Source organism: Variovorax sp. S12S4, from assembly GCF_023195515.1.
Classification (GTDB): domain Bacteria; phylum Pseudomonadota; class Gammaproteobacteria; order Burkholderiales; family Burkholderiaceae_C; genus Variovorax.
The window spans coordinates 3,349,461-3,573,292 of record NZ_JALPKR020000002.1; the positions used below are offsets into that span (position 1 = coordinate 3,349,461).

General features: G+C 66.1%; 215 protein-coding genes, 2 tRNA genes and 7 pseudogenes (2 of these 224 cut by a window edge). 131 read left to right on the plus strand and 93 right to left on the minus strand.

All coding sequences use genetic code 11. The features are described 5' to 3' along the window. The 12 genes from M0765_RS16500 to nagZ form a co-directional block, all read left to right on the plus strand. Positions 1–50: the final stretch of a sigma-E factor negative regulatory protein gene (locus M0765_RS16500; protein WP_258504746.1), read on the plus strand. The gene continues 616 nt to the left of window position 1, outside the view; 50 of the gene's 666 nt are visible here — the last part of the coding sequence; the start codon falls outside the window, past its left edge; its stop codon occupies positions 48–50. A gap of 20 nt (positions 51–70) precedes the next feature. Continuing rightward, on the plus strand, positions 71–1,138 hold the full coding sequence (locus M0765_RS16505) for a MucB/RseB C-terminal domain-containing protein (protein ID WP_443302783.1): 1,068 nt from the start codon (positions 71–73) through the stop codon (positions 1,136–1,138). Positions 1,139–1,231: 93 nt separating this feature from the next. After that, a complete protein-coding gene (locus tag M0765_RS16510) occupies positions 1,232–2,731 on the plus strand; it encodes a DegQ family serine endoprotease (RefSeq protein ID WP_258504749.1) in 1,500 nt (499 codons plus the stop codon). Positions 2,732–3,251: 520 nt separating this feature from the next. Next, entirely contained in the window at positions 3,252–5,063 is a 1,812-nt protein-coding gene (gene lepA, locus M0765_RS16515; protein ID WP_258504750.1) for a translation elongation factor 4, read from the plus strand. 8 nt (positions 5,064–5,071) lie between these two features. Then, positions 5,072–6,037, plus strand: a complete 966-nt coding sequence (gene lepB / locus M0765_RS16520; protein ID WP_157612811.1) for a signal peptidase I — start codon at positions 5,072–5,074, stop codon at positions 6,035–6,037. Positions 6,038–6,068: 31 nt separating this feature from the next. Further along, positions 6,069–6,437 carry a DUF4845 domain-containing protein gene (locus tag M0765_RS16525; protein WP_126745756.1) on the plus strand — a complete coding sequence of 123 codons (369 nt, stop codon included), beginning with the start codon at positions 6,069–6,071 and terminating at the stop codon, positions 6,435–6,437. A gap of 17 nt (positions 6,438–6,454) precedes the next feature. Next, a complete protein-coding gene (gene rnc / locus M0765_RS16530; protein WP_126745757.1) occupies positions 6,455–7,141 on the plus strand; it encodes a ribonuclease III in 687 nt (228 codons plus the stop codon). Positions 7,142–7,148: 7 nt separating this feature from the next. Beyond that, positions 7,149–8,117 carry a GTPase Era gene (era, locus tag M0765_RS16535; RefSeq protein ID WP_258504755.1) on the plus strand — a complete coding sequence of 323 codons (969 nt, stop codon included), beginning with the start codon at positions 7,149–7,151 and terminating at the stop codon, positions 8,115–8,117. Position 8,118: 1 nt separating this feature from the next. After that, complete coding sequence (recO, locus tag M0765_RS16540; RefSeq protein WP_258504756.1) at positions 8,119–8,892, plus strand: DNA repair protein RecO; 774 nt, start codon at positions 8,119–8,121, stop codon at positions 8,890–8,892. Next, on the plus strand, positions 8,889–9,653 hold the full coding sequence (locus tag M0765_RS16545) for a pyridoxine 5'-phosphate synthase (protein ID WP_258504758.1): 765 nt from the start codon (positions 8,889–8,891) through the stop codon (positions 9,651–9,653). Before recO ends, M0765_RS16545 begins: the two co-directional genes overlap by 4 nt. A gap of 13 nt (positions 9,654–9,666) precedes the next feature. After that, positions 9,667–10,068 (plus strand): holo-ACP synthase, encoded by a 402-nt coding sequence (gene acpS, locus M0765_RS16550; protein WP_126745761.1) that lies wholly within the window; start codon positions 9,667–9,669, stop codon positions 10,066–10,068. After that, entirely contained in the window at positions 10,065–11,159 is a 1,095-nt protein-coding gene (gene nagZ / locus M0765_RS16555) for a beta-N-acetylhexosaminidase (RefSeq protein ID WP_258504760.1), read from the plus strand. The genes acpS and nagZ overlap by 4 nt, the downstream gene beginning before the upstream one ends. A gap of 11 nt (positions 11,160–11,170) precedes the next feature. Here nagZ and M0765_RS16560 read toward each other — a convergent pair whose 3' ends face one another. The 4 genes from M0765_RS16560 to M0765_RS16575 form a co-directional block, all read right to left on the minus strand. Next, positions 11,171–11,710 carry a M48 metallopeptidase family protein gene (locus M0765_RS16560; RefSeq protein ID WP_258504761.1) on the minus strand — a complete coding sequence of 180 codons (540 nt, stop codon included), beginning with the start codon at positions 11,708–11,710 and terminating at the stop codon, positions 11,171–11,173. Continuing rightward, a complete protein-coding gene (locus tag M0765_RS16565; RefSeq protein WP_258504762.1) occupies positions 11,707–12,975 on the minus strand; it encodes an Hsp70 family protein in 1,269 nt (422 codons plus the stop codon). Before M0765_RS16565 ends, M0765_RS16560 begins: the two co-directional genes overlap by 4 nt. Beyond that, positions 12,972–14,534: a lysine--tRNA ligase gene (lysS, locus tag M0765_RS16570; RefSeq protein ID WP_258504764.1), complete on the minus strand. Its 1,563-nt coding sequence runs from the start codon at positions 14,532–14,534 to the stop codon at positions 12,972–12,974. The genes M0765_RS16565 and lysS overlap by 4 nt, the downstream gene beginning before the upstream one ends. A 123-nt stretch (positions 14,535–14,657) precedes the next feature. Next, entirely contained in the window at positions 14,658–15,305 is a 648-nt protein-coding gene (locus M0765_RS16575; RefSeq protein WP_258504766.1) for an LON peptidase substrate-binding domain-containing protein, read from the minus strand. Between the two features lie 49 nt (positions 15,306–15,354). Between M0765_RS16575 and M0765_RS16580 the strand changes: the two genes are divergently transcribed. Beyond that, the gene (locus M0765_RS16580; RefSeq protein ID WP_258508309.1) at positions 15,355–15,912 is read left to right on the plus strand and encodes a YggT family protein; all 558 of its coding nucleotides are present in this window, start codon (positions 15,355–15,357) and stop codon (positions 15,910–15,912) included. A 22-nt stretch (positions 15,913–15,934) separates the two neighbouring features. Here the strand turns inward: M0765_RS16580 and accD are convergent, their stop codons facing one another. From accD to M0765_RS16675, 19 genes are all read right to left on the minus strand, one after another. After that, on the minus strand, positions 15,935–16,807 hold the full coding sequence (gene accD / locus M0765_RS16585; protein WP_126745767.1) for an acetyl-CoA carboxylase, carboxyltransferase subunit beta: 873 nt from the start codon (positions 16,805–16,807) through the stop codon (positions 15,935–15,937). A gap of 63 nt (positions 16,808–16,870) precedes the next feature. Beyond that, positions 16,871–17,716 (minus strand): tryptophan synthase subunit alpha, encoded by an 846-nt coding sequence (trpA, locus tag M0765_RS16590; protein ID WP_258504767.1) that lies wholly within the window; start codon positions 17,714–17,716, stop codon positions 16,871–16,873. Next, complete coding sequence (gene trpB, locus M0765_RS16595; protein WP_126745769.1) at positions 17,716–19,002, minus strand: tryptophan synthase subunit beta; 1,287 nt, start codon at positions 19,000–19,002, stop codon at positions 17,716–17,718. The genes trpA and trpB overlap by 1 nt, the downstream gene beginning before the upstream one ends. Positions 19,003–19,051: 49 nt before the next feature. Continuing rightward, entirely contained in the window at positions 19,052–19,747 is a 696-nt protein-coding gene (locus M0765_RS16600) for a phosphoribosylanthranilate isomerase (protein ID WP_258504769.1), read from the minus strand. Beyond that, a complete protein-coding gene (gene truA, locus M0765_RS16605; protein ID WP_157612822.1) occupies positions 19,744–20,556 on the minus strand; it encodes a tRNA pseudouridine(38-40) synthase TruA in 813 nt (270 codons plus the stop codon). Before truA ends, M0765_RS16600 begins: the two co-directional genes overlap by 4 nt. 26 nt (positions 20,557–20,582) lie before the next feature. After that, positions 20,583–23,306 carry a FimV/HubP family polar landmark protein gene (locus M0765_RS16610; RefSeq protein WP_446751562.1) on the minus strand — a complete coding sequence of 908 codons (2,724 nt, stop codon included), beginning with the start codon at positions 23,304–23,306 and terminating at the stop codon, positions 20,583–20,585. Between the two features lie 261 nt (positions 23,307–23,567). After that, positions 23,568–24,710: an aspartate-semialdehyde dehydrogenase gene (asd, locus tag M0765_RS16615; RefSeq protein ID WP_258504772.1), complete on the minus strand. Its 1,143-nt coding sequence runs from the start codon at positions 24,708–24,710 to the stop codon at positions 23,568–23,570. Positions 24,711–24,800: 90 nt separating this feature from the next. Next, on the minus strand, positions 24,801–25,889 hold the full coding sequence (leuB, locus tag M0765_RS16620; protein WP_258504774.1) for a 3-isopropylmalate dehydrogenase: 1,089 nt from the start codon (positions 25,887–25,889) through the stop codon (positions 24,801–24,803). A 37-nt stretch (positions 25,890–25,926) separates the two neighbouring features. Then, positions 25,927–26,577, minus strand: coding sequence for a 3-isopropylmalate dehydratase small subunit (gene leuD, locus M0765_RS16625; protein WP_157612826.1), 651 nt, complete (start codon positions 26,575–26,577; stop codon positions 25,927–25,929). Between the two features lie 18 nt (positions 26,578–26,595). Next, entirely contained in the window at positions 26,596–28,017 is a 1,422-nt protein-coding gene (gene leuC, locus M0765_RS16630; RefSeq protein ID WP_258504776.1) for a 3-isopropylmalate dehydratase large subunit, read from the minus strand. Positions 28,018–28,060: 43 nt separating this feature from the next. Further along, entirely contained in the window at positions 28,061–29,014 is a 954-nt protein-coding gene (locus M0765_RS16635; RefSeq protein WP_258504778.1) for a LysR substrate-binding domain-containing protein, read from the minus strand. A gap of 277 nt (positions 29,015–29,291) precedes the next feature. Next, the gene (locus M0765_RS16640; RefSeq protein WP_126745778.1) at positions 29,292–29,432 is read right to left on the minus strand and encodes an entericidin A/B family lipoprotein; all 141 of its coding nucleotides are present in this window, start codon (positions 29,430–29,432) and stop codon (positions 29,292–29,294) included. Between the two features lie 149 nt (positions 29,433–29,581). Continuing rightward, the gene (gene gltA / locus M0765_RS16645; protein ID WP_126745779.1) at positions 29,582–30,892 is read right to left on the minus strand and encodes a citrate synthase; all 1,311 of its coding nucleotides are present in this window, start codon (positions 30,890–30,892) and stop codon (positions 29,582–29,584) included. Between the two features lie 24 nt (positions 30,893–30,916). Continuing rightward, entirely contained in the window at positions 30,917–31,252 is a 336-nt protein-coding gene (locus M0765_RS16650; RefSeq protein ID WP_258504781.1) for an FAD assembly factor SdhE, read from the minus strand. Between the two features lie 19 nt (positions 31,253–31,271). Further along, on the minus strand, positions 31,272–31,973 hold the full coding sequence (locus M0765_RS16655; RefSeq protein WP_055804283.1) for a succinate dehydrogenase iron-sulfur subunit: 702 nt from the start codon (positions 31,971–31,973) through the stop codon (positions 31,272–31,274). A gap of 22 nt (positions 31,974–31,995) precedes the next feature. Beyond that, positions 31,996–33,804: a succinate dehydrogenase flavoprotein subunit gene (gene sdhA / locus M0765_RS16660; RefSeq protein WP_258504783.1), complete on the minus strand. Its 1,809-nt coding sequence runs from the start codon at positions 33,802–33,804 to the stop codon at positions 31,996–31,998. A 7-nt stretch (positions 33,805–33,811) separates the two neighbouring features. Continuing rightward, the gene (sdhD, locus tag M0765_RS16665) at positions 33,812–34,177 is read right to left on the minus strand and encodes a succinate dehydrogenase, hydrophobic membrane anchor protein (protein WP_055804289.1); all 366 of its coding nucleotides are present in this window, start codon (positions 34,175–34,177) and stop codon (positions 33,812–33,814) included. Positions 34,178–34,190: 13 nt separating this feature from the next. Further along, positions 34,191–34,637, minus strand: coding sequence for a succinate dehydrogenase, cytochrome b556 subunit (gene sdhC / locus M0765_RS16670; protein WP_258504786.1), 447 nt, complete (start codon positions 34,635–34,637; stop codon positions 34,191–34,193). Positions 34,638–34,860: 223 nt separating this feature from the next. Then, a complete protein-coding gene (locus M0765_RS16675) occupies positions 34,861–35,619 on the minus strand; it encodes a GntR family transcriptional regulator (protein ID WP_258504788.1) in 759 nt (252 codons plus the stop codon). 184 nt (positions 35,620–35,803) lie between these two features. On the opposite strand from M0765_RS16675, the gene M0765_RS16680 reads away from it, so the two are divergent. The 5 genes from M0765_RS16680 to M0765_RS16700 all read left to right on the plus strand — a co-directional run bounded on the left by M0765_RS16680 (position 35,804) and on the right by M0765_RS16700 (position 41,845). Further along, on the plus strand, positions 35,804–36,790 hold the full coding sequence (locus tag M0765_RS16680; protein ID WP_258504789.1) for a malate dehydrogenase: 987 nt from the start codon (positions 35,804–35,806) through the stop codon (positions 36,788–36,790). Between the two features lie 20 nt (positions 36,791–36,810). After that, positions 36,811–37,590, plus strand: a complete 780-nt coding sequence (tam, locus tag M0765_RS16685) for a trans-aconitate 2-methyltransferase (RefSeq protein ID WP_258504790.1) — start codon at positions 36,811–36,813, stop codon at positions 37,588–37,590. Further along, entirely contained in the window at positions 37,587–38,585 is a 999-nt protein-coding gene (locus tag M0765_RS16690; protein ID WP_258504791.1) for an HpcH/HpaI aldolase/citrate lyase family protein, read from the plus strand. Before tam ends, M0765_RS16690 begins: the two co-directional genes overlap by 4 nt. A 30-nt stretch (positions 38,586–38,615) precedes the next feature. Next, positions 38,616–39,167 (plus strand): hypothetical protein, encoded by a 552-nt coding sequence (locus M0765_RS16695; RefSeq protein WP_258504792.1) that lies wholly within the window; start codon positions 38,616–38,618, stop codon positions 39,165–39,167. Between the two features lie 80 nt (positions 39,168–39,247). Then, positions 39,248–41,845, plus strand: a complete 2,598-nt coding sequence (locus M0765_RS16700; RefSeq protein WP_258504793.1) for a bifunctional aconitate hydratase 2/2-methylisocitrate dehydratase — start codon at positions 39,248–39,250, stop codon at positions 41,843–41,845. Between the two features lie 79 nt (positions 41,846–41,924). On the opposite strand, the gene M0765_RS16705 is transcribed toward M0765_RS16700, so the two are convergent. Then, a complete protein-coding gene (locus M0765_RS16705) occupies positions 41,925–42,272 on the minus strand; it encodes a hypothetical protein (protein WP_258504796.1) in 348 nt (115 codons plus the stop codon). Positions 42,273–42,547: 275 nt separating this feature from the next. On the opposite strand from M0765_RS16705, the gene M0765_RS16710 reads away from it, so the two are divergent. Then, a complete protein-coding gene (locus M0765_RS16710) occupies positions 42,548–42,718 on the plus strand; it encodes a hypothetical protein (RefSeq protein ID WP_258504799.1) in 171 nt (56 codons plus the stop codon). 272 nt (positions 42,719–42,990) lie between these two features. On the opposite strand, the gene M0765_RS16715 is transcribed toward M0765_RS16710, so the two are convergent. Next, positions 42,991–43,836, minus strand: a complete 846-nt coding sequence (locus tag M0765_RS16715) for a helix-turn-helix domain-containing protein (protein ID WP_258504801.1) — start codon at positions 43,834–43,836, stop codon at positions 42,991–42,993. Positions 43,837–43,970: 134 nt separating this feature from the next. Between M0765_RS16715 and M0765_RS16720 the strand changes: the two genes are divergently transcribed. From M0765_RS16720 to M0765_RS16750, 7 genes and pseudogenes are all read left to right on the plus strand, one after another. Further along, positions 43,971–44,384 (plus strand): hypothetical protein, encoded by a 414-nt coding sequence (locus M0765_RS16720; RefSeq protein ID WP_258504803.1) that lies wholly within the window; start codon positions 43,971–43,973, stop codon positions 44,382–44,384. Between the two features lie 162 nt (positions 44,385–44,546). Then, positions 44,547–47,411 carry an aconitate hydratase gene (acnA, locus tag M0765_RS16725; protein WP_258504805.1) on the plus strand — a complete coding sequence of 955 codons (2,865 nt, stop codon included), beginning with the start codon at positions 44,547–44,549 and terminating at the stop codon, positions 47,409–47,411. 89 nt (positions 47,412–47,500) lie between these two features. Continuing rightward, the gene (locus M0765_RS16730; RefSeq protein ID WP_258504807.1) at positions 47,501–47,986 is read left to right on the plus strand and encodes a metallophosphoesterase family protein; all 486 of its coding nucleotides are present in this window, start codon (positions 47,501–47,503) and stop codon (positions 47,984–47,986) included. Positions 47,987–48,134: 148 nt separating this feature from the next. After that, on the plus strand, positions 48,135–48,443 hold the full coding sequence (locus M0765_RS16735) for a FeoA family protein (protein ID WP_258504808.1): 309 nt from the start codon (positions 48,135–48,137) through the stop codon (positions 48,441–48,443). Continuing rightward, positions 48,436–50,331: a ferrous iron transporter B gene (gene feoB, locus M0765_RS16740; RefSeq protein WP_258504810.1), complete on the plus strand. Its 1,896-nt coding sequence runs from the start codon at positions 48,436–48,438 to the stop codon at positions 50,329–50,331. Before M0765_RS16735 ends, feoB begins: the two co-directional genes overlap by 8 nt. 28 nt (positions 50,332–50,359) lie before the next feature. Continuing rightward, on the plus strand, positions 50,360–50,647 hold the full coding sequence (locus tag M0765_RS16745) for a DUF6587 family protein (RefSeq protein ID WP_258504811.1): 288 nt from the start codon (positions 50,360–50,362) through the stop codon (positions 50,645–50,647). A gap of 6 nt (positions 50,648–50,653) precedes the next feature. Beyond that, a pseudogene (locus M0765_RS16750) lies at positions 50,654–51,837 on the plus strand (FAD-dependent monooxygenase). A 24-nt stretch (positions 51,838–51,861) separates the two neighbouring features. Here the strand turns inward: M0765_RS16750 and M0765_RS16755 are convergent. From M0765_RS16755 to M0765_RS16790, 8 genes are all read right to left on the minus strand, one after another. Further along, the gene (locus M0765_RS16755) at positions 51,862–53,112 is read right to left on the minus strand and encodes an SMI1/KNR4 family protein (protein ID WP_258504812.1); all 1,251 of its coding nucleotides are present in this window, start codon (positions 53,110–53,112) and stop codon (positions 51,862–51,864) included. A gap of 84 nt (positions 53,113–53,196) precedes the next feature. Next, complete coding sequence (gene kynA, locus M0765_RS16760) at positions 53,197–54,033, minus strand: tryptophan 2,3-dioxygenase (protein ID WP_258504814.1); 837 nt, start codon at positions 54,031–54,033, stop codon at positions 53,197–53,199. Between the two features lie 16 nt (positions 54,034–54,049). Next, complete coding sequence (locus M0765_RS16765) at positions 54,050–54,535, minus strand: hypothetical protein (RefSeq protein WP_258504815.1); 486 nt, start codon at positions 54,533–54,535, stop codon at positions 54,050–54,052. A gap of 13 nt (positions 54,536–54,548) precedes the next feature. Continuing rightward, a complete protein-coding gene (gene kynU / locus M0765_RS16770) occupies positions 54,549–55,826 on the minus strand; it encodes a kynureninase (protein ID WP_258504817.1) in 1,278 nt (425 codons plus the stop codon). Between the two features lie 11 nt (positions 55,827–55,837). After that, entirely contained in the window at positions 55,838–56,491 is a 654-nt protein-coding gene (kynB, locus tag M0765_RS16775) for an arylformamidase (protein WP_258504819.1), read from the minus strand. Between the two features lie 74 nt (positions 56,492–56,565). Beyond that, entirely contained in the window at positions 56,566–56,874 is a 309-nt protein-coding gene (locus M0765_RS16780; protein WP_258504821.1) for a YkgJ family cysteine cluster protein, read from the minus strand. Positions 56,875–56,897: 23 nt separating this feature from the next. Then, complete coding sequence (gene argF / locus M0765_RS16785) at positions 56,898–57,833, minus strand: ornithine carbamoyltransferase (protein WP_258504823.1); 936 nt, start codon at positions 57,831–57,833, stop codon at positions 56,898–56,900. After that, a complete protein-coding gene (locus M0765_RS16790) occupies positions 57,830–59,038 on the minus strand; it encodes an aspartate aminotransferase family protein (RefSeq protein WP_258504824.1) in 1,209 nt (402 codons plus the stop codon). Before M0765_RS16790 ends, argF begins: the two co-directional genes overlap by 4 nt. Before the next feature lie 161 nt (positions 59,039–59,199). Between M0765_RS16790 and M0765_RS16795 the strand changes: the two genes are divergently transcribed. Beyond that, positions 59,200–59,529, plus strand: a complete 330-nt coding sequence (locus M0765_RS16795; protein ID WP_258504825.1) for a DUF3579 domain-containing protein — start codon at positions 59,200–59,202, stop codon at positions 59,527–59,529. A gap of 137 nt (positions 59,530–59,666) precedes the next feature. Here the strand turns inward: M0765_RS16795 and rpsT are convergent, their stop codons facing one another. Next, positions 59,667–59,981: a 30S ribosomal protein S20 gene (gene rpsT, locus M0765_RS16800; RefSeq protein WP_007831346.1), complete on the minus strand. Its 315-nt coding sequence runs from the start codon at positions 59,979–59,981 to the stop codon at positions 59,667–59,669. A gap of 105 nt (positions 59,982–60,086) precedes the next feature. Between rpsT and murJ the strand changes: the two genes are divergently transcribed. From murJ to M0765_RS16830, 6 genes are all read left to right on the plus strand, one after another. Beyond that, positions 60,087–61,640 (plus strand): murein biosynthesis integral membrane protein MurJ, encoded by a 1,554-nt coding sequence (gene murJ, locus M0765_RS16805; protein WP_258504827.1) that lies wholly within the window; start codon positions 60,087–60,089, stop codon positions 61,638–61,640. A gap of 130 nt (positions 61,641–61,770) precedes the next feature. Further along, on the plus strand, positions 61,771–62,622 hold the full coding sequence (locus M0765_RS16810; RefSeq protein WP_157612858.1) for a SirB1 family protein: 852 nt from the start codon (positions 61,771–61,773) through the stop codon (positions 62,620–62,622). Continuing rightward, positions 62,622–63,050, plus strand: coding sequence for a bleomycin resistance protein (locus M0765_RS16815; protein WP_258504830.1), 429 nt, complete (start codon positions 62,622–62,624; stop codon positions 63,048–63,050). Before M0765_RS16810 ends, M0765_RS16815 begins: the two co-directional genes overlap by 1 nt. Positions 63,051–63,183: 133 nt before the next feature. Further along, complete coding sequence (locus M0765_RS16820) at positions 63,184–63,612, plus strand: YciI family protein (protein ID WP_157612860.1); 429 nt, start codon at positions 63,184–63,186, stop codon at positions 63,610–63,612. A 29-nt stretch (positions 63,613–63,641) separates the two neighbouring features. Further along, positions 63,642–64,061, plus strand: a complete 420-nt coding sequence (locus tag M0765_RS16825) for a YciI family protein (protein WP_258504832.1) — start codon at positions 63,642–63,644, stop codon at positions 64,059–64,061. Positions 64,062–64,063: 2 nt separating this feature from the next. Beyond that, a complete protein-coding gene (locus tag M0765_RS16830; protein WP_258504833.1) occupies positions 64,064–65,362 on the plus strand; it encodes an RNA polymerase sigma factor in 1,299 nt (432 codons plus the stop codon). A 20-nt stretch (positions 65,363–65,382) separates the two neighbouring features. Here M0765_RS16830 and M0765_RS16835 read toward each other — a convergent pair whose 3' ends face one another. From M0765_RS16835 to purM, 5 genes are all read right to left on the minus strand, one after another. After that, on the minus strand, positions 65,383–66,378 hold the full coding sequence (locus tag M0765_RS16835; protein ID WP_258504835.1) for a GlxA family transcriptional regulator: 996 nt from the start codon (positions 66,376–66,378) through the stop codon (positions 65,383–65,385). Further along, on the minus strand, positions 66,348–66,971 hold the full coding sequence (locus M0765_RS16840) for a DJ-1/PfpI family protein (protein ID WP_258504837.1): 624 nt from the start codon (positions 66,969–66,971) through the stop codon (positions 66,348–66,350). Before M0765_RS16840 ends, M0765_RS16835 begins: the two co-directional genes overlap by 31 nt. Beyond that, positions 66,968–67,552 carry a cysteine hydrolase family protein gene (locus M0765_RS16845; protein ID WP_258504839.1) on the minus strand — a complete coding sequence of 195 codons (585 nt, stop codon included), beginning with the start codon at positions 67,550–67,552 and terminating at the stop codon, positions 66,968–66,970. Before M0765_RS16845 ends, M0765_RS16840 begins: the two co-directional genes overlap by 4 nt. A 109-nt stretch (positions 67,553–67,661) precedes the next feature. Beyond that, positions 67,662–68,726 (minus strand): AI-2E family transporter, encoded by a 1,065-nt coding sequence (locus M0765_RS16850; protein ID WP_258504840.1) that lies wholly within the window; start codon positions 68,724–68,726, stop codon positions 67,662–67,664. Between the two features lie 43 nt (positions 68,727–68,769). Continuing rightward, positions 68,770–69,810 (minus strand): phosphoribosylformylglycinamidine cyclo-ligase, encoded by a 1,041-nt coding sequence (gene purM / locus M0765_RS16855; RefSeq protein ID WP_258504841.1) that lies wholly within the window; start codon positions 69,808–69,810, stop codon positions 68,770–68,772. 130 nt (positions 69,811–69,940) lie between these two features. On the opposite strand from purM, the gene hda reads away from it, so the two are divergent. From hda to M0765_RS16885, 6 genes are all read left to right on the plus strand, one after another. After that, the gene (gene hda, locus M0765_RS16860; protein ID WP_278189369.1) at positions 69,941–70,627 is read left to right on the plus strand and encodes a DnaA regulatory inactivator Hda; all 687 of its coding nucleotides are present in this window, start codon (positions 69,941–69,943) and stop codon (positions 70,625–70,627) included. Between the two features lie 19 nt (positions 70,628–70,646). After that, entirely contained in the window at positions 70,647–72,284 is a 1,638-nt protein-coding gene (gene pcnB / locus M0765_RS16865; protein WP_258504843.1) for a polynucleotide adenylyltransferase PcnB, read from the plus strand. Then, a complete protein-coding gene (gene folK / locus M0765_RS16870) occupies positions 72,281–72,940 on the plus strand; it encodes a 2-amino-4-hydroxy-6-hydroxymethyldihydropteridine diphosphokinase (protein ID WP_274708794.1) in 660 nt (219 codons plus the stop codon). Before pcnB ends, folK begins: the two co-directional genes overlap by 4 nt. An 11-nt stretch (positions 72,941–72,951) precedes the next feature. Next, entirely contained in the window at positions 72,952–73,560 is a 609-nt protein-coding gene (locus M0765_RS16875; protein ID WP_258504844.1) for a trimeric intracellular cation channel family protein, read from the plus strand. 124 nt (positions 73,561–73,684) lie between these two features. Then, on the plus strand, positions 73,685–74,329 hold the full coding sequence (locus tag M0765_RS16880) for a DUF47 domain-containing protein (protein ID WP_012746613.1): 645 nt from the start codon (positions 73,685–73,687) through the stop codon (positions 74,327–74,329). 13 nt (positions 74,330–74,342) lie between these two features. Beyond that, positions 74,343–75,353, plus strand: a complete 1,011-nt coding sequence (locus M0765_RS16885) for an inorganic phosphate transporter (protein ID WP_258504846.1) — start codon at positions 74,343–74,345, stop codon at positions 75,351–75,353. 25 nt (positions 75,354–75,378) lie between these two features. Here the strand turns inward: M0765_RS16885 and M0765_RS16890 are convergent, their stop codons facing one another. Continuing rightward, the gene (locus M0765_RS16890) at positions 75,379–75,825 is read right to left on the minus strand and encodes a TM2 domain-containing protein (protein ID WP_258504847.1); all 447 of its coding nucleotides are present in this window, start codon (positions 75,823–75,825) and stop codon (positions 75,379–75,381) included. Then, on the minus strand, positions 75,822–76,346 hold the full coding sequence (locus M0765_RS16895; protein ID WP_258504848.1) for a GNAT family N-acetyltransferase: 525 nt from the start codon (positions 76,344–76,346) through the stop codon (positions 75,822–75,824). The genes M0765_RS16890 and M0765_RS16895 overlap by 4 nt, the downstream gene beginning before the upstream one ends. 183 nt (positions 76,347–76,529) lie before the next feature. Here M0765_RS16895 and rpsP point away from each other — a divergent pair, with 183 nt between their 5' ends. From rpsP to hisC, 7 genes are all read left to right on the plus strand, one after another. Beyond that, positions 76,530–76,793: a 30S ribosomal protein S16 gene (gene rpsP, locus M0765_RS16900; RefSeq protein WP_028259818.1), complete on the plus strand. Its 264-nt coding sequence runs from the start codon at positions 76,530–76,532 to the stop codon at positions 76,791–76,793. 16 nt (positions 76,794–76,809) lie between these two features. Continuing rightward, complete coding sequence (rimM, locus tag M0765_RS16905) at positions 76,810–77,364, plus strand: ribosome maturation factor RimM (RefSeq protein ID WP_258504850.1); 555 nt, start codon at positions 76,810–76,812, stop codon at positions 77,362–77,364. Positions 77,365–77,389: 25 nt separating this feature from the next. Next, entirely contained in the window at positions 77,390–78,136 is a 747-nt protein-coding gene (gene trmD, locus M0765_RS16910) for a tRNA (guanosine(37)-N1)-methyltransferase TrmD (protein ID WP_258504852.1), read from the plus strand. Positions 78,137–78,259: 123 nt separating this feature from the next. Next, positions 78,260–78,634 (plus strand): 50S ribosomal protein L19, encoded by a 375-nt coding sequence (gene rplS, locus M0765_RS16915; RefSeq protein WP_126749215.1) that lies wholly within the window; start codon positions 78,260–78,262, stop codon positions 78,632–78,634. A gap of 158 nt (positions 78,635–78,792) precedes the next feature. After that, positions 78,793–79,512, plus strand: a complete 720-nt coding sequence (locus M0765_RS16920) for a CoA pyrophosphatase (RefSeq protein WP_258504854.1) — start codon at positions 78,793–78,795, stop codon at positions 79,510–79,512. 49 nt (positions 79,513–79,561) lie between these two features. Further along, positions 79,562–80,563 (plus strand): CobD/CbiB family protein, encoded by a 1,002-nt coding sequence (locus tag M0765_RS16925; protein ID WP_258504855.1) that lies wholly within the window; start codon positions 79,562–79,564, stop codon positions 80,561–80,563. A gap of 14 nt (positions 80,564–80,577) precedes the next feature. After that, positions 80,578–81,666: a histidinol-phosphate transaminase gene (gene hisC, locus M0765_RS16930; protein ID WP_258504856.1), complete on the plus strand. Its 1,089-nt coding sequence runs from the start codon at positions 80,578–80,580 to the stop codon at positions 81,664–81,666. A gap of 19 nt (positions 81,667–81,685) precedes the next feature. Here hisC and rsgA read toward each other — a convergent pair whose 3' ends face one another. From rsgA to M0765_RS16945, 3 genes are read right to left on the minus strand one after another with little or no spacing between them, the layout of a single operon-like run. Next, on the minus strand, positions 81,686–82,642 hold the full coding sequence (rsgA, locus tag M0765_RS16935) for a ribosome small subunit-dependent GTPase A (RefSeq protein ID WP_258504860.1): 957 nt from the start codon (positions 82,640–82,642) through the stop codon (positions 81,686–81,688). A 15-nt stretch (positions 82,643–82,657) separates the two neighbouring features. Further along, positions 82,658–83,005 (minus strand): 4a-hydroxytetrahydrobiopterin dehydratase, encoded by a 348-nt coding sequence (locus M0765_RS16940; RefSeq protein WP_258504861.1) that lies wholly within the window; start codon positions 83,003–83,005, stop codon positions 82,658–82,660. Between the two features lie 31 nt (positions 83,006–83,036). Then, entirely contained in the window at positions 83,037–84,302 is a 1,266-nt protein-coding gene (locus M0765_RS16945) for a M48 family metallopeptidase (protein ID WP_258504863.1), read from the minus strand. Between the two features lie 59 nt (positions 84,303–84,361). Here M0765_RS16945 and orn point away from each other — a divergent pair, with 59 nt between their 5' ends. The 6 genes and pseudogenes from orn (at position 84,362) to M0765_RS16975 (ending at position 91,073) form a co-directional block, all read left to right on the plus strand. Then, complete coding sequence (orn, locus tag M0765_RS16950; protein ID WP_258504864.1) at positions 84,362–84,958, plus strand: oligoribonuclease; 597 nt, start codon at positions 84,362–84,364, stop codon at positions 84,956–84,958. 231 nt (positions 84,959–85,189) lie between these two features. Next, positions 85,190–87,117, plus strand: a pseudogene (locus M0765_RS16955) (DEAD/DEAH box helicase). A gap of 213 nt (positions 87,118–87,330) precedes the next feature. Beyond that, on the plus strand, positions 87,331–88,404 hold the full coding sequence (locus M0765_RS16960) for an NAD/NADP octopine/nopaline dehydrogenase family protein (protein ID WP_258504865.1): 1,074 nt from the start codon (positions 87,331–87,333) through the stop codon (positions 88,402–88,404). Further along, positions 88,394–89,401 carry a 3-hydroxybutyryl-CoA dehydrogenase gene (locus M0765_RS16965; RefSeq protein WP_258504867.1) on the plus strand — a complete coding sequence of 336 codons (1,008 nt, stop codon included), beginning with the start codon at positions 88,394–88,396 and terminating at the stop codon, positions 89,399–89,401. Before M0765_RS16960 ends, M0765_RS16965 begins: the two co-directional genes overlap by 11 nt. Then, on the plus strand, positions 89,398–90,198 hold the full coding sequence (locus M0765_RS16970) for an alpha/beta fold hydrolase (RefSeq protein ID WP_258504868.1): 801 nt from the start codon (positions 89,398–89,400) through the stop codon (positions 90,196–90,198). The genes M0765_RS16965 and M0765_RS16970 overlap by 4 nt, the downstream gene beginning before the upstream one ends. Beyond that, a complete protein-coding gene (locus M0765_RS16975) occupies positions 90,195–91,073 on the plus strand; it encodes a quinone oxidoreductase family protein (RefSeq protein WP_258504870.1) in 879 nt (292 codons plus the stop codon). The genes M0765_RS16970 and M0765_RS16975 overlap by 4 nt, the downstream gene beginning before the upstream one ends. Here M0765_RS16975 and M0765_RS16980 read toward each other — a convergent pair. Next, entirely contained in the window at positions 91,070–91,546 is a 477-nt protein-coding gene (locus M0765_RS16980; RefSeq protein WP_126749203.1) for a MarR family winged helix-turn-helix transcriptional regulator, read from the minus strand. The two genes, M0765_RS16975 and M0765_RS16980, sit on opposite strands and share 4 nt — an antisense overlap. 159 nt (positions 91,547–91,705) lie before the next feature. Between M0765_RS16980 and M0765_RS16985 the strand changes: the two genes are divergently transcribed. The 23 genes and pseudogenes from M0765_RS16985 to M0765_RS17095 all read left to right on the plus strand — a co-directional run bounded on the left by M0765_RS16985 (position 91,706) and on the right by M0765_RS17095 (position 116,985). Further along, the gene (locus M0765_RS16985; RefSeq protein ID WP_258504873.1) at positions 91,706–93,898 is read left to right on the plus strand and encodes an indolepyruvate ferredoxin oxidoreductase subunit alpha; all 2,193 of its coding nucleotides are present in this window, start codon (positions 91,706–91,708) and stop codon (positions 93,896–93,898) included. 7 nt (positions 93,899–93,905) lie between these two features. Further along, the gene (locus tag M0765_RS16990) at positions 93,906–95,414 is read left to right on the plus strand and encodes an indolepyruvate oxidoreductase subunit beta family protein (protein WP_258504875.1); all 1,509 of its coding nucleotides are present in this window, start codon (positions 93,906–93,908) and stop codon (positions 95,412–95,414) included. A 20-nt stretch (positions 95,415–95,434) separates the two neighbouring features. Further along, complete coding sequence (locus M0765_RS16995) at positions 95,435–96,427, plus strand: PDR/VanB family oxidoreductase (protein WP_258504877.1); 993 nt, start codon at positions 95,435–95,437, stop codon at positions 96,425–96,427. Between the two features lie 16 nt (positions 96,428–96,443). Beyond that, the gene (locus M0765_RS17000) at positions 96,444–97,757 is read left to right on the plus strand and encodes an aromatic ring-hydroxylating dioxygenase subunit alpha (protein WP_258504878.1); all 1,314 of its coding nucleotides are present in this window, start codon (positions 96,444–96,446) and stop codon (positions 97,755–97,757) included. Continuing rightward, positions 97,757–98,245 carry an aromatic-ring-hydroxylating dioxygenase subunit beta gene (locus M0765_RS17005; RefSeq protein ID WP_258504880.1) on the plus strand — a complete coding sequence of 163 codons (489 nt, stop codon included), beginning with the start codon at positions 97,757–97,759 and terminating at the stop codon, positions 98,243–98,245. Before M0765_RS17000 ends, M0765_RS17005 begins: the two co-directional genes overlap by 1 nt. Positions 98,246–98,252: 7 nt before the next feature. Continuing rightward, positions 98,253–99,899 (plus strand): AMP-binding protein, encoded by a 1,647-nt coding sequence (locus M0765_RS17010; RefSeq protein ID WP_258504881.1) that lies wholly within the window; start codon positions 98,253–98,255, stop codon positions 99,897–99,899. Next, entirely contained in the window at positions 99,896–101,068 is a 1,173-nt protein-coding gene (locus M0765_RS17015) for a thiolase family protein (RefSeq protein ID WP_258504883.1), read from the plus strand. Before M0765_RS17010 ends, M0765_RS17015 begins: the two co-directional genes overlap by 4 nt. Further along, positions 101,065–102,347: pseudogene (locus tag M0765_RS17020) on the plus strand (SDR family NAD(P)-dependent oxidoreductase). Before M0765_RS17015 ends, M0765_RS17020 begins: the two are co-directional and overlap by 4 nt. 16 nt (positions 102,348–102,363) lie before the next feature. After that, the gene (locus tag M0765_RS17025; protein ID WP_258504884.1) at positions 102,364–103,176 is read left to right on the plus strand and encodes a cyclase family protein; all 813 of its coding nucleotides are present in this window, start codon (positions 102,364–102,366) and stop codon (positions 103,174–103,176) included. Beyond that, a complete protein-coding gene (locus tag M0765_RS17030; protein ID WP_258504885.1) occupies positions 103,173–103,898 on the plus strand; it encodes an SDR family oxidoreductase in 726 nt (241 codons plus the stop codon). The genes M0765_RS17025 and M0765_RS17030 overlap by 4 nt, the downstream gene beginning before the upstream one ends. Before the next feature lie 46 nt (positions 103,899–103,944). Continuing rightward, positions 103,945–105,111: an ABC transporter substrate-binding protein gene (locus tag M0765_RS17035; protein ID WP_258504886.1), complete on the plus strand. Its 1,167-nt coding sequence runs from the start codon at positions 103,945–103,947 to the stop codon at positions 105,109–105,111. Positions 105,112–105,376: 265 nt separating this feature from the next. Next, positions 105,377–106,522: an ABC transporter substrate-binding protein gene (locus tag M0765_RS17040; RefSeq protein WP_258504888.1), complete on the plus strand. Its 1,146-nt coding sequence runs from the start codon at positions 105,377–105,379 to the stop codon at positions 106,520–106,522. A 22-nt stretch (positions 106,523–106,544) separates the two neighbouring features. Then, positions 106,545–107,864 carry an aromatic ring-hydroxylating dioxygenase subunit alpha gene (locus M0765_RS17045; RefSeq protein ID WP_258504889.1) on the plus strand — a complete coding sequence of 440 codons (1,320 nt, stop codon included), beginning with the start codon at positions 106,545–106,547 and terminating at the stop codon, positions 107,862–107,864. Next, positions 107,861–108,328 (plus strand): aromatic-ring-hydroxylating dioxygenase subunit beta, encoded by a 468-nt coding sequence (locus M0765_RS17050; RefSeq protein ID WP_258504891.1) that lies wholly within the window; start codon positions 107,861–107,863, stop codon positions 108,326–108,328. Before M0765_RS17045 ends, M0765_RS17050 begins: the two co-directional genes overlap by 4 nt. 40 nt (positions 108,329–108,368) lie before the next feature. Beyond that, the gene (locus tag M0765_RS17055; RefSeq protein ID WP_258504892.1) at positions 108,369–109,532 is read left to right on the plus strand and encodes an ABC transporter substrate-binding protein; all 1,164 of its coding nucleotides are present in this window, start codon (positions 108,369–108,371) and stop codon (positions 109,530–109,532) included. A 37-nt stretch (positions 109,533–109,569) separates the two neighbouring features. Further along, positions 109,570–110,625 carry a branched-chain amino acid ABC transporter permease gene (locus M0765_RS17060; RefSeq protein ID WP_258504894.1) on the plus strand — a complete coding sequence of 352 codons (1,056 nt, stop codon included), beginning with the start codon at positions 109,570–109,572 and terminating at the stop codon, positions 110,623–110,625. Beyond that, the gene (locus M0765_RS17065; RefSeq protein ID WP_258504896.1) at positions 110,625–112,412 is read left to right on the plus strand and encodes a branched-chain amino acid ABC transporter ATP-binding protein/permease; all 1,788 of its coding nucleotides are present in this window, start codon (positions 110,625–110,627) and stop codon (positions 112,410–112,412) included. Before M0765_RS17060 ends, M0765_RS17065 begins: the two co-directional genes overlap by 1 nt. Next, positions 112,409–113,140 (plus strand): ABC transporter ATP-binding protein, encoded by a 732-nt coding sequence (locus M0765_RS17070; protein ID WP_258504898.1) that lies wholly within the window; start codon positions 112,409–112,411, stop codon positions 113,138–113,140. The genes M0765_RS17065 and M0765_RS17070 overlap by 4 nt, the downstream gene beginning before the upstream one ends. Further along, the gene (locus M0765_RS17075; RefSeq protein WP_258504899.1) at positions 113,130–114,728 is read left to right on the plus strand and encodes an ATP-dependent acyl-CoA ligase; all 1,599 of its coding nucleotides are present in this window, start codon (positions 113,130–113,132) and stop codon (positions 114,726–114,728) included. The genes M0765_RS17070 and M0765_RS17075 overlap by 11 nt, the downstream gene beginning before the upstream one ends. Before the next feature lie 41 nt (positions 114,729–114,769). Then, positions 114,770–115,546 carry an SDR family NAD(P)-dependent oxidoreductase gene (locus tag M0765_RS17080; protein WP_258504901.1) on the plus strand — a complete coding sequence of 259 codons (777 nt, stop codon included), beginning with the start codon at positions 114,770–114,772 and terminating at the stop codon, positions 115,544–115,546. After that, positions 115,546–116,073, plus strand: coding sequence for a MarR family winged helix-turn-helix transcriptional regulator (locus M0765_RS17085; protein WP_258504903.1), 528 nt, complete (start codon positions 115,546–115,548; stop codon positions 116,071–116,073). The genes M0765_RS17080 and M0765_RS17085 overlap by 1 nt, the downstream gene beginning before the upstream one ends. Next, positions 116,073–116,528 carry an acyl-CoA thioesterase gene (locus tag M0765_RS17090; RefSeq protein ID WP_258504905.1) on the plus strand — a complete coding sequence of 152 codons (456 nt, stop codon included), beginning with the start codon at positions 116,073–116,075 and terminating at the stop codon, positions 116,526–116,528. Before M0765_RS17085 ends, M0765_RS17090 begins: the two co-directional genes overlap by 1 nt. 193 nt (positions 116,529–116,721) lie before the next feature. After that, positions 116,722–116,985, plus strand: a complete 264-nt coding sequence (locus M0765_RS17095; protein ID WP_258504907.1) for a hypothetical protein — start codon at positions 116,722–116,724, stop codon at positions 116,983–116,985. A 54-nt stretch (positions 116,986–117,039) separates the two neighbouring features. Here M0765_RS17095 and M0765_RS17100 read toward each other — a convergent pair whose 3' ends face one another. After that, positions 117,040–117,219: a hypothetical protein gene (locus M0765_RS17100; RefSeq protein WP_157612912.1), complete on the minus strand. Its 180-nt coding sequence runs from the start codon at positions 117,217–117,219 to the stop codon at positions 117,040–117,042. Positions 117,220–117,444: 225 nt separating this feature from the next. Between M0765_RS17100 and M0765_RS17105 the strand changes: the two genes are divergently transcribed. Continuing rightward, positions 117,445–117,843 carry a hypothetical protein gene (locus M0765_RS17105; protein WP_258504909.1) on the plus strand — a complete coding sequence of 133 codons (399 nt, stop codon included), beginning with the start codon at positions 117,445–117,447 and terminating at the stop codon, positions 117,841–117,843. Positions 117,844–117,878: 35 nt separating this feature from the next. Here the strand turns inward: M0765_RS17105 and M0765_RS17110 are convergent, their stop codons facing one another. Continuing rightward, positions 117,879–119,288 (minus strand): GAD-like domain-containing protein, encoded by a 1,410-nt coding sequence (locus M0765_RS17110; protein ID WP_258504910.1) that lies wholly within the window; start codon positions 119,286–119,288, stop codon positions 117,879–117,881. A gap of 187 nt (positions 119,289–119,475) precedes the next feature. On the opposite strand from M0765_RS17110, the gene M0765_RS17115 reads away from it, so the two are divergent. Then, positions 119,476–120,720, plus strand: coding sequence for a glycerophosphodiester phosphodiesterase (locus M0765_RS17115; RefSeq protein WP_258504911.1), 1,245 nt, complete (start codon positions 119,476–119,478; stop codon positions 120,718–120,720). 23 nt (positions 120,721–120,743) lie between these two features. On the opposite strand, the gene M0765_RS17120 is transcribed toward M0765_RS17115, so the two are convergent. Then, positions 120,744–121,028, minus strand: a complete 285-nt coding sequence (locus tag M0765_RS17120; RefSeq protein ID WP_258504913.1) for a hypothetical protein — start codon at positions 121,026–121,028, stop codon at positions 120,744–120,746. 311 nt (positions 121,029–121,339) lie between these two features. Further along, positions 121,340–121,415 (minus strand) — tRNA-Lys (locus tag M0765_RS17125). 138 nt (positions 121,416–121,553) lie between these two features. Between M0765_RS17125 and M0765_RS17130 the strand changes: the two genes are divergently transcribed. The 16 genes from M0765_RS17130 to M0765_RS17205 all read left to right on the plus strand — a co-directional run bounded on the left by M0765_RS17130 (position 121,554) and on the right by M0765_RS17205 (position 133,609). Further along, positions 121,554–122,264, plus strand: a complete 711-nt coding sequence (locus tag M0765_RS17130; RefSeq protein ID WP_258504914.1) for an SDR family NAD(P)-dependent oxidoreductase — start codon at positions 121,554–121,556, stop codon at positions 122,262–122,264. A 268-nt stretch (positions 122,265–122,532) separates the two neighbouring features. Then, positions 122,533–122,679 carry a hypothetical protein gene (locus M0765_RS17135; protein WP_258504915.1) on the plus strand — a complete coding sequence of 49 codons (147 nt, stop codon included), beginning with the start codon at positions 122,533–122,535 and terminating at the stop codon, positions 122,677–122,679. A 37-nt stretch (positions 122,680–122,716) separates the two neighbouring features. Further along, complete coding sequence (locus M0765_RS17140; RefSeq protein WP_258504917.1) at positions 122,717–123,301, plus strand: A24 family peptidase; 585 nt, start codon at positions 122,717–122,719, stop codon at positions 123,299–123,301. A 42-nt stretch (positions 123,302–123,343) separates the two neighbouring features. Continuing rightward, on the plus strand, positions 123,344–124,186 hold the full coding sequence (gene cpaB / locus M0765_RS17145) for a Flp pilus assembly protein CpaB (RefSeq protein WP_258504918.1): 843 nt from the start codon (positions 123,344–123,346) through the stop codon (positions 124,184–124,186). A gap of 24 nt (positions 124,187–124,210) precedes the next feature. Further along, positions 124,211–125,713 (plus strand): type II and III secretion system protein family protein, encoded by a 1,503-nt coding sequence (locus M0765_RS17150; RefSeq protein ID WP_258504921.1) that lies wholly within the window; start codon positions 124,211–124,213, stop codon positions 125,711–125,713. Between the two features lie 28 nt (positions 125,714–125,741). Continuing rightward, positions 125,742–126,023: a hypothetical protein gene (locus M0765_RS17155; protein ID WP_258504923.1), complete on the plus strand. Its 282-nt coding sequence runs from the start codon at positions 125,742–125,744 to the stop codon at positions 126,021–126,023. 139 nt (positions 126,024–126,162) lie between these two features. Further along, complete coding sequence (locus M0765_RS17160) at positions 126,163–126,378, plus strand: Flp family type IVb pilin (protein WP_258504925.1); 216 nt, start codon at positions 126,163–126,165, stop codon at positions 126,376–126,378. A gap of 86 nt (positions 126,379–126,464) precedes the next feature. After that, positions 126,465–126,650, plus strand: coding sequence for a Flp family type IVb pilin (locus M0765_RS17165; RefSeq protein ID WP_258504927.1), 186 nt, complete (start codon positions 126,465–126,467; stop codon positions 126,648–126,650). A gap of 94 nt (positions 126,651–126,744) precedes the next feature. Continuing rightward, a complete protein-coding gene (locus M0765_RS17170; protein WP_258504929.1) occupies positions 126,745–126,921 on the plus strand; it encodes a Flp family type IVb pilin in 177 nt (58 codons plus the stop codon). A 48-nt stretch (positions 126,922–126,969) separates the two neighbouring features. Continuing rightward, a complete protein-coding gene (locus M0765_RS17175) occupies positions 126,970–128,193 on the plus strand; it encodes a Tad domain-containing protein (RefSeq protein ID WP_258504930.1) in 1,224 nt (407 codons plus the stop codon). A gap of 5 nt (positions 128,194–128,198) precedes the next feature. Continuing rightward, positions 128,199–128,660 carry a TadE/TadG family type IV pilus assembly protein gene (locus tag M0765_RS17180; protein ID WP_258504932.1) on the plus strand — a complete coding sequence of 154 codons (462 nt, stop codon included), beginning with the start codon at positions 128,199–128,201 and terminating at the stop codon, positions 128,658–128,660. Further along, positions 128,657–129,085, plus strand: coding sequence for a TadE/TadG family type IV pilus assembly protein (locus M0765_RS17185; protein WP_258504934.1), 429 nt, complete (start codon positions 128,657–128,659; stop codon positions 129,083–129,085). Before M0765_RS17180 ends, M0765_RS17185 begins: the two co-directional genes overlap by 4 nt. A gap of 20 nt (positions 129,086–129,105) precedes the next feature. Further along, positions 129,106–130,257, plus strand: coding sequence for an AAA family ATPase (locus M0765_RS17190; RefSeq protein ID WP_258504935.1), 1,152 nt, complete (start codon positions 129,106–129,108; stop codon positions 130,255–130,257). A 54-nt stretch (positions 130,258–130,311) separates the two neighbouring features. Beyond that, the gene (locus tag M0765_RS17195; protein WP_258504937.1) at positions 130,312–131,685 is read left to right on the plus strand and encodes a CpaF family protein; all 1,374 of its coding nucleotides are present in this window, start codon (positions 130,312–130,314) and stop codon (positions 131,683–131,685) included. A gap of 10 nt (positions 131,686–131,695) precedes the next feature. After that, a complete protein-coding gene (locus M0765_RS17200) occupies positions 131,696–132,688 on the plus strand; it encodes a type II secretion system F family protein (RefSeq protein ID WP_258504939.1) in 993 nt (330 codons plus the stop codon). Between the two features lie 12 nt (positions 132,689–132,700). After that, on the plus strand, positions 132,701–133,609 hold the full coding sequence (locus tag M0765_RS17205) for a type II secretion system F family protein (protein ID WP_258504941.1): 909 nt from the start codon (positions 132,701–132,703) through the stop codon (positions 133,607–133,609). A 15-nt stretch (positions 133,610–133,624) separates the two neighbouring features. Here M0765_RS17205 and M0765_RS17210 read toward each other — a convergent pair whose 3' ends face one another. The 4 genes from M0765_RS17210 to M0765_RS17225 form a co-directional block, all read right to left on the minus strand. Continuing rightward, positions 133,625–134,317 (minus strand): response regulator, encoded by a 693-nt coding sequence (locus M0765_RS17210; protein ID WP_258504942.1) that lies wholly within the window; start codon positions 134,315–134,317, stop codon positions 133,625–133,627. A 22-nt stretch (positions 134,318–134,339) separates the two neighbouring features. Next, positions 134,340–136,028: a sensor histidine kinase gene (locus tag M0765_RS17215; protein ID WP_258504944.1), complete on the minus strand. Its 1,689-nt coding sequence runs from the start codon at positions 136,026–136,028 to the stop codon at positions 134,340–134,342. Positions 136,029–136,183: 155 nt separating this feature from the next. Next, positions 136,184–136,399, minus strand: coding sequence for a hypothetical protein (locus M0765_RS17220; RefSeq protein WP_258504946.1), 216 nt, complete (start codon positions 136,397–136,399; stop codon positions 136,184–136,186). Further along, positions 136,372–136,447 (minus strand) — tRNA-Ala (locus M0765_RS17225). Before M0765_RS17225 ends, M0765_RS17220 begins: the two co-directional genes overlap by 28 nt. Before the next feature lie 102 nt (positions 136,448–136,549). Here M0765_RS17225 and M0765_RS17230 point away from each other — a divergent pair. Further along, positions 136,550–137,416 (plus strand): alpha/beta hydrolase, encoded by an 867-nt coding sequence (locus M0765_RS17230; RefSeq protein WP_258504948.1) that lies wholly within the window; start codon positions 136,550–136,552, stop codon positions 137,414–137,416. A 21-nt stretch (positions 137,417–137,437) separates the two neighbouring features. Here M0765_RS17230 and M0765_RS17235 read toward each other — a convergent pair whose 3' ends face one another. Then, positions 137,438–138,415, minus strand: a complete 978-nt coding sequence (locus tag M0765_RS17235; RefSeq protein WP_258504950.1) for a GMP reductase — start codon at positions 138,413–138,415, stop codon at positions 137,438–137,440. Between the two features lie 205 nt (positions 138,416–138,620). On the opposite strand from M0765_RS17235, the gene M0765_RS17240 reads away from it, so the two are divergent. From M0765_RS17240 to M0765_RS17250, 3 genes are all read left to right on the plus strand, one after another. Continuing rightward, a complete protein-coding gene (locus tag M0765_RS17240) occupies positions 138,621–141,029 on the plus strand; it encodes a UvrD-helicase domain-containing protein (protein ID WP_258504951.1) in 2,409 nt (802 codons plus the stop codon). 121 nt (positions 141,030–141,150) lie between these two features. Further along, positions 141,151–144,957: a DUF2339 domain-containing protein gene (locus M0765_RS17245; RefSeq protein WP_258504953.1), complete on the plus strand. Its 3,807-nt coding sequence runs from the start codon at positions 141,151–141,153 to the stop codon at positions 144,955–144,957. Next, the gene (locus tag M0765_RS17250) at positions 144,954–146,477 is read left to right on the plus strand and encodes a DUF3999 domain-containing protein (protein WP_258504954.1); all 1,524 of its coding nucleotides are present in this window, start codon (positions 144,954–144,956) and stop codon (positions 146,475–146,477) included. Before M0765_RS17245 ends, M0765_RS17250 begins: the two co-directional genes overlap by 4 nt. A 222-nt stretch (positions 146,478–146,699) precedes the next feature. Here the strand turns inward: M0765_RS17250 and M0765_RS17255 are convergent. The 3 genes and pseudogenes from M0765_RS17255 to M0765_RS17265 all read right to left on the minus strand — a co-directional run. Continuing rightward, positions 146,700–147,332, minus strand: a pseudogene (locus M0765_RS17255) (BPSS1780 family membrane protein); the annotation flags it as partial. A gap of 9 nt (positions 147,333–147,341) precedes the next feature. Continuing rightward, positions 147,342–148,388, minus strand: a complete 1,047-nt coding sequence (locus tag M0765_RS17260) for a homoserine kinase (protein ID WP_258504956.1) — start codon at positions 148,386–148,388, stop codon at positions 147,342–147,344. Between the two features lie 43 nt (positions 148,389–148,431). Continuing rightward, on the minus strand, positions 148,432–148,794 hold the full coding sequence (locus tag M0765_RS17265) for a hypothetical protein (RefSeq protein ID WP_258504958.1): 363 nt from the start codon (positions 148,792–148,794) through the stop codon (positions 148,432–148,434). A 97-nt stretch (positions 148,795–148,891) separates the two neighbouring features. Here M0765_RS17265 and polA point away from each other — a divergent pair, with 97 nt between their 5' ends. Beyond that, on the plus strand, positions 148,892–151,714 hold the full coding sequence (gene polA, locus M0765_RS17270; RefSeq protein WP_258504960.1) for a DNA polymerase I: 2,823 nt from the start codon (positions 148,892–148,894) through the stop codon (positions 151,712–151,714). Here the strand turns inward: polA and M0765_RS17275 are convergent. Further along, positions 151,670–153,134, minus strand: a pseudogene (locus M0765_RS17275) (MFS transporter). The gene polA and the pseudogene M0765_RS17275 sit on opposite strands and share 45 nt — an antisense overlap. Before the next feature lie 154 nt (positions 153,135–153,288). Here M0765_RS17275 and M0765_RS17280 point away from each other — a divergent pair. The 3 genes from M0765_RS17280 to M0765_RS17290 are packed head-to-tail and all read left to right on the plus strand — an operon-like array spanning position 153,289 to position 156,449. After that, entirely contained in the window at positions 153,289–154,251 is a 963-nt protein-coding gene (locus M0765_RS17280) for a LysR family transcriptional regulator (protein WP_258504961.1), read from the plus strand. Continuing rightward, complete coding sequence (locus M0765_RS17285; protein ID WP_258504963.1) at positions 154,248–155,543, plus strand: M20/M25/M40 family metallo-hydrolase; 1,296 nt, start codon at positions 154,248–154,250, stop codon at positions 155,541–155,543. Before M0765_RS17280 ends, M0765_RS17285 begins: the two co-directional genes overlap by 4 nt. Positions 155,544–155,546: 3 nt before the next feature. Beyond that, positions 155,547–156,449 (plus strand): LysR family transcriptional regulator, encoded by a 903-nt coding sequence (locus M0765_RS17290; RefSeq protein WP_093018504.1) that lies wholly within the window; start codon positions 155,547–155,549, stop codon positions 156,447–156,449. Positions 156,450–156,464: 15 nt separating this feature from the next. Here the strand turns inward: M0765_RS17290 and M0765_RS17295 are convergent, their stop codons facing one another. Next, positions 156,465–157,685: a D-amino acid dehydrogenase gene (locus M0765_RS17295; RefSeq protein WP_258504968.1), complete on the minus strand. Its 1,221-nt coding sequence runs from the start codon at positions 157,683–157,685 to the stop codon at positions 156,465–156,467. Between the two features lie 233 nt (positions 157,686–157,918). On the opposite strand from M0765_RS17295, the gene M0765_RS17300 reads away from it, so the two are divergent. The 5 genes from M0765_RS17300 to M0765_RS17320 all read left to right on the plus strand — a co-directional run bounded on the left by M0765_RS17300 (position 157,919) and on the right by M0765_RS17320 (position 162,007). After that, positions 157,919–158,806, plus strand: a complete 888-nt coding sequence (locus M0765_RS17300; RefSeq protein ID WP_126749783.1) for a transporter substrate-binding domain-containing protein — start codon at positions 157,919–157,921, stop codon at positions 158,804–158,806. A gap of 18 nt (positions 158,807–158,824) precedes the next feature. Beyond that, positions 158,825–159,562: an aspartate/glutamate racemase family protein gene (locus M0765_RS17305; protein ID WP_258504970.1), complete on the plus strand. Its 738-nt coding sequence runs from the start codon at positions 158,825–158,827 to the stop codon at positions 159,560–159,562. A gap of 131 nt (positions 159,563–159,693) precedes the next feature. Next, complete coding sequence (locus M0765_RS17310; protein ID WP_258504971.1) at positions 159,694–160,593, plus strand: dienelactone hydrolase family protein; 900 nt, start codon at positions 159,694–159,696, stop codon at positions 160,591–160,593. Positions 160,594–160,698: 105 nt separating this feature from the next. After that, positions 160,699–161,658, plus strand: coding sequence for a ZIP family metal transporter (locus M0765_RS17315; protein WP_258504972.1), 960 nt, complete (start codon positions 160,699–160,701; stop codon positions 161,656–161,658). A gap of 133 nt (positions 161,659–161,791) precedes the next feature. After that, the gene (locus M0765_RS17320; protein ID WP_126749779.1) at positions 161,792–162,007 is read left to right on the plus strand and encodes a hypothetical protein; all 216 of its coding nucleotides are present in this window, start codon (positions 161,792–161,794) and stop codon (positions 162,005–162,007) included. A 25-nt stretch (positions 162,008–162,032) separates the two neighbouring features. Here the strand turns inward: M0765_RS17320 and M0765_RS17325 are convergent, their stop codons facing one another. Continuing rightward, a complete protein-coding gene (locus M0765_RS17325) occupies positions 162,033–163,223 on the minus strand; it encodes an NAD(P)/FAD-dependent oxidoreductase (RefSeq protein WP_258504975.1) in 1,191 nt (396 codons plus the stop codon). Positions 163,224–163,424: 201 nt separating this feature from the next. Here M0765_RS17325 and M0765_RS17330 point away from each other — a divergent pair, with 201 nt between their 5' ends. Further along, positions 163,425–164,126, plus strand: coding sequence for a helix-turn-helix domain-containing protein (locus M0765_RS17330; protein WP_258504976.1), 702 nt, complete (start codon positions 163,425–163,427; stop codon positions 164,124–164,126). A 22-nt stretch (positions 164,127–164,148) separates the two neighbouring features. On the opposite strand, the gene M0765_RS17335 is transcribed toward M0765_RS17330, so the two are convergent. The 7 genes from M0765_RS17335 to M0765_RS17365 all read right to left on the minus strand — a co-directional run bounded on the left by M0765_RS17335 (position 164,149) and on the right by M0765_RS17365 (position 170,425). Then, positions 164,149–164,787, minus strand: a complete 639-nt coding sequence (locus tag M0765_RS17335; protein WP_258504977.1) for a DUF3299 domain-containing protein — start codon at positions 164,785–164,787, stop codon at positions 164,149–164,151. 4 nt (positions 164,788–164,791) lie between these two features. Continuing rightward, complete coding sequence (locus M0765_RS17340) at positions 164,792–166,054, minus strand: ABC transporter permease (protein ID WP_258504979.1); 1,263 nt, start codon at positions 166,052–166,054, stop codon at positions 164,792–164,794. A 10-nt stretch (positions 166,055–166,064) separates the two neighbouring features. Further along, on the minus strand, positions 166,065–166,730 hold the full coding sequence (locus tag M0765_RS17345) for an ABC transporter ATP-binding protein (RefSeq protein ID WP_274708993.1): 666 nt from the start codon (positions 166,728–166,730) through the stop codon (positions 166,065–166,067). An 85-nt stretch (positions 166,731–166,815) separates the two neighbouring features. Further along, positions 166,816–167,400: a DUF2796 domain-containing protein gene (locus M0765_RS17350; RefSeq protein WP_258504983.1), complete on the minus strand. Its 585-nt coding sequence runs from the start codon at positions 167,398–167,400 to the stop codon at positions 166,816–166,818. Then, entirely contained in the window at positions 167,397–168,305 is a 909-nt protein-coding gene (locus M0765_RS17355; RefSeq protein WP_258504984.1) for a sulfurtransferase, read from the minus strand. The genes M0765_RS17350 and M0765_RS17355 overlap by 4 nt, the downstream gene beginning before the upstream one ends. 37 nt (positions 168,306–168,342) lie before the next feature. Next, complete coding sequence (locus M0765_RS17360; protein ID WP_258508319.1) at positions 168,343–169,260, minus strand: DMT family transporter; 918 nt, start codon at positions 169,258–169,260, stop codon at positions 168,343–168,345. 22 nt (positions 169,261–169,282) lie between these two features. Then, positions 169,283–170,425 (minus strand): aromatic ring-hydroxylating oxygenase subunit alpha, encoded by a 1,143-nt coding sequence (locus M0765_RS17365; protein WP_258504985.1) that lies wholly within the window; start codon positions 170,423–170,425, stop codon positions 169,283–169,285. Between the two features lie 281 nt (positions 170,426–170,706). Between M0765_RS17365 and M0765_RS17370 the strand changes: the two genes are divergently transcribed. From M0765_RS17370 to M0765_RS17385, 4 genes are all read left to right on the plus strand, one after another. Beyond that, complete coding sequence (locus M0765_RS17370; RefSeq protein ID WP_258504986.1) at positions 170,707–170,973, plus strand: exodeoxyribonuclease VII small subunit; 267 nt, start codon at positions 170,707–170,709, stop codon at positions 170,971–170,973. Continuing rightward, positions 170,970–171,884, plus strand: coding sequence for a polyprenyl synthetase family protein (locus M0765_RS17375; protein WP_258504987.1), 915 nt, complete (start codon positions 170,970–170,972; stop codon positions 171,882–171,884). Before M0765_RS17370 ends, M0765_RS17375 begins: the two co-directional genes overlap by 4 nt. A gap of 39 nt (positions 171,885–171,923) precedes the next feature. Continuing rightward, complete coding sequence (gene dxs / locus M0765_RS17380; RefSeq protein WP_258504989.1) at positions 171,924–173,780, plus strand: 1-deoxy-D-xylulose-5-phosphate synthase; 1,857 nt, start codon at positions 171,924–171,926, stop codon at positions 173,778–173,780. Between the two features lie 112 nt (positions 173,781–173,892). Continuing rightward, entirely contained in the window at positions 173,893–174,975 is a 1,083-nt protein-coding gene (locus M0765_RS17385) for a TRAP transporter substrate-binding protein (protein ID WP_258504991.1), read from the plus strand. A 139-nt stretch (positions 174,976–175,114) separates the two neighbouring features. On the opposite strand, the gene M0765_RS17390 is transcribed toward M0765_RS17385, so the two are convergent. Continuing rightward, positions 175,115–176,890: a TRAP transporter large permease gene (locus tag M0765_RS17390; protein ID WP_258504993.1), complete on the minus strand. Its 1,776-nt coding sequence runs from the start codon at positions 176,888–176,890 to the stop codon at positions 175,115–175,117. A gap of 11 nt (positions 176,891–176,901) precedes the next feature. Beyond that, positions 176,902–177,501, minus strand: coding sequence for a TRAP transporter small permease subunit (locus tag M0765_RS17395; RefSeq protein WP_258504994.1), 600 nt, complete (start codon positions 177,499–177,501; stop codon positions 176,902–176,904). Between the two features lie 192 nt (positions 177,502–177,693). On the opposite strand from M0765_RS17395, the gene M0765_RS17400 reads away from it, so the two are divergent. Further along, positions 177,694–178,983 (plus strand): SUMF1/EgtB/PvdO family nonheme iron enzyme, encoded by a 1,290-nt coding sequence (locus M0765_RS17400; protein WP_258504996.1) that lies wholly within the window; start codon positions 177,694–177,696, stop codon positions 178,981–178,983. A 32-nt stretch (positions 178,984–179,015) separates the two neighbouring features. Here M0765_RS17400 and M0765_RS17405 read toward each other — a convergent pair whose 3' ends face one another. The 3 genes from M0765_RS17405 to M0765_RS17415 all read right to left on the minus strand — a co-directional run bounded on the left by M0765_RS17405 (position 179,016) and on the right by M0765_RS17415 (position 183,039). Further along, positions 179,016–180,452 (minus strand): MFS transporter, encoded by a 1,437-nt coding sequence (locus M0765_RS17405; RefSeq protein ID WP_258504998.1) that lies wholly within the window; start codon positions 180,450–180,452, stop codon positions 179,016–179,018. Between the two features lie 50 nt (positions 180,453–180,502). Further along, entirely contained in the window at positions 180,503–181,609 is a 1,107-nt protein-coding gene (locus tag M0765_RS17410; protein WP_258504999.1) for a helix-turn-helix transcriptional regulator, read from the minus strand. 74 nt (positions 181,610–181,683) lie between these two features. After that, positions 181,684–183,039 carry an aspartate aminotransferase family protein gene (locus M0765_RS17415; RefSeq protein ID WP_258505001.1) on the minus strand — a complete coding sequence of 452 codons (1,356 nt, stop codon included), beginning with the start codon at positions 183,037–183,039 and terminating at the stop codon, positions 181,684–181,686. Positions 183,040–183,147: 108 nt separating this feature from the next. On the opposite strand from M0765_RS17415, the gene M0765_RS17420 reads away from it, so the two are divergent. Next, entirely contained in the window at positions 183,148–184,104 is a 957-nt protein-coding gene (locus M0765_RS17420; RefSeq protein ID WP_258505003.1) for a LysR family transcriptional regulator, read from the plus strand. Positions 184,105–184,454: 350 nt separating this feature from the next. Here the strand turns inward: M0765_RS17420 and M0765_RS17425 are convergent, their stop codons facing one another. Continuing rightward, complete coding sequence (locus tag M0765_RS17425) at positions 184,455–185,240, minus strand: FadR/GntR family transcriptional regulator (RefSeq protein WP_258505004.1); 786 nt, start codon at positions 185,238–185,240, stop codon at positions 184,455–184,457. Positions 185,241–185,432: 192 nt separating this feature from the next. Here M0765_RS17425 and M0765_RS17430 point away from each other — a divergent pair, with 192 nt between their 5' ends. The 11 genes from M0765_RS17430 (at position 185,433) to M0765_RS17480 (ending at position 195,663) form a co-directional block, all read left to right on the plus strand. Beyond that, the gene (locus M0765_RS17430; protein WP_258505006.1) at positions 185,433–186,638 is read left to right on the plus strand and encodes an ABC transporter substrate-binding protein; all 1,206 of its coding nucleotides are present in this window, start codon (positions 185,433–185,435) and stop codon (positions 186,636–186,638) included. Between the two features lie 26 nt (positions 186,639–186,664). Continuing rightward, positions 186,665–187,525 carry a branched-chain amino acid ABC transporter permease gene (locus tag M0765_RS17435; RefSeq protein WP_062362478.1) on the plus strand — a complete coding sequence of 287 codons (861 nt, stop codon included), beginning with the start codon at positions 186,665–186,667 and terminating at the stop codon, positions 187,523–187,525. A gap of 8 nt (positions 187,526–187,533) precedes the next feature. Next, positions 187,534–188,493 (plus strand): branched-chain amino acid ABC transporter permease, encoded by a 960-nt coding sequence (locus M0765_RS17440; RefSeq protein WP_258505008.1) that lies wholly within the window; start codon positions 187,534–187,536, stop codon positions 188,491–188,493. Next, positions 188,490–189,257, plus strand: coding sequence for an ABC transporter ATP-binding protein (locus M0765_RS17445; protein WP_258505010.1), 768 nt, complete (start codon positions 188,490–188,492; stop codon positions 189,255–189,257). Before M0765_RS17440 ends, M0765_RS17445 begins: the two co-directional genes overlap by 4 nt. Continuing rightward, a complete protein-coding gene (locus M0765_RS17450; protein WP_258505011.1) occupies positions 189,254–189,967 on the plus strand; it encodes an ABC transporter ATP-binding protein in 714 nt (237 codons plus the stop codon). Before M0765_RS17445 ends, M0765_RS17450 begins: the two co-directional genes overlap by 4 nt. A gap of 34 nt (positions 189,968–190,001) precedes the next feature. Then, entirely contained in the window at positions 190,002–191,258 is a 1,257-nt protein-coding gene (locus tag M0765_RS17455) for a Zn-dependent hydrolase (RefSeq protein ID WP_258505012.1), read from the plus strand. Next, complete coding sequence (locus M0765_RS17460) at positions 191,255–192,727, plus strand: M81 family metallopeptidase (RefSeq protein ID WP_258505013.1); 1,473 nt, start codon at positions 191,255–191,257, stop codon at positions 192,725–192,727. The genes M0765_RS17455 and M0765_RS17460 overlap by 4 nt, the downstream gene beginning before the upstream one ends. 95 nt (positions 192,728–192,822) lie before the next feature. After that, positions 192,823–193,581, plus strand: coding sequence for an ABC transporter permease (locus M0765_RS17465; RefSeq protein WP_157612973.1), 759 nt, complete (start codon positions 192,823–192,825; stop codon positions 193,579–193,581). A 14-nt stretch (positions 193,582–193,595) separates the two neighbouring features. Continuing rightward, positions 193,596–194,297, plus strand: coding sequence for an ABC transporter ATP-binding protein (locus M0765_RS17470; RefSeq protein ID WP_258508321.1), 702 nt, complete (start codon positions 193,596–193,598; stop codon positions 194,295–194,297). Then, on the plus strand, positions 194,294–195,151 hold the full coding sequence (locus tag M0765_RS17475; RefSeq protein WP_258505015.1) for a substrate-binding domain-containing protein: 858 nt from the start codon (positions 194,294–194,296) through the stop codon (positions 195,149–195,151). Before M0765_RS17470 ends, M0765_RS17475 begins: the two co-directional genes overlap by 4 nt. Before the next feature lie 134 nt (positions 195,152–195,285). Continuing rightward, positions 195,286–195,663, plus strand: coding sequence for a nuclear transport factor 2 family protein (locus M0765_RS17480; protein ID WP_258505017.1), 378 nt, complete (start codon positions 195,286–195,288; stop codon positions 195,661–195,663). Positions 195,664–195,673: 10 nt separating this feature from the next. Here M0765_RS17480 and M0765_RS17485 read toward each other — a convergent pair whose 3' ends face one another. Then, positions 195,674–196,810, minus strand: coding sequence for a helix-turn-helix domain-containing protein (locus M0765_RS17485; RefSeq protein ID WP_258505019.1), 1,137 nt, complete (start codon positions 196,808–196,810; stop codon positions 195,674–195,676). Positions 196,811–196,991: 181 nt separating this feature from the next. Between M0765_RS17485 and M0765_RS17490 the strand changes: the two are divergent. The 7 genes and pseudogenes from M0765_RS17490 to M0765_RS17520 form a co-directional block, all read left to right on the plus strand. Beyond that, positions 196,992–197,459: pseudogene (locus tag M0765_RS17490) on the plus strand ((2Fe-2S)-binding protein); the annotation flags it as partial. A gap of 47 nt (positions 197,460–197,506) precedes the next feature. Continuing rightward, entirely contained in the window at positions 197,507–199,957 is a 2,451-nt protein-coding gene (locus M0765_RS17495; protein ID WP_258505020.1) for a xanthine dehydrogenase family protein molybdopterin-binding subunit, read from the plus strand. Positions 199,958–199,979: 22 nt separating this feature from the next. Continuing rightward, positions 199,980–200,771 (plus strand): FAD binding domain-containing protein, encoded by a 792-nt coding sequence (locus M0765_RS17500; RefSeq protein ID WP_258505022.1) that lies wholly within the window; start codon positions 199,980–199,982, stop codon positions 200,769–200,771. Positions 200,772–200,831: 60 nt separating this feature from the next. Continuing rightward, positions 200,832–201,734 (plus strand): AAA family ATPase, encoded by a 903-nt coding sequence (locus M0765_RS17505; protein WP_258505024.1) that lies wholly within the window; start codon positions 200,832–200,834, stop codon positions 201,732–201,734. 24 nt (positions 201,735–201,758) lie between these two features. Further along, positions 201,759–202,973, plus strand: coding sequence for a vWA domain-containing protein (locus M0765_RS17510; protein ID WP_258505026.1), 1,215 nt, complete (start codon positions 201,759–201,761; stop codon positions 202,971–202,973). A 30-nt stretch (positions 202,974–203,003) separates the two neighbouring features. Continuing rightward, on the plus strand, positions 203,004–203,546 hold the full coding sequence (locus M0765_RS17515; protein WP_258505027.1) for a CoxG family protein: 543 nt from the start codon (positions 203,004–203,006) through the stop codon (positions 203,544–203,546). Positions 203,547–203,625: 79 nt separating this feature from the next. Beyond that, positions 203,626–204,657: an XdhC family protein gene (locus tag M0765_RS17520; protein ID WP_258505029.1), complete on the plus strand. Its 1,032-nt coding sequence runs from the start codon at positions 203,626–203,628 to the stop codon at positions 204,655–204,657. A 31-nt stretch (positions 204,658–204,688) separates the two neighbouring features. Here M0765_RS17520 and mnhG read toward each other — a convergent pair whose 3' ends face one another. The 19 genes and pseudogenes from mnhG to serC all read right to left on the minus strand — a co-directional run. After that, on the minus strand, positions 204,689–205,048 hold the full coding sequence (gene mnhG / locus M0765_RS17525; protein ID WP_258505031.1) for a monovalent cation/H(+) antiporter subunit G: 360 nt from the start codon (positions 205,046–205,048) through the stop codon (positions 204,689–204,691). Then, complete coding sequence (locus M0765_RS17530; protein ID WP_157612985.1) at positions 205,045–205,323, minus strand: K+/H+ antiporter subunit F; 279 nt, start codon at positions 205,321–205,323, stop codon at positions 205,045–205,047. Before M0765_RS17530 ends, mnhG begins: the two co-directional genes overlap by 4 nt. Next, positions 205,320–205,811 (minus strand): Na+/H+ antiporter subunit E, encoded by a 492-nt coding sequence (locus M0765_RS17535; RefSeq protein WP_258505033.1) that lies wholly within the window; start codon positions 205,809–205,811, stop codon positions 205,320–205,322. Before M0765_RS17535 ends, M0765_RS17530 begins: the two co-directional genes overlap by 4 nt. Beyond that, a complete protein-coding gene (locus M0765_RS17540) occupies positions 205,808–207,508 on the minus strand; it encodes a monovalent cation/H+ antiporter subunit D (protein WP_258505035.1) in 1,701 nt (566 codons plus the stop codon). The genes M0765_RS17535 and M0765_RS17540 overlap by 4 nt, the downstream gene beginning before the upstream one ends. Beyond that, positions 207,508–207,861 carry a Na+/H+ antiporter subunit C gene (locus M0765_RS17545; RefSeq protein WP_157612988.1) on the minus strand — a complete coding sequence of 118 codons (354 nt, stop codon included), beginning with the start codon at positions 207,859–207,861 and terminating at the stop codon, positions 207,508–207,510. The genes M0765_RS17540 and M0765_RS17545 overlap by 1 nt, the downstream gene beginning before the upstream one ends. Continuing rightward, on the minus strand, positions 207,861–210,803 hold the full coding sequence (locus M0765_RS17550; RefSeq protein WP_258505036.1) for a monovalent cation/H+ antiporter subunit A: 2,943 nt from the start codon (positions 210,801–210,803) through the stop codon (positions 207,861–207,863). Before M0765_RS17550 ends, M0765_RS17545 begins: the two co-directional genes overlap by 1 nt. 83 nt (positions 210,804–210,886) lie before the next feature. After that, entirely contained in the window at positions 210,887–211,264 is a 378-nt protein-coding gene (gene crcB, locus M0765_RS17555; RefSeq protein WP_258505037.1) for a fluoride efflux transporter CrcB, read from the minus strand. A 30-nt stretch (positions 211,265–211,294) separates the two neighbouring features. After that, entirely contained in the window at positions 211,295–212,596 is a 1,302-nt protein-coding gene (locus tag M0765_RS17560; RefSeq protein WP_258505039.1) for a TRAP transporter large permease, read from the minus strand. Beyond that, positions 212,589–213,098 carry a TRAP transporter small permease gene (locus tag M0765_RS17565; RefSeq protein WP_258505041.1) on the minus strand — a complete coding sequence of 170 codons (510 nt, stop codon included), beginning with the start codon at positions 213,096–213,098 and terminating at the stop codon, positions 212,589–212,591. Before M0765_RS17565 ends, M0765_RS17560 begins: the two co-directional genes overlap by 8 nt. 21 nt (positions 213,099–213,119) lie before the next feature. Then, positions 213,120–214,088 (minus strand): TRAP transporter substrate-binding protein, encoded by a 969-nt coding sequence (locus M0765_RS17570; protein WP_258505043.1) that lies wholly within the window; start codon positions 214,086–214,088, stop codon positions 213,120–213,122. Between the two features lie 214 nt (positions 214,089–214,302). Continuing rightward, positions 214,303–214,668, minus strand: a complete 366-nt coding sequence (locus M0765_RS17575) for a ComEA family DNA-binding protein (protein ID WP_258505045.1) — start codon at positions 214,666–214,668, stop codon at positions 214,303–214,305. A 147-nt stretch (positions 214,669–214,815) separates the two neighbouring features. After that, positions 214,816–215,994, minus strand: coding sequence for a lipopolysaccharide assembly protein LapB (gene lapB / locus M0765_RS17580; RefSeq protein WP_258505046.1), 1,179 nt, complete (start codon positions 215,992–215,994; stop codon positions 214,816–214,818). Beyond that, positions 215,984–216,325 carry a LapA family protein gene (locus tag M0765_RS17585; RefSeq protein WP_258505047.1) on the minus strand — a complete coding sequence of 114 codons (342 nt, stop codon included), beginning with the start codon at positions 216,323–216,325 and terminating at the stop codon, positions 215,984–215,986. The genes lapB and M0765_RS17585 overlap by 11 nt, the downstream gene beginning before the upstream one ends. Positions 216,326–216,375: 50 nt before the next feature. After that, entirely contained in the window at positions 216,376–216,702 is a 327-nt protein-coding gene (locus M0765_RS17590) for an integration host factor subunit beta (protein WP_258505049.1), read from the minus strand. Between the two features lie 71 nt (positions 216,703–216,773). After that, positions 216,774–218,462: a 30S ribosomal protein S1 gene (gene rpsA / locus M0765_RS17595; RefSeq protein ID WP_126747498.1), complete on the minus strand. Its 1,689-nt coding sequence runs from the start codon at positions 218,460–218,462 to the stop codon at positions 216,774–216,776. Positions 218,463–218,666: 204 nt separating this feature from the next. Next, positions 218,667–220,676, minus strand: a pseudogene (locus tag M0765_RS17600) (bifunctional 3-phosphoshikimate 1-carboxyvinyltransferase/cytidylate kinase). Position 220,677: 1 nt separating this feature from the next. Beyond that, positions 220,678–221,559: a prephenate dehydrogenase gene (locus tag M0765_RS17605; RefSeq protein WP_258505051.1), complete on the minus strand. Its 882-nt coding sequence runs from the start codon at positions 221,557–221,559 to the stop codon at positions 220,678–220,680. A gap of 14 nt (positions 221,560–221,573) precedes the next feature. Then, complete coding sequence (gene pheA, locus M0765_RS17610) at positions 221,574–222,695, minus strand: prephenate dehydratase (protein ID WP_157613000.1); 1,122 nt, start codon at positions 222,693–222,695, stop codon at positions 221,574–221,576. A 24-nt stretch (positions 222,696–222,719) separates the two neighbouring features. Then, positions 222,720–223,832 carry the 3' portion of a 3-phosphoserine/phosphohydroxythreonine transaminase gene (gene serC / locus M0765_RS17615; protein ID WP_258505054.1) on the minus strand. It continues 21 nt past the right edge of the window, so only the last 1,113 of its 1,134 coding nucleotides appear in the window; its start codon lies beyond the right edge, outside the window; the stop codon is at positions 222,720–222,722.

Here is a 223,832-nt window from a genome sequence, read left to right on the forward strand (position 1 = left end):
TGCCTTCGGGCTTTTTGCGCAACGCGACCTTCGAGGGGCCCACGCGCTGATTGCGCGCCTGTCGCTCCCAATGACCGTTCAGATGCCGATCTCCGTACGCGCGTTCGCGCTGGTGTTCACTGCTTTCTGCCTTGCGCAGGTCGCGACCGCACAGACCCGTTCAGGTCCGGTGAATGCAAAGGGAGCGGCCTCGGCGCAAGCCGGTGACGCTCCGCCGGCCATGGGTGTGGTCGAGTGGCTTCAGCGCATGCACACGGGAGCCCGGCAACGCAACTACGTGGGCACTTTCGTGGTTTCGGCAGCGGGCGGCGATCTTTCGAGCGCGCGCATCTGGCATGTGCGCGACGGCGACCTGCAGATCGAACGCATCGAGGCGCTGTCGGGGCCGCCGCGCTCGACTTTCAGGCGCAACCACCACGTCATGACCTTCCTGCCCGAGGCAAAGGTCGTAAAGGTCGAAAAGCGCGAAAACCTCGACCTTTTCCCCAACCTGCCCGACAAGCCGGATTCGTCGATCGGCGACTTCTACGACGTCCGCGCCATCGGCAAGGACCGTGTGGCGGGCTTCGACGCCGATGTCGTGCAGCTGGTGCCGCACGACACCCTGCGCTTCGGCTACCGCATCTGGAGCGAGCGCCGCTCCGGTCTCGTCATCAAGCTGCAGACCGTGGACGGCGATTCCCGCGTGGTGGAGCAATCGGCGTTTTCCGAATTGCAGCTCGATGCTCCGGTCAAGGCGCAGGCCCTCGCGCAGATGATGACCAATACAAGCGGTTACCGCATCGAGAAGCTGGAGCTCGAGCGCACCAGCGCGCAAGACGAGGGCTGGGTTCTCAAGACACCGGTGGCCGGCTTCAAGCCGCGCAGCTTCTATCGGCGCCCGGCCGGCGGCGACAAAACAGGGCAGGACCGCACCGTTCAGTGGACTTTCTCCGATGGCCTGGCTTCGGTGTCGCTTTTCATCGAGCGCTACGATGAAAAGCGTGCACCGCGCGACGGCGTGCTGACCATTGGCGCAACCAACGCGATTCGCCGGCGGTTGCCCGAGCCGGCAAGCGACTGGTGGCTCACCGCCGTGGGCGAGGTGCCGCAGCAGACGCTCAACGCGTTTGCCCAAAGCCTCGCGCGCACGCGTTGACCCGGCGCACATGCGCAGTTGGCGCTGAACCAAGTCCGCATCACAGACTCATAGCTCTTCTTTTGGTCGCTCTGTTCTTTTGAAAGAAAACCGATGATGTTCAAAGTCGAGGGACACAAGCTTCGTTCCTATCTCTTCGCATTCGGCCTGGCCTGTTCGGCCAGCGTGGGTTTCCTGCCGGTAACGTCGGCCATCGCCCAGACGCCCCAGACACCGCAAGCGCGCGGCTTGCCCGACTTCGCCGATCTGGTCGAGCAGGTCGGGCCTGCCGTGGTCGGGATCCGCACCGTCGAGAAGGTTTCCTCTCGCAGCGGTGGCGGTGGAGAAATGGACGAGGAAATGCAGGAGTTCTTCCGGCGCTTCTTCGGACAGCCGCTGCCCGGCAATCCGCGTCCGGGCCCGCGTCCCAACCGGCCGCAGCCCCAGGAAGAAGAGCGTCCGCGCGGCGTGGGCTCGGGCTTCATCCTGACGGCGGACGGCTATGTGATGACCAATGCCCACGTCATCGAGGATGCGTCGGAGATCCTGGTCACGCTCACCGACAAGCGCGAGTTCAAGGCCAAGCTGATCGGCGCCGACAAGCGCAGCGACGTCGCGGTGGTCAAGATCGAGGCCACGGGCTTGCCCGTGGTGAAGGTTGGCGACATCTCGAAGCTGCGCGTCGGCGAATGGGTGATGGCCATCGGCTCGCCCTTCGGCCTGGAGAACACCGTCACCGCCGGCATCGTGAGCGCAAAGCAGCGCGACACCGGCGACCTGGTGCCGCTGATCCAGACCGACGTTGCCATCAACCCGGGCAATTCGGGCGGCCCGCTCATCAACCTGCGCGGCGAGGTGGTCGGCATCAACAGCCAGATTTACTCGCGCTCCGGCGGCTACATGGGCATTTCGTTCTCGATCCCGATCGACGAGGCGATCCGCGTCAGCGACCAGCTGCGCACCACCGGCCGCGTCTCGCGCGGCCTGATCGGCGTGACCATCGGTTCTGTCTCGAAGGACGTTGCCGAGTCCCTTGGCCTCGGCAAGGCGCGCGGCGCCGTGGTGAGCAGTGTGGTGCCGGGCTCGGCGGCCGACAAGGCCGGTGTGCGCGAAGGCGACATCATCACCAAGTACGGCGAGAAGGTCATCGAAACGCCGAGCGATCTCTCGCGCTCGGTGGCCAGCACCAAGCCGGGCGTGAAGAGCACGCTGACCGTATTCCGCAACGGCAGCTCGCGTGAACTTTCGATCACCGTGGCGGAAGGCGACCCCGAGACCAAGCCAACGAGCAAGCGCCAGTCGGACCGCGAGGAGCCGCAGGCCAAGCCGTCGTCCACCGCCGGAAAGTCGATCGGCCTCGTGGTCAGCGACCTGACGGACGCGCAGAAGAAGGAGCTCAAGGCGCGCGGCGTGCGTATCGACGCGGCGACCGATGCCGCCGCGCGGGCCGGTCTTCGCGAGGGCGACGTGATTCTTTCGGTGGGCAATATCGAAGTGACGAGCGTCAAGGAATTCGAATCCGCCTTGGCCAAGGCCGACAAGAACAAGCCGCTCAGCGTGCTGTTCCGCCGCGGCGAGTGGGCGCAATATGCCCTGATCCGACCCGCACGCTGAACTGGCGCTGCCGTCAAGTGGCCCCACCCGACAGTCGGGTTTGGGGCCTTTTTTGAGGTGTTTGCGACGCTCGACAGCCCGGTCCAAAAAAATTTTTGGGCCGCGAAGAGTCGTCATTTTGTTTGTGTTCACTAACTTATCGATGGGCTTAGGACGGTTTTCGGTAGAATAGGAGCCCTTGGGCGGTGGGTCCATGCATAAGGAAGGTGAATTCCTTCACGATGCGAGATGTCAGACAGCAGTCCACCGCTGCTCCACAGATCGCCCACAAGTTGTTCATCGAGTGCTCCACCGATCCTGTGGATAAGTTGTTTATATCTTTCATGTTGTGGACCCGCAACGACCCGTTTTGACCCTGTCCCCGGATGTACGTGCCTCCCTTTTTGCCTACAATGAAGTTCCAACTACTGCAGTTGCCATTGCTTGTTGGTTCAGGGCGCGTCTCCAGAAGACGCGCCCTTTTTTCTTGCCTGTCGCACTCTGCGCACGAGCCAATTCAAGTACTTAAGCGTTCCCGTTGATGAATCACATCAGAAATTTTTCGATCATTGCGCACATCGATCACGGCAAGTCGACGCTCGCCGATCGTTTGATCCAGCGTTGCGGCGGTCTTGCGGAACGCGATATGGAAGCGCAGGTGCTCGACTCGATGGACATCGAAAAAGAGCGTGGGATAACCATCAAGGCGCAGACCGCTGCGCTGCATTACAAGGCGCTCGACGGACAGGTCTACAACCTCAATCTGATCGACACGCCGGGCCACGTCGACTTCTCTTATGAAGTGAGCCGCTCGTTGTCGGCGTGCGAAGGTGCGCTGCTCGTTGTCGATGCATCGCAAGGTGTCGAAGCGCAGACAGTGGCCAACTGCTACACCGCGCTCGACCTCGGTGTGGAAGTGGTGCCGGTGCTCAACAAGATGGACTTGCCGAACGCGGACCCCGACAACGCGCGCAAGGAAGTCGAAGACGTGATCGGCATCGACGCGACCGATGCGATTCCGTGTTCCGCCAAGACAGGTCTCGGCATCGAGGAGATCCTCGAAGCCATCGTGCACAAGATGCCGCCGCCGCGCGGCAACCCCGACGGCCCGCTGCGCGCGATGATCGTCGACAGCTGGTTCGATCCGTACGTGGGCGTGGTCATGCTGGTGCGCGTGGTGGACGGCCGGCTCGTCAAGGGCGAGCGCATCAAGATGATGGCGTCCGGCGCGATGTACAACGCCGACAACATCGGCGTCTTCACGCCGGCCAACGAACCGCGCGCATCGCTCGAGGCGGGCGAGGTGGGCTACATCATCGCGGGCATCAAGGAGCTGCAGGCCGCCAAGGTCGGCGACACCGTGACGCTCATCAAGCCGGGCACGGGCGGCGCGGCCGCCACCGCCACCGAGGCGCTGCCGGGCTTCAAGGAAATCCAGCCGCAGGTGTTTGCCGGCCTCTACCCGACCGAAGCCAGCGAGTACGACTCGCTGCGCGACGCGCTGGAAAAACTCAAGCTCAACGACTCGTCGCTGCGCTACGAGCCCGAGGTGAGCCAGGCACTGGGCTTCGGCTTCCGCTGCGGCTTCCTGGGCCTGCTGCACATGGAAATCGTGCAGGAGCGGCTCGAGCGCGAGTTCGACCAGGACCTGATCACCACCGCGCCGAGCGTGGTGTACCAGGTGGTGCGCAACGACGGCGAAGTCATCATGGTCGAGAACCCGTCCAAGATGCCCGACGTCGGCAAGATGAGCGAGATTCGCGAGCCGATCGTCACCGTGCACCTCTACATGCCGCAGGAATACGTGGGCGCGGTGATGACGCTGGCCAACCAGAAGCGCGGCGTGCAGATGAACATGGCCTACCACGGCCGCCAGGTCATGCTGACCTACGAAATGCCGCTCGGCGAAATCGTGCTCGACTTCTTCGACAAGCTGAAGTCGGTGAGCCGCGGCTACGCCTCCATGGACTACGAGTTCAAGGAGTACCGCGCGTCCGACGTGGTCAAGGTCGACATCCTGCTGAACGGCGAGAAGGTCGACGCGCTGTCCATCATCGTGCACCGCACCCAGTCGCAGTACCGCGGCCGGGCGGTGGTGTCGAAGATGCGCGAGATCATTTCGCGCCAGATGTTCGACGTTGCCATCCAGGCGGCCATCGGGGTGAACATCATTGCGCGTGAGACAATCAAGGCGCTGCGCAAGAACGTTCTTGCCAAGTGCTACGGCGGCGACATCACCCGCAAGAAAAAGCTGCTCGAGAAGCAGAAAGCGGGCAAGAAAAGAATGAAGCAGATCGGCTCCGTCGAGGTCCCGCAAGAGGCCTTCCTCGCGATTCTGCAAGTCGAAGACTGATCTCAAAAATGGCATTCATCACTACTCTGGTCCTCGCGGCCTTCACCGGCTACGTCGGTGCCTGGTACTTTGGTGCCATTGAAGGCAACTTCGCGCTGCTCCTGTTCTGCGCCACCGTGGTCACCGGGCTCTACTGGCTGGCCGAGCGCTTCTACTTCCTGCCGCGCCGCGAGCGCGCCGCCGCCGCGCTCGAGGCTTCGCTGAGCGAGCGCAACGCCCGCCTGGCCGGCCAGGGCATCACGCAGGTGGACACGGTCGACGCCAAGGCGAGCGAGCGCCTGCTCATGCAGCCGTGGTGGCTCGACTGGACGGCCGGGCTGTTCCCGGTGATCCTGGTGGTGTTCCTGCTGCGCTCGTTCCTGTACGAGCCCTTCAAGATCCCGTCGGGTTCGATGATGCCGACGCTCCTCACCGGCGACCTGATCCTGGTCAACAAGTTCACCTACGGCCTCCGGCTGCCGGTCATCAACACCAAGATCACCGACGGCACGCCGCTGGCGCGCGGCGACGTGGTGGTGTTCCGCTACCCGCCCAAGCCCAGCATGGACTACATCAAGCGCGTGGTCGGCATTCCGGGCGACGAGGTGGCCTACCTGAACAAGAAGCTCACGATCAACGGACAGCCGGTTTCCAAGAACCCGATGCCCGACTACCTCGACGGCGACTCGATGCGCCTGCTCAAGCAGTTCACCGAAGACCTCGGCGGCAAGCAGCACAGGCTTCTCAACGACGACGCCGGCCCGGCTTTCGTCCAGGGCGCCACCGACTTTCCCTACCGCGAAAACTGCCGCTATTCGGTCGAAGGTGTGGTCTGCAAGGTGCCCGCCGGCAATTACTTCATGATGGGCGACAACCGCGATAATTCGGCGGACTCCCGGTTCTGGGGTTTCGTGCCGGACAAGAACATCGTGGGCAGGGCGTTCTTTGTGTGGATGAACTTCGGCGATCTGGGTCGCATCGGTCCATTTCAATAAGTAATCAGCATTGTTCGAGGGGTAAGAGGGCATGAGAACAAATCGGTCCATCCGCAGCAGGGCCGCGCACCAGCGCGGCATCTCGTTCATCGGTCTGGTGTTTGTCGCCGTGGTGCTGGGTTGCCTTGGCGTGGTCATCGCGCAGGTCATTCCAACGCTGATCGAGTACCAGGCCATCGACAAGGCCGCCAACAAGGCCAAGGAAGGCACCACCGTGCCCGAAGTGCGCGCCATCTTCGACCGGGCTCAAGCCATCGACGACTTCAAGTCCGTCTCGGGCAAGGACCTCGACATCAAGAAGGTCGGCGACAAGGTTGTCGTGTCGTATGCCTACGAGCGGGAAATTCCGCTGTTCGGCCCGGCCTACCTGGTGCTCAAGTACAAAGGCGAGACCCGCTGAACGCGGCGACACGCAAGGTGGACGGCGGCCTCGTAGCGCTGCAGGAGCGCCTCAAGCATTCGTTCTCCGACACGCGGCTGCTTCAGCTCGCGCTCACGCACCGCAGTTTTTCGGCTGACCACAACGAGCGCCTGGAGTTTCTCGGCGACTCGGTGCTCAACCTCGCGGTTTCGCACCTGCTCTACACCCGCCTGTCGGCCCTGCCCGAAGGCGATCTGTCGCGCGTGCGTGCCAACCTGGTCAAGCAGGACACGCTGCACCGCCTGGCGCTCGAGCTGCAGCTGTCGCCGCTGCTTCGGCTCGGGGAGGGCGAAGCGCGTTCCGGCGGGCCCAACCGGCCTTCGATCCTGGCCGATGCCCTTGAAGCGCTGATCGGCGCGGTCTATCTCGACGCGGGCTTTGCGGCCGCCGAGGCGCTGGTGCGCCGCCTCTATGAGTCCGTGGAGATCAATCCACGCATGGAAGCGGCCGCCAAGGACCCGAAGACCGAATTGCAGGAATGGCTCCAGGGCCACAAAATGAAGTTGCCGGTGTACCGCGTAGCGGCCACGCTCGGCGCCGCGCACAAACAGACTTTCGATGTCGAGTGCGAGGTGCCGGAGCTGGGCCTGCGCGAACGCGGCATCGGTGGCTCGCGCCGCGCCGGCGAGCAGGCTGCCGCGGCGGCCATGTTGATCCGGCTCAAGGCACGCGGGGCCGCGTGAAACCAGAATGAACGACGCTATAAATTCAGCAGCAGAAAACCCCGAAGACGCAGCGGGCGGTACGGGTACAACGGGGCCGCAGCACTGCGGCCTGGTGGCCATTGTCGGCAAGCCCAACGTGGGCAAGTCGACGCTGCTCAACGCGCTGGTGGGCCAGAAGATCAGCATTACCTCGCGCAAGGCGCAGACCACGCGGCACCGCATCACGGGCATGCGCACCATCGGTGCCACGCAGTTCGTATTCGTGGATACGCCGGGTTTCCAGACCCTGCACGCCAATGCGCTGAACAAGTCGCTCAACAAGACGGTGCAGGGCGCGGTCGGCGATGTGGACCTGATTCTTTTCGTGGTCGAGGCGGGCAGCTTCACGCCGGCCGACGAGCGGGTGCTCAAGCTGCTCGGCAAGGGTATTCCGACCGTGCTCTTGGCCAACAAGCTCGACAACGTGCACCGCCGCGGCGATATCGCGCCCTGGCTGCAGACCATGCAGGCGAAGCACCCCTTCGCCGAGTTCGTGCCGATGTCGGCCAAGAACTCCAAGGACGTCGAACGGCTGTTCGGCATCTGCGAAAAATACCTGCCCGAGCAACCCTGGTTCTACGCCGAGGACGAGCTCACCGACCGCAGCGAGAAATTCCTGGCCGGCGAGCTGGTGCGCGAAAAGCTGTTCCGCCTGACCGGCGACGAACTGCCCTACACCTCGACCGTGATCATCGACAAGTTCGAGGAAGAGCCGCCGCAGAAAAAGGGCCAGAAGCGCCTGCTGCGCATTGCCGCCACCATCGTGGTCGAGCGCGACGGCCACAAGGCCATGGTCATCGGCGACAAGGGCGAGCGCATCAAGCGCATCGGCATGGAAACCCGTGTCGAGCTCGAGAAGCTGGCCGACGCCAAGGTTTTCCTCGAACTGTGGGTAAAGGTGCGGTCCGGCTGGGCCGACGACGAAGCGCGCGTGCGCTCGTTCGGCTACGAATGAAGTGGCGACCGCCCACCGCGTCTCGCACGAACCGGCGTATGTGCTCCATCGCTACGACTGGAGCGAATCGAGCCTGATCCTCGAGGTCTTCACCCGCCACCACGGACGCATCGCGCTCGTGGCCAAGGGGGCGAAGCGGCCGAGCTCCAACTTCAGGCCCGTGCTGCTGCCGCTGCAGCCGCTGCAGCTCAACTATGGCGGCGACGCCGAGATCCGCACGCTCAAGGGCGCTGAATGGATGGGCGGCCACGTCATGCCGACGGGCGAGGCGCTGCTCTCGGGCTACTACGTCAACGAACTGCTGCTGCGCCTGCTCGCGCGGGACGATGCCCATGAGGCGCTGTTCGACGCCTACGCGGGCGTGGTGCAGGTGCTGGCGGGCGACCACGCCGGCGCGCAGGCCGCAACCCAGGCCGCGGCGCTGCGGGCTTTCGAGCTGCTGCTCCTGCGCGAAGTGGGCCTCTTGCCGTCGCTCGATGCGCAGACCCTCACGCTCGAACCGCTCGTGGCCGATGCACGCTACAGCCTGGTGCCGGAAGCCGGCTTGCGGCTGGCGAGCGAGGGCGAGGCGGCCTTGGCCGGTGCCGATTGGCAATCGCTGCAAGGCGTTCTCGACGACCGCGCCCCCTTCACCGCCACGCTGCGAGAGGTGGCCACCATGAACGCCGGCAGCAACAGTGCCCTCAGAAACCAGCTGCGCGCCTTGCTCAACTACCATTGCGGTGTGTCCACGCTGCGCACGCGGCAGATGATGAGAGATTTGCAAGCCCTATGAGCACTCCCCGCCATTCCGCTACCACTTCGCTGTCGGTCAACCTGAACAAGGTGGCCCTTGTGCGCAACACGCGCCACCTGGGCATTCCGAGCGTGCTGAAGGCTGCCAACGCCTGCCTTGCCGCCGGTGCACAGGGCATCACGGTGCATCCGCGGCCAGACGCGCGCCATATCCGCGCGCACGACGTGAGCGACCTCTCCGCGCTGCTTGCAAAGGACTGGCCGGGCATCGAGTTCAACATCGAGGGCAATCCGTTCCACAACCTGATGGACTTCGTGCGCGAGCTCAAGCCGCATCAAGCCACCTTTGTGCCCGACAGCGAATCGCAATCGACCAGCGACCATGGCTGGAGCTTTCCCGAAGACGCCGAGCGCCTGCGCCCGGCGATTGCCGAGGCCAAGGCCCTGGGCGTCCGCGTGAGCCTGTTCATGGACCCGATCCCCGAGATGATGGCTGCGGTGAAGGCCGTGGGCGCCGACCGCGTGGAGCTGTACACCGAAGGCTATGCCGCATCGCGCGGCACTTCGAACGAGGCGGCCGTGCTTGCGCGCTACGTCGAATCGGCGCGTGCGGCGCAGGCTGCGGGCCTTGGCGTCAACGCGGGCCATGACCTGAGCCGCGACAACCTCACGGCTTTCCTGCGTGCCGTGCGCGGCGTCCAGGAGGTCTCGATCGGCCACGCCTTCATCGCCGATGCGCTCGAATTGGGCTACGCGGCCACCACGCGGGAGTACCTGCGCTGCATCGACGAAGCCAAGTGAGCGCTCCAGCGGCATGATCTACGGCATTGGTACCGACATCTGCGACCTGCGCCGCATCGCCGCCACCTTCGAGCGGCAGGGCGAACGCTTTGCCCACCGGGTGCTCAGCGATGCCGAGTTCGCGGTGTGGAAGGCCCGCAGCGAGCGCTGGCCCAAGCGCGGCCTGAGTTATCTGGCCACCCGCTTTTCCGCCAAGGAGGCCTTCAGCAAGGCCATCGGCCTGGGCATGCGCATGCCGATGACCTGGCGCCTGTGTGAGATCGCGAACCTGCGCAGCGGCAAGCCCGTCATCGTGCTGCATGGTGAGCTCAAGGAGTGGTTCGAGGCCAAGGGCCTCACGGCGCACGTGACGGTGACCGACGAAACCGAATATGCCGCGAGCTTCGTCGTGGTCGAATACAAGAACGAGGCATGACCCTGGCAACGACAACCCTTCACGCGCCGCTGATCATCGATGTGGCGGGCTCGGAACTCAATGATGCGGATCGCCGCCGGGTAGCAAACCCCTTGGTCGGTGGCGTGATCCATTTCGCCCGCAACTGGCGGGACCGCGCGCAAATGACCGCGCTCAATGCAGAGTTGAAGGCCATCCGCCCCGATCTGCTGATCTGTGTCGATCACGAAGGCGGCCGCGTTCAGCGGTTTCGTACCGACGGCTTCACGCGCCTTCCCTCGATGCGCGCCCTGGGCGACCTGTGGATGCGCGATGCGATGCGCGCCACGCAGGCCGCAACGGCGACTGGCCAGGTGCTTGCGGGCGAGCTGCGCGCCTGCGGCGTCGACTTCAGCTTTGCGCCGGTGCTCGACCTCGACCACGGCGGCAGCAGCGTGATCGGCGACCGCAGCTTTCACCGCGATCCCCGGGTGGTGGCGCTGCTGGCAAAGAGCGTGATGCACGGCATGCTGCAGATGGGCATGCGCAACTGCGGCAAGCATTTTCCGGGACATGGCTTCGTCACGGCCGATTCGCACGTCGAGATTCCGGTCGACCGCCGCGGCCTGAAGGCGATCCTGGAAGACGATGCGCGGCCGTTCGACTGGCTGTCCGGAACGCTCACGGCCGTGATGCCGGCGCACGTGATCTACCCGAAGGTGGACAAGCGGCCTGCCGGGTTCTCTTCGAAGTGGCTGAAAGATGTGTTGCGCACCCGGCTCGCTTTCGAAGGCGCGATCTTCAGCGACGACCTGAGCATGGAGGCCGGGCGCTACATCGACGGCCAGCTGCTGAGCTATGCCGATGCCGCATTGGCGGCGCTCGATGCGGGCTGCGACCTGGCGATGCTGTGCAACCAGAGCATCGGCGAAGGACGGGCGCTCGATGAGCTGCTCGATGACTTCAGTGCCGCAGCCAAGACAGGGCGTTGGCAGCCCGAAGCCGCTAGCGAGGCGCGTCGGCGGGGGCTGCTTCCCGAAGCGCCGCACGCCGGCTGGAATGCGCTCGTCGGCTCGACGGGATACAGGCAGGCAAGGCAAGTACTGGCGAAGGCCGGCCTGGCCAGCGCCTGAGGCCCGGCTGGTTACGGGGCCTTGCCCTCGACCGGAGGCGGCGGCGAGTTCGTCCACAGGCGTTCGCCGCCCGAATCCAGGTGCGTCAGGTACAGCCGGACATCGAATTCCAGCCGGTGGTAGCTGGGCTCCATGTGCTCGCAGAGCGCATAGAAGCTCTTGTCATGGTCGCGCTCCTTCATGTGCGCGAGCTCGTGGACCACGATCATGCGCAGCCACTCGAGCGGCACCTCCTTGAACAGGGTCGCCACGCGAATTTCGCGCTTGGTCTTGAGCTTGCTGCCCTGTACGCGTGAAACCGTGGTGTGCGTGCCGAGCGCATTGCGGATCACGTGCAGCTTGCTGTCGAATGCCACCTTGGAGAGCGGCGGCGCCTTGCGCATGAAGTCGCTCTTGAGCTCGCTCACGTATTCGTAAAGCGCACGGTCCGTCTGCACTTCATGCACGGGGCCGGGGTAGCGGCTGCGCAGCAACGGCGCGAGTCCTTCGGTCTCGACCAGTTGCCGGACCTGGGCCAGCAGCGTGGGCGGATACCCCGCGAGATACTTCATGCAGCCGAGCCGGCGCAGGCGAGCCCGGTGGCCACGCCGCCGAACAGGTCGCCTTCGACGAGCGTCACGCCGGCGAAGCTCTTGCGCAAGGCCTGCTGGAATGGCCGCAGGGCCGAAGAGCCGCCGGTCAGGTAGATGGCGTCGAGATCGCCGCTGCGCAGCCCGGCGCGCTTGACACAGGCGTGCGCGCAGGCAATCACGTTTTCGAGCAACGGCGCGAGCTGTTGCGCCATGTCGGCGGGCGAGAGCGATGCGGTCAAGCCTCGCTCGGCGCACGAAAGGTCGATGGCGGTGAGTGCATCGGTCACCGAAGTGTCGATTTTTGCCTGCTCCACTTCGCTGGCAATGCGGTGTCCATGGCGTTCTTCGAGCACCGCCATCAGCCGGTCGTGCAGCCGGGTGTCGCTGTAGCTCGTGCGCAGGTCTTTCGCCTGCCGCACTGCCTTGGCGGCATACAGCCAGTTGATCAGGTGCCAGGACGAAAGCTCGAAGAACACCTTGCTCGGCACTTCGCGCCCCTGCGGGCCCGTGTGGCGAAAGCCGAATTCCGGCATGACGCGGTCGAGGTTCAGGCGCTGGTCGAAGTCGGTGCCGCCGATGTGCACGCCACTGGTCGCCAGCACGTCGTCGCTGCGGTCTTCACGCGCGGCGCGATCGGGGCCGACGCGCACCACGGTGAAGTCGGAAGTGCCGCCGCCCACGTCGACGATCAGCACCAGGGACTCTTTCGTGATGCGCTGCTCGTAGTCGAAGGCCGCCGCAATCGGTTCGAGCTGAAAAGCGATGTCGCGAAACCCCGCCGCACGGGCCGCGTGGCGCAGGCTTTCCTCCGCGCGCTCGTCGCGCTTCGAATCGTCGTCGACAAAATGAACCGGGCGGCCGATGACAACGCGCTCGGGCACCCCGCCCAGTTCACGGCCGGCCCGCGCGGCCAGCTCGCGCAAGAAGCGGGCGATGATGTCCTCGAAGCTCACGAGCCCGTCGTAGATGGCCGTTTTTTCCTGCATCAGCGCGCTGCCGAGCAGGCTCTTCAGCGAACGCATCAGGCGGCCTTCGACACCCGCGAGGTAGAGCGCAACCGCATCGCGGCCGAAGTGCGTGGTGCGGTCTTCGGCGTTGAAGAAGATTGCGGTGGGCAGCGTGGTGGCCGCACCTTCGATGGACAGCAGTCGGGCCACGCCGTCGACCCGGCAGGCCACGGCGGAATTGGAGGTGCCGAAGTCGATGCCGATCGTCGGCAGCGACGACGGTAACTTCACGCTCAAGATTCCCTGCGCAGCGCCGGGAACAGGATCACGTCGCGGATGCTCGGCGAATCCGTCAGCAGCATCATCAGCCGGTCGATGCCGATGCCGCAGCCGCCGGTGGGCGGCATGCCGTATTCGAGCGCGCGAACAAAGTCGTGGTCGTAGTACATGGCTTCGTCGTCGCCGCTGTCCTTCGCGGCCACCTGCGCGTTGAAACGGGCGGCCTGGTCTTCGGCGTCGTTGAGCTCGCTGAAGCCGTTACCGAACTCGCGGCCCGTGATGTAGAGCTCGAAGCGCTCGGTGACCTCGGGCCGCTCATCGTTGGCGCGCGCCAGCGGCGAGATCTCGGTGGGGTGCTCCATGATGAAGGTCGGCTGCCAGAGCTTCTCTTCCACGGTCTCTTCGAAGTACATCACCTGCAGGCTGGCCAAGCTGCGCTGCGAGAGCTTGTCCTTCTCTTCGCTCAGGCCGATCTTCCGCAGGGCGTTGATGAGCCAGGTGCTGTCATCGACGCCGGTACCGGCGTCCGTGTACTTGAGGATGGCTTCGCGGATCGTCAGGCGCTCGAAGGGCTGCGTCAGGTCGACCGGCTTGCCCTGGTAGGTGAGCTGCTGCGTGCCCACGGCCTTGTCGGCAATGGTGCGGATCAGCGTTTCGGTGAAGTCCATCAGGTCGCGGTAGTTCCAGTAGGCCGCGTAGAACTCCATCATGGTGAACTCGGGGTTGTGCCGCACCGAGATGCCTTCGTTGCGGTAGCTCCGGTTGATTTCGAACACGCGCTCGAAGCCGCCGACGATCAGGCGCTTGAGGTACAGCTCCGGCGCGATGCGCAGGAACATCTCCTGGTCGAGCGCGTTGTGATGCGTCTTGAAGGGCTTGGCATTGGCGCCGCCCGGAATGGGATGCAGCATCGGCGTTTCGACTTCGAGGAAGTCGTTGGCCACCATGAACTCGCGCAGCGCGCTCACGGCCTTGCTGCGAGCGGTGAAGCGCACGCGCGCCGATTCGTCGGTGATCAGGTCGACGTAACGCTGGCGGTACTTCTGCTCCTGGTCGGCCATGCCGTGGAACTTGTCGGGCAGCGGACGCAGGCTCTTGGTGAGCAGGCGCAACTTGGTCACCTTGACCGAGAGCTCGCCGGTCTTGGTCTTCATGAGCGTGCCTTCGGCGCCGACGATGTCGCCCAGGTCCCAGCGCTTGAACTCGGCATACGCCTCTTCGCCGATGGCGTCGCGCGTCACGTAGAGCTGGATGCGGCTCGTGGCATCTTGCAGCGTCGCAAAGCTGGCCTTGCCCATCACGCGCTTGAGCATCATGCGGCCCGCCACGCTCACGGAGACTGCCTGCGCTTCGAGTGCTTCGGCCTCGGTGGCGCCGTGCGCCTCGATCAGCGCAGCCGCACGATGACCCGGCTTGAAGTCATTCGGAAACGCGACGCCCTTGCCCTCGGCCTGCGCAGTACGCATCAGCTTGAGCTTTTCGCGGCGTTCGGCGATGAGCTGGTTGTCGTCGACGGCGGGTGCGGAAGCCGGAGCCGCAGCGGGCGTGGGAATGGAAGGGATCAGGTGGTCGGACATGGAGAGCGGAGGAGGGCGCAACGGGAGCGTGCGCAACCCGCCATTTTAGCCGATAGGGTTCGAATGAAACCGGCCTCCAGTGCCCGCCAATCCTGTGCGATACGCTATGAAAAAAGTAGCGAACTATCCAGTGATGCCCGCACGCGCGAGCAGATCGCTGACCAGTTCGAGCCGCATCAGCGGGCTCTCGAGCTCCATGAGCCGTTGCCGCAGTTCGAGTTGCATGGGCACCAGTTCGCACCAGCGGTTGGCAACCCAGCCGCAATCGTTGAACTGGTAGGGCTCGCCGATGGGCAGTCGCACGGCCTCGGCGCCCTGCGCGCGGCGGCGTTCTTCGAGCGTGTCGACAAGGCGCCGCAACGCGGTGGCGGTGTGCTGCAGGTCGTCGGGAATTTCGATGGCGGTGTCTGCAATCACTGCCTCGACTTCGGCCACCCACAAGCCGTATTTCTGCAGCTCGGTCCGGCGAACCCGAAACCGCTGCGTGCCGACGCATTCGATCTGGAGCAGGCCGCTTTGCGGTGATTCGAATTCGCGGATGACGGCCAGCGTGCCGACGGCCGCAAAGCTTTCGGCATCGGCACCGGCCTTGCGCACTTCGCTGCCGCTCGTGAGGCTGACCACGCCGAACGGTGCATCGGCCTTGCGGCATTTGCCGACCATGTCGAGATAACGTACCTCGAAAATACGCAGTGGAAGCACGCCGCCCGGGAACAGAACCGTACCGAGCGGGAACAATGGCAGTGAATGCAAAAGGGGCTGTGTCGTCATCGAAGAACCTTGCATGGCTATCATCGCATTCCGCTCACGACCCTGCCCCATGCTCTACCAGATCCCCTCGTTTCTTCTCGACGTGATCGTCGGCCTGCTCGGCGGCGCCTGCCTGCTGCGCCTTTACATGCAGTACCACCGGGTGCCTTTCGGCAATCCGCTCGGGCGCTTCGTGTTTGCGATTACCGACTGGATCGTGCTGCCGCTGCGCCGCATCGTGCCGTCGGTCAAGCGCTGGGACCTGGCAAGCGCCATTGCGGCCTGGCTGCTGGTGATCGTGAAGTTCCTGATTCTGTGGCTGCTGATCGGCAACCTGGGGCGCATCGCGGCCTTGCCGCTCGTGTCGCTGGTGGGGCTGATGCAGCTCGCGGTGTCGGGCCTTACCGCGCTGCTGGTGGTCTATGCCGTGCTGTCGTGGATACCGGGCGCGTCGCCGATGCTGCTCGACCTCATCTCGCGATTGGCCGAACCGCTGGTGCGGCCCTTCAGGCGTTTCATTCCGCTGATTGGCGGCGTGGACCTGTCGCCCCTGGCCGCCATCGTGGTGCTGCAGGTGATTGCCATCGTGCTGGGCAACCTGCTGGTCTGGGCCTACCGGCTGGGCTGAGGCCCTTCCGGCAGGATTCTTGTCAGATGACCGCGTCGGCCGGCTGACGCAGCAGCATCGCGAGCGTGCTCGCAATGGTCTTGCGCAGTTCGCGGCGGTCGCTGATGAAGTCGATGGCGCCTTTGGTCTGCAGGAACTCGGCGCGCTGGAAGCCTTCAGGCAGCGTCACGCGCACGGTCGATTCGATCACGCGCGGGCCGGCAAAGCCGATGAGCGCCTTGGGCTCCGCAATGACCACGTCGCCTACGAAAGCGAAGCCGGCCGAAACGCCGCCCATGGTCGGGTCTGTCAGCACGCTGATGTAGGGCAGGCCCTTCTTCGCAAGACGCGTGAGCGCCGCGTTGGTCTTGGCCATTTGCATCAGCGACAGCAGGCCTTCCTGCATGCGTGCGCCGCCGGTGGCGGTGAAGCAGATGAACGGCACCTTCTGCTCGATGGCCGTTTCGACACCGCGCACGAAGCGCTCGCCGACCACACTGCCCATGCTGCCGCCCATGAATTCGAATTCGAAGCAGGCCACGACCACGCTGATGCTGTGGACCGAGCCGCCCATGACGACCAGCGCGTCGGTTTCGCCGGTGTTCTCGAGCGCTTCCTTGAGCCGCTCGGGGTACCGGCGGCTGTCCTTGAACTTCAGCGCGTCGACGGGGAGCACTTCCTGGCCGAGTTCATAGCGGCCTTCCGCGTCGAGGAAGGCGTCGAGCCGTGCGCGGGCGCCGATGCGGTGGTGATGGCTGCAGCTAGGGCAGACATTCTGGTTGTGCTCGAGATCGGTCTTGTAGAGAACCGTTTCGCAGGCGGGGCATTTGATCCACAGGCCCTCGGGCACCTGGCGGCGCTCCGACGGGTCGGTTTGTGCGATCTTGGCGGGTAGCAGTTTTTCAAGCCAGCTCATAGGACTCCGAATTAGCTCCCCTCTTCCGCAATGCGGAAAAGGGGCTGGTGAGGGCAGCGGCGATTATCTGCCAGCCGCGTTCTTGGGGGTAGCGGCGGGCAGGGCGTCCAGCGCCTCTCGGATTCCGGCGAGAAATTCGCGTACCGCGGGCACGACCTTTTCACGCGGCTGTCCGTCGATCAGCTGGATGATCTTGGTGCCGATCACGACCGCATCGGCCGCCGATCCCACCGCCTGCGCGGTGCGCGCGTCGCGAATGCCGAAGCCCACGCCGACGGGAATGTTCACATGCTCGCGGATGCGCGGGATCATCTGGCCGACAGCCTCGGTGTCGAGGTGGCCGGCGCCCGTCACGCCCTTGAGCGAGACGTAGTAGACATAGCCGCTCGCAATGCGCGCGACCTGCGCCATGCGCTCGTTGGTGCTGGTGGGGGCCAGCAGAAAGATCAGGTCGATGTTCGCGGCCTTGAGCTCCGCGGCAAAGTCTTCGCATTCCTCGGGCGGGTAGTCGACCACCAGCAGGCCGTCGACGCCCGCGGCAGATGCATCGCGGATGAAGGCCTTCTTGCCGTGCACAAGGTCATAGCGCTCGACCGGATTGGCGTAGCCCATCAGCACCACGGGCGTGGTCGCGTCCTTCTGGCGGAAGGCAGTGACGATGGCCAGCACCTGCTTCATGCCGACGCCTAACGCCAGCGCCGCTTCGCCGGCTTTCTGGATCACCGGGCCGTCGGCCATGGGGTCGGAGAACGGCACGCCCAGCTCGATCACATCGGCGCCGGCTTCGACCATGCCGTGCATCAGCTCGGGGGTGATGTCCGCAAAGGGAAAGCCTGCAGTGACGTAAGGGATCAGCGCGCGACGACCGTCTTTTTTCAGTGCGTCGAAGGTGGCGGCAATGCGGCTCATCACTTGCCTCCTTTCACGCTCAGGCCGCGCATCGAGGGCCGGTCGTAGAAGTCGACGCCCGAGAGGTCGGCCACGGTGCCGATGTCCTTGTCGCCGCGCCCCGAGAGGTTGACCAGGATCGACTGGTCCGGCCGCATGGTCTTGGCGAGCTTCATCGCGTAGGCCACGGCGTGGCTCGATTCGAGGGCCGGAATGATGCCCTCGGTGCGGCACAGGTAGTGAAAGGCTTCGAGCGCTTCGGTGTCGGTAATGCCGACGTATTCCGCGCGGCCGATGTCGGCCAGGTGCGCGTGCTCGGGGCCCACGCCCGGGTAGTCGAGCCCGGCACTGATGCTGTGGGTTTCGGTGATCTGGCCGTCTTCGTTCTGCAGCAGGTAGGTGCGGTTGCCGTGCAGCACGCCCGGGCTGCCGCGCAGGATCGATGCCGCGTGCTTGCCGCTGTCCAGGCCTTCGCCTGCCGCTTCGACGCCGATGAGCCGGGTGCCGGCAAACGGAATGTAGGGATGGAAGATGCCGATCGCATTGCTGCCGCCGCCCACGCAGGCGACCACCACGTCGGGCTGCTTGCCCTCGGCCTCGCCGGTAATGCCGTCGGCCGCGAGCATGGCGGGCATCTGCTCGATGCATTCGGTGCCGATCACGCTCTGGAAGTCGCGCACCATCGTCGGGTAGGGGTGCGGGCCTGCCACGGTGCCGATGATGTAGAACGTGTTTTCCACGTTGGTCACCCAGTCGCGCATGGCTTCGTTGAGCGCGTCCTTCAGTGTCTTGCTGCCCGATTCGACGGGCACCACCGTGGCGCCGAGCAGGTTCATGCGGTAGACGTTGGGGCTCTGGCGCTTCACGTCCTGGCTGCCCATGTAGACCACGCATTCGAGCCCGTAGCGCGCGCAGATCGTGGCCGTGGCCACGCCGTGCTGGCCTGCGCCGGTTTCGGCGATGACCCGGGGCTTGCCCATGCGCCGCGCGAGCATCGCCTGGCCGATCACGTTGTTGATCTTGTGCGCGCCGGTGTGGTTGAGGTCTTCGCGCTTCAGGTAGATCTGCGCGCCGCCCATTTCACGGCTGGTGCGGGCCGCGTGATAGATGGGGGAGGGCCGGCCGACGAAGTGCTTCAGCTCGTAGTGGAATTCGGCCAGAAACGCCGGATCGTCCTTGAACCTGGCGTACGCATCGCGCAGTTCGTTGATCGCGTGGGTGAGCGTTTCGCTCGCGAAGGTGCCGCCGTAGTTGCCGAAATGGCCGGTGGCGTCGGGTTGCTGGTAGTCCTGAAATTGGCTTTGCATGGTTCTCGATCGTTGGGCCGCAGCCCGAAATCACGATCGGGTGCGGCGGCTAACTGGAGAAGGACGAGGCGTCCGCCGCTCTCACGGCGGCGACGAATTGCCGGATTTTTTCGGCGTCCTTCAGGCCCTTGTTTCCCGGGCCGTCGATTTCGACGCCCGAGCTCACATCAACGGACAGCGTCTTGCAGCGCGTCCGCAGGATGCGAATGCCATCGCTCACGTTTGCAGGTGTGAGCCCACCACTCAAGACGAGGTGAGCGTCGACGGCGGGTGGAAGAAGTGACCAATCGAATGCCTTGCCGCCACCGCCATAACCTTCGACATGGGCGTCGAGCAGGATGGCCTGGGCGTGGGAGTAATCGGAAGCGTATTTTACGAGGTCGAAGCCCGCTCCGGCAGCCCCCAGCGGAATACGGGCGGCGCGCATGTAGCGAAAGCGGCCCTGGCCGGTGGCTTCTTCGCATTGTTCCGGCGTTTCCTCGCCATGAAACTGCGCGATCGATCCTCTCACGCGGGCGAGGGACGCTGCGACTTCAGGCGCGGCCTCGTTCACGAACAGCAGCACCGGCGTGATGAAAGGTGGGAGGCGCGAAGCCAGTTCCGCGGCGCGAGCGGCCGTTACGGCGCGGGGGCTCTTGGGATAGAGCACGAAGCCGACCGCATCTGCGCCCGCGTCGACCGCGGCATCCACATCGGCTTCACGCGTGAGGCCACAGATCTTGATGCGGGTGCGAGGCGACGTCATGGCGGCCCATCATAAGGAGCACCGCCGGCCTGCAGCGTGGCCTCGGCCGGCAGACCCCACTTGGCGTCGTACAAAGGCCCCAGAAAGTACAACCCGTCGGCGGAGAAGGTGGGCGCCGCCACCTTGCGGCTGCGCGCCTCGAGCACTTCCGTGATCCATTCGGGCCGCTCGTCACCGCGGCCGATGCGCACCAGGCAGCCCATCAAATTGCGGATCATGTGGTGCAGGAAGGCATCGGCCTCGAATTCGAAGTGCCAGCGGCAGCGGTCGCCTGTGCCATGGCGCGTGATCTCGATGCGCCGCAGGTCCTTCACCGGAGAGCGCGCCTGGCAGGCCGAGGCGCGAAACGAGCTGAAGTCGTGCTTGCCCACCAGCAGGGCGGCGGCCGCGCGCATGGCGTCGCCGTCGAGCGCATGCATCGACCAGCCGACCCGGCCCGAGTCGAGGCTGGGCCGCACGGGCGATTGCGAGAGCACGTAAAGGTAGCGGCGGGCCAGGGCGCTGGCGCGGCAATGGAATTCGTCGGGCACCGGATGCGCCCACTGCACGGCGATGTCGTCGGGCAGGTAGCGGTTGGTGCCGCGCATCCAGGAGAAGGGTTCGCGTTCCACGTCGGTGTCGAAGTGCACCACCTGCATCAGCGCATGCACGCCGGCGTCGGTGCGGCCGGCGCACAGCGTGCCGATGGGCTGCGCGGCGAATTTGCCGAGCGCCGCTTCCAGCTTGTCTTGAACCGTGCGGCCCGAGCGCTGGCTCTGCCAGCCCTCGTACGCCTGGCCGTTGTAGCGGATGCCTAGCGCCAGCCTCACGAATTCAGGAACAGGGGAAAAGCCGCTCAGCGCAGCTCGGCGAGCAGTTGCCTTGCCTGCGACTTGAGGTCGCCGGCGCTTTCGGCTTCGACTTCTTCCACCAGCGAGCGGGCGCCTTCGACGTCGCCGATGGCCTGCAGCTCGCGGGCCAGCGACAGCTTGACCGCGTGGGGGCTGTCGTCGCCGTCGTCCTGCGGCATGGCTGCTGCGGGGCGGGCGGCTTCGGCGGTGCCGGCCACCGGGCGGGCGGGAAGGCCGGCCAGTGCGCTCATGTCGAATTCGATGAAGCCCGAATCCGCAGGAAGGTTGTTGCCGCTGCGCAGCGTTGCCGGGCGGGTGTTGTCGTCGGCGTCGTTCAGTCCCGCGGGGCGGCTGATCGGAGCCAGCGCGCCAGGAGCGGTGTCGAAATCGTTTTCGAGGTCGACAGGTGCCGGTGCATGCGCATGTCCGTTGGACAGGGGAGCGGATGCGGCGGGGGCGTAGGCCGTCTTAGGCAGGCTGGCGCTCACCGGAGCGGGGCTCGGTGCGAGTGCGGCCGGCTGGCTCAGGTCCAGGTCGAAGTCCAGCGGTGCGACGGACGGCACGAAGGCCGGCGCGGCGACAGCAACTGCCACGGGGGCGGGCGCTGCGGCCGGAGGCGTTGCGGCAGCAGGCTTGGCCGCGGTGGCCAGGGCGCCGGCAAATGCGGCGCTTTCGGCCGCGCTCACGCCGCCCCGGGCCGTGCCCGACTCATACAGCGGATTGCCCGGATCGAGGTCCTTGCCCATCTCGACCACGCGGTTCCAGTCGGAACCGGTGCCGTTGGTCAGCTTGTGCACTTCGGTCGCCAGGCCTTCATAGGCCCGGACGTCGCGGCGCTTGGCGTGGATTTCGAGCAGCTTGAGGTGAATGGCCGTGCGGTCCGGATTGACGCGCAGCGCTTCGCGCAGGATTTCCTCGGCCTGCAGGTCGCGGCCATAGGCAAGGTACACGTCGGCCTCGGCCACGGGGTCGACATCGCCCGCGTCGAGCTGGCTCGGCGAGTACGACAGCGACGAAACCGTGGAATCGCCGCGGTGCTTGGTGTCGACCGATTCGCCGCCGCTTGCGCCGAAGAACGAGTCTTTGGGAATGCGGCTTTCGAGGAACACGCTTTCGCTCATTTCCTCGCGCCGGCGGCCCAGCACGCGGTAGAGCAGGAAGCCGATCAGCAGCGCGATCAGCGCCGCGCCGGCCAGCATCAGCGGGTTCTCCATCAACTCGTCGAGGAAGCTGCGCTCGACCGGGGGCGGCGGCGGGGCTGCCTTGACCACCGGCTTGGGCGCCGGTGCAGGTGCGGCGGCGCTGGCGGCAGCCGAGGGAGCGCCGGGCATGGTTTCAGCTGACGCGTTGGCGTCAGGGGCCGCGGCGGTGGGAGCGGTTGCGGGCGTTGCGGCCGCGGAAGCTTCTGCCGGGGCCGAAGCAGCGGCCGGTGCTGTTGCGGGCGCTGCAGCTGGAGCAGCAGGCGCTGCAGCCGGAGCCGCGGGAGCGACAGGCGCCGCAGCCGCAGCGGGCACTGGCGCCGGGCTGGCCGCCGTCGGCGATGCCGTGGCGGCTACGCCCGGATTGGGAACCGGAATGCCCGGCGTGGCCGGTACCGGTGCGGGCGCCGCGCCCGTGGCGGGAGCGGCCGAACCGGTGGCCGCCTTGAGCTTGGCCAGGTCGTTGATGTTCTTGGAAAGCTCGGCAACGCGGTTGTTGCTCTCCTGCGCCTGTCGTGCCTGCGCAACCTTCTCGTCGGCCGCACGGGCAGCCGCGCTGCCTTGGGAGATCGTCAGCTTGTCGGGTGCGCTTGCGGTGGCGTTGCGGTCTTCGACATTGGCTTGCACCTTGCCCGACGCATTGCGGCTGGCAGCGGCCACGTTGGCTGTGGGCGCGTTCTCTGCCAGGCGCTGGCGGTAGGCGCCGAAGTCGCGGCTTTGCGCGGTGATGGTGCGCTTCGCTTCCGCGGGAAGAATGGCACCGGCCTCGGCTGCACTCGGCAGGTCGAGCACTGCGCCGGCCTTGATGCGGTTGACGTTGCCTCCGATGAACGCATCGGGGTTGGAGAGCAGGAGCGCCACCAGCATCTGGTCGAGCGAGACGTCGGCGGACTTGTGGGCACCGGCGATCTTGCTGGCGGTGTCGCCGCGCTGCACCGTGACCTGCTCGCCGCTTGTCGGACGAATCGGCGCCGCGGCGCTGGGGGCTGGGGCAGCCGGCGCAGCAGGTGCGGGCGCGGCGGCCGGCGGTGCGGTGACGGGTGCGACAGGTGCGCGCTCGCGGCGCGTGCGGGCTGCTGCCTGGCCCGAGCGTTCTGCCGGGGCCGTGCCGATCTGCGGGGTAGAAGGAGAAATCGGCGCGCTCGGCGCTGCCTGGCGCGTCACGGGCGGGTCGAGCAGCACCGTGTAGTCGCGCACCATGCGGCCCGACGAGCCGTTGGCTTCGAGCAACAGGTCGATGAAGGGATCGTTGAGCGGACGGGTACCCGTGAGGCGCACCACGTACTGGCCGCCGGCGCGGCGCTGCAGCGTCGCCTTCACGTCGCTCAAGGCCGCGTTGTACGGAACGCCCGCGTTCTTGAAGGCGTCGGCGCTGGCAACGTTGATCTTCAGGCTGTCCGCTTCGGCGGCCGCCATTTCGGTCACGTCGATTTCAGCGCGAAGGGGTTCGCCCAGTGCCGATTGCACCTTCAGTTGGCCCAGTGCAAAAGCGCTCGCATCGGTGCTCGCAACGCCCAAGGCAACCGCCATGGCGGCACCGAGGACGGAAAGGCGGAGACCTTTCAAAGGCAGAGAAGGGCGAGCGGCCGATGGGCGGGCCGCGGGCAACAGATGTCTTGTCATGCTGATAGGGGGCGGCTCAGGCCCAGAAATTGTAAGAGGACGTTAGCACCAACACCGGGTACTGACAAGGCGCTGCGCCTGTTCTACCCAGTACGCGCATACTTACGCACACATCTTCCGTTGCTGTTAAGCAACATTTCGGGCTTATGGTGAGCCGGCGCGCCCCCATCAAGCCTCGAGCAAGATGCGCAGCATGCGGCGCAGCGGTTCGGCCGCGCCCCACAGCAGCTGGTCGCCGATGGTGAAAGCGCCGACGTATTCAGGGCCCATTGCAAGCTTGCGGATGCGGCCCACCGGGATGTCCATGGTGCCCGTGACGGCCACCGGCGTCAGGTCCTTGAGGCTGGCTTCGCGGGTGTTCGGCACCACCTTGGCCCATTGGTTGTCGGCCGCGATCATGGCCTCGAGGTCTGCCAGCGGCACGTCCTTCTTGAGCTTGAAGGTCAATGCCTGGCTATGGCAGCGCATCGCGCCGATGCGCACGCAGAAGCCGTCGACCGGCACGGCGGCGGTACCGAAGCCTGCGCCCTGGCCAAGAATCTTGTTGGTTTCCGCGCCGGCCTTCCATTCTTCCTTGGAGGTGCCGTCGCCCAGGTCCTTGTCGATCCAGGGAATCAGCGAGCCGCCCAGCGGGGCGCCGAAGTTGGCAGTTTCGGCGGCGCTGAGGTTCTGCTGCTTGTGCAGTACCTTGCGGTCGATTTCGAGAATGGCCGACTTGGGATCGTCCAGCAGCGCGCGCACTTCGGCGTTCAGGGTGCCGAACTGCGTCAGCAGCTCGCGCATGTGCTGCGCACCGCCGCCCGAGGCAGCCTGGTAGGTCATGCTGGTCATCCACTCGACCAGGCCCGCCTTGTAGAGGGCGCCCACGCCCATGAGCATGCAGCTCACGGTGCAGTTGCCGCCGATCCAGTTCTTGCCGCCGTTGGCGAGCGCGTTCTGGATGACCGGCAGGTTGACGGGGTCGAGCACGATGACCGCGTCGTTGTTCATGCGCAGCGTGGAAGCGGCGTCGATCCAGTGGCCGCTCCATCCCGCAGCGCGCAGCTTGGGGAACACCTCGCTGGTGTAGTCGCCGCCCTGGCAGGTGATGATGATGTCGCACTTCTTCAGTGCGTCGATGTCGTTCGCATCCTTCAGCGCGGTCTCGTTCCTGGCCATGGCCGGGGCCTTGCCGCCGGCGTTGGAGGTCGAGAAGAACAGCGGCTCGATGAGCCCGAAGTCGCCTTCGGCCTGCATGCGGTCCATCAGGACCGAGCCGACCATGCCGCGCCAGCCTACAAGGCCGACCAGAGGTTGAGATGCGTTCGCCATTTCAGTTTGCCCTTGTGAAAAAGAAAGAAATTGTCTTTTCTTGCCCCCGACTCGTCGAGCCGGGGAGGGGCGTGACGAAGCGGGCTGCGGTTAGCCGGTAATCGTCTTTTTGGTGATTGCTGCAACAACCGCGTCGCCCATCTCACGGGTGCCGACGCGCTTCGTACCTTCTGACCAGATGTCACCCGTGCGCAGCCCGGAGGCGAGCACATGCTTGACCGCCGACTCGATACGGTCGGCAGCTTCGGCTTGGTTGAGTGAAAAGCGGAGCATCATGGCAGCGGACAGTATTGTAGCCAAAGGATTGGCAACCCCTTTGCCGGCAATGTCGGGCGCGCTGCCGTGGCTGGGTTCATACAGGCCCTGGTTGCTCGAATTGAGCGAGGCCGAAGGCAGCATGCCGATGGAGCCGGTGAGCATGGCGGCCTCGTCCGAGAGGATGTCGCCGAACATGTTGCCGGTGACGATCACGTCGAACTTCTTGGGCGCCTTCACCAGCTGCATGGCTGCGTTGTCGACGTACATGTGGTCGAGTTCGATGTCCGGATAGTCCTTGTGCACCTCGGTCACCACGTCCTTCCAGAACTGGAAGGTCTCGAGCACGTTGGCCTTGTCGACACTGGTCACGCGCTTGTTGCGCTTGCGTGCGGCTTCGAAGGCCACGCGGGCAATGCGCTCGACCTCGGGGCGCGAATAGCGCATCGTGTCGAAGGCTTCTTCGGCGCCAGGAAAGTGCCCGTCGACAGCCGTGCGGCGGCCGCGCGGCTGGCCGAAGTAGATGTCTCCAGTCAGTTCGCGAATGATGAGGATGTCCAGGCCCGCGATGAGTTCGGGCTTGAGGCTCGATGCATCCACCAGCTGCTCGTAGCAGATGGCCGGGCGGAAATTGGCGAACAACCCGAGGTTCTTGCGCAGGCCAAGAATCGCCTGCTCGGGGCGCAGCGGTCGGTCGAGCTTGTCGTACTTCCAGTCGCCGACGGCGCCGAACAGCACCGCATCCGCTTCTTTCGCAAGCTTCAGCGTCGACTCGGGGAGCGGATGGCCATGCGCCTCGTAGGCCGCGCCGCCGACCAGCGCAGTTTCCATTTCGAACGAGAGGTCGAGCGCGTCGAGCACGCGGATGGCTTCTGCCACGATTTCGGTGCCGATGCCGTCACCCGGGAGAACTGCGATTTTCATAAGTTGGTCTGAGGTTTGAAATTGGAGATGCGAAGCTTCAGGCGATCATCGTGTGCGCGAGCCACGGCTTCTGCGCCAGTCGCTCGGCCTCGAAGGCTTTGATCTTGTCCTTGTGGCGCAGCGTCAGGCCGATGTCGTCCAGCCCGTTGATGAGGCAATATTTGCGGAAGGCCTGTACGTCGAAAGCGAACTCGCCGCCGTCGGGCTTTACGACCACCTGGCGTTCCAGGTCGATGGTCAGCGAATAGCCGGGGAAGGCAAAGGTCTCGTCGAACAGCTGCGCCACCTGCGCTTCAGGCAGCACGATCGGCAGCAGGCCGTTCTTGAAGCTGTTGTTGAAGAAGATGTCGGCGTAGCTCGGCGCAATGATCGCGCGAAAGCCGTACTGGTCGAGCGCCCACGGCGCATGCTCGCGCGACGAACCGCAGCCGAAGTTCTTGCGCGCCAGCAGGATCGATGCGCCCGCGTAGCGCGGCTGGTTCAGCACGAAGTCGGGGTTCGGCTTGCGGCTGGCCGGGTCCTGGCCCGGAAAGCCGGCGTCGAGATAGCGCCATTCGTCGAACAGGTTCTGGCCGAAGCCGGTGCGCTTGATCGACTTGAGGAACTGCTTCGGAATGATGGCGTCGGTGTCGACGTTCTCGCGGTCCATGGGGGCGACGAGGCCCTTGTGCACGGTGAATTTCTGCATGTGAATCTCTCTTCTTGTTCAGGCGAAGGTGCGCACGTCGACGAAGTGGCCGTGCACCGCGGCGGCGGCGGCCATGGCCGGGCTCACCAGGTGGGTGCGGCCACCGGCGCCCTGGCGGCCTTCGAAGTTGCGGTTGCTGGTCGATGCGCAGCGCTCGCCGGGTTCCAGGCGGTCGGCATTCATGGCCAGGCACATCGAGCAGCCGGGCTCGCGCCATTCGAAGCCCGCGGCCTTGAAGATCAGGTCGAGGCCCTCGCGCTCGGCCTGTTCCTTCACCACGCCGGAGCCCGGAACCACCATCGCGAGCTTCACGTTTTTCGCAACCTTCTGGCCGAGCTTCTTCACCACGGCCGCGGCTTCGCGCATGTCCTCGATGCGGCTGTTGGTGCAAGAGCCGATGAACACCTTGTCGATGAAAATGTCGTTCATCGCCTTGTTGGGCTCCAGGCCCATGTAGACCAGTGCGCGCTCGATGGCGCCGCGCTTGCTGGCGTCCTTTTCCTTGTCGGGATCGGGCACGCGGCCGTTGATGTCGACCACCATCTCGGGCGAAGTGCCCCAGGTGACCTGCGGCTGGATCTGCGTTGCGTCGAGCTCGACCACGGCGTCGAACTTCGCGTCGGGGTCGGACTGCAGCGTGCGCCAATAGGCCACGGCCTGATCCCATTCCACGCCGGAGGGTGCGAGCGGGCGGCCCTTGATGTAGCTGATGGTCTTTTCGTCGACCGCCACGAGCCCCGCGCGCGCGCCGGCCTCGATGGCCATGTTGCAGACCGTCATGCGGCCTTCCATGCTCAGGTCGCGAATTGCCGAGCCCGCGAATTCGATGGTGTAGCCCGTGCCGCCTGCGGTGCCGATCTTGCCGATGATCGCGAGCACGATGTCCTTGGCGGTGCAGCCGAACGGCAGCTTGCCCTCGACCTTCACCAGCATGTTCTTCGCCTTCTTGCCGAGCAGCGTTTGCGTGGCCATCACGTGCTCGACCTCGCTGGTGCCGATGCCGTGCGCCAGGGCGCCGAATGCGCCGTGCGTGGAGGTGTGCGAGTCACCGCAGACCACGGTCATGCCGGGCAGCGTGGCGCCCGATTCGGGGCCGATCACGTGCACGATGCCCTGGCGCTTGCTCAGGAACGGAAAGAACGCCGCGGCGCCGAACTCCGCGATGTTCTTGTCGAGCGTGGTGACCTGCTCCTTGCTGGTCGGGTCGGCAATGCCTTCGTAGCCGCGCTCCCAGCCCGTGGTGGGCGTGTTGTGGTCGGCCGTGGCCACGACCGAGCTGATGCGCCACAGCTTGCGGCCGGCCTCGCGCAGCCCCTCGAAGGCCTGCGGGCTGGTGACCTCGTGCACCAGATGGCGGTCGATGTAGAGGATGGCGGTGCCGTCTTCCTCGGTGTGGACGACGTGTTCGTCCCAGATCTTGTCGTAGAGCGTGCGTGCCATGTCGTTCTCTTGTCTTTCGTGGGGAAGTGAATTGTCTTGTTTTCTATGCGGCAATCGGCTCGGCCACATCGTGGGTGGCCGCCGGCGTATGCAAGTGGTTGACCAGCGTGCGCGCGGCCACGGGAAGGGTGGAGAAGTCGCGCGCTACCAGCCGGATCTCGCGGTTCGACCAGGCGTCGTTCAGCGCCACGCTGCACAGGCGGCTGCCGATGCCGGCCTGCAGCAGTTCGAAGGCGCGCTGCGGCATCACGCCGATGCCCAGGCCGTTGTCGATCATGCGGCACATGGCGTCGAGTCCGGTCACGTGGATGCGCAGCTTGACGCTGCGGCCCGCTTCAACCGCGGCCTGGTGCATGGCCACGTAGATCGAGCTGTTGGTGTGCAGGCCCACGTGGTCGAAATCGAGCGACGCCGTGAAATCGATCGAACCTTGCGTAGCGAGCGGGTGCCCTGCGGGCACGATCAGCACGAGCCGGTCGTGGCGGTAGGGCAGCGTCTGCAATTCGTTCGTGCCGTCTGGAATGTGGCAAATACCCAGGTCGGCGGCGCCTTCCTGCACCGCGCGCACCACTTCGTTGCTCAGGTGCTCTTCCAGGTCGATCTTGATCGCGTCGTGCTCGCGCGTGAAGGCGCCGAGGTCTTCAGGAAGAAACTGCACGATGGCCGAGATGTTGGCATGCACCCGCACATGGCCGCGCACGCCCTCGGCGTATTCGCTGAGCTCGCCCTGCATCTTCTCGAGGCTGTAGAGCACCGAGCGCGCATGGTGCAGCAGGCTTTCGCCCGCGGGCGACAGATCGACCCCGCGCGCATGGCGGTAGAGCAGGGTGGTGCCCAGGGTGGCTTCCAGGTCGGACAGACGCTTGCTGATGGCCGAGGCGGCAATGAATTCACGTTCCGCCGCCCGCCCGATGCTGCCCAATTCGCAAACGGCCACGAACAACTGCAGCGACGTGAGGTCGATGCGCCGGGCGAAGTTGCGTTCTGAAGTGCTCATGGGTGCTGGACATCGCGTCTGGCGATGAGTTCGCCATTTTCTCTGGGTTTTGATCGGCTTGCCATCGTCATCTGCGATGGGTTTGCTGCCCTGAGGCGAGGAGTTCCAGCCCCGGAACCCATGCAAGCGGTGAATTTCCGCACCGCAGACGGCAAAACGCCCCGCTCCTCGCTTTTCAGGCGAGGGAGCGGGGCGTGCGTCAGAGCGCGGTACGCAGGCGAGAAAGCGGTCTTCCGGCGCCCGCGCGGGTCTTGGAAAACCCGGGGTCGGTGCCTGCTTACTGGCGCTTCTTGGCGGCGTCTTCTACTTTTTCGCCACCCTTCTGGATGTCCTGGCCAGCACCCCGGAAGGTGTTGCAGCCGGACAGCGGGACGGCGAAGGCGAAGGTGACGGCAATCAGCGCGGCAATTTTCTTCATGACGGATCTCCTGAAGGCGTTGAAAAAGGCGGCCCGACCTCGGGCCTCCGATACACAACGTACCGACGCCGCACAACGAATCCTGTCAGCCAAGACGCAAAAAAGCTGCCCGAAGGCAGCTTTCCGCGGTGAGCGCAAGCGGGGCGCCTTCAGCGCTTGCCGATGGGCTGCACGTCGCGCTTGGGCGAGCCTTCGAACAGCTGGCGCGGACGGCCGATCTTGTACTCGGGGTCGCCGATCATTTCGTTCAGCTGGGCAATCCAGCCGACCGTGCGAGCGAGCGCGAAGATTGCGGTGAACAGCGGCACCGGAATGCCGATGGCGCGCTGCACGATGCCCGAATAGAAGTCGACGTTCGGGTAGAGCTTGCGCGAGACGAAGTATTCGTCTTCGAGGGCGATCTTTTCCAGTTCCTTGGCCAGCTTGAAGAGCGGATCGTTTTCCAGGCCCAACTCGGTCAGCACTTCGTTGCAGGTTTCCTGCATCAGCTTGGCGCGCGGGTCGTAGTTCTTGTACACGCGGTGGCCAAAGCCCATGAGCTTGACGTTCGAGTTCTTGTCCTTCACCTTCTTGATGAACTCGCCGATCTTCTCCACGCCGCCTTCCTTCTGGATGTCGTAGAGCATGTTCAGCGCCGCTTCATTGGCACCGCCGTGCGCCGGGCCCCAGAGGCAGGCCACGCCGGCCGCAATGGCCGCGAAGGGGTTGGTGCCCGACGAGCCGCACAGGCGCACGGTCGAGGTCGAGGCGTTCTGCTCGTGGTCTGCGTGCAGGATGAAGATGCGGTCGAGCGCGCGCTCGAGCACCGGGTTCACCTTGTACTCCTCACACGGCGTGGCAAACATCATGTGCAGGAAGTTGCCCGCGTAGCTCAGGTCGTTCTTCGGGTACATGTACGGCTGGCCGATCGTGTACTTGTAGGCCATGGCCACGAGCGTGGGCATCTTCGCGATCAGGCGGATCGCGGCGATCTCGCGGTGCTCGGGATTGTTGATGTCCGTGCTGTCGTGATAGAAGGCCGACAGCGCGCCAACCAGGCCGGTCATGATGGCCATCGGGTGCGCATCGCGGCGGAAGCCGCGCAGGAAGAACTGCATCTGCTCGTTGACCATCGTGTGGTTGGTCACGAGCTTGGTGAAGTTGGTCTTCTTGGCCTGGTCGGGCAACTCTCCGTAGAGCAGCAGGTGGCAGGTTTCGAGGAAGTCGCAGTTGGTTGCGAGCTGCTCGATGGGGTAGCCGCGGTACAGCAGTTCGCCCTTGTCGCCGTCGATGTACGTGATGGCCGACTGGCATGCGGCGGTCGACATGAAACCCGGGTCATAGGTGAACATGCCGGTCTGTGCATACAGCTTGCGGATGTCGATCACGTCCGGGCCCACGGTGCCCTTGTAGATCGGCAGTTCGACGCTGTCGCCGCCGTTGCTGAACGACAGCGTGGCCTTGGTATCGGAAGCTTTCATTTCGGGTTTCTTTCAGAGGAGTATTCAGGAAGGCGAAGAGGAAACGGAGGCGGAAACAGAGGTGGAGGGACGCTGCGCGCCGTCGGTGCGCATCAACTGGAGCAACTCGACCACCTCGGCCCCGGCCCATGCGGGCTCGGGCTCCTTTCTTCGCAGCAGAAGATCGAGGAGGTCGTTGTCCGACAGGTCCATCAATGTCTCCATCGCTCCCGCCTGGCCGACGGTCATGTGCGACTCGTGCCGCTCGAAGAAGCGCGCGATGAACAGGTCGTTCTCGAGCAGACCGCGCCGGCAGCGCCATTTCAGCTTGCTCAGCGCACGTTCGCTGAGAGGCTGTGCGAGTTCGGCGGCGGTTTGCATGGTTTCTCTCGGCAAAGGATCAGATGGCGCGGCGCACCATCAGTTCCTTGATCTTGCCGATCGCCTTCGTCGGGTTCAGGTTCTTCGGGCACACGTCCACGCAGTTCATGATCGTGTGGCAGCGGAACAGGCGGTACGGGTCCTCGAGGTTGTCCAGGCGCTCGGCGGTGGCTTCGTCGCGGCTGTCGGCGATGAAGCGGTAGGCCTGCAGCAGGCCGGCCGGGCCCACGAACTTGTCGGGGTTCCACCAGAAGCTGGGGCAGCTCGTGGAGCAGCTCGCGCACAGAATGCACTCGTACAGGCCGTTGAGCTCGTCGCGCTCCTCGGGCGACTGCAGGCGCTCCTTCTCGGGCGGCACGTTGTCGTTCTGCAGGTACGGCTTGATCGAGTTGTACTGCTTGAAGAACTGCGTCATGTCGACGATCAGGTCGCGGATGACGGGCAGGCCCGGCAGCGGCTTCAACACGATCGTGCCCTTGAGCGTGAGCATGTTGGTGAGGCAGGCGAGACCGTTCTTGCCGTTGATGTTCATGGCGTCGGAGCCGCAAACGCCTTCGCGGCACGAGCGGCGGAACGACAGCGTGGGATCCTGCGCCTTGAGCTTCATCAGGGCGTCGAGCAGCATGCGCTCATGGCCGTCGAGTTCGATCTCGATGGTCTGCATGTAGGGCTTGGCGTCCTTGTCCGGGTCGTAGCGGTAGATCTGGAATGTGCGCTTCATCGTATGGACCTTGTAAATATTCTTAGAACGTGCGGACCTTGGGCGGCACCGAGGCAACCGTCAGCGGCTGCAGCTTGACGGGCTTGTACGAGAGGCGGTTGTCCGCGCTGTACCAGAGGGTGTGCTTCATCCAGTTGGCGTCGTCGCGGCCCAGCGGTGCGACCGGGTCGTCCGCGGGACGCTCGTAGTCTTCCACCGTGTGGGCACCGCGGCATTCCTTGCGGGCAGCGGCCGAGACCATGGTGGCCTGCGCCACTTCGATCAGGTTGTCGACTTCCAGCGCTTCGATGCGGGCGGTGTTGAACACCTTGGACTTGTCCTTCAGGCCGATCGACCTGACGCGCTCGCGCACGGCAGCGATCTTGACCACGCCTTCGTCCATCGAGGCCTGCTTGCGGAACACGGCCGCGTGCTGCTGCATGACGGCGCGGATCTCGCCGGCCACGTCCTGGGCGTACTCGCCGCCGGTTGCGGCTTCGAGTTCGTTCAGGCGCTCCAGGGTGCGGTCGGCCGCATCCTTGGGCAGTTCCTTGTGTTCTTTGTGCTTGTCGTTGAATTCGACGATGTGGTTGCCGGCCGCGCGGCCGAACACCAGCAGGTCGAGCAGCGAGTTGGTGCCCAGGCGGTTGGCGCCGTGCACGCTCACGCAGGAGCATTCGCCCACGGCATAGAGGCCGTTCACCACGGCGCTGTTCTGCTCGCCCTGCTGAATGACGACCTGGCCGTTGATGTTGGTCGGAATGCCGCCCATCTGGTAATGGATGGTCGGCACGACGGGAATCGGTTCCTTGGTGATGTCGACGTTGGCGAAATTCACGCCGATTTCGTACACCGAGGGCAGGCGCTTGTGGATGGTCTCGGCACCGAGGTGGTCGAGCTTCAGCAGCACGTAGTCCTTGTTGGGGCCGCAGCCGCGGCCTTCCTTGATTTCCTGGTCCATCGAACGCGAAACGAAGTCGCGCGGTGCCAGGTCCTTCAGCGTGGGCGCATAGCGTTCCATGAAGCGTTCGCCGTTGCTGTTGAGCAGAATGGCGCCTTCACCGCGGCAGCCTTCGGTCAGCAGCACGCCGGCACCGGCCACGCCGGTCGGGTGGAACTGCCAGAACTCCATGTCCTGCAGCGGAATGCCCGAGCGCGCAGCCATGCCCAGGCCGTCGCCGGTGTTGATGAAGGCGTTGGTCGAGGCCTGGAAGATGCGGCCCGCGCCGCCGGTGGCCAGCAGCACGGTCTTGGCCTGCAGGATGTGCAGGTCGCCGGTTTCCATTTCGAGGGCCGTGACACCGACCACGTCGCCTTCGGCGTCGCGGATCAGGTCGAGCGCCATCCACTCGACGAAGAACTGGGTGCGTGCCTCGACGTTCTTCTGGTAGAGCGTGTGCAGCATGGCGTGGCCGGTGCGGTCGGCCGCGGCGCAGGCGCGCTGCACGGGCTTTTCGCCGTAGTTGGCCGTGTGGCCGCCGAATGGGCGCTGGTAGATCGTGCCGTCGGGGTTGCGGTCGAACGGCATGCCGAAGTGCTCGAGCTCGTACACGACCTTGGGTGCTTCACGGCACATGAACTCGATCGCGTCCTGGTCGCCGAGCCAGTCGGAGCCCTTGATCGTGTCGTAGAAGTGGTAGTGCCAGTTGTCCTCGCTCATATTGCCGAGCGACGCGCCCACGCCGCCTTGGGCAGCCACGGTGTGCGAACGGGTGGGGAACACCTTGGAGAGCACCGCCACGTTCAGGCCCGCGCGGGCCAGTTGCAGCGAAGCGCGCATGCCGGAGCCGCCGGCGCCGACGATCACGACGTCGAACTTGCGCTTGGTAATTTGTTCTTTTGTGTAGGTCATGGTGGGGTCAGATCTTCCAAAGCACTTGAATGGCCCAACCCGCACAACCGACAAGCCAGACGATGGTGAAAATTTGCAGGGCAAGGCGAATGCCGACGGGCTGGACGTAGTCCATCCACACGTCGCGCATGCCTACCCACACGTGGTAGAGCAGGGAAACGATCACGGAGAAGGTCAGCACCTTCATCCACTGCGCGGCGAAGATGCCGGCCCAGAGGTCGTAGCCGAGCGGGCCACGCGTGAAGATCAGTTGCGCGAGCAGGATGATCGTGAAGAGCGCCATCAGGCCGCCCGTGATGCGCTGGCTGAGCCAGTCGCGCAAACCGTAATGTGCGCCGACGACGATGCGCTTGGAGCCGTAATTCACAGACATGGTTGGCTCCTTCTCAGTACAGGCCGAACAGCTTGGCGCCGAGCACCACGGTGAGCAGAACGCTCAGGGCCAGCGTGACCAGGGCCGAACTCTGTCCGAACTCCTTGGTGACGGCGGCGTGGCTCACGTCCATCCAGAGGTGGCGCAGGCCGGCGATGAAGTGGTGCAGGTAGGCCCAGATCAGTGCGAGCGCGACCAGCTTGAAGAACCAGCCCGGAACGAAACCAAGGCCGCTGTTGAAGGCGGCCTTGAATCTGGCGAACGAATAGTCGGACGAAAGCGAGGTGTCGAACATCCAGATGATGAATGGCATCAGCAGGAACATCAGCACACCGCTCACGCGGTGCAGGATCGACACGATGCCGGCCGGCGGCAGCCGGTAGGTCGTGAGATCGGTGAAGGCATTGATGTTCCGGAATTCGCGACGCGGCGGCCGGGGAGGGGTTGCAAGCTCTGTCATTGGGGGGAGGCTTTCGTGGCTTGGTGGCTTGTTCTGATAGCGAACGCTTTTGTTTCTTCTGCGGAATGCAAACAACGCAAAATTCTATTGCAATGCACCATTGCATGGCGGAGGTGCCCGCGTCGGCGCAGTGCCGCAGTCGGATGCTATTGACTTCGGAGCGTGCTGCGCGCCGTGCGCAGGTGCTGCAATGCGGTTCGATCGTGGTTTCATCTGCGCGATCTCAGCCGAGCTGATTGCGGTAATGGTGCGTGTCGGTGCGATACAAGCCGCGGCGCAGTTCCATCGGCGTGTCGTGGTACGTGTGCGCCAGGCGCTCCACGCTGAGCAAGGGCATCTGCAGCGACACGTCGAGCAAGGCCGCCTGCTCCGCGTCGGGCAGCACCGCGCGGATTTTTTCTTCGGCGCGCACCATGCGCACGCCGAATTCGGTTTCGAACATTGCGTACATCGGGCCGGGCCAGGCCCGCAGCCGCTCGGCCGTGAGGCCCTTGAACGGCGCCCCGGGGAGCCACAGGTCTTCGAGAATGGTCGGCACGCCGCCGTAGGCGAGCACGCGCCGCACCTGCAGCACCGCGTCGCCGGTGCGCAGGCCCAGTGCGCGCGCCACGTCGGCCGATGCGCGCTGGCGGCGGCAATCGATGATGGTGCGCTCGGCGGGACCTTCGGTGCTTGGCGTGCCGACATCGGGCACGAGCTTCAGAAAGCGGTACTGCACGTGCTGCTCGGCGTGCGTGGCAACGAAGGTGCCCTTGCCCTGGCGCCGCACCACGAGATTTTCGGCCGCCAGCTCGTCGATGGCCTTGCGCACCGTGCCCTGGCTCACGCGATAGCGCACGGCAAGATCCATTTCGCTCGGAATCGGTTCGCCCGGCTTCCACTCGCCGGCCTGCAGGCTCTGCAGGATCAAGGTCTTGATCTGCTGGTAGAGCGGACTGAAGGAAGGCGTCGCGGAGTCTTCGAGGACGGTGGGGGCATTCATGGCAGCGGTGGGGTGCGCCGTGGCGGAACCTCCGAGCATATCTTATATAAGACATAAGACGGGCTGCATCGATTCGGCTTAAAATGCGGGCCGGCCTGCGCCGCGGGAAGGATTCTCGCCCTGCAGGACCACCGGCGCCAAGCGCGCCCGCCGATACCGTTTCACCATCTTCTGGAGTCTTCCCATGAGCAAAAAACCCGTCCGCGTTGCCGTCACCGGTGCCGCCGGCCAAATCGGTTACGCCCTGTTGTTCCGTATCGCGTCGGGCGAAATGCTCGGCAAAGACCAGCCGGTCATCCTGCAATTGCTCGAAATCCCCGACGAGAAGGCCCAGAAGGCGCTCAAGGGCGTGATGATGGAACTCGACGACTGCGCTTTCCCGCTGCTGGCCGGCATGGAGGCCCACGGCGACCCGATGACCGCCTTCAAAGACGCCGACTACGCGCTGCTGGTCGGCTCGCGTCCGCGCGGCCCGGGCATGGAACGTGCCGAACTGCTGGCCGTCAACGGCGCCATCTTCACGGCACAGGGCAAAGCGCTGAACGCCGTGGCCAGCCGCAACGTGAAGGTGCTGGTGGTCGGCAACCCCGCCAACACCAACGCCTACATCGCGATGAAGAGCGCCCCTGACCTGCCGCGCAAGAACTTCACCGCCATGCTGCGCCTGGACCACAACCGCGCCGCCAGCCAGATCGCCGCCAAGACCGGCAAGCCTGTGGCCGACATCGAAAAGCTCGTCGTGTGGGGCAACCACTCGCCCACGATGTACGCCGACTACCGCTTTGCCACCATCAAGGGCGAAAGCGTCGCCAAGATGATCAACGACCAGGAATGGAACGCCAACACCTTCCTGCCGACCGTCGGCAAGCGCGGCGCGGCCATCATCGAAGCACGCGGCCTGTCGTCGGCCGCCTCGGCCGCCAACGCAGCCATCGACCACATGCGCGACTGGGCCCTGGGCACCAACGGCAAGTGGGTCACCATGGGCATTCCGTCGGACGGCCAATACGGCATTCCGAAGGACACGATGTTCGGCTTCCCCGTGACCTGCGAGAACGGCGAATACAAGCTGGTCGAAGGCCTGGAAATCGATGCATTCAGCCAGGAACGCATCAACAAGACCCTGGAAGAGCTGCAGGGCGAGCAGGCGGGCGTCGCTCACCTCCTGTAATCGCAAATCGCAGCATCGGCATGCTCGACTGGAACCCCGCGCTCTATCGTCGCTACGAGGACGAGCGCACCCGGCCCGCACAGGAGCTCCTGGCGCGGGTGCCGTTGTCCGAGGCGGCCCATGTGGTCGACCTCGGCTGCGGACCGGGCAATTCCACCGAGCTGCTGTTTCATCGGTTTCCGAAGGCGCGTGTCGTCGGAACCGACAACTCCGAAGCCATGCTGGCCAGCGCGCGCGAGCGCCTGCCGCAGGCGCGCTTCGAGTTGAGCGACATTGCGACCTGGGCGCCGCAAGACCAAGCGCCCGACCTCATTTACGCCAACGCAGCCCTGCAGTGGGTGCCGGATCACGAAACGCTGATCCCGCGCCTCTTTGCCGCGCTGGCCCCGGGTGGCGTGCTCGCCGTCCAGATGCCCGACAACCGCCAGGAGCCCACGCATCGCCTGATGCGCGCCGTGGCCTCCGAGGCGCCGTGGGCCGAGCCCATCGGCGACGCCGACCGAATGCGCACGCTGCTGCTGCCGCTCGGCGGCTACTACGACCTGCTGGCGCCCGAGGCGGCCAAGGTCGATGTCTGGCACACCATCTATCAGCATCCCATGGCCGACGCCGCAGCCATTGTCGAATGGGTGCGCGGCACGGGGCTGAAGCCTTTCGTCGACCGGCTGCCTGACGAGCTGCGCGCAAGCTACCTGGCCGAATACGAGCGCCGTATCGACCAGGCCTATCCCGCCCGTGCCGACGGCAAGCGGCTGCTCGCCTTTCCGCGCATGTTCATCGTGGTGCAGAAAAAAGCATGACGAACCCGGTCCATCCCGCTGAAGTGCTGCTCGGAGCGCAAGCCGGCGCTGTGACGCTGCCTGTGTGCGACCACTACAGCGGCGTTGAAGCGCGCATGAAGAAGAGCCTCGCGCTCCAGGCCGAAATGGCCGAGGAGTTCGGCGCCTGCGTGTTCGACGTCACCCTCGACTGCGAAGACGGCGCCCCGGTCGGCGGCGAGGCCGAGCATGCCGCGCTCGTCACCGAACTGGCACTTGCCGCAAAGCCGGGCATGCGTGTCGGCGTGCGCGTTCATCCGGTCGATCACCCGGCCTTCGCCGGCGACGTGGTCACCATTGCCGGGCGTGCCGGCCACCGGCTCAGCCACCTGATGGTGCCCAAGGTCGAGTCCGTCGCCGACGTGGCGCAGGCCGTGGCGGCGCTCGAGGCGGTCGACGCCGATGCGCTGCCGCTGCACGTGCTCATCGAATCGCCGCTGGCGGTGCACAACGCGTTCGAAATTGCCGCGCATCCGCGCGTGCAATCGCTGAGCTTCGGCCTGATGGATTTCGTCTCCGCCCATGCGGGCGCCATTCCGGCTGACGGAATGGGGGCTGCCGGCCAGTTCACGCATCCGCTGGTGGTGCGTGCCAAGCTGGCCATTGCATCCGCTGCGCACGCCTACGGCAAGGTGCCTTCGCACTGCGTGGTCACCGAGTTCAACAACACCGACGCCATGCGCACGGCGGCCCGCAAGGCGGCCTCCGAATTCGGCTACACGCGCATGTGGAGCATTCACCCGAACCAGATCCGGCCGATCCTCGAAGCGTTTGCGCCGGACGAGGCCCAGATTCAGATTGCCGTAGAAATCATTACAAATGCCGCACTCGCGGATTGGGCGCCGACACAAATTGATGGCACATTGCACGACCGCGCGAGCTATCGCCATTTTTGGCAAGTGCTGACGCGTGCCCACGCAACAGGGCGCGCGTTGCCTGCAGAGGCAAAAGCCTGGTTTGCACTCGCGGCCTCCTGAAACTTACGAATCCAGCTCAAGGAAACACCCATGAAGAAAATCGCTCTGATCGCAGCCCTGGCCCTGGCGCTCCCGTTTGCCGCCACGGCGCAAACCACCCCTGCCAAGCCGGCCGCCAAGGCTGAAGCCAAGAAGACGCCCCCCAAGAAGCAGGTCACCCGCAAGGCCGCCAAGGCCGTCGAAGAAGTGACGCCCATCGCCGATGAAACCAACATCGTGCTGACCGACGCCGACCTCGAAGTCGCCAAGCGCGTTTCGCTCGGCAAGGCCCAGTGCGAACTCGGTGCCGACGTGACCGTGGCCGCCGACGAGAAGAAGCCCGGCTTCTTCAACGTGTCGACCAAGGGCCTGAAGTACCGCATGCACCCGGTCGAAAGCCGCACCGGCGCCATCCGCCTCGAAGACCCCCGCGCAGGCGCCATGTGGCTGCAACTGGGCAACAAGTCGATGCTGATGAACCAGAAGGCAGGCCTGCGCATTGCCGACGAATGCCAGACGGCAGAGCAGGTCGCGTTTGCCGAAGAAATGAAGAAGAACCCGCCCAAGAGCCTGTTCGAAGGCGCCGACGCGGCCAAGAAGTAAGAGTACCGAACCAGGGGTGCGGCGCGGCTCTTGCTTGCCGCACTGCACGCCCGCCAGCCCCAGTTTCCGGAGAAAAGAAGATGTTGCAAGCCTACGTTGACCATGTTGCCGAACGCGCCGCGCTCGGTATTCCGCCGCTGCCATTGAGCGCGAAGCAAACCGCCGAAGCCATCGAGCTCCTCAAGAGCGCGAATGCCAAGGACGGTGCCTTCCTGCTCGATCTGCTCACCTATCGCGTGCCCGCCGGCGTCGACGACGCGGCCAAGGTCAAGGCGAGCTACCTGGCGGCCGTGGCCCACGGTACCGAGAAGAACGCGTTCATCACGCGTGCCCGCGCCACCGAATTGCTCGGCACCATGCTCGGCGGCTACAACATCAGCCCGATGATCGACCTGCTCGACGACGCCGAAGTGGGCGCCGTGGCGGCCGAGGGCCTGAAGAAAACCCTGTTGATGTTCGACCAGTTCCACGACGTCAAGGAAAAGGCCGACAAGGGCAACGCCAACGCCAAGGGCGTGCTGCAAAGCTGGGCCGATGCCGAATGGTTCACCAGCCGCCCCGAAGTGCCGCAAAGCCTGACCATCACGGTCTTCAAGGTGCCCGGCGAAACCAACACCGACGACCTGTCGCCCGCGCCCGACGCCACCACGCGCCCGGACATCCCCATGCACGCGCTGGCCATGCTCAAGAACAAGCGCGAAGGCACGGCCTTCGAGCCGGAAGAAGACGGCAAGCGCGGTCCGGTCAAGTTCATCGAATCGCTGAAGCAGAAGGGCCACCAGGTCGCCTACGTGGGCGACGTGGTCGGCACGGGTTCCAGCCGCAAGTCGGCCACCAACTCGGTGCTCTGGTTCACCGGCGACGACATTCCGTTCATCCCCAACAAGCGCTTCGGCGGTGTGTGCCTGGGCACCAAGATCGCCCCGATCTTCTACAACACCATGGAAGACGCGGGCGCGCTGCCCATCGAACTCGACGTGAGCCAGATGGACACGGGCGACGTGGTCGAGCTGCGCCCCTACGAAGGCAAGGCACTGAAGGACGGCAAGGTCATTGCCGAGTTCAAGGTGAAGAGCGATGTGCTGTTCGACGAAGTGCGCGCCGGCGGCCGCATTCCGCTGATCATCGGCCGCGGCCTCACGTCCAAGGCACGCGAGGCGCTGGGCCTGCCCGCTTCCACGCTGTTCCGCCTGCCCCAAAGCCCGGTCGACACCAAGAAGGGATTCTCGCTGGCACAGAAGATGGTCGGCCGCGCCTGCGGTCTGCCTGAAGGCCAGGGCGTTCGCCCGGGCACGTACTGCGAACCCAAGATGACCTCGGTCGGCTCGCAGGACACCACCGGCCCGATGACGCGCGACGAGCTGAAGGACCTGGCCTGCCTGGGCTTCTCGGCCGACCTCGTCATGCAGTCGTTCTGCCACACCGCGGCCTATCCCAAGAAGGTGGACGTGAAGATGCACCACGAACTGCCCGACTTCATCAGCACGCGCGGCGGCGTGTCGCTGCGCCCGGGCGACGGCGTGATCCACAGCTGGCTCAACCGCCTGCTCACGCCCGACACCGTGGGCACGGGCGGCGACAGCCACACGCGCTTCCCGATCGGCATCAGCTTCCCGGCCGGTTCCGGCCTCGTGGCCTTCGCGGCCGCCACCGGCGTGATGCCGCTGGACATGCCCGAGTCGGTGCTCGTGCGCTTCAAGGGCAAGATGCAGCCCGGCGTCACGCTGCGCGACCTGGTCAACGCCATTCCGCTGTACGCCATCAAGAGCGGCCTGCTCACGGTCGAGAAAAAGGGAAAGAAGAACATCTTCTCGGGCCGCATTCTCGAAATCGAAGGCCTGCCGGACCTGAAGGTGGAGCAAGCCTTCGAACTGAGCGACGCCTCGGCCGAACGCTCGGCCGCCGGCTGCACGGTGCACCTGAACAAGGAACCGATCATCGAATACATCAACAGCAACATCACGCTGATGAAGTGGATGATTGCCGAAGGCTACGCCGACGCCCGCACGCTGGCACGCCGCATCGCCGCGCAGGAAGCCTGGCTCAAGGACCCGCAGCTGCTCAAGGGCGACGACGACGCCGACTACGCGGCCGTCATCGAAATCGACCTGGCCGACATCCATGAGCCGATCGTGGCCTGCCCGAACGACCCCGACGATGTGAAGACGCTGTCCGACGTGGCCGGCGCGCAGATCGACGAAGTGTTCATCGGCTCGTGCATGACCAACATCGGCCACTTCCGCGCCGCGTCGAAGCTGCTCGAAGGCAAGCGCGACATTCCGGTCAAGCTGTGGATTGCACCGCCCACCAAGATGGACGCGCACCAGCTCACCGAGGAAGGCCACTACGGCGTCTTCGGCAATGCCGGCGCCCGCACCGAAATGCCGGGCTGCTCGCTGTGCATGGGCAACCAGGCACAGGTGCGCGAAGGCGCGACGGTCATGTCGACCAGCACCCGCAACTTCCCGAACCGCCTGGGCAAGAATACCAACGTGTACCTTGGCTCGGCGGAACTGGCCGCCATTTGCTCGCGCCTGGGCCGCATTCCGACGCGCGAGGAGTACATGGCCGCAACGGGCGTGCTCGATGCATCGAGCACCCAGATCTACCAGTACCTCAACTTCGACAAGCTCGACGAGTACAAGACCGAAGCGGCTGCTGCCGTGGTCGCGGCCTGATCGCGCAGAGCTTCCGCTCTAAAAAAGCCCCGCTTCGGCGGGGCTTTTTCATGTGCGCTGTTCGTGGGCTGCTGCTGAATCAAAGCGGCGGCGGGTTCGGCTTCAGGTATTCCTGGCCGGTCAGCACCATGGCCGAGCCGAGCGGACCGCCCACCGCGTGGGGCAACGAGGTCAGCAGGGACGTTGCGAAGTCGCCGCTGTAGGTCTTGGCCCCTTGGTGGGTCAGGTTGGAATTGGCGTCGATGTAGATCGATTCGCCCAGGCCCGACCACAGGCGGCAAAAGCCATAGTCCTCGGAGAGATAGCGGCGGGTCTCGGGATCGACCATCACATCGAAGAAGCGGTAGTGCAGGCCAAGATCGGCTTCGCCGATGCTGTCGGGCACGTAGTTGAGATCGGGGTAGCTCGCGATGAGCCGTTCGAACACGTTTGCGCTTGATGGCCATGAAGCCGGTCGGTGCTTCGGTCATTTTCATGAAGCCGTCCGGCTGCACTTCGAGATCGATTTGCGCACCGGCTCCGGACGTAGATGACGCCTTGGCATTGACCGTGTAGCGCGTGAAGGTGGCCTCGAACCGCTGGCGCGTGGTGCCTTCGGCCAGGCCCTCCGCAGGCCAGTTCTCGCGCTTGAGGGGGTACACGCCGGCCGCAATGTCGTAGCCCGAGCGCAGCAGCCGGAAGGCGGCTTCGGCCGAGAACCCGATGTCGGCATCGATCCAGAACAGATGCGTCCATTGCGGGTTGGCCAGGAACTGGGCCACGCAGTTGTTTCGCGCACGGGTCACCAGGCTTTCGCCCTGGTGGAACAGCACCTGGAGCCGCATTCCCGCGCGCTCCGCCTCGATGGCGAAGTTCATCATCGAGACGACGTAGTTCTGGAAGAACTTGCCGTCATGGCTCGGCGTCACGATCACGGGGAAGAACTGGCGCAATTCAGAGGGTTGGAGCATGTCGGATTCCATTGACAGGAGAGGTGCTGCACCAGCCGCGCTGACTGGGTGCGGCGATTCTAGGGACCGAGCGGCCCTGCGCCTGTGGCCGGCGGGTCGGGGCGCCTTCGGCCGGCCCGAGAAGCCGGCACTCTTGCGCAAGAACCGGCTTTTATCGCAACTCACGCAGCAGCCTGCGCTTAGTGAATGCGGAGTTCAACCGGCCGACTGGGCCGCCAGCGCGGTCAGCGCCGCGGCCGTTTGCGCATCGGCCGGAAAGAACGATTCCACCGCCAGCTCCTGCAACGTCACGTCCACCGGCGTGCCGAAGATGGTGGTGGTGCTGATGAAGCTCAGCACGCCGTTGGGCGTGACCAGCTGAAAAGGCACCACGACGCCTGACAGTTCGGTGTTCGCGGCCGGCGCGTCGTGGCTCACGCTGGGCGTGGGGTAGGCCTCGAGCTCGTCGTGCAGCGCCTGCAGCACGGCATCGCCTGTCGCGGCAATCTGCTGCTGCAGCCGTTCGAGCAAGTGGGCACGCCATTGCGCCAGATTGGCGATGCGGGAGGCCAGCCCGTCGGGGTGCAGGCTCAGGCGCAGCACGTTGACCGGGGCTTGAACCAGTTCCGGCGCTGCGCCGGCCATCAGCATCGGCACCAGTGCGTTGTGCGCCACCAGGTTCCAGTGGCGGTCGACTGCCAGCGCGGGAAACGGCTCGTGGCCCTTCAGCACCAGGTCGACGGCGCGGCGCGCCGAGGCCAGGGCAGGGTCGTCGAGGGAGCGCTGCCGGTACATCGGTGCGAAGCCCGCGGCCACCAGCAGGGCGTTGCGCTCCCGCAGCGGCACTTCCAGTCGTTCGGCCAGGCGCAGCACCATCTCGCGGCTGGGTGCGGCGCGGCCGGTTTCCACGTAGCTCAGGTGTCGCGTCGAAACCTCGGCCTCTTGCGCGAGATCGAGCTGGCTCAGGCGGCGATGCGTGCGCCAGTGCCGAAGATGCGCGCCGAACGGGTCGCGCGCGCCGGGCTGGCCGGCCTTGGACGAATGGGTGCGGGGTGTGGTCATGGCCCGCATTCTGGCGCGGCGCCGCTGGCACGCCATGACCTCCGAGGTTATCGACGCTGTGCCCGTCTTTCGAAATCATTGGGTCCAACGCGGCAGGACAGGCTTGCGGCGTACTCCAACCGAAGGAGATTCTCATGTCCGTCTTTGCATCCCCCCGTTTCCTCCCCAACGTCATGTGGGCCGACGCCGCTTCATGCGCCGCGACCGGCGCAATGCAGGTGGCTTTCACCGATGCGCTGGCAAGGCTGACCGGCCTGCCGGCACCGCTGCTCATGGGCACAGGCGTATTCCTGCTGGCATATGCGGCAGCCGCGGCCTTCATGGCCACCCGCCGCACGCCGCCCCGCACGCTCATCGGGCTGGTGGTCGTCGGCAACTTCGGCTGGGCCGTGGCCTGCGGGGCGCTGCTGATGAGCGGCCTGTTCGCGGTCACCGCGTTGGGCATGGCCTGGGTACTGGCGCAGGCGCTGTGCGTGGTGGTGCTGGCCGAGCTGCAATGGACGGGCCTGCGCCGGGCCCGCGGCAGCGCGAACATGGCCCTGGCCTGAGCGCAGCGGATGCCGGCAACACCCATTTACCCGGCATTTCTGGCCATGAGGAAGGTGGCACTTGGGGAGCATTGCAGGGAAGACCGACTACAACAACTGACATCGATCCCTGCTATCTTTGAGGTGCTTCCACGAACAGATCGAACGAACAGGAGTTCCTCAATGGCCAAAGCACCGGCGCACGCCTTTGCGTCCACCCTCAAGACCTTCAAGACCCCGTCCGGCGCATCCGGCAAATACTGGTCCCTGAAGGAGTTGGCCAAGCAGTATCCCTCCGTGAACCGGCTGCCGGTATCGATCCGCATCGTGCTCGAGTCGGTGCTGCGCAATTGCGATGGGCAAAAGGTCTCGCCCAAGCATGTCGAGGAGCTGGCGCACTGGGCGCCCAATGCAGACCGCGTCGATGAAATCCCTTTCGTCGTCACCCGCGTGGTGCTGCAAGACTTTACCGGCGTGCCGCTCCTCGCTGACCTGGCTGCCATGCGCAGCGTGGCCGCCAAGCTCGGCAAGTCGCCCAAGACCATCGAGCCGCTGGTGCCGGTCGACCTGGTGGTCGACCACTCGGTGATGGTCGACTACTACGGCACGCCCAAGGCGCTCGACCTCAACATGAAGCTGGAGTTCCAGCGCAACAACGAGCGCTACCAGTTCATGAAGTGGGGCATGCAGGCCTTCGACACTTTCCGTGTCGTGCCGCCCGGCTTCGGCATCGTGCACCAGGTCAACCTTGAATACTTTGCGCGCGGCGTCTACAAGAGCTCGAGCGACAACGCCGAGGTGCCGGTGTACTACCCCGATTCGCTGGTCGGTACCGACAGCCACACGACCATGATCAACGGCGTTGGCGTGGTCGGGTGGGGCGTGGGCGGCATCGAGGCCGAAGCCGCCATGCTGGGCCAGCCGGTCTACATGCTGACGCCCGACGTGGTGGGCTTCGAACTCACGGGCAAGCTGCGCGAAGGCGTGACGGCCACCGACCTGGTGCTGTATGTCACCTCCATCCTGCGGGCCGAGAAGGTGGTGGGCAAGTTCGTCGAATTCTTCGGACCCGGCGCTGCGTCGATCGGCGTGCCCGACCGGGCGACGATCGGCAACATGGCGCCCGAGTACGGTGCCACCATGGGCTTCTTTCCGGTCGACGAGGCGACTGTCGCTTACTTCGAAGGCACCGGCCGCACCAAGGAAGAGGTCGAGCGCTTCGAGACCTACTACAAGGCGCAGGGCCTCTTCGGCATGCCGGCGCCTGGCGACATCGATTACACCAAGATCGTCAAGCTCGACCTGGGCACCGTGTCGCCGAGCCTCGCAGGTCCGAAGCGGCCGCAAGACCGCATCGACCTGGGCCACCTGTCGACCAAGTTCTCTGAACTCTTCAGCAAGCCCAACGACGCCAACGGCTTCAACCAGCCGGCCGAGCGGCTCAAGCTGCGTTATCCGCTGACCACGAGCGGCCAGGGCGACGACAACGAAGCCGCGCCGCCGCCGCCCGGCGCACCGCGCGAACTGGTCGAAATGGTGGCCAACCGGTCGACCAAGGCCGCCGCCCATGTGAACGCCACGGCACCGGCGGCGCCTAAGGGCGGCGTGACCATCGGCAACGGCGACGTGCTGATCGCGGCCATTACCTCGTGCACCAACACCTCCAACCCGAGCGTGATGCTCGCGGCCGGCCTGCTGGCCAAAAAGGCGGTGGAGGCGGGCCTTACGGTCAAGCCGCACGTCAAGACCTCGCTGGCGCCCGGTTCCCGCATCGTCACCGAATACCTCGAGAAAGCGGGGCTGCTGCCGTATCTCGAAAAGCTCGGCTTCTACCTGGCCGGCTACGGTTGCACGACCTGCATCGGCAACGCGGGCGACCTCACGCCGGAGATCAACGACGCGATCGTCAAGAACGACCTGGTCGGCGCCGCAGTGCTTTCGGGCAACCGCAACTTCGAGGCGCGCATCCATCCGAACCTGAAGGCCAACTTCCTGGCCTCGCCGCCGCTGGTGGTGGCTTTTGCAATTGCCGGCAACGTGATGGTCGACCTGATGACCGAGCCGGTGGGCAAGGGCAAGAACGGCAAGGACGTGTACCTGGGCGACATCTGGCCCACGCCGAAGGAAATCGACGAGAACCTGCGCTACGCGATGAATGCCAAGTCGTTTCGCGCCAACTACGACAAGGTCAAGACCGACCCCGGCAAGTTCTGGAGCAGCATCCAGGGCACCACGGGCCAGGTCTACGACTGGCCCACCTCGACCTACATTGCCGAGCCGCCGTTCTTCGCCGACTTCAAGATGCAGCCGCATGCATCGGACGCCGGCTTCAAGGGCGCGCGCATCATGGCGCTTTTCGGCGACTCGATCACCACCGACCACATCTCGCCAGCCGGCTCCATCAAGGAAAGCTCGCCCGCCGGCATCTGGCTCAAGGCGAACGGCGTGGCCAAGGCCGACTTCAACAGCTACGGCTCGCGCCGCGGCAACCACGACGTGATGATGCGCGGCACGTTTGCCAACGTGCGCATCAAGAACCTGATGATTCCGCCGGACATCAACGGCACGCAGGAGGAGGGGGGCGTCACGCTGTTCCAGCCTGGCAACCAGAAGATGTTCATCTACGACGCCGCCATGAAGTACATGGAGCAGGGCATCCCCACGGTGGTCTTCGGCGGCGAGGAATACGGCACCGGCTCATCGCGCGACTGGGCCGCCAAGGGCACGCAGCTCTTGGGCATCAAGGCCGTGGTGGCGCGCAGCTTCGAGCGCATCCACCGCGCCAACCTGGTCGGCATGGGCGTGCTGCCGCTGCAGTTCCGCGGCGCCGATTCATGGCAGACGCTGGGCCTGACGGGCGACGAAAAGATTGACGTGGTCATTGGCGGCGAACTCAAGCCGCAGATGGACGTGAAGCTGGTCGTGCATCGTGCCGACGGCTCGCACCAGGAAGTGACGGTGCGCCTTCGCATCGATACGCCGATCGAGGTGGATTACTACAAGCACGGCGGGATCTTGCCGTTTGTGCTGCGGCAGTTGCTGGCATAACTCTCGGGGTCTGCTCTCAGGTTTGGTGCGGCATTGCCTTGCCGCAGATCGGGTAGCTGCGGGTTGCGATCAGCAGAATAATTTTCGAAATGAGCGCCACATATAGCGGCTCCACCGCGATCCGCGTCGGGCTGATCTCAGACACGCACGGGCTGCTGCGCCCCGAGGCTGTGGCAGCGCTGCAGGGGTGCGACCTCATCGTGCATGGCGGGGACATCGGCGATGTTGGCATCCTCGAAGCGCTGCGAGCGATCGCGCCGTTGACGGCTGTACGGGGCAACAACGACCGCGAAGCCTGGGCAGCCGGCATTGCGGAAACCGACTTCCTGCGGGTCGGCAGTGTGCTTGTCTATGCGATCCACGATCTCTCGCAAATCGACATCGATCCCGCTGGCGCCGAGGTTCGCGTAGTGGTCTCGGGCCACTCCCACAAGCCGCAGATCGAGGAGCGCGACGGAGTCCTTTATGTCAACCCAGGTAGCGCCGGGCCCCGTAGATTCAAATTGCCAATCGCAGTCGCTGAACTCGAAGTAGTCGGTGAGACGGTAACGGCACGCATCATCGAACTGGCTTGATCAGGCACGGCGAAAGCGCCGAAACCGTCGCGATAAGGGGCAGAGCCTGCGTGGTCAAAGGGTCTTGGTCAGCTTTCTGCGATTGAGAATTGATAGCATCTAGGTTTTGCTCAATTGGCGCGTCGCGTTTTCGACGCACTTTCTTACCGTGCAAACCAACAATTTTGGTGCCACACCGGCAACTCCCGGCCTGCGGCTCGACCAGCTTCCCAACAACCAATGGGCGACCGTGCTCGACGTAGCCCGTCCCGAGAGTGCGGACGATCGCGAACTCGTGCTGCGCCTGACCGAAATCGGCTTCGTGCCGGGCGAAGCGGTGCGCATCGTCGCCATCGGCCGTCCGGGTCGCGAGCCGCTCGCCGTCCGGCTGGGCCACACCACCTTTGCGTTGCGCCGCCACGAGGCCGCGCTGATCCATGTGGCACCGGGCCTGCCGGAGGACGCAAACCATGGTTGAGGCGGTCATCCAGGGGCCGGGGCGCCTTGCCGCCACGGCCCAGCCCTCCCGCGTCGCGCTGCTCGGCAACCCGAATTGCGGCAAAACCGCGCTTTTCAACCTGCTTACCGGCAGCCGCCAAAAGGTTGCCAACTACGCCGGCGTTACCGTCGAGCGCAAAGAGGGCACGCTTCGCACCGCATCGGGCCGCCGCGTCTTCGTTCTCGACCTGCCCGGCGCCTACAGCCTGAACGCGCTCAGCGCCGACGAGGCCGTGACGCGCGACGTGGTCACCGGCAAGAGCAGCGAGCCCTTGCCCGATCTGCTGGTGTGCGTGACCGACGCCACCAACCTGCGGCTCAACCTGCGGCTCGTGCTCGAGGCCAAGCGCCTCGGCTTGCCGATGGTGGTGGCGCTCAACATGACGGACATGGCGAAGAAGCAGGGCATTGCCATCGACACGGCCGTGCTCTCGCGCGAATTGGGCGTGCCGGTCATCGAGACCGTAGGCGTGCACTCCGGCGGCGCGCAAGGCCTGCTCGAAGCCCTGGATTCGCCGGTGGCCGCCGCCGCGCCGCAGCCCTGGCAGGCGCCGGGGCTCGACGATGTGCTTGCCACGCAGCGCGAAGTGCGCCGCATCCTCGGCATTGCCGTGCGCGAGCCGGTGGGAAGCCTGGCTACCAGCGACCGTATCGACCGCGTGGTGATGCACCCCGTATGGGGCATGCTGGTGCTCGCGGTCACCATGTTCCTGATGTTCCAGGCCGTGTTCAGCTGGGCCAATGTGCCAATGGACGCGATCAAGGCCGCGACAGAGGGTCTTGGCGAGCTGTTGAAGACCCGCATGCCCGAGGGCATGCTGCAAAGCCTGCTGGTCGACGGCGTCATTGCCGGCGTGGGCGGCGTGGTCGTCTTCCTGCCGCAGATCCTGATCCTGTTCTTGTTCATCCTGGCGCTGGAAGATTCAGGCTACCTGCCGCGTGCCGCGTTCCTGCTTGACCGGGTGATGGGCACCGTGGGGCTCTCGGGCCGCTCGTTCATTCCGCTGCTTTCGAGCTTTGCCTGCGCTATTCCGGGCGTGATGGCAACGCGCACCATCAGCAACTGGCGCGACCGCATCACCACCATCATGATTGCGCCGCTCATGACCTGTTCGGCGCGCCTGCCGGTCTATGCGCTGCTGATTGCGGCCTTCATTCCGGCGCGCACCGTGGGCGGCGTGTTCAACCTGCAGGGCGTGGTGCTGTTCGCGCTGTATGTCTTCGGCATCGTCTCGGCAATGGCAGTGGCCTGGGTGATGAAGCGCTTCCGCGACAACAAGCAGCATTCGCCGCTCCTGATGGAACTGCCGGCCTATCGCTGGCCCAACCTGCGCAACCTGGCGCTGGGCCTCTACGAGCGGGCATGGATCTTCATCCAGCGCGTGGGCACGATCATTCTCACGCTCACCATCTTGTTGTGGTTCCTGTCGACCTTTCCTTCGCCGCCCGAAGGCGCCACGGGGCCGGCCATCCAGTACAGCCTGGCCGGCATGATCGGGCGCGGCCTGGAGCACATCTTCGCGCCCATCGGCTTCAACTGGCAGATATCCATTGCCCTGGTGCCGGGCATGGCGGCGCGCGAAGTGGCGGTGGGCGCACTCGGCACGGTGTATGCACTCTCGGCCAGCGGGGACGACGTGGCAGGCCAGCTCGAGCCGCTGATCGCGGGCAGCTGGTCGCTCGCGACGGCGCTGTCGTTGCTGGTCTGGTACGTGTTTGCACCGCAATGCATCTCGACCCTGGCGGCCGTGAAGCGCGAAACCGGTTCTTGGCGTTATGTGTGGATCATGGCGGGCTATCTCTTCGCGCTCGCCTACGCGGCCTGCTTCATTACCTACCGCGTTGCAGTGGCGCTCGGGGCAGGTTAAAACCTGCAGTGAAAGGTCTGGAAAAGATATGGCACAGCAACTGATCGTCGGTTTGATCGTCGCCGCTGCCGCGTTCTACGCGGTGTGGCGCTGGATGCCCGCGGGCTGGAGGCGCAGCGCTGCCCGCAAGCTCGCGGCCGGTACGCACCGCGCAGGCCTTGTCGATCAGGAACGCGCCGACCAGTTGGCGGCTTCGCTCGCCAAGACCTCGGGCTGCGGCTCTTGCGACAGCTGCAGCAGTTGCGGCCCCAAGGCCACCGACAGGAAAAACGCCGAAGAAGCCGGCCCCGGCCCGCTGTCCACGCACAGCCGCTGAAGGCCGATGCCCGCTCACATCCTCGTCGCCGGGGGCGGCATCGGGGGCTCGCTACTGCGCTGGCGCTGTCCCGCGGTGGCCATCGCGTCGATGCCTTCGAACAGGCGGCCGTGTTCGCCGAAGTCGGCGCCGGCATCCAGATCGGTCCCAATGTCACGCGGCGCCTCCGGCAGCTGGGCTTGGACAAGAGCCTCGATGCCATCGCTGCGCGTCCGGACGCGCTGGTGGTGCAGAGCGCCGGCAGCGGTGCCGAACTGGCCCGTCTGCCGTTGGGCGACGCCATGCACCAGCGCTATGGCGCTCACTACCTCTGCGTACATCGCGCCGACCTGCATTCGATGCTGCTCGATGCCGTGCGATCGCAAGGCACGGGCACCTTGGCAACCGATGCCCGCATTGCGCAGGTCGAGATGAGCGACGACCTCGTCTGCGTATCGAGCAGTGGCGCGCGCGCCTGGGAGGGCGAGGCGCTGGTCGGCGCCGACGGCCTCTGGAGCGTGGTGCGGCAGCGGCTCGAATCGCCATCGGCCGCCGAGCCGGCTCGCATCACGGGCCACACGGCCTGGCGCGGGATGGTCGCCCAGGCTGAACTGCCGCAGGCGCTGCGCCGTCGCCGCATCGATGTATGGCTCGGGCCGCGCCTGCATGTGGTGGCCTACCCTGTGCGCGGCGGCGACTGGCTCAATGTGGTGGTGATTGCCGAATCCGCCCCGGCAGGCGATGCGCGCGACTGGGACCAGGCCAGCAGCCTTGTGGCGCTGCAGCAGGCCACCGGCCGTAGCGGCCGCGCCCTGCAAGCCTTGCTCGAGGCAATGCCCAACTGGCGCGCCTGGACCCTCTGCGACCGTGCGCCGCTGAGCTCTGCGGCGGACATGGCACACGAGCGCATCGCGCTGGTCGGCGATGCCGCGCATCCGATGGTGCCTTACCTCGCGCAGGGCGCGGGCATGGCCATCGAAGACGCCGTATCGATGGCCGAGGCGCTCGGCGATGGCGGGGCGGCCGACGTGCCGGCCGCCTTTGCCCGCTATGCCGAGGCTCGCTGGCAGCGCAATGCCATGGTGCAGGCAAGGGCGCGGCGCAACGGGCAGGTCTTTCATGCCACCGGACCCATGCGCCTGGGCCGCGATCTTGCCCTGCGCACGCTGGGTGCGCGGCTGCTGGACCAGCCCTGGCTGTACGGAGGCTGAAAGGCCGCTGCGCCCCCGGGGCTCTCAGAGCCTGAATGTCTGCAGGTGTTCGATCCGTTCGGCCAACCCCTCGGGGCCGAGATAGTGACCCTGAGAACCGTCGCGCACCTCGAGCAGCGTGGCCTCTAGTTCCGCCAGCATCGCATCGCGCTCGGCGGCGAAGGCGGGCGCCACGTCGATACCGGCCTGCGTGCATGCATCGGCGATCAGGTGTGCGCTTGCGGGCGCGCCGCAGGCCGCGCACTTGACGATGGCGGCCACGTTCGGTTCGGCCCCGTTCGCGAGCAGCGCATGCGTGAGCTCGGGTGAAATCTGGCCGTCGATGTTGCGCAAGGCGTCGCGTGCCACGGGAGCTCCCGCGCGGACCAGCGCCATGGCCGCGGCAAAGGCACCGTTGCCTATGGCAACGTCCGTGGCCAACGCACTTCCCTGCTGCGGTCCGTCGAAGCTCAAGCCCGCGGCGGCGAGCTCGGCCACCAGGTCCGCGTCGTCGCTCGCGATGGCATGGTGCAGCGCCGCGCGCGCAGTGGCCGGCAGCCGGCGCAGCGTTCCGTTGGTCAGCGGTGTGCGCCAGTCGATCACGGCGCGGCAATAAAAGCTCACCAGCTTGTCCATCAGGTCGAGGTCCAGGCCGTGGTCCTGGTGCCGGTCGTCGAGGTACTGGAGCAGTGCCTGGCCGGAAAAATAATCGCCAGTGGGTGCCAGCGGGTCTTCGTCGAGATGCAGTGCCCCAAAGGCGCTGTACAGGTCGGGCGCGATGGTGTTCACGCCGTCTTCATGCAGGGCATGCGTCCAGGCCGGCGGCAGCCCGTGCTTCCACGCGGTGATGTGGCCGTGCTCGGGTCCAGGCTCGACCACCGCATAAACCCGGTCCAGGTACTCGAAGCCGCCGAAGGGCAGGTGCGTGAGCTTGCCGCTCCAGTCGCGGCCATCTTCTTCGGCTGCCTCTTCGGCCAGCTCCTGCTCATGCTCGATCCAGCCCTGCAGATCGCGATAGCCGTCGCTGCCGTTCCAGAACAGCTCCGACCAGCTGACGGATTCGATGTTGCCGTTCATCGGCAGCGACAGGTCGTAGTCGAGCCGGCCGCCCGCCGTTTGCCGCCACAGTTCGAGCAGCGGCTCGGGAACTGGGCCCGCGCACAGCGCCTGGACGGCGGCTATCTGCTGCTCAGGCATCGGTGGCTGCGCATCGAAGATCACGCGGTCCGCGAACAGGACCACGCCATGTTCGCGCAGGGTAGCAAGCTCTTCGAGCGAGAACTGGACATCTTTCATTGGCAGTGCCTCCGTTGATGCCAATGTAGCGCTTTGTGCAAATGGAGCAAGCACTTGCATGGTGGCCCGCGCATGCGGCCCGCATCAAAGGTCCGTGCGCAGCTTCCAGATCTCGGGAAACAGCACCACGTCGAGCATCTTGCGCAGGTAGCTCACGCCGCCCGTGCCGCCCGTGCCGCGCTTGAAGCCGATCACGCGCTCGACCGTGGTCACATGGCGAAAGCGCCAGAGCCGGAAAGCGTCTTCGAGGTCGGTGAGCTTTTCGCCGAGCTGGTACAGGTCCCAGTGGTCGTGCGGGTTTCTGTACACCGTGAGCCACGCGGCCTCGACGCCATCGCTGACTTCATAAGGCTGCGTCCAATCGCGTTCCAGATGATCGGCGGGCACCGCAAGGCCGCGGCGCGCCAGCAGCTTCAGCGACTCGTCGTAGAGCGAAGGCGAGCGGTAGGCTTCTTCGACCTGCGCCAGCAGATCGGCCCGGTGCGCATGCGGCTTGAGCATGGCGGCGTTCTTGTTGCCGAGCGCAAACTCGATGCAGCGGTACTGCGCGCTTTGAAAGCCGCTCGAGTTGGCCAGGTAGGGCCGCATGGCGGTGTACTCGGGCGGCGTCATGGTCGAGAGCACGGTCCATGCGCTCACCAGCTGTTCCATGATGCGGCTCACGCGGGCCAGCATCTTGAAAGCGTCGGCGAGTTTTTCTTGCGCGATGCAGGTGGTGGCGGCGCGCAGCTCATGCAGCATGAGCTTCATCCAGAGCTCGCTGGTCTGGTGCTGCACGATGAAGAGCATTTCGTCGTGCGCGGGCGAGAGCGGGTGCTGCGCGTTGAGGATCTGGTCGAGATGCAGGTAGTCGCCGTAGCTCATCGACGCGCTGAAATCCAGCTGCGCTTTTTCTTCGTGAACGATTTTTTCGGTGCTCATGATGCTTGCTGCCGGGTCATCGCCAGACCACTGCGGTGTAGGAAGGGCGGCCCGGTACCGAATCTTTTGCGGGATAGACGAAACGCACGACGTCGTTCTTGCGCTTGAACTCCTGGTAAGTCTCGCCGCCCGGGATGCGGCCCTTTTCGGCTGGCGCATAGCCCGCGGCGCGCACTTCCTTCACCAGCCGCTCGAAGGCGGCCTTGTCGGTCAGCGAGAGCTGGATGTTGTTTTCGCCGGCGCGGCTTTCCGCGTAGGTGGACTTCATGAAGCGGATCGTGTGGTCGTCGACCACCTTGTCGTATTCGATCATGCTGACCTCGGGGGTCACGGTCTTGTCGGCGTAGGAAAAACCTTGGGCCTTGACCTGTTGGCGGAACGCATCGGGCGTGAGGGCCACGAAAGCCTTGAGTTGGTCAAGCGTGTAGCTCGCCTGCTGTGCGAAGGCCGGTGCGGCCAGCATCAGGAGCGAGGCGAAGAGGGTGATCAATTTGTGTTTCATGGGTACGTGCTGCTCAGGTCACTGCATTCTTGCGATTGAATTCTTCGCGCTTCCACTCGCCTGCCTCCAGCACCTGCACCAGGTGCTCGACGGAGTTCCACACATCCTCGAAGCCCAGGTACAGCGGCGTGAAACCGAAGCGCAGGATGTCGGGCATCTGCGAATCGCCTGCGCGGTAGTCACCGATCACGCCGCGCGCAATCAGCGCCTGCACGATGGCGTAGGCGCCTTCATCGCGGCTCAGGCACACCTGCGAGCCGCGACGCGCATGTTCGCGCGGCGTCACCAGCGAAAGCCCCTGGCCCGCGCAGCGCTCTTCGACGAGTTGGATGAAGAGGTCGGTGAGCGCAAGCGATTTGGCGCGCAGGGCCGCCATGCCGCCCTTGCCGCCATCGAACGCCTCGGCCGCCAGCACCGTATCGAGCCCGCATTCGAGCCCCGCCAGAGCGATGATCGGTTGCGTGCCGCAAAGGTAGCGGCCCACGCCCGGCGCAGGCCGGTAGTGCGGCGTGAATTCGAAAGGCGCCGCATGGCCCCACCAGCCCGACAGCGGCTGCTCGAACTTGCCCGCATGCCGTGTATGAACCCACACGAATGCCGGTGCACCGGGGCCGCCGTTCAGATACTTGTAGCCGCAGCCAATGGCGTAGTCGGCATCGCTTTCGTTCAGCGCAACCGGCACCGCGCCTGCGCTGTGCGCGAGGTCCCATACCGTGAGCGCGCCGGCGGCGTGCGCGGCGGCAGTGATGGCCTTCATGTCGTGCATGGCGCCGGTGCGGTAGTTCACGTGCGTGAGCATCAGCACGGCCACGTCATCGGTCAGCACCGCGGGCAACTCGTCCGCGTCGATCAGCTTGAGCGTGAAGCCGCGCTCGCGGCACAGGGATTCGGCGATGTAGAGGTCGGTCGGAAAGTTGCTGCGCTCGCTGATCACCAGCTTGCGGGCGCTGTTCTTTTGCTGCGAGAGCGCCGCGAAGAGCACCTTGTACAGATTGACGGAGGTGCTGTCGGTGCACACCACTTCGCCGGGTGCGGCGCCGATCAGCCGGGCCACCTTGTCGCCGAGGCGCTGCGGCAGGTCGAACCAGCTGGCCGTGTTCCACGAGCGGATCAACCCCTGGCCCCATTCCTCGGCGACCACTTCGGCAATGCGTGCGGGCGCGGCCTTGGGCAGCACGCCGAGCGAGTTGCCGTCGAGGTAGATCACGTCCGGCGGCAGGGTGAATTGGTCGCGCAGCGAGCGCAGCGGGTCTTGCGCGTCGAGCGCGCGGCAGTCTTCAAGGGTCGTCATTGGGCGGGGTTTCAGCGTGGAAGGTCGCGCAGCACGGCGCGAACGGGAGATGCGTCGGCGCTGACCAGCTTGAGCGGCAGCGCGATGAGTTCGTAGTCGCCCTCGGGCACATCGTCGAGCACGAGGTTCTCGAGCACGCGCAGGTTGAGGCGGCGGATGCGCTGGTGGCTTTCCAGCGTCTTGCTGTCGGCCGGGTCGATGCTGGCCGTGTCGATGCCGATGAGCTTCACGCCCATGGCCGCAAGGCGTTCGACGGTGGCAGGTGCGTAGGCCGCGAGCTGCGGATCCCACTGGGCGACGGGCATGGCGGCATAGGTGCGCACCAGCACGCGGGGCGGCAGGTCGCTCGCGATCGCATGCGCAATGTGCTCCCACTCGATCAGCGGGCCCTTGGCAATCGCGTGGATCACGCGGCAAGGGCCGAGGAAGGGCGCGAGATCGACCTGGCCGATGGTCTGGCCCTCGGGGTCGTAGTGCAGGGGCGCATCCGCATGGGCACCCACATGCGGCGAGAGCTTGATCTCGCTGACGTTCACCGGGCAGACCTGCGAAATGGTTGCGGCCCATCGCTGCTGGTAGGGCGTGTCGCCGGGGAACACCGGCGTGCCTTCATGCACGGGCGGCGAGATGTCCCAGATGCGGGGTTGAGATTGCAGAGAACGCATGGCGCAAAGTTAGCGCCGGGAGCGGGGTCGTGGTGTCGGTTATTTCCAACACACAACGTGACGAGATGATCGGCTCAGGAGGGCAGGGCTGGCAGCCCGTGCCTGGCGCGCGCGCGCTCGCAGGCGTCGCTGCCGGCCTGCAGCTCGTGGCACGGATTGGGCCGCCATTCGTAGATGCCGCAAGCCACCGACTGGCCGATCTTGCCGGTCAGCGCGGCGCAGCGCATGGGCGTGTGGTCGGTGCCGCGCATGCGGCACAGGGCGTCGTTCACTTCGACGGCAAGGCCCGAGGGCACCTTGCCACCGTTGTCGTCGAGCTCGTGGATGCTGAAGTCGACGCGGTAGCTGGCGCAGCAGGCGCCGCATTGCTGGCAATGAGACACGCGGCCGCGCCTTCAGCTTTTTTTCAGAGCCTGCCGAGCAGCAAGAACTCCATCAGCGCCTTCTGCGCGTGGAGCCGGTTCTCGGCCTCGTCCCACACCACCGACTGCGGGCCGTCGATGACTTCGGCCTGCACTTCTTCGCCGCGGTGGGCGGGCAGGCAGTGCATGAAGAGGGCGTCCGGCTGGGCGACGCGCATCATGTCTTCGTCGACGCACCAGTCGGCAAAGGCCTTGCGGCGCGCTTCGTTCTCGGACTCGTAGCCCATGCTGGTCCAGACGTCGGTGGTGACGAGGTCGGCGCCGCGGCAGGCTTCCATCGGGTCCTTGAAGACCTCGTAGCTGTCGGCCGACCGCAAGCCAGCTACGGATTGATCAACCTCGTAGCCGCTGGGCGTGCTCACATGCACCTTGAAGCCGAGAATCTCGCTCGCCTGCAGCCAGGTGTTGGCCATGTTGTTGCCGTCGCCCACCCAAGCCACCGTTTTCCCCTGGATCGAGCCGCGGTGCTCGATGTAGGTGAAGATGTCCGCAAGGATCTGGCAGGGATGGAACTCGTTGGTCAGGCCGTTGATCACCGGCACGCGCGAATGCGCGGCAAAGGTATCGATCTTGGTCTGCTCGTAGGTGCGGATCATCACGATGTCGACCATGCGGCTGATCACCTTGGCGCTGTCCTCGATGGGTTCGGCGCGACCGAGCTGGCTGTCGCCGGTGGTCAGGTGCACCACGCTGCCGCCAAGCTGGTACATGCCCGCCTCGAAGCTCACGCGGGTGCGCGTGCTGGCCTTCTCGAAAATCATTGCCAGCGTGCGGTCGGTCAGCGGCTGGTGCTTTTCGTAGGTCTTGAACTTCTTCTTGATGATCGCCATGCGATCGAAAAGATAGGCGTACTCGTCGGCCGTGAGGTCCGAGAACTGCAGGTAGTGGCGGATGGCGTTCGGCGTGGTGGCGGTCGTCATTGCGCTGCTGGCTCCGACAGGAAGGTTTTCACGATGGGCGCGAGGATGGCGACGATTTCGTCGGCCTCGGCAATGCTCAGGATGAGCGGCGGAACGAGGCGGATCACCTTGTCGGCCGTCACGCTCAGCAGCAGGCCGGCGTCGCAGGCGCGGTTCAGGATGACGCCGCAGGGGCGGTCGAGCTCAATGCCCAGCATCAGGCCCTGGCCGCGGATTTCCTTCACGCCGGGCAGGCCGCCGATTTCGCGCTGCAGCGCGCTCTTCAGGTGTTCGCCCACCGTGGCGGCGTTTTCGAGCAGCTTGTGCTCTTCCATGATGCGAATGGTTTCCACGCCCGCACGCATGGCAAGCGGGTTGCCGCCGAAGGTGGTGCCGTGGTTGCCCGGGCCGAAGATGTTGGCGGCCTTGGGGCCGGCCACCACCGCGCCGATAGGCACGCCCGAGCCCAGGCCCTTGGCCAGCGGCATCACGTCCGGCTTGATGCCGGCCCACTGGTGCGCGAACCACTTGCCGGTGCGGCCCATGCCGCACTGCACTTCGTCGATCATCATGAGCCAGTCGCGCTCGTCGCACAGGGCGCGAACCTGCTTCAGGTAGTCCACGCGCATCGGGTTGATGCCGCCTTCGCCCTGAATGGTTTCGAAGAACACGGCCACCACGTTGGGGTTGCCTTCGGTGGCCTTCTTGAGCGCTTCGATGTCGTTCAGCGGCACGCGGATGAAGCCCTCGACCAGCGGGCCGAAGCCGGCCTGGACCTTCGGGTTGCCCGTGGCCGACAGGGTGGCGATGCTGCGGCCGTGGAACGCGGCCTCGTAAACCACGATTTCGGGCCGCTCGATGCCCTTGTCGTGGCCGAACTTGCGCGCGAGCTTCAGCGCGGCTTCGTTGGCTTCCAGGCCCGTGCAGCAGAAAAAGGCGTTGGTCAGGCCCGAAAGCTCGGTCAGCTTGGTGGCCAGCTGCTCCTGGCCGGGCACGTGGTAGTAGTTGGAACTGTGGATCAGCTTGCTGATCTGGTCCTGCAGCGCGGGCACCAGCTCGGGGTGGTTGTGGCCCAGCGTGTTCACGGCAATGCCGCCAAGGCCGTCGAGATACGCCTTGCCCGAGGTGTCCCAGACTCGGCAGCCCTGGCCGTGCGACAGCGCGATCGGCAGGCGACCGTAGGTGTTCATGACGTGGGGCGAGGTGGGCTGGGCGGTAGCGCTCATTCGGGTTCTCCAGATAGGGAACCGCGGATTCTAGGCGTCCGGTCGGGCAGCTTCATTGAGGATTCCGCATTACAGCAATGCCCTTGGCTCGGGCAGCAAAGTGGCGCGGATAGAATCCCTTGTTGCACTGCAGCACCTGCTTGCGGGCGCCTCATTCAACGATGATTTCCCCCACTGCCAAAGAAATCTTCATCCAGGGCATCACCCATGATGGCCGGACTTTTCGCCCGAGCGACTGGGCCGAGCGGCTGGCCGGCGTCATGTGCTCTTTTCGCCCTGGGGGCGCCTATCCCGGAAGCCACTTGAGCTATTCGCCGTGGTGCGTTCCCACCACCATCAACGGTGTGAAATGCGTGGTTGTGAACCGGGCCCTGCGCGATGCCGAACCCATGGCCTGGGACTTCTGCGTCAATTTTGCGCGCGACAACGACCTGCAGGTGGCCGAAGCTTGCCTGGTTCCCGACGCGCCCGGCGCACCGCCCAAGACCTGAGCCGGCCCGCCCCGCTTCTTCCACAAAGCGAACGCCCATGAAAAAACCGCCCGAAGGCGGTTTTTTACACTTTGCTGCAGCGCACCCCGATCAAACGGCGGACCGGAGAATTCCGATCCGGGCTTGCCTGACAGGTGTCAGGCGGCTGCCTTTTCAGGCGCGAGGGCGAGGGCCTTGACCTTCGCCGACAGGCGGCTCTTGTCGCGAGCTGCCTTGTTCTTGTGGAAGATGCCCTTGTCGGCGACGGTGTCGACGATGCTCTGGGCCTTCGCGAAGAGTTCGCTTGCCTTGGTCTTGTCGCCGGCCAGAACGGCCTTTTCGACATTCTTCACGGCGGTGCGGTATTTGGAGCGCAGCGAGGTGTTCGCAGCGTTGAGCTTGGTGTCCTGGCGGACGCGCTTACGGCCGGAGGCGAGGCGCGGGTTCTTTTTCTTGGGCTTGGCGGATGCCATGATTTAGTTCCTTAGGTGTCTGAGGATGATGCAGCAAAGCCCTCCATTATAGGCCGGGTTGGGTTTTTCACCGAATCGGGGCTTGCCGGGCCCTACACTCGCCCCGTGTCACTGCTCAAATCCGCCTCCACCGTTTCCCTTCTGACGCTCGCATCGCGGATCACGGGCCTCGTGCGCGACGTGCTTTTTGCCTCGGTATTTGGCGTCAGCGCGCTCACCGATGCCTTCAACGTCGCTTTTCGCATTCCCAACCTGTTCCGGCGGGTTTTCGGCGAAGGCGCCTTCAGCCAGGCCTTTGTGCCGGTGCTGGCCGGGCACAAGACCGAGGCCGGGGAAGAGGGCGCCAAGGCGCTGATCGACCACGTGGCCACGCTGCTCACCTGGGCGCTGGTGGTCGTGTGCGTGGCCGGCGTGGTCGGCGCGCCGTGGCTGGTGTGGGCCATGGCCAGCGGGCTGGAGGGCTTCGACGCAGCCGTGGTCATGACGCGCTGGATGTTTCCGTACATCGGCTTCATGTCGCTTGTGGCGCTGGCGGGCGGTGTCCTGAACACCTGGCGCAAGTTCGCGGTGCCGGCCGCCTCGCCGGTGCTGCTCAACATTTCGCTGATTCTTGCCATCGTGGCCGGCGCGCCGCTGTTCAGGCGCTACGGCATCGAGCCGATCTACGCGCAGTGCGCGGGCGTGCTGGTCGGCGGTGTGCTGCAACTGGCGCTGCAGGTGCCCGCGCTGCGCGCGCTGGGCCTCATGCCGCGTATTGGCGCAACCTTCGGAGCGCTCCGCGCCGCCTGGACCGACCCGACCACGCGCAAAGTGCTGAAGCTTATGCTGCCTGCCTTGCTGGGCGTGAGCGTGGCGCAGATTTCGCTGCTCATCAATACGCAGATCGCATCGCACCTTGCCACGGGCAGCGTCACCTGGGTGGTCAATGCGGACCGCCTGATGGAGTTTCCGACCGCCATGCTGGGCGTGGCGCTTGGCGTGGTGCTGATGCCGCAACTGGCTGGCGCGCGGGCCGCCAAGGACGACGAGCGCTATTCGGCCCTGCTCGACTGGGGGCTGCGGCTGGTGGTGCTGCTCTCGGCGCCCTGCGCCATTGCGCTACTGCTGTTCTCGCAGCCGCTGGTTGCTGTGCTTTTTCACAACGGCGCGTATGGCGCCGAAGACGTGAGGCGCACCACGCTCGCATTGATGGGCTACGGCGTCGGGCTGGTCGGCATCGTCGCCATCAAGGTGCTTGCGCCGGGCTACTACGCCAAATACGACATGCGCACGCCGGTGATCATTGCGGTGTCGGTGCTGGTGCTGACCCAGTTGCTCAACGTCTTTCTGGTGCCGGTGCTGCAGCATGCCGCGCTCACGCTCACCATCGGCATCGGCGCGGTGGTCAACGCGATCTGGCTGCTGGTGGGGCTGGTTCGCCGCGGCAGCTACAAGCCCGAGCCGGGCTGGGGCAAGTTCATTCTGCAGGTGGCGGCGGGCACGCTGGTGCTGGCCGCGTTGCTGGCCTGGGGCTCGTACTATTTCGACTGGATTGGCCTGCGGGCCCAGCGGCTGCAGCGTATCGGGCTGCTGGCGGCGCTGATCGCGGGGGCGGGGCTGCTGTACTTTGCCGTGCTTGCCGCCGTGGGCGTGCGGTTGCGCAGTTTCATGCGCCGTTAAGCCGCAGGTACAACGGCTGACAACAGGGCCAGATCAAACCGCCGCCGGCTTCTGCAGCCGCGGCGTTTTCGCATTGCGCAAGCTGAAAACACCGCCTTGACGCTCCCCGAATGCTCCTCTACAAAGACACATGACGTTCAGCTTTCAGGTTCCCACGGCATTGGCGTATTTCGAATCGCTGGTGCAGAGCGACGACCACTTTCCGCTGCTCGAGGCTGCCGCCAGCCTTGCGCAGGACGAATACCCCGACCTCGACGTGCAGCAGGTGCTCGGCGACGTCGACCAGCTGCTGGCCCGGCTCAAGCGCCGGCTGCCCGCAGACGCCGCGCCGCTCGCCCGGCTGCGTGCGCTCAACCAGTTCTTCTTCAACGACCTGAACTTCGGCGGCAACGTCAACGACTACTACGACCCGGACAACAGCTACCTGAACGCCGTCCTGCGCACGCGCCGCGGCATTCCCATTTCGCTGGCGGTGCTGTGGATGGAGCTGGCGCAGGGCCTGGGCCTGCAGGCGCGCGGCATCGGTTTTCCGGGGCATTTCATGCTCAAGGTCACGCTGCCGAAGGGGCAGGTGGTCATCGATCCCTTCACCGGCAAGTCGCTCTCGCGCGAAGAACTCGGCGAGCGGCTCGAGCCCTACAAGCGCAGCAACGGGCTGGTTGGCGATTTCGACGTGCCGCTGGGCCTTTACCTCCAGCCCGCCAGCTCGCGCGAAATCATCGGCCGCATGCTGCGCAACCTGAAGGAAGTGCACCGCGCCCAGGAAGACTGGCAGCGCGCCATCGCCGTGCAAGACCGCCTCATTGCGCTGCTGCCCACCGCCTGGGGCGAATACCGCGACCGCGGCATTGCGCATGCCGAGCAGGGCAACACTGCGGCCGCCGTGCGCGACCTGGAAACCTACCTGGAGCACGCGGAAGACGCGCTGGACGTCGACGTCATTGCGGAGCGGGTGGCCGCCTTGCGCCGAGCGGCCAACTGATGAGCGCCAGGAGCGGCGTTGCCGACGCCTCCGATCTCGGCACGCTTCACGAATTTCACGGCGTGCAGCCGGTGCTACCGGTGTCCGACGTCACGCGCGCCGCGCGCTGGTTCCGGGACATCCTGGGCTTCGAGCTCGATTTCATCGCCGGCGAGCCGCCCAGCTATGCGCGGGTGAAGAAGGGCGACCGCACCTATGGCGATCCGGTCTACCTGCGCCTGTGGCAATGCAACACGCGCGGCGCCGTACCCTGGCGCGGCGAAATCGTGATCCACGTGGGCAAGGACATCGACGGCCTGCACGCCGCCTACGTGAAGCGCGGCGTTACCGTGGTTGAGCCGCCCACGTCGCAGCCCTGGGGCCTGCGCGAATTCGCGATCCGCGAGCCCGACGGACATATCTTGCGCTTCTGCGGCTATTTACCCTGAATTTCTGATACATAAAATTACAAATGGACCGGCGCGAACGTGTCGATCCGGCTTCCCCTCGTCCGACGTGTGAACAGGAGCGCGCAGTTTTCAACGCCTCCGGCTTCATTCATCAACCTTCAGGAGAAACGACATGCGATTCATGGTTCTGGTCAAGGCCAACAAGGATTCCGAAGCGGGCGTGATGCCCAGCACCGAAGTGCTCACGGCCATGGGCAAGTTCAACGAGGAACTGGTCAAGGCCGGCGTGCTGCTGGCGGGCGAAGGGCTGCATCCGTCTTCAAAGGGTGCGCGCGTGCGCTGCGAAGGCTCCAAGCGCACGGTGATCGATGGCCCCTTCGCCGAGACGAAGGAACTGCTCGCGGGTTTCTGGCTGCTGCAGGTCAAGTCGAAGGAAGAAGCCATCGAATGGATCAAGCGCAGCCCGTTCCAAGAGGGCGAGATCGAGATCCGCCAGGTGTTCGAGGCCTCCGATTTCGGCGACTCCATGACGCCCGAGCTGCTGGCGCAGGAAGACCGCCTGCGCGCCGAGACCGAGGCCCGTACCAAGGCCGGCAACTGAATCAAAAAACCGCATCAAGGAGACCTGCCATGCGATTCATGCTGCTGATGATTCCCCACGGCTACGAAACAGCCGCACCCGGCACCATTCCGGACGACGTCGAAGCCGTCGGGGCCATGATGGCCTACAACGAGTCGATGCAGAAGGCCGGCATCCTGATCAGCTGCGACGGCCTGCATCCGCCCTCGATGGGCGCGCGCGTGAGCTTTCCGGGCCGCAAGCCCAAGGTGGTGGACGGCCCCTTCGCCGAAGCCAAGGAAGTGCTCGGCGGCTACTGGATCATCGACGTGCCCTCGCGCGCCGACGCGATCGAATGGGCCACCCGCTGCCCCGGCAGCGAAAACGAAGTGATCGAGGTCCGCCAGATCCAGGAGATTGCCGATTACCCGCCAGACGTGCAGGCCCTGACGGCCGAGATGGCGTCGATGCAGGCGGTCAAGAAGGCATAGGGATGAGCGCTGCGGCCCGGGACGAGGCCGCCATTCACCGCACCATCGAGGCGGTGTGGCGCATCGAGTCCGCGAAGATCATTGCCACCGTTGCGCGCATGGTGCGCGACGTGGGCCTGGCCGAAGAGCTGGCCCAGGACGCGCTGGTCTCGGCCCTGGAGCAATGGAGCGAAACCGGCGTGCCCGACAACCCCGCCGCCTGGCTCACTGCCGTGGCCAAGCGCCGCGCACTCGACCGGCTGCGCCATCGGCAAATGACCGAGCACAAGGCCGGCGAGATCGGCCGCGAACTCGACGCACAGCACGAAATGGCGCAGGCCGATTTCGCCGAAGCGGTCGATGCCGCGCTCGACGACGACATCGGCGACGACCTGCTGCGGCTGGTGTTCACCGCCTGCCATCCGGTGCTTTCGACCGAGGCGCGCGTGGCGCTCACGCTGCGGCTGATGGGCGGCCTCACGACGGACGAGATTGCCCGCGCCTTCCTCGTGCCCGAGGCCACGGTGGCTCAGCGCATCGTGCGCGCCAAGCGCAGCCTTCTCGAAGCGCGCGTGCCTTTCGAGGTGCCGCGCCGGCACGAGCTCGAGGCGCGGCTCGCCTCGGTGCTCGAAGTGCTCTACCTGATCTTCAACGAAGGCTATTCGGCCACGGCGGGTGACGACTGGATGCGGCCCGCGCTGTGCGACGAAGCCATGCGGCTCGGCCGGATCGTGGCCGAGCTCGTGCCCGATGCGTCGGAAGTGCACGGCCTGGTGGCGTTGATGGAGATTCAGGCGTCCCGCACGGCGGCCCGTGTCGGCCCGTCGGGCGAGCCGGTGCTGCTGCTGGAGCAGAACCGCGCGCGCTGGGACCACATGCTGATTCGCCGCGGCCTGGCGGCACTTGCGCGCGCGGAGGCTCTTGGCGGAGCCTTGGGGCCCTATGCCTTGCAAGCCGCCATCGCCGCTTGCCATGGCCGGGCGCGAACGGCTGCGGAAACCGATTGGCCCCGCATTGCGGCGCTGTACGACGCGCTGGCCGAGCTTTCTCCGTCGCCTGTCGTCGAGTTGAACCGCGCGGTGGCGCTGTCCATGGCGTTCGGGCCCGCAACGGGGCTGGAGGTGGTGGACGCGCTGCTCGGCGAGCCCGCATTGCAGGGCTATCACTTGCTGCCGGCGGTGCGCGGAGACCTGCTCTTCAAGCTGGGCCGCCACGACGAGGCGCGCAACGAATTCGATCGCGCCGCCTCGCTCACGCGCAACACGCGCGAGCGGACGCTGCTGCTGGCGCGGGCACGCGCCTGCCTTCTTCCGCCTGCCTGATTGCGCACCGCGCCGCGCCGTTAGACGGTCGGCGCAGGCGTGGCGGCCGAAGGCGAGCCCGGCAATCCGAACTGATGCCACGCGCGCCGTAGTTGCGTGTCCGAGCCGAAGCCCGAGATTTCCGCCGCCCGCGTCACGCTCGCGCCCGAGGCCAGCGCGAGCTGCGCCGCCGCCAGCCGCAGCCGGCGCAGATAGGCCAGGGGCGCCACGCCTGCGTGCTCCACGAACAGCCGCGTGAGGTGCCGCGCCGAGGTGTGGGCCACTTCCGCCATGCGAGGCACGTTCCAGTCGGCCTGGGGCTGTTCGCTGACGGCGTCCTGCACGCGGTGCAGGGCGGCATGCAGATGGTTCCGGTAAGCCAGAAAAGGCGAAAGCTCCGGGTCGTGCGGGCCGCGCCGCTGCGCCACCACCATGGTCTGCGCCACCTGGGCCGCGAGCGCTTCGCCGCACACATCCGCGATGCGGTGCAGCACCAGGTCAATGCCGGTCGTGACGCCCGCGCTGCTGTAGACGGGCGGGTCGATCACGAACACGCGGTTGGCGACCACGTCGCAGCGCGGCTCTACCGAGCGCAGCTCGTCCAGGTGATGGTGGTGCGTGGTTGCGCGCCGGCCGGAGAGCGCGCCCGCATGGGCCGCCAGCAGGGCGCCCGCGCACACGGTGACCAGCTCGAGCCGGCCGCGTTCGAAGCGCTGGCCGCGCAGCCAGTGCAGCAGGTCCTGCGTCTCGGCGTTGTCGATCGCGATGAAGTCGCCGGGCAGCCCGACCAGCACCACCCACGCTGGCCCATGCCATTGCGTCGGCAACGGCGCAAGGTTGGCAAGCGCCACGCCCACCGAGCCGACGGAGGTAGGCCGCGGGCTGGCGAATTCGATCTCGAAGCGCTCCGGCTGGCCGGCGGCGCGCAGCCGCTGGTTGGCGATGCGCAACGCCTCGGCAGGCCCGGCCCAATCGAGCACCAGGCTGCCCGGCAGCAGCACGAACACTACGCGGATGGGTGGTTGCCGGAGTTCCATGCGTAGTCCATCTGGCGCGCCGTGCGTTCGGCCAGCGCGCGGCCGGCCAGCCGCTCGACCAGGTACAGGCTCATGTCGATGCCTGCGCTGATGCCCGCGGAGCTGACGACGCGGCCGCTGTCGATCCAGCGTTCGCCCTCGCGCACATCCAGCAGCGGAAACTGTTTGCGCAGATCCGCAATGTCTTCCCAGTGGGTGGTGACGGCCTCTTGTGTGAGCACGCCGCTTTTTGCGAGCAGGAACGCGCCGGTGCATACCGAGGCGGCAAGCTGCGCGCCGGCCGCGCATTTTGCAATCCAGCGCAGGGTGGCGGGGCTTGCCATAGGCGCATCGACAACGCCCCCGGGCACGATCAGGAGGTCCGCCGTGGGATTGTCGGCCAGGTTGTGGTCCGCCAGCAGGCGCAGCCCGGCTCGGGCTTGCACGGGCTGGCCCGCGCTTGCGAGCGCCACGGAGGCGACCTCGAACGGCGCCTCCGTGCCGGGATTCAGGCGCTGGCTGACGCGGCTCGCCGTGGTGAACACCTCGAACGGGCCCGCAAAGTCGAGCGCCTCGACACCGTCGAAGGCAAGGATCAGCACGCGCAGCGTCATGCGGCCGCTGTCTCGGCGGGGAGGGCGCCGGCGCGTTCGAGCGCCTGATCCACAGTGCAGACGGTGGCAAACCGGCCGTCCAGCACAGCCGCCGTACGGGCCTTGATGTCAGCCGCGGCAAGCGGGCGGCCGTCGGGCTGCACCATGTCGAAAGTGAGCGTGGCCTCGGTCACATAGTCGACTTCCCAGCCCAGGTCGGACGCATGGCGCGTGGTGGTTTCGCAGCATTGCTCGGTGCGGATGCCGCTCACGATCAGCCGGCCGATGCCTTGCTGCGTGAGCCAGATGTCGAGCCCGCTGTTGACCAGCGCGCTGTGGCGGTGCTTGGTGAATGTGGCTGCGGCTTCGAATGCCGCCAGGCCTTCGATCGGCCGCACCAGGCCCGACTCGATGGCGAAGGGGTGGCTTGCGACGGCAGGCTCATCGACATGGAAGACCCGCACGATCGGAATGCCGGCGGCCGCGCAGCCTTCGATCAGCGCGTTCTGGGCGGCGAAATAAGGCCGCGCAACTTCTTCGGACCAGTAGGCACGCTGGCGGAAGGATTCCTGCGCGTCGATCACTATCAGACACGATTTCATGGGTATGGGGCTCGAAGGGCGGAGTGAATGATGCCGCCTATTCTTCTGCGCCGCCAGCCCGTGGTCCGCGCCAAAGCGGACCAGAACCGATCAAATCAGGACATCGGAGCTAGACCAGGCCGGCGGCCTGCAGCTCTTTCTTGAGGTAAGCGTAGAAAAGCGGCGCCGCCACCAGCCCGGCCGGGCCGAACACCGCCTCGGCCACGAACATCACCGCCAGCAGTTCCCACACCCGCATTTGGGTGCGGCTGCCGACCACCTTGGCGTTGATCACGTATTCCGCCTTGTGGATGATGATGAGGAATACGAGGCAGGCCAGCGCCGTGATCGGCGAGACGGACAGCGCCACCAGCGTGATCACCGCATTGCAGACCAGGTTGCCCACGATCGGCACCAAGCCGGCCACGAAGGTCAGCGTGATGAGTGCCGGCGTGTAGGGCAGGTGCGGCCCCCAGAGCGGCAGCAGGAACAGCAGGAAGATGGCGGTCAGCAGGGTGTTGAATGCCGCAATCCAGAACTGCGCCGCAACGATCTGCCCGAACGCCTCGCCGAAGATCGTGATGCGGCGGTAGAGCTGCGCGGCCAGGGGCCGGCGCTGCAGCGGCGGCGGCGCAATGGCGGCCAGCCCGCCCACGATGAGGCCCACATAGGCAAACAGCAGGCCGCCCAGCCAGGCGCGCCCCGCCAGCGCCAGCGAGCCGGCCTGCGCCCGGAGGTAGTTGGCGACCACGCGCTGCACCTCGGCCGCTCCTTCCGGCAGGTAGACCGCAATTTCGGGTGGCAGCTTGAGCCGCAGTTCCAGCACCGTGCGGGCCGTGTAGTCGAGCAGTTCGCGGTACTGGTCGGGTGCGTCGACGATGTACTCGCGCGCTTGCGACAGCCCCACCGATATCAGCGCGATGGGCGCCAGCAGCACCAGCGTGACCGCCAGTACCCGCGCCAGCACATCGGCACGGGCTTGCGGCAGCCTCGCCCGGCCGAGGCCGCCGCCGATAAGGCGTGCAAACCGGCGGGTGGCCAGAAAGCCGATGCATACGCACAGCAGCCCGGGCAGCAGGTGCTGCCACATCACCAGCAGCAGGGCGGCCGGCATCAGCAGGTAGCTGGCCAGCACCACGTTGCGCGAGGCGGGCTGTGGCTTGGTGTCGATATTGACGACGAGCGGTTTGGTCATCAGGGACCGGGTGCTGCGCTGGTTGCGAGCCTCGGAAAGAGGATCAACCGACCACCACGGCGGCGCCGGTGCCCCGCTCGGCGATGGTGCCGATCTCGTACACCGCTTCGCCGGCCGTGCGCAGCGTGGCGGCGCAGGCGGCGGCTTCGGCCGCGTCGATCACCACCACCATGCCAATGCCGTTGTTGAAGGTGCGGTTCATCTCGATGTCATCGATGCCGGCCACCTTCTGCAGCCAGGCGAAGAGCTCGGTCTGCGGCCAGCTGCCCTTCTTGAGGTGGGCCGCCGTGCCTTCGGGCAGCACGCGCGGAATGTTCTCGAGCAGGCCGCCGCCGGTGATGTGGGCCAGCGCCTTGATCGGGTGCTTGGCCAGCGCCTCGAGCACCGGCTTCACATAAAGGTGGGTGGGCTCCATCACGGCTTGGCGGAAGGGCTTGCCGTCGAGCGTGGCGGGCAAATCGGCACCCGCGCGTTCGATCACCTTGCGCACCAGGCTGAAACCGTTGGAATGCACGCCGGCCGAGGCCAGGCCCAGCACCACGTCGCCGGGCTTGACGTTCTGGCCCGTGAGGATTTTGGATTTTTCGACCGCGCCGACCGCAAAGCCCGCCAGGTCGTACTCGCCGGCCGGGTACATGCCGGGCATTTCGGCGGTTTCGCCGCCGATCAGCGCGCAGCCGGAGATTTCGCAGCCGCGGGCGATGCCGCCGATCACGGCCGCGGCCGTGTCCACGTCGAGCTTGCCGCAGGCGAAATAGTCGAGGAAGAAGAGGGGCTCGGCGCCTTGCACCAGCACGTCGTTGACGCTCATGGCCACCAAGTCGATGCCCACGGTGTCGTGCATGTTCCACTCGAAGGCCAGCTTGAGCTTGGTGCCCACGCCGTCGGTGCCGCTCACCAGCACCGGCTCCTTGTAGCGCTTGGGCACCTCGAACAGCGCGCCAAAGCCGCCGATGCCGGCCAGCACGCCTTCGCGCAGGGTCTTCTTGGCCAGAGGCTTGATGCGGTCGACCAGGGCGTCGCCGGCATCGATATCGACACCGGCATCCTTGTAGCTGAGCGGGGTGGGCGTAGGGGAAGTCATGGTCGGACGGTGTCGAGAAGGACGGGAAGGAGGCGAAGAGGTGGAGGCGCCGGCAACCGAAGCGGCCGGGCCGATAGAATTCCTCACGATTTTAAGGGCCCCAGCGGCCCCTTCCATGAACCTTCCCGGGATGAAACAGCTCGCGCTCGATATCGGCATTGCGACGGGCCCCAGCTTCGACGCTTTTTTTGCCGGCCCGAACGAGGCGGCGCTGCGGCACCTGCAACTGTGGGTGGGCGGCGCCGGCAATTCGGTGCCGCACTCTCCTGTGCCCACCTATCTGTGGGGCGAAGGCGGCAGTGGCAAGACCCATCTGCTCGAATCGGTGCGTGTCGCACTGCGCGAGCAGGGCGCGAGCGTGGGCTGGCTGCACGCCGGCCTGCTGGAGCCGCCCGAGTTCGACGAGCGCTGGGGCGCGGTGCTGCTCGACGACGTGCACCTCTACACCGCCGTGCAGCAGCACGCGGCCTTCAACTGGTTCGTCAACGCGCAAACCCTGCAGCGCGGGGTGGTGGCCGCCGGCGCTTTGCCGCCGGCCGACCTGTCGCTGCGCGAAGACCTTCGCACCCGGCTGGGCTGGGGCCACGTGTTCCACCTGCAGGTGCTGAGCGAAAGCGAACGCCGCGCGGTGCTGCGCCAGGCGGCCGATGCGCGGGGCGTCATGCTGTCGGACGACGTGCTCGACTACATGCTGCACCGCTTCAGCCGCGACCTGGGCAGCCTGATGGAGCTGCTCACGCAGCTCGACGGCTATGCCTTGCAGACACAGCGCGCGATCACGATCCCGCTGATCCGATCCATGCTCGAAAACGAATAGAGAAGAGCTTCAACCAACAATGATCAAGAAATTCATCGACAAGCTGCTCGGCAAATCGGCCGGCGGCGCGCAGGGCAAGAGCCGCTTCGGCAAGCGCCAGGAGGTGCCTGCGGAGGTTCACAAGATCGATCCGGCCCTGGTCGACGAACGCGCGAAAAACGTGGTCACCACGCTCCAGCAGGCGGGCTATGAGGCTTATGTGGTGGGCGGTGCGGTGCGCGACCTGCTGCTGGGCCTGCGTCCGAAGGATTTCGACGTGGCCACCAACGCCACGCCGGAGCAGGTCAAGTCGCTTTTCAGGCGCGCCTTCATCATCGGCCGGCGCTTTCGCATCGTGCACGTCGTGTACGGCCGGGGCCGCGAGCACGAGGTGATCGAGGTCTCGACCTTCCGCGCCTACATGGACAACGCCGCCGCCGAGCAGGTGGCCGGCAACGAGCGCACCAGCAAGGGCGAACTTGCGAGCATGAAGCACGCGGTGGACGCCAGCGGCCGCGTGCTGCGCGACAACGTGTGGGGCCCGCAGGAAGAAGACGCGGCGCGCCGCGACTTCACCGTGAACGCCATGTACTACGACCCGGCCAACCAGATCGTGGTCGACTATCACAACGGCATCAAGGACGCGCAGAAACTCACGCTGCGCATGATCGGCGACCCCGCCACGCGCTACCGCGAAGACCCGGTGCGCATCATTCGCGCCATTCGCTTCTCGGCCAAGCTCGCGGCCCTGGGTTTCAAGATGGAAGCCAAGACGGCGGCCCCGCTGGTCGAGTCGAGCAAGCTGCTGGCCGACGTGCCGCAAAGCCGCCTGTTCGACGAAATGCTCAAGCTGCTGCAAACCGGCCATGCCATTGCCACGGTCGAGCAACTGCGCAAGCTGGGCCTTGTGACGGGGATCTATCCGCTACTCGATGTGGTGGTGGAGCGTGCCGATTCACCTTTCGTGAAGGCCGCCCTGCAGGACACCGACCGCCGCGTGGGCGAAGGCAAGCCCGTGGCGCCCAGCTTCCTGCTGGCTTGCGTGCTGTGGGCCGATGTGCGCGACGGCTGGGCCCAGCGCATCGAAGGCCGGCACGGCCAGCGCCCGCAGCCGCCTTTCCCGGCGCTGCAAGACGCCATCGACGACGTGTTCAACGCCCGCATCGGAGATGTGTCGGGCCGCGGCAAGCTCGCCGGCGACATGCGCGAGATCTGGATGATGCAGCCGCGCTTCGACAAGCGCACCGGCTCCACCCCCTACAGCCTGGTCGAGCAGGCGCGGTTCCGTGCCGCCTTCGACTTCATGCGGCTGCGCGCGGATGTTGGCGAAGTCAGCGAAGCCATTGCCGAGTGGTGGCAAGAGTTCAGCACCGCCGACGACGTGCGCCGGCAAGACTTGCTGGAGCAGGTGCGCGACGAACAAAAGACTCGCCAGCGCGTGCGCACGCGCGACCCCGTGGCGCCCAAGCCCCGCGGTGAACCGGCTGCCCGCCAGCGCCAGGCCGACGCCGAGCCGCGGCAGGGCGACGACGAGGAAGAAGCGGAAGTCGAGGCCGGCGCCGTGCCGCCCGATGGCGAAGCGGCCGCGCCGCGCAAGCGCCGCCGACGCCGCAAGCCGCGCACCGGCGGTGGCGGCAGTAGTGGCGGCGAGGGCGGCGGGAGCGCCGAAGGCGCATGAGCACGTCCGACCTGCCGAAGGACGGCAAGAAGAGTTCCAAGACCAGTGACAAGGCCAAGGCCGCTCCACCGCGCGCGGGCGGTGCCAGGCCCCCGCCGGCCGGCGCCAGGAAGGGCCCGCCCGGCACCCCTCCTGCGCGCCGTGCGCCTGCCCGCGCCCCCACGAGTCGCCCGCGCGGCCCGCGCGAGGACTACCCCACCGTGCAGGCCTTCGTCGCCATCGGCGCCAACCTGGGCGATGCCGAGGCGGCCGTGAAGGCCGCCATGACTGCGATCGGCGCGTTGCAGCGGACCCAGGTGACGGCCCGTTCATCGCTCTATCGCAGTGAGCCGGTGGATGCCGAGGGCCCCGATTTCATCAACGCCGTGGTGGCCGTGCGCACCGGCCTGGACGCCGAGCAGTTCCTCGTTGCGTTGCAGCGCCTCGAGACGCAGGCCGGCCGCGAAAGGCCATTCCCCAATGCGCCGCGCACGCTCGATCTCGACCTGCTGATGCACGGCAATTCAGTGATCGACACGCCGACGCTGACCCTGCCGCACCCCCGCATGCGCGAGCGCGCCTTCGTGCTGAAGCCGCTCGCTGAAATCGCGCCCGACAAGGTGCCGCGCGCTGCGCTGGCACGCGTCACAGGCCAGGTGGTCAAGCGCATCGTCTGAAGAAGGCGGCCGTGCTGCTTTACGTCCTCGATCTCGCCGGTGTGGCGGTCTTCGCGGTCAGTGGGGCCCTGGGCGCCGGCCATGCGGGCCTCGACTGGCTGGGCGTGGTGGTGATCGCCTCGGTTGCGGCAGTGGGCGGCGGCACGCTGCGCGACCTGCTGCTCGACCGCCATCCGGTGTTCTGGATCCGCGACACCCGCTACGTCTACGTGATCCTGGCGGCAGCGGCGCTCACGATCGCCTGGGTGCACCTGATGCCGCTGCCCGAGCACGCGCTGGCCGTGGCCGACGCGCTGGGCCTCGGCCTGTTCGCCATCACGGGCGCGCAGATCGCCGAAGAGCGGCGCCTTCCGGCGGTCATCGTGATACTGGTCGGCACCATGAGCGGCGCCGCCGGAGGCCTGCTGCGCGACGTACTCACGGCCCGCATCCCGCTGTTGCTGAGCAGCGGCATCTACGGCTCGGCCGCCATCGCGGGAATTGCGGCCTATCTGCTCCTGCAGGCCGCCGGCACGCCGCGCCGCTGGGCGTTTCATGCCGGCCTGCTGCTGATCGTGGTGCTCCGGCTGGGCGGCATCTACGGCGGGTGGCACCTGCCAGTACTGCGTTTGCCGGGCTGAAATCGCGGTCGCCCTGCGGCCTGAAAACCAGTTCGGACGGGGTCGGACCGGCGCGCCCGTTAAACTTCGTCGGTTTTTCATGAAGGCGTCATGAAATTGTGATTGACGCGCCCCAGGAGTTCCAATGTTCGGCAAGCTGCTGCCCCGCGAGGGGAATTTTTTCGAGATGTTCAACCAGCACGCCGAGCGCATCGTCGAAGCGGCGCGGGCGTTCGAGCAACTCGTGGCCAACTACAGCGACGTGCACCTGCGCGAGCAGTACAACCGCGACGTCGACAATGCCGAGCGCGCGGCCGACCGCGTGACGCACGACGTCAACCGGCTCATCCACAAGACTTTCATCACGCCCATCGACCGCGAGCAGATCCACAAGCTCATCAATACGATGGACGACGTGGCCGACCTGATCCAGGATTCGGCCGAAACCATGGCGCTGTACGACGTGCGGCACATGACCGACGAGATCGTGCGCCTCACGGCCCTGAGCGTGAAGTGCTGCGACCGCCTGAAGGACGCCGTCAAGTTTCTCGGCAAGATCGCCGATCCGGCGGTGGCCGAGGCCACGCTGAAGACCTGCGAGGAAATCGACCGCCTCGAATCCGACGCCGACCGCGTGATGCGAAGCGCCATGAGCAAGCTGTTCCGCGAGGAGCCCGACGTTCGCGAGGTGATCAAGCTCAAGGCAATCTACGAGTTGCTCGAGACGATCACCGACAAATGCGAAGACGTGGCCAACGTGATCGAGGGCATCGTCCTCGAGAACTCCTGAGCGGTAGCGATCGATGGCAACGGTTCAGGTCGCCCTCTGGGTGGTGATATTGCTGGTCGCGCTCGCGATCGCCTTCGACTTCATGAACGGCTTCCACGACGCGGCGAACTCCATCGCCACCGTGGTGTCGACCGGCGTGCTCAAACCTGGGCACGCGGTGCTGTTCGCGGCCTTCTTCAACCTGATCGCGATCTTCATCTTTCACCTGAGCGTGGCGGCCACGGTGGGCAAGGGCATTGCCCAGCCTGGGGTGGTGGATGTGCACGTGGTCTTCGGCGCGCTCATCGGCGCCATCAGCTGGAACCTGGTGACCTGGTACTACGGCATTCCGAGCAGCTCGTCGCACGCGCTGATCGGCGGCATCGTGGGTGCCGTGATCGCGAAGACGGGTGCCAGCGGCCTGGTGGCCACCGGCATCTGGAAGACCGTGGCCTTCATCTTCGTTTCGCCGTTCCTCGGATTCGTGCTGGGCTCGATGATGATGGTGGTGGTGGCCTGGGGTTTCCGGCGCGCCACCCCGTCGCGGGTCGACCGATGGTTCCGGCGGCTGCAGCTGGTTTCGGCCGGGGCCTACAGCCTGGGCCACGGCGGCAACGATGCGCAGAAGACCATCGGCATCATCTGGATGCTGCTGATTGCCACCGGCTATGCCACGGCCGGCGATGCGGCGCCGCCCAACTGGGTCATCGTGAGCTGCTACGCCGCCATTGCCCTGGGCACCATGTTCGGCGGCTGGCGCATCGTGAAGACCATGGGCCAGAAGATCACCAAGCTCAAGCCCGTGGGCGGCTTCTGCGCCGAAACCGGCGGTGCGCTCACGCTGTTCCTGGCCACCGCGCTGGGCATTCCGGTGTCGACCACGCACACCATCACCGGCGCGATCGTCGGCGTGGGTTCCGCGCAGCGCGCGAGCGCCGTGCGTTGGGGCGTGGCGGGCAACATCGTCTGGGCCTGGATCTTCACGATTCCGGCGTCGGCTTTCGTGGCCGCAATCGCTTACTGGCTCAGCCTGCAGATTTTCTGAGGCCGGCAGAGCTGGCGCGCGCCAGCTACTGCGAAATTTTCCGGCCTTCTTCGACCTGGTGTTCGAAGTAGCGCTGAAAGCTGAACACGATGCTGGCCATGAGCACGGTGCTGCCGAAGAAGAGCGCAAGCACCACCGCGCCGATGGTGGCCCAGCTCGTGCGGCCCGGCTCGGCATCCGGCGGCGCGCCGGCGTTGAAGCGGGCGTTCCACTTCTCGGGCGTCATGAGGCCATAGATGATGGCCATCAACGCGCAGCCCGCAATGGTGAAGCCCAGCAGCGGAATCAGCACCCAGCTCCAACCGTCGTCCACGCCGTACATGCGCACGCGTTCCATGCCGTAGAGGCCCAGCGCCGTGGGAATGGGCAGCAGCCAGCCGAGCCAGTCGCCCATGCCGCGCAGGTAGAAGCGGTGCAGGCCCAACGGGCCGCCGAGGAAAGAGAGCCAGGCGGCAACGGTTTTGTTTTTCATTCGGGTTTGGTGGTGCTGCCTTCGCCGAGCACTTTTTCCATCAGGACCACGTCGCGCCACTCGCCGAACTTCCAGCCGCAGTCCTTGAGCACGCCCACGTGCGTGAAGCCGTTGCGGCGGTGCACGCCTACGGAGCCCGCATTGGCCGAGTCGCCGATGACTGCGATCAGCTTGCGAACGCCGGCCGCTTCGGCGGCTTGCGAAAGCGCCGCCAGGAGCTGCCCGCCAAGACCCTTGCCGCGCGCGGCTTCGGACATGTAGATCGAGTCTTCCGCCGAAAACCGGTAGGCCGGGCGCGGTTTGAACCAGTTGCAGTAGGCAAAACCCAACACTTCTCCATTTTCTTCGGCAACAAGGTAGGGCAGGTTCTTGCCGAGCAGATCGGCACGCCGCGCAGCCATGTCGGCGGCAGAGGGGGCTTCGGTTTCAAAGGTGCCGGTGCCGTTCAGCACGTGGTGGGCATAGATGGCCGTGATGGCCGCGATGTCTTCGTCGCGGCTGGGGCGGATGGTGAGGGTCATGCAGGTCGCAAGCAAACGGCGCAAAGGCCGGAATTCGGAGAAAACGCAGGTCGGGCTATAATCGCAGGCTTTTCAGCGTGTCGCTGGCCGGGTGGCCATGTCGCGTGTCTCGACGTTGAAAGAACACTGTGAGCGGGCTTCTTGTTTAGAAAACGGGCTTGCTGCACCACCCAAGGATAAATCATGGTCGTCATTCGACTCTCCCGCGGCGGCTCCAAAGGCCGTCCGTTCTTCAACATCGTCGTGTCGGACAAGCGCGTTCGCCGCGATGGCCGTTTCATCGAGCGCCTGGGTTTCTACAACCCGATCGCCAAGGAAAACGAAGAAAGCATCCGTATTGCCCAGGATCGCCTGGCCTACTGGAAGAGCGTCGGCGCACAAGCTTCGCCCACGGTCCTGCGCCTGATCAAGCAAGCCGCTGCCGCGGCCCCCAAGGCGGCAGCCTAAGCTACCTGGCACGGCGATGTTGCCCGCACTCGAAGCCGCCGAATTGCCGGCGGATGCGATCGAGGTAGGACGCATCGCCGATGCATGGGGCATCAAGGGCTGGTTCAAGGTCCTGCCCCACAGCGCCCAGCCCGAGGCGCTTTTTTCTTCCAAGCGCTGGTTCCTGCAGGCTCCCGGAACCTCGGCAACCGCAGCTTTCCGGCTCGCAATCCGCGAAGCCAAAGAACATTCCGACTGCATCGTCGCATCGTCCGAAGACGTGCCTGACCGCAATGCGGCCGAGGCGCTGCGCGGTGCGCGCGTGTTCGTGCCGCGCTCGAGCTTTCCGACGGCGGGCGACGACGAGTACTACTGGGTCGACCTGATCGGCCTTTCGGTGGTCAATCGCGAAGGCGTCACGCTCGGCGCGGTGCGTGAGCTGCTCGCCACCGGCCCGCAGACCACGCTGGTGCTCACGGCCGAAGAAGACGGCAAGACCATCGAGCGCATGGTGCCCTTCGTCTCGGTCTTCGTCGACAAGGTCGACCTGGCTGGCCGGCTGATCACGGTCGACTGGCAGCCCGATTTCTGATTCCGCCGATCCGGGCCCTGCGCGCATGCGCTTCGACGTCCTCACGCTCTTCCCCGAACTGTTCGCGCCCTTGATGGCCAGCGGCGTGACGCGCCGCGCCTACGAGTCCAAGCAGGTCGAGGTCGTGCTGTGGAACCCGCGCGACTTCGCACAAGGCAACTACAAGCGTGTGGACGACCGCCCCTTCGGCGGCGGACCGGGCATGGTGATGATGGCGGAGCCGCTTTCCGCCTGCCTCGACGCGGCGCTGGCCGCGCGCGGGGCGCAAGCGCCGGTGGTGTTGTTTTCTCCCATCGGCGAGGCGCTCCGGCATGAGGCGGTCGAGCGCTGGTCCGCCAGCGAGGGCGCGGTGCTTGTCTGTGGCCGCTACGAAGGCATTGACCAGCGCTTCATCGACACGCGCGTCACGCACCAGATCAGCCTCGGCGATTTCATTCTTTCGGGCGGCGAAATTGCAGCCATGGCGCTGCTCGACGCTGTGGCCCGCCTGCAGCCCGGTGTGCTGGGAGACGAAGCCAGCCACGTGCAGGACAGCTTCAACCCGGCGCTGGACGGGCTGCTCGACTGCCCCCACTACACCCGGCCCGAGCAGTGGAACGGGCAGGGCGTGCCGGCACCGCTGCTCTCGGGGCACCATGTGCAGATCGAACGCTGGCGGCGCGACCAGCGGCTGGCCATTACCGCAGCCCGGCGTCCCGACCTGATTGCCGCCGCGCGTGCTGCGGGCCGCCTGAGCAAAGCCGATGAGACGGCGTTGAAAAAAAAGCTATAATCTTCGGTTCCCCGATCCTCTGCCCGGCCGCGCCCGGCTTTCATTGTTCACCCACGGTGAGCACGGCAATGAAACCAACGGCGCCTTTTGTGTAGCGCGAGCACGATCGAATATCAGGAAATCATGAACCTCATCGAAACCCTCGAGCAGGAAGAAATCGCCCGCCTCGGCAAGAAGATCCCCGATTTCATGCCCGGTGACACGGTCATCGTCAGCGTGAACGTCGTCGAAGGCACCCGCAAGCGCGTGCAGGCCTACGAAGGCGTCGTGATCGCCAAGCGCAATCGCGGCCTCAACAGCGGCTTCACGGTGCGCAAGATCTCCAGCGGCGAAGGCGTGGAGCGTACGTTCCAAACCTACAGCCCTCTGATCGCCGGCATCGAAATCAAGCGCCGCGGCGACGTTCGCCGCGCCAAGCTGTACTACCTGCGCGACCGCAGCGGCCGTTCGGCACGCATCAAGGAAAAGCTGCCGGGCAAGTCGCAGGCTGCCAAGTAAGCTGCCTTCCTGCCTTGCAAAAAGCCGCCGCTCTGGCGGCTTTTTGCGTTGTTGCGCCGTGCATGCTTCTTGCGGGCTTTCCGTAAAAAGACAGCGCCGCTTTTTTAAGCTCTACTCCTTCACTGAAACTACAGCACTTGACCGACTCCACCGCCCCCATGCAATTTGCCCCCGTCGAACCCGTCAATGCCGTGGTGCCGCCCACGCTGCTGCCGATCGATCCGCGCAAGGCGCCTGTGGTCGGCGGTCCTGACGGCCTGCCTGCCGTCGAACCCGCACAGCTGACGCCCGATGCCCTGCGCAGGCGCTTTGCCACGCCGCCGGAGTGGACGCCCGAGCTGCGTCGCGAGCCGCGCCTGACCGACCGCGCCCCGGCGCAGGCGGCCGTGCTGGTGCCCATCGTGCAGCGCCCGGAAGGCGCGGCCGTGCTGCTGACGGAGCGCACGGCGCATCTGTCGAATCATTCGGGGCAGGTCGCATTTCCAGGCGGCCGCGTCGATCCGGAAGACGCGAACGTCGCGGCGGCTGCGTTGCGCGAAGCCTGGGAAGAAGTGGGCTTGTCGGCCCACTTCATCGAGGTGCTCGGAAGTCTTCCGACTTACACGACCGTTACCTCGTTCGTCGTGACACCCGTGGTCGCGCTGGTGAAGCCGGACTTCGAACTCACCATCAATCCCTACGAAGTGGCATTGGCCTTCGAAGTGCCGCTGGCCTGGCTCATGGACCCGGCCAATCACCGCCGCCACACTGTGCCCGCACCGGACGGCACGCGGCGCGAGTGGTACTCGATGCCTTACCAGGACGGCGCCGAAGAGCGCTTCGTGTGGGGCGCCACCGCCGGTATGCTGCGCAACCTCTATCGCTTTCTCGCCGCCTGACCCTGGCCTGAACCGAGATCGCCCCGGGCGCTCTCGCTATCATCGAAGGATGAGCTTCTTTGCCATCCTGTGTGCGTTGCTGATCGAGCAGGTGCGGCCGCTCGCCCCCCACAACCCGGTGTATGGCGGCGTGCTGGCATGGACCCGCTGGACAAGCCGCAACTTCGACGCCGGCAAGCCGCATCACGGATGGGTCGCCTGGGGCCTCGCGGTGCTGGTGCCCACGCTGTTGACGCTGGGCATTCACTTGCTGCTGGTGTACACGCTGGGGCTGCCTTTTGCGGTGCTCTGGAGCATTGCCGTGCTCTACGTCACGCTCGGGTTCCGGCAGTTCAGTCATCACTTCACGGACATTCGCGATGCGCTCGACGAAGGCGACGAGCCGCTCGCGCGCTCGCTGCTGGCGCACTGGCAAGGCGTTGATGCGGCGGAGCTGCCGCGCAGCGAAATCGTGCGGCATGTGATCGAGCATTCGGTGATTGCGGCGCATCGCCATGTGTTCGGCGTGCTGGCGTGGTTCTCGATACTCGCGGCCTTGGGGCTCGGCCCGGCCGGCGCGGTGTTCTATCGCATGAGCGAATTCGTGTCGCGCTACTGGATGCACAAGAACGGCGCGGCGGTGCAGCCTTCGAGTGTTTCGGTGCAGCGCGCTGCCGATCGCGCTTGGCATGCCATCGACTGGCTGCCCGCGCGGATCACCGCGCTGGGCTTTGCCGTGGTCGGCAGCTTTGAAGAAGCGATCGACTGCTGGCGCAACGACGCGCGGCGTTTTCGGAGCGAGAACGACGGAGTGATCCTCGCAGCCACGTCGGGCGCGGTCAATGTGCGCCTGGGTGGCGGCGCGTTGAGCCCGATCCCGGTCACCGACCCCCTGCCGCGTGCACAAGCCGGCGATTCAATGGCCGATGGCCGCCGGCTGGACAGCGGCAGCACACCGGGCCGCGAGCCAGAGCCAGGTCATTTGCGCAGCGTGGTCGGCTTGGTCTGGCGCTCGGTCGTGATGTGGATGGTGCTGCTGGCCTTGCTCACCCTGGCTCGCCTGCTCGGCTGAGCCCCGGAGCCGTCATGACCGCTGGAATACCGGCCTTCTGGAGTCCGCGCATCGGCGCGCTCGAACCCTATGTGCCCGGCGAGCAGCCGCGCATGGAAAACCTCGTCAAGCTCAACACCAACGAGAACCCGTATCCGCCTTCTCCGATGGCTGTCGATGCGATCCAGCAGGCGGCCGCAAGCGGCCTGGAGCGCTACCCCGATCCCACGTCCCTCGCGCTGCGCGAAGCAGTCGCGCGGCGGCACGGCCTGCAGGCCGATCAGGTTTTTGCGGGCAACGGTTCGGACGAAGTGCTGGCGCACGCGTTCTTCGCCTTCTTTCAACAAGCCGAGCCGCTGTTGATGCCCGACGTGAGCTACAGCTTCTATCGGGTCTATGCGCAGCTGTACGGCATCGATTGCGAACTGCTGCCCGTGGACGAAGGCCTCCGCATCGATGTCGATGCCATGGTGGCCAGGGCCCGCCGCGGCTGCGCGGGCCTGGTCATCGCCAACCCCAACGCGCCCACCGGTATCGGCCTGCCACTGGCTCGCATCGAGCAACTGCTCGCAGCGTGCCCCGAGCGCGTGGTGCTGGTGGACGAGGCGTATGTCGATTTCGGCGGCGAGAGCGCGCTGCCGCTCGTCGGCAAGTATCCGAACCTGCTGGTGGTGCAGACCCTGTCCAAGTCGCGCTCGCTGGCTGGCTTGCGCGTCGGCTTTGCGTGCGGCCAAGCGCACCTGATCGATGCGCTCGTGCGCGTCAAGGACAGCTTCAATTCCTATCCGCTCGATCGGCTTGCAGTCGCGGGCGCCGTAGCGGCCATAGAAGATGAAGCGTGGTTCGTGTCCACGCGCGACAAGATCGTCGACACACGCGAAGGACTCAGCCTGCAGCTCGAAGACCTGGGCTTCGAAGTCTTGCCTTCGCAAACGAACTTCGTGTTTGCGCGGCATCCGGAGCGCGATGCGGCCGAACTGGCGGCGCTGCTGCGCGAGCGTGCGGTGCTGGTGCGGCATTTCAAGCAGCCGCGCATTGCGCAGTACCTGCGCATCAGCATCGGCTCGCGGGAGCAATGCAGCGTGCTGGTGCAGCGGCTGCAGGAAATCCTGGACAGGTCGTGAGCGCCAACCCCGGTACGCTTCAGTAGCGCGGCTGGCTCAGCTCGGCGAAGAGCTCGCCGTAGATCCTGTACCGCGTGGCGCTGATCGGCCCCGGCTTGGCGGGCGAATCGACGTTCGCGATCACGCCGCAGCCCGGCTCGTGCAGGTGGATGCAGTTGTAGAACTTGCAGTCGTTCGCGTGCTCGGCAATGTCCGGCATCAAGCTCGCGAGCTGCATCGGCTCGATGTGGTTCAGCCCGAATTCCTGAAAGCCCGGCGAGTCGATGAGGCCCGTGGTGCGCGCTTCGTCCACCCAGTACCACGTGGTGCTGGTGGTGGTGTGCTTGCCCGAATTCAGCGCCTGCGAGATCTCACCGGTCAGTGCCGTGGCACCGGGCACCAGCAGGTTGATGAGCGTGCTCTTGCCGGCGCCGGAAGGGCCCAGCACCAGCGTGCTCTTGCCCGCGAGCAGTTTCATAAGCGACGCGTAGTCGGCCTCGGCGGACGCCTTGAGCGACAGCGGCAGCACGCCGTGGTGCATGCGGCGGTAGGGCGCAAGCTTGCTCCATGCACGCTCGAAGGGCTCTGCCAGGTCGCTCTTGTTGAGCGCGATGATGGGTGTGATGTGCTCGGCTTCGGCGGCGATGAGTGCGCGCGCCAGTTGGTGCTCCGAGAACTCCGGCTCCGCCGCGATCAGGATCAGCACATGGTCGAGATTGGCCGCAAACGACTTGGTGCGGATCTCGTCCTGCCGATAGAAGAGATTGCGGCGCGGCACCACCTCTTCGATGGTGCCTTCGTCTTCGCTCGCTTGCCAGCGCACCCGGTCGCCAACCACGGCCTGGCTCTTCTTGCCGCGCGGATGGCAGATCAGGCGGTCGCCCGCGGGTGTTTCGACCAGGCAATGCCGTCCGTGGCTTGCAATGACCAAGCCGTCATGCAGAACGCGTGCGGATGTGCCGCCTCCCTTGGGGAGTGTGCGGGGCGGCTTAGCCAACGGCGGGTTTCCTCATCACGGCGCCGGGCTGGCCACGAGGGCGTCGGCCTGGCGTGCGCAGTCGAAGTCGGTGACCGAGAGTCCGCCCACGTCGTGCGTGTTGAACCGCACCACGCAGCGGTTGTAGTGCACCGACAGGTCCGGGTGATGGTCTTGGGTATGGGCGATGAAGGCCAGCGCGTTCACGAAGGCGATGGTCTCGAAGTAGTTGGCGAAGGTAAAGGTCTTCTCGATGGCGACGTCGGCGCCGTCTCCGGTGAGCTTCCAGCCGTCGAGCTTGGCCAGGCCGGAAACGATCTCGGTGGCGCTCAGTGCGTGGCGTGGAATGGCTTTCCAGTCTTTGGGCTTGAACATGCTGCTCATGGGCTCGGCTTCCGGGGAGAAATATCGTGGTTCAGGCCGCTGTCATGCGCGCAAGGCGCTCGGAGGCCGGAGGGTGGGAATAGTAGAACTTGACGAACACCGGATCGGGCGTGAGCGTCGACGCATTGTCCTGGTAGAGCTTGAGCAGTGCGGCCGACAGGTCGGCGCTGCTGGTCTGCGCCACTGCGTATGCGTCGGCCTCGAACTCGTGCTTGCGCGAAAGCCGGGCGGGCAGCGGGGCGACGAAGAAGCCGAACACAGGCACCGCAAGCATGAACAGCAGCAGCGCGAGTGCGTTGTTCGGCGCCGTGGGCGCCATGTTCGGCTGCACGCCGAGCCCGGTGTAGAACCACACCTGCGTCGACACCCAGCCCAGCAGCGCGAAGCCCGCGAGGCTCAGCGCGAACATTGCCGCAAGCCGCTTCACGATGTGGCGGTGCTTGAAATGGCCGAGCTCGTGCGCGAGCACCGCCTCCATCTCGGCCGCGTTCAGCTGCCGCAGCAGCGTGTCGTAGAACACCACCCGCTTGCTCGCGCCAAAGCCCGTGAAGTAGGCGTTGGCATGTGCGCTGCGCCGGCTGCCGTCCATGACGAACAGCCCCTTGGCGCGGAAGCCGCAGCGTGCCATCAGTGCAGTGACGCGTTCCTTGACGGTGGGATCGTCGAGCGGCTTGAACTTGTTGTAGACCGGTGCGATGAACATCGGGTAGACGATCATCAGCAGCAGGTTGAATCCCATCCAGGCTACCCAGGCCCAGAGCCACCACAGGGTGCCGGCCGCGCCCATGATCCACAGGATCAGCGCCGCAATCGGCAACCCGATGGCCGCGCCGATCAGCGTGGAGACGACGGTGTCGCGCAGCCAGAGGCCGAACGTCATCTTGTTGAAGCCAAAGCGCTCTTCGAGCCTGAAGGTCTGCCAGAGCGTGAAGGGCAGCTCGAGCAGCCCGCCGATCACCGCGAAGGCCGCCAGCAGGGCCAGTTGCTGCACCATGCCGCCGCCCAGCCAGGCGAGAAGCAGCTTGTTGAGCACGTCGAGGCCGCCCAGCAGCGTCCAGCCCAGCAGCAGTGCCGCTCCCCACGCCATCTCGACCATGCCGAAGCGGGCCTTGGCAATGGTGTAGTCGGCAGCCTTCTGGTGGGCGGCAAGCGTGATCTTGTGCTCGAAAGCGGCCGGCACGGCGCCACGATGCCGTGCGACATGGCGCACTTGCCGCGATGCGAGCCAGAACTTCACGAGCAAGCCAAGGACCAGTGCAGCCGCGAAGGCAGTGGTGAAGATGAGCGAATAGGACATGGAGCGTCGAGTTTAGCCCTCGGGTCCGGCCGGCGCAGACCTTCGACGACAATCCTGCAATGCCCGAATCCCTTGACCCCACGATCGTCACGACCCCGCCGGTCCTGAAGAAAAGCGACCAGAACCTGGTCTGGCTCGACTGCGAAATGAGCGGCCTCGACCCCGAGAAAGAGCGCCTGCTCGAGATCGCCGTGGTCGTGACCGGCCCCGATCTCACCCCCCGCATCGACGGCCCGGTGCTGGTCATTCACCAGAGCGATGCCGTGCTCGACGCCATGGACGCCTGGAACAAGGGCACGCATGGCCGAAGCGGCTTGATCGACAAAGTGAAGGCCTCCACGCTCGACGAAGCCGCGGCCGAGCAGCAACTGCTCGAATTCATTGCCAAATACGTTCCCCGGAGCGGCTCGCCGATGTGCGGCAACACCATTGGCCAGGACCGGCGTTTCCTGGTCAAGTTCATGCCCAAGCTGGAAGCGTACTTTCATTACCGCAACCTCGACGTCAGCACCCTCAAAGAGCTGGCCAAGCGCTGGAAACCCGCCGCCTACAGCGCCTTCAAGAAGCAGCAGGCGCACACTGCGCTGGCCGACGTGCACGAATCCATCGAGGAGCTCGCGCACTACCGGGAAACCTTCTTGAAATTAACGGATTAGGTAAAAACCCCGAGCCGTGTCATAATCGAGGGCTTCGCTGATCTGGAGTTTTCCGTTCAGCGTCTCTTGCATCTCCCTATCTTGCACACCGCGCCCGATCGCATCCGCTGATCAAAAAGGGCCGCAGCCTCCGGCGAAAGCCAGAAGTTGAATGTCGTTGGATGGTTGATGTTTTTAACCACCAACGGGGCGCCGCCTACGGCAGCGCTCGCGTTTGAGATTGATATTCACATGACCGACGCTTTTGAAGCGCAGGGCGAGTTCGCGCCTGTGCAATCCACCAACAACAACGAATTTGTCGCTGCCGCGGACACCATGTCCGAAGCGCCGATTCTCGAGGCGCTCGACGCCGCCGCTCCCGAAGCGGCCGTGGCCGAAGAAGCCCGCATTCCCAACGGCTTCATCAAGCTCGGCCTCGCGCCGGAACTGATTGCCGCCGTGGCGGACCTGGGCTTTACCCAGCCCACCACCGTGCAAGACAAGGTGATTCCGCTCGCCATGGCCGGTGAAGCCGGCCAGGACGGCAAGGCACGCTTCGTCGACCTGATGGTCTCGAGCCAGACCGGCTCGGGCAAGACTGCTGCCTTCCTGCTGCCCGTGCTGCACACGCTGCTCAAGCGCCAAGCCGAAGCCGAAGCCGAAGCCAAGGCCGAATTCCAGCGCCTGGCCGCTGAAGCCGCTGCCCGCGGCGAGGCCGTGCCCAAGAAGCCGAAGCGCAAGGACCCGACCAACGCCCGCCATTTCAAGGCCGCCACCCCTGGCGCCCTCATCCTGTGCCCCACGCGCGAACTCGCGCAGCAGGTTGCGCACGACGCCATCGAACTGGTTCGCCATTGCCGCGGTCTGCGCGTTGCCAACGTGGTGGGCGGCATGCCTTACCAGCTGCAAATCGCCAAGCTGCAGAACGCCGACCTCGTGGTTGCCACGCCCGGCCGCCTGCTCGACCTGCAGCGCTCGTCGCAGCTCAAGCTCGACCAGGTCAAGTTCCTGGTGGTCGACGAAGCCGACCGCATGCTCGACCTCGGCTTCTCGGACGACCTGGCTGAAGTGAACCAGCTGACCATCGAGCGCCAGCAGACCATGATGTTCAGCGCCACCTTCGCGCCGCGCATCCAGCAACTGGCCCAGCGCGTCATGCGCGAGCCGCAGCGCATCACCATCGACAGCCCGCAAGAGAAGCACGCCAACATCAAGCAGTCGCTGTACTGGGCCGATAACAGCCAGCACAAGCGCAAGCTGCTCGACCACTGGCTGCGCGACACCAGCATCAACCAGGCGATCGTGTTCGCCAGCACGCAAGTCGAGTGCGACGGCCTCGCCAGCGACCTGCAGCAAGAAGGCTTCAGCGCCGTCGCGCTGCACGGCGCCCTGAGCCAGGGCCTGCGCAACCGCCGCCTGATGGCGCTGCGCCAGGGCCAGGTTCAGATCCTGGTGGCCACCGACGTTGCCGCCCGCGGCATCGACGTGCCGACCATCACCCACGTCTTCAACTTCGGCCTGCCGATGAAGGCGGAGGACTACACCCACCGCATCGGCCGCACCGGCCGTGCAGGCCGCGACGGCCTGGCCATCACGTTTGCCGAGTTCCGCGATCGCCGCAAGATCATGGACATCGAGCAATACAGCCGCCAGCAGTTCAAGGCTGAAGTGGTTGCAGGCCTCGAGCCGCAACAGCGCATGCCGCAATCGCGTCCGCCCATGGGCGAGTACCGCGGCGGCCGCGGCGACAACCAGTCGCGCGACCGCAAGTTCGGCAACGGCGGTGCAGGCGGCGGCGGTGGCTACCGCGGCAACAACGGCGGCGGCTATGCCGGCGCCAGCGGCTTCAACGACCGCAACTCGCGCGGTCCGGCGCAGGGCCAAGGCCCGCGCGGCTTCCAGGGCGGCAACAACGCCGGCTTCGGCGGCGGCCGCGATGACGGCGGCAACGGTGGCGGCGGTGGTTATGGCCGCAAGCCGGGCTGGGGCGACAGCGCCCCGCGCGGCGGCCAGGTCATGGTCACGGTGGTGGCCGCGGCGACGGCGGTTTCGCGCCGCGCGAAGGCTTTGCACCCCGCGAAGGTTTTGCTCCACGCGGCAATGGCGCAGGCCATGGCGGCCCGGGCAAGGTCTTTGTGCCCCGCGACGCACAAAAGCGTGCGTTCAAGCCTACGCGCTGAACCATTCCAGAGCGGCCGACCGGTCGTTTTGCCCCAAAGAAAGCCCGCGCTTTGCAAGAAGCGCGGGCTTTTTCATTGCGGGTTTCCGTGGAGGTGACAGGTGCGAAATTTGGTTGACACATGAACAGATGAAAAGTAATGTAATAAGGCATTGCTTCCCCGGTCCGTACCGCGGCTGCCGGTTCATCGACATCTGCTTTTCAAATCTCGAATATGAAAATTGCGATTCTTGGTGGTGGTCATGGCGCCTACGCGGCCGCCGCCGACCTGTCCGAAGCCGGCCATGAGGTGCGCCTGTGGCGCCGCGATGCAGCGGCGCTCGAAGCGGTGGTGCAAGCCGGCGCCATCACGCTGAAGGATGCCGACGGCACGCGCGAGGTGCCGCTCGCACTCGCCACCGCCGACATCGCCGCGGCGCTGAAGGGCGCCGAGCTGATCGTTCTTCCCACGCCCGCCATTGCCCAGCACGACATCGCGCTGGCCATGGCGCCGCATCTCGTCGACGGTCAGGTCGTCTTTCTGCCGCCCGGCACCTTCGGCAGCTACGTGATGGCGCGAACGGTGAAAGAGGCGGGCAGCCGTGCCGACGTGGCCTGGGCCGAGACCGGCACGCTGCCCTACCTCGCGCGCAAGCACGGCGAGCGCGAAGTGAACGTCACCATCCGCGCCATCCGCCTGCCGACCGGCGTCTATCCTGCCCGCAAGGAGGCCGAGGCGATCGAAGTGATCCGCAAGGCCTATCCCGCCGTGCACGGCTGCGGCGATGCGCTGTCGGGCGCGCTCATGAATGCCGGTCCGGTTATCCATCCGCCACTCATGGTGATGAACGCCGCGCCGCTGCAGCACTTCGAGCGCTGGGACATCCACAACGAAGGCACCCAGCGTGCGGTGCGCGATGTGACCGACCGGCTCGACCGCGAGCGCATGGCCGTGCGCGAGGCCTTCGGGCACAGTGCGCCGCACTATCCGCTGGCCGACCACTACAACAACGACCAGTGGATGTACGGCGATGCGCACAAGCAGCTCGTCAAGTCCGGCGACTGGCGCGAGAACATCGACCTGCATACGCACCGCTACATCACCGAAGACACCGAACTCGGGCTTGCCTTCCTGGCATCCGCCGCACGCCATGCGGGCGTGGACGCACCCATAGCACAGGGGCTGCTTGCCATCGTCGGCGGATTTCTCGGCCGCGACCTGCGCCAAGGCCCGCGCACCTTCGAAAGCCTGGGCCTTGCCGGCCTGAGCGCGGCGCAGCTCAAGCAAAGGCTGCACGATGGCGAATGAAGGCGCGCCGCTGCCTCGCTTCGCGGCCGTAGGCGCCGGCCGCATGGGGCGCGGCATCGCGATTGCGTTCGCCTATGCCGGCCACCGCATCTCGTTGATCGATCTTCGCCGGCGCACCGACGAAGCCTGGCAGCGCCTGCAGGGCGAGGCCCGGGCCGAGATTGAAGCAAGCCTTGCGGGCCTGGCGCAACTCGGCGTGATCGATGCAAAGCAGATACAGGCCATCGCCGAACGGGTGAGCCTGGTGAGCGCCGCCGAAGCACCGCAGGCTTTGGGCGCAGCAGAGCTGGTGTTCGAAGGCGTGCCCGAAACCATGGAGGCCAAGCGCGAAGCGTTCGAGCACCTCAACCGCCACTGCCGCGACGACGCGATCCTCACCTCCACCACCAGCAGCATTCTGGTCACGCAGCTCGCGGCACTCGTGCGGCTCCCCGAGCGCTTCCTCAACATGCACTGGCTCAACCCGGCGTATGTGATTCCGGTGGTCGAACTCAGCTGCCACCCCGGCACCGATGCGGCCGTGCTCGCACGCACCAAGTCGTTGATGGAACAGATCGGCAAGCTGCCCGTGGTCTGCGGCGCATCGCCGGGCTACATCGTGCCGCGCCTGCAGGCATTGGTGATGAACGAGGCCGCCCGCATGATCGAGGAGGGCGCCGCCACCGCCGAGGAGATCGACAAGGCCACGCGCTACGGCCTGGGCCTGCGCTTCGCCGCGCTCGGCGTGGTCGAGTTCATCGACTTCGGCGGCTGCGACATCCTGCACCATGCCAGCCGCGAAATGTCGGCGTCGATCGACAAGGGCCGCTACACCGCGCCGGCCATCGTCGATCGCATGGTCGAAGAAGGGCGGCTCGGCCTCAAGACCGGCAGCGGCTTCTACAGCTATGAGGGTCGCGACATCGCCGCCTACCGCCGCGACGTGCTCTCGCGCACGCTCGGTGAACTGAAGCATGCCGGCCTGTGGCGCGCACCGGCCGACGAGACGCTGTCATGACTATCCGCCGCGCCTTTGCCGACCTGTCGGTGGGGCAGGTGCACTACGCGACGTGCGGCGATGCGGATGCGCCGGCCGTGTTGCTGCTGCACCAGTCGCCGCGCAGTTGGGCTGAATATCGCGTAGTACTTCCATTGATCGGTGCGCGCTATCGGGCCGTCGCAATGGACACCGCGGGCTTCGGCGATTCCGCTGACGGCGGCGTGCCGGCGAGCATCGAGCAATGGGCGCGCGTGGCGTGCGAACTGCTTGAGGCACTGGGCGTCGCGCGCGCCGATGTTGTGGGCCACCACACCGGCGGCGTCGTGGCCATCGAACTCGCGGCCGCCTTTCCCGATCGCGTGCGCGGCCTGGTGCTGTCGTCCACGCCGTACACCGACGAAGCATTTCGCCGCGCAAGGGCAGAGCGGCCGCCCATCGACGAGGTGGCGCCGAGCCAGGACGGCAGCCATCTGGCCGCACTGTGGCAAAAGCGGCAGGGCTTCTATCCGCCCGATCGACCCGATCTGCTCGAGGCCTTCGTGCTCGATGCGTTGAAGGTCGGCCATCGGGTTGAAGAGGGCCATCGCGCCGTCGCGTCGTATCGCATGGAAGATCGCATCGGCCGCGTGACGCAACCCGCGCTCATCATTCGCGCGACCCACGACCCGTTCGCTGCGCCGCATGCGGCAGAGCTGCAACATCATCTGCCGCAGGCGCGCATTGTCGACATCGAAGGCGGCATGGTTCCCTTGCCCGACCAGATGCCAGAGGCCTTCGCGCGCACGGTGCTCGACTTTCTCTCCACGCTGCCATGAAGGCCGTTCGCATCCACGGTTTCGATGCAGTGCCTGCGCTGGAAGAGGTGCCAGACCCGGTGCACAGGCCTGGCCGGACCATCGTGCGCATGCAGGCGGCCACGGTCGGCCACATCGACCGCACCGTGTGGCGCGGCAGTTTCCTGCGGCATCCACCGCTGCCGTACACGCCAGGCGTGGAAGCCGCCGGCATCGTCATCGCAAGCGAACGCTACGCCGAAGGCCAACGCGTCTGGCTGCGCGGCAGCGGCCTGGGGACCTTGTTCGACGGCACCTGGTGCGAGCTGATCGATGCGCCCGACGAAGCACTTGGCGTGCTGCCCGATGCATTGCCGATGCCCCTCGGCGCTGCGTTCTTTTCGCCCACCACGTCGGCATGGGTGGCGCTGCATGAAGTCGCGAGGCTGCAGGCCGGCGAACAGGTGCTGGTGACAGGCGCGAGCGGTGCCGTGGGCTCGCTGGCCGTGCAGCTGGCCATCGAAGCCGGCTGCACCGTGACGGCGGTCGATCCGGATGCCGAGCCTCCACCTGTCGCATGTGCGGACCTGTTGATCGACACAGTCGGAGGAAGCGTCCTTTCGGTGGTGCTGCCCGCCGTGCGGCCCGGTGGCCGCGCCGTGCTCATCGGCTACACGGCAGGCCCCATGCTGCAGCTGGACATCGCACACTTTCTGCAGCGCGACGTGGCGCTGCTGCCGCTCAACATGTTCAGGCGCGAGGCCGCTGGCCGTGCGGCCGCGCCCGGGTTGCTGGCGCGCCTGGCCGATGGCCGTTTGCAACTCGACGTGCGCAGCTTCGCGCTTGCCGATGCCGCCGCGGCTCTCGAGTGGATCGCGCAGCGCGGCCATCGGGGCCGCGCCGTGCTCGTGCCCTAGTCTTCCTCCGGCTCCTCGACCGGCACATGCACGTGCAGGTCAATCATCTGCCGCAGGGTTTGCTTGAGCTCTTCGGCGCGTCGCAGGCCGAAGGGTTCGAGCACGCGCCGCTCGTGGTCGCGCGCGAGCTCCATCAGATGTTCCACCGCCTTCAGCCCCTTGCGCGTGATGCGCACCAGCGTGATGCGGCGATCACTCTCATGGGGCAGCCGCTCAACCTGTCCGCGCGCTTCCATGCGGTCCAGCAGGCGCGTGACCGTGGGCTGCTTGGTCACCGTCACTTGCGCAAGCTGGCCGATGCTGATCGGCTCGCTGCCGGCAAGCGACGCCATCACGCGCCACTCGGAAACAGAGAAGCCTTGCTGCCGCGCCACCTCGTGGAACTCCGAGGAGATCAGCTGGCTGGCCTGCGCCAGCAGCGCCGGCAGGTAGTCATCGACGAAGCGATGTGTTTCAGGAGGTTGCTCAGCCATGAACGCACCTCATCGCCACGCGCCGCATACCGGCCGCAGGCACGCTGCTTGCATGTCTAGGGTAATTCATGATTGTGGATACATTCATTTGTCAACATTATAGAAAGCGTGATGTGGCACCTGAAGCGCATCCTCCCACGAGAAAGAAGAAGGACCCACATGGCTGAGCGTTCATTCGTCGAAGAAGTCAAGAAGCTGCGACTTTCCGGTGGCGAGGTGTTCCGCGGTGAAGGCATTCTGGCCGTCACCAAGGCCTTGCTCGAATCGGGGGTTTCCTATGTGGCCGGCTACCAGGGCGCGCCCATCTCGCACCTGATGGACGTGCTGGCCGATGCGCAGGACATCCTGGCCGAGCAGGGCATCCGCTTCGAGAACAGCGCAAGCGAAGCCACTGCCGCAGCCACGCTGGCTGCTTCGGTCAACTATCCGCTGCGCGGCGCCGTCACCTTCAAGGCCACCGTGGGCACCAACGTCGCGTCGGACGCGCTGGCCAACCTGGCCTCGGGCGGCGTCACCGGCGGCGCGCTCATCATCGTGGGCGAAGACTACGGCGAAGGCTCTTCCATCATGCAGGAGCGCAGCCATGCGTTCGCGATGAAGTCGCAGATCTGGCTGCTCGATCCGCGGCCCAACCTGCCGAGCATCGTCGATGCGGTGAAAACGGGCTTCGATCTTTCGGAGGCCAGCAACACGCCCGTGATGCTGCAGCTGCGCATCCGCGCCTGCCATGTGCACGGGCACTTCGTTGCAGGCGACAACAAGCGCGCCAAGTTCACGCTGCAAGAGGCGCTGGAGAACCCGCAGCGCGACGTCAGCCGCATCGTGCTGCCGCCCGCGAGCTTTGTGCATGAACAAGAAAAGGTGAAGGACCGCTGGCCCGCCGCCGTGCGCTTCATCGAGGAGCGCAAGCTCAACGAGTTTTTTTCCGAAGACGCCGATGACATCGGCATCATCGTGCAGGGCGGCAGCTACAACACGCTGCTGCGCGCGCTGGAGCGCCTCGGCCTGGCCGACGTGTACGGCAACACCCAGGTGCCGCTCTACGTGATGAACGTGGCCTACCCGGTCATCGAGAGCGAAGTGATCCGCTTCTGCGAAGGCAAGCGTGCGGTGCTGATCGTCGAAGAGGGGCAGCCCAACTTCGTCGAACAGAACCTAGCGACCATCCTGCGGCAAGCGGGCTCCACGACCGTGCTGCACGGCAAGGACATGTTGCCCGTGGCCGGCGAATACACGGCGTCCGAGCTGCTGAAGGGCGCGCGCACCTTCTGCGAGCGCTACGAGCGGCTTGCACCGCTGCCCGTTCCCGCACCGGTGCGAAAGGTGATCCCGCTGAAGGAAGTCGCCGCCATCGGCGTCGATGCGGCACCCGAGCCGGCCATGCCGTCGACGGCGCTCGGCGACGTCGTGCATGCGCGCCCGCCGGGCTTTTGCACCGGCTGCCCCGAGCGCCCGATCTTCAGCGCGATGAAGCTGGTCGAGCGCGAACTCGGTGCGCATCATGTGAGTGCCGACATCGGCTGCCACCTGTTCTCCATCCTGCCGCCCTTCAACATCGGCAACACCACCATGGGCTACGGCCTGGGCGGTGCCGGTGCGGCGGCGCTGAATGCGCCCGCCGGCAAGCGCGCCATCTCGATGATGGGCGACGGCGGTTTCTGGCACAACGGCCTCACGAGCGGCGTGGCCAACGCGGTGTTCAACAAGAGCGACAACCTCACCATCATTGTCGACAACAACTACACCTCGGCCACCGGCGGGCAGGACATCCTTTCGTCCAACGCCATCAACAAGACCCGCAGCACCGGCCACGAGATCGAGCGCGCCGTGCGCGGCGTCGGCGTGGAGTGGGTAAAAACAATGCGCCGCACCTACGACGTGGCAGGCATGCGCGACGCGCTCAAAGAAGCACTCACCACCACCAAGAAGGGGCCGAAGGTCCTCATCGCCCAGTCGGAGTGCATGCTCAACAAGCAGCGCCGCGAGAAGCCATTGGTGCGCAAGGCCATTGCCGACGGCAAGCGCATGGTGCGCGAGAAGTTCGGCGTCGATTCGGATACCTGCACTGGCGACCACTCGTGCATCCGCCTGTCGGGCTGCCCGTCGCTCTCCATCAAGCCCAACCCCGATCCGCTGCGCGTCGATCCCGTTGCCACCGTGCTCGACAGTTGCGTGGGCTGCGGAAACTGCGGGGATGTTTCGCATGCCGCCGTGCTGTGCCCGTCGTTCTACAAGGCGCAGATCGTGAGCAACCCGACAGGCTCGGACAAGCTGCGCGAACGCGTTCGCAGCGCCGTCATCGGCTGGCTGCAGCGCGGCGACGCGCGCCGCCGCGAAGCCTATGCCTTCTGAAGCAATGATGACGACCAAGGCCCAACCCATCAAGATCGCGATCCTCGCCATGGGCGGGGAGGGCGGCGGCGTGCTGGCCGACTGGATCGTCGACATGGGCGAGGCCAACGGCTACGTCGCCCAGACCACCTCCGTGCCAGGTGTGGCGCAGCGCACGGGCGCAACCATCTACTACGTGGAGCTCTATCCAACGGCGCAGGCCGAAGCGGATGGCGCCCGGCCCGTGCTGGCGCTGATGCCGCTGCCGGGCGACGTGGACGTGGTGCTTGCATCCGAACTCATGGAAGCGGGCCGGGCGGTGCAGCGCGGGCTGGTCACCAGCGACCGCACCACGCTCATTGCGTCCACGCACCGCGTGTTCTCCATTGCCGAGAAAAGCGCGCTGGGCGATGGCCGTGTCGACAGCACGCAGTTGCTCGCGCACACGGCTCGGGCCGCCAAGCGCTTCATCCGCTTCGACATGGCTGAGGCCGCCGAAGCCTCGGGCAGCGTGATCAGTGCGGTGCTGTTCGGTGCGCTGGCGGGATCGGGCGTGCTGCCATTCAGCCGCGCGCAGTTCGAAGCGACCATCGAGCGCGGCGGCGTGGGCGTCAAGCCCAGCCTCAAGGCCTTTGGCGGCGCATTCGCTCGCGCGCAGGCCGGCGACGATGGTGAGACACCGCCGGAAGCCGCGGCGGCTGTGCCGACTCCGCAACCACGTCACCCGGCCGTGCGTGCGCTGGTCGAGCGCGTGCAGCGCGACTTTCCGCTCGCCGCGCAAGACTTCCTGCTCGAAGGCGTGCGCCGCCTCATCGACTACCAGGACCCGGCCTACGCCGGCCTCTACCTCGACCGCATGGCTGCCATTGCGGCGCTGCCCGGCGACAGCGCCCACCGCCTGTTGCGCGAAACGGCTCGCCACCTTGCGCTCTGGATGTCCTACGAAGACACCGCCCGCGTTGCCGCACTCAAGACCCGCGCGACCCGCTTCGAGCGCGTGCGCGGCGAGGCCCGCGTGCAGCCCGGCCAGGTGCTTGCCATCAACGAATACATGCATCCGCGCCTGCAGGAAGTCTGCGAGACGCTACCGGGCGGCATCGGCCGCTGGCTCATGAACTCCACATGGCCGAAGAAGCTCGTCGAGCGATTGACGCAGCACGGCCGGGTGATCCAGACCAGCTCGCTGCACGGCTACCTGATGCTGCGCATGGTTGCGGCATGCAAGCGCTGGCGCCTGTCGACGATGCGCTATGCCGAGGAAAACCGCCGCATCGAGGAATGGCTGCAGCGCATCGCCGCCGCCGCGGGGCACAACCCTGAGCTGGCGGTGGAGCTCGCGCAGTGCCAGCGCCTCGTCAAGGGCTACAGCGACACGCATGAGCGCGGCATCCGCAACTACGACACCGTGATGCGCGCGGTGGAACGCGCCGGCCCCCGGCTCGCGCCCGCCACCCTGCGCGAACTGCGCGACGCCGCGCTTGCCGACGAACACGGCCACAAGCTGCAAGCCGCGCTCGCGCAGCACGCACTGGCCTGAAGAGAGACAACGGACGCACGATGACCGCACCCACCGCCACGCTCCAGCTTCGCGTTGCCGAAGCGCGCGAACTCAATCCGCTCATCCGCATGCTGCGCCTGCGCGCGGAAGACGGGCGCCCGCTGCCCGGCTTTGCCGCCGGTGCACACATCCGCGTTCAGGTGAAGCTGCCCGATGGCAAGACCGACTGGCGCCACTACTCGCTGATCAACTTCGCGACCGCACGCAACGCGACGAACGCCCCCGCGGAGTATGTGATCGCGGTGCGCAAGGAAGCCGAAGGCCGCGGCGGATCGCGCTTCATGCACGAGCAGCTGAAAGAGGGCGATACCCTCGCCATCGAGGCGCCGAAGAACGACTTTCCGCTGCACACCGGTCCCGGCGGCTCGGTGCTGGTGGCGGGCGGCATCGGCGTGACGCCGCTGGCCACCATGGCCGCGCGCCGCCGCGCCGAAGAGGCGCCGGTGCGCATGCACTACGCCGGCCGCAGCCGCGACCTGATGGCCTTCCTGCCCGAGCTCCAGGCGCTGCTCGGCGACGACCTGCGCGTGCATGCCGATGCCGAAGCCGGCGCACCGCTCGATATCGACGCGCTGCTCGACGACGTGCCGGCCGGCGACCGCCTCTACGTCTGCGGCCCCAAGGTCATGCTCGACGCCGTGCTGGCCCGCACCCAGGCGCGCGGCTGGGAGCATGACCGCGTGCACTTCGAACTCTTTACGGAGCCGGTCGCGGAAGAGGGCGACCAGCCCTTCGAGGTGGAACTCGCCCAATCGGGCCAGCGCTTCACCGTCGCGGCCGACCAGAGCATTCTCGATTGCCTCATCGACAACGGGTGCGACCCGATGTTCGACTGCAAGCGCGGCGAATGCGGCGTGTGCGCCGTGCCAGTGCTCGACGGCGAGATCGACCACCGCGACTACGTGCTCACGGCCCGCGAGAAGGCCGAGGGCAACGTCATGCAGATCTGCATCTCGCGCGCCAAGGGTGCGCGCCTGGTGCTCGACATGTGAAGGAGCCACGAGAACCATGCCTTCGTACCGAGACAACCCCGAAGCCGTGCGCGCACTCGTGCAGAACGACCGCGTGCACCGCGACCTGTACACCAGCCAGGAACTCTTCGAGCTGGAGCAGGAGCACTTCTTCGCCAACACCTGGAACTACGTCGGGCACGAGAGCCAATTGCCCAAGCCCGGCGACTGGATCAGCAACGAAATCGCCGGCCGTCCGCTGATCGTCGTGCGCCACACCGACGGCAGCGTGCGCGCAATGATGAACCGCTGCGCCCACAAGGGTTCGCGCCTGGTGAGCGCGCCGTGCGGCAACACCGGCAAGTTCTTTCGCTGCCCGTACCACGCATGGACCTTCAAGACCGACGGCTCGCTGCTGGCGATTCCGCTGAAGACCGGTTACGAGAACACGGCGCTGCACGAGTGCGAGTCGGCCAAGGGCCTGACCACGCTGAAGCATGTGCGCAGCTACCGCGGCTTCATCTTCGTGAAGATCAATGATGCGGGGCCGGACTTCGACGAGTACTTTGGCGATTCGCTGAGCTCCATCGACAACATGGCCGACCGTTCGCCCGAAGGCGAGCTCGAGATTGCCGGCGGTTGCCTGCGCTTCATGCACCAGTGCAACTGGAAGATGTTCGTCGAGAACCTCAACGACACGATGCACCCCATGGTGGCGCACGAATCGTCGGCCGGCACTGCAAAGCGCATGTGGGCCGACAAGCCCGCCGACGAGCCCAAGCCCATGGCCGTGGAGCAGTTCGTGCCTTTCATGTCCGACTACAAGTTCTTCGAGGACATGGGCATTCGCACCTACGACCACGGCCACAGCTTCACGGGCGTGCACTTCAGCATCCACAGCAAGTACAAGGCAATTCCCGAGTACGACGACGCCATGAAGGCGCGCTACGGCGAAGAGAAGACCGCGCAGATCCTCGGCATGGCGCGGCACAACACCGTGTACTACCCGAACCTCACCATCAAGGGTGCGATCCAGGCAATCCGCGTGGTGAAGCCGATCTCTGCCGACAAGACGCTGATCGAGAGCTGGACCTTCCGACTGAAGGGCGCGCCGCCCGAACTGCTGCAGCGCACCACCATGTACAACCGGCTCATCAACTCGCCGTTCTCGGTGGTGGGTCACGACGACCTGCAGGCCTACCGCGGCATGCAGGCCGGGCTGCACGCGAGCGGCAATGAGTGGGTGAGCCTGCACCGCGACTACGACCCGTCGGAGCTGAAGGGCGGCGAGATCACCACGGGCGGCACCAACGAACTGCCGATGCGCAACCAGTACCGCAGCTGGGTGCAGCGCATGACGGAGACGATGTGATGGCCGGCACCGATATCACTCGCCAGGACTTGATCGACTTCGTCGTGAACGAAGCGCGCCTGCTCGACACGCGCCGCTATGAAGAGTGGAACGCGCTCTTCACCGACGACGCCTTCTACTGGGTGCCGCTGGTGCCCGACCAGGAAGACGGGCTCAACCACACCTCGCATCTTTACGAAGACAAGCTGCTGCGCGAACTGCGCATCGAGCGCCTCAAGAGCCCGCGTGCCTTTTCGCAGCAGCCGCCGAGCCGCTGCCACCACTTGCTGCAACTGCCGGTGGTCGAGACTTTCGACGCCGAAGGCAACCGCTTCGTGGTGCGCACCGAGTTCCACTACACCGAATCGCAGGGCGACGAGCTGCAGTTCTACGTCGGCACCTTCTTCCACTACCTCACGGTGCAAGACGGCGCGCTGCGCATGACGCTCAAGCGCGTGAACCTGCTCAACTGCGACGCGGCGCTGCCTGCCGTGCAGCTCTTCATCTAGGGACGCGATGCAAGACTCCACCGTTTTCGCCACCGTCCATCAAGTCTTTGCGGCAACTGCCAAGCGCACGCCGCAGGCCGAGTTCTTGTTCACGGAGTCGGTGACCGCTGCCGCCTACGGCATTCCGGCCGGTGCCATCCGCTGGGGTGAGGCAGCCGCCGAGGTCGAGCGGCTTCGCGCCGCCTACGCGAAAGCCGGCTACGGCCACGGCCATCGAGTGGGACTGCTGCTGGAGAACCGGCCCGCGTTCCTCTTCCACTGGTTCGCGCTCAACGCGCTGGGCGTGAGCGTGGTGCCGATCAATGCCGAAATGCGTTCGGCCGAACTGGTGTACCTGATCGGCCACAGCGAGATCGGCCTGGCGGTGACGCTGCCTGAACGCGCGAATGATCTGCGCACAGCCGCTGCGCAAACCGGCGTGCCCTTCGAAACCATGGGACCCGACGACGCTGTGCCCAGAGCCAGCACCGCTGCGCCGCGGTCGCACGAACCCATCGGCACCGACACCGAATGCGGCCTGCTCTACACGTCGGGCACCACCGGGCGCCCCAAGGGTTGCATCCTTAGCAACGCCTACTTCCTGCGTGCGGGCGAGTGGTACGCGGCGCTCGACGGCGTCTGCAGCATTCGGCCCGATGCCGAGCGCGTCATCACGCCGCTGCCGCTCAACCACATGAACGCGATGGCGTTCTCCACCATGGTGGTGCTGGTGGCAGGCGGCTGCCTGGTGCAGCTCGACCGGTTCCATCCGAAGACCTGGCTCGCAAGCGCTCGCGAGAGCGGCGCAACCATCGTGCACTACCTTGGCGTGATGCCTGCGATGCTGCTGTCGGCCCCGCCGTCTGCCGCGGACCGCGACCACGCAATCCGCTGGGGCTTCGGCGCCGGGGTGGACCGAAAGAACCACGCACCCTTCGAGGAGCGCTTCGGCTTTCCGTTGGTGGAGGCGTGGGCCATGACCGAGACCGGCGCGGCCGCCTGCATCATGGCCAACCGCGAGCCGCGCTTGGTGGGCACGAGTTGCTTCGGCCGGCAGGAAAACTTCGTGCAGATCCGCCTCGTGGGCGAGGACGGCAGCGACGTCGGTACCGACGCTCCGGGTGAACTGCTCGTGCGCTCGGCCGGAGACGACCCGCAGCGTTATTTCTTCTCCGGCTACCTGAAGGACGACGAGGCCACGCGCGAAGCCTGGGCGGACGGCTGGTTCCACACCGGTGACCTCGTGCGCCGCGACGCCGATGGCAACTTCTTCTTCGTCGACCGCAAGAAGAATGTGATCCGCCGCAGCGGCGAGAACATTTCGGCCGTCGAGGTCGAGAGCGTGCTCAACCAGCATCCGGCGGTGAAGACCTCCGCCGTGGCCGCGACGCCCGATGCGGTGCGCGGCGACGAGGTGCTGGCCTGCATCGTGATGCGCGAGGGCGCCGATGCGTCGCAGCGCGAGCAAGTTGCGGCAAGCATCGTGCAGCACGCGCTCGCGCAGTTGGCCTACTACAAGGCGCCGGGCTACGTCGCCTTCGTCGATGCGCTGCCGCTCACGCCGTCGCAAAAAATCCAGCGCGGCCAACTGCGAGAGATGGCGCAGTCGCTGCCGGGGCAGGGCCACTGCATCGACACCCGCTCGATGAAGAAAAGACAAGTGGGGCAGGCATGACCAGGCAACGGCTCTCCTACGAAGGCGTTGCGGTGGCCGTGCCCATCACGGTGCCCTACATGCGCTATTCCACCCGCACCGCGCACTGGTTCATCGGCCAAGCCATCGAGGCGCTGGTCGAATCCAGCGGCGTCGCCAAGGAACAGATCGACGGCCTGTGCCTCAGCAGCTTCTCGCTCGCGCCCGACACGGCCGTGGGCGTCACTCAGCACTTGGGGCTTTCGCCGCGCTGGCTCGACCATGTGCCCACCGGCGGCGCCTCGGGCGTGATGTGCCTTCGCCGTGCCGCGCGTGCCGTGCAGGCGGGCGATGCCGAAATCGTCGCCTGCGTGGGCGCCGACACCAACCATGTCGACTCCTTCCGACAGACGCTCGGCAGCTTCAGCAACTTTGCGCGCGATGCGAGCTACCCCTACGGCTCGGGCGGACCGAACTCAATCTTCGCTTTCATCACCGCCAACTACATGCGCACCTATGGCGCGAAGCGCGAAGACTTCGGCCGCATCTGCGTGGACCAGCGCACCAATGCGCTCGGCAATCCGAATGCGATGTTCAAGAAGGCGCTGACGCTGGACGAATACATGGCGGCGCGGCCGATCTCCGACCCCATCCACCTCTTCGACTGCGTGATGCCCTGCGCCGGCGCCGACGCCTTCCTGGTGATGAGCGAGGAGCGCGCGCGCGACCTGGGCCTGCCGCACGCGGTGATCCGCGGCGCCATCGAGCGCCATAACGCCTATGCCGAAGACCCGGTGATGGTGCAAGGGGGCTGGCGCATGGACCGCGACGACTTGTATGCGCAGGCCGGAGTCCAGCCAGCCCAGCTGGACTTTGTGCAGACCTACGACGACTACCCCGTCATCGTGATGATGCAGTTCGAAGACCTGGGCTTCTGCGAGAAGGGCGAGGGCCCGGCCTTCGTGCAGTCGCACACCATGACTTTCGATGGCAGCTTTCCTAACAACACCAGCGGTGGCCAGCTCTCGGCCGGGCAGGCCGGTGCGGCAGGCGGCTTTCTCGGCATGGTCGAGGCGATCCGCCAGCTGACCGGCCAAGCCGGCAAGCGCACTGTGCCCGATGCGCAACTCGGCCTCGTCGCCGGCTTCGGCATGGTGACCTATGACCGCTGCCTGTGCACAGGCGCGGTGATCCTGGGGAGATCCGCATGACGATGCCGATGATGCGCCCCCGCGCAAGAACCCGGTGCTGCGCACCCGGCAGATGAACCTGCCGCCCGGCGCGCGCGGCCGCGTGGCGCTCGGCCTCACCGCGGCCGCCGCCGAAGGCCGCTTCGAGCTTCAGACCTGCGAGGACTGCGGCACGGTGCAGTACCCGCCGCGCGAGGTTTGCCACAAGTGCCTCTCCGCTGCGCTGCGCTGGCGCGCACAGAGCGGCGAGGGCGAACTGCTCGGCAGCACCACGCTGCACCACAGCAACGACCTGTTTTTCCGCGAGCGGCTGCCCTGGCGGCTGGGGCTGGTGCACCTGGATGCCGGCCCGACGCTCATGGTCCACCTGCATGGGGAGGTCGGCGATGCGCCTCAGCGCGGGCAACCCGGAGGGGACGCGCTACCACGCGTCCGTGTCGGCGCCCGGCTCGACCGCGCAGGCCAGGCCGTTCTCATTGGTTTTCCGAATGAAGGGAGTCCCCACATGGCCGACGACAAGATGCTGCGCGAGATGACCAGCGACCCCAAGTTTCGCAAGGTGCTGGTGACCGACGGCAAGACCGAAACCGGCCAGGCCATCGTGCGTGCACTGGTAAAAGCCGGCGCCGACATCGTCTGGGTCGGCCACGCCGAGCCGTGGAAGAAGATGGGCGACGGGCTGGACGACATCTCGGCGCTGCCGCAGGTCACGCTCGTGCCGCTCGACCTCACCAACGGCCGCCAGGTGACCGAGCTTGCAGGCTCCATCGGCGGCAAGGTCGACATCGTGATCAACAACGCCGAGGTGCACCGCACCTTCGGCATCGGCGCGCGCCGCGGCACCGATGTGGCCAAGGCCGAGATGGACATCAACTACTTCGGCCTGCTGCGCCTCGCGCAAGAGTTCGGCCCTGCGCTCAAGGGCCGCTCGGCCGACGGTGCAACGGGCGCGACCGCATGGGTCAACCTGCTGTCGATCTACGCGCTCAGCAACTTCCCGCCGCACGGCACCTTCAGCGCCTCGAAGGCTGCGGCGCACTCGCTTGCGCAGTGCCTGCGCGCAGAGATGCGCCCCGCCGGCATCCGCGTGATCAACGTGTTTCCCGGACCCCTCGACGACGAATGGAACCAGCACACGCCGCCGCCCAAGCTGGCGCCAACCGCGCTGGCCAACGCCATCGTCAAGGCGCTGCGCGATGGGGTGGAAGACGTGTACCCCGGCGATGTGGCGCAGGAGTGGCTGGAGCGCTGGCGCGACAACCCCAAGGTGCTCGAACGCGAACTCGCGGCGGGCGGCTGAGAACAGGAGCCACACGATGACAACCACCACCGAACTGATGTCCGCCGCCGAAATCCTCGGCGGCCTGGTGACCGCCATGGCGAGCGGCCGCATCCGCGTGATCGACCTCACGCAGACGCTCACACCCGAGTTCCCGCAGATCGCATTGCCGCCAGAGATGGGCCAATGCTGGCCCTTCCGCATCGAAGAAGTGTCGAAGTACGACGAGCGCGGCCCGGCCTGGTACTGGAACAATTTTTCCTGCGGCGAACACACCGGAACGCACTTCGATGCGCCGATCCACTGGATCTCGGGCCGCGACCTGCCCAACAACTCGGTCGACACCATTCCCGTGCAGCACTTCGTGGCGCCGGCCTGCGTGATCGACTGCTCGGCCGACGTGCAGGCGAACGACGACTACCTGCTGAGCGTGGCCGACATCGAGCGCTACGAGGCCGCGCACGGCCGCATTCCCAAGGGTGCCTGGGTGCTGATGCGCACCGACTGGTCCAAGCGCAGCGATCCCGAGGCGTACCAGAACTTCGACGAAACCGGCCAGCACACGCCCGGCCCCAGCACCGAGGCTGTGCGCTTCCTGGTGGAGCAGCGCGACGTGCTCGGCTTCGGCTCCGAGGCCATCGGCACCGATGCCGGGCAGGGCTATCACCTGCGGCCGCCTTACCCGTGCCACTACTACATGCACGGCGCGGGGCGCTATGGCCTGCAGTGCCTGAGCAATCTCGACCTGCTGCCGCCATCGGGTGCGGTGCTGATCTGCCCGCCGCTCAAGATCGAGAAGGGCAGCGGCAGCCCGCTGCGTGTGCTCGCGCTGGTGGGAGCACACGCATGACGCCGAAGGTCGCGGCGGTTACCGGCGGCAGCGCGGGCATCGGCAAGGCGATCTGCGAAGACCTGCTCGCGCAGGGCTACGAAGTGGTCTCGCTCGCGCGCCGCAAGGCCGAGATCGATCACCCGAAGCTTCACAGCATCGAGGTCGACCTGAGCGACCGGGCGGCAACGGGCGAGGCGGTGCGCGAACTGGTCGAGCGCTTTGCGCCGACCACCATCGTGCACAACGCCGGCGTGATCCGCCCCGCGCTTCTGCCTGAGGTGAAGCTGGACGATCTCGATGCGCTCGTCGACCTGCACCTGGGCTGTGCGATCCAGCTCGTGCAAGGTGCATTGCCCGCGATGCGTGCACAGCGCTTCGGCCGCGTGGTGCTGCTCTCGTCTCGCGCGGCGTTGGGCCTGGCTACGCGAACCAGCTATTCCGCGACCAAGGCCGGCATGCTGGGCATGGCACGCACCTGGGCGCTCGAGCTCGCGGCGGACGGCATCACGGTGAACGTGGTCGCGCCCGGTCCTATCCGTACCGACATGTTCTACGACGTGGTCGAGGCGGGCAGCGAGAAGGAACGCGCGCTCGCGGCCTCAGTGCCCGTCAAGCGCCTCGGCGAATCGGCCGACGTGGCACGCGCCGTGCGTTTCTTCGCCGCGCCCGAGAACAGCTTTGTCACCGGGCAGGTCCTGTACGTCTGCGGCGGCACCAGCGTCGGCAGCCTCGCCCTCTAGTTTTTCAGCGTTCGTTTCGTCACTCATAACACCCTGGAGCACCGCCATGAAAGTCCTGAACCGAATTCGCACCCTTGCGGCCATTGCCGCGGGCCTCGGCGCACTCAGCGCCGCCAGCGCATGGGCCGCAGATCTCAAGGTCGGCTTCATCACGTCGCTTTCGGGGCCGGTGTCGTCGCTGGGCATTCCCTATGAAAAGGGCATGAAGGCCGCGCTCGCCTACAAGGCCGACCTGGGCGGCCGCAAGATCCAGCTGGTGCAGCTCGACGATGCCTCCGACCCGACGACGGCCGCGCGCAACGCCCGCAAGATGATTGACGAGGACAAGGTCGACGTCATCATCGGCACCGCGGGCTCTCCGGGCGCACTGGCCATTGCCGGCGTGGCGCGTGAAACGAAGACGCCGCTGATCTCCATCGCCAACGCCAACCTGCCAGGCGAAGAGGGCGCATGGATGGTCACGCTGCCGCAGCCAGCGCCGCTGATGGTGAGCGCGGTGGTCGAGCGCATGAAGAAGTCGGGCGTGAAGACGGTCGGGTACATCGGCTTTTCGGACGCGTGGGGCGACCTTGTGTACGGTGCGCTGCAAAAGAGCGCAGAGCCGGCCGGCATCAAGATCGTGTCGAACGAGCGGTATGCGCGCGGCGATTCGTCGGTGACCGGCCAGGTACTGAAGATCGTCGCGCTGCGGCCCGATGCGGTGATCACAGGCACCTCGGGCACGCCCGGCGCGCTGCCCTACCTGGCGCTCTCTGAGCGCGGCTACAAGGGCCAGATCTACGGCATGCACGCGCTGATCAACCCCGACTTCGTGCGGGTGGGCGGTGCGTCGGTCGAGGGCTTGCTGGCCCCCACCGGGCCGGTGATCGTGGCCGAGCAGTTGCCCAGCGAGAACCCGATCCGCAAGGTGTCGATGGACTTCCGCGCGGCCTACCAGAAGGCCAACGGCGCACCGCCGACCGATGCCTTCTCGGCCTACACATTCGATGCATGGCTGCTGTACCTCGACGCGGCCCAACGCGCACTCGCCACCAAGGCGGAGCCGGGCACGCCGCAGTTTCGCGAGGCGCTGCGGGACGCCATCGTGAGCACCAAGGAGCTTGTGGGAACGCACTCGGTCTACAACTTCAAACCGAACGACCGCTATGGCTCCGACGAGCGCTCACGTGTTGTCGTGAAGCTGGAGAAGGGTCAGTGGAAGCTGGTGCCCTGAGATGAGGTTTTCCTGCTTGGGCCGATGGGGTCATTCGGGGCGCGCACCCGCCGACGGGGTGCCTTGCTCCGCGAATGTCCCCCGGCCTGCGGCCTCCTCCTTTATTTCGCTGCGCAAGGCACCCCATCGACGGGAGCGTTATGAGCAGTGGTCGTTGATCGGCCGCGTACCAGCAGCGTGCCCTGGGCACTCGCCTTGAGCCCTGAGCCCTGAACAACAGAACGCCCAAACGAAGCAAGAAACAACACAAGCCGGAGCAACCAAGATGAAAAAGAACCTAGTTCGGATCCTCGGCCTCGCCACAGTCGCCATGGCAGCCGCGCAAGCCATGGCGGCCGACCTGAAGATCGGCTTCATCAGCTCGCTTTCAGGCCCCGTCGCCGCACTTGGCGTGCCTTACGAAAAGGGCATACGCGCGGCCATTGCCGAGCATCCGGAAATCGGCGGCCGCAAGGTCCAGCTCATCGTGCTCGACGACGCTTCCGACCCCACCACCGCCGGGCGCAACGCACGCAAGCTCGTGACGGAAGACAAGGTCGACGTGCTCATCGGCACTTCCGGCGTACCGGGCGCCATGGCCATAGCCTCCGTGGCGCGCGAACTCAACACGCCGCTCATCTCGCCCACGCCCGTGACCATTGCCGGCCCCGAGGGCGCGTGGACCGTGACCGTGTCGCAGCCGTTCCCGCTCATGGTCGCCGGCGTGGTGGAGCGTATGCAGAAGTCCGGCGTGAAAACGGTGGCCTTCATCGGCTTTTCCGATGCGCTCGGCGACCTGGCCTACGACTCGCTCGTGAAAAGCGCCGAGAAAGCCGGCATCAAGGTGGTTGCGAACGAGCGTTATGCACGCAGCGATTCATCGGTGGCGGGGCAGGTGCTGAAGATCGTCGCGGCCCGGCCCGATGCCGTGTTCGCGGGCAACTCCGGCACGCCCGGTGCGCTGCCCTACATCGCGCTTGCCGATCGCGGCTACAAGGGAAAGATCTACGGTACGCACGGGCTCATCAACGCCGACTTCGTGCGCGTGGGCGGCGCCTCCATCGAAGGCCTGCAGGTGCCGAGCGGCCCGGTGCTCGTGGCCGACCAGCTGCCTGACAGCAATCCCATCAAGAAGGTGTCGATGGGCTTTCGCAACGCCTACCAGAAGGTGAACGGCGCGGTGCCTACCGATGCTTTCTCCTCGTACACCTACGACGCCTACCTGCTGTTGGCCGATGCCGCCTCGCGCACCAAGGGTGAGCCGGGCACGCCGCAGTACCGCACGGCTCTGCGCGACGCCATCGTGAGTACGAAGGAGCTGGTGGGCACGCACGGCATCTACACCTTCAAGCCCGACGACCGCTATGGCTCCGACCAGCGCGGCGTGGTGATCGTGCAGATGAACAAGGGCCAGTGGAAGCTGGTTCCCTGATAGAAAAGCCGAGCGCCCGCCGATGACCAGCTACCGCCATCATCCCGACCGCATTGCCGCCCTGGTGCAGGACGACCGCGTGCACCGCGACCTGTACCTGAGCGACGAGATCTTTGCGCTCGAGCAGGAGCGCCTGTTCGCGAACACCTGGGTCTTCCTGGGCCATGCCAGCCAGGTGCCAGAGGCGGGCGATTTCGTGACGCAGGAGGTCGCAGGCCGGCCGCTCCTTATGGTGCGGCAGCCCGACGGCGCAGTGCATGTCGTGTACAACCGCTGCGCCCACAAGGGCACGCAGCTGGTCACGGATGAATGCGGCAACACCGGCCGCTTCTTCCGCTGCCCGTACCACGCGTGGACCTACAAGCTCGATGGCGCGCCGCTCGGCCTGCCGCTGAAGAACGGTTATGAGGGCACCCAGCTCAAGGCCTGCGAATCGGGGCAGGGGCTGTCGGTGGTGAAGCATGTGAAGGTGTACCGCGACTTCGTCTTCGTGCGCCTCTCCGATGCCGGCCCCTCATTCGAAGATTACTTCGGCGAGGTGCTCGGCGCCATCGACAACATGGTCGACCGCTCGCCGGAAGGCAAGCTCACCGTCGGCGGCGGCGTGCTGCGCAACATCGTCCATTGCAACTGGAAGATGTACCTCGAGAACATCAACGACACGGTGCATCCGATGTCCACGCACGAGTCGGCCACCAAGGCGGCCGAGGCGCTGTGGGAAGGCCACGCGCCCACCGATCCCAAGCCGATGGCGATGGAGCAGATCCTCCCCTTCGGTTCGGGCTACGAATTCTTCGACAAGATGGGTGGCCGCGTGTTCGCCAACGGCCACAGCGTGCTGGGGGTCAACTTCAGCATTCACTCCAACTATGCGCAGCTGCCCGAGTACGAGGCCGCCATGCAGGCCGCGCACGGCGCCGAGCGCGCGGCCGACATCCTGCAGCGCTCGCCGCAAAATTCGGTGCTGTATCCGAGCCTTTCGGTGAAGGGCTCTCCCCAGGCCATCCGCGTCATCCGGCCCCTGGCGGCCGACCGCACGTTGATCGAGGCCTGGAGCTTCCGCGCAGCGGGCGCGCCGGCGCTGCTCTTCGAGCGGGCGATGAGCTACAACCGGCTCGTTTTCTCGCCGATGTCGGTGGTGGCGCACGACGACGTGCACCTGTTCGAAAGCATCCAGCAAGGGCTGCGCGCCGGCGGCAACGAGTGGGTGAGCCTGCACCGCAACTTCGACGCGGCCGAGCTCGCGCAAACCACCATCACCACCAACGGCACCAACGAACTGCTCATGCGCAACCAGTTCCGCGCCTGGGCGAAGGCAATGGCTTCGGAGGCTGCGGCATGACCAGCGACCCGCGCGATTTTGTCGCCCATGAGGCCGCATTGCTCGACGAACGGCGCTTCGACGACTGGCTGGCGCTCTTTGCCGACGACGGCCACTACTGGGTTCCATTGCTCGGCGCCGCGCAGGCCGATCCGTTCTCCCACAACTCGCTGGCCTACGAAGACCGGCTGCTGCTGCAGCTGCGTGTTGACCGGCTGAAAAATCCGCGCGCGCATTCGCAGCACCCCGCAAGCCATAGCCAGCATGTGCTGCAGCCTTCGCGCATCGAAAGCGAAACGGGCGACGAGGTGCGCCTTCGCACGCCATTCCTCTACGTCGAAGCGCGCGGCGAATCCCAGATCTTGCTGAGCGGCACGGCCCGCCACCACCTGGCGCAGACGCCCTCGGGCTGGCGCATCCGCCAGAAGCGCATCGACCTGCTCAACGCCGCACGCGCATTGCCGGCCATCCAGTTGTTCATCTGAGTTTTCCGTTCCTTCCATTCTTTCTCACTGGAGCTACGACATGAAGAGCCTGATGCTGACCTTGACGCGCGGTGCCATCGCCGCGGCGCTGACTGCCTGCGGCGTTGCGAGCGCGCTTGCGGCCGACCTCAAGGTCGGCCTGAGCGTGTCGCTCTCGGGCCCCAACTCTTCGTTGGGCGTGCCATATGCGAAGGGCATGCAGGCCGCGCTGGCCTACAAGCCCGAGATCAATGGCCGCAAGGTGCAGCTCATCGTGCTGGACGACGGCTCCGACCCGACGACCGCCGGGCGCAATGCGCGCAAGCTTGTCGAAGAGGAGAAGGTCGACGTGCTCATGGGCACGTCGGGCGTGCCGGCCGCCATCGCGATGGCGCAGGTGGGCCGCGACGCGAAGACACCGATGATCGGCCTCACGCCGATCCTGCTCGATGCGAACGAGAACTCGTGGGTCATGACGGTCGCGCAGCCCACGCAGCTGATGATCGATGCGGTGGTCGAGCGCATGAAGCGCAACAACGTCAAGACGGTGGGCTACATCGGTTTTACCGACGCCTGGGGCGACCTGGTCTACAACGCGCTCATGAAGGCCGCGCCCGAAGCCGGCATCAAGGTCGTGAGCAACGAGCGCTACGCGCGCGCCGACGCTTCGGTGACCGGGCAGGTGCTGAAGATCGTCGCGCTGCGGCCCGATGCGGTGATGACCGGCGGCGCCGGCACGCCGGGTGCATTGCCGTTCCTTGCGCTGCAGGAGCGCGGCTACAAGGGCGGCGTGTACGGCCAGCACGGCCTCATCAACCCCGACTTCGTGCGCGTGGTCGGTGCCGCCGGCCAGAATGCACTGATGCCCACCGGCCCGGTGATCGTCGCCGAGCAGTTGCCCGACAACTATCCGACCAAGAAGATCGCCACCGATTTCCGCGCGGTGTTCCAGAAGGTGAACAACGCGCCGACCAGCGATGCCTTCTCGGCCTATTCCTTCGACGGCTGGCTGGTGTTTGCAGATGCCGCCTCGCGCGCCATGAAGAAGGCCGAGCCGGGCACGGCGGAGTTTCGCGTGGCGCTGCGCGATGCCATCTTCAGCACCAAGGAGGTGGTGGGCACGCACGGCGTGTACAGCTTCAAGCCCGGCAGCCTCTATGGCGTGGACGAACGCGCCCGCGTGATCGTCAAGCTCGACAACGGCCAATGGAAGCTCGCACCTTGAACCACCTGATGACGACGACTTTGCCCGGGGGCTTTCTATGACATGGGACGTGGCGCTGATCCTTGTCACCGACGGCCTCGCCAACGGTGCCATCTATCTGCTGGCCGGGCTCGGGCTGGTGCTGATCTTTTCCGTCACGCGGGTGGTCTTCGTGCCGTTCGGCGACATCGCGGCCTTTGCCGCACTGTCGCTCGCGGCCTTCGAAACCGGCCGAGTGCCGCCGACCATTGGCATGGTGGCCGTGCTCACGGCGCTGGCGTTGGCAACGGAAGTCGGCGGCCTGCTGCGGCGCGGTGAAGCCGCCCGCATTCCCAAGGCGGTGCTGATGTGGGGCGTGTTGCCCGCGATTCCCTGCGTGCTGGCGTGGCTTGCGGCAAGGCCGGGGGTGCCGGTGGCGGTGCATATCGCGGTGGCGGTGCTGCTGGTGGTGCCCATCGCGCCGCTGCTCGCACGGGTGGTGTTCCAGCCGATTGCCGACGCTTCGGTGCTGGTGCTGCTGATCGTTTCGCTGGCGCTGCACTTCCTGCTCTCGGGCCTTGGCCTGTTGTTCTTCGGCCCTGAAGGCTCGCGCACCACGCCGCTCACGAGCGCGGTGTTCACGCTGGGCGATGGGTTCACCGTCAGCGGCCAGGTGGTGCTGATGGTGGGCGCGGCCATTGTGTTGAGCGGGCTGTTCTTCCTGGTGTTCGAGCGTACGGTGGCCGGCAAGGCGCTGCGCGCGACGGCGGTGAACCGGGTGGGCGCGCGGCTGGTCGGCATTCGGCCGGTGCGCACCGCGCTGCTGGCCTACGGCTGCGCCTCGCTGCTGGCAGGGCTCATCGGCGTACTGATCGCACCGGTAACGACCATGTACTACGACTCGGGTTTCATCATCGGCCTGAAAGCCTTCGTGGCCGCGATCATCGGCGGGCTCGTGAGCTACCCGATGACGGCCGTGGGTGCGCTCGCCGTCGGTGTGGTGGAAAGCTTCGCGTCGTTCTGGAGCGGGGCGCTGAAGGATGTGATCGTGTTCAGCCTGCTCATACCGGTGCTCATGTTGCGCTCCTTCTTGGCCGCGCATTCCGAAGAGGAAGAAGACGAGGTGGACCAATGATGAACGGCAACCGCAAACGCATGGGCTGGATCGCCGTGGTGGTCGTCGTGCTGGCGCTGGTGCCGGCGGTGGCGGGCAGCTTCACGGTTTCGCTGCTCAACGACATCGGCATCGGCGCGCTGGTGGCGCTCGGGCTGGTGCTGCTCACCGGCGTGGGTGGGGCAACCTCGTTCGGGCAGGCGGCCTTCGTGGGCATTGCGGCCTATGCGACGGCGTGGCTCACGACCACGCAGGGCATGTCGCCATGGATCGGCCTCTTGTTCGCGCTGCTGCTCACCGGGCTGTCGGCCCTTGCCATCGGCATGCTCACGCTGCGGCTCGGCGGACACTTTCTGCCGCTGAGCACCATCGCGTGGGGCCTGTCGATCGCAATGCTGTTCGGCAACGTCGATGCGCTCGGGCGCCACACGGGGCTGTCGAACATTCCGGCGCTGCAGGTCGCGGGCTGGTCGCTGGCCGATCCGCGGTCGATGTACTACCTGATCTGGGTGGTGGTCGGGTTGGCCTGCCTGTTCAGCCACAACCTGCTGCAGTCGCGCCCCGGCCGTGCGATTCGCGGGCTGCGCGGCGGCGCCACGCTGCTGGCCAGCGTGGGGGCCGATGCCTACCGCGTGCGGCTTACGCTGTTTGTGACGGCCGCGCTCTTTGCGGGGCTGGCAGGCTGGCTCTATGCGCACATGAACCGCTTCGTGAGTCCGTCGCCGTTCGACGTGCGCGCGAGCATCGAGTACCTGCTGATGGCGGTGGCCGGCGGGCTCGGGCAGCTGGCTGGCGCGCTGGTGGGCGCGGCCCTGGTGCTGGTGTTGAAGAACGGCCTGCAGGACGTACTGCCCATGCTCACGCAGCGTGCCGGGCAGCTGGAGGCGGTGGCGTTCGCAACGCTCTTCATTCTGTTGCTGCACTTTGCGCGCGGCGGTCTCATGGGCCTGCTGCGGCGCTGGACGCGTCGCAGGGCCGGCTCGCAGGGTGCCTCGCGCTATGAAGCACCTGCGGTCGAACCGCTGCCGCACCGGCAACTGCCCGCGCGCGGCACGCAGGTGCTGTCGGTGAAGGGCGCGGTCAAGCGCTTCGGCGGGCTGGTGGCGGTGAACGACGTGAGCTTTGAAGTGAATGCGGGAGAAATCATCGGACTGATCGGCCCGAACGGCGCCGGCAAGTCGACGATGTTCAACCTGCTGACCTGCACGCTGCCGATGAGCGCGGGCCAGGTGCGCTTTCTGGAGCACGACATCGCCGGCATGCCGCAGCGCCAGGTGGCGCGGCTGGGGCTGGCGCGCACTTTCCAGCACGTGAAGCTGCGGCCGCACATGAGCCTGCTCGACAACGTGGCGCTGGGTGCGCATTCGCGTACGCGCTCGGGTGTCTTGAAAGCCGGCCTGCGGCTGGACCGCACCGAGGAAAGGCAGATCCTGCAGGAGGCGCAGCGCCAGCTCGACCGTATCGGCCTGGGCGACCGCGCGCACGAGCTCGCGGGCAGCCTGCCGCTGGGCACGCAGCGCATTCTCGAAATTGCGCGCGCGCTGGCTGCAGACCCGGTGCTGCTGGTGCTCGACGAGCCCGCGGCAGGCCTGCGCCGCAAGGAAAAGATGGCGCTCGGAGACCTGCTGCGCAAGCTGCGCGAGGAGGGCGTGACCATCCTGATCGTTGAACACGACATGGACTTCGTGATGAAACTGGTGGACCGGCTGGTGGTGATGAACTTCGGCTCCAAGCTCGTGGAGGGCGTGCCGTCGGCGGTGCGCGCCGACGAGCGTGTGCAAGCGGCTTACCTGGGGAGCGTTGTATGACCGCGATGCTGGAGATCGGCGATCTGCATGTGTCGTATGGGCAGGTCGAGGCGGTGCGCGGCGTGTCGATCGACCTGCAGCCAGGGCAGATCATCTCGGTGATCGGGCCCAACGGCGCGGGCAAGACCACGCTGCTGGCCGCCGCCATGGGCCTGCTGCCCTGCAAGGGCACGCTGCGCTTCGAGGGCGAAGACCTGCAAGGGCTCGATGTGGAAGCGCGCGTGGAGCGCGGCCTGTGCCTTGTGCCCGAGAAGCGCGAGCTGTTCGGCGAGCTCACCGTGCTGGACAACCTGCAGCTCGGCGCCTATGCCAAGCGGCTGCGCGGCGATGCAATGAAGAAGCGGCTGCAATCGGTATACGACCGCTTTCCGCGGCTCGCGGAGCGCCGCGCGCAGCGCGCCGACACGCTCTCGGGCGGCGAGCGCCAGATGCTGGCGGTGGGCCGCGCACTCATGTCGGCGCCGCGCCTGCTGATGCTCGACGAGCCCAGCCTCGGCCTTGCACCGCTCATCGTGCGGGACATTCTTACCATCGTGCGCAAGCTGCGCGAAGACGGCGTGTCGATCCTGCTGGTGGAGCAGAACGCGCGCGCCGCGCTTGAAACCTCGGACCACGGCTACGTGCTCGAAACCGGCGAGATCGCGCTTTCAGGCGCTTCGGCCGAGCTGGCGAGCGACCCGCGGGTGCAGGCCACCTATCTTGGCGGAGGCACGCACGATGACGAGTGAACCGCGCGCAGTGCCCCCGGCACAGCGAACGCTGCCGGCCATGCTGCAGCGGCAGGCGGCAGTGTTCGGTACGCGCCCGTTGCTGCGCATTGCGGGCTCTCGCTGGTCGCATGCCGATGCGGCAGAAGCAGCGGGCGCTCGCGCGGGCGCACTCGCGCAAGCGGGCATCGAGCGCGGAGACCGCGTGGCCGTGATGTGCGGCAACCGCATCGAGTTTCTGGAAACCTTTCTAGGTGCCGCTTGGATCGGCGCTTCGACGGTGCCGATCAACACCGCCTCCATGGGGCCGCAGATCGAGTACTTCCTTTCACACAGCGAAGCGAAGCTGCTGGTCATGGAAGCCGGGTTTTTGAGCCGCCTGCAGGCCGCGGACCTCGGGCGAACGAAGCTCAAGGAAATCTGGATCGTCGGCGAGGCGGCCGGCGGCGAGCCCGCGGCGTGGCTCGCACCGGCCAGCGTGCGCGTGCTGGCGTATCCCTCCGGCGGCCCGGCTGCTGAGCCGGCCGACGTGCAGCCCGGCGATCCGCTGGCCATTCTGTATACCTCGGGCACCACGGGCCCGGCCAAGGGCGTGATCTGCCCGCATGCGCAGTATTTCTGGTGGGGCGTGAACAGCGCCGAGGTGCTCGGCGTGGCGACGGACGACGTGCTGTGCACCACGCTGCCGCTCTTTCACATCAATGCGCTCAACACCTTTGCGCAAGCCGCGCTGACGGGCTCCAAGGTTGTCTTTGAAACGCGCTTCTCGGCCTCGGGCTTCTGGCCTTCGATGCATGCGAACGGCGCCACCGTGGTCTACCTGCTGGGTGCCATGGTGCCGATACTGCTTGCGCAACCCGCGGGCGAGGGCGAGCGCAACCATCGCGTGCGCATCGGCCTCGGGCCCGGTGTGCCCGAGGCCGCCGGCAAGGCGTTTTTCGAGCGCACCGGCGTGCGCCTGCTCGAAGGCTACGGCTCCACCGAAACCAACTTTGCCATTGCCACCGCACCCGATTCGCCGCGCGGCGGCGTCATGGGGTGGCTGCGGCCCGGTTTCCAGGCGCGTGTTGCCGACGAGGGCGATGCGGAGCTGCCCGCGGGAGAAGCCGGCGAATTGCTGCTGCGCGCCGACGAACCCCATGCCTTCGCAAGTGGCTACTTCAACATGCCCGAGAAGACGGTCGAGGCCTGGCGCAATCTCTGGTTTCACACCGGCGACCGCGTGGTGCGCGACGCCGACGGAGCCTTCAGGTTTGTCGACCGCATCAAGGATGCGATCCGCAGGCGCGGCGAAAACATTTCTTCGTTCGAGGTCGAGCAGGTGCTGCTGAGCCATCGCAGCGTTGCGTCTTGCGCGGTGTACCCGGTGCGTTCCGAGCTTGCTGAAGACGAAGTCATGGCCGCGCTGGTGCCGCGCGAGGGCGAGCGCATCGATCCGCTGGAACTGATGAGCTTCTGCGAAAGCCGCCTGCCGTATTTTGCGGTGCCCCGCTATGTCGATGTATTGCCCGACCTGCCGCGCACCGAGAACGGCAAGGTTCAGAAGTTCAAGCTGCGCGAGCGCGGGGTAGGCGCGCAGACCTGGGACCGTGCGCTGAACAAGCGATAGGCCACATTCGCTAGAATCGTTCAGAACTAAACATTTCAGGTATGCATGCAAATCCATTGAGCGGCCGCCACGCCCTGGTGACTGGCGCCGCGCGCGGCATCGGAGCCGAAATCGCCCGCACCCTCGCCGCCGAAGGCGCTACGCTGACCTTGCTCGGGCGCGACATCGATTCGCTCCAGCGCGTGGCCGCCTCGCTCCAGGGCCAAGGCCATGGTGTCGTGGCCGCCGACGTGGCCGATGCGCAAGCGGTGCAGGCCGCGTTCGCGCAGGCACGCGCCGGGCGAGGGCCCATCGCAATCCTGGTGAACAACGCCGGCGCCGCGGAAAGCGCTCCTTTTCTCAAGACCTCGGTCGAGCTCTGGCAGCGCATGCTGTCGGTCAACCTGACGGGCAGCTTCTTGTGCGCGCAGGCGGCACTGCCCGACATGCTCGAGGCGGGCTGGGGCCGCATTGTCAACATTGCGAGCACCGCCGGCCAGAAGGGCTATGCCTATGTGGCCGCCTACACGGCGGCCAAGCACGGCGTGATCGGCCTCACGCGCTCGCTTGCGCTCGAAGTGGCCCGCAAGGGCGTGACGGTGAACGCGGTATGCCCCGGCTATACCGACACCGACATCCTGCGCGCGAGCGTCGCCAACGTGGTCGGCAAGACCGGCCGCAGCGAAGCCGATGCGCTGGCCGAGTTTTCCAACGTCAATCCGCAGCGGCGCATCGTGCAGCCCGCCGAGGTGGCCGATGCGGTGCGCTGGCTGTGCGGCGAGGGCGCGGCCTCCGTCACCGGGCAGTCGGTATCGGTTTCCGGCGGGGAGGTCATGTAATGCGCAACGATGCCTCGCACGCCGCGCTCAGCGATGCCGAAGAACTCGGCCACGAGGCGCGCGCGGGCCGTGAAGACCACGCCATGCTCAAGCTGTGGCTGCGCATGCTCGCAAGCACCACGCAGATCGAGGCCGAAATTCGGCGCCGGCTGCGCGAGCGCTTCGGCATTTCGCTGGCGCGCTTCGACTACATGGCGCAGCTGTATCGCTACGAAGAAGGCCTGAAGATGCGGGTGCTGTCGCGCTACCTGATGGTCACGGGCGGCAACGTTACCGGCCTCACGGACGAGCTCGAGCGCGACGGCGTGGTGGCGCGCGCACACAGCCCCGACGATCGCCGCTCGTGGATCGTGAGCCTCACGCCCAAGGGCCGCGCCAGCTTCGAGACCATGGCCAAGGAGCACGAGCAATGGATTCTCGAAATGTTCTCGGGCCTCGACATGAAGACCGTCAAGCAGATGCATGCGCAGCTCGGTCAACTGCGCGTGCACGTGATGCGCAGCGAGCCCTCGGGCGAGGAGGGCTGATGACCGCAAGCCAGAGGGAAGCGCCCCAGGCCGAATTCCGCCGCACGCGGATGATCCGCTTTTCCGACTGCGATCCGGCGGGCATCGTGTTCTACCCGCAGTACTTCGTCATGCTCAACGGGCTGGTGGAAGACTGGGTGAGCGAAGGGCTCGGCATCGACTACCACGCGCTCATCTCGGAGCGGCGCGTCGGCTTGCCCACGGTGCGGCTGGAGGCCGACTTTCGCGCGGTGAGCCGCATGGGCGACCAGGTCGCGCTCGGCCTGTCGGTCGAGCGGCTGGGTTCACGCTCGATCTCGCTCGTCCTGCGCTGCTTCGAGCCGGCCGGCGGTGAACTGCGCATGCAGGTGAAGCAGGTGCTGGTGACGACTTCGCTCGAGAGCCATCGCGCGGTGGAAATTCCGCAAGACTTGCGCGCGGCCATCCTGCGCATGTCGCCTTCTTCTGTTGCCTAAGAAAAGGCTCAGGCCGGCGGCTCTTCGCCAGCGCCGTGTGCGCGCTGCTTGAGCCAGCCGCTGAGCTCTTTTTCCCCTTTGCGTTGGCCTGGCGCCAGGCCTCGCGCGCGGCCGCAATGAAGCGCTCTTCAGCCGCGTCGGGCACTTCGGAGGCGCGGTCTTCCTCGTCGAGCCAGCCAGTTTCCACTTCGCAATGCCGCTCGATCTGCCGCGCCAGGGTGTCGCCGATCGGCCGCGAGCTCTTGATCTGGCTCCACATGCTGGGGGAGATTTCGATCTTCCTGGCAAAGGCCTGGTCCAGCCCCTTGGCGGGCAGGCCGGCTGCAATGGCCCCTTCGAGAAAGCGGCGGTGCAGCGCAAGAACATTGCGGCGGCGCGCGACGGTGAGATTGGGCACTGTTTGAAAACGACGACGAGGGGACGAGAACGATTGTCCCGGTTGTCGACGGTGCCGTAAACACTATTTACCTCCCGAAAGAGTAGGGAAGCGGCAGCCCCCAGAGCGGCAGGCTCAGCGGCTGAAGCCCCCGAAGACGCCGTAGGCGATGATCCCGGCGGTCGCAAGGCCGCCGACGATCAGGCAGATCACCTTGGTGGTGCGGCCGCTGCGGCGGCTTGAACGGGCCCAGTGCTCCGGACCGATCAGGTCGATGGGAACAGTGGGTTTGCCTAAGTCTGACGCCTTTTCCATGACAGGAAATATAGCGTAGCCCGCGGGGCGGAACAAAAAAATACCCGCCGAGGCGGGTGCAACGAGCTTGAGCTTCGAAACTTTATGCGCCCCTGTCGCCGGAGTTCTTGTTCTTCTTGCGATGCATGACAGCAACCCGCAAGATGCCATGCCAATCGCCTTTTCGGAGCGGGACAGGGCCGGATGCTGGTGAAATCACTTTAGAAAAGTGTGAAATATTGCCGTATGGACAAAGAAATCATCACTGAAAGCCTGAAGCGGGCGTTGGAAAGCTGGGTTCGCCACGCTTCCGCCGAACAACTGTGGAGTGTGCTCCAAGCGGGCGGGCTGGGTGCATCCATCGACGTGGAAGGCGATGCCGTTCACGTCCGCGTCGAACTCGGCGGGCCGCCCAACCCGCTGTCGGAACTGGGCCGAACCGACGGGCGCCTGCCGGTCACAGAGGCTTTTCTCGGCGAAAGCGCCATCTGGGGCAAGCCGCCTCCGCAGGGCGACGAAACGCGCGAGCAATGGTTCCTGGCGAGCGAGCTGGCCCAGCAGCATGCCCGGCAATACCTGATTGCGGAAGTGGGCGAGAAGCGCGAGTTGCTGTCGCGCTTTGTCGAAGGGTGGATGGTGGGTTGAAGCACCGCTGGCCACGGTAAGCGGCGAGGGGCTGTTCAATCCGCCCGGGTAACAAGCACCTCCCCTATCTGCGGCCCGTCGACGATCGCACCGGCCGAGTCGTACACCACTTCGATGCTGACCCCGCAGCTATCGGCGTCCATCTCCCACACCCAGCCGTAAAGCTCGCGCGGGCTGCCCTTGGGCGACATGAGCGGCATGTTCATCCGCAGGCCGTGGTTGCTTCCCACGTTCACCCTGACCATCGCGGTCGATTCTTCGGGATCGCTTTCTGCACTGACCTCGATGATCGTGGCCCGCAGCGGTTCGCGGTGAACGAGGGCTTGCAGTGCGGCCGGCAGGTCTTCGAAGGGCGGGGCGGTCGTTCCGTCGGGCTTGTCGGCAGGAAAGGGATCGCTCAACCGCACGGGCCGGAAGTAGTGTTCAGACCGGCCCATCGTTCCATCGGCACCGATGGACGTTGCGATGTCTTCGATGGCACCTTCTTGCAGCAGCCACGATTCGCCGCCGCTTTGCATGACGTACAAGCGCTCGTCGTTGGCATCGCTGCCGAGTGAATCGTCGTTCAGCTCTACGTCGAGCTGCACCAGGCGGTCGCCGCCGTCTGTTTCGACGACCTCGTACGGCCCGCTGTAATGCCGCACGCCCACTGCCTCGCCCGTCTTTTCGTCGTTCTCCCAGAAGAGCAGCTGGTAGCCGCCATTGCCGTCGAGCGCGAGCAGCCGGCGCCAGTCGATGTAGGCCGACAGGAAGAGTCCGCTTGGGCGGTCGCTGTCTCTTTCCGTGTTCTCGAAGGCCTCGCGGTATTCTGCGGGCATGGCCGCATAAACGCTGTGGGGCGGCGATGCAGGCGAGGCGCTTTCGCGATCGACCTCCGCGCGGAGCTTCTGGTGGAGCGCCAGCGCATCGGTCTTGACGATCTTGAGCATCTGCATGGACAGCAGCGTCGGATCGACGTAGTAGACCTCGCCGGCCGCAAGCGGTCCGGCTTCGCACTGCGCTTTTTCGAGCATGTCCGGGCGGATGAATTCATCGACAAAGTCCGCATCGCTCAGCACGCTGTTGAAGAAATCCACCGCGTCCCAACTCAGGATGCTGGTGCTGCGCGTGACGGGGTTCAGGGTTGCCACGTCCTCGTCCGTTGCGGTGAGCTTCCGGTAGAAGAGCAGGGTGCCGAACGGCGTGATCGCAAACGGCACTCGCACCACGGCATCTTGCGGCGAAGCAACGATCCACCGGTCGAGCGTGGCTTGCCATGCATCCGGCTCGATCAGGCAGATCTGCCGGTGTCCGTACAGCCCCAGGCCGTGCTTGCGCCAGAGCTCGAGCATTGCCGCGGGCAGCCCGCCTTCATACCTTTGCAGCAGCTCCTGCGTGGCGGGCACACAGCCGGCATGCGGCGGGTTCGCCTTGATGAATGGATGGAGCTTGATTCGACCGAACATGGACTTCCGCTTTTTCAAGAATGCGATGAGCCCGGATTCTGCGTGAGTCGGCTCCCCTGGGGATTGCGCACGCAAAACCGGCGCGTCATGATCCGCACCCGATGACCGCGCGGCGCCCACGGCCGATTCACCGGCCTGTCACGCAGGGCGCCTAAGTTCCGCTCGCACACCAACCAGGAGACTTGCCTTGAACCACCTGAAGAAGATCTGCACAGCCATGCTCGGCCTGGGCATGTTGTTTGTGGCCGCCACACCGGCCACCGCGCACGAAGAACGCGCGCGCCGGCGCGCCGACAACGCGCCGCTGGTCATCGGGCACCGGGGCGGCGCCAACGGCTACCTGCCCGAGCACACGCTCGAGGCCTACGCGCTGGGCATCTCTCTGGGCGCCGACTACATCGAACCCGACCTTGTCGCCACGAAGGACGGCCACCTGATCGCACGCCACGAGCCCAACCTCATCGACACCACCAACGTGAAGGACCTGCCGCAGTTCGCCAACCGCCGGCGCACGGTGGTGCTCGACGGCGTTCCGACCGATGGCTTCTTTGCCAGCGACTTCACCCTGGCCGAGATCAAGCAACTGCGCGCGGTGCAGTCTTTTCCCGAGCGCGACCAGTCCTTCAACGGCAGGTTCCAGGTTCCGACGCTGGCCGAGGTGATCGACCTGGCCAAGCGCAAGTCGCGCGAGGAGGGCAGGCGCATCGGCATCTATCCGGAGACCAAGCATCCGACCTATCACCAGACCATCGGGCTTCCGTTGGAAGACCGCCTGCTGGCCGTGCTGAGTGCCGCGGGCTGGAACCAGCGCAACGCGCCGGTCTTCATCCAGTCGTTCGAAACCGCCAATCTTCGCTATCTGCGCAGCAAGACGAGCGTGCGCCTGATCCAGTTGGTGGACGCGAATGACGTCAAGCCCGACGGCTCGCTGGACTTCAGCAAGCCCTACGACAAGCCCTACGACTGGGTCGTGTCGAACCGCGACGGCCAGTTCAAGGATTTGGTGACGCCGCGCGGCCTGCAAGAGGTCAGGGGCTATGCGGACGGCATCGGCCCCTGGAAGCCGTACCTGATTTCAAGCGCCTGCAAGTCGGTGCAGAACGGCGCGTGCGCCGACGTGACGGGCGACGGCTTGGTCGACGATCGCGACCGCGTGCTGCTGCCGCCCACCGACGTGATCGCGAATGCGCATCGGCTGGGGCTGCTGGTCCATCCGTACACCTTCCGCAGCGAGCAGAAGCGGCTGACCGGCAGCTTCGGCGGCAACGCCGTCAACGAGTACCTCGCGTTCTACGAAGCCGGCGTCGACGGCTTGTTCAGCGATTTCGCGGACACGGCAGTGGCGGCGCGTGCGATGTTCCTGCTCAAGCACGACCCTGACTACGCCGGCTGCCTGGTCAACTCGCGCAAGTGCGAGCGCAACAACGATTGAGGCAGAGGGTCCGCCCCTATCGGTCACCAGGCCGGTGCTTCTTCGGCGACTGCAGAAGCGACCGGCATCGGCTGACTCGGAACCGAAACCGCGGGTGCCAGGCCGATGCCGGCGGCAAACCATCGAAAGGTGTTGGTCTGGTGGTCTCCGCGGCCCGTGGTTCGCACGAACAGATAGCCGGACGTTGCATTGCCCAGCTCGTCGACCGGAATTCCCGCCGATCGAAGCGCAGCGATCTCGCCGCTGGCGCTCATGTCGAGCGGCAATTGCAATGTGATGGTCGCGTTGTGAATGACTTGATTGAGCATTGCATCGGCCTCCGGTAAAAGTCCGCAGCATCCGCCTTGCCATGCTCATCTGTGTGCGGGTGTGCGGTAAAAAATGTGACTTTTTCGCATGTGACCGCCGCCTCTCAGGAAGCGGTGAGCGCCCCGTGGGAAGTGGGCTGGAGAGGCGGTTGACGAATCCGCTGCACGGAGTTGCAAGTGCGGAAGCCAAAAAGAAAAAAACCTCCCTGCAGTGAAGCGGGAGGTTTTTCTTTCTTGCAGAAGACCGTCGGCGATTGCAGAACAGTCCCGGCAAAAAAATAGCGCGGGAACCGCGCTACTTCTGGTGTTGGTGGTGGGCCCTGAGTGACTCGAACACTCGACCTACGGATTAAGAGTCCGCTGCTCTACCAACTGAGCTAAGAGCCCTTGCGCTCAAAACGTTGTGCGTTTTTAGGCAAGACCGCAAGTATAGCGTAAAAATTCCGGGGCTCAACGATTTTGTGCGGGGCGGCGGTACGATTCGCCATCATCGACGGGCCTGGCCCTCAACCAAGGAGATTTTCCATGACCGATCCAATCACCGAGCTGCCGCATGTCGTGATCACCGGGGCCGCGGGCGCGCTGGGCCGCGCGGTGGCCCAGCACTTTCTTGCGCAGGGCGCCCGCCTTGCGTTGATCGATCACCGCGCAGACCATCTGAATGAGGTCTTTCCGGGCCTGGACAATTCGCAGCACCTGCTGCTCGCGGGAGACGTGACGTCGCCGTCCGAAATGGCGGACCTGTCGGGCCAGGCGCTCAAGGCTTTCGGCCGCATCGATGCGCTGGTTCACATTGCCGGCGGCTTCGAGATGGGCGAGGCGACCCATTCGCTCTCGCGCGCAAGCTGGGACCGGATGATGAATCTCAACGCCTGGTCTTTCGTTGCGGTCACGCAGGCGGTGCTGCCTTCGATGATCGAGCGCGGTGCCGGGCGCATCGTTGCCGTCACCGCCAAGGTGGCGGCGCGCGGCCTGCCTGCCATGGCGGCCTACATCGCATCGAAGAGCGCGCTGCAGCGGCTGGTGGAAGCCATGGCCGCCGAAGCCGCACCGCATGGCGTGGCCGTCAACAGCGTTGCGCCCAGCGTGCTCGACACGCCGGCCAACCGGCAGGCCATGCCTGACGCGAATCCGGCGGAATGGGTGTCGACTTCGGTCGCCGCGCAGACCATCGCTTTCCTGGCATCGCCGGCCGCCGCGGCGCTGCATGGACAGCACCTGACGCTCGACACCTGACGCGCGGCACCTGATTCACAAATGAACAAACGCCCTGGCGCAACGCCAGGGCGTTTTGCTTTGCGCCGCTGCAAAGACAGCCGCCAAGCGAGGCAGGCGCTTTGTCATGGGTGCGGCGGGCGGGGGCGGGGCGATTGTCTCCCTCCAGAAGGGGCGCATCGCTCATGTGCGCAGAGCGCGCAATTTCTACAGTGACTCCACGGCAAAACGCTTCGATCCGGTTCGGATGAAAGGCGGCGCCGGTTGGCTACCTCACTGGAGAACACGCATGGAACCGATCGAACTGCTGCCAAGAACCTTCATGAACCTGCTGCGTGAAGACGCCGGCATGTCGTTCATGGAGTTTGCGCTCATCGGCGCGCTGGTGCTGGTTGTGTGCCTGCTCCTGCTGCTGGCGATACGGCGCAGCGCCTGAAGTGCCACTGACCCTGTCCATACGGAGCACAGACCTCATGACGGAACTCGACGCTTTCCTCGATCTGCTGATGCTGCTGGCGTCGGACTTCCGCATGGGCGGGCTCTTCGTTCTGCTGGTGATGGCCGCGGTGAGCGATGTGCGCTTCTACCGTATTCCCAACTGGCTCACCTTCGGCGGCGCGGTGTTCGCAATCATCTACGGCACCTTCGCGGCGCGTACGCCGACGGCCGGCGCGATAAACGCCCTGGGCGGGCTGGGAACCGGCTTCGCGATCATGCTGCCGTTCTATGTGCTGCGGATCATGGGTGCGGGCGACGTCAAGCTGATGGCGATGGTCGGCGCCTTTCTCGGGCCCCAGCAGACGCTGCAGACCATCCTGTTCACCTGCATTGCCGGCGGCTTCGCGGCCGTGGCGGTGGCCATTCACCGGCGTCGCCTCGGCCACATGCTGGCCAACGTCAAGGGCGCGGCGCAGGGCATCGTCGTCTCGGGCATTGCGGGTATCCGGCCGAGCGGAGCGATCGACACGCGGCAATCCATCGGAAAACTGCCTTACGGCATCTGCATTTGCGTGGGGACGATTGCACAGGTCCTGGCGCATCAGTTGGGCTTCGTCTAGCCCGTCCCCTCGTTCACCCATCCATCCACGGCGGAGATTCGCATGAAAAACATCAAGGCGCTCGGGCTGCTTCTGCTGGCCCTCCTGACCGGCCTGGCGGCCGCGGTCTACGCAGCGGGCTGGGTCTCCCGACAGGGCGGCATCGCATCCAACAAGGTGGTGGTGGCCGCGGTCGACATCGAACTGGGCAGCCGGGTCAATCCCCAGATGCTGTCGCTGGTCGACTGGCCGAGCGGCTCGCTGCCGCCCGGTTCGTTCACGGATGCCAAGTCGCTCGAGGACCGCGTGGTCAAGGTCGGCGTGCTGCGCGGCGAGGCCATTCTCGAAGGCAAGCTCGCGCCGGTCGGCACCCAGGGCGGGCTTTCCGCAGTCATTGCCAGCGGCAAGCGCGCCATGACCGTGCGGGTCAACGACGTGGTCGGTGTGGCGGGCTTCGCGCTGCCGGGCAACTACGTCGACGTGATGGTCAACGCGCAGCAAGACAAGAACCGCGGCGAAGAGGGTCGCCAGATCAGCAAGACCGTGCTCGAAAAAGTGCTGGTGCTGGCCGTGGCGCAAGAGGCCAACCGCGACGACACCAAGCCCAAGGTTGTCAGCGCCGTGACGCTGGAGCTCTCGCTCGAAGACTCCGAAAAGCTCGACCTGGCGCGCAGCGTGGGAACCCTCTCGCTGGTGCTGCGCAACCAGATGGACAAGACCACGGTGGCCACCGCTGGCATCACCAAGGGCCAGTTGTTCGGCGAGAAGGAAATCCTGCCGATTGCCACCACGGTGGCAGCCCGGCCGGCCCCTGCGCGAGTGCCGCGTACGGCTCCCGTGGCGTTGCGGCAATCCGAGTGCGTGGAAGTGATCCAGCACGCAGCCCGCTCGCTCACCTGCTTCTGATCATCCAGTCCGGAGGAACCACAAGTGCAATATCTCTCTTCTTCACCCGCCTGGCTGCTGGCGGCGCTCACGACCCTGGCGACGCCCGGGTTTGCGGCGGAGCCCGCAGCCCCGGCTCCGACGCCCGTTGCGGCGCCCTCGGCCCCCGCACCGGCCGCCGCACCTGCGATGCGACGCTGCACGGCGATCATTCCGGACGACCAGCCCACCTACGCGGTGCTCGGCAAGTCGGTGGTCATTCCGCTCAAGGCACGCGTGGCGCGCATCGTGGTCAGCGGCCAGCCGCCGAACCGCGCGCCGGCCGCTGCGCCGGCAGGGCAACCTGCAGCCGCGGCACCTACGGCCGCGAACGCAGGCGACGGCGTGGCCGATGTCGACGTGATGCTGCTGAGCCCGAACGATCTCTTCTTTCGCGGGCGCCAGGCCGGCTCGATGAACGTGGTGCTGCAAAGCACCGACGGCACCTGCTACATCAAGGACGTGGTCGTCACCATCGATCCGGGCGCACTGCAGTCGAAGCTGGCCGAGCTGATGCCCGAAGAGAACCGCATCCGCGTGCGCAGCGCGGAGAAATCGATCGTGCTCACCGGCGAGATCAGCGACGCGCTCAAGCTCGACGACGTGATGAGCCTGGCCATGGCCTACGGTGCCGACGGCAAGAAGGTCGTGAACCTGCTGCGGGTCACGGCGCCGCAGCAGGTCATGCTCGAAGTCAAGATTGCCGAGATCAGCAAGACCCTGCTGGACCGGCTGGGCGCGCGCGTCGGATTGAGCCGCTCGGGCAGCGGCGGCCGCGACAGCTATTCGCTGATCTCCAGCTTCCTGAGCGGGGGCGGGGGCCTGATCGAGGCGCTGAGGATCGGCCGCACGTCCATCGGCATCGACGGCCAGAAAGACGACGGCCTGGTGCGCATCCTGGCGGAGCCCAACATCATGGCCATCAGCGGCCAGCAGGCGAGCTTCCTGTCGGGCGGAAAGATCTTCATTCCGGTTGCGCAGAGCGCCGCCGGCGGCGGTGGAACGAACATCACGCTGGAAGAAAAAGAGTTCGGCATCGGGGTCAAGTTCACCCCGACCGTGCTCAACGGCGGCCGGGTCAATCTCAAGATGGTCTCGGAGGTGTCCGACCTGTCGCAGACCGGCTCGCCCTTTACCACCGTGACCGGCGTGACCGCCGTGCTGCCTTCGCTGACGGTGCGCCGTGCCGATACCACCGTGCAGCTCAACGACGGGCAGAGCTTCGTCATTGCGGGGCTCATCAAGAGCAATGTCACGGAATCCATCAAGCGCTACCCCGGTTTGGGCGAAGTGCCGGTGATGGGCGCGCTGTTCCGCAGCACCGAGTTCCAGAACGACCAGACCGAGCTGATGTTCGTGATCACACCGCGCCTGGTGCGGCCGCTCGCCGAGGTGCCCCGCGTTCCGACCGACAACCACGTCGTTCCGAGCCGCGCCGAGGTCTACCTGAACGGCAGCCTCGAAAGCGCCACCCCGGCACCGGTTGCACCGGCCGGCAATACCCAATGACCCCAATGACACCAGCCAGGAGCACACCATGTTCATCAAGTCGACCACTCTCGCGCTGACGCTGCTGCTGGGCACCGGATGCTCCCACGTCACGCCGAACTACGACGCGCGCTTTGGCGATGCGGTGCGCGATGCCAGAAAGAAGATGACCCTCAATCCCGATGCGGGCAAGGACGGGAATCCGGTTGCCGGCATGGACGGCCGCTCGGCGAGCGAGTCGATGAAGCAATACCACGAGTCTTACAAGACGCCACCGCCTGCGGTGAACGTCATCAACATCGGCGGCCAGATCGGCGGCTCGGCGAAGTGACTGCATCCTTTTTGCGGATTTGTTCCACAGAGTCTTCAGATGGAAAGGAGAGAACCACGAATCTCAATCAACTTTCGTCCCCACCCGTCAATTCTTCAAACCTGATTTCCAACTGTTCAAACCTCGAAAGGAAAGAACCATGAAAAACCTTCTCCAGGCCATCGGCCAATCCACCGACAGCTTCCTGCGCGACGAAGACGGCGCCCAAGTCGTCGAGTACGCATTGATCATCGCGGTCGTTTCGATTGCGCTGGTCGTTGCACTGAAGGCGCTTACCGCCAGCAACGGCAGCTTCTCGACCTTCATCGGTCGCGTGACAACCTGCCTGACTTCGACAACTGGCGGTTGCGTGTAAGTCGCTGGGCGGGCGAGCCGGTAAACCCCGTGCTCGCCGGCTCACTGACCAGATCTGCATTCATCTCAATGAAAAGGAGTAGTCCCATGTTCAAGTCATTCCTGCAGGACGAGAGCGGTGCTCAAGTCGTGGAGTACGCGCTGATCATCGCGGTCGTCTCGATCGCACTGGTGGTTGCATTGAAGGCGCTCACCGACAGCAACGGCAGCTTCTCGACCTTCATCGGCCGTGTTGTCACTTGCCTGACTTCGACGACTGGCGGGTGCGTGTAAGTCGCTGGGCGGGCGAACCGTGGCATGTCTCACGCTCGCCGGCTCACTTCTTGTCAGGTCCGCCTTCTTCTCAAGACACAAAAGGAGTAGTCCCATGTTCAAGTCCTTTCTGAAGGAAGAAAGCGGCGCCCAGGTGGTGGAGTACGCACTGCTCATCGCGGTGATCTCGATCCTGCTGATCATCGCCCTGCAGCCACTGGCAACGGGCACCAGCCTCAGCGATTTCGTCGATCGCGTCTTCACCTGCCTCGGCGGCGTGGAGTGCGAATAAAGCGCAGAGTTTTTTCTTGAACCGCCACCATTGCACAGGAAGCCGATCATGCAAGTCCGCCACCCCGGCCGCCGCCAGCGCGGCGCAATGATCATCACCACTGCACTGGTCCTGCTGTTCCTCCTCGGATTCATGGGCATTGCGCTGGACTTCGGTCACCTGTTCGTCGTGCGGACAGAGCTTCAGACCGCCGTCGACAGTTGCGCGCTGGCCGCCGCGCGCGAGCTCGACAAGCAGGGCAACGCGATCACGCGGGCCCAAAGCGCGGGCCAGACCGCCGGTAACGCGAACCGGGTCAACATGCAGTCGGCCACCTGGAGCGGGGAGGGCCAGCTCGTCCTCGCCGACATCACGTTCCGCGATGCCTCGTATGCGCCCACGGTCGACCCCGCAGTGGCCACCTATGCGCAGTGCGTACACACCCAGCCCAATATCGTCATCTGGCTCATGAAGGCCATGGGGGCCTTCTCCGGCAATGCCGCTGCCTATCCTGCGACAGGCAGCGTCTTCGCCAGCGCAGTGGCCACACGGGCCAGTGCGCAGACCACCTGCCCGATCCCCGTCGCCCTCAAGCCCAAGGCCGGAGGCGTTGCGCCGAACTACGGGCTCAGCGTGGGCGACTGGGTGAAGCTGATCCAGGCGCAGAACGCATCCGCCGGCGGAGAGATCGGTTGGGCCAATCTCGACGGCAGCAACAGCGCCTCGGAAACCGAAGCCGAACTGAACAACCACTGCGGAACGAAAGTGGGCGACACACTCGGCACGCCCGGTGTGCAGACCTCGGTGGTCGATGTCTGGAACCAGCGCTTCGGCATCTACAAGAACAGCGGCGATCCAAGCGTGCAGCGGCCCGACTACACGGGCTACGCCTATACCGCCGCCACCTGGCCCGCGCAGTCCAACGCCTTTGGCGACTTCCTGGCCAAGCGCGCGGCCTTCTCTTCCTGTGCCGCTACCGGCAAGGTGAAGGACTGCGAAGACCTCACCGGGCTTTCGCTCAACAGCTTCCAGAAGCTGGCCGCCTCGGGCAACGTCACCGGAGGCCACAAGCAATATGGGCTGGACCGGCGTGTGGTCACCGTGCCGGTGATCGACGGCGGCGGACGTGTCATCGACTACGCCTGCATGCTGATGCTGCAGCCGCTGACCATTCCGATGAGCGACACATGGCTCGAGTTCCGCGGCAATGCGGGTGCGGCCGGCAGCCCCTGCACCACCAGCGGACTCGCCGGTGGCACGGCCGGGCCCCTGGTGCCCGTTCTGGTGAGGTGAAGCGAATGAAAAGGCCTACGAACCACAGGCAGCGCGGCGCGGCGCTGGTCGAGCTGGCGCTCATCACGCCGCTCCTGCTGCTGCTCACCTTCATTACGACGGAGTTCGGACGGGCGATGTACGAATACAACCTGGTGGTCAAGTCGACGCGCGATGCGGTTCGCTACCTGTCGGTCCAGACGCCAGGCACGCACATCACGGAGGCGCGCAACCTGATGGTGTTTGGCAACACCGCCGGCACCGGCACGCCGCTCGCGCGCGGCCTGAGCCTTTCGAATGTGCCCGCGGACAGCTGCTGCACCTGGCAGCCGGCGGGCGCCAACCCGCTCATCACCACGGTGACCGTGCGCATCAGCAGCTACACCTTCCATTCGCTCTTTCCGTCGGTGATGGGCGTGGTGTTTGCCGATGCGAACGGCAACATCGTCTTCAGCGACATCACCGCCACCATGAGGGCTCCATCATGAGACACCGCACGTCAGGGGCGACCACCGTGGAGTTTGCGCTGGGCCTGCTCATCTTTCTCATGCTGCTGCTGGGCATCGTGGACTTTTCGCGCATGCTGTTCACATGGAGCATGGCCAGCGAGGCCACGCGTGCCGGCGCGCGCTACGCGGTGGTGTGCGACGACACCGCCCAGCAGGCGCTGGTGCTGGCCCGCATGCAGGCCTTGCTGCCGCAGATCACCGCCGTGAGCGTGGCCTGGACGCCGGCGAGTTGCACGGCCGCCACGTGCCAGGGCGTCACGGTGGGCATCACCGGGCTCAACTACCAATGGATCTCGCCCATCGTCGGGGTGGCTGCGCCGCTGATTCCCATGCCGAGCTTTTCCACCTTCCTTCCGCGCGAAGTGATGCGCAAGGACCCCCACAGCCCGACCATCTGCTCGTAGAGACGAAACGGAACCCCGCCATGAAGATCTCCATCATCTCCCCCAATCCCGCCCATCTGCAGGACATGCGCAAGGTGCTCGAGGCGCGCTCCCATGTGGTCTCGCCGTTCGAAGGCGGCAAGAGCCGCATGCAATGGGTGGTTGAGCGATCGGCGCCCGAGCTCCTGCTGGTGGACGGCATGTGCTGCGACCCTCATGAGCTGGCGATGGTGGAGCAGCTCACCATGCGCCATCCCGCGATTGCGGTGGTGCTGCTGTGCGCCATGCAGACGCCGGAGTTCCTGATTCTTGCCATGCGTTCGGGCGTGCGCGAAGTGCTGCCTTCGCCGCCCGAGCCCGCGGCGCTGGAGGCGGCCGTGGAGCGCATTGCGCTCAAGATGGCCGGCACGCAGGCGCGCGAGCCGGGGCAGGTGGTGGCGTTCATGCCGTGCAAGGGCGGCAGCGGCGCCACCTTTCTTGCGACCAACATCGGGCATCAGCTCTCCATGCGCCGCTCGGTGCTGCTGATCGACCTGAACCTTCAGTTCGGCGATGCGCTGTCCTACGTGTGCGACCTGCGGCCCACTTCCACGGTGGCCGACGTGGCGCGCGACATCGGCCGGCTCGATGCCTCCTTGCTTGCCGCAAGCGCGGTGAAGGTGGCGCCGGGCTTCAGCATTCTTGCCGCGCCTGAAGACCTTTCCCGCGCCCTCGAGGTCAAGGCCGAGCACATCGATGCCATCCTGCAGGTGGCCGTGGCGCAGTACGACTTCGTGCTGTTCGACCTCGGCCTGCGCGTCGATCCGCTCACCATTCGCGTGATGGACCGTGCGGACCGCATCTTTCCGGTGCTCCAGCCCAGCCTGCCGCACATCCGCAACGTGACGCGTCTCATGCAGATGTTCAAGTCGCTCGGCTACCCGGCCGGCAAGGTCGAGCTGCTGGTCAACCGCAGCGCGGGCGGCACGGAGATCGGCTTGTCCGATATGCGCCGTTCACTCGGCGGGGCCACGCTGGTCAGCGTGCCCGACGGCGGCAAGGACGTGGACGCCTCGATCAACCGCGGCGTGCCGCTGGCCGAGATGTCGCGCGGCAGTGCGCTCTGCAAGCGGCTGGTTGAAATTGCCCACACGCTCAGTCCGCGCCAGAAAGAAGCGCCGGGCTTCATCGGCCGGCTCTTCCGCCGCGCCTGACGCACGCATTGCGCGCGGGCGAATCCTCTTCCTCCAACAGCAAGGCAGGTCCACATGTCATTCAGAGAACAGCTCAATGCGATCGAAGCCGAGCCGGTCGCGCGCCCCACGGTTTTGCCCGTGGCCGATGCGGCGCTTTCGTCCTTCGCATCGGACTCCTACAAGCTCCTGAAGGAGCGAATGCACCTGAAGCTGCTGGACCGATTCGACCTGGCGGTGCTCGAAACCCTGAAGCCAGAGGTGCTGCGCCACGAGATTTCCACCATGGTCACACGGCTGCTGCAGGAAGAACCCGAGGCGCTGAACGATATCGAGCGGCGCACGCTGATACGGGACATCCAGCACGAGATGCTCGGCTTCGGGCCCATCGAGCTGCTGATGGCAGACCCGACCGTGTCGGACATCCTGGTCAACTCGCACGACCAGATCTATGTCGAGCGCAAGGGCCGGCTGGAACTGACGGACGTGAGCTTCACCGACGAGAAACACCTGCTGCGCATCATCGACAAGATCGTTTCGCTGGTGGGGCGGCGCATCGACGAATCCAGCCCCATGGTCGACGCACGGCTGCCGGACGGATCGCGTGTCAATGCGGTGGTGGCGCCGGTGGCGCTGGACGGCCCGATGATGTCGATTCGCCGCTTCGCGAAGATCCCGCTGAAGATGGAGAACCTGGTGGACGACCTCAAGACGCTCACGCCGCAAATGGCGCTGATGCTCGAGGGGCTGGCCAGCTCGAAGATCAACATGCTGATCTCCGGCGGCACCGGCGCCGGCAAGACGACGCTGCTGAACATTTTGTCGGGCTTCATTCCCGTCACCGAACGCATCATCACCATCGAGGACGCGGCCGAGCTCCAGTTGCAGCAGCCGCACGTCGCCCGCATGGAAACCCGGCCAATGAACATCGAAGGCAAGGGCGAGATCACGCAGCGTGCGCTGGTGCGCAACGCGCTGCGCATGCGGCCCGACCGCATCGTCATCGGCGAAGTGCGCGGCGCAGAGGCGGTCGACATGCTGCAGGCCATGAACACCGGCCATGAAGGCTCGCTGACCACCATCCACGCCAACAGCCCGCGCGATGCGCTGGCGCGGCTGGAGAACATGATCAGCATGGCCAACCTGAACCTTCCGCATCATTCCGTGCGCCAGCAGATCGCCTCGGCCATCACCGTTGTGATCCAGGTCCTGCGCATGGTCGACGGCCGCCGCAAGGTCACCAGCATCCAGGAGATCACCGGCATGGAGGGCGAGGTGGTCACCATGCAGGAGATCTTCGCGTACCGCCAGACCGGCATGGGCCCCGATGGCCGCGTGCGCGGCTACTTCCATGCCACCGGCGTGCGGCCGAAATTCGTCGAGCGCCTGCACTCCTTCGGCGTGGTGCTGCCCGACACCATGTTCGATCCCGACAAGCACTACGAATAAGGAGCCTCTCATGTTCCAGAACCTGGTTGGCGACACGCTCATTACCCTGTCGGTGCTGGTCTTCGTGACGGTGCTGCTGGTGATCGAAGGCCTCTACATGCTCTGGCGCGCATACCGCGGCCCCGATGCGCAGAAGATCGGCAAGCGGCTGCAGGCGCTGTCGGCCGCCAGCGACCGCGTTGCGCAAACCCGGCTCGTGAAGGACCGGGTGCTCAGCGACGCACCGTGGATGCAACGCGTTCTGCTGAAGCTTCCGCGGGCCCACCGCCTGGACCGCTTCATTCTCCAGGCCGGGCTGGAGTGGACGGTATCCCACGTGCTGTTGGCCTGCGCGCTGTCGGGCATGGTCGTTTTCGCGGCGATGGTGTCGCTCGCAAACCAGCCCGCCTGGATCGCCTTGCTCGTGGGCGCAGCCGGCGCGGCGGTGCCGCTGCTCTACCTGAATCACCGGCGCAGCCGCCGCCTGGCGCATCTTGAGCGGCAATTGCCGGACGCACTCGACCTGGTGACGCGCGCACTGCGCGCGGGCCATTCGTTCGCGAGCAGCGTGCAGATGATCGGTGAGGAAATGTCCGAGCCCATCGCCGGCGAGTTCCGCATGGTGGCCGACGAGGTCGGCTTCGGCGTTTCGCTGCAGCAGGCGCTCACGAACATGAGCGAGCGCGTTCCGCTTACCGACCTTCGCTACTTCGTGGTGTCGGTGCTGATCCAGCGCGACTCCGGCGGCAACCTGACCGAGGTGCTCGGCAACCTGAGCAAGCTCATCCGCGACCGCCTCAAGCTGCTGGCGCGGGTGCGGGTGCTGTCGTCGGAAGGGCGCCTGTCGGCCTGGATCCTCGGGCTTATGCCCTTCGCCCTTGCAGTGCTCATGAACACCTTCAATCCGGAGTTCATGTCGCCGCTGTGGACCGATCCGATCGGCATCACGGCAGTCAAGTACATGCTGGGCTTGATGGTGATCGGCGTGCTGATCCTGCGCAAGATTGTGAAGATTCGTGTCTGAAGGAGAAATGCCATGCTGCTTCCCATCCTCGTTTTCGTGACCGTGTCTCTTGCCATCGGCGGATTCGCGGTCTGGATGCTACCCACGCGCACCGAGCAGCGCCTGAGGGCGGTGGCGCCTTCTTCGGGCAAGTCGGCCTGGACCGAAACCGCCGTCAAGATCGTCGGCCCTTTCGCCCAGCTGTCTTCGCCCACGGGCGATGGCGAGACGTCTCCGCTGCGGCTGAAGTTCCTGAACGCGGGCATCCGCCACCCGGACGCGAGCCTTTTCTACTTCGGCTTGAAGACGCTGCTGCCGCTGGGCTTTGCGGGGCTCGCCTTTGTGGCGGTACGCGCGGCAGGCGCGGACGACGGAGTCACGACCTTGCTGTGGCTGGCGGTGGTGGCGTTGTTCGGCTGCTATCTGCCCAACATCGTGCTGCGCATGATGATCAAGGAGCGACAACGCGACATCTTCGAGAATTTCCCCGATGCCGCCGACCTGATGCTGGTGTGCGTCGAGGCAGGCCTGGGGCTGGACGCCGCGCTGGTCAAGGTCACGGAGGAAATTCGCGTCAAGAGCGAGGCCCTGGCGCAGGAGCTGCACTGGACCAACCTCGAGATGCGCGCAGGCGGCACGCGCGAGAAGTCGCTGCACAACCTTGCGCTTCGTACCGGCGTGGAAGAAATCGGAACCTTCGCGACCATGCTGACCCAGGCCGACCGCTTCGGCACCAGCGTGGGCGAGTCGCTGCGCGTGTTCTCGGACGACCTGCGCCACAAGCGCCAGGTTCGCGCGGAAGAGCTTGCCGCGAAGGTCCCGACCAAGATGCTGCTGCCACTGGTGCTGTGCATCTTTCCGTGCATCTCGATGGTCATCCTGACGCCCGCGGCCATCCGGGTGATTCGCATCATCTCGCCGATGCTCAGTGGCGGGCTTTGAAGCCTCGGCGCCCGCTCAGTGAGGCGCGGCGTCGAGCTGGTGCTTGATGGCGTAGATGTACAGCTCGAGCCGGTTCGCCACGCCCAGCTTCTGGTAGATCGACGTGAGATGGTTGCGGAACGTGTGCTCGGTCACGAAGAGCCGCGAAGCCAGCGTCTTGTTGGGCGCGCCGCTGCCCTGGACGACCGCCTGGATGACCTGCCGCTCCTTCTGCGTGAGGCTGGCCAGCCTGGCTGCTTCGGGGTTGACCTTCGCGGGCTTCCTGGGCGCGGTCAGTTCCGAGAAAACACGGCTCATGGCCTGCGGGTCGACGCACAGCTCGCCCTTGTGCACGCGCTCGATTGCGTCGAGCACCTGCTCCGCAGAAGCGTCCTTGTGCAGCACGCCCCTTGCGCCGCGCAGCACTGCGAGATCCAACGTCTGCTGGCTGCGCTCCCCGGTGAGGATGAGCGCACGCGACACCTCGTTCGACAGCAACATCGGAAGAATGTCCAGGGCAGACCGGCCACCCAGGTCCAGGTCGAGCACGATCACGTCGGGCGCGAATTGCCCGGTTCGCTCCAGCGCGTCTTCGCAGCAGTTGGCCGTGGCAACGACCTTCATGCGCGGCTGCTCGCCGTCGATCAGTCTCGACAGGCCCCACAGCATGGTCTGGTGGTCGTCCACGAGCATGACGCCGATGGGCTGGGTGGTGGTAGCGGGTTGCATGGTTGCACCTCTTCCTTCTTCATCAGATGGGTATTTCGACCAGAACGGCCGTGGCGCCGCCCGCGCCCTGGGTGACTTGCGCGCGGCCGCCAAGGGCCGCCGCGCGTTCGCTGATGGAGCGGGGGCGGAAGTTCGCGAACTCCGTGCCGCAGCTCTCGTTTTCGATCCGGATGTGCAGCTTGCCGTTCGTGCAGCCGATACGGATGCAGCCGCGATGTGCGTGCGTGTGCTTGCAGATGTTGTTCAGCCCCTCGCGCACCAGCTGAAGCACTTCGGCCGTCATACGGTCGTCCAGGTGGACGTCGCTTTCGAGCAGGATCGCAATGTCGATCCCATAGAGCGTCTTGATGCGCGCCGCCTGCTTGTGCAGGTGCGGAAGAATGAACTCGCAACGCGCGTCGCCGCCGTGCTTGACGGCGCCGGCATAGCGCCGCAGGTCGGTCACCACGCTCTCGGCCATGCTTGCCAGCTTTTCAAGGTCGTCGATCAGCGGGTTGTCGGCAGCCGCCTTCTTGCGCAGGGCGCTCAGCCCCAGCTTGAGGCCGATATAGGGCTGGATTGCCGTGTCGTGCAGGTCCAGCGAGATCTTCAGGCGCTCCTTCGAAGCTGCTTCCGAAGCCATCCGGTCCAGCACCTCGATGGTTTCGATCACCGGGAAGACGTGTCCCATGATGTGCGCCAGGAACAGCGCGTCGGACTTGCGGAATTGCCCGTCGCGAGACGACACGAAGACCCGGCCCTCGCCCAGCCGCATCGGCAGCGGTGCGCTCATGAAGGAGCGGGCCTCCAGCATTGCGGCAACGGCCGAACTGCGGCGTGCTCCGTGTTCGTCCAGCGCAAACCAGCGGTGGTTGCGCGGCTCGCAGGCATGGCCCTCGGCCCGCAGCCAGTTCAGCGGCCAGGGCCGGCGGTTGTTCAGCACGATGCGTTCTCCGGACAGCGCCATGAGCGGCGAGTCGGAAATGCGGTTGATCGTCTCGACGCTGACGGCGTCCGCCGCATCGCCTTCCTTGAGAGTGCGCATGACCCAGCTGCCGGTTTCCGAATCCCGCATCAGCAGGATGCAGTGGCTCGCCTTGAAGAAGTCGAGCGTTCTTTCCATGGTGCTGGCAATCGTGCGGTTCACGCCGAACCGGGGGTTCGACAGCCGGCTTACCTGACCCAGCAGCGAGAGGCGCCGCCGCAACTCGACCTTCGATCCACCCCAGTGGCCGATCATGTGCCCCAGCGCCAGCAGGAACGTGGTGCGCATGAGTAACTGCGGCGTGTAGGTGTCGGTACCGGTGGCCAGGCTGCAGGCGGCGAACGACGCCACGGAGGCCATCGTCACCCTGGCGCCTTCTTCATAGCCCCAGCGGAACGACGAAGTGAGGATGACGAAGAAGTAGAAGAGAAAGTAAAGGCTCGGAAGACCGCCCGTTACGAATATGAGCACCGTGAACCACAGCACATCGAACCAGTGGATCGCCTTGCCCCGGAAATAGCGCTGTCCTGTGCGTGTGCAGATGTAAACACTGACGCTGTAGAGCAGGTAGCTGGCGAATGCCAGCCACATGGGGCTGCTGATGTGCCTTTGTGCCTCGCCTGCGTCAACCGCGACCGCCAGCACGGCGGAGATCGACAGCACCAACCGCATCCTTGCAACCATGACCGCGTCGGCGGTAAGGTTGAAGTCGGTCCCGCAGTCCGGGTCGAAGGAGGTGGCTGGCACGGCGTTGTTCCAGTACGTTGAGCAATCTCATGCTCCGCTGGTGTGTCCGGAGGGCCGCCAGCCTTGGCGTTCCGGAAAATTGAGTACTGGGCCCGCTCTGTTCACGTTTGATACCAAAGGTTTAATGTGAAGATTTCACAATACTACTTTGGTAGTCAAATGCAATACTTTGTTTCTGTGGTTACGCGGGTAATTTTGTTACCAAATGAAAACTTTCGTCTTCCTTTATGTAACTGTAACCGGCTGCTGGTGAAGGGCGCAACGGCGATAAACCGCAAATCAGCGCCGCCCAGTGCAAGAAAAAAGGGCTCGGAAGAAATCCGAGCCCTTTTTGCATGGGTGTTGGTGGAGAGGATGAGGATCGAACTCACGACCTCCGCATTGCGAACGCGGCGCTCTCCCAGCTGAGCTACCCCCCCAACGCAGGCGGATTTTAACCAGAACACCCCTGCAAGCGCATGCGGCAAACCCAGGATGCGCCAAGATGCACGGTCTCCAAAAAAGAAGGAAGCAGGAACCGCATGGCATCGCACGACCCCGCCTGGCTGGAAGGCATGTACAACAACCTCGCGAGGGTGAAAGACCACCCTGCGTACTTCAAGCGATGGGCAGGCGATTCCGTTGCCGCGCGCGAGGCTCTCGCCGGCCGGATCGACGTGCCCTACGGCCAGGGCATCAACGAAACGCTCGACATCTTTCCCGCCCCCGTGCCCGGTGCGCCGGTGCTGGTGTTCATTCATGGCGGCTATTGGCGTGCGATGGACAAGCGCGACCATTCCTTCATTGCGCCCGCATTCAACGACCGCGGCGTGTGCGTGGTTATGCCCAACTACGCGCTGTGCCCCGGAACGGCGGAGCAGCCCGTGACCGTGCCGGGCATCCTCATGCAGATGGTGCGTGCGCTCGAGTGGACCTGGCGGAACGCCGCGAGCTTTGGCGCGGACCCGTCGCGCATTACCGTGGCCGGGCATTCGGCCGGCGGTCACATGGCGGCCGCGCTGCTCGCCTGCAACTGGAAGGCGGTTGCGCCCGATCTTCCGGCGCAAGTGGTGCGCAATGCGTTGTCGATCTCGGGCCTTTACGACCTTCGGCCGCTGCAGCGCACGCCGTTCCTCGCGAACGTGCTCAAGCTCAGCGATGCGGACGCGTTGCGCGCCAGCCCGGCGCTGTGGCCGGCCCCGGCGCGCGGCCAGCTGCATGCGGTGGTGGGCGGCGATGAGAGCGAGGAGTTCCTGCGCCACAACGAGTTGATCCGCGAGGCATGGGGCCGAAACACCGTGCCCGTGTGCGAAACGCTGCCGGGCCTGAACCACTTCCGCGTCGTCGATGCATTGGCGGACCCCGCCCACGCGCTGCACCGCCAGGCGGTGCAACTCCTGGAGACTTGACCATCGAGCCGGGCAGGGCGCCTACATCAGCAGGTGCTCGCCCGCGTTGTCGCCGCCCAGCGTGACGTAGTTGACCTTCCGGATGTCCATCAGCGCACGGCCGCCGGCGTAGCTGATGGAGCTCTGCACATCCTGCTCCATCTCTACCAGCGTGTCGGCCAGCTTGCCCTTGATGGGCTCGAGGATGCGCTTGCCCTCGACGTGCTTGTATTCGCCCTTGTTGAAGTCGCTGGCCGAGCCGTAGTACTCCTTGAAGAGCACGCCGTCGACTTCGACCGTCTTGCCCGGCGATTCCTCATGGCCCGCGAAGAGCGAGCCGATCATCACCATCGACGCGCCGAAGCGCACGCTCTTGGCAATGTCGCCGTGGTCGCGAATGCCGCCGTCCGCAATGATCGGCTTGGTGGCCACGCGCGCGCACCACTTGAGCGCCGAAAGCTGCCAGCCGCCCGTGCCGAAACCCGTCTTGAGCTTGGTGATGCACACCTTGCCCGGACCGATGCCGACCTTGGTGGCGTCGGCGCCCCAGTTCTCCAGGTCGATCACGGCTTCGGGCGTGCCTACATTGCCGGCGATCACGAAGGAGCCTGGCAGCTTCTGCTTCAGGTAGCCGATCATGTTCTTCACGCTGTCGGCGTGGCCGTGCGCAATGTCGATCGTGATGTATTCGGGCACCAGGCCCTCGGCCGCCAGCTTGTCGACCGTGTCGTAGTCGGGCTTCTTCACGCCCAGCGAGATGGAGGCGAACACGCCCTTGCCCTGCATTTCCTTGACGAACTTGACGTTGTCCAGGTCGAAGCGGTGCATCACGTAGAAGTAGCCGTTCTGCGCAAGCCAGAAGCAGATCGACTCGTCGACCACCGTCTTCATGTTGGCCGGCACCACCGGCAGGCGGAAGCTGCGCGCACCCAGCGTCACGCTGGTGTCGCACTCCGAGCGGCTTTCCACGCGGCACTTGCGCGGAAGCAAAAGGATGTTGTCGTAATCGAAAATCTGCATGACCAGGCTCCTGAAAAGGAATCGTTGAAACGAACGAATGAGCGCTTGGTCCGGCCGGTTTCCGGGGCGTTTCGGAAAAGAAACGCCCACAAAAAACCGGACGCAAGAAACTTGGGCCCGGTGATTGATTTTACGCAGGGTGTCGAAGGCAGGTCTTCCAGTTCTTCATATAACCCGCATACGAGTTGGTTTCTACAATCGACGGATGTTGTTTAACGAACCTGCGGCTGATGCCAACCCCCTGGAACTGCCGCTGCTGCAGAACCTGAACCCGGAGCAGCGCGCCGCGGTCACCCTTCCCGCGGGCAATGCCCTCATCCTGGCCGGCGCCGGCTCGGGCAAGACCCGGGTGCTGACCACCCGCATCGCCTGGCTGCTCCAGACCGGCCAGGTTTCCGCCGGCGGCATCCTGGCCGTGACCTTCACCAACAAGGCCGCCAAGGAAATGATGACGCGGCTCACGGCCATGCTGCCGGTCAATGTGCGGGGCATGTGGATCGGCACCTTCCACGGCCTGTGCAACCGCCTTTTGCGCGCGCACTGGAAGCTGGCCAACCTGCCTTCCACCTTCCAGATCCTCGACACGCAAGACCAGCTTTCGGCCATCAAGCGGCTGATGAAGCAGTTCAACGTGGACGACGAGCGTTTTCCGGCCAAGCAGACGCAGTGGTTCATTGCCGGTGCCAAGGAAGACGGGCTGCGCCCGCGCGACGTGGAAATCCGCAGCGACGACGACCGCAAGAAGGTCGAGCTGTACCAGCTCTACGAAGAACAGTGCCAGCGCGAAGGCGTGGTCGATTTCGGCGAGCTCATGCTGCGCAGCTACGAACTGCTGCGCGACAACGACCCGGTGCGCGAGCACTACCAGCGGCGCTTCCGCCACATCCTGATCGACGAGTTCCAGGACACCAACCGGCTGCAGTACGCGTGGATCAAGATGCTTTCGGGCAACACGGTGGCGGGCCAGTTCACGCCGGGCGAGCAGAACAGCGTGATTGCGGTGGGCGACGACGACCAGAGCATCTACGCCTTTCGCGGCGCGCGCGTGGGCAACATGGCCGACTTCGTGCGCGAGTTCGACGTGCAGCACCAGATCAAGCTCGAGCAGAACTACCGCAGCTACAGCAACATTCTCGATTCGGCCAACGAGCTCATCAGCCACAACAAGAAGCGCCTGGGCAAGAACCTGCGCACCGACCAAGGCCCCGGCGAGCCGGTGCGCGTGTACGAGTCGCCCACCGACCTGGCCGAGGCGCAGTGGATGGTCGAGGAAATGCGGCAGCTCGTGCGCGACGGCTTCGACCGCAAGGAAATGGCCGTGCTCTACCGCAGCAATGCGCAGAGCCGGGTGATCGAAACGGCGCTCTTCAATGCCTCGGTGCCGTACCGCGTGTACGGCGGCCTGCGCTTCTTCGAGCGGGCTGAAATCAAGCACGCGCTGGCCTATTTGCGCCTGCTCGAGAACAAGGACGACGACACCAGCTTCCTGCGCGTGGTCAACTTTCCGCCGCGCGGCATCGGCGCGCGCACGCTCGAGCAGCTGCAGGACGCGGCGCGCACTGCCGGCCGCTCGCTGCACGATGCGGTGAGCGTTGTCGGCGGCAAGGCGGGGGCGAACCTTACGGGCTTCGTCGCCAAGATCGACGTGCTGCGCGAGCAGACGCAGGGCGTCAGCCTGCGCGAGATCATCGAGCTGGTGCTCGACCACAGCGGCCTTGTCGAACACTACAAGGCCGACCGCGAAGGCGCCGACCGCATCGAGAATCTGGAAGAACTGGTGAACGCGGCCGAGAGCTTCGTCACTCAGGAAGGCTTCGGCCGCGATGCGGTGGCACTGCCCATCGACGAACTGCGGCAGTCGCCCGCCAGCCAGGGCATTGACCTGACCCGCCCCGTGGTCGACGAGCCGCTGGCGCCCGACGCCGAAACCGGCGAAACGCTGAGCCCGCTGGCCGCGTTCCTCACGCACGCGGCGCTCGAATCGGGCGACAACCAGGCACAGGCCGGGCAGGACGCCGTCCAGCTGATGACCGTTCACGCGGCCAAGGGCCTGGAGTTCGACTGTGTGTTCATCACCGGCATGGAAGAGGGCCTGTTCCCGCACGAAAACTCGATGAGCGATTTCGAAAGCCTCGAGGAAGAGCGCCGCCTGATGTACGTGGCCATTACCCGCGCGCGCAAGCGCCTGTACCTGAGCCATTCGCAAACGCGCATGCTGCACGGCCAAACGCGCTACAACGTGAAGAGCCGTTTCTTCGAAGAACTGCCCGAAGGCGCGCTCAAGTGGCTCACGCCCAAGAACCAGGCGTTCACGCCGTCGGCCTTCGGCTACGGCGGCGGCTACGCGAGCACGCGCGGCGGTGGCGGCAGCTACAGCAGCGGTGGCGGGTACGGCAGCAGCAAGGACACATTCGCGAGCCCGCCGGTGCCGCCGCAGAAAACCGCACCGTCGCACGGCCTGCGGTCGGGCATGCAGGTATTTCACAACAAGTTCGGCGAAGGCACCGTGCTGTCGCTCGAAGGCACGGGCGACGATGCGCGCGCGCAGGTCAAGTTCACGCGGCATGGCGTCAAGTGGCTTGCGCTGTCGGTCGCCAAGCTCACGCCGGTGTAAGCGCCGCCAAGTTTGCTATTAAACAAATAGCTGACCGTGCAATAGCCACGGGCGTTTGCGGCGGTTTTTAAAGAGGCAATCGCCGTACACTCCATGCTCGCCAAAACAAGGGGAGCTGAGGATGTGGTTCATTGGCATGATTGCCGGCCTTTTCATAGGGGCCATCGCAGAGTCGGTTCCGGCTGCGCTGATATTGGCCGTCGTCGGAGCTTTCGCGCTGCCGAAAATCGTCGGCAAGAAGAGCACCGCCGAGCCTGAGCGTACCGAGGCCGAGCGCGCGCAGCCTCCCGGCATTGCATCCGCGTCCGGCACCGCTGCGTCAACGGCCCCGGCGGGCGGCATGCTGAAGCTGCAGCAACGCGTGGCCGAACTCGAACAGCGCGTGAGCATGCTCGAGCGGCGGCTCACGCAGGGCGCTGGCGAAGCGGCGCCTGCCGATGAACAATCCATCTCCGCAGCGAGTGCCCCCGCGACGCTGGTGGCGCAGCCGGTTCCCCAAGCCGCGCCGGCGACGCCGATCCCACCAGCTACGCCGAGCCCCCTCGCGCGGCCTGCCCAAGCGGCCGCAGCCGCAGCCGCCGCAGCGCGTGCCTCTATGCCGGCCCCGTCGCCCGCAGCCGCCGAATCAACTCCCGCACCGGCACCAGCCAAGCCGCCGGTTGCCGCGCCAGCACCCCAACGGCGCCTGCCTCCACCGCCGCCCCCGCCAGCAATTCCGCTTCGCGACCGCCTGCCCGCACCCATCGCCAACCTGATCTTCGGCGGCAACATGCTGGTGAAGCTCGGCGTGCTGATCCTGTTCCTGGGGCTAGCCTTTTTGCTGCGCTACACGGCCGAGCGGGTGACGGTGCCTGTCGAGCTGCGCTATGCCGCCGTGGCGCTGGTGGGCGCGGGCCTGCTCGCCCTGGGCTGGTTCCTGCGCCGCAAGCGCACCAGCTATGCGCTCATCCTGCAAGGTGCTGGCATCGGCGTTTTCTATCTGACGACGCTCGCGGCGATGAAGGTGCACGAGCTGCTGCCGCCGACGGCCGGCTTCGCCTTCCTGTTCGGCGTGGCGGTGCTCAGCGCGGTGCTGGCGGTGTTGCAGAACGCGCCGCTGCTGGCCATTGTTGCGGCGCTCGAGGGTTTTGCGGCGCCGGTGCTTGCCTCCACCGGGCAGAACCGGCCCGTGGGCCTCTTCACCTACCTGCTGGTGCTCGACGTCGGCATTGTGCTGATCGCCTGGTTCAAGGCCTGGCGGGTGCTCAACCTGATCGGCTTTGTCGGCACCTTCACGCTGGCTGCGGGCTGGGCGCAGAAGTACTACACAGACGACCAGTACGGCATCGTGCAGCCGTTCCTGTTGGTGTTCTTCCTGATGTTCGTCGCGGTGGGCCTGCTGTTCGCGCGCCGCACGCTGTTCGACGCACCCGTGCAGCCCGCACAGCCGCTGGCCACCCGCGCGCTCGACACGCTGCGGCGCGCGGGCCGGGTCGACAGCTCGCTGGTGTTCGGCACGCCGATGGTCGCATTCGGCATGCAGTACCTGCTCATGCAGCCGTGGGAATATGGCGCCGCCTTCTCGGCGATGGCGCTCGCGGCCTTTTACCTGGTGCTGGGGCGGCTGGTGTTCGCCACACAGCCCAAGGGCCTGGCGCTGCTTGCGGAGGCCTACGCCATCGTGGGCGTGATCTTCGGCACGTTGGCCATTCCGCTCGGCCTCGAAGGCCGCTGGACGGGCGCGGCCTGGGCGGTCGAGGCAGCTGGCATGTACTGGCTGGGCGCGCGGCAAGGGCGCGTGTATGCGCGGGCGTTCTCGTTCCTGGTGTTCGCCGGTGCGGTGTGGAAGCTGCTCGAAGCCACGCAACTCGATGCGGCGCCGGGGCATCCGCTGCTGCAGGGTTCGGTGATCGGCCCGATGCTGGTGGCGGTGAGCGCGTTCGCGATGTGGGCCATTCACCGGCGCGCCAAGCTCGACGAGGGCAACGGCTGGGAAGCGCTGGTGGGCACCGCCTTGCCGTGGCTCGGCATGGGCGCGCTCACGCTGCTGCTGTGGCAGTGGTTCACGCCGCCGTGGGCTGCGGCGGCAACGGCCTTGCTGGCTTCCGCCGCCTTTGCGGTGGCGGTGCGCTTCAAGCTCCGGCCCCTGGCTTTCGTGACCTATGGCATGCAGGCGCTGGCGGTGGCCGGCTTCATCGCCACCCTGCATCGCGCGGCCGATGTGCGCGGCAGCGCCGACGAGGTGCTTGCAAGCGGCTGGCAAGGCGCGGTGGCGGCAAGCCTCATTGCGCTGAGCCTGCTCGGCAGTGCCGCATGGTCGATGCTGCAGGCGCACCGCGCCGCATTGGCACGCGGCATTCAGCCGGTGTGGTCGCTCGGCAATGCCGTGGCGGTGATCGCCGGCGTGGGCCTGCTGCACCTCGCAATGCTGTTCCAGGTGAGCCTGGCACAGGCCGCGCTGCTGTGGCCGCTCACGGCCACGGTCGTGCTCTGGGTGGCGCTGCGCATTGCGCACAAGCCGCTCGCGGCACTGGCCGGCGTGCTGCAGGTCGTCTCGGCGCTGCTTTACGTCTTCGGCCAGATCTGGATCTTCGACGGCAATACCCCGCCCGCGGCCTTCGCGCACCTGGGCTTCTGGACGCCGGTGGTGCTGGGGCTCGCGGCCCTGCTGGCCGGCGCCTGGGTGAGCGACGAGGCATGGCGGCGCGCCACCGAAGGCGCCACCACGGCCAGGCGAACGCGCTGGATCAACGACTGGTGCGTCAACCCGGCCGTGCTGTGGGCACCGGTGATCTGGGGGCTGGGCTGGTGGCTCTTCGGCTGGCTGGACGAAACCGCCGCGGTGCTGCAGCGCAACGCAATGGACGGCCATGTGGCCGCGGCTGCTCTCGCCGTCGTGCTGGTCACTTCGGCGCTGTCGGCCGTGGTGGCGCACCGGCGCGGCTGGCCGCAGTTGGGCCAGGCCACGTTGGCCACGCTGCCGGGCCTGGTGCTGATCGCGGCCTACGGTGTGGCCTTGGCTGCGCCGCTGGTCTACGTGCCTTCGAGCGCGCTGGGCTGGGCGGCCTGGCCGCTGGCGCTGCTGTGGCACCTGTGGCTGCTGCATGCGCAAAAACGCTGGCTTGCTCCGGCGGCGCTGGCGCCTTTCCACGTGGCGGGTTTCTGGTTCTTCCTGCTGCTGGCGGCGCGCGAATGCCAATGGCAGCTGGGGCGCATCGGCGCGGAATGGTCGAGCTGGCAGCTGCTGGGCTGGGCCATGGTGCCCGCCGTCGCGCTCTGGCTGCTGCGCTCGCGCGCACTGCTGCAACGCTGGCCGCTCTCCGAGTACCGCGCCGCGTATATCGAGTTCGCGGCAATGCCGGTGGCTGCCTACCTGCTCGCATGGGTGTGGGTGACCAACGGAACGAGCCCGGGCAATGCCGCGCCGCTGCCCTATGTGCCGCTGCTGAACCCGCTGGAACTGGCGCAGTGGCTGGTGCTGTTTGCGCTGGTGCTCTGGTGGCGGCCCTTGCCGCAAGGGTCGTTCGCGCGCGTTCAGCCGATGGTGGCAAAGGGCGTGCTCGGCGTTACCGGCCTGGCACTGCTGACCGGCGCGGTGCTGCGCACCTGCCACCACTATGCGGGCGTGGAATGGCGCTTCGATGCGCTCTATGCATCGTGGCTCACGCAGGCGGCGCTCTCGATCACCTGGGCGATCTGCGGCGTGATTGCGATGGTGCTCGGCCACTCCCGCGGCGTGCGCACGCTGTGGGTCGGCGGCGCCGCGCTGCTGGGCGTTGTGGTGTTGAAACTGTTCTTCGTCGAGTTGGCGGACCGGGGCGGCCTGTTCCGCATCGTGTCGTTCATTGCGGTGGGTGCATTGCTGCTGCTTGTAGGTTATTTCGCCCCGGTGCCGCCGAAGAAAAACGAAATGGAGAAAGATGTGTTGGCTGAAGGAGGTGCAGCATGAAGCCGGGTAATGAACCCTCGCACTGCGTGGTGCGAATTGGTCTGGCCGTGGCGTTGGCAACGGCCGGCTTCGGTGCTGCCTGGGCGCAGCCTCCCGCCACCGCGCCCATTGCCGTGCAAGGCAGCGGGCCGTACTACCGGCTCACGCTGCCGCTCGGCATCTACGCCCACGCCGCATACGGCGATCTGCGCGACCTGCGGGTGCGCAATGCGGCCGGCAACGCGGTGCCCTACGCATGGCTGCGCAACGAGGCGGCGGAGCCTCGCGTTGCCTCGAAAGAGGTACCGGTCTTCGCGCTGCCTGCAAGCGCGGCGGATGCATCTGAAGACGCGGCGTTGAGCTTCAAGGTGCGTCCCGACGGCTCCCTGGCGCTCGCCCGCAGGCCCGCGCGCAAGCAAGCCGAGGCCGCGCAATGGCTCATCGATGCGAGCCAGCTCAAGGGCAGCCTGCTGCAGGCGCGTTTCGAAATGGCGCCCGAGGCGCGCGGCCTGTTCGCCTTCAGGCTCGAGGCCAGCGACGACCTGCGGAACTGGCGGCCCGTCGGGGGCGAAGAGCAACTGGTGCGGCTGGCCCATGGCGGACAGACCATCGAGCGGCTGGCGGTCGACCTGGGCAACGTGCAAGCACGGTTCCTGCGCCTGCGCTGGAGCGATCCGAAGAACGGCGCGCCGCTGACCAGCGTGGCGATCGACAGCGTGCAAGAGGTGGAACCCGTCGCGCCGCTCGAATGGTCGGGCGCGCTGAGGCCGGAGCGCTGCGGCACCGACCATTGCGACTACGCGTTGCCGCGCGGCGTTCCGGTCGAAAGCCTCCGCGTCGACCTGGCCGACGTCAACACGCTGGCGCAGGTCGGGATTTCAGGACTGCCTGCTGCCGTTCCGTCGGCTGCCTCCGAGCCGCCGCGCGTGCCGCGCAACCCGCTGTATGCCTTGCGGCACCAGCAGCGCCGGCCGGCATCGTCTTCTTCAGGCACGCCGGGCGAAGTCCCGCTGCTCGACACCGTGGTGTATCGCCTCGCGCAGGCCGGCGGCGAAGCGCGCTCGCCGCTGCTGGCGCTCGACGGCACGAGTTATTCGCACCTGAGGGTTCGCACTTCGGGCCCGTTGAGCCTGCTGGGCGCAACGCCTCCGACGATTTCGGTGGCCGCCACGCCGCGCACGCTGGTGTTCCTGGCACAAGGCGCCGCGCCGTTCTCGCTCACGTGGAGTACGGCACCCGAAAAGAACGCAGTGCAGGGTAGCGCGCCGGGCGCGGCCCTGGCGCTGGCCACGCTGGTGCCGGGCTACAACCCGAACAAGCCCGTGGCGGCAGACCAGGCCACCGTTGCTTTGCCGCCGCCGCCGGTGGCAGCCGTCGATGCCGTGGTGGCGGCGACTGCACAACTGCCGGTGCCCACGCAGCCGGATCCCTCGCGCAAGTGGTGGCTGTGGGGCGCGCTGGGCGTCGGTTTTCTGCTGCTGGCCGGCATGGCGTGGTCGCTTTTCGCGAGCCTGCGCAAGGACCGGGCTCCGGCCGGTTGACGAAGAGACTCCGGCCCGCGGGCCGGGGGCTCGCCTCAGTTCGGGTCGAAGCTGTCGCGGAAGGTGAACCAGGTCGAGCTCATCGACATGGCCGCGAGCACCAGTGCCGAGCCCACGATCAATATGTTTCCCATGGCCGGCGGCGCCGCCTCCGCCAACGCCGATCAGCACCGTGGCCACCAGGCCCATGCCGATGCCCGCGAGCAGGAACACGCCGAGCCATGCAAGGCCGAACAGCGCATAGGCGCCGAAGTTCCGAAACACCGCGACCACGCTGAAGAAGATGCTCTTCACCGGCTCCACGCCATGCCAGTGCACCAGTGCCGGCGCATGCCACATGGCGAGCGACAGCGGCAGGTTCAGGCACATCAGGAACATGCGCGCCAACTGGAAGTCGCTGCTCGCCATGATCTCGGGCGTCAGCGCTTCGTCCAGCAGGTAGGCCTTGGCCAGCTGCCCGCCGTCGATGAACGAGGTCAGCAGCACCGCGAACACGAAGTACACCGCGGAGATCACACCCAGCTTGACCAGCGAGCGCCATTCGGTGCGCATGGCGGTAATTACCGCCACGAACATGGCGGAGCCGGTGGGGCGCTGTGCGTGGCCGGTGGTGCCGATGCCCTCGGCGTTGTCGGTGTAGGCGATCGACGTGGCAACCATCAGCCCCAGCGTCATGAAGGGCAGCAGCACCGGCGCCAGCACGCTACCGAGCAGCGGCAGCAGCGACGCCGTCGAGATCAGCGCCATCAGCAGGAAGAACAGCGAAATGAAGGCAAGCGGCTGCCGCCAGAAGGTCTTGAGTCCGAGGCGGACCCATGTAGCGCCGGTTCGCGCCGGCACGAGGTTGAGTTTCATTTTTAAGGGTCAGGCGGCCAGCGGCTCGAGCGATTGCGCCATGGCATGCGGATGGAAGGCGCGCCCGCGCAGCACGCGCTCGAAGTGCGCGGGATCGTGCGGCTTCAGCATGCTGGCTTCGCGCGGAAGATGAAAGTCCCAGAGCCGCGAAATCCAGAAGCGCAATGCCGCGGCGCGCAGCATGGCGGGCAGCAGGGCGCGTTCGGAGGCATTCAGCGGACGCACGGTTTCGTAGGCGGACAGCAGCGAGTCCGCGCGTTCGGCGTCGTGCTCGCCGGTGGGCAGGTCGATGGCCCAGTCGTTCAGGCACACCGCGAGGTCGAACAGCCAGGTGTCGGTGCCTGCAAAGTAGAAGTCGAACACGCCGGTCAGGCGCGGCGCCGCGGCGGCGTCGTCGCCGGTTGCGAACATCACGTTGTCGCGGAACATGTCGGCATGCACCGGGCCGCGCGGCAGTGCGGCATAGGCCGACGTATCGGCCACATGGTTCTGGTAGGCCAGTTCGGCGCGCAGCAGTGCGGCCTGGGATTCGTCGATGTAGGGCAGCACCACGGGAACGGTCTCGTTCCACCACGCCAGGCCGCGCAGGTTCGGCTGGATGCGCGGAAAGTCGCGCGCCGCCAGGTGCATGCGGGCCAGCATTTCGCCCAGTTGGGCGCAATGCGCGGTGCCCGGCGCCAGTTCGCTGCGGCCCGAGAGCCGCTGCACCAGCGCGGCCGGCTTGCCCGCCACCTTGAGCAGCAGCTCGCAAGGCGCGTTCGCGGGAATCGTCAGCGCATGGCCCGAGGGCGGCGCAATGGCCGGGTCGGCCACGGGTTCCGGCACCGGCAGGCCGCGGCCCGCCAGGTGCTTCATGAGACAAAGGTAGTAGGGGAGCTGCTCGGCGCTGAGGCGCTCGAACAGCGTCAGCACGAACTCGCCGGTTTCGGTGGTGGCGAAGTAGTTGGTGTTCTCGATGCCGCCCTCGATGCCGCGCAGCTCGCGCAGCGGGCCCAGGCCCAGGCGCTGCACGAGCGCGTCTGCCTCGCCGAACTCGACTTCGGTAAAAACTGCCATGGCGGTGCTCAGCGCTGCGCTGACGATTGAACGCGCAGCACGGTCAGAACTTCATCACGTTCCAGACGCGCGGGCCGTTGCCGTTCGAGTCGGCCGAGCCCGGGCGTGCGGTGCCTGCGTCGTTGGGCAGCACTTCATAGCCGGGCACGTTGGCCTTGGGCTTCACGTTGATGCTTTGCGTGCGGCCGCCGTAGCGGACCTCGTCGACCGAAGCGCCGCTGTCTTCGGTGTGGATGTGCTCGACCTTCTGGTTGCGTCGGCCGTCGGGTTGCTCCTGATTTTGTAGCGGCTCGGCGGGTGCAGGCGCCCGGGCGGGTGCGGACTGCGCCTGAACGGCGGCAAAAGGAGCGGCAAAGGCCAGCGCCAGCAGAATGCGGCGGGCGACCAGGAGTGTGGGGCTAGGCATGCAAGGATTGTAGGCTTGGCGCCGCTTTCGAGGTGTCGGTCGCCAGCGTACGCCGCCGTGGTTCAGGGCGCCGCGCCGGGCACGGCAAAATGGCCTGATGACCGACAAGAAAACGCTGCTGCTCGTCGATGGCTCGAGCTATCTCTACCGCGCCTTCCATGCCATGCCCGACCTGCGGGCCGTGCCCGGCGACCCGAAGAGCCCGGCCACCGGTGCCATCCGCGGAATGATCAACATGATGACGGCGCTGCGCCGCGAGGTTCGCGCGGACTACGCGGCCTGCATCTTCGACGCGCCGGGCAAGACGTTTCGCGACGACCTGTACCCCGAATACAAGGCCAACCGCTCGCCGATGCCCGACGACCTGCGCAGCCAGATCGATCCCATCCACCAGGTGGTGAAGCTCATGGGCTGGCCCGTGCTCTGCGTGCCCGACATCGAGGCCGACGACGTGATCGGCACGCTGGCCAAGACGGCCGCGGCGCAGGGCGTCGAAGTGATCGTGTCCAGCGGCGACAAGGATCTGAGCCAGCTGGTGGACGAGCACATCACCATCATCGACACGATGAACGGCAAGAAGCGCGACGTGGCCGGTGTCACGGCGGAATTCGGTGTGCCGCCCAACCTGATGATCGACTACCAGACGCTGGTCGGCGATGCCGTCGACAACGTGCCCGGCGTCGAGAAGGTCGGCCCCAAGACAGCGGCCAAATGGCTGCTCGAATACGGTTCGCTCGATGCGCTGATCCAGCGCGCCGCCGAGGTGAAGGGCCAGGCCGGCGAGAACCTCCGCAAGGCCTTGGACAAGCTGCCGCTGAGCCGTCAGCTAGTCACCATTCGCACCGATTGCGACCTGGCCGGGCACGTCACCGGCCTGCCTTCGCTCGAAGGGTTACCCGTGGGTGCGCCGCAAACGGCCGAGCTCAAGCCCTTTTACGAAAAGTTCGGCTTCAAGAGCCTGGTGAAGTCGCTCGAGGCCATGGAAGTGCCGCCCGAGCTGATCGAGGAAAACATCAAGAAGCAGCAGGCCCGCGGCGGCGCTGCGAGTGCCGACCAGGGCGGGCTGTTCGATGAATCGTCGAACCTCGGCGCCATCGAAGCTGCATCGCCCGCGAGCAACCTGAAGTACGAAACCATCACGACCTGGGCACAGTTCGACGCGTGGCTCGCAAGGCTGGAGGCCGCCGACCTGGCCGCCATCGACACCGAGACCACGTCGCTCGATGAAATGGTTGCGCAGATCGTCGGCGTGAGCTTCAGCGTGGAGCCCGGCGAGGCGGCCTACGTGCCGCTGGCACACAACTACGGCGATGCGCCCGCACAGCTGCCCATCGACGAAGTGCTCGCCAGGCTGAAGCCGTGGCTCGAAAACCCCGAAAAGAAAAAGCTCGGCCAGCACATCAAGTACGACCGCCACGTGTTCGCCAACCACGGCATCGAGGTGCAGGGCTATGCGCACGACACCATGCTGCAAAGCTATGTGCTCGAGGCGCACCGGCCGCACGGGCTCGCGAGCCTGGCCGAGCGCCACCTGGGGCGCAGCGGCATTTCATACGAAGACCTGTGCGGCAAGGGCGCGCACCAGATTCCGTTCAGCCAGGTCGAGATTGCCAAGGCCGCCGAATATTCATGCGAGGACAGCGACCAGACGCTCGATGTTCACCTGGCGCTGTGGCCCCAGATCGAGCGCGACGAAAAGCTGCGCTTCATCTATCAACTCGAAATGGATTCGAGCGAGGCGCTCTACCGCATCGAGCGCAACGGCGTGCTGATCGATGCGCCCACGCTCGCCGCGCAAAGCCATGAGCTCGGCACGCGCATCATGGCGCTGGAGCAAGAGGCCTACGAGATCGCCGGGCAACCCTTCAACCTGGGCTCGCCCAAGCAGATCGGCGAGATCTTCTTCACCAAGCTGGGCCTGCCGGTGGTCAAGAAAACGCCGAGCGGCGCGCCGAGCACGGACGAAGAAGTGCTCGAGAAGCTGGCCGAGGACTACCCGCTGCCGGCCAAGATCCTGGAGCACCGCGGCCTGTCCAAGCTCAAGGGCACGTACACCGACAAGCTCGGCCAGCTGGCCAACCCGCGCACCGGCCGCGTGCACACGCACTATGCGCAGGCAGTGGCGGTTACCGGGCGGCTGTCGAGCAACGATCCCAACCTGCAGAACATTCCGATCCGCACGCCCGAAGGCCGGCGCGTGCGCGAAGCTTTCATTGCGCCGCCCGGCAGCGTGATTGCAAGCGCCGACTACTCGCAGATCGAGCTGCGCATCATGGCTCACATCAGCGGCGACGAGTCGCTGTTGCGCGCGTTCCGCGAAGGCATCGACGTGCACCGCGCCACCGCGGCGGAGGTGTTCGGCTCCACGCCCGACCAGGTGTCGAGCGAGCAGCGCCGCTATGCCAAGGTGATCAACTTCGGGCTCATCTACGGCATGAGCAGCTTCGGGCTGGCGCGCAACCTGGGCATCGAGACCAAGGCCGCGGCTTCGTACATCGAGCGCTACTTTGCGCGTTATCCGGGCGTGAAGGCCTACATGGACGAGACCAAGGCGCTCGCGAAGGAAAACGGCTATGTCGAGACCGTGTTCGGCCGGCGCCTGTACCTGCCCGAGATCAATTCGCCCAACGGCCCGCGCCGCGGCGGCGCCGAGCGCGCAGCCATCAACGCGCCCATGCAGGGCACGGCGGCCGACCTGATCAAGCTCAGCATGATCAAGGTGCAGGACGTGCTCGATGCCGAGAAGCGCGCCACCAAAATGATCATGCAGGTGCACGACGAACTGGTGTTCGAAGTGCCCGAGGCCGAGGTCGAATGGGTGCGCACCGAAATCCCGCGCCTGATGGCCGGCGTGGCCGAGCTGAAGGTGCCGCTGCTAGCCGAGATCGGCATCGGCTCCAACTGGGACAAGGCCCACTGAGCGCCGGCCGCGCCTGAAGAAGGCGTGGCTCGCAAGCGCAAGCAGCCCCACGCCGATGCCGGCGTAGAGCATCACATCGCCGAAGCCCTGGCGCAGGGCGGCCTGCGCGAGCGCCGGCGCAGCCGCATCCGGCACGACGTCCAGCTTGCCCGCTGCCACGCCCTGCGCCAGTTGCAGCAGTTCGCCGGCACCTGCGCGCAGGCCGGCTTCGCCCAGGTGGCGCGCAATGCCGCTCACAAGCACGAAGCCCATCAGCGCGATGTTCAAGGCGAGCGTGATCAGCCGCGCGCTGAAGTCGATGCCCGAGGCCATGCCCGCGCGCGGCCGATACCGCGCCGGTGCTCGTGTTGGTAACTGGCGAGTTCGTGAGGCCGAGCCCGACGCCCGCGGCAAGGCAGGCGGTGATCACCACCGCATCGACGCCGCGCGCATTGCCCGCGGCCATGAGCAGGAAGGCCACGGCCATCAGGCCGAGGCCGCCGGGAATCACCCGCTCGGCGCCATGGCGCAGCGCCAGCCGCTCGGCCAGCGGCGGCACCAGCAGCGTGGGCAGCGTGTAGGCCAGCAGGGCCCAGCCGGCGTGCATCAGGTCATGGCCGAGCGCCGACTGGAAGTAGATCGGCAGGTAGATCATGAAGGGCCAGAAGCTGAGGTTCATGCCGACCGAACCCATCATTGCGCCGTTGAAGCGGTGGATGCGAAAGACCGAAAAGTCGAACATGGGGTGCGCACTGCGCCGCTCGGCCGCGACGAACAGCGCGAGGAGCGCCAGCGCGCCCGCCAGCAGCGCCAGCCCCACGCGGTTGCCGAAGCCCTGCACCGTGCCCAGCGTGATGAAGTAGACCAGCGCGAACACCGCAAGCGTGAGCGTGAGCATGCCCGCCACGTCGAGGCGGTGCGCGTCGGGGTCGCGCGACTCCTGCACGCTGGCGCGCACCAGGCCCAGCGTGAGCAGCGCCAGCGGCGCGTGCACCAGGAAGACCCAGCGCCAATCGCCTAACGCCACGATGGCGGCGCCCACCAGCGGACCGAAGCCCAGCCCGATGCCCGCAACCACGCCCCACACTGCAAAGGCGCGCGAGCGCGCCGCCGGTTCACGGAACTGCTGCGACAGGATGGCGAACTGGCAGATCATCATGGTGCCGGCGCCCACGCCCTGCACGAAACGCGCGGCAATCAGGAGCGGCGCGCTCGTCGCCCAGCCGCACGCCAGCGACGCCATGCCGAACAGCCAGAGGCTCGCCACCAGCACGCGGCGGCGGCCGTAGCGGTCGGCCAGGGTGCCGGCCGCCATCAGCACCGAGGTGCAGGCCAGCGTGTAGGCATTCATGATCCATTGCGCGTCCTGGAAGTCCGCGTGCAGCACGCGCTCGAGCTCCGGAAGGATCACCGGCACGCTGGAGATTTCGAGGCCGAACATGAGTGCGACGAGGCAGATGGCAGTGAGCGCGGCAGCATCGCGGCGGGGGTGGAAGTAGAAGACGGTGTCATGCCGTCATGTTGTCGGGAAACAGGTTCTTTATTGAGGACATCGATTCGGCAGATTCGGGAACCAAAAGGCACAATCCCAAGCCATGACCGATCGTTTCGATGGCATCCAGACTTTTCTCGAGGTGGTCGAAAGCGGCAGCCTCACGTTCGCGGCCGAGCGGCTGAACCTCACGCGTTCGGCCGTGGGCAAGGCACTCGCGCGGCTGGAGGCGCGGCTCGGCGTGCGCCTGCTCCAGCGCACCACCCGCAGCCAGACCCTGACCGAAGAAGGGCAGGCCTACTACGAGCACTGCCTGCGTGCGCAGGCCGAGCTCGAGGCCGCGGAGTCGGGCCTCGAAAGCGGCCGGCGCGAGCCGCGCGGTCGCCTGCGTGCCAGCCTGCCGCTGGCCTTTGGACACCACCACGCGGCGCCGGCGCTGCTGGGCCTCATAGAGCGCTATCCGCAACTGCAGGTGGACATTGCCATCAGCGACCGCGTGGTCGACCTGGTGCAGGAGGGCTACGACCTGGCGGTGCGCATCGGCGAACTGCCCGACACCGACCGGCTGGTGGCCCGCCGGCTCGGCGAGCAGACCATGAGGCTCGCGGCCGCGCCGGCCTACCTGACGCGCTTCGGGCGGCCGGCTGACGTGGCCGCGCTGGCGCAGCTCCGGGGCATCGACTATTGCGGTCCTGGTCAGTCGCAGCGCTGGGAACTGCGCGATCCGCAAGGCCGCGCGCACACCGTGCATCTGCCCTGGCATGCGCGGCTGAACGACCTGCAGGCGGTGGCCGATGCGGCCATTGCAGGTGCCGGGCTCGCCTGGTTGCCGAACTGGCTGCTGGCACGCTACGTGCAATCCGGACAGCTCGAGCCCGTGCTGGCCGACCACCGCGCCGCGGCCATGCCCATTCATGTGCTGTGGCCGCGCTCGCGCCACATGCCCGCGAAGACGCGCTGCGCGGTCGATGCGCTGGTCGCCGCGATGCCGGCCTGCATGGAAGAATGCCGAACCCGCCCGGTGTCCACCGTGCGGACCAGAAAAACACAAGGAAGCCGTTCATGACCCTGTTCCCCGTTCGTTCCTGGTGCCGCGCAGGCGGCGCACTCCTGATTGCCGCAGCCTGCCAGGCCGCGCTGGCCGCACCCGACGCGCGCATCGCCTCGCTGGCGGCCGAGCAGAAGCAGCCGCTGCTCGATTCGCTGTCGCAGCTCGTGGGTATCGAGTCCGGCAGCCGCGATCTTGAGGGCCTGGAGAAGATCTCCGACCTCATCGCCGGCAAGCTCAAGGCGCTGGGCGGCGAGGTCGAGCTCATCGACACCAGCGCCGAGGCCTACCGCATGGAGGACACGCCCGAGAAGATGGGCCGCGTGGTGCGGGCGACCTTCAAGGGCACGGGCAAGAAGAAGATCATGCTCATTGCGCACATGGACACGGTCTACACCGTGGGCATGCTCGGCAAGCAGCCGTTCCGCGTCGAAGGCGACAAGGCCTACGGCCTCGGCATTGCTGACGACAAGCAGGGCGTGGCGGTCATCATCCACACGGTGGCAATGCTGCAGGCGCTCAAGTTCAAGGAATACGGCACGCTCACCGTGCTGATCAACGGCGATGAGGAAATCAGTTCGCCGGCGTCGCGCGGGCTCATCACGCGGCTCGGCGGCGAGCACGACGCGGTGCTGTCGTTCGAGGGCGCCTCGGTCAAGGAAGACAAGCTTTCGCTTGCCACGGCGGGCATTGCCTCGGTCACGCTCAACGTCGCGGGCAAGGCATCGCATGCGGGCTCAGCGCCCGAGCTGGGCGTGAACGCGCTCTACGAACTCTCGCACCAAGTGCTGCAGATGCGCGACCTGTCCGACCCGGCAACGGGCCTGAAGATGAACTGGACCATCTCCAAGTCAGGCAGCAACCGCAACGTGATTCCGGCCAGTGCCACCGCGAGCGCCGACGTGCGCGTGCTGAAGGTGAGCGACTACGACCGCATCGAGCAGCAGGTGCAGGAGCGCGTGAAGAAGCAGCTGATCCCCGAGGCCAAGGTCGAGCTGAAGTTCGAGCGCCGCCGTCCGCCGCTCGAAGCCACCGACGCCTCGCGCGCGCTGGCCGCGCACGCGCAGCGCATCTACAAGGACGAGATCGGCAAGCCGCTGGGCGCCGATGACAAGGCCGCCGGCGGCGGTACCGATGCGGCGTTTGCCGCGCTCAAGACCAAGGCCCCGGTGGTCGAGCGCTTCGGCCTGCAGGGCTTTGGCGCGCACTCGGCCGACGCCGAATACGTGCTGATCGATTCCATCGAACCGCGGCTCTATCTTGCGACCCGCATGGTGATGGACCTCTCTCGCAACAAGATCGGCAACTGACCGATGCGGCTGCGCCATATCGAGGTCTTCAACGCCATCATGCTCACGGGCAGCGTGAGCGCGGCGGCGCGGCTCATCAACATTACGCAGCCGGCGGTGAGCCGCACGCTGCAGCATGCCGAGCTGCAACTGGGCTTTCCGCTGTTCCAGCGCGCCAAGGGCCGGCTCACACCGACCACCGAGGCGCTCACGCTGTATCCGCACATCGAGCGGCTGTTCGCGCAACTCGACGAGGTGCAGCGCCTGGCGGCCAACCTGCGTGCGGGCAGCGATACCGGCGAGCTGCGCATCCTGAGCGTGCTGGCATTGAGCTACGAGGTGCTGCCGCGCGCGCTCAAGGCCTTTCGCGAAAAGCATCCGGGTTATTCGATCACCGTCGAGTCGCTGCATTCGCCGCAGATCATGTCGGCGCTGCTGCTGCAAGAGGCCGACGTGGGCTTTGTCTTCAGCCCCGCGGTGCACCCCTCGCTCACGCAGGAAACGCTTGCGGACACGCGCATGGTGTGCATCGCGCCGAAGGGCATGCTTCCGCGCGCACTGGTGCGCAATGGGTCGGTGGCGCTGCATGACCTGGTCGACCGGCCCGTCATCGGGCTGGACAGCCGAGACCCGGTGGGCACCAGCCTGAGCCAGGCCTGCCGCCAGGCCGGCGTGGGCTTTCAGCAGGCGGTGGTCACGGTGCAGACCTATCACGCCGCGCTGTCGATGGCCCACCACGGGCTGGGCGTGGCGCTGGTCGATGGCTGCACGGCGCGCTCGGCCGACGGCACCAAGGTCGACGTGCTGGCGCTGGAGCCGCACATTCCGGTGCCGGTGCGCGCATTGCGGTTTGCGGGAAAGCCCGATTCAGTGGCGGTACGCGGCATTACCCGCTGCATGCGCGAGGCGATAGAGCAGGCGGCCTGAACCTCGTGGCGTGGCTCAGGCTGCGGCGGGCTCCAGCGCATCGGCAATCCGCCGCGCGGAGCCGAAAGCCAGCGTGAAGCCCAGCGCGCCGTGCCCGGTGTTGAACAGCATGTTCGCCGGCGCGCTCGGCAGCCGCCCGATGATCGGCAGGCCTTTCGGCGTGGCCGGGCGCATGCCCGTCCACGGATGCAGTTCTTCGAGCGGGCTCGCATGCGGGAACACGGCGCGTGTCGCGGCCGCCAGCGTTTCGATGCGCGTCGCCGGAATGCTCGCGTCGTGCCCCACGAGTTCCGCCATGCCCGCCACGCGCAGCCGTGAGCCGATGCGCGCGAACACCACCTTGCGCGCGCTGTCGGTCACGTTCACGCTGGGCGCTGCGCCGGGCGAAGGATCGACATCGACCGTGATGCTGTAGCCCTTGAGCGGGTACACCGGCAGGTAGGCGCCCAGCGCGCGCCCGAGCTTGTGCGAGGCCGATCCCAGTGCCATGACGAAGGCGTCGGCCTCCACGTCGCCATCGCTCGTTTTCACGGCGGCCACGCGGCCTCCGCTGCGCGCGAAGCCGTGCACGTCGGCGCCGAGCAGAAAGCGCACGCCGCGCCCGCTGAGCACGCGCATCAGTTCGGCGCAAACCTTCAGGCAATCGGCCGCGCACTCGCTGGGCGTGTAGACGGCCCCGGCCATCTGGCCGCGATAGCCGGCGAGCGCGGGCTCGATGGCGGCGCATTCGTCGGGCGACACGATGCGCTGCTCGCTGCCCATGGCGCGCTGCAATTCGAGCTGCGCGCGTGCGCCTTCGAGCGATTCGGGGCTGGCATAGAGCACCAGCTTGCCGGTGGCGGAAAAATCGCAATCGGGCGCAACGTCGGCCTGCATGGCCTCGAACCCGCTGCGGCTCAGCGCGGCCAACGCCAACAGCTGCGCCGTGGTGTCGCGCGAGGTCTGCGCATTGCAGGCCGCAAGAAAGGCCAGGCCCCAGCGCCACTGCAGCGGATCGAGTTGCGGGCGCAGCTTGAGCGGGGAGGAGGGCGAGAGCAGCAGCTTGGGCAGCTGCTTCCAGATCGACGGATCGGCCAGCGGCTGCACGTACGAGTAGCTGAGCTGCGCGCCGTTGCCGCCGCTCGCGCCCGCACCAGGGGCCGCGCGGTCGATCACCGTGACTTGATGGCCCAGGCGTTCGAGTTGCCAGGCGGTGGCCAGGCCCACGATGCCGGCGCCGAGCACACACACATGCATGGGGCAACTTTCCAAAGAAGGGAGCAAAGAGAGGGGAGTGCTGAATGTAGGCGCGCGCACGCCAGCCCGGAAATGCCAAAAGCGCGGTAGCCCATAGCCAAAGCGCATGCCTTGGTGCCCGCTCTTCCTAACCCATAACCTTTGGGTATGGCCTAGGGTTCATTTGGAATTGTCGCCATGTGTCACTCCTTCTTACACTGGCCGCTCTGTTCAACCAACTGAAGAAGGCTCGCATGAAACTCTCCGCATTGATGGCCGCTGCTGCCGTGGTGCTGCTTACCGCCACCGGCGTCCAGGCCGCCGACACGCTGGCCAAGATCGCCGAGTCCGGCAAGATCACGCTCGCCTACCGCGAGTCGTCGGTGCCCTTCAGCTACCTGGACGGCCCCAACAAGCCGATCGGTTTCTCGGTCGAACTTTCCAACGCCGTGGTCGAGGCGGTGAAGAAAAAGCTCAACAAGCCCAACCTGCAGGTACAGCTGATGCCAGTGACCTCGCAGAACCGCATTCCGCTGATCACCAACGGCACGGTGGACCTGGAGTGCGGCTCCACCACCAACAACACCGCGCGCGGCAAGGACGTGGCCTTTGCCGTCAATCACTTCTATACCGGCACGCGCCTGTTGACCAAGAAGTCTTCCAAGATCAAGGACTACGCCGACCTGGCCAAGAAGACGGTGGCCAGCACCACCGGCACCACCAACGCGCTGGTCATGCGCAAGTACAACACCGAGAAGAACCTCGACATGGACATCGTGCTTGGCAAGGACCACGCCGACGCCTTCCTGCTGGTGGAAAGCGACCGCGCCGTGGCGTTTGCCATGGACGACATCCTGCTGTTCGGCCTGATTGCCAACGCCAAGAACCCGGCCGACTACGAAGTGGTGGGCGAGGCGCTGCAGGTCGAGCCCTATGCCTGCATGCTGCCCAAGGACGACCCGGCCTTCAAGAAGCTGGTGGACGACACCTTCATCGGCATGATGAAGAGCGGCGAGTTCGAGAAGCTCTATACCAAGTGGTTCATGTCGCCGATCCCGCCGAAGAACGTGCCGCTGAATCTGCCCATGAGCCAGCAACTCAAGGACAACCTCAAGACGCCGTCCGACAAACCGGCGACCTGACGCGATTGGACGTACGCAATGGCTTCGACGAACGTAGTGGGCATTCTGGGCGGCATGGGCCCTGCGGCGGGGGCGGACTTCGTCCGGCTCTTCGTGCAGGCCTGCGCCCAGCAGATGCGCGCGCGCGGGGAGCCGGTGCGGGACCAGTCCTTCCCGGAGCACTGGCTGGCGCAGGTGCCGGTGCCTGACCGAACCGACGCGCTGGGTTCGGCGGAGACCGGCGCGCACCAGCCGCTCGAGCCGATGCTGCAGGCACTGGGGCGGCTGGCCGCGCTGGGCAGCAGGGCCGTGGCCATTGCCTGCAACACCGCGCATGCCTGGCATTCGCGGCTGCAGGAACGTTTTCCGCAAGTGGAACTGCTGCACATGGCGCGCGAGGTGGCGCAGCATCTTGCCGCGCAAGGGGCAGGCAATGTGGCGCTGATGGCCACCGAGGGCACCTACCGCGTGCGCCTCTATGAACATGCGCTGGCCGAAGCGGGGCTCGATTGCCTTGTGCCGCTGCAGGAAGAACGCCGCATCATCACGCGCGGCATCTTCGACGGCGTGAAGGCCGGAAACATGCGGCTGGCCGAAGAGTGTTTTTCGCAGGTGGCGCTGCGGCTCGCGGAACGCCACGGGCCGGTCACCATCATCATGGGCTGCACCGAGGTGCCGCTCGGCCTGCAGGGCTCGGCTGCGGTCGCCGGACTGAACCTGGTCGATCCGGCGCAGGTGCTGGCTGCCGCATTGGCGCGCCGCGCCTATCGCGACTGAAGACTTTAGGCCGCACTGCAATCCTGTTGACATCCGGGCCATTCGGATACGGACCGCGCTGAATTCGCCTACATTGCGGCGTGCGTTTTCACGCATGCCCCTTGTCCGACGATTCAACTGGAGCCCTTCCCATGTCCCTTCGCGACGACAGCCGTTCCGATTTCGACTCGCTTCGCCCCGGCGAGAGCACAGAGCAGGGCGCCACGCGCCGCACCGCACTCAAGGCCGCCATTGGCGTGGGCTATGCGGCCGCCGTGATGCCGGTCATGGCACAGACGGCCATCAGCACCTCGGCCGAGGGCCTGAAGGCCGGGCCGATCAAGTACACCGTCAACGGCTTCGAGGTGCCCGCCTACGCGGCCGCGCCGGCCGGCAAGACGGGCCTGCCCGTGATCCTGGTGATCCAGGAGATCTTCGGCGTGCACGAATACATTGCCGACACCTGCCGCCGCTTTGCCCAACTCGGCTACCTGGCCATTGCGCCCGAGCTCTATGCGCGCCAGGGCGATCCGCGCGGCTACACCGACATTCCCAAGCTGCAGGCCGACATCGTGACCAAGGTGCCCGATGCGCAGGTCATGGCCGACCTGGACGGCGCGCTCGCGTATGCCGCGGCCAACGGCGGCAATGTTGCCAAGGCCGGCATCACCGGCTTCTGCTGGGGCGGCCGCATCGTGTGGCTCTATGCCGCCACCGGCAAGGTCAAGGCCGGCGTAGCCTGGTACGGCCGCCTCGTCGGCCAGCCGAGCGAATTGACGCCAAGGCACCCCGTCGATGTGGCGGCCAGCCTGCAGGCGCCGGTGCTCGGCTTGTACGGCGGAAAAGACCAGGGCATCCCGCTTGACACGGTTGATAAGATGAAAGCAGCGTTGGCAAATGGAACCCCGGCTGCCAAGGCTTCGAGCTTCGTCGTGTATCCCGAAGCAGGCCACGCGTTCCATGCCGACTACCGCCCGAGCTATGTAAAGAGCGCGGCCGATGACGGATGGCAGCGAGCCACGGCCTGGTTCAAAGCCAATGGCGTCGTCTGACGGCGGCCTGTAGCCACTCACCGCCGAAGGCCGTCCACGTGACGGCCTTTCTCTTTTTATGAACGTTGTCGGGCATCGGTGCCCATCGAGATTGCGCAAGCAGCTATGAATTTGATAGTGATCATCGCGGCGACCCTGGTTGCCGGCATCGGAAGCGTGTGGCTCGCGGCCTTGCTCTTGCGCGTGGGCGTGCGCAGCGGCTCGGGCGGAGTGAATTCGCAGCACCTGCTGAGCCTGGCTGCGGGGGCGCTGCTTGCCACCGCGTTCATGCACCTGTTGCCCGAGGCCTTCGAAAGCCGCATTCAGCCCGCGCTGCTGTTCGGCGTGCTGCTGTTCGGCCTGGTGTTCTTCTTTCTGCTCGACAAAGCCGAGCTCTGGCACCACGGGCACGAGCATCACCATGGCAGCCCCGCGCCGGGGCCGATCGGCGCAGGGCACCAAACGAATCACTCCGCGCACGATCATGCGCACGGCCACCCCCACGACCATGACCATTCGCACAGCCACGCGCCTCGCGCGGGCGGCGGCTGGGCCGTGCTCACCGGCGACAGCGTGCACTGCTTCGGCGACGGCATCCTGATTGCATCGGCCTTCATCGCGGACATCCGCCTTGGCCTGGTGGCCGCCATTGCGGTGCTCGCGCACGAGGTGCCGCACCACATCGGCGACCTTGTTGTGCTGCGCCAGAGTTCGGCCAACCAGCGCGCGGCGCTGATCAAGGTGTCGCTCGCCGGCACCATGACCATGCTGGGCGGCATCGTCGGATGGTGGCTGGTCGACCAGCTGCACGGCTGGTTGCCTTACTTCCTGGTGCTGGCCAGCAGCAGCTTCGTCTACGTGGCGCTGGCCGACCTGATTCCACAATTGCAGAAGCGTTTGCCGGCGCGGCAGACCGCGGCGCAGATCGTGTGGCTGGTGGTGGGCATCGCACTCGTCACGCTCGTGAGCCGGCTTGCGCACGGCGAGCACGACCATGGCCATTCGGAACACGGTCACGCCGAGCACGGCCACTCGGAGCACGGCCATTCTCACGAAGGCGAAGGAGCCCCGGCGCACAAGGACTGACCTACAGCGCCGGCTTGATGGATACGTTCCGAAACCGACGCTGTTCCGGGGAATTGACGCACGGCACCTGAAAGAGGTGCAACATTGGGGGTCTGACGAATGTCTCGCTCATCCCATCGCCGAGGAACCGATCATGAACAACGTCGACGCCAAGAAGCGCCCCGCTCCGCCATCGCCCGAAGATGACGACGACGATTCGCCTGTCGACGACTTCGAGGAATCGGAATCGGAAGCCGCGGACGACCTGTCGGATGCAACCGGCATCGACCTGACCGATGCCAGCGAACTCGACGCCGACAACGTGCCGGCGGACGAAGAGTTTGCCCGCGTGATGAACGCGCCCGACTAAGCCGCTTTCGACGAGCTCTCTCGAGCTATCCAGCTGTTGCCGCAGCCGCTGCTGCCGCTGCTGCCGCTGCTGCACGCAAGCGCTGCGGGCCGAGCATTTCAGCCGTAAGACCGAAGCCCGCAATGCGCTGCGGCACAGGCAGGCCGCGCGCGAGTGCCGCACATGCCTCGCCCATGGCTGCCGAAGTCTGGATGCCATAGCCACCCTGCGCCGCAAGCCAGAAGAAGCCGGGCGCCTCTGGCTCGAAGCCGCCCACCAGGTCGCCGTCGGCCACGAAGGAACGCAGGCCCGCCCAGGTGCGGGTGGGGCGGCGAATGGTGAGCGTGGTGGCTTCCTCGATGCGGTGGATGGCGAAGGCGACGTCCAGCTCTTCGGGCTGCACGTCCTGCGGTTCGACCGGATCGGCATTGGCCGGCGAACCGAGCAGCATGCCGGCGTCGGGCTTGATGTACCAGCCTTCATCGGCGCTGAACACCATGGGCCAGTGCGCCACGTTGCTGCCTTCGGGCGGCGCGAAGATGAAGGCCGAGCGCCGCCGCGGCTCGATGCCGATGGGCCGCACGCCCGCCAGTTGCGCAATGGTGTCGACCCACGCGCCCGCCGCGTTGATGACCACCGGCGCTTCGTAGACGACGTCGCCGGCCGTCACGCGCCAGCGGTCGTCCACGCGCTCGAGCGCGGTCACGCCGGCGTCGCACACCAGCTTGCCGCCGGCCTGCCGCATGCCGCGCAGGTAGCCCTGGTGGATGGCGTGCACGTCCATGTCGGACGCATCGGGCTCATAGACACCGCCCGCCACCTGTTCGGGCCGCAGCGCCGGCACCATCTCGATGGCTTCTTCGCTGCTGAGCCGCTGTGCGCCGGTGTTCATGGCGCGCAGCACCTCCCAGTGGGCTTCGAGCTCGGCCACATGATCGGCGTCGGCCACCATCAACGCGCCACGCGGCGTGAGGAGCGGGTGCTCGGCAAAGCCCTCTGGCGGATGTTCGAGAAACGCGCGGCTTGCCATGGTGAGCGCGCGCACCTGCGCCGTGCCGTAGCTTTCCATGAAAAGCGCGGCCGAGCGGCCGGTGGAGTGGTAGCCGGGCTGGGCCTCGCGTTCGAGCAGGATCACGCGGGCATGCGGCGCGAGCCAGTAGGCCACCGAGGCACCGGCAATGCCGCCGCCGATCACGAGATAGTCGGCCGCAACGGGCGCTGGTGTGTTGGAAGTCATTGGCGGAGTGTAGGTAGAAATTTGCGTATACGCAAATTTGCCCCGGGCCTGCCGAGAGGAGATGGGACGCACCATGGTGGTGAAATTTGCGTCTCCGCAATTTGCGCATACGCAATTTCCGTGCATCGGCTGCGGGCACCGTGGCACGGATTCGGGCACTGGACTGGCAGAATCGTGCTGCACTACAAGAGAAAGCCAAGCGTGAATCCACACACGGGCAACAAGCCGCGAGCCAAGCCGGGGACAAAGCCGAAGGACGAACAGCCGGCGCTGGACCGCACCACCTTCGGCAACCGCCTGCGCACCGCGCGCAAGCGCTTCGGCTGGACGCTGGCGCAGCTGGCCGAGCGCTCGGGCGTGTCGATCACCACCATCTCGCGCGCGGAACGCGGGCAACTCGCGCTCGGGTACGAGAACTTCACCGCGCTGGGCCGCGCGCTCGAGATGGACATGAACGCGATGTTCGCGGGTGCCGGCGTCAAGCCCGCGCAGCTCGACGGGCCGGTGGTCACGCGCGCGGGCAAGGGCGTGGTGTACCGCGGCCTTTCAATCGCCTACGAGTTCCTGGGCACCACGGCCGCAGGCAAGCAGATGAGCCCGATCGTCGGCACCGTGCACGCGCGGCGCATTCACGGGCCCGAGGACTTCGTGAGGCATGCGGGAGAAGAGTTCGCCTATGTGCTTTCAGGCGAGATCGAAGTGCATTTCGACAACGGCAAGGTGGTGCGCCTTGCCCGCGGCGACTCGCTGTACTTCGACAGCCGCATCGGCCACGCCTACGTGAGCGTCAGCCGGCAGCTTGCAAAGATCGTGGGCATGACGACGGCGGAAAGCGGGCACATGAAGTCGGCGCGCGAGGCGCCTGAGGCGCCCGCTCCAAAGCCGGTACGCAAGGCCCGCTGAGGCGTCGCGCCGCTGGGCCGGTCTACTTGGCGCCGCCCGAATACTTGGTGACGCTCGTCGCGTTCACGTGATAGCCGCTCACACCCATCATCGAGTCGTTGCGCATGGTCTGCAGCTTGCCGGTGACCCACACGGTGTCCATGGCCCGGAACTTGGCGCCCTTTGACGTGACCACGTGCAGGATCTGGTTGGCCGGCGGCGGCGGCGTGTGGATGCAGGCGCCGAAGTAGGGCACGAGCAGGAACTCGGTCACTTCGCCCTTGGCTTCTTCGAGCGGCACGATGAAGCCCGGGATCTTGATCTCGGCGCCGTTCATCGCGGGATTGGTCGGCGCGTTGTTCGACACCTCTTGCATCTTCATGAGCAGCTCATTGGCGCGCGGGTCGCCGTCATTGAGCGAGCTCAGGTCCATGCCCTTGAATTCCTTGGCCGGGTCCCAGTCTTTCGGCACCAGTTCTTCCCAGGTGATCTGGCGCGGCTGGCCCGGCGTGCCCTTGGCTGCAGCAACAGGTGCGGCCTTGCCGCCGAGCGGGTTCGATGGGGTCGTGTCCTTGGGCGCGGGGTCGGCGGCCCATGTGGCGGCTGCCAGGCCGGCACCGGCGAGCAGCATCGAAAGCCGCGTGAAAGCCCGGAGCGTGGAGTTTTTCTTTGCGATGCGCATGGTTTCAAATCCTGGGTGAGAGACCGTCGGCAAGAGAGAGCCGGTAGGCACGGATGCCAGGCAGCAGGCTGGCCAGCCAACCCGCCACCAGCAGGCTTGCCATCAGCAGCCATTCGTTCAGTGTAGGTTCTGAAAGGCTCAGTGTCAGCCCGAACTGCGACTGCAGCCATGGTGCGAGCAGGGCAATGCCCAGCACCGCCATGACCACGCCGAAGGCCACGCCCAGCACGGTGACCATGGCGCCCTCGAGCGCGAGCAGCGCCAGCACATGGCGCAGGCCGGCGCCCACGGCGCGCAGCACGGCGAGTTCGCGCCGCCTTTCATTCAGGCCCGCCATCACCACCGAGACAAGGCCCGCAAGGCTCACCAGCGCGACCAGCGCCGACATCAGCAGCAGTGCGTTTTCGCCGATGCCGATCACGCTCCAGAGTTCGTCGAGTGCCACGCCGGGCAGGATGGCCATCAGCGGTTCGCCGGTGTAGGTCGAGATCCAGCGCTGCACGCCGAACACGGCGGAGCGGTTCTTCAGGCCCACGAGTGCGGCCGTCACGTTCTTGGGCGTGAGGTCGAACTTGCGCACCTGCTCGGCCGGGATCTTGACGCCGGGCATCGGCGCGCCGCCCACCCATTCGAGGTGAATGGCTTCCATCGCTTCGAGGCCGATGTGCACCGTGCGATCGACCGGCGTGCCGGTGCGGGCGAGCACGCCCACCACGGTAAAGGGCTTGTCGGCATGCTCGGCCGAATTGAGCTCGCCGCTGCCGTGGGCAAGGGTGATCTTCTGGCCGACGTGGTAGCCGAGCTTGTCGGCCACTTCGGCGCCCACCACCGCATCGAACAGCGCGCTGAAGGGCTTGCCCTCGCGCAGCTGCAGCGACTGGCGATTGCCGTAGCGAAAGCGGGTGAAGTATTCGGGCGAGGTGGCCAGCACCGAGAAGCCGCGGTGCGAATCGCCGAGCGAAAGCGGCACCACCCAGTCGACGCCCTGGTGCGCGGCCAACGCCTGCACGCTCTTCCACGAGATGTTGTTGGTGGCCGCGCCGATGCGAAACACCGAATACAGCAGCAGCTGCGTGGAGCCCGTGCGCGCACCCACGATCAGGTCGGTGCCCGAGACGGAGGACGCGAAATTCTCGCGCAGCTCGGTGCGGATGCGCTCCACGCCCAGCAGCAGAAAGGTCGACAGCGCAATCGAGAACACGGTGAGCGCGAGCGTGAAGCGCCGGTTCCAGGCGCTGCGCCAGGCAATGGAAAAAAGGGCGCTCATCGGCGTGCCTTCATGCGTCCGCCGCCATTGCCGCGGTTGCTGCGCGATTGATGTCGGGCAGCAGCACATGCCGTGCAAAGCGCTGCGCAATGCGCTGGTCATGGCTCACGAACACCAGCGCGCTCTGGTTGGTTGCGCAGGCTGTCAGCAGCACGTCGAGAAAGGCCTCGCGCCGGTCTTCGTCGAGTGCGGAAGTGGGCTCGTCGGCAATCACCACCTCGGGCTGGCCGATGAGCGCGCGCGCAGCCGCCACGCGCTGCTGCTGGCCGACCGACAACTGCATGGCCTGGCGCTTCCACAGGTTGTGGTCGAGACCCATCTGGTCGAGCAGGTGTTCGGCCTGTTCACGGGAGCTGCCGCTGCGCGCGGCCTGCGCCTCGCGCCGCTGCGAGAAGCGGCAGGGCAGCAGCACGTTGTCGAGCACGCTCAGGTACGGCAGCAGGTTGAACTGCTGAAAAATGTAGCCCACGTGCGCAACACGGCAGCGGTCGCGCGCGGCGCCGGAGAGCTGCGACCAGTCGTGCCCCAGCAGCGTGACGCGGCCTTCGTCCGCCACCAGCACGCCGGCCAGGAGCGACAGCAGCGTGCTCTTGCCGCAGCCGCTCGGGCCGTGCAAGAAGACCAGTTCCCCGGCCGTGATGCGCAAGGCCTCGATGTCGATGCAGGGCGTTTTCATGCCGGGCCACGCAAAGCGCAGCGCTTCGGCGGCGAGCACAACGCGCAGCGGCGCCGACTCGGCCTCGAGGGCGCTGCTCACGGTGTCACTTGCCCCAGCCAAGGCGCACGGGCTGGCTCGCCTGCGCACCGGCCGGGCGCTTGAGCTGGCGCTTGAACTGCCCTTGGGCCGAAGCAATCTGCGAATCGATCTGGCGCGTGCCCTTGAAGGCGGTGAACAGATTCACGTCGATGAACTTGGCCGCGGCCGCGTTGGTGCAGTTGAAAGAAAAGGTGGCGTCCAGGTCCGCATGGCCGGGTGGCTCGTTCGGGTCGGGGTTGCCGAGGCCCAGTGCGCTGGAGCGCAGGTCGACCGGGCCGAGCTTGCAGTTGGCGGCGGGGTCGACAACAAAGAGCTTGTCCGCTGCGCGCAGCTGCGCAATGGCGTCTTCGGCGGTTTTCTTCTCGGCAGCCGTCTTGGGCGCGCGCTCGAAGCCGACGATGTTGTCGAGCGGCGACTCCATGTCGATCACCACCGTCGGGCCGTCGATGGCCACGTCGAGCCTGATCTGGCCGTGCACATGCGCGTGCTGCTGCTGAGCCTGCGCGGAAAGCGAAAGAAAGGGTGCTGCGAACAGTGCCGCGGCGAATGCGAAGCCGGATGAAATGCGTCGAAGTCGGATGTGTTTCATGGTTCTGCGCCTTGCCGGGTCGGCAGCCCCGGCGTGTTGCTCCATTCGCTCCAGCTGCCGGCATAGAGCGCGGTCGTCCCAAGCCCTGCGATCTGCATCGCAAGCAGATTGGGCACAGCGCTCACGCCGCTGCCGCATTGGTGGACAACCGTCGCCGGATCGCGTCCCGCGAGCAGCGCTTCGAACTCGGCACGCAATTGCGATGCCGGCTTGAACTTGCCGTCGGGGCCGAGGTTTTCGGCGAAGGGCCGGTTCAGAGCCCCGGGGATGTGACCCGCAATCGGGTCCAGAGGTTCCACCTCTCCGCGATAACGCGCGGCGGCACGCGCGTCGATCAGCTGCTGGTCAGGCTGGCCGAGCCGGCGCGCTACCGTTTCGGTCGTCACGAGTTGCGCGAGCGGCTCGCCCGGCACAAAGTTCGACTGGAAGCGCGCAGGCTCCTCGCGGCTTGTGACTTCGCCGCCGGCGGCTTGCCATGCCTGCAGGCCGCCGTCGAGCACGGCCACTGCGTCGTGGCCCATCCACTTCAGCATCCACCACAGGCGGCCGCAGTAGTTGGCACCGTTGCGGTCGTACACCACGGCCTGCATCTCGTTCGAAAAACCGATGCCCGAGAGCCAGGCCGCGAACTTCTCCCGGCTCGGCAGCGGGTGGCGTCCGCCCGAGGCAGGCACGCCGTCTTCCTGGGCTACCACCACGTCGCCGTGCGCACCGGGCACGCCGTGCTTCGCGCTGAGATCGGTGTCGAGGTTCGCAAACGCGGCGCCCGGAATGTGGGCGGCGGCATATTGCTGCGCGCCGGCCTCGGGCTTCATGAGGTCGAAGCTGCAGTCGAAAACCATGAGCGGCGTACCGCCGGCTTGCAGCTGCTGGAGTTGTTCGACGCTGATGAGGGTGGTGTACATGACGGGCTCCTTCGTTGTCGATGGGGTTCGATGCGGTTCAGTGTTCTTCGGCCGGCGCCTTGGGCACCGCACGCTGGCGCAGCACCGTGGCCGCGATGCCGCTCACGATGATGAGCGCCATGCCGGCCCAGCCGGCGGCGTCGATGCGGTCGTCGAACAGCACCACGCTGTAGAACGCCGCGAAGACGATGCCGGAGTACTGCAGGTTGGCCACCACGAGCGTGCCGGCCTGCGTCTTGGCCGTGGCATAGGCGCGCGTCATGCAAAGTTGCCCGAGCGCGGCCAGAAGGCCGATCGGCAGCAGCCACAGCGCATGCTGCCACGTCCAAGAATTGCCACCCGAAAACCCGGTCGCGGCCGTGGCAAAGGCGCCGGCCACGGCGGAGCCGACCGCGAAATAGAACACCGTGCGCAGTTCGGGTTCGCCGATGCGCGACAGCGCCACCACCTGCATGTACGCGAATGCGGCTGTGAGGCCGGACAGCAGGCCGAGCAGTCCCGCAAAGCCCTGGCTCGCATCCACGCTGGGCTTGAGCATGAGCACCACGCCCACAAAGCCGGCCAGCACGGTCAGCGCGAGCGTGCCCTGCAGCGGCGGGCGCTCGACACGGCCATCGCGCCCGGGCACCGGCACCCAGGCCAGCAGCGTGCCGCCGACCAGGAAGGCCGCAATCCACACGCTGCTCATGTAGTTGAGCGTGACGGCCGTGGCCAGCGGCATGTGGGCAATGGCATAGAACCACGCGCCGAGCGACACCACGCCGATGATGCTGCGCCAGGCATGCATGCCGGGATAGCGGGTGCCGAGGGAAACGCCGCGGTTGCGCGCCAGCAGCCACAAGAAGACGATGCCGATCAGCCCGCGGCCGAGCACCATCTCCCCACTGTTGAACCAGGCCGACGCCACCTTGACCACCACGCTCATGGTGGCGAACAAGAAGGCACCCAGCACCATCCAGAGTGCTTGCACTGTTCGCTCAGGCGTTCTGCTGCATCGCGCTGCGGTACCACTCGTGGAACTGCTGCATGCCGTCTTCCATCGGGCTCTGGTAGGGGCCGCTCTCGTCGTCGCCGCGCAGCATCAGCGCGCGGCGGCCGGCGTCCATGCGCTCGGCAATCTCGTCGTCTTCCACGCAGGTCTCCATGTAGGCGGCCTGCTGGGCCTCGACGAATTCGCGCTCGAAGGCGACGATTTCCTCGGGGTAGAAGAACTCCACCATGTTGAGGGTCTTGGTGGGGCTCACCGGGTGCAGCGTCGACACCGTGAGCACGTGCGGATACCACTCGATCATGACGTGCGGATAGTAGGTGAGCCAGATCGCGCCGTACTTCGGGGGCTTGCCCTCGCGGTACTTGAGCAGCTGCTCTTGCCACTTTTGATAGATGGGGCTGCCCGCGCGGCCGAGCCGGTTGGCCACGCCTACGGTTTGCACCGAGAAGTTGCGGTTGAACTCCCAGCGCAGGTCGTCGCAGGTCACGAAGCTGCCGAGGCCGGGGTGGAACGGACCGACGTGGTAGTCCTCGAGGTAGACCTCGATGAAGGTCTTCCAGTTGTAGTTGCACTCGTGCAGCTCGACGCGATCGAGCGCGTAGCCGGTGAAGTCAAGGTCGGCGCGCGGGCCGAGCTCGGCCATGTCGGCTGCCACGTCGCGCCCCACGCCGTTTGCGCCGCGCTCGAACAGGAGGCCGTTCCACTCCGTGAGCGGATAGTTGTGCAGGTTGAGGCAGGGGTCCTGGTCGAAATGCGGCGCGCCGATCAGCGTGCCCGTGGTGCGCGGGTCGCTCGCGGCGTAGGTCCAGCGATGCAGCGGGCAGACGATGTTGCCGCCGGTCTGGTTGTCGAGCTGGCCGCGGCCCTGCAGGATGAGCGCCTGCCGGTGGCGGCACACGTTGGAAATGAGTTCCACCCCCTTGGGCGTGTGCACCAGCGCGCGGCCCTGGTGCTCTTGCGGCAGCGTGTGGAAGTCGCCCAGTTCGGGCACCGCCAGGCGATGGCCCACGTAGCGCGGACCTTGCGCGAACAGCGTTTGCATTTCGCGCGCGTAAAGCGACTCGTCGAAGTACGCGGAAACTGGAAGTTGGCTCGTGGCCTGCTGCAGTTGAAGACTTAAATCAGACATGGAGGACCTGACCAAGCTCCCCACAGGGAGAAAAAGAGAAAAACGGAAGGCGCCGTCTGGGAGGGCAACGGCCCGAGAGTTGTGCCGGCGCGGCCGGCAGGGGAACACGCGATTGTACCCAAGGGGGCACCGCAGTGCCCGCAGCCTTTCGTATGCCATTGCGGCAGATCCGGAACCGCGGCGTCCGCTCATCGGTGCGCCCTTTGCCGGGCGCTCCGGGAAGACCGGCGGCCATTCGGTTCCCCGCCCTAAAATGCCCGATTTCATACTTGTTCTCTCGCATGCCCAAGGTCCCTTCTTCCGCCGCCTCCAGCCCGGCGCCCACGTCCGACACCGGGCCGCTGCCGGCCAGCTACGAAGCCGGGCTCCAGGAGTTGGAACAATTGGTTGCAGAGCTCGAGTCGGGCCAACTGCCGCTCGACCAGTTGCTTGGCAGCTACCAGCGCGGTGCCGCGCTGCTCGCTTTTTGCCGCGAGAAGCTTCAGGCTGTCGAAGACCAGATCAAGGTGCTGGACGCGGGCAGCCTCAAGCCCTGGACGGCCGAATGAGCGCCGCTGTGGCCGATTGGGACGCCGCCCAGCTGGCAGGCTGGAGCGAGCCGCATCTGGCGCGTGTAGAAGTCGCGCTGTCGCGCTGGGTCGGCGTCGATGCACCGGTGCTGCTCGGCGATGCGATGCGCTATGCCGTGCTCGACGGCGGCAAGCGGCTGCGGCCTTTGCTGGTGCTGGCCGCGAGCGAAGCGGTGGGCGGCAATGCGGCCGCGGCGCTGCGCGCGGCCTGCGCAACCGAACTCATCCATGCCTATTCACTTGTGCACGACGACCTGCCCTGCATGGACAACGACGTGCTGCGCCGGGGCAAGCCCACCGTGCATGTGAAGTTCGGCGAGGCCGATGCGCTCCTGGCCGGCGATGCCTTGCAGGCCTTGGCCTTCGAACTGCTGACGCCCGAAGGCGACGAGATTCCCGCAGCCACACAGGCCACGCTGTGCCGCCTGTTGGCACGTGCCGCGGGCAGCCAGGGCATGGCCGGCGGACAGGCCATCGACCTTGCCAGCGTGGGCCTGGCGCTGAACGAAGCGCAGTTGCGCGAAATGCACCGCCTGAAGACCGGCGCGCTGCTGCAGGGCAGCGTCGAGATGGGTGCCGCCTGCGCTGCCAACGTGGCGCCCACCGCGCTGGCCTCGCTGCGCGACTACGGCGCCGCCATTGGCCTGGCGTTCCAGGTGGTCGACGACATCCTCGACGTGACCGCCGATTCGCAAACCCTTGGCAAGACGGCCGGCAAGGACGCGGCCGCGGACAAGCCCACTTATGTCTCGCTGTGGGGCCTCGACGGCGCGCGTGCGCAGGCAAAACAGCTGCTCACCGAATCGCTCGCGGCACTCGAGCGCAGCGGCCTCGCCGATACCGCGGCACTGCGCGCGCTGGCCCACATGGTCGTCGACCGCGACCGATGAACTGCTGAACAGATGGACAAGAAGAACCACGACGCTCCCATGGCCCCGCTGCTTCCCACGCTCCACGATCCCTCGCCCATCCGCCAGTTCGACCGGGCCCAGCTCAAGCAGCTGTCCGACGAAGTGCGCGCCTGCGTGCTCGACAACGTCTCGCGCACCGGCGGGCACCTGAGTTCCAACCTTGGAACGGTAGAGCTCACGGTCGCGCTGCACCATGTGTTCAACACGCCGCACGACCGCCTGGTGTGGGACGTGGGCCACCAGACCTATCCGCACAAGATTCTCACCGGCCGGCGCGAGCGCATGCCCACGCTGCGGCAGATCGGCGGCATCTCGGGCTTTCCGCAGCGCAGCGAGAGCGAATACGACACCTTCGGCACCGCGCATTCGTCCACCAGCATCTCGGCCGCGCTGGGCATGGCCATGGCCGCCAAGCAAAAGGGCGAAGACCGCCATGCCGTGGCCATCATCGGCGACGGCGCGCTCACAGCGGGCATGGCCTTCGAGGCGCTCAACAACGCCGGCGTGTGCGACTGCAAGCTGCTGGTGATCCTGAACGACAACGACATGTCGATCAGCCCGCCAGTGGGCGCGCTCAACCGCTACCTTGCGCAGCTGATGAGCGGCAACTTCTACGCCGCCGCCAAGAACGTGGGCAAGAGCGTGCTGCGCGCCGCGCCGCCGCTGTTCGAGTTGGCCAAGCGCTTCGAGCAGCATGCCAAGGGCATGGTGGTTCCGGCCACGCTGTTCGAGCAGTTCGGCTTCAACTACGTGGGCCCCATCGACGGGCACGACATCGATTCGCTGGTGCCCACGCTCGAGAACCTCAAGCACCTGGACGGCCCGCAGTTCCTGCACGTGGTCACCAAGAAGGGGCAGGGCTACAAGCTGGCCGAGGCCGATCCGGTGGCCTATCACGGTCCCGGCAAGTTCGATCCGCAGGTGGGGCTGGTCAAGCCCGCGGCGGTGGCCAAGCAGACCTTCACGCAGGTCTTCGGCCAATGGCTGTGCGACATGGCGGCGCATGACGGCCGCCTGGTGGGCATTACGCCGGCCATGCGCGAAGGCTCGGGGCTGGTCGAGTTCGAGCAGCGCTTTCCCGATCGCTATTACGACGTCGGCATTGCCGAGCAGCATGCCGTGACCTTCGCGGCCGGCCTTGCATGCGAAGGCCTGAAGCCGGTGGTTGCCATCTATTCGACCTTTCTGCAGCGCGCCTACGACCAGCTGATTCACGACGTTGCCATCCAGAACCTGCCCGTGGTGTTTGCGCTCGACCGCGCGGGCCTGGTGGGTGCCGACGGCGCCACGCATGCGGGCGCCTACGACATTCCGTTCCTGCGCTGCATTCCCAACATGAGCATTGCGTGCCCGGCCGACGAGCGCGAATGCCGCCAGCTGCTGTCGAGCGCCTACGAACAGAACCATCCGGTGGCCGTGCGCTATCCGCGCGGGGCCGGTGCCGGCGTTACGCCGCACCTGGCGCTCGATGCATTGCCGTTCGGCAAGGGCGAAGTGCGCCGCGAAGGCAAGCGCATTGCGATCCTCGCGTTCGGCACCTTGCTGTACCCCGCGCTCACGGCAGCCGAATCGCTCGACGCCACGGTGGTCAACATGCGCTGGGCCAAGCCGCTCGACGTCGAGCTGCTGCTGCAGGTGGCGGGCACGCACGACGCCATCGTCACGCTCGAAGAAGGCGCGGTGATGGGCGGCGCGGGCAGTGCGGTGCTCGAGGCGTTGCAGGCGGCCAACGTTCAGAAGCCGGTGCTGCAGCTGGGCCTGCCCGACCGCTTCATCGAGCATGGCGATCCGGCCAAGCTGCTCGCGTCCATCGGCCTCGACGCGACGGGCATCGAAGCCTCCATCGCTCGGCGCTTCGGCTCCGTCGCAGGGTAAACCCCGGCGGGTTGCCTGTAAGCAGGTTTTTACAATCGCCACGACTTACGAAAGTCGTCAACGCGGCCACAAGCCGCGTTTCGTTTTTTCCAATGCACTCGGAGTGAATTCAATGGATCGTCGTTCCCTCATTAAAAACGTCGGCATTGCCGGCGTTCTGGCCGCCGGCATTGCGCCCGCAGTTCATGCGCAGGCCGCCGTCCGCTGGCGCCTGGCCTCCAGCTTTCCCAAGTCGCTGGACACCATCTACGGCGGCGCGGAAGTGTTTGCCAAGGCGGTCAAGGCCATGTCGGGCGGCAAGTTCGAGATCTCGGTTCACGCCGGCGGCGAGCTGATGCCTCCCTTCGGCGTAGTGGACGGCGTGCAAAACGGTTCGGTCGAGATGTGCCACACCGTGCCTTACTACTTCTACGGCAAGAACCCCGCATTCGCACTGGGCTCGGCCATTCCGTTCGGCCTGAACTCGCGCCAGATGAACGCGTGGATGATGCACGGCAACGGCCGCAAGCTCATGAACGAGTTCTACGCCAAGTACAACATGCTGAGCCTTGCCGGCGGCAACACGGGCTGCCAGATGGGCGGCTGGTACCGCAAGGAAATCAAGTCGCCGGCCGACTTCAAGGGCATGAAGATGCGCCTGGGCGGCGGCCTCATCGGTGACGTGATGACCAAGCTCGGCGCGGTGCCGCAAAGCATTCCCGGCGGCGAGATCTACCAGTCGCTCGAAAAGGGCACGCTGGATGCGGCCGAATGGGTCGGTCCTTACGACGACCAGAAGCTCGGCTTCAACAAGGTTGCGCCGTTCTACTACTACCCCGGCTGGTGGGAAGGCGGTCCTGAAGTGGACTTCTTCATCAACCAGAAGGCGTTCGACGGCCTCTCGGCAGAGAACAAGGCCATCGTGGAAGCCGCCGCGGCCGTCGCTTCGTCCGACATGCTCGCCAAGTACGACGCGCTGAACCCCACCGCGCTGAAGCAACTGGTGGCCTCCAAGACCAAGGTGCTGCCGTTCTCGCAGGCCGTGCTCGACGCGTCCTTCAAGGCTTCGATGGAAGTGTTCGCAGAGAACGACGCCAAGAGCCCCGAGTGGAAGAAGATCTACGCCGACCTGCGCACGTTCCAGCGCGACCAGGTGCTGTGGTTCCGCTTCGCCGAATCGGCTTTCGACAACTTCATGTCTAAGCAGAAGCTCTGATACGCGGCTTCGGCCCGGCAAAGAAAAAGCCCGCATCGCGCGGGCTTTTTTTCGTCTGGGGCCTGCGCGCGGTGCGCAGGCCCTGGGGACGGGTGAGGGGCTTACTTCTTTTCCCGCTCCATCGATTCCAGCATGGCCTTCATCGGATCGTCCTCGGCCGCGGGAGCCGCTGCACCGCCCGCGGGCGCGGAGGCTCCGGACTCCGGTGCAGGCGCGGTGCCCGCGTCGGGCGCCGGCACTTCGGGGCGGGAATCTCGGGCGCAGAGCCCGGCATATTGGCTTCCATCTCGCGCATGACCTTGTCGAGGTCGTAGACCTCTTTTTCGTCCAGCCCGCTCGACACGATGCCCGGGAACGCAATGATCAGGCCCACCATCGTCAGCTGGATCAGCAGGAACGGCACGGCACCCCAGTAGATCTGCATCGTGGTGACGGGCTCGATCATCTGGCCCGTGACGCGGTCCTTGTAGGCCTTGGTCGGCGCCACGCTGCGCAGGTAGAAGAGCGCGAAGCCGAACGGCGGATGCATGAACGAGGTCTGCATGTTCACCGCCAGCAGCACGCCGAACCAGATCAGGTCGATGCCCAGCTTGTCGGCCACCGGGGCCAAGAGCGGCACCACGATGAACGACAACTCGAAGAAGTCGAGGAAGAACGCCAGGAAGAACACCATGACGTTCACCACGATCAGGAAGCCCAGCTGGCCGCCCGGCACCTTGGCCAGCAGGTGCTCGACCCAGCGCGGTCCGTCCACGCCCTGGAACACCAGGCCGAAGATCGTTGCGCCGATCAGGATGAACACCACGAAGCACGACAGCTTGGTGGTGGTGTTGAGCGCCTGCTTGAGCAGCGACATGCTCATGCGCCCGCGCACCATGGCCATGATGAGTGCGCCAATGGCACCCATGGCGCCGCCTTCGGTGGGCGTTGCAACGCCCAGGAAGATGGTGCCGAGCACCAGGAAGATCAGCAGCAGCGGCGGAATGAGCACGAAGGTCACGCGCTCGGCCATGCGCGAGAGCAGGCCCAGGCGCGTGACGCGGTTGATGACCGCGATGACCAGCGCCAGCAGCACGCCGGCACACATGGAGACGACGATGGTCTCGTCGGTGGCCACGCGCGTGACTTCTTCGCCCTTCCACCACGTGTGGATGTCGGCAATGTGCCGTGCGAACCACACCGACGCAACCACGCAGACCGCGGTGAGCACCAGCAGCGAGGGTCCGCCGCTCTTGCCGTTGTCTTCACGCATCGTGCGTGCTTCCGGCGGCAGCGCCGGCACCCATGCCGGCTTGAACACCGCGAGCAGGATGACATAGAGCGCGTACATGCCCATCAGCAGGAAGCCGGGCAGGAAGGCGCCCTTGTACATGTCGCCGACGCTGCGGCCGAGCTGGTCGGCCAGGATGATCAGCACCAGCGAAGGCGGAATGATCTGCGCCAGCGTGCCCGAGGCCGCGATCACGCCCGTCGCCAGGCGCCGGTCGTAGCCGTAGCGCATCATGATCGGCAGCGAGATCAGGCCCATCGAGATCACCGATGCAGCCACCACGCCGGTGGTTGCCGCGAGCAGCGCGCCCACGAACACCACGGCCAGCGCCAGGCCGCCGCGAATCGGGCCGAACAGCTGGCCGATGGTCTCGAGCAGGTCTTCGGCCATGCCGCTGCGCTCGAGGATCAGCCCCATGAGCGTGAAGAACGGAATGGCCAGCAGCGTGTCGTTCTGCATGATGCCGAAGAGCCGCAGCGGCATGGCCTGCAGCAGCGCTTCGGGCAACAGCCCGAGTTCGATGCCGACGAAGCCGAAGAACAGCCCGCAGGCGCCCAGGCTGAATGCAACGGGGAAACCGACCAGCAGAAAGCAGATCAGGCCCGCGAACATCAGCGGGGCGTAGTTCTGAATGATGAATTCCATGATGGTCCGGTTCAGCTGGATTTGGTTTGGGCTTCGGCCAGCCGGCGGATCGACTCGGCGAGCTCTTCTTCAGCCGTTTTTTCGCCACGCTTGGCCGTCGGATCCTCGATGCGGCCCTGCAGGAAGGCAATGCGCTTGATCAGCTCGGACCACCCCTGCAGCATCAGCAAGCCGAAGCCGAGCGGAATCATTGCGTAGATCGGCCAGCGGATCAGGCCGCCCGCGTTGTTCGACATTTCGCCCGAGCGGTAGCCCTGCATGAAGAACGGAATGCCGTACCAGAGCACGGCCAGGCAGAACGGGGTGAGAAAGAAGACAAAGCCGATGATGTCGATCCAGATCTGCCCGCGCTTGGACAGCTTCCCGGCGAGTACGTCGACCTTCACGTGCTCCTGGTTCAGCAGCGTGTAGCCCGCGGCAATCAGGAACGATGCCGCGAACAGGTACCACTGAACCTCGAGATATGCGTTGGAACTGATGTTGAAGGCCTTGCGGACTACCGCGTTCAGGGCGCTGATGACCGTGGACGCAAGGATGAGCCAGATCACGTACTTGCCGATCTGGCCGTTCAGCCAATCGACCGCGCGCGAAAATCTGAGCAGGAAATTCATGCTCTTCTCCAGAAGAATGGATGCTTGGATGCAGAAGCGGCCCGGACTCGGCCGGCAGGCGGCGGTCGGAGCTTTTGCGGACGCGCGATTTTATCGGCGCGGGAAGCCGTTTTCAGGCGGGGCCGGGCGGTGTATTCCCGTAGACGCGCCCGCCGTGCGCCACGCTGGTGCCGCGGCTCGCCATAATGAAACATGCCATCGTCGCCGCCCCTGCTGCCCACGGGCCTGCCGCACTCCATCGATTCGCCCGACATGCGGCGAGCCGGACGCGAACTGCTGTCGCTGGCCCTCATGGACGCGCGCAACCACACGCTTCACCTGTTGTCGCTTTATGAAGAGGCGCTGGGTTCGCCCGATCTTGCGGTGCCACGCACCGACGACGCGGGCGTGGTGCCGCCGGTCTGGCTGGCCGGGCATATCGGCTGGTTTGCCGAATGGTGGATCGGCCGCAACACGCAGCGTGCCTTCGGCGCCGATTGCCCGGTGCGCCCGACCCGGCTGGCCGCCATCGATCCGCATGCCGACAGCTGGTGGGACCCCGCCCAGGCCACGCGGGAGCGGATCTGGTCGCCCAGCCTGCCGGACCTCGGCCAGACCAAGGCCTACCTGCTCGAAACGCTGGAAAGCACGCTCGAGCTGCTCGAGCATGCGGCCGAGACCGACCCGGGCCTGTACTTCTATCGCCTCGCGCTTTTCCATGAGGACCTGCGCGGCGAGCAGTTCATCGTGATGGCGCAGACGCTGGGGCTGTCGCTTGGCATCGAGCCGCTGCCGGTTTCGGTCACGCGCGAGCCGCTGGTGCTGCCTTCCACGCAATGGGAGCTCGGCCTGCCGGACGGCGGCGGATTCGCCTTTGCGCAGGAGCAGGGTGCGCACCGCGTCGACGTGCCCGAATTCGAGATCGATGCCCAGCCCGTGACCTGGAACCAGTACATCGAGTTCGTCGACGAAGGCGGCTACGACCGCGAGGAGCTCTGGCACCCCGAAGGCTGGCGCTGGCTTTCCGCGCAGATCGATGGGCGCCGCGGGCCGCGGCATGTCGAGCAGATCGGCGCCGCGCGCAACGGCACCGGCGGCTCGGTGCTTCAGCACCGTTTCGGTGCAACCGTGCGTGCGGCCGGCCACCACGGCGCCGTTCACCTGAGCTGGTGGGAGGCCGATGCCTGGGCGCGCTGGGCCGGCCGGCGCATCGCAACCGAGGTCGAATGGGAGATTGCGGCGCACACCGCCGCGCGGCGCGGCTTTCGTTGGGCCGACGTGCACGAATGGACGGCGGGTACGCTGCGGCCATGGCCCGGCTTCAGGGCCGACCCGTGGAGCGGAGGCGGAGAGTTCGACCCGGCCGCGGCGTTCGGCCAGGCCCGCGTGCTGCGCGGCGCGTCTTTCGCGACCCGAGCGCGCTTGCGCTCGCCACGCCGCCGCGGGTTCGCCTTGCCGGGCAGCGACGACGGTTTCTTCGGCTTCCGGACCTGCAGTCTGTGACTCGCCCCGAGCCCTCGCGTATCTGCGCCGCTTCAATGGCCGCTGTCACCTGACGACAGCGGCGGCGCCACTTCCTCCAGCGGCTTGCGCTCCGCATCGGCCGCATAGCGCAGCGCCAGCAGGCCCGCCACGATGACCAGCGCGGCGCCGATGAGATAGCCCACCATCACGGCGCCCCGGCTCCCGGTTTCGATCAGCGCGCCGAACAGCACCGGCGCCACGAAGCCGCCCGCGCCCATGCCAATGGCGTAGAAGATGGCGATGGCCATCGCGCGCATCTCGAGCGGGAACACTTCGCTGACCGTGAGATAGGCCGAGCTCGCCGCCGCCGAGGCCAGGAAGAACACCGCCGACCAGCACAGCGCCTGGCCGCGCGCGTCGAGCCAGCCCATCATGAAGGCCCAACCGGTCAGCGCGAGCCCGACGCCGGCCAGCACATAGGTCAGCGCAATCATCTTGCGCCGGCCCACGCTGTCGAAAAGCGGGCCCAGCAGCAGCGGCCCCAGCACGTTGCCGAGCGCGAACGGAAAGATATAGAGCGCCACGTTGTCATCGGCCACGCCGTAGAAGCGCGTGAGCACCAGCGCATAGGTGAAGAAGATCGCGTTGTAGAAGAAGGCCTGCGACACCATGAGCGCTACCGCGACCACGCTGCGTTCGCGGTAGCGGCGCAGCAGCACGTGCGCCACTTCGCGCATTGTCGGGCTTCGGCGATTGCCAACGTAGGCGACGCGGCCCTGCGCTTCAGGCAGCGGCCCATGCTGCGCCCGCACTTCAGCCTCGATGGCCTCGACGATGCGCAGCGCCTCGTCGGCGCGGCCGTGCGCCATCAGCCAGCGCGGGCTTTCGGGCACGTTGCGCCGTACCAGCAAGATGGCCACTGCCAGCACCGCGCCCAGCGCAAAGCCGGCCCGCCAGCCCCATACCGGCCCGATCACGCGCGCATCGAGCAGCACCAGGCTGAGCGCGGCTCCAAGCCCTGCGCCAATCCAGAAGCTGCCGTTGATGGCAAGGTTCACGCGGCCGCGCACGCGGGCCGGAATGAGTTCGTCGATAGCTGAGTTGATGGCCGCGTATTCGCCGCCGATGCCCAGGCCCGTGATGAAGCGGCAAAGCACGAAGAAAGCGAAATCCGGCGAGAACGCGGTGGCCAGCGTGCCCAGTGTGTAGACCACCAGCGTGACGAGAAAGAGTTTCTTGCGCCCGAGCCGGTCGGTCAGCCGACCGAAGAGCAGGGCGCCGATGACCGCGCCGGCAATGTAGATCGAACCCGACCAGCCGATCTGGGCGGCGCTGAGGCCCAGTGTGTCGGGCCGTTCGAGCACGGCGCCTATGGAGCCGACCAGTGTCACTTCGAGGCCGTCGAGCACCCAGGCCACGCCGAGCGCGATCACCACGCGCCAGTGCCAGCGAGACCAGGGGAGGCGGTCGAGCCGGGCCGGAATGTCGCTGTGCACAGCATCCGTCATGGGCACAACCTTAACTTATTGGCCAACCGGCGTTGCCTTTGCCGGCAATTTCAGTGCTTGTGCGTCTTCTCGCGCTGGAAGGTCCACCACGGGAGCAACTCGCGCAGCGACTGCACTTCGCCGCTGCCCGCGGCTTGGTAGCCGGGCAGGGTGCCGAGCAGGTGCTGCCAGCTTGCACTCTGCAGCACCGCCACCAGCGCCCGCGTAGCGGGCTGATCGAGTGCCGACTTCAGACAGGCCAGGTGATAGCGCTCATGCACCAGCGGCACGAATCCGAGGCCTTCGGCGTGGGCCGCCGATTCAACCCCGAGTCCGGCATCGGCCTGTCCCGAAGCCACAGCGTGCGCCACGGCGGCATGCGAGGTTTCGCAGCGTTCATAGCCCATGAGCGCAGCGGCATCGAGGCCCGCTTGCGACAGCAGCTCATCGAGCAGCACGCGCGTGCCGGTGCCGATCGTGCGATTCACATAGCGTGCGCGCAGCCGCGCCACATCCGCCAGCGAGCGCAGTCGCAGCGGATTGCCGGGCGCCACGAGCAGCCCCTGCGTGCGCCGCGCAAAGCCGATGAGCTTGTGCTGCCCGGGCTTGAGCAGCGGCTGGTAGGTGCGCTGTGCCAGCGAACCCTGCGGCGGATGCTCCAGCGTGTGAAAGCCCGCCATCACGCAGCGGCCCTGGTTCAGCGCGCGTATCGCGTCGACGCTGCCCGTGAAATGAATGTCCAGGTGCAGCTGCACAGTGCCCGCCGCATGGGTGCGCAGCAGCGCCAGAGCATCGTCGTGGCTTGCCTGCAGGCTCAGCACATGGGTGCGGTCATCGAAGGCGAGCGCGAAGGCACGCTCGAGTTCGGCGTGCAGTGCCTCGATCTGCGGTGCCAGTCGCGCCTGCGCCTGGCGCTCGGCCCACAGCAGCTTGTCGCCGAATTCGGAAAGCTGCGCCCGCTGGCCCTGCTCGCTCTGCACCAGTGCATGGCCGAGCGTCTGTTCCCAGTGCTTGAGCTCACCCCACACGTGGCGGTAAGACAGGCCGAGCGCGCGCGCCGCGGCCGAGATGGAGCCGTGCTCGCGCACCGCCTGCAGCAGTTGCATCAGCGGATTGCGAATCTGCCGCGAACCGCTGCGGCGGGGACGGATCGCGTAGGAAAGGTCGATCTGTTGCACGGAGGCTGGCGGGAGGGAAATGAAGGCCGGCTCATTATGCAGAGCCGCCCATCGCCAACCGCCGCCGCCGTGCGCTAGTTCGTTTCGGCCAGTGCGTCGGCCAGTGCGTTGACGAGGCGGTCGATCTCAGCTTTTTCGGCAATGAAGGGCGGAGCAAGCTGGATCGTGTCGCCGCCATAGCGCACGTAGAAGCCCTTCTTCCAGCAGTTCATCGCAATCTCATACGGCCGGCGCGCCGGCTCGCCCGGCAGGGCAGCGATGGTGATGCCCGCAGCCAGGCCGTAGTTGCGGATGTCGGTGACGTGCTTGCTGCCCTTGAGGCTGTGCACCGCATTCTCGAAATGCGGTGCAAGCGTTTTCACGCGGCCGATCATGTCTTCCTTCTGCAGCACGTCGAGCGCCGCAATGCCCGCGGCGCAGGCCACCGGGTGCGCGCCATAGGTATAGCCGTGCGGAAACTCGAGCATGTAGTCGGGCCCGCCGGCTGCCATAAAGGTGTCGTAGATGTCCTTGCTGGCAACCACCGCGCCCATCGGCTGCGCGCCGTTGGTCACCTGCTTGGCGATGTTCATGATGTCCGGCGTCACACCGAAAGCCTCGGCACCCGTGAGCGCGCCGCAGCGGCCGAAACCGGTAATCACTTCATCGAAGATCAGCAGGATGTTGTTCGCGGTGCAGATGTCGCGCAGCCGCTTCAGGTAGCCCTTGGGCGGAATCACCACGCCGGCCGAACCTGCAAACGGCTCGACGATCACGGCCGCAATGTTCGATGCATCGTGCAGCGCGATCAGGTCGAGCAGGCGGTCGGCCAGTTCGGCGCCGTTCTCCGACATGCCGCGCGTGAAAGCGTTGGCCGCAATCTGCGTGTGCGGCAGATGGTCCGCTTCGACGCCCTGGCCGAAGAGCTTGCGGTTGGCCGCAATGCCGCCCACCGAAATGCCACCGAAGTTGACACCGTGGTAGCCCTTTTCGCGGCCGATCAGGCGCGTCTTGCTGGCGAGGCCCTTGGTGCGCCAGTAGGCGCGCGCCATCTTCAGTGAGGTGTCGGCCGCTTCGGAGCCCGAACCGGTGAAGAACACGTAGTCGAGGCCCGCGGGCGTGAGCTCCTTGATCTTGTTGGCCAGCTCGAAAGAGAGCGGATGGCCGAACTGGAACGCGGGCGAGTAGTCGAGCTTGGCGATCTGCCGGCTCACCGCCTCGGTGATCTCGGGGCGGCCATGGCCAAGGCCCGAGCACCACAGGCCCGAGAGGCCGTCGAAGATCTTGCGGCCGTCGCCGTCGGTGAAGTAGGCGCCCTTGGCCTCCACGATCATGCGCGGATCGGCCTTGAAGTTGCGGTTGCCGGTGTAGGGCATCCAGTGCGCGTCGAGCCAGGCGGCGTCGGTGCGCAGGGCGGGCGTCGGTTCGATGGCGGGCGTTGCAAGGGTCATGACGCTTCCCGCGCAGGGCGGGCTCCAGAAAGGTAATGAGGTGTGCAGATTGTTGGCACAGCCTTCAGTGTGGAGAATGGCGCAATATCAATGTTCACTTGACGTTTCATGCAAGTAAAAGCCAAAGCCCAAAACAGTGCCCAAGGCACGCGCAACCGCGCCGTGCTGGGGCAACTGAGCGACATGGACCTGCGCCTGCTCAAGGTGTTCAAGAGCGTGGTCGACTGCGGTGGCATGGCGGCAGCGGAGCTGGAGCTGAACATCGGCACCTCCACCGTGAGCCGGCATGTGAAAGACCTGGAGACGCGGCTCGGGCTGGTGTTGTGCCGGCGCGGCCGGGCTGGCTTTGCGCTCACGGCCGAGGGCCAGCGCGTGTACGACGAGACGCTGCGGCTGCTGGCTTCGGTCGACGCCTTTCGCGGCAGCATCGACGACATCCACAACCGCATGGGCGGGCAACTGGAAGTGGCGCTGTTCGACAAGACAGCCACCAACCCGAAGGCGCGCATCGGTGAGGCTATTGCCCGCTTCACGGAGATCGCGCCAGAGGTGAACTTGGCGGTGCACGTAGGCTCGATCAACGCCATAGAGCAGGGCGTGCTGGAGGGCAATTTCCAGATCGGCATCATTCCCGCGCACCGCGCGTCGAAAAGCCTGGTGTACGCCGACCTGTTCGACGAGACGATGCTGCTTTATTGCGGCAAGGGACATCCGCTCTTCGAGAGCAACAACGCAAAGCTCACATGGGCCAAGTTGCGGGAGCATCACTTCGCGGGACTGGGCTATCACTCGCCGAACATGGAACTGAGTCATCGGGCCAAGCTGTCGCGCAAGGCGACGGGCTTCGACCAGGAGGCGATTGCCACGCTGATTCTTTCGGGGCGTTTTCTCGGTTTCTTGCCCGACCACTATGCGCAGGTGTTCGAGGAGCGCGGGCTCATGAAGCCTGTGCTGCCGGCTCGGTTCAACTACGCGTGCCGGTTCGTGAGCTTGCTGCGGCGGTCGCCCAAGCCTTCGCGGGCTGTGCTGGCGTTTCAAGACTGCTTGGAGAAGGCGCACGCCTGAATTGCCGCTCTGGTTGGTTTGGCGTCGGTGTGATTCAGGGCGGCGCTCCCGCCGACGGGGTACCTTGCTCCGCGAATGTCCCCCGGCCTGCGGCCTCCTCCTTTATTTCGCTGCGCAAGGCACCCCATCGACGTGATCGTTGTTCAGGGCGGTGGTTGATCGCACGGAACAAGCGCGGCGCCCGGTGTGCACAGGGCATCGGGTGCTCCCCGCAGCGAAATAAAGGAGGAGGGCGAAGCCCGGGGACATTCGCGGAGGGGAGTACCCGGTGGCCTTTGCACACGCCCTGAACAGCAGCGCCCTGAACAACAACCAGAAAAACAGCGCCCCGAATCAGCAGCGCTGAAGAATCAACGCTGCCCGCTAGGTAACAACAGATGCTTGGCCCCGATATGCGCCTCCATCTCATGCATGTGCGCCTCGGCATCGACCATGTGCTCGGCCATCAGCCGGCGCACCTCATCCGCATCTTCCCGGCGATAGGCCGCCAGCAGCTGCGTGTGGTAGTCGACATTGGCCTCGCCAAAGTGGTGATGGTCCAGCGCCTTCTTGTAGACCACCAGGTCGCGCAGCAGGTCGTTGAGAAAGCGGCACATGAAGGAGAGCACCGGATTGGGGCAAGCCTCCGCCAGCATCGTGTGAAACGCGAGCTCGGCCTCGCGCTGCGTGCGCAGTTCATCTTCGTTGGTGGGCTCCAGCGTGCAAAGGCGCACATTCGCTTCCAGCCGTTCGAAATGTTCGGGCGTCAGCTTGCCGATCACGCTCACCGCCAACTCGGGCTCCAGCACCTTGCGCAACTGGTAGATGTGGTGGCCGTCCAGGTGATGAAAGTGCAGAAAGTTGCGTAGCGGCTCCGACGCATGGTCGACCGACACCTGCTGCAAATAGGCCCCGCCGCCCGGCCCCGTGCGAATCGAGATCAGCCCGCGCACTTCCAGCGCCTTCAACGCTTCGCGCACCGTGCTCTTCGAATAGCCGAAGAGCTCGATCAGCTCCTTCTCATTGGGCAGCCGGTCGCCCGGCTGCTTGCGCTCGGCAACGATCCAGCGCTTGACGTCCTCGACGATGACGTCGGAGAGCTTTTGCCGCTTGGGGCGGTTCTGCCCGAATGCCATGGCGTCCTGCGTCGATTTCATGCGTAGCGAGTCATTTTCGAGAGTGATGAGGCATCTGGAGCAGGTATCGGGCCCGGACCTTGCCCGGATTTTGGCACGGCCATTGCTAGCGGGTTTTTACCAGCATATTAATCATATTTATCCGCTTAAATTTGCAGCCGACCTGAGGCCTCACCTTTCTCTTACCTCCCCTAACCACGTCCGGAGAATTCCATGCAACGCAGACACCTTCTTCAGCTTGCCGCCCTGTCGGCCGCTCCCGCCTCGCTCCTGGCAGGCCGCGCCACCTTTGCGCAATCGGCCGAGGCCATTCGCTTCGGCTGCCCGGTGCCCATGTCGGGCGCCTTTGCGGCGAATGGCAAGTTCGCGGACCTGGGCATGAAGCTGGCCATCGAGCAATACGGCAGCGTGCTCAAGCGCCCGCTGGCCTACACAGTGCTCGACACCGAAGGCAAGCCCGCCACTGCCGTTCGCAAGGTGCAGGAAGCCTCGCAGCAGCAAGGCGCCAAGTTCTTCGCGGGCGGCATCCTGTCGTCTGAAGCACTGGCCATGGGCAAGGAGGCCGAAAAGGCCGGCGGCGTGTTCATCACCACCGCGGGTGCCGACGAAATTACGGGCAAGGACTGCAACCCCGCCACCTTCCGCTGGTCGGTGCCCACCTTCGGCGCCATCGAGCAGACGGTGCGCCCGCTGATTGCATCGATGCCCAAGGCCAAGCGCTGGTACACCATCACGCCGCAGTACGTGTTCGGCGAAGGCCTCCTGGGCGCGGCCAAGAACATCTTCCAGGAGAAGGGCATCGAGCACGTGGGCAACAGCTACCACTCGCTCAACGAGAAGGAGTTCAGCGGCTACCTCACCAACGCCATGGCGGCCAAGCCCGACGTGCTGCTGCTGCTGAACTTCGGCGCGCAATCGTCGGCCGCGCTGCGCCAGGCGGTGAGCTTCGGCATGCACAAGAACATGACCATCCTCATGGCTTGGGCCTCGGGCCTGGAGCAGTTCGACGAACTCGGCGCCGACCTGTGCGACGGCGTGTACTTTGGCGCGCAGTACTGGCACACCGCAGACACAACGCTCAACAAGGACCTGGTGAAGCTCACGTCCGACAAGCTGAAGATCGTGCCCAACTACAGCCTCGCGGGCTCGTATGTTTGCACCAAGATCCTCATCGACGGGATCGTGAAGGCCGGCACCGTGGACCAGAAGGCCGTGATTGCCGCGCTGGAAGGCATGAAGTACGAGGGGCTCACCGGCACTGAAGAAATCCGCAAGGCCGACCACCAGGTCGTCAAGGACTACTACCTGCTCAAGGGCAAGGCCAAGTCGAAGATGAAGAACGCGGCCGACTATGTGGACGTGGTGAGTTCGGGCAAGTCTTTCCTGCCCGTCGACAAGACCGGCTGCAAGCTGGCCTGAGGCCGCAAGAGGACACCGACGCGCCCATGACCGTCTACCTGCTCCAGACCATCAACGGAATCGGCATTGGCATGCTGTATTTCCTGCTGGCCGTTGGCTTGTCCATCGTGTTCGGCCTGCTGCGCTTCGTGAATTTTGCGCACGGGGCTTTCTATCTGCTGGGCGCTTACCTGTGCTTTCAGGCCATGCAGTGGGGTCTCGACTTCTGGGCCGCGCTGGTGCTGGTGCCGCTGTTCGTGGGCGCGCTCGGCTGGCTGGCCGAGAAGCTGCTGCTGCGCCGCGTCTATGCCAAGGCACATGAATTCCACATCCTCGTGACCGTGGGCCTTGCGCTGGCGGTGCAAGAAATAGTCATCGTGTTCTGGGGACCGCTTGGCAACAGCGTGCCGACGCCCGACCTGCTGCAGGGCGTGGTGATGTGGGGCAGCTTCATCTATCCCAAGTACCGGTTGTTCGTGATCGGCTTCACCGCCGTGCTCGCGGTGCTGCTGTGGTGGGTGCTCGAAGGCACGCGCCTCGGTAGCGCGGTGCGCGCGGGCAGCGAGTCGACCGAGATGGTGTCGCTGCTCGGCATCAACGTGTTCCGTGTGTTCAGCCTGGTGTTCGCATTGGGTGCGGCCACCGCGGCACTGGCCGGCGTGCTGGCCGCGCCGATCCGCGGCGCGGAGCCCTTCATGGGCGTGGAGGCGCTCAGCGTCGCTTTCGTGGTGGTGGTGATCGGCGGGCTCGGCAGCTTTGGCGGGGCGCTGGTCGGCGGCCTGCTGATCGGCATCGTGCAAAGCCTCATGAGCACCATCTGGCCGCCGGGGGCGAGCCTGATGATCTACGTTGCAATGGGTGCGGTGCTGCTCTTGCGCCCGCATGGCTTGCTCGGCCGCAGAGGATGAACATCGCCATGCCAAGAAAAGTAACTTTCCTCCTGGCGCTCGTCGTTGCGCTGGGCCTTCCGCTGGTGCTGCGCTCGGGCTCGCTCGCGAGCGAGGTGCTCATTTATGCGCTTGCCGCGCTGGGCTGCAACCTGCTGCTGGGCTACACGGGCCTGCTGTCGTTCGGCCAGGGCATCTTCTTTGGGCTGGGCAGCTACACCATCGCAATTCTGCTCACGCGGCTGCAGCTGCCGATGCCGCTCGCGCTGCTGGCCGCCATCGCCATGGGGGCGCTCGGTGCAGCGGTGGTCGGCTGGGTGGCCATTCGCCAGCGCGGCACCTACTTCGTGATGCTCACGCTAGCCTTCGCGCAGATGTTCTACTTTGTGGCGTACACCGCTTCGGGCCTCACGGGTGGCGACAACGGCCTGCTCGACGTGCCGCGCCCCGCCTTCATGGACACGCCCTGGAAGTACTACGCCTTTGTGGCCGTGATCTTCCTCATTGCTTTCGGCCTGCTGCTGCGCGTGACCGACTCGGTGTTCGGCCGCACGCTGCTCGCCATTCGCGACAACGAAGACCGCGCCGCCGCGGTGGGCTACGACCTCAAGCGCTTCAAGCTGCTGGCCTTCGTGATCTCGGGCGCCGTCACCGGCCTGGCGGGTGGCCTGCACGCGATGATGACCGGCATTGCGCCGCTGTCGAACGCCGAATACCACACGAGCGAAATGATCCTGGTCATCACCGTGATCGGGGGCACCGGCAACCTGTTTGCCTCGGTGCTGGGCTCCGCCTTCTACGTGCTGCTGGCCGACTGGCTTTCCACGCTGTGGCCGCGATGGCTGCTCTTGCTGGGGCTCTTGCTGATCGGCGTGAGCATCGGCATGCAACGCGGCCTCTGGGGGCTGGGCGAGAGTGCATGGCGCCGCGTGTTCCGCAAGACGCCTACTGCGGACAAGGCGCCGCTGGCACAGGGAGAAAAAGCATGAGCGACATCCTCATCGAAGCCATCGGCGTCACCAAGCACTACGGCAAGTTCGCTGCGCTCGGCGGCGTCGACCTGAAGATCAGGCGCAACACGGTGCACTCGGTGATCGGCCCGAATGGCGCGGGCAAGACCACGCTGTTCCACATGCTCACGGGCACCGGCACAACAACCGGTGGACGCATCCTGTTCGACGGCCACGATGTGACGCGCGAGCCCGACCACAAGCGCGTGCAGCGCGGCATGGCGCGTTCGTTTCAGGTCACCAGCCTGTTCGCCAGCTTGCCGGTGCGCGAGAACCTGCGCGTGGCGGCGCAGGGCATTGCGCCGCGCCAGGCCATGAACTGCTGGCGTGCGCCGGTCGGCGAGCGCGCCTGTGCCGAGACGGTGGCCGAGGTGCTGGAACGCGTGGGCCTCACGCGGCTGGCCGACGTGCCCGCCAGCGAGCTTTCGCACGGGCAGCAGCGCCGCCTCGAGGTGGGCATGGCGCTGGCCGCGAAGCCCAAGGCCATCTTCCTGGACGAGCCGACCTCGGGCATGGGCATCGACGACCTGGACGACATGAAGCGGCTGATCCGCGGCCTGCGCGACGCGCACACCGTGGTACTGATCGAGCACAACATGAATATCGTGATGGACATTTCCGACACCGTGACCGTGATGCAGCTGGGCCGCGTGCTGGCCGAAGGGTTGCCTGGCGACATCCGTGCCGATGCGCGCGTGCGCACGGCCTACCTGGGCAACATGATCACCGGGGGCAAGGCATGAGCGGGAACAATATCCTCGAGGTCGAAGGCCTGCACGCGCACTACGGCAAGAGCCACGTGCTGCAAGGGGTGTCGATGACGGTGGGCGAAGCCGAACTGGTCACGCTGCTGGGCCGCAACGGCGCGGGCAAGTCGACCACGCTCAAGAGCATTGCCGGCGCCGTCACGCCCACCAGCGGCCGCGTGCGCTTTCAAGGGGCGGACATCGCGGGCATGCCGCCGCACCGCATTGCCACGCGCGGCGTGTGCCTGGTGCCCGAGCATCGCGGCGTCTTCAAGCTGCTGACGGTGGAAGAAAACCTGCTGCTCGGACAGCGGCGCGACTCGCCCTGGCAGCTCGACGACATCTACCGCATCTTTCCGCGCCTGAAGGAGCGGCGCCGCAATGGCGGTGGCCAGCTTTCGGGCGGCGAGCAGCAGATGCTGGCCATCGGCCGCGCGCTGATGAACCACCCGCGCCTGCTGATTCTCGACGAGCCCGTGGAAGGCCTTGCGCCAGTCATCGTGGAAGAAATCGTCGCCCAGCTCAAGCTCATCAAGGCGGCCGGCGTGGCCATCCTGCTGGTGGAGCAGAACCTGGAAGTGTGCGTGCAACTGGCCGACCGGCACTACATCCTGGAGCAGGGCGTGGTGGTGCACGAGGCCGGCAATGCCGCCTTCATGGCCGACCACGATGTGAAAGACCGCTACCTGGGCGTGGGCCTTGCTTGAGGCCTTCGAACCCCTTCATCTTTTTTGCAAAGCCATGAACTCACCCACCCAACTCCGCATCAACGGCGACCGCCTCTGGAACTCGCTGATGGACCTGGCGAAGCTCGGCGCGACCGAGAAGGGCGGCGTCTGCCGCATTGCACTGACCGACCTCGACCGGCAGGGCCGAGACCTCTTTACCCGCTGGGCGCGTGAAGCCGGCTGCGAAGTGCGTGTCGACCAGATCGGCAACATCTTCGCGCGCCGCGCGGGCCGCGACAACACGCTGCCGCCGGTGGTTACGGGCAGCCATATCGACACCCAGCCCACGGGCGGCAAGTTCGACGGCAACTATGGCGTGCTGGCCGGGCTGGAGGTGATCCGCAGCCTGAACGATGCCAAGATCGTGACCGAGGCCCCGCTGGAAATCGCGGTGTGGACCAACGAGGAAGGCTCGCGCTTCGTGCCTGTGATGATGGGCTCGGGCGTGTTCGTGGATGCCTTCACGCTCGAGCATGCGCTCGCGCAGCGCGACACCGAGGGCATCAGCGTGGCCGAAGCGCTGGCTTCCATCGGCTACTCAGGCAGCGCGCCGGCTTCGGCCGCGGCATCGCCGGTGGGCGCGTATTTCGAAGCGCACATCGAACAGGGGCCGGTGCTCGAGGCGAATGAACGCGTCATCGGCGTGGTCGAGGGCGCCCTGGGGCAACGCTGGTACGACGTGGTGGTACAGGGCATGGAAGCCCACGCCGGCCCCACGCCCATGGAACTTCGCAAAGACGCATTGCTCGCGGCCTCCGAGCTGGTGATCGAAGTCAACCGCATCGCGCTGGCCCATGCGCCGCATGCGCGCGGCACGGTGGGTTGGATCGACAACTATCCGAACTCGCGCAACGTGATCCCGGGGCGCGTGAAGCTCAGCGTCGACTTGCGCGCGGCGGACGACGTGGTGCTCTCGGCCATGGATGCCGAACTGAAGGAGGCCGTGCAGCGCATTGCCGCCAAGGGCAAGGTCGAGGCCACGGTGGAGCAGGTCGTCTACTTTCCGCCGCAGCCCTTCACGCCCACGCTGGTGTCGGCCATTCGAGAGGCGGCGCAGGCGCAGGGCATGACCTGGATGAACGTGATCAGCGGTGCGGGGCACGACGCGGTGTACCTGGCGCGCGTGTGTCCCACGGCAATGATCTTCGTGCCTTGCCTCGACGGCATCAGCCACAACGAGATCGAGGATGCGCAGCCCGACCACCTCGAGGCAGGCTGCAATGTGCTGCTGCAGGCCATGCTGCAAAGCGCGGGAGTGGCATTGCAATGAAGGTGCTGATCGCCAGGCTCAATCACGAAACCAATACCTTCTCGCCGGTGCCCACGCCACTCGCGGCCTTCGGGCCCGATGGCCCCACGTTCGGCGAGCAGGCCTACAAGGACAACAAGGGCATGCGCACCGCCATGTCGGCCTTCATCGACCTGGCCGAGCAGGCGGGTGCGACGCTGGTCACGCCGGTGTCGGCCTCGGCCAATCCGAGCGGGCCGGTCGATGCGCAGGCCTACACCGTGCTCACGCAGTGCATCGTCGATGCGGCGCCGGGCTGCGATGCGATCCTGCTCGACCTGCACGGCGCCATGGTGGCGCAAAACAGCGCCGATGGGGAGGGCGACCTGCTGGTGCGGCTGCGCGCCGCGGCACCCGACGTGCCCATTGGCGTGGCGCTCGACCTGCACGCCAACGTCACGCCCGCGATGGTCGGCAATGCGGACGTGATCGTCGGCTTCAAGACCTACCCGCACATCGACATGTACGAGACGGGCGAGCATGCGGGCCGGCTGCTTTTCGATCTGCTCGCGGGTCGCAGCAAGCCCGCAATGCGCTGGCACCCGCTGCCGTTGATGGCGCACACGCTGCGCAGCGCATCGTTCACCGGCGCAATGCAGCGGGCCATCGAGGCGGCACGCGAAGCCGAGAAGTCGGAGTCGCTCGCGGTGTCGATCTTTGCCGGCTTCTCGTTGTCGGACATCGAGGCGCCCTGTATGAGCGTGGTGGCGGTCGATGCGCGATCTCCCGAGCGCGCGCAGGCCACGGCCGACCGCATCGCGGTGCGGATGTGGGAAGAGCGTGAGGCGTTCATCTACCGCAGCGAGCCGCTGGCCGAATCGGTGGCCCGTGCGAAGGCCATCGCCGAAGGCGCGACGCGTCCGGTGCTACTGCTCGACCATGGCGACAACTGCATGTCGGGCGGCAGCTGCGACACCATGGACGTGCTGCAGGAAGCGCTGGCGCAGGGACTCGACGGGATTGGTGTGGGCCCGCTGTGCGACCCCGAGGCGGTGGCCGAGCTCATTGCGGCAGGCGAGGGGGCTACGGTTTCGGTCGCGCTGGGCAACAAGGTGTCGCTGGAAGGCATCGGCCTGTCGAAGAAGCCCGTCATGCTGACCGGCACGGTGCGCACCGTCTGCAACGGCGAATACGTGATCACCGGCCCGACCTACACCGGCCAGCGCAGCAGCATGGGCCGCACGGTGCTGTTCGACATCGGCGCGGCGCGCATCGTGGTGACCGAGCGAACGCAGGAGCCCTGGGACATCGGCGTCTTCGAATGCGCTGGGCTCGATCCGCGCAAAGAGCGGTTCTTGCTGCTCAAGTCGCGCATGTACTGCCGGCCGGTGTTCGAGCCGATCTCGGCCGCCCTGGTCGAGTGCGACAGCCCGGGCGTGACCAGTTCGGACTACGGCCTGTTCCCGTTTTCGAAGGTGCGCAGGCCCGTGTTTCCGCTCGACGCAATCTGAGCGGACGGGGTATTCGCCTACCTATGCAAAAAGTTGCATAGGTAATTGGAGGTACACCCCGATACTGCGGCGCTTACACCCATGAAGCCCACCGCGTGAACACTTTTGCACAGAGCGCCGTCGCCGCTTGGCAGCTGCTCGTGTCGGGCGATCCGGTGCTGCTGGCGATCGTCGGGCGGTCGCTCGCGGTCAGTGCCAGTGCGTGCGCGCTGGCTTGCGGGCTGGGCCTGCTGCTGGGGGCATGGCTTGGCGTGGCGCGCTTTCGTGGCCGCGCCGCGCTGCTCACGGTGCTGAACACGCTGCTGGCGCTGCCCTCGGTGGTGGTCGGGCTGGTCATCTACCTGCTGCTGTCGCGCTCTGGGCCGCTCGGGTTCCTGGGTTGGCTTTTCTCCTTCAAGGCCATGGTGCTCGCGCAGACCGTGCTGGTGCTGCCGGTGGTTACGGCGCTCACGCGCCAGACCATCGAGGATGCCGAGCGCGCACACGGCGAGCAGCTGCGCTCGCTGGGCGCGGGGCCGTTGGTGCGCGCGCTGCTGCTGGTGTGGGACGAGCGCTATGCGCTGCTCACCGTGCTCATCGCGGCCTTCGGTCGCGCCGTCTCGGAAGTGGGCGCGGTGATGGTGGTGGGCGGCAACATCGACGGCTTCACGCGCGTGATGACCACCGCCATTGCGCTCGAAACCAGCAAGGGCGACCTGCCGCTGGCGCTGGCGCTGGGCATCGTGCTGCTGGGTGTGGTGCTGGTGCTCAACTTGGCCATTGCCGCCGTTCGCGGTTGGCGCGAGCGCGTCGACGGCGGCGGGGGCGAAGGCAGCGGCCTTGCGGCCTGGCGCCGGCCGGAGGTGCGGCCGTGAACGAACAGGTGCAGATGGCGAGCGCCGACAACACCGTGTTCGCGCTGTACGGCGTCGATGTTCGCCTCGGGCGCGTGGCGGCGCTGCAAGGCGCCACCCTGACCATCGCGGCCGGCGAGCGCGTGGCGCTCATCGGCGCCAACGGCAGCGGCAAGACCACGCTGCTGCGGCTGCTGCACGGGCTGGTGCCGCACGCGGCCGGAAGCTTCACCAGCGCGGCGCCGCGGCGCCATCAGGCCATGCTTTTCCAGCGCCCCCACATGCTGCGCGCTTCGGTGGTCTTCAACGTGGCGATGGCGCTGTGGCTGCGCGGCACGCGCTGGCGCGATGCGCGCCGCGCCGCCATTCCGGCGCTGGCGCGCGTGGGGCTCGAAGACCTGGCCGACCGGAATGCCCGCGCCTTGTCGGGCGGCCAGCAGCAGCGGGTGGCGCTGGCGCGCGCCTGGGCGCTGCACCCGGCGGTGCTGCTGCTCGACGAGCCCACCGCCAGCCTCGACCCCACTGCCAAGCGCGAGGTCGAAACGCTCATTGCCGAGGCCGCGGTCGGCCGCACGCTGGTGTTTGCAAGCCACAACCTCGGCCAGGTGAAGCGGCTGGCGAGCCGCGTGGTCTATCTGGAGCACGGCCGCGTGCTGGCCGATTTGCCTGTGCATGATTTTTTCCATGGGCCTCTGCCTGAAGAGGCCCGCCTGTTCGTCAAAGGAGAGTTGGCATGAATCCGTTCTTCAAGCACCGCGGCAATGCGGGCATCCGGGCCTCGCTGGCGATGGCTGTTTTCTTCATGGCCGCGGGGGCCGTGCAGGCCGAGGCCATCACCATGGCCTCGACCACGTCCACCGAGCAGTCGGGCTTGTTCGCCCATCTGCTGCCGGCCTTCAAGAAGGCCAGCGACATCGACGTCAAGGTGGTGGCGGTGGGTACCGGCCAGGCCATCGACATGGCCAAGCGCGGCGATGCTGACGTGCTGTTCGTGCACGACACCGCGGCCGAGGAGAAGTTCGTGGCAGAGGGCTTCAGCGCCAAGCGTTATCCGGTGATGTACAACGACTTCGTGCTTGTGGGCCCGAAGGCCGACCCGGCCGGCGCGAGCGGCAAGGACATTGCCGCCGCGCTGAAGAAGATTGCCGCGGCCAACGCGCCTTTTGTTTCGCGCGGCGACAAGAGCGGCACAGACGCCGCCGAGCGCCGCCTCTGGACGCAGGCCGGCGTGGCCGAAGCGGGCCAGCCCGTGCCCAACGACCGCAAGGGCTCGGGCTACAAGGAATGCGGCTGCGGCATGGGGCCGGCGCTCAACATTGCAGCATCGTCGGGCGGTTACGTGCTGGCCGACCGCGGCACCTGGCTCAGCTTCAAGAACCGCGCCGATCTTGCGGTGCTGGTCGAGGGCGACAAGCGGCTCTTCAACCAGTACGGCGTGATGGTCGTGAGCCCGGCCAAATTCCCCTCGCTCAACAGCAAGGGCGCGCAGAAGTTCGTCGATTGGGTGATCTCGCCCGCGGGGCAGCAGAGCATTGCGGCCTACAAGATCGGCGGCGAGCAGCTGTTCTTTCCGAACGCGCTGGCCAACTGAGGAAACCTGCGGCGGTGGCAGCCGCTGCGGTGCGCACCATGACCTCCCAGGTCATCGACGCCGGAAGCGCCCGGCGCGACTATTCCTTCACCCCGCGATGTTGCGGGTCGAGATCTTCGAAAGGAATCGTCATCATGAACACCGCCGCACACGACGCCACCGCCATTGCCCAGCGCTACATCGCCGTCTGGAACGAGACCGATGCCGCACGCCGGGCCGAGCTGATCGAAGCCGCCTGGACCGCCGATGCTAGCTACGTGGACCCGATGGCGCAGGCCAGCGGCCGCGAGCAGATCAGCGCGCTGGTCGGCGCCGTGCACCAGCGCTATCCGGGCTTTCGCTTCAGCCTGTTCGGCAATGCCGAGGCGCACGGCGACAACCTGCGCTTTTCGTGGACGCTTGGCCCCAGCGGGGCTGAAGACCTGATCCAGGGTACCGACTTCGCCCAGCTCGACGCCGGCAGGCTGCGCTCGGTGACCGGCTTCCTCGACAAGGTGCCGGTCGGCGCCTGAACGCCGCGGTTCAGTCCGCAGACCCGGCGGGCCGCCCGCGCCACAGCTTGCGGTAGACCGTGGCGCGACTGATGCCCAGCGTGCGCGCGGCTTCAGCGACGTTGCCGCGCGCATCGGCCACGGCCTTGCGGATCAGGGCGGTTTCAACGTCGCGCAGCCTGGGCTGGGCTTCGGGCGCCGGACCCGCCGAGCGCCGGCCGCCGCGCCGGGCCTCGACCTGAACGCGAAGGCCCGACCAGAGCGGCACTTCGAGCACGGCGTCGCCACGCCGGGCGGCATCGAACAGCATGTTCAGGGGCAGCGCGAACAGGTCGTTGCAATGCAGCGCATGCTGGCCGCGCGCCAGGGGCTGGTGCAGCATCTGCCGCGCCGCCGCATTGGCGCCTGTCACGTTGCCGCTCCCGTCGATGCACAGCAGGCCTTCGGTGGCCTCGTTGCCCGGGCAACCCGGCCAGGAGAGATGCAGGCGCAGCTCGCAAGGCTCGTTCAGCACCAGCGTGTTCTCGATGCTGCGCGCCGATAGAACGGCCAGGTGCCGCAGCTCGGGCCGTTCCACCACCTGGACGCCGGTCAGGTCGAGCATGCCGATGCAGTCGCCTTGCGGACCGAAGAGCGGCGCTCCGGCGCAGCTGTAGATGCTGGTGTCCTCGAAGAAATGTTCGCCGCGATGCAGCCACACCGATTCCTGCTCGCTCAGCGCGGTGCTGATGGCACTGGTGCCCACCGCGCGCTCCGAAAGGTCGACCCCCACGCGCGCGATGTGGCGGGCATAGCGGGTGGATGTGTCGGTGCCGTCGGGCAGCGGGCCCACGTCGACCACGATGCCGTCGGCATCGGTCAGCACAGCGAAATAGCGCGTGTCGGCAATGGCGCGGGACACCCGCTCGATCACCGGGCGGGCCGCCGCCAGGAGGGCGCGGTTGCGCTCGGCCACCTCGCGAATGGCCGACTGGGCCACGGGGTCGAAGTTCACGCGCTGGTGCGGCTGTCGCCCCGCTTCGATGCAGCGCTGCCACGAGCGGACGATCCACGGATCGATGCGCACGGTGCCGCGCGCACGGCCGGCCTCGCCGTGGATCAGCTCCCGGCGGGCTTGCGCAATGGCGAGGGAACGCTCGGGGAGGGACGGAACGGTGGAGGCGGGCATCGGGTCGATTCGCTCGGATGGGGCGTCTTTTTATGGAGCTTGCCTGGCCGCAAGTTGTTTCATTTTGAGAATTTCGCGCGCACTGCGCAAGCGGTGAGGGTTTTGCCTAGGATAGTGCAGGGGGCCGGCGTCCAAGATGCCATTCGCTGAACCAGCCATCACCTTCAACGGAGACAGCCAAATGCAGGTAGCTTTCACGGTCAACGGCCGACCGGCCACGGTCGACGCTCCCCCCAACACTTTTCTGGTGCACGCGATCCGCGAGCATCTTCATCTCACCGGCACCCATGTGGGCTGCGACACCGCCCAATGCGGCGCATGCACCGTGCACCTGAACGGGCGCGCGGTGAAGTCGTGCAACATCCTGGTCGGGCAAGTGGCCGGCGCAGAGATCACCACCATCGAGGGCGTGGCCCAACCCGACGGCACCATGCACCCAATGCAGGCTGCCTTCAAGGAGTGCCACGGCCTGCAATGCGGCTTTTGCACCCCCGGCATGGTCATGAGCGCCATCGACCTGTGCACGCATCACCCCAAGTCGAGCGAGTCCGAGATCCGCGAGCTGCTCGACGGCAACCTGTGCCGGTGCACGGGCTACCAGAACATCGTCAAGGCCGTGAAGATGGGCGGCGAGGCCATGGCCTCGGGCACCCCGGTCAAAACCACGGCCACGGCCGGCCTGAACGGAGCGGCATCATGGGTGCTTCCGACTTCTCGAACCTGCCCCACATCGGCGAGGCGCTGCGGCGCAAGGAAGACTATCGCTTCCTGACCGGCGCGGGCAACTACACCGACGACATCACGCTGGCCAACCAGAGCCATGCGGTCTTCGTGCGCTCGCCGCACGCCCACGCCGTCGTCAAGTCTGTCGACACGGCCGAGGCGCTCAAGATGCCCGGCGTGGTCGGCATCTTCACCGGCAAGGACATCGAAGGAAAGATGGGTGGCCTCCCTTGCGGCTGGCTCATCAACAACCCCGACGGCACTCCCATGAAGGAGCCGATGCACCCGATCCTTGCGATCAACAAGGTGCGCTACGTGGGCGACCATGTGGCCATGGTGGTGGCCGAGACGGTCGAGCAGGCCAAGAACGCAGCCGAGGCCGTGGTGGTCGACTACGACGTGCTGCCCGCGCTGGTGAGCGTGGCCGACGCGGCCAAGACGGCGAGCGGCGTCACGCTGCACGACGAAGCGCCCGACAACCGGTGCTACAAGTGGGCGCTCGGCGACAAGGCCGCGGTGGACGCGGTGTTTGCCAATGCCGCGCACGTGACCAAGCTCGACCTGGTCAACAACCGCCTGGTGCCCAACCCGATAGAGCCGCGCGTGGCCATCGGCAGCTACAGCCGCGGCACCGACGACTACACGCTGTATGTGTCCAACCAGAACCCGCACGTCGAGCGCTTGCTGATGACGGCCTTTGTGCTCGGCCTGCCCGAGCACAAGGTGCGCGTGATTGCGCCCGACGTGGGCGGCGGCTTCGGTTCCAAGATCTTTCTGTACGCCGAAGACGTGTGCCTGACCTGGGCAGCCAAGCAGCTCAACCGCAACATCAAGTGGACGGCGGAGCGCTCCGAATGCTTCTTGTCCGATGCGCATGGCCGCGACCATGTGAGCCACGCCGAAATGGCGATGGACAAGGACGGCAAGTTCCTTGCGATGCGCGTGCACACCGACGCCAACCTGGGCGCCTACCTGTCGACCTTCTCGACCGCGGTGCCCACCATCCTCTATGCCACGCTGCTCGCGGGGCAGTACACCACGCCGCAGATCTATGTCGAGGTCGATGCGTGGTTCACCAACACGGCGCCGGTCGATGCCTACCGAGGGGCGGGGCGGCCCGAAGCCACCTACCTGCTCGAGCGGCTGGTGTCGCGCTGCGCCTGGCAAATGAACCTGGGCCAGGACGAGATCCGCAAGCGCAACTTCATCACCACCTTTCCGTACCAGACGCCGGTGGCGCTGCAGTACGACACGGGTGACTTCCACGCCTGCATGGACAAGGCCAAGGTGCTGGCCGAAGTCGAAGGCTATGCGCAGCGCAAGTCGGCGAGCGAAGCCCAGGGCAAGCTGCGCGGCATCGGCTACTCGAGCTACATCGAGGCCTGCGGCATCGCGCCTTCGAACATCGCCGGGGCGCTCGGCGCGCGGGCCGGCTTGTTCGAATGCGGCGAAATCCGCGTGCACCCGACCGGCAGCGTGACGGTGTTCACCGGCTCGCACAGCCATGGGCAGGGCCACGAAACCACGTTTGCGCAGGTGGTCGCGGCGCGGCTGGGCATTCCGGTCGACAACGTCGATGTGGTGCACGGCGACACCGGCCGTGTGCCTTTCGGCATGGGTACCTACGGCTCGCGCTCCATTTCGGTGGGCGGCGCGGCCATCATGAAGGCACTCGACAAGATCGAGACCAAGGCCAAGAAGATTGCCGCGCACCTGATGGAGGCGAGCGATGCCGACATCGAGTTTGCCAACGGCGAGTTCACGGTCAAGGGCACCGACAAGAAGATTCCGTTCGGTCAGGTGGCGCTCACGGCCTACGTGCCGCACAACTACCCGCTCGACAAGCTCGAGCCCGGGCTGAACGAAACCGCCTTCTACGACCCGACGAACTTCACCTTCCCGGGTGGCACCTACATCTGCGAGGTCGAGGTCGACAAGCAGACCGGCGAGGTTCGCGTCGACCGCTTCACCGCCGTGGACGACTTCGGCACCATCATCAACCCGATGATCGTCGAGGGCCAGGTGCATGGCGGGCTGGTGCAGGGCATTGGCCAGGCGCTGCTCGAAAACTGCGTGTACGACAACGAGACCGGCCAGCTGCTCACCGGCAGCTTCATGGACTACGCCATGCCCCGGGCCGCCGACTTTCCGCAATTCAAGCTCGACACCGTGTGCACGCCCTGCACGCACAACCCGCTCGGCACCAAGGGCTGCGGCGAGGCCGGTGCCATCGGCTCGCCGCCGGCGGTGATCAACGCCGTGCTCGACGCGCTGGCACCGCTCGGCATCAAGGACCTCGACATGCCTGCCTCGGCCAGCCGCGTGTGGGAGGCGATGCAAAAAGGCAGCGGAAGCGCAGCGGCGGATACGCAACCGCAGGAGCCCGCGCTCTCCGCAAGCACCCAAGGCCGCCCGGCCCCCTGAACATATAAGAAGGAATCACACCATGTACGCCTTCACACTCGAACGGCCCTCTACCGTGGCCGATGCGGCCAAGCTGGTGACCGCCGGCGCCAAGCCGCTGGCCGGCGGGCAAACGTTGCTTGCTTCCATGAAGCTCAGGCTTTCCGCGCCCGAGCGGCTGGTGGACCTTGGCGGCGTCAAGGAACTCACCGGCATCAAGAAAGACGGCAGCGCAATCACCATCGGTGCCATGTCGCGCCACCTCGACGTGGCCAACAACCCCGACGTGAAAGCCGCCTTCCCGGCGCTGGCGGACCTGGCCTCGCGCATCGGCGACCGGCAGGTGCGCGCGATGGGGACCATCGGCGGCTCGGTCGCCAACAACGATCCGGCTGCGTGCTATCCCAGCGCGGTGCTCGGCTCGGGCGCCACGGTCGTCACCACGAAGCGCGAGATCGCGGCGGACGATTTCTTCCTGGGCCTGTTCACCACGGCACTCGAAGAAGACGAGCTGATCACCGCGATCCGTTTCCCCGTTCCCAAGCGCGCCGTGTACGAAAAGCTGCGCCAGAAGGCGTCGAACTTTCCGTTGGTCGGCGTGTTCCTCGCGCAGTACGACAGCGGGGTGCGGGTTGCCATTACCGGCGCGGGCAACGGCGTGTTCCGGCATGCGGGGCTCGAAGATGCGCTCAACAAGAGCTTCACGGCGGCGGCCGCCGCAGCCGTGAAGATCGATGCGAGCGAGCTCAACGGCGACCTGCATGCTTCTGCGGCCTACCGCGCCAACCTGATCAGCGTGCTCACGCAGCGCGCGGTGACCAAGGCGCTGGGCTGAAGCAGCCAGGCGAGAAACGGAAGGCGCGACGACATCTCGCGTCTTCCGCTACGCTTTGCCATGATCTTCCCGACCATCGATTCCCTTTCGGACGGCTTGATGAAGGCCGGCTACTTTGCCGACCGCCGCCTGGCGACGGCCGTGTTCCTTGCGCTCAAGCTGCAGCGCCCGCTGCTGCTCGAGGGTGAGCCCGGCGTCGGCAAGACCGAGCTGGCCAAGGCGCTGTCGACCGCACTCGGCCGCGAGTTGCTGCGCCTTCAGTGCTACGACGGGCTGGAACAGCGCGAGGCACTTTATGAATGGAACTACGCCGCGCAACTGCTGCACATGCGCGCGGCCGAAGCCACCGGCGCGGCGCGCGATGTGGAAGCCGAGGTGTACCAGCCGCATTACCTGATTCGCCGCCCGCTGCTGCAGGCGCTGCAAACTCCGGCGCCCGGCGCCGTGCTGCTGATCGACGAGGTCGACCGGGCCGACGAGCCGTTCGAAGCCTTCCTGCTCGAATACCTTGGCGAATACCAGGTCAGCATTCCCGAGCTGGGCACGGTGCGCGCGGTGGTGCCCCCGGTCACCATTCTTACCAGCAACCGCACGCGCGAGCTCAACGATGCGGTCAAGCGGCGGTGCCTCTATCACTGGCTCGACTACCCTGAGCGCGAACGCGAACTGGCCATTGTGCGAGCCCAGGTGCCTGAGGCCGGCGAGAAGCTTTCCGCGCAGGTAGCCGCCTTCGTCGCGCGGCTGCGCGATGCCCCCTTTGTCAACGCGTTCCAGCGCGCGCCCGGCATTGCCGAAAGCGTCGAATGGGCGAGGGCGCTGATTGCGCTCGATACGGTCGAGCTCGACCCTGAAGTGGTCGTCGACACCTCGGGCATCCTGTTCAAGCAGCGCGACGACGTGGCCGCGCTCACGCGTGAGCTGGCGTCCGACCTGCTGAAGCCCGAGGAACCGGTCGCGCCCTGAGCGTGGCTTGCCAAGGCGGCCCGCATGACCGGTATCCAGCAACTCGGCGATGTACGCAGCGGCAAGCTGGCCGGCAACATCACCGCCTTTGGCCGCGCGCTACGCCGCGCCGGTGTGCGTACCGATGCCATGCGAATCTCCCTCGCCGCCGAAGCGGCCACGCTGGTCGGCGTGGAAAGCCGGCTCGACCTGAGCGCGGCCATGGAAGCCGTGATGGTGAGCCGCGAACAAGACCGCATGGTGTTCCGCGAACTGTTCGATGCGTGGTTTCGCGATCCCGAACTCGCCAACAAGCTGCTCGCGCAGATGCTGCCGAGCGCCGAGGGCAAGGCCGAACCTTCCAAGCGCCGACCGCGCGTGCGCGAGGCACTCACCGCGCCGCGTGACCCGGCCAAGCCTGCCGTAGCCGCCAAGCCCGACAAGGAGGTCGAGTTCGATGCCGCCATGACGTCGAGCGACCGCCAGCGTTTGCAGCATGCAGACTTCAATGCGCTCGGTGCTTCGGAATACCGGCTGGTCGAACGCCTGGCGCGCGATATCTCCTTGCCCATTCCTTCGCTGCCGTCGCGCCGGCTGCGCCCGGCCAACGATGCGGGCTCGCAGCATGCGCGCATGCACTGGCCCGGCGTGCTGCACGAGGCGGCGCGCACGGGCGGCGAAATACTTCGCCTGCCGAAGCTGAGCCGCCGCGAACAGCCGTTGCCGCTCCTGGTGCTGGTCGATGTGTCCGGCTCGATGGAACGCTATGCGCGGCTGCTGCTCGCGTTTCTGCATGCAGCCACCCGCCGCGCCGGGCGCCGCGATGTGTTCGCCTTCGGCACGCGCCTGACCGACCTGACGCCTGCTTTCCGGCTGGCCGATACCGACGCCATGCTGGGCGCGGCCAGCCTTGCCATTGATGATTTCGCGGGCGGCACGCGGCTGGGCAGTTCGCTGGCCGAGCTTCGCCGCGCGCATGCGCGCCGGCTCACGGGCCGCCGCACGCTGGTGCTGGTGATCAGCGACGGGCTCGACACCGGAGAGCCCGCGCTGCTGGAAAGTGAGCTGCTCTGGCTCAAGCGCCATTCGCGCCGGCTGCTGTGGCTCAATCCGCTGCTGCGCTTCGAGGGCTACGCCCCTTTGGCGCGTGGGGCCGGCGTGCTGCACCGGCATGCAGATGCGATGCTGGCAGTCCACAATCTCGGTGCCCTCGAACAGTTGGCCGCCAGCATCGCCGCACTGATGCGATCCGGCCGCTAGGCCTTACAGGAAACAAGAAGGAAACCCACCATGGAAATGCTCGGCAACCGCCGCCTCGGCATCACGCAACAGCAGGCGTGGGAAGCGCTGAACGATCCCGAGACGCTCAAGAAGTGCATTCCGGGCTGCGACAAGTTCGAGCTCACGGGCGACAACCAGTACAGCGTGGCGCTGGCCGTCAAGATCGGCCCGGTGTCGGCCAAGTTCAACGGCAAGGTGATGCTGTCGGACATCGTCGCGCCTGACGGCTACAAGCTCACCTTCGAAGGGCAGGGCGGTGTTGCGGGCTTTGCCAAGGGATCGTCCAGCGTAACGCTCAGGCCGCTGGACGGCGCCGCAGCCGAGCCGGCGCCGGCCGGCTGCGAACTCGACTACACCGTGCAGGCGCAGGTCGGCGGCAAGATCGCCCAGCTCGGGCAGCGCCTGATCGACGGCGCGGCCAAGTCGACCGCTGACGACTTTTTCAAGCGCTTCGAGGCCGAGATGCAGAGCCGTTACGGACCGCCCCCGCGGCCGCCGAAGAAACGACGGAGGCACCCGCGGAGAAGGCAGGCGTCATGTCCGGTCTCATGAAGAAAATGGGCCTCGGCAAGAAGGACGACAAGGACGCGTCCGCCGCGCCGGGGAACGAAAGCTGAGGGCTGGCGACGCCATGGAAAATCTCGATGTGATGGTGCTGCGCACGCTGCGCGACTGGCGTCAGGCCGGCAAGCGTGCGCTGCTGACCACGGTGGTGCGCACCTGGGGCTCGTCGCCGCGGCCGGTCGGCTCGATCATGGCGCTGGCGGACGACGGCGCGGTGGTCGGCTCGGTTTCGGGCGGCTGTATCGAGGACGACCTGATCGCCCGCTACAGCCACGCCCACGCGAACAACGGTCAGGGCGAAGAGGTGCCGCCGGGTGCGCCGCCCAAGCTCGTGAAGTACGGCATCACGGCCGACGAGGCGCATCGCTTTGGCCTGCCCTGCGGTGGCACGCTGGAGCTTCTGCTCGAATACGACCCCGACGCCGACTTGCTCGCCGACCTTGTAGCCGAACTCGAGCAGGGCAAGCTCATGCAGCGCACGGTCACGCTCGCCAACGGTGCCGTGCGGCTGAACGAAGCCGAGGCGCCGGACGAGCTCAAGGTAAACGACGCGGAGCTCACCAACACCTTCGGGCCCGAATACCGCATGTTGCTCATCGGCGCGGGGCAGCTGGCCGAATACTTGGCCACGATGGCCAAGTTCAGCGGCTTTGCCGTGACGCTGTGCGACCCGCGCGCGGAGTACCGCACCGCATGGTCGCTGCCCGGCGTGGAAATCACCACCGAGATGCCCGACGATGCGGTGCTGGCCTTCAGGCCCGACCGGCGCAGCTGCGTGGTCGCGCTCACGCATGACCCCAAGCTCGACGACCTGGCGCTGCTTGAAGCCCTGCAGAGCGAGGCTTTCTACGTAGGTGCGATCGGCTCGCGCCGCAATGCCGATGCGCGGCGCGACCGCATGATCGAGCACTTCGACCAGACGGCCGAATCGCTCGCGCGGCTGCGCGGTCCCATCGGCATCTACATCGGCAGCAAGACGCCGCCGGAAATCGCCGTGAGCGTGATGGCGGAGATTCTCGCGGTGAAGAACGGCGTGACGCTGCCGCGCGAAATGGAAGTGGCGCGCGCCAAGGGCCTGCAGCAGCTCGCGATGAGCTGAGGACCCGGCCGGCTTTTCTGCTCAGTTCAATTCAGCGGGCCCGACTTTGCCGCGGGTGGCACGTCGCCGCCTTTTGCCGCTCGCGAAAGAGTGCCGCGCGCATCAGGAAGATGGTGGTGATGGGAGCCGTGAGCGCAATGAAGAGAACGATCAGCACGGCGTGCAGGAACAGGCTGTAGCCCTGCACCGAGAAATAGACGATGGTGGCAATCGTCATGCACCATACGCCCACCGTGGCGCCGAGCGTGGGCGCATGAATGCGGCGGAAAAAAGTGGGCAGGCGCACGAGGCCGAAGGAGCCGATGGCGGCGAAGGCTGCGCCGAGCACCGCGAACACGGCGGTGACGATTTCGGCCCACAGCGGCAAAGGCCCAATGATGAAATCGTTCATTCGATGACCTCCCCGCGCAAGAGGAACTTGGCCATCGCCGTTGACCCGACAAAGCCGAACAGCGCCGTCAGCATGGCCGCTTCGAAGTACACATTGCTCGCATAAACGATGCCGAGCACCAGCATCATCAGCATGCCGTTGATGTAGAGGCAGTCCAGCGCCATCACGCGGTCTTGCGCGGTTGGCCCGGCCAGGAGGCGGGTAAGCGCGCAGAGCATGGCCACGGCCAACAACAGGAGCGCCAGCTTCAGGGCCCAGAAGAGTACAGGCGTCATGATTCGAAGATCTCCATCAGGGGGTGTTCGTAGCGCTGCTTGATCATGGCGACGAAGGCGGCTTCGTCGTCGACGTCGAACACGTGGATCAGCAGCACGCTGCTGTCGAACGAGATTTCGCCCCAGGCGGTGCCGGGCGTGAGGCACATGATCATGGCCAGCACTGCAAGCCCGTTCGGGTCGCGCAGATCGAGCGGCACATTCACGAACTTCGATTCGATGCGCGATGTGCGGCGCGTGAGCAGCCGGCGTGCCACGAAGAGAGCCGATTGCAGCATGTCGGCCACCGCCCGGCCCGTGAGCCGCAACGCGACCCAGGGTTTGCGCATGCGCACGGCGGCCGGCCGGAGGCCCTTGGTCAGCAGCGGCACTGCAATGGCCAGCACCACGGCCGATGCCAGCGTGGCAGCTTCCAGCGACTGGTTGAGCAGCAGCCATACGACAAACAGCGCGATCGAGAGTGGCGGCGAAGGAATCCAGCGCTTCATGGTGCCGTGCCCTTCTGCGCAGGCACGGGGTTGAGCACCTGCCGTGCATTGAGCACGGCATCGCGATACGCAGTGGGCGTGCGCAGTCCTTCGGCGGTGATGAGTGCGTGGCGCATGACAGGGCCGGCCCATATCGTCAACGCCACGCAGGCCGCAAGCAGGCCGGCCACCGGCAGCACCTCGAGGGCGGGCAGCGCGGGCATGGTGGGATGCGGCTGGGTCCAGAAATGGCGGATGCCGGTGCGGCTCAGAGCAATCAGCGCCAGGAAGCCCGATGCGATCAGCAGCGCCAGAAAAATCCACGCCGGCGTGGAGGTGCCGCTGGTCACGAAGGCGCCGGAGAGCATGGCGAACTTGCCCACGAAGCCCGAGAGCGGCGGCAGGCCCGCGAGCAGCAAGGTGCAGCCGATGAAGCTCAGGCCGAGAAATGCCACGCCGGCCGGAATGGCGCGGCCATAGAGCGCCTGCGCCTCATCGTCGAGGTTCACGTCGTCGAGCACGCGCAGGTCTTCGGCCAGGAAAGGCGCATTGCCCGCCGCTTCGTGTGGCGCAACGCTCATGCCGGCGTTGCGCCAGCGCTCGATCATGTCGATCAGCAGGAAGAAGGCACTGACCGCGAGCGTGGAGCTCAGCAGGTAATAAAGGGCGCCGGCCCATACGGCGGGCTCGCCGAGTCCCATGGCAGCCAGCAGCGTGCCCGCCGACACCAGCACGCTGAAGCCCGCGAGGTTGGAGAGCCGCTGTGTGCCGACGATGCCCATGGCGCCCGCGAACAGCGTGGCAAGCCCGATGGCGATGAGTGCGGACTGGCCGAACGCGGCCGAGGCGCCGGCATCCGGCGCAAAGAGCAGCGTCCACAGCCGCAGCAGCGTGTAGATGCCGAGCTTGGTCAACAGCGCAAAGACCGCGCCCACCGGCGACACCGCCGCGCTGTAGGCCGGCACCAGCCAGAAGTTGAGCGGCCATGCGCCGGCCTTGGCGAAGAACGCGGTCGCGAGGATGGCGGCCGCCGCATGCACCAGGCCGCGATCGGCCGGCGCGAGCTCGGCGATGCGCACGCTCAGGTCCGCCATGTTGAGCGTGCCCGTCACGCCGTAGAGCAGCGCCGCGCCGATGAGGAAGAGAGACGACGCGGCCAGGTTGATGGCGATGTAGTGCAGCCCCGCCTGCACGCGCAATCGGCCCGAACCATGCAGCAGCAGGCCGTAGGAGGCCGCGAGCATCACCTCGAAGAACACGAACAGGTTGAACAGGTCGCCGGTGAGAAAGGCGCCGTTCAGGCCCATGAGCTGCAGCTGCAGCAGCGGATGGAAATGCACGCCCGCCCGGTCCCAGCGCGAGGTGGAATAGATCGAGGCCGCGAAGGCGACCACGCCCGTGAGCGCCACCATCATGGTCGACAGGCGGTCCGCCACCAGCACGATGCCGAAAGGGGCTTGCCAGTTGCCGGGCAGGTAGACGCCGATGGAGCCCGGGCCGTCGCCGGTATCGGGCGCATTCACCCAGCGCAGCAGCGCCAGCGCCGCCAGCAGGCCCACCAGCCCCGAGACCACGCTCAGGGCCGACTTGGCGCGGCGCCGGTTTTCGCCGAGCAGCAGCATCAAGGCCGCGGTAAGCAGGGGCACGAGGATCGGCACCGCCACCAGATGCGGCATGCTGAAGTCGAGCAGGCGGTCGAGCAGGTGAACCGGTTCCATCACTCGGCCGCCTCCTGCCGTTCTTCACCGTCCACATGGTCGGTGCCGGCCAGGCCGCGCGAGGCCAGCAGCACCACGAGGAACAGCGCCGTCATCGCAAAGCCGATGACGATGGCCGTCAGCACCAGGGCCTGCGGCATCGGGTCCGCGGTGTTGGCCAGCGTGGAGGTGAAGCCCTTGACGAGCACCGGCTCGCTGTCGAGCTTGAGCCGCCCCATGCTGAAGATGAAGAGGTTGACCGCGTACGAGATGAGCGTGAGGCCCATGATCACCTGGAAGGTGCGGGGGCGCAGCAGCAGGTACACGCCCGAGCCGGTGAGCACGCCGATGGCGAGTGCGAGCACGATTTCCATCAGTGCACCCCCTCCACGGCTTCGGACTGGGCCTGGGCTTCCTTTTCGGCCTGCTCGTCGGCCCAGCGGTGGCTGCGTATCGACTGGTGGGCCAGCGCGGTAAGAATGAGCATGGTGGCGCCGAGCACCAGCGCGAACACGCCGATGTCGAAGAAGAGGGCGCTCGGCACATGCAGCTCGCCCAGCACCGGAAGATGCAGGTGAGCCGTGTGCGTGGTCATGAACGGATAGCCGAAGATCACCGCGCCGCTGCCCGTAACCAGCGCCAGCAGCAGGCCGACGGCGATCCAGCGGCGCGGATAGATGCGCAGGTGCTCTTCCACCCATTCGGTGCCCGAGACGATGAACTGCAGCAGCAGCGCCACCGACATCACCAGCCCCGCGACGAAGCCGCCGCCCGGCGAGTTGTGGCCACGCATGAAGAAGTAGACCGCGACCAGCACCGCAAGCGGCAGCAGCAGCCGCACCAGCACGGCCGGCACCATCAGGTAGCCCACGGCGGTGTCCTTGGCGAGGCGCGGATTCAGCAGGTCGCTGCTGCCGTCGTCGGCCTGCAGGCGCTGCTGCACCGGCAAGGCCATCGATTCGCGTGCCGGACGGAAGCGGCGCAGCAGCGCATACACGGTGAGCGCCACCACGCCAAGCACCGTGATCTCTCCGAAGGTGTCGAAAGCGCGGAAGTCGACCAGCATCACGTTGACCACGTTGGTGCCGCCGCCTTCGGTGAGTGCGCGCTCCAGGAAGAAGGGCGAAATGCTCTGCGGAAATGGCCGCGTCATCATCACCCAGGCCAGCGCCGACATGCCGCCGCCCGCGGCAGCCGCCACCAGCAGGTCGCGCCCGCGCCGGCCCCACGGGCGCAGCCTGGCGCGCGCGGGCTGGATCGCGTCCTTGCTGCGCATCGGCAGCCAGCGAAGCCCCAGCAGGATCAGCACCGTGGTGACGGCTTCGACCACGAGCTGCGTCAGCGCAAGGTCGGGCGCCGAGAACCAGATGTAGGTGACCGAGCACACCAGGCCCGCGCCCGAGGCGAGCATCAGCGCGGCGAGCCTGTGGAACTTGGCCTGCCATGCCGCGGCCAGCGCGCAGGTGCCGCCGATGAGCCAGGTCATTGCGAACATGGTCGAGAAGGGCAGCAGCTCGCGGGTGCCGCGCGCCACGGGCGCGGTCCAGAGCGAAACGGCGGCGCCCGCAGCGGCTACTGCAATCAGCAGCAGCAATTGCGTTTGCAGGCGCCGGGTGCCCAGCACGCGCCGGCTGCGACGGCCGGCTTCGCTGAGTTGCGCGAGCAGATGTTCGAAGATGACCTGTCCGTCGAAGCGGTGCAGCAGCGGCGTGTGCGCGAGGTCGCCTTTCGCACGGCGTCGGCGCTGCGAGAGGTAGAGCGCCATGCCGCCGGCCAACGCCACGAAGCTCATCGCCAGCGGCAGGTTGAAACCGTGCCACACGGCCAGGCTGTATTCAGGCAGCACGCCGCCGACCACCGGCGTGGCGGCAGCGGCCAGCAGCGGGCCGATGGACCACGCCGGCGCCACGCCGACCACCAGGCACACGAGCACCAGCAGCTCGACCGGCACGCGCATCCAGTGCGGGGGCTCGTGCGGCTGCCGCGGCACGTCGGGCCCGCAGGGTGGCCCGAAGAACACGTCGAACACGAAGCGCGCCGAATAGGCCACGCTGAAGACGCCCGCAACGGTCGCGATGATCGGCAGGCTCACGTTGATCCACGGCGTTGCCTGGATGAACACCGTCTCGGCGAAGAACATCTCCTTCGACAGAAAGCCGTTGAGCAGCGGCACGCCGGCCATCGAAGCGCTGGCAATCACCGCCAGCGTGCCCGTGATCGGCATCAGCCGCATCAGGCCGCTGAGCTTGCGGATGTCTCGCGTGCCGCTCTCGTGATCGATGATGCCGGCCGCCATGAAAAGCGAGGCCTTGAAGGTCGCATGGTTCATGACGTGGAACACCGCCGCCACCGCCGCGAGCGGGCTGTTGAGCCCGAGCAGCAGCGTGATGAGCCCCAGGTGCGAGATGGTCGAGTAGGCAAGCAGCGCCTTCAGGTCGCGCTGGAACATGGCAACAAAGCCGCCGAGCAGCAGCGTGATGGCGCCCGCGCCGCCCACCAGCCAGAACCACATCTCGGTGCCAGACAGCACCGGCCACAGCCGCGCCATCAGGAACACACCCAGCTTCACCATGGTGGCCGAATGCAGGTAGGCCGAAACGGGCGTGGGCGCCGCCATGGCGCGCGGCAGCCAGAAGTGGAACGGGAACTGCGCGCTCTTGGTAAAGGCGCCCAGCAGTATCAGCACCAGCGCGGCAGGGTAGAGCGCGTGCGCGCGAATCTCGTTGCCTGAAGCAAGCACCACGTCGAGCTCGTAGCTGCCCGCAATGCGGCCCAGCACCAGCACGCCGGCCAACAGGCAGAGTCCGCCGGCACCGGTAACGGTGAGCGCCATGCGCGCGCCGCGCCGCGCATCGCGCCGGTGATGCCAATAGCCGATCAGCAGGAACGAGAAAAGGCTGGTGAGCTCCCAGAACAGCACCATCTGAATGAGGTTGCCCGAAAGCACCACGCCCACCATCGCGCCCATGAACGCGAGAAAGAACGAGAAGAAGCGCGGCACCGGATCGGAGGCCGACATGTAGTAGCGCGCATAGAGCACCACCAGCGCGCCGATGCCGAGCACCAGCATGCAGAACAGCCACGCAAAGCCGTCCATGCGAAACACGAGGTTGAGGCCGAGCTCCGGCAGCCACGCGATTTCCTGCCGCAGCACATTGCCGTGCGCGATCTGTGGAAAGAGCCATGCGGCCTGCACCGCGCAGCCTAGCGCGACGAGCCCCGCCAGCGTCGACTCCCGGTTGCGCGCGTTCGACGGCATCAACGCGGCCAGCACGCTGGCGATGAAGGGGAGTGCGACGAGAAAGACCAGGGGCATTGCGGTCGATTCTATCGATCGGCCCTTTGGAGGGGCCTTCTAGAAACCCGGGAACTCCGCGCGATTTAGGCGCGGGCGCGGCGTCAGGCGGCCAGGGCCTGAACGCTGCGGATGCCCAGCCAGGTGAAGAACAGCGAGCCGCCGAGATGTGCTGTTGCCGTGAGCAGGGCCACGCCCAGCCGGCCTTCGAGAAGCATGGTCACCACTTCGGCCGAAAAGCTCGAGAACGTCGTGAGCCCGCCGAGGAAGCCGGTCACCAATGCGAGCCGCCAGACGGGATCGAGATCGGGCAGCAACTGGAACGAGGCAATGGCCACGCCGATGAGATAGCCCCCGATCAGGTTGGCGGCCAGGGTGCCCCACGGCATGAGCCCCCCGGCCCCGAACCAGAGCGCGAGGCCCCAGCGCGCCAGCGCGCCGACGGAGGCGCCGACGCAGATGGCGAGAATCGGAAGCAGCATCGGCCTATTGTCGGGGACGCTTGTCCCTGTTCATGGCGCCATTTGCTGAGGCAGCCAGGTGACCAGTTGCGGCACGAAGTAGATGATGAGCACGGCCGCCACCATCAGGAAGAACATCGGCAGCGTGACCCGGGCGATGTAGAGCAGGTCTTTTCCCGTCATGCCTTGCAGCACGAAGAGGTTGAAGCCCACCGGCGGCGTGATCTGTGCCATCTCGACCACCAGCACGACGAAGATGCCGAACCAGATCGGGTCGATGCCGGCGGAGGTCACCGTCGGCATGATGACGCCCATGGTGAGCACCACCATCGAGATGCCGTCGAGGAAGCAGCCCAGCACGACATAGAAAACCGCGAGCATCACGATCAGCTGGAACTTCGAGAGCCCGAGCGAACCGATCCACTCGGCCAGGTGCCGCGGCAGGCCGATGTAGCCCATGGCGAGCGTGAGAAAGGCCGCGCCCGCGAGGATCAGCGCCATCATGCAGTAGAGCCGCGTGGCACCGAGCAGCGCCTCCTTGAAGCTGTGCCAACTGAGCGAGCCCTGCGCGGCCGAGATGATCATGGCGCCCACGACACCCACGGCCGCCGCTTCGGTGGCCGTGGCAATGCCTGCGTAGATGGAGCCGAGCACCGACAGGATCAGCAGCGCGACCGGAATCAGCGAGAGCGATGCCCGCAGTTTCTCGACGAAGGGCAGCTTGGCGTCGGCCGGCGGAATGCGATCAGGATGGCGCAGCGACCAGAAAACGATGTACCCCGAGAACAGCAGCGCGAGCAGGATGCCGGGGATCACACCCGCGATGAACAGGCGTGCGATGGACACATCGGCGCTCACGCCGTAGACGATCATGATGATCGAAGGCGGGATCAAGAGGCCGAGCGTGCCGGCCCCGGCCAGCGTGCCGATGACCATGTCGTCGGGGTAGCCGCGGCGCTTGAGCTCGGGCAGGCTCATCTTGCCGATGGTGGCGCAGGTGGCTGCGCTGGAGCCCGACACCGCCGCGAACACCGCACAGCCCACCACGTTGGTGTGCAGCAGCCGGCCAGGCAGGCTTTGCATCCAGGGCGCGAGGCCCTTGAACATGTCCTGCGAGAGCCGCGTGCGGAACAGGATCTCGCCCATCCATATGAACAGCGGCAGCGCGGTGAGCGTCCAGCTCGAGGCCGAGCCCCAGATGGTCACGGCCATGGCGTCGCCCGCAGGTCGCGACGAGAAAACCTGCATGGCGATCCACGCCACGCCGGAGAGCGTGAGACCGATCCACACGCCGCTGCCCAGAATCAGGAAGAGCGCCGCAATCAGCAGGCCTGCAACGGCAATGTCACTCATGGCGCAGGGCCTCCGTTTCGACCGGCTTGGCCGGTCTTCCGCGCCACTCGATCACGAACTCGTCGAAAGCCGCGATGGCGAACACCAGCGCGCCGACCGCCATCGAGAGCTGCGGCAGCCACAGCGGGGTGGCGTCGTTGCCCGTGGAAATATCGTGGAAGTCGTAGGACTGGTAGACCAGCCGCGCGCTGTACCAGGCGAACAGCAGCGCGAGCAGGGCGCCCGCGCCCATGGCCCAGCGCTCGAGCCAGCGCTGCGCGGCCGGAGGCAGGTTCTGCAGCACCAGGGTCACGCGAATATGCTCGCCGCGCTTGAGCGTGTGCGCGAGTGCAAGAAAACCGGCGCCGGCCATCAGGTACCCCGCATAGGCATCGATGCCCGGAATGTTGAAATGAAGCTGCCGGCCGATGATGGAGAGCAGCACCATCACCAGCAGGCCGATCATGAAAAGCGCCGCCAGGGCGGCGGCGCTGTTGTAGAGGAAATCGAGTGTCTTTCGCATCGCAAACTGTTCGGCGATGCGTCACATCTTCTTGTAGGCGTCGACCACCGCCTGGCCGTCGGGGCCGGCCTTTTCGATCCACTCCTTGAGCATGGTGTCGCCGACCTTCTTCATGTCGGACTTGAGCGCGGCGGAAGGTACGTGAACCGTCATGCCGTTCTTCTTGAGCAGGTCGAGGTACTCGATGTTCTTCTTCTTCGAAACTTCCCAGCCGCGCTTCTCTGCATCGGCTGCCGCCTTCAATACGGCGTCCTGCGTGGGCTTGTCGAGCGCGTCGAAGGCCTTCTTGTTCATGAGCAGCGCGTTCTTCGGCAGCCAGGCCTGCGTGTCGTAGAAGTTCTTGATGTACTCGTAGGTCTTGGTGTCATAGCCGGTGGAACCGGACGACATGTACGACTCGATCACGCCGGTGGCCATGGCTTGCGACAGTTCAGCCTGCTGCACGGTGACCGGCTGTGCGCCGACGAGTTCGCCGATGCGCGCGGTGGCGGGGCTGTAGGCGCGCCACTTCACGCCCTTGAGATCGGCGGCCGAGGCGATTTCCTTTTTCACGAAGATGCCTTGTGGCGGCCAAGCCACTGCGTAGAGCAGCACGATGCCCTGTTCGGCCAGCTTCTTCTCGAGCACGGGCTTCTGCGCCTGGTACAGCTTCCAGGCGGCGTCGTAGCTGTCGGCAAGGAACGGGATGCCATCGGCACCGAACATCTGCCATTCGTTCTGGTAGTTGACCAGCAGGATCTCGCCGAGTTGCGCCTGGCCTCCTTGGACCGCGCGCTTGATTTCGGGCGCCTTGAACAGCGAGGCGTTGGCGTGCACCGTGATCTTGAGCTTGCCGCCGCTGGCCTTGTCGACGTCGCTGGCGAACTGCACGTTGTTCTCGGTGTGGAAGTTGCTCGCCGGGTAGGCGGTGGGCAGATCCCACTTGGTCTGCGCGAAGGCTGCGGCGCCGAGGGTGAGACCAGCGAGGGCAATACCGAACTTGTGATTCATGAGCGCTCCGGAACGTATGAAAGTGAAAACGAAAGCGAGCATACGTGCAAATTCCGGGCCACCGCTGAGGCATTTCCCTGCCACGCGGCCGCGCGCGACGGTCGCTTGTTCCCTTTGCAGCGCGCACAAAAAGCCGCCTTGCGGCGGCTTCGGTTATCGCGTTGCCGAGGTGCCGCGAGGGGCGGCACCGGCCGGCGAGCCGTGGGGTGTGCGATCAGGGCTTGGCGGGCTTCGCGTCGGCGGCGGTGGCCTTCACGGGCTTTGCTGCCGTTTCCGCCTTGGCGGCCTTGGCGGGGGCCGGTGCACTGGCTTGGCCACCGAAGGCCTGGCCGTTCACCGTGAGACCTTCGGCCGACAGCTTCTCGGCCTTCTTTTCCTTCACGCCCTTGATGCGCTGCATGAAGTCGGGCCAGTCCTTGAACTCGCCTTCCTTGCGGGCGTCGAGGATGCGCTTGGACATTGCGGGGCCCACGCCCTTGATGCCGTCGAGATCGGCCGCAGTGCCCTTGTTGACGTCGACAGCGGCGAACGAGGCAACCGCAAACAGCATGGCCATGGTGGCCAGGATTTTCTTGAACATGATCGAACTCCCTGATTTGTTGATTTGAGTGTTTGCCGACGGAGGTGCCGGCTCGCGTTCAACGAATGCAGGGAAAGGGGCGTTGACGGCCTTGCGTGCCGCAAGGCCCCTGGTGACCATTGTTCCGAACCATGTTCGGAACGTTGCTCAGAGTTCTTCGACGCGGCGCGGCGGATAGCTGTCCCAGGCCTGGCAACCGGGGCAGTGCCAGAAGTACTGGTGCGCCTCGAAGCCGCAGGCAGCACAGCGGTAGCGCATGAGCGGACGGGTGGCCTGGTCGAGCGCGCGCTGCACTTGGGGGTGGAACTGCTCGTGCTCGAAGCGCTCGCCGGCCAGCCAGCGCGATGCGGCGACCAGAGAGGGCTGCTGGGCGAGATGCGCGATGTAGCCGTCGCGCGGCGCGAGCGGTTGGCCATCGGCCGCCGGAACGGCCGCGGTCGGAGAGCCGCCGAGTGCCATCAGCGCCTCGAGAACGTCGATCGACGGCGAATCGGCATAGCGCCGTTGCAGCAGCGCGAGCGCTTCGCCTTCGCGGTGCGCGGCAACGGCGGCTTGCTGCAGCGCCGGCGCATACAGCGGCAGCGCGAGCGGGGCAGTGTCGCTCAGGGCAAGCAGGGTGTCGAAGGCTGCGGTTGCCTCGCCGTTGCGCAACTGCAGCGTGGCCGAATCGATGGCCGGGCGCGGTGCCTGCGGCGCCAGTGCCACGGCTTCGGAAAGCAGCCGGCTGGCCGTGGCCAGGTCGCCGGCCGCGACCTGCTCGGCGGCCTGTTCGCACAGATGGTGCGCCCGGCGCGTGCTGTAGCTTGCCTGGTCGGACTCATCGAGCTTCTGCGCCACGTCCGCGGCCTGGGTCCATTCGCGCGAACGTTCGTAGATGGCCAGCAGCGCCAGCCGTGCTTCGTTCTCGTAGCGCGTGCCTTCGAGCTTCTGAAGCGCGGCTTCGGCGCGATCGAGCAGGCCGGCGCGCAGGAAGTCTTGCGCGAGTGCGTGCTGCGCGCGCTCCCGGTCGGCGCGGCTCAGGTCGCCGCGGCCCAGCAGGTGCTCGTGCACACGCACGGCGCGCTGGTATTCGCCGCGGCGGCGGAACAGGTTGCCGAGCGCAAAGTGCAGTTCCTGCGTGTCGGGGTCGTTCTGCACGGCCTCTATGAACGCGTCGATGGCCTGGTCCTGTTGCTCGTTGAGCAGGAAGTTGAGGCCGCGGAAATAGGCCTTCGGGGCTTGCCTGTTTTCGAGCTTGAGCTGCCGGATGTCGAAGCGCGATGCGAGCCAGCCCAGCACAAAGGCGACGGGCAGGCTGATCAGCAGCCAGCTGGGATCAAAGTCCATGTTGACGTACGGCGGGAAGGTCGGTGGCGGAGATGGAGGGAGCCGGCGCTGGCGCGGTGGCGACCGCCAACCCCGCGTTTGCCGGGGTTTGCTGCGGCGCGGAGGGCTGCTGGGCTGCCGCGGCGGCGCGGTGCTTCCACCATCCGGGCAGCATGCCGAGCGCGCCCACCACGAGTCCGCCGGCGAAGGCTGCGAGTACGACAAGCACCAGCGGCGCGCGCCAGTGGGTGCCGAAGAAGAAATAGACGGTCGCGTCGTGCTGGTTGTTCAGCGCGAAGGCGAAAAGCGTAAAAAAAATGGCTGCCTTGAGCAGCCACAGGAGGTATTTCATAGCCATTCCCGTTGCCGGGAGCATTCTACGTTTGCATCATCCATGCGGGATCAGGGCTTGCTGCTCCTGGCTTCCTTGCCGCCGCCGAGTTCGGCGGTCTTGGCGTCGACCGCTTCGCGCAGCGCCTTGCCCGGCTTGAAGTGCGGCACCCGCTTTTCGGGAATCTGAACGCTTTCGCCCGAACGCGGGTTGCGGCCGATGCGCGGCGGACGCCGGCTGACCGAAAAGCTGCCGAAACCGCGGATCTCGATGCGATGCCCGCGCACCAGCGCGTCGCTCATCGCGTCGAGGATGGTCTTGACGGCGTATTCGGCATCGCGGTGCGTCAGCTGCGCAAAGCGCGCTGCGAGTTCTTCGACGAGGTCAGAGCGGGTCATAGGCCAAACAAAAACGTGGACGAAAAAAAAGACAGAGCGGCCCCAGGGCCTGCTCTGTCTTCTGGCTCAGCTTACTTGCTGTCGTTGTTGTCGAGCTTGGCGCGCAGCAGGGCGCCCAGGCTCGTCGTGCCCGCGTTTTCGCGTGCCGACTGCTGGCTCAGGTTGGCCATGGCGCCTTGTTCGTCGACCATGTCCTTCTGCTTGATCGACAGCTGGATGTTGCGGGTCTTGCGATCCACGTTCAGCACGATGGCAGTGACTTCGTCGCCTTCCTTCAGCACGTTGCGGGCATCCTCCACGCGGTCGCGCGAGATTTCCGAAGCACGCAGGTAGCCGAGGATGTCTTCGCCGAGGTCGATTTCAGCGCCGCGGGCGTCAACCGTCTTGACCTTGCCGGTCACGATCTGGCCCTTGTCGTTCACCGTGGTGAACGTGGTGAACGGGTCGCTATCGAGCTGCTTGATGCCCAGGCTGATGCGCTCGCGGTCGACGTCGACTGCCAGCACGATGGCTTCGACTTCCTGGCCCTTCTTGTAGTTGCGAACGGCGGTTTCGCCGGCTTCGTTCCACGAGAGGTCCGAGAGGTGAACCAGGCCGTCGATGCCGGCAGCCAGACCCACGAACACGCCAAAGTCGGTGATCGACTTGATCGGGCCCTTGACGCGGTCGCCGCGCTTGGTGTTTTGCGCGAACTCTTGCCACGGGTTGGCCTTGCACTGCTTCATGCCCAGGCTGATGCGGCGCTTGTCTTCGTCGATTTCGAGGACCATGACTTCGACTTCGTCGCCCAGCGAGACGATCTTGTTCGGAGCGATGTTCTTGTTGGTCCAGTCCATTTCGGAAACGTGCACCAAGCCTTCGATGCCGGGTTCGAGTTCGACGAACGCGCCGTAGTCGGCAATGTTCGTGACCTTGCCGAACAGGCGGGTCGATTGCGGGTAGCGGCGCGAAACGCCCATCCACGGGTCGTCGCCCATTTGCTTGAGACCCAGCGAGACACGGTTCTTCTCGGTGTCGAACTTAAGGATCTTGGCGGTGATTTCCTGGCCGGCCTGAACGACTTCGCTCGGGTGGCGGACGCGGCGCCATGCCATGTCGGTGATGTGCAGCAGGCCGTCGATGCCGCCGAGGTCGACGAACGCTCCGTATTCGGTGATGTTCTTGACGACACCGCGCACGACTGCGCCTTCCTTCAGGGTTTCCATCAGCTTGGCGCGCTCTTCGCCCATGCTGGCTTCGACCACGGCACGGCGCGACAGCACGACGTTGTTGCGCTTGCGGTCGAGCTTGATGACCTTGAATTCCATGGTCTTGTTTTCGTACGGCGTCAGATCCTTGATCGGACGCGTATCGATCAGCGAGCCCGGCAGGAATGCGCGGATGCCGTTGACGAGCACCGTGAGGCCGCCCTTGACCTTGCCGCTGGTGGTGCCGGTGACGAAGTCGCCGGATTCCAGGGCCTTCTCGAGCGCGAGCCACGAGGCCAGACGCTTGGCGGTGTCGCGCGAGAGGATGGTGTCGCCGTAGCCGTTTTCAACGCTGCCGATGGCAACGGAAACGAAATCGCCGGCCTGGACTTCGAGTTCGCCCTTGTCGTTCTTGAACTCCTCGATCGGCACGTACGCTTCGGACTTGAGGCCGGCGTTGACGACGACGTGGTTGTGTTCGACACGCACGACTTCGGCCGTGATGACCTCGCCGGTGCGCATTTCGGAACGCTTCAGGGACTCTTCGAATAGGTCGGCAAAAGATTCAGACATTTATGGTTCCTTCCGTCAGGCAGGGTTGGCAGGCGCTCATGCGAAATTGCGTGCGGCTGCTGTGGGTCTGGAGACGGCGGTTTTGTGGGCTTTTTGGATATAAACCCGGGTTGGTTGAACAACCAGCCGGCCGGTGCGCTGTCGCGCGAGAAGAGCCTGCTGGAGCGGTATGCGCCACCCGGAACACCCGGCTGGCGCGAGCCTTCAAGCGGACTTGAAAGGCTGTACTTGCTGCCACCAGTTCAACACCGTATCGATCGATTGTTCGATGGACAGCTGGGAGTTGTCGAGGTGGCGCGCATCCTGCGCCGGCTTGAGAGGTGCAACGCTGCGGGACGAGTCCCTGGCGTCGCGCGCTTCCAAGTCGGAGCGAAGACTGTCAAGTGTAGTCGAAATACCCTTTGAAATCAACTGCTTATGCCGGCGCTCGGCCCGCTGGACGGCGCTGGCCGTCAGGAACACCTTGAGCTCTGCGTCGGGGAAGATCACGGTGCCCATGTCGCGCCCGTCGGCCACAAGGCCGGGAAGCTGCCGAAACCGCTGCTGCAGGGCCAAAAGTGCCTCGCGCACCGCGGGAAGCGTGGAAACGCGCGAGGCGTCCATGCCCGCGGCTTCGGTGCGGATTTCATCGCTCACATCTTCGCCGGCCAGCAAGACCTTGCCCTCGGCAAAGTGCAGGGGCAGGGTGCGCGCCATGGCGGCAATCTGCGCTTCGTGCTGCGAATCGGCGCTGAGCCCGGCGCGCCGCATGGCCAGTCCGGTGACGCGGTAGAGCGAGCCGGAATCCAGGTAGTGGTAGCCCAGCAGGCGCGCCACCTCGGCGGCGAGGGTGCCCTTGCCCGAGGCGGTGGGACCGTCGATGCAGATCACGGGTATTTCCGTGGCCTCGGCAACCGAGAACAGGGTTTCGAAGTAGTCCGGAAAGGTCTTGGCGACGCAATGCGGCTCGAGAATGCGCACCGGTACCCGGGCCGGGTTGAACGCCGCGAGCGAGAAGCACATCGCCACGCGATGGTCGTCGTAGGTGCGGATAGCGGCAGCCTGCCAATCGGCCGGCGCGAGCGGATGCACCCGGATGAAATCGGGGCCGGATTCAACGGTGCCGCCAAGCTTTCTCAGCTCGTTGGCCATGGCGTCGATGCGATCGGTTTCCTTGACCCGCCAGCTCGCAATGTTGCGCAAAGTGCTCGGGCCGTCGGCATAGAGCGCCATCACGGCGAGCGTCATCGCGGCATCGGGAATGTGGTTCGCGTCCAGGTCGATGGCCTTGAGCGGCCAGGCGCCGCGGCGCACTTCGAGCCAGTTGGGCCCGCTGTCGACCTGCGCGCCCATTTGCCGGGCCGCGTCGATGAAGCGGATGTCGCCCTGGATCGAATCGGCACCGACGCCTTCGATCCGGAGGCCGTCGCCGCCCGAACTGCCGGCGGCAATGGCCCCGAGCGCTATGAAATAGCTGGCGGAGGACGCGTCGGCCTCGACGTGGATATCGCCCGGCGAGCTGTAGCTGCTGCCGGCCGGAATGGTGAAGCGCTCCCAGCCGTCGCGCCGGACCGTGATGCCGAAGCGTGCGAGCAGGTTCAGCGTGATCTCGATGTACGGCTTGGAGATGAGTTCGCCCACCACCTCGATGACGATGTCCTTGCGGGCGGCGAGCGGCAGTGCCAGCAGCAGGGCGGTGAGAAACTGGCTCGACACGTCGCCCCGTACGCGAATGGGCACATCGAGCACCAGCGCGCTGTGATCGACCGGGCTGATGCGCAGCGGCGGGTAGCCAGGGTTGCCGAGGTAATCGATGCGGCAGCCGAGCTGGGTCAGCGCATCGACCAGATCGCCGATCGGCCGCTCATGCATGCGCGGGACGCCGCTCAGTTCGAAATCCCCCGAGCAGCGACAGTGCCGCCGTCAGCGGGCGCATCGCGGTGCCGGCGTTGCCGAGGAAAAGCGGAAGCAGCTTGCCCTTGACTTCAGTTGGCCGCCGATGCCGGTCACACGCAACGTGCTGCCTGCGGCGTCGATGCCGCAGCCGAGCGCGCGCAGCGCATCGAGCATCACGCGGGTGTCGTCGGAGTCGAGCAGGTCGTGGATGGCGGTGGTGCCGCTCGCGAGCGCGGCCAACAGCAGCACGCGGTTCGAAATGCTCTTGGAGCCCGGCAGCTGAACGGTGCCCGCAGCCGCGGCCAGCGGGGGAATGTCGAGGAATGCCGTCGAGAGCATGTCAGGAGTCCTGGGAGGCGTCGGTGTTGGGCTGCCAGGCGGCGCGCGCCTTTCTCGCGGCGGCAATCGATTGTTCCAGCGCCTGGGCGTCGGCGGCGCCCATCAGCGCCTCGAGGTCCAGCAGTGCCTTGCGAAAGGCCTGCGACTGCAGCAGCACCTGCTCTCGATTGGCGAGCAGCACGTCGCGCCACATCACCGGGTCGCTGGCCGCAATGCGAGAAAAATCGCGAAAACCCGGCCCGGCAAGGCTCAGGAAGCGGTCGCCCTGCGGCTGCGCGATAAGGGCGTTGACATAGGCAAAGGCCAGCAGGTGCGGCAAATGGCTCACGGCGGCGAAGGCACTGTCGTGCTCTTCGTGCGTCATGGTGACCACGTTGGCGCCGATGCCGCTCCAGAGCTGCGAAGCCCGTTGCACGTTGGAACGCAGCGTAGCCTTGACGGGCGTCAGCACGACCTTGCGACCGGTGTAAAGCGAGGCCTCGGCATGTTCGATGCCCGACACCTCCTTGCCGGCGATCGGGTGGGCCGGAACGAAGTTGGCGAACTGGCTTTGCAGGCCATTGCGCGCGGCTTCGATCACGTCGCCCTTGGTCGAGCCGACGTCCATGACCAGCGTGTCGCTCGACATGCCGTGGCGGATGGCCCTGAAGGTGGCTTCCGACGCAGCCACCGGCACCGCGAGCAGCACCAGGTCTGCCCCTGAGACCGCCAGCAGCGCCGAGGGCGCCACCACGTCGATCACCCCGAGCTGGCGGGCCCGCTCGGTGGTGGAAGGCGACTTGCTGTAGCCGACGACCCGTTTCACAAGCTTTGCGCGCTTGAGCGCAAGCGCAAAGGAGCCGCCCATGAGGCCGCAGCCGATCAATCCCAATTGCTCGAACATGGTGCGCGTCCGGCTCAGGCTTTGACGGGATAGGCGCCAAGCACCTTGTAGAAGGCGCAGAGGCCGCGCAGTTCGGCCAGTGCCGCAGCCACGTTGGGCTGCGAAGGATGGCCGTCGAGGTCGATGTAGAAGTAGTACTCCCACTGGCCGGTGCGCGCGGGGCGCGACTCGAAACGGGTCATGGACACGTTGTTGAGCTTCAGCGGCACCAGCAGGTCATGCACGGCGCCGGGGCGGTTGGGTACGGAAACGATCAAGCTCGTGCAATCGCGCCCCGATGCCGGCGGCATGGCGAGCGTCTGGGGCAGGCAGATCACGGAGAAGCGGGTGCGGTTGTACGAGTCGTCCTGGATGGCGTGCGCAACGATGTGCAGGCCGAAGCGGGTGGCGGCGCGTTCGCCGGCCAGCGCGGCCCAGGCCGGGTTGGTGGCCGCGAGCCGTGCGCCTTCGGCATTGCTTGAGACGGCGCGCCGCTCGGCGTTGGGCAGGTGCTTCGAAAGCCAGGTCTGGCACTGCGCAAGCGCTTGCGGATGGGCGAGCACCGCTTCCACCCCGTCGAGCGTGTTGCTGCTGCGCAAAAGATGGTGCCGCACCAGCAGGCTGACCTCGCCGACCACATGGGTGGGCGAATGCAGGAACAGGTCGAGCGAGCGCGTGACCACGCCTTCGGTCGAGTTTTCGACGCCCACCACGCCGTATTGCGCGCTGCCGGCCGCCGTGGCGTGAAACACCTCGTCGAAGCTGGCGCAATAGATGAGGTCGGCGGCACCGCCGAAGTATTCGATGGCGGCCTGCTCGCAGAAGGTGCCCTCGGGGCCCAGCACGGCAACGCGCTGCGGCGATTCGAGCGCCAGGCAGGCCGACATGATCTCGCGCCAGATGGCAGCCACATGCAGGTCCTTGAGCGGGCCTGCATTGCTCTTCTGCATCTTCTCGATGACTTGCGCCACGCGATCGGGGCGGAAAAACGGCGTGCCTTCGCGCTTCTTGACCTCGCCGACCAGCTCTGCCACATGGGCCCGCTCGTTGAGCAGGCTGAGCAATTGCTGGTCGAGCGAATCGATCTGCACGCGCAGACCGGCAAGGCTTTCGGAGTTGTCGGGAGAAGAGGGCGGTGTTGGAGCGGAGGCGGTCATCGGTGCGAGCAGCTGGGCATGCGCCTAGGCATGTGATCGCTCGAATTCTCGCATGTAGCTCACAAGTGCCTGTACGCCTTCCAGCGGCATGGCGTTGTAGATGCTCGCACGCATGCCGCCGACCGACTTGTGGCCCTTGAGCTGCAGCAGGCCGGCTTCCCGGGCGCCCGCCAGAAAGGCGTCGTTGCGGCTTTCATCGGCCAGGAAGAAAGGCACGTTCATGCGCGAGCGGCAGCTCGGGTCGATCTTGTTCACGTAGAACGAAGACGCGTCGATGAACCCGTACAGCAGGCTCGCCTTGGCGATGTTGCGCTGTTCGATGGCGGCCACGCCCGTGAGCGCGCCTTCGGTCTGCTGCAGCAGCCACTGGAAAGTGAGCCCGGCCATGTAGATGCCCCACGTCGGCGGGGTGTTGTACATGGACTTGTTGTCGGCCACGATCTTGTAGTTGAACGCACTCGGGCAGATTTCGAGCGCCTGGCCGAGCAGGTCGTCGCGCACGATCACGAGCGTGAGGCCGGCCGGCCCGAGGTTCTTTTGCGCGCCGCCGAATGCAAGGCCGACGCGGCTCCAGTCGACGCTGCGCGAGGCCACGTGAGACGAAAAGTCGATGACCAGCGGCGCGTTGCTGCCAAGGGCCGCAAGATCGGGCAGTTGCTGGAACTCGATGCCGTTGATCGTCTCGTTGGTGCACAGGTGCACGTACGAGGCGTCTTGGCTCAGTTGCCAGGTCGAGGGATCTGGCAGCCTGGTGTGATGGTCGCCTGCGTTACTTGCGGCGACGTGCGCAGTGCAATAGCGCTGCGCTTCTTTCTGGGACTTGATGCTCCAGCTGCCGGTGATCACGAAGTCGGCGGTTTTGCCGCGCGACAGGTTCATCGGCACGATGGCGTTTTCGCCCAGCCCGCCACCCTGCATGAACAGGATGTGGAAGTTCTCGGGTACAGCCAGCAGCGTGCGGATGTCGGCTTCGGCCTGGGTGCAGATCGCGCCGAACTCCTTGCCGCGATGGCTCATTTCCATCACGCTCATGCCGCTGCCCTGCCAGTCGAGCATTTCGGAGGCGGCGCGTTGCAGCACCGCCTCCGGCATGGCGGCCGGACCTGCGGAAAAATTGAATGGACGCGTGCCGACTGG

What these genes read in the sequence shown, in the direction of transcription:
- M0765_RS16960 (WP_258504865.1), top strand. Translation starts at nt 87,331, where the DNA reads ATGAAAATTGCGATTCTTGGTGGTGGTCATGGCGCCTACGCGGCCGCC.
- M0765_RS17050 (WP_258504891.1), top strand. Translation starts at nt 107,861, where the DNA reads ATGACCAGCGACCCGCGCGATTTTGTCGCCCATGAGGCCGCATTGCTC.
- M0765_RS17550 (WP_258505036.1), bottom strand. Translation starts at nt 210,803, where the DNA reads ATGCCCCTGGTCTTTCTCGTCGCACTCCCCTTCATCGCCAGCGTGCTG.
- M0765_RS17295 (WP_258504968.1), bottom strand. Translation starts at nt 157,685, where the DNA reads ATGCATGTGTGTGTGCTCGGCGCCGGCATCGTGGGCCTGGCCACCGCC.
- mnhG (WP_258505031.1), bottom strand. Translation starts at nt 205,048, where the DNA reads ATGAACGATTTCATCATTGGGCCTTTGCCGCTGTGGGCCGAAATCGTC.
- M0765_RS17065 (WP_258504896.1), top strand. Translation starts at nt 110,625, where the DNA reads ATGAACGGCAACCGCAAACGCATGGGCTGGATCGCCGTGGTGGTCGTC.
- M0765_RS17450 (WP_258505011.1), top strand. Translation starts at nt 189,254, where the DNA reads ATGAGCGGGAACAATATCCTCGAGGTCGAAGGCCTGCACGCGCACTAC.
- M0765_RS17080 (WP_258504901.1), top strand. Translation starts at nt 114,770, where the DNA reads ATGCATGCAAATCCATTGAGCGGCCGCCACGCCCTGGTGACTGGCGCC.
- M0765_RS17120 (WP_258504913.1), bottom strand. Translation starts at nt 121,028, where the DNA reads ATGCTCAATCAAGTCATTCACAACGCGACCATCACATTGCAATTGCCG.
- cpaB (WP_258504918.1), top strand. Translation starts at nt 123,344, where the DNA reads ATGAAAAACATCAAGGCGCTCGGGCTGCTTCTGCTGGCCCTCCTGACC.
- crcB (WP_258505037.1), bottom strand. Translation starts at nt 211,264, where the DNA reads ATGCTGCTTCCGATTCTCGCCATCTGCGTCGGCGCCTCCGTCGGCGCG.
- M0765_RS17415 (WP_258505001.1), bottom strand. Translation starts at nt 183,039, where the DNA reads ATGACCCTTGCAACGCCCGCCATCGAACCGACGCCCGCCCTGCGCACC.
- M0765_RS17085 (WP_258504903.1), top strand. Translation starts at nt 115,546, where the DNA reads ATGCGCAACGATGCCTCGCACGCCGCGCTCAGCGATGCCGAAGAACTC.
- M0765_RS16845 (WP_258504839.1), bottom strand. Translation starts at nt 67,552, where the DNA reads ATGAAATCGTGTCTGATAGTGATCGACGCGCAGGAATCCTTCCGCCAG.
- rplS (WP_126749215.1), top strand. Translation starts at nt 78,260, where the DNA reads ATGAACCTCATCGAAACCCTCGAGCAGGAAGAAATCGCCCGCCTCGGC.
- M0765_RS17030 (WP_258504885.1), top strand. Translation starts at nt 103,173, where the DNA reads ATGACGCCGAAGGTCGCGGCGGTTACCGGCGGCAGCGCGGGCATCGGC.
- M0765_RS17540 (WP_258505035.1), bottom strand. Translation starts at nt 207,508, where the DNA reads ATGGAACCGGTTCACCTGCTCGACCGCCTGCTCGACTTCAGCATGCCG.
- M0765_RS17335 (WP_258504977.1), bottom strand. Translation starts at nt 164,787, where the DNA reads ATGCGCATCGCAAAGAAAAACTCCACGCTCCGGGCTTTCACGCGGCTT.
- leuC (WP_258504776.1), bottom strand. Translation starts at nt 28,017, where the DNA reads ATGGCACGCACGCTCTACGACAAGATCTGGGACGAACACGTCGTCCAC.
- M0765_RS17475 (WP_258505015.1), top strand. Translation starts at nt 194,294, where the DNA reads ATGAATCCGTTCTTCAAGCACCGCGGCAATGCGGGCATCCGGGCCTCG.
- M0765_RS16810 (WP_157612858.1), top strand. Translation starts at nt 61,771, where the DNA reads ATGACGTTCAGCTTTCAGGTTCCCACGGCATTGGCGTATTTCGAATCG.
- M0765_RS17075 (WP_258504899.1), top strand. Translation starts at nt 113,130, where the DNA reads ATGACGAGTGAACCGCGCGCAGTGCCCCCGGCACAGCGAACGCTGCCG.
- M0765_RS17300 (WP_126749783.1), top strand. Translation starts at nt 157,919, where the DNA reads ATGAAACTCTCCGCATTGATGGCCGCTGCTGCCGTGGTGCTGCTTACC.
- M0765_RS16830 (WP_258504833.1), top strand. Translation starts at nt 64,064, where the DNA reads ATGAGCGCTGCGGCCCGGGACGAGGCCGCCATTCACCGCACCATCGAG.
- M0765_RS17375 (WP_258504987.1), top strand. Translation starts at nt 170,970, where the DNA reads ATGAGCGCCGCTGTGGCCGATTGGGACGCCGCCCAGCTGGCAGGCTGG.
- M0765_RS17345 (WP_274708993.1), bottom strand. Translation starts at nt 166,730, where the DNA reads ATGAAAACGCCCTGCATCGACATCGAGGCCTTGCGCATCACGGCCGGG.
- M0765_RS17265 (WP_258504958.1), bottom strand. Translation starts at nt 148,794, where the DNA reads ATGCCTAGCCCCACACTCCTGGTCGCCCGCCGCATTCTGCTGGCGCTG.
- M0765_RS16995 (WP_258504877.1), top strand. Translation starts at nt 95,435, where the DNA reads ATGACCGCACCCACCGCCACGCTCCAGCTTCGCGTTGCCGAAGCGCGC.
- lapB (WP_258505046.1), bottom strand. Translation starts at nt 215,994, where the DNA reads ATGGACTTTGATCCCAGCTGGCTGCTGATCAGCCTGCCCGTCGCCTTT.
- M0765_RS17605 (WP_258505051.1), bottom strand. Translation starts at nt 221,559, where the DNA reads ATGTTCGAGCAATTGGGATTGATCGGCTGCGGCCTCATGGGCGGCTCC.
- M0765_RS16640 (WP_126745778.1), bottom strand. Translation starts at nt 29,432, where the DNA reads ATGAAGAAAATTGCCGCGCTGATTGCCGTCACCTTCGCCTTCGCCGTC.
- M0765_RS16985 (WP_258504873.1), top strand. Translation starts at nt 91,706, where the DNA reads ATGGCTGAGCGTTCATTCGTCGAAGAAGTCAAGAAGCTGCGACTTTCC.
- argF (WP_258504823.1), bottom strand. Translation starts at nt 57,833, where the DNA reads ATGACGACCGCCACCACGCCGAACGCCATCCGCCACTACCTGCAGTTC.
- rpsA (WP_126747498.1), bottom strand. Translation starts at nt 218,462, where the DNA reads ATGTCTGAATCTTTTGCCGACCTATTCGAAGAGTCCCTGAAGCGTTCC.
- M0765_RS16580 (WP_258508309.1), top strand. Translation starts at nt 15,355, where the DNA reads ATGCTCTACCAGATCCCCTCGTTTCTTCTCGACGTGATCGTCGGCCTG.
- accD (WP_126745767.1), bottom strand. Translation starts at nt 16,807, where the DNA reads ATGAGCTGGCTTGAAAAACTGCTACCCGCCAAGATCGCACAAACCGAC.
- M0765_RS17585 (WP_258505047.1), bottom strand. Translation starts at nt 216,325, where the DNA reads ATGAAATACCTCCTGTGGCTGCTCAAGGCAGCCATTTTTTTTACGCTT.
- M0765_RS17355 (WP_258504984.1), bottom strand. Translation starts at nt 168,305, where the DNA reads ATGTACACCACCCTCATCAGCGTCGAACAACTCCAGCAGCTGCAAGCC.
- M0765_RS17480 (WP_258505017.1), top strand. Translation starts at nt 195,286, where the DNA reads ATGAACACCGCCGCACACGACGCCACCGCCATTGCCCAGCGCTACATC.
- trpA (WP_258504767.1), bottom strand. Translation starts at nt 17,716, where the DNA reads ATGAGCCGCATTGCCGCCACCTTCGACGCACTGAAAAAAGACGGTCGT.
- M0765_RS16650 (WP_258504781.1), bottom strand. Translation starts at nt 31,252, where the DNA reads ATGCAAACCGCCGCCGAACTCGCACAGCCTCTCAGCGAACGTGCGCTG.
- M0765_RS17100 (WP_157612912.1), bottom strand. Translation starts at nt 117,219, where the DNA reads ATGGAAAAGGCGTCAGACTTAGGCAAACCCACTGTTCCCATCGACCTG.
- lepA (WP_258504750.1), top strand. Translation starts at nt 3,252, where the DNA reads ATGAATCACATCAGAAATTTTTCGATCATTGCGCACATCGATCACGGC.
- M0765_RS16600 (WP_258504769.1), bottom strand. Translation starts at nt 19,747, where the DNA reads ATGACGTCGCCTCGCACCCGCATCAAGATCTGTGGCCTCACGCGTGAA.
- M0765_RS17250 (WP_258504954.1), top strand. Translation starts at nt 144,954, where the DNA reads ATGAAGCCGGGTAATGAACCCTCGCACTGCGTGGTGCGAATTGGTCTG.
- M0765_RS16745 (WP_258504811.1), top strand. Translation starts at nt 50,360, where the DNA reads ATGGCACAGCAACTGATCGTCGGTTTGATCGTCGCCGCTGCCGCGTTC.
- M0765_RS17035 (WP_258504886.1), top strand. Translation starts at nt 103,945, where the DNA reads ATGAAAGTCCTGAACCGAATTCGCACCCTTGCGGCCATTGCCGCGGGC.
- M0765_RS17010 (WP_258504881.1), top strand. Translation starts at nt 98,253, where the DNA reads ATGCAAGACTCCACCGTTTTCGCCACCGTCCATCAAGTCTTTGCGGCA.
- M0765_RS17040 (WP_258504888.1), top strand. Translation starts at nt 105,377, where the DNA reads ATGAAAAAGAACCTAGTTCGGATCCTCGGCCTCGCCACAGTCGCCATG.
- M0765_RS17160 (WP_258504925.1), top strand. Translation starts at nt 126,163, where the DNA reads ATGAAAAACCTTCTCCAGGCCATCGGCCAATCCACCGACAGCTTCCTG.
- M0765_RS17310 (WP_258504971.1), top strand. Translation starts at nt 159,694, where the DNA reads ATGTCCCTTCGCGACGACAGCCGTTCCGATTTCGACTCGCTTCGCCCC.
- M0765_RS16880 (WP_012746613.1), top strand. Translation starts at nt 73,685, where the DNA reads ATGTTCGGCAAGCTGCTGCCCCGCGAGGGGAATTTTTTCGAGATGTTC.
- rpsT (WP_007831346.1), bottom strand. Translation starts at nt 59,981, where the DNA reads ATGGCATCCGCCAAGCCCAAGAAAAAGAACCCGCGCCTCGCCTCCGGC.
- M0765_RS17055 (WP_258504892.1), top strand. Translation starts at nt 108,369, where the DNA reads ATGAAGAGCCTGATGCTGACCTTGACGCGCGGTGCCATCGCCGCGGCG.
- M0765_RS17200 (WP_258504939.1), top strand. Translation starts at nt 131,696, where the DNA reads ATGTTCCAGAACCTGGTTGGCGACACGCTCATTACCCTGTCGGTGCTG.
- M0765_RS17315 (WP_258504972.1), top strand. Translation starts at nt 160,699, where the DNA reads ATGAATTTGATAGTGATCATCGCGGCGACCCTGGTTGCCGGCATCGGA.
- hisC (WP_258504856.1), top strand. Translation starts at nt 80,578, where the DNA reads ATGACCGCTGGAATACCGGCCTTCTGGAGTCCGCGCATCGGCGCGCTC.
- M0765_RS17460 (WP_258505013.1), top strand. Translation starts at nt 191,255, where the DNA reads ATGAAGGTGCTGATCGCCAGGCTCAATCACGAAACCAATACCTTCTCG.
- M0765_RS17565 (WP_258505041.1), bottom strand. Translation starts at nt 213,098, where the DNA reads ATGCGAAAGACACTCGATTTCCTCTACAACAGCGCCGCCGCCCTGGCG.
- trmD (WP_258504852.1), top strand. Translation starts at nt 77,390, where the DNA reads ATGCGCTTCGACGTCCTCACGCTCTTCCCCGAACTGTTCGCGCCCTTG.
- lepB (WP_157612811.1), top strand. Translation starts at nt 5,072, where the DNA reads ATGGCATTCATCACTACTCTGGTCCTCGCGGCCTTCACCGGCTACGTC.
- M0765_RS16925 (WP_258504855.1), top strand. Translation starts at nt 79,562, where the DNA reads ATGAGCTTCTTTGCCATCCTGTGTGCGTTGCTGATCGAGCAGGTGCGG.
- rpsP (WP_028259818.1), top strand. Translation starts at nt 76,530, where the DNA reads ATGGTCGTCATTCGACTCTCCCGCGGCGGCTCCAAAGGCCGTCCGTTC.
- M0765_RS17505 (WP_258505024.1), top strand. Translation starts at nt 200,832, where the DNA reads ATGATCTTCCCGACCATCGATTCCCTTTCGGACGGCTTGATGAAGGCC.
- M0765_RS17240 (WP_258504951.1), top strand. Translation starts at nt 138,621, where the DNA reads ATGTTGTTTAACGAACCTGCGGCTGATGCCAACCCCCTGGAACTGCCG.
- era (WP_258504755.1), top strand. Translation starts at nt 7,149, where the DNA reads ATGAACGACGCTATAAATTCAGCAGCAGAAAACCCCGAAGACGCAGCG.
- M0765_RS17535 (WP_258505033.1), bottom strand. Translation starts at nt 205,811, where the DNA reads ATGAAGCGCTGGATTCCTTCGCCGCCACTCTCGATCGCGCTGTTTGTC.
- M0765_RS16890 (WP_258504847.1), bottom strand. Translation starts at nt 75,825, where the DNA reads ATGAAAAACAAAACCGTTGCCGCCTGGCTCTCTTTCCTCGGCGGCCCG.
- M0765_RS17090 (WP_258504905.1), top strand. Translation starts at nt 116,073, where the DNA reads ATGACCGCAAGCCAGAGGGAAGCGCCCCAGGCCGAATTCCGCCGCACG.
- M0765_RS17130 (WP_258504914.1), top strand. Translation starts at nt 121,554, where the DNA reads ATGACCGATCCAATCACCGAGCTGCCGCATGTCGTGATCACCGGGGCC.
- M0765_RS16680 (WP_258504789.1), top strand. Translation starts at nt 35,804, where the DNA reads ATGAGCAAAAAACCCGTCCGCGTTGCCGTCACCGGTGCCGCCGGCCAA.
- M0765_RS16690 (WP_258504791.1), top strand. Translation starts at nt 37,587, where the DNA reads ATGACGAACCCGGTCCATCCCGCTGAAGTGCTGCTCGGAGCGCAAGCC.
- hda (WP_278189369.1), top strand. Translation starts at nt 69,941, where the DNA reads ATGAAACAGCTCGCGCTCGATATCGGCATTGCGACGGGCCCCAGCTTC.
- M0765_RS17180 (WP_258504932.1), top strand. Translation starts at nt 128,199, where the DNA reads ATGAAAAGGCCTACGAACCACAGGCAGCGCGGCGCGGCGCTGGTCGAG.
- M0765_RS17420 (WP_258505003.1), top strand. Translation starts at nt 183,148, where the DNA reads ATGCAAGTAAAAGCCAAAGCCCAAAACAGTGCCCAAGGCACGCGCAAC.
- M0765_RS17530 (WP_157612985.1), bottom strand. Translation starts at nt 205,323, where the DNA reads ATGACGCCTGTACTCTTCTGGGCCCTGAAGCTGGCGCTCCTGTTGTTG.
- M0765_RS17170 (WP_258504929.1), top strand. Translation starts at nt 126,745, where the DNA reads ATGTTCAAGTCCTTTCTGAAGGAAGAAAGCGGCGCCCAGGTGGTGGAG.
- M0765_RS16920 (WP_258504854.1), top strand. Translation starts at nt 78,793, where the DNA reads ATGCAATTTGCCCCCGTCGAACCCGTCAATGCCGTGGTGCCGCCCACG.
- M0765_RS17045 (WP_258504889.1), top strand. Translation starts at nt 106,545, where the DNA reads ATGACCAGCTACCGCCATCATCCCGACCGCATTGCCGCCCTGGTGCAG.
- M0765_RS16720 (WP_258504803.1), top strand. Translation starts at nt 43,971, where the DNA reads ATGTCCGTCTTTGCATCCCCCCGTTTCCTCCCCAACGTCATGTGGGCC.
- M0765_RS16835 (WP_258504835.1), bottom strand. Translation starts at nt 66,378, where the DNA reads ATGGAACTCCGGCAACCACCCATCCGCGTAGTGTTCGTGCTGCTGCCG.
- M0765_RS17000 (WP_258504878.1), top strand. Translation starts at nt 96,444, where the DNA reads ATGCCTTCGTACCGAGACAACCCCGAAGCCGTGCGCGCACTCGTGCAG.
- orn (WP_258504864.1), top strand. Translation starts at nt 84,362, where the DNA reads ATGCCCGAATCCCTTGACCCCACGATCGTCACGACCCCGCCGGTCCTG.
- M0765_RS17520 (WP_258505029.1), top strand. Translation starts at nt 203,626, where the DNA reads ATGGAAAATCTCGATGTGATGGTGCTGCGCACGCTGCGCGACTGGCGT.
- M0765_RS17325 (WP_258504975.1), bottom strand. Translation starts at nt 163,223, where the DNA reads ATGACTTCCAACACACCAGCGCCCGTTGCGGCCGACTATCTCGTGATC.
- sdhC (WP_258504786.1), bottom strand. Translation starts at nt 34,637, where the DNA reads ATGACAGAGCTTGCAACCCCTCCCCGGCCGCCGCGTCGCGAATTCCGG.
- M0765_RS17070 (WP_258504898.1), top strand. Translation starts at nt 112,409, where the DNA reads ATGACCGCGATGCTGGAGATCGGCGATCTGCATGTGTCGTATGGGCAG.
- M0765_RS17190 (WP_258504935.1), top strand. Translation starts at nt 129,106, where the DNA reads ATGAAGATCTCCATCATCTCCCCCAATCCCGCCCATCTGCAGGACATG.
- lysS (WP_258504764.1), bottom strand. Translation starts at nt 14,534, where the DNA reads ATGTCCGACCACCTGATCCCTTCCATTCCCACGCCCGCTGCGGCTCCG.
- M0765_RS16525 (WP_126745756.1), top strand. Translation starts at nt 6,069, where the DNA reads ATGAGAACAAATCGGTCCATCCGCAGCAGGGCCGCGCACCAGCGCGGC.
- asd (WP_258504772.1), bottom strand. Translation starts at nt 24,710, where the DNA reads ATGGCGAACGCATCTCAACCTCTGGTCGGCCTTGTAGGCTGGCGCGGC.
- M0765_RS17445 (WP_258505010.1), top strand. Translation starts at nt 188,490, where the DNA reads ATGAGCGACATCCTCATCGAAGCCATCGGCGTCACCAAGCACTACGGC.
- M0765_RS16655 (WP_055804283.1), bottom strand. Translation starts at nt 31,973, where the DNA reads ATGAAGCGCACATTCCAGATCTACCGCTACGACCCGGACAAGGACGCC.
- M0765_RS17320 (WP_126749779.1), top strand. Translation starts at nt 161,792, where the DNA reads ATGAACAACGTCGACGCCAAGAAGCGCCCCGCTCCGCCATCGCCCGAA.
- M0765_RS17290 (WP_093018504.1), top strand. Translation starts at nt 155,547, where the DNA reads ATGCGGCTGCGCCATATCGAGGTCTTCAACGCCATCATGCTCACGGGC.
- M0765_RS17545 (WP_157612988.1), bottom strand. Translation starts at nt 207,861, where the DNA reads ATGGAAATCGTGCTCGCACTCGCCATCGGCGTGCTCACCGGCTCGGGC.
- M0765_RS17590 (WP_258505049.1), bottom strand. Translation starts at nt 216,702, where the DNA reads ATGACCCGCTCTGACCTCGTCGAAGAACTCGCAGCGCGCTTTGCGCAG.
- M0765_RS17340 (WP_258504979.1), bottom strand. Translation starts at nt 166,054, where the DNA reads ATGAGCGCCCTTTTTTCCATTGCCTGGCGCAGCGCCTGGAACCGGCGC.
- M0765_RS16560 (WP_258504761.1), bottom strand. Translation starts at nt 11,710, where the DNA reads ATGAAGTATCTCGCGGGGTATCCGCCCACGCTGCTGGCCCAGGTCCGG.
- trpB (WP_126745769.1), bottom strand. Translation starts at nt 19,002, where the DNA reads ATGCAAAGCCAATTTCAGGACTACCAGCAACCCGACGCCACCGGCCAT.
- M0765_RS16980 (WP_126749203.1), bottom strand. Translation starts at nt 91,546, where the DNA reads ATGGCTGAGCAACCTCCTGAAACACATCGCTTCGTCGATGACTACCTG.
- M0765_RS16840 (WP_258504837.1), bottom strand. Translation starts at nt 66,971, where the DNA reads ATGACGCTGCGCGTGCTGATCCTTGCCTTCGACGGTGTCGAGGCGCTC.
- pcnB (WP_258504843.1), top strand. Translation starts at nt 70,647, where the DNA reads ATGATCAAGAAATTCATCGACAAGCTGCTCGGCAAATCGGCCGGCGGC.
- kynA (WP_258504814.1), bottom strand. Translation starts at nt 54,033, where the DNA reads ATGAGCACCGAAAAAATCGTTCACGAAGAAAAAGCGCAGCTGGATTTC.
- M0765_RS17485 (WP_258505019.1), bottom strand. Translation starts at nt 196,810, where the DNA reads ATGCCCGCCTCCACCGTTCCGTCCCTCCCCGAGCGTTCCCTCGCCATT.
- M0765_RS17385 (WP_258504991.1), top strand. Translation starts at nt 173,893, where the DNA reads ATGGATCGTCGTTCCCTCATTAAAAACGTCGGCATTGCCGGCGTTCTG.
- rimM (WP_258504850.1), top strand. Translation starts at nt 76,810, where the DNA reads ATGTTGCCCGCACTCGAAGCCGCCGAATTGCCGGCGGATGCGATCGAG.
- M0765_RS16970 (WP_258504868.1), top strand. Translation starts at nt 89,398, where the DNA reads ATGACTATCCGCCGCGCCTTTGCCGACCTGTCGGTGGGGCAGGTGCAC.
- M0765_RS16820 (WP_157612860.1), top strand. Translation starts at nt 63,184, where the DNA reads ATGCGATTCATGGTTCTGGTCAAGGCCAACAAGGATTCCGAAGCGGGC.
- M0765_RS16710 (WP_258504799.1), top strand. Translation starts at nt 42,548, where the DNA reads ATGTCGGCATCGATCCAGAACAGATGCGTCCATTGCGGGTTGGCCAGG.
- M0765_RS17245 (WP_258504953.1), top strand. Translation starts at nt 141,151, where the DNA reads ATGTGGTTCATTGGCATGATTGCCGGCCTTTTCATAGGGGCCATCGCA.
- feoB (WP_258504810.1), top strand. Translation starts at nt 48,436, where the DNA reads ATGGTTGAGGCGGTCATCCAGGGGCCGGGGCGCCTTGCCGCCACGGCC.
- M0765_RS16945 (WP_258504863.1), bottom strand. Translation starts at nt 84,302, where the DNA reads ATGTCCTATTCGCTCATCTTCACCACTGCCTTCGCGGCTGCACTGGTC.
- dxs (WP_258504989.1), top strand. Translation starts at nt 171,924, where the DNA reads ATGGCCCCGCTGCTTCCCACGCTCCACGATCCCTCGCCCATCCGCCAG.
- M0765_RS17370 (WP_258504986.1), top strand. Translation starts at nt 170,707, where the DNA reads ATGCCCAAGGTCCCTTCTTCCGCCGCCTCCAGCCCGGCGCCCACGTCC.
- M0765_RS16765 (WP_258504815.1), bottom strand. Translation starts at nt 54,535, where the DNA reads ATGAAACACAAATTGATCACCCTCTTCGCCTCGCTCCTGATGCTGGCC.
- M0765_RS17260 (WP_258504956.1), bottom strand. Translation starts at nt 148,388, where the DNA reads ATGGCAGTTTTTACCGAAGTCGAGTTCGGCGAGGCAGACGCGCTCGTG.
- polA (WP_258504960.1), top strand. Translation starts at nt 148,892, where the DNA reads ATGACCGACAAGAAAACGCTGCTGCTCGTCGATGGCTCGAGCTATCTC.
- gltA (WP_126745779.1), bottom strand. Translation starts at nt 30,892, where the DNA reads ATGAAAGCTTCCGATACCAAGGCCACGCTGTCGTTCAGCAACGGCGGC.
- folK (WP_274708794.1), top strand. Translation starts at nt 72,281, where the DNA reads ATGAGCACGTCCGACCTGCCGAAGGACGGCAAGAAGAGTTCCAAGACC.
- M0765_RS16610 (WP_446751562.1), bottom strand. Translation starts at nt 23,306, where the DNA reads ATGGCGGTTGCCTTGGGCGTTGCGAGCACCGATGCGAGCGCTTTTGCA.
- M0765_RS16715 (WP_258504801.1), bottom strand. Translation starts at nt 43,836, where the DNA reads ATGACCACACCCCGCACCCATTCGTCCAAGGCCGGCCAGCCCGGCGCG.
- M0765_RS17560 (WP_258505039.1), bottom strand. Translation starts at nt 212,596, where the DNA reads ATGAGTGACATTGCCGTTGCAGGCCTGCTGATTGCGGCGCTCTTCCTG.
- M0765_RS16575 (WP_258504766.1), bottom strand. Translation starts at nt 15,305, where the DNA reads ATGACGACACAGCCCCTTTTGCATTCACTGCCATTGTTCCCGCTCGGT.
- leuB (WP_258504774.1), bottom strand. Translation starts at nt 25,889, where the DNA reads ATGAAAATCGCAGTTCTCCCGGGTGACGGCATCGGCACCGAAATCGTG.
- M0765_RS17500 (WP_258505022.1), top strand. Translation starts at nt 199,980, where the DNA reads ATGTACGCCTTCACACTCGAACGGCCCTCTACCGTGGCCGATGCGGCC.
- M0765_RS17430 (WP_258505006.1), top strand. Translation starts at nt 185,433, where the DNA reads ATGCAACGCAGACACCTTCTTCAGCTTGCCGCCCTGTCGGCCGCTCCC.
- M0765_RS17210 (WP_258504942.1), bottom strand. Translation starts at nt 134,317, where the DNA reads ATGCAACCCGCTACCACCACCCAGCCCATCGGCGTCATGCTCGTGGAC.
- M0765_RS17175 (WP_258504930.1), top strand. Translation starts at nt 126,970, where the DNA reads ATGCAAGTCCGCCACCCCGGCCGCCGCCAGCGCGGCGCAATGATCATC.
- M0765_RS17405 (WP_258504998.1), bottom strand. Translation starts at nt 180,452, where the DNA reads ATGACGGATGCTGTGCACAGCGACATTCCGGCCCGGCTCGACCGCCTC.
- M0765_RS17400 (WP_258504996.1), top strand. Translation starts at nt 177,694, where the DNA reads ATGCCATCGTCGCCGCCCCTGCTGCCCACGGGCCTGCCGCACTCCATC.
- nagZ (WP_258504760.1), top strand. Translation starts at nt 10,065, where the DNA reads ATGACCCTGGCAACGACAACCCTTCACGCGCCGCTGATCATCGATGTG.
- purM (WP_258504841.1), bottom strand. Translation starts at nt 69,810, where the DNA reads ATGACTTCCCCTACGCCCACCCCGCTCAGCTACAAGGATGCCGGTGTC.
- M0765_RS17350 (WP_258504983.1), bottom strand. Translation starts at nt 167,400, where the DNA reads ATGAAACACATCCGACTTCGACGCATTTCATCCGGCTTCGCATTCGCC.
- M0765_RS17165 (WP_258504927.1), top strand. Translation starts at nt 126,465, where the DNA reads ATGTTCAAGTCATTCCTGCAGGACGAGAGCGGTGCTCAAGTCGTGGAG.
- M0765_RS17425 (WP_258505004.1), bottom strand. Translation starts at nt 185,240, where the DNA reads ATGAAATCGACGCAGGACGCCATGGCATTCGGGCAGAACCGCCCCAAG.
- M0765_RS16790 (WP_258504824.1), bottom strand. Translation starts at nt 59,038, where the DNA reads ATGAGCGCTACCGCCCAGCCCACCTCGCCCCACGTCATGAACACCTAC.
- M0765_RS17455 (WP_258505012.1), top strand. Translation starts at nt 190,002, where the DNA reads ATGAACTCACCCACCCAACTCCGCATCAACGGCGACCGCCTCTGGAAC.
- M0765_RS16675 (WP_258504788.1), bottom strand. Translation starts at nt 35,619, where the DNA reads ATGAATGCCCCCACCGTCCTCGAAGACTCCGCGACGCCTTCCTTCAGT.
- M0765_RS17005 (WP_258504880.1), top strand. Translation starts at nt 97,757, where the DNA reads ATGGCCGGCACCGATATCACTCGCCAGGACTTGATCGACTTCGTCGTG.
- M0765_RS16965 (WP_258504867.1), top strand. Translation starts at nt 88,394, where the DNA reads ATGGCGAATGAAGGCGCGCCGCTGCCTCGCTTCGCGGCCGTAGGCGCC.
- M0765_RS17185 (WP_258504934.1), top strand. Translation starts at nt 128,657, where the DNA reads ATGAGACACCGCACGTCAGGGGCGACCACCGTGGAGTTTGCGCTGGGC.
- M0765_RS17135 (WP_258504915.1), top strand. Translation starts at nt 122,533, where the DNA reads ATGGAACCGATCGAACTGCTGCCAAGAACCTTCATGAACCTGCTGCGT.
- M0765_RS16850 (WP_258504840.1), bottom strand. Translation starts at nt 68,726, where the DNA reads ATGACCAAACCGCTCGTCGTCAATATCGACACCAAGCCACAGCCCGCC.
- M0765_RS17235 (WP_258504950.1), bottom strand. Translation starts at nt 138,415, where the DNA reads ATGCAGATTTTCGATTACGACAACATCCTTTTGCTTCCGCGCAAGTGC.
- M0765_RS17495 (WP_258505020.1), top strand. Translation starts at nt 197,507, where the DNA reads ATGGGTGCTTCCGACTTCTCGAACCTGCCCCACATCGGCGAGGCGCTG.
- M0765_RS17285 (WP_258504963.1), top strand. Translation starts at nt 154,248, where the DNA reads ATGACCCTGTTCCCCGTTCGTTCCTGGTGCCGCGCAGGCGGCGCACTC.
- kynB (WP_258504819.1), bottom strand. Translation starts at nt 56,491, where the DNA reads ATGCGTTCTCTGCAATCTCAACCCCGCATCTGGGACATCTCGCCGCCC.
- M0765_RS17365 (WP_258504985.1), bottom strand. Translation starts at nt 170,425, where the DNA reads ATGTCTGATTTAAGTCTTCAACTGCAGCAGGCCACGAGCCAACTTCCA.
- M0765_RS16510 (WP_258504749.1), top strand. Translation starts at nt 1,232, where the DNA reads ATGATGTTCAAAGTCGAGGGACACAAGCTTCGTTCCTATCTCTTCGCA.
- M0765_RS16975 (WP_258504870.1), top strand. Translation starts at nt 90,195, where the DNA reads ATGAAGGCCGTTCGCATCCACGGTTTCGATGCAGTGCCTGCGCTGGAA.
- M0765_RS17435 (WP_062362478.1), top strand. Translation starts at nt 186,665, where the DNA reads ATGACCGTCTACCTGCTCCAGACCATCAACGGAATCGGCATTGGCATG.
- M0765_RS16815 (WP_258504830.1), top strand. Translation starts at nt 62,622, where the DNA reads ATGAGCGCCAGGAGCGGCGTTGCCGACGCCTCCGATCTCGGCACGCTT.
- M0765_RS17510 (WP_258505026.1), top strand. Translation starts at nt 201,759, where the DNA reads ATGACCGGTATCCAGCAACTCGGCGATGTACGCAGCGGCAAGCTGGCC.
- M0765_RS17025 (WP_258504884.1), top strand. Translation starts at nt 102,364, where the DNA reads ATGACAACCACCACCGAACTGATGTCCGCCGCCGAAATCCTCGGCGGC.
- M0765_RS16695 (WP_258504792.1), top strand. Translation starts at nt 38,616, where the DNA reads ATGAAGAAAATCGCTCTGATCGCAGCCCTGGCCCTGGCGCTCCCGTTT.
- M0765_RS17395 (WP_258504994.1), bottom strand. Translation starts at nt 177,501, where the DNA reads ATGAATTTCCTGCTCAGATTTTCGCGCGCGGTCGATTGGCTGAACGGC.
- M0765_RS17360 (WP_258508319.1), bottom strand. Translation starts at nt 169,260, where the DNA reads ATGGTGCTGGGTGCCTTCTTGTTCGCCACCATGAGCGTGGTGGTCAAG.
- kynU (WP_258504817.1), bottom strand. Translation starts at nt 55,826, where the DNA reads ATGACGACCCTTGAAGACTGCCGCGCGCTCGACGCGCAAGACCCGCTG.
- M0765_RS16895 (WP_258504848.1), bottom strand. Translation starts at nt 76,346, where the DNA reads ATGACCCTCACCATCCGCCCCAGCCGCGACGAAGACATCGCGGCCATC.
- M0765_RS17105 (WP_258504909.1), top strand. Translation starts at nt 117,445, where the DNA reads ATGGACAAAGAAATCATCACTGAAAGCCTGAAGCGGGCGTTGGAAAGC.
- M0765_RS17575 (WP_258505045.1), bottom strand. Translation starts at nt 214,668, where the DNA reads ATGTTCAAGAAAATCCTGGCCACCATGGCCATGCTGTTTGCGGTTGCC.
- M0765_RS16545 (WP_258504758.1), top strand. Translation starts at nt 8,889, where the DNA reads ATGAGCACTCCCCGCCATTCCGCTACCACTTCGCTGTCGGTCAACCTG.
- pheA (WP_157613000.1), bottom strand. Translation starts at nt 222,695, where the DNA reads ATGACCGCCTCCGCTCCAACACCGCCCTCTTCTCCCGACAACTCCGAA.
- M0765_RS16795 (WP_258504825.1), top strand. Translation starts at nt 59,200, where the DNA reads ATGATTTCCCCCACTGCCAAAGAAATCTTCATCCAGGGCATCACCCAT.
- M0765_RS16940 (WP_258504861.1), bottom strand. Translation starts at nt 83,005, where the DNA reads ATGAGCAGCATGTTCAAGCCCAAAGACTGGAAAGCCATTCCACGCCAC.
- M0765_RS17015 (WP_258504883.1), top strand. Translation starts at nt 99,896, where the DNA reads ATGACCAGGCAACGGCTCTCCTACGAAGGCGTTGCGGTGGCCGTGCCC.
- M0765_RS16635 (WP_258504778.1), bottom strand. Translation starts at nt 29,014, where the DNA reads ATGAGCACTTCAGAACGCAACTTCGCCCGGCGCATCGACCTCACGTCG.
- M0765_RS17305 (WP_258504970.1), top strand. Translation starts at nt 158,825, where the DNA reads ATGGCTTCGACGAACGTAGTGGGCATTCTGGGCGGCATGGGCCCTGCG.
- M0765_RS17570 (WP_258505043.1), bottom strand. Translation starts at nt 214,088, where the DNA reads ATGAATCACAAGTTCGGTATTGCCCTCGCTGGTCTCACCCTCGGCGCC.
- M0765_RS16885 (WP_258504846.1), top strand. Translation starts at nt 74,343, where the DNA reads ATGGCAACGGTTCAGGTCGCCCTCTGGGTGGTGATATTGCTGGTCGCG.
- M0765_RS17280 (WP_258504961.1), top strand. Translation starts at nt 153,289, where the DNA reads ATGACCGATCGTTTCGATGGCATCCAGACTTTTCTCGAGGTGGTCGAA.
- M0765_RS17390 (WP_258504993.1), bottom strand. Translation starts at nt 176,890, where the DNA reads ATGGAATTCATCATTCAGAACTACGCCCCGCTGATGTTCGCGGGCCTG.
- M0765_RS17205 (WP_258504941.1), top strand. Translation starts at nt 132,701, where the DNA reads ATGCTGCTTCCCATCCTCGTTTTCGTGACCGTGTCTCTTGCCATCGGC.
- M0765_RS17195 (WP_258504937.1), top strand. Translation starts at nt 130,312, where the DNA reads ATGTCATTCAGAGAACAGCTCAATGCGATCGAAGCCGAGCCGGTCGCG.
- M0765_RS16825 (WP_258504832.1), top strand. Translation starts at nt 63,642, where the DNA reads ATGCGATTCATGCTGCTGATGATTCCCCACGGCTACGAAACAGCCGCA.
- M0765_RS17095 (WP_258504907.1), top strand. Translation starts at nt 116,722, where the DNA reads ATGCCGCTCGATCTGCCGCGCCAGGGTGTCGCCGATCGGCCGCGAGCT.
- M0765_RS17230 (WP_258504948.1), top strand. Translation starts at nt 136,550, where the DNA reads ATGGCATCGCACGACCCCGCCTGGCTGGAAGGCATGTACAACAACCTC.
- sdhD (WP_055804289.1), bottom strand. Translation starts at nt 34,177, where the DNA reads ATGTCTGTGAATTACGGCTCCAAGCGCATCGTCGTCGGCGCACATTAC.
- M0765_RS16700 (WP_258504793.1), top strand. Translation starts at nt 39,248, where the DNA reads ATGTTGCAAGCCTACGTTGACCATGTTGCCGAACGCGCCGCGCTCGGT.
- M0765_RS16755 (WP_258504812.1), bottom strand. Translation starts at nt 53,112, where the DNA reads ATGAAAGATGTCCAGTTCTCGCTCGAAGAGCTTGCTACCCTGCGCGAA.
- M0765_RS17515 (WP_258505027.1), top strand. Translation starts at nt 203,004, where the DNA reads ATGGAAATGCTCGGCAACCGCCGCCTCGGCATCACGCAACAGCAGGCG.
- M0765_RS16990 (WP_258504875.1), top strand. Translation starts at nt 93,906, where the DNA reads ATGACGACCAAGGCCCAACCCATCAAGATCGCGATCCTCGCCATGGGC.
- M0765_RS17110 (WP_258504910.1), bottom strand. Translation starts at nt 119,288, where the DNA reads ATGTTCGGTCGAATCAAGCTCCATCCATTCATCAAGGCGAACCCGCCG.
- acnA (WP_258504805.1), top strand. Translation starts at nt 44,547, where the DNA reads ATGGCCAAAGCACCGGCGCACGCCTTTGCGTCCACCCTCAAGACCTTC.
- M0765_RS17440 (WP_258505008.1), top strand. Translation starts at nt 187,534, where the DNA reads ATGCCAAGAAAAGTAACTTTCCTCCTGGCGCTCGTCGTTGCGCTGGGC.
- tam (WP_258504790.1), top strand. Translation starts at nt 36,811, where the DNA reads ATGCTCGACTGGAACCCCGCGCTCTATCGTCGCTACGAGGACGAGCGC.
- M0765_RS17060 (WP_258504894.1), top strand. Translation starts at nt 109,570, where the DNA reads ATGACATGGGACGTGGCGCTGATCCTTGTCACCGACGGCCTCGCCAAC.
- M0765_RS17155 (WP_258504923.1), top strand. Translation starts at nt 125,742, where the DNA reads ATGTTCATCAAGTCGACCACTCTCGCGCTGACGCTGCTGCTGGGCACC.
- M0765_RS17470 (WP_258508321.1), top strand. Translation starts at nt 193,596, where the DNA reads ATGGCGAGCGCCGACAACACCGTGTTCGCGCTGTACGGCGTCGATGTT.
- M0765_RS16730 (WP_258504807.1), top strand. Translation starts at nt 47,501, where the DNA reads ATGAGCGCCACATATAGCGGCTCCACCGCGATCCGCGTCGGGCTGATC.
- M0765_RS17140 (WP_258504917.1), top strand. Translation starts at nt 122,717, where the DNA reads ATGACGGAACTCGACGCTTTCCTCGATCTGCTGATGCTGCTGGCGTCG.
- M0765_RS16505 (WP_443302783.1), top strand. Translation starts at nt 71, where the DNA reads ATGACCGTTCAGATGCCGATCTCCGTACGCGCGTTCGCGCTGGTGTTC.
- acpS (WP_126745761.1), top strand. Translation starts at nt 9,667, where the DNA reads ATGATCTACGGCATTGGTACCGACATCTGCGACCTGCGCCGCATCGCC.
- leuD (WP_157612826.1), bottom strand. Translation starts at nt 26,577, where the DNA reads ATGCAGAAATTCACCGTGCACAAGGGCCTCGTCGCCCCCATGGACCGC.
- sdhA (WP_258504783.1), bottom strand. Translation starts at nt 33,804, where the DNA reads ATGACCTACACAAAAGAACAAATTACCAAGCGCAAGTTCGACGTCGTG.